General features: G+C 63.7%; 188 protein-coding genes, 2 tRNA genes and 3 pseudogenes (2 of these 193 only partly in view). 108 read left to right on the top strand and 85 right to left on the bottom strand.

Annotated elements, in window-relative coordinates:
• The 9 genes and pseudogenes from DWV00_RS15940 to DWV00_RS34975 all read right to left on the bottom strand — a co-directional run.
• Window positions 1–1,115: the 5' portion of a response regulator gene (locus DWV00_RS15940; RefSeq protein ID WP_115534546.1), read on the bottom strand. Its footprint begins 1,018 nt before the window's first position; 1,115 of the gene's 2,133 nt are visible here — the first part of the coding sequence; the start codon lies at window positions 1,113–1,115; the stop codon falls past the left edge of the window.
• Window positions 1,112–2,203 (bottom strand): chemotaxis-specific protein-glutamate methyltransferase CheB, encoded by a 1,092-nt coding sequence (gene cheB, locus DWV00_RS15935; RefSeq protein WP_115534545.1) that lies wholly within the window; start codon window positions 2,201–2,203, stop codon window positions 1,112–1,114. Before cheB ends, DWV00_RS15940 begins: the two co-directional genes overlap by 4 nt.
• Before the next feature lie 6 nt (window positions 2,204–2,209).
• On the bottom strand, window positions 2,210–4,261 hold the full coding sequence (locus DWV00_RS15930) for a response regulator (protein WP_115534544.1): 2,052 nt from the start codon (window positions 4,259–4,261) through the stop codon (window positions 2,210–2,212).
• On the bottom strand, window positions 4,262–5,731 hold the full coding sequence (locus tag DWV00_RS15925) for a HAMP domain-containing methyl-accepting chemotaxis protein (protein WP_115534543.1): 1,470 nt from the start codon (window positions 5,729–5,731) through the stop codon (window positions 4,262–4,264). It abuts the gene before it with no gap.
• On the bottom strand, window positions 5,728–6,282 hold the full coding sequence (locus DWV00_RS34070; RefSeq protein WP_181885477.1) for a chemotaxis protein CheW: 555 nt from the start codon (window positions 6,280–6,282) through the stop codon (window positions 5,728–5,730). The genes DWV00_RS15925 and DWV00_RS34070 overlap by 4 nt, the downstream gene beginning before the upstream one ends.
• 38 nt (window positions 6,283–6,320) lie before the next feature.
• Window positions 6,321–7,841 carry a CheR family methyltransferase gene (locus tag DWV00_RS15915; RefSeq protein WP_115534542.1) on the bottom strand — a complete coding sequence of 507 codons (1,521 nt, stop codon included), beginning with the start codon at window positions 7,839–7,841 and terminating at the stop codon, window positions 6,321–6,323.
• Window positions 7,825–8,310, bottom strand: a complete 486-nt coding sequence (locus DWV00_RS15910; protein WP_115534541.1) for a chemotaxis protein CheW — start codon at window positions 8,308–8,310, stop codon at window positions 7,825–7,827. The genes DWV00_RS15915 and DWV00_RS15910 overlap by 17 nt, the downstream gene beginning before the upstream one ends.
• Window positions 8,307–9,014: pseudogene (locus DWV00_RS34980) on the bottom strand (sensor histidine kinase); the annotation flags it as partial. The gene DWV00_RS15910 and the pseudogene DWV00_RS34980, both read right to left, overlap by 4 nt.
• Window positions 9,015–9,062: 48 nt before the next feature.
• A pseudogene (locus DWV00_RS34975) lies at window positions 9,063–10,457 on the bottom strand (response regulator); the annotation flags it as partial.
• A 493-nt stretch (window positions 10,458–10,950) separates the two neighbouring features.
• On the opposite strand from DWV00_RS34975, the gene DWV00_RS15900 reads away from it, so the two are divergent.
• Window positions 10,951–12,564: a flavin monoamine oxidase family protein gene (locus DWV00_RS15900; RefSeq protein ID WP_115534539.1), complete on the top strand. Its 1,614-nt coding sequence runs from the start codon at window positions 10,951–10,953 to the stop codon at window positions 12,562–12,564.
• Window positions 12,565–12,719: 155 nt separating this feature from the next.
• Complete coding sequence (locus tag DWV00_RS15895; RefSeq protein ID WP_115534538.1) at window positions 12,720–13,565, top strand: heme-binding protein; 846 nt, start codon at window positions 12,720–12,722, stop codon at window positions 13,563–13,565.
• 88 nt (window positions 13,566–13,653) lie between these two features.
• Here the strand turns inward: DWV00_RS15895 and DWV00_RS15890 are convergent, their stop codons facing one another.
• The 9 genes from DWV00_RS15890 to DWV00_RS15850 form a co-directional block, all read right to left on the bottom strand.
• Window positions 13,654–14,787, bottom strand: a complete 1,134-nt coding sequence (locus tag DWV00_RS15890) for a ferritin-like domain-containing protein (RefSeq protein WP_115534537.1) — start codon at window positions 14,785–14,787, stop codon at window positions 13,654–13,656.
• 49 nt (window positions 14,788–14,836) lie between these two features.
• Complete coding sequence (locus DWV00_RS15885; protein WP_115534536.1) at window positions 14,837–16,810, bottom strand: hypothetical protein; 1,974 nt, start codon at window positions 16,808–16,810, stop codon at window positions 14,837–14,839.
• A gap of 128 nt (window positions 16,811–16,938) precedes the next feature.
• Window positions 16,939–17,715 carry a VOC family protein gene (locus DWV00_RS15880; RefSeq protein ID WP_115534535.1) on the bottom strand — a complete coding sequence of 259 codons (777 nt, stop codon included), beginning with the start codon at window positions 17,713–17,715 and terminating at the stop codon, window positions 16,939–16,941.
• Window positions 17,716–17,761: 46 nt separating this feature from the next.
• Window positions 17,762–18,487 carry a UbiA family prenyltransferase gene (locus tag DWV00_RS15875; RefSeq protein WP_115534534.1) on the bottom strand — a complete coding sequence of 242 codons (726 nt, stop codon included), beginning with the start codon at window positions 18,485–18,487 and terminating at the stop codon, window positions 17,762–17,764.
• Window positions 18,484–19,851, bottom strand: a complete 1,368-nt coding sequence (locus tag DWV00_RS15870; RefSeq protein ID WP_115534533.1) for an alkaline phosphatase family protein — start codon at window positions 19,849–19,851, stop codon at window positions 18,484–18,486. Before DWV00_RS15870 ends, DWV00_RS15875 begins: the two co-directional genes overlap by 4 nt.
• Window positions 19,829–20,965, bottom strand: a complete 1,137-nt coding sequence (gene eboE / locus DWV00_RS15865) for a metabolite traffic protein EboE (RefSeq protein WP_220274706.1) — start codon at window positions 20,963–20,965, stop codon at window positions 19,829–19,831. The genes DWV00_RS15870 and eboE overlap by 23 nt, the downstream gene beginning before the upstream one ends.
• A 2-nt stretch (window positions 20,966–20,967) precedes the next feature.
• The gene (locus DWV00_RS15860; RefSeq protein ID WP_181885476.1) at window positions 20,968–22,149 is read right to left on the bottom strand and encodes a 3-dehydroquinate synthase; all 1,182 of its coding nucleotides are present in this window, start codon (window positions 22,147–22,149) and stop codon (window positions 20,968–20,970) included.
• A gap of 116 nt (window positions 22,150–22,265) precedes the next feature.
• Window positions 22,266–23,162, bottom strand: a complete 897-nt coding sequence (locus DWV00_RS15855) for a TatD family hydrolase (RefSeq protein ID WP_220274705.1) — start codon at window positions 23,160–23,162, stop codon at window positions 22,266–22,268.
• A gap of 20 nt (window positions 23,163–23,182) precedes the next feature.
• Window positions 23,183–24,082, bottom strand: coding sequence for an EboA domain-containing protein (locus DWV00_RS15850; protein ID WP_115534530.1), 900 nt, complete (start codon window positions 24,080–24,082; stop codon window positions 23,183–23,185).
• A gap of 469 nt (window positions 24,083–24,551) precedes the next feature.
• Here DWV00_RS15850 and DWV00_RS15845 point away from each other — a divergent pair, with 469 nt between their 5' ends.
• The 6 genes from DWV00_RS15845 (at window position 24,552) to DWV00_RS15820 (ending at window position 31,848) form a co-directional block, all read left to right on the top strand.
• The gene (locus DWV00_RS15845; protein WP_245964899.1) at window positions 24,552–25,793 is read left to right on the top strand and encodes an MFS transporter; all 1,242 of its coding nucleotides are present in this window, start codon (window positions 24,552–24,554) and stop codon (window positions 25,791–25,793) included.
• Between the two features lie 275 nt (window positions 25,794–26,068).
• A complete protein-coding gene (locus DWV00_RS15840; RefSeq protein ID WP_115534528.1) occupies window positions 26,069–26,581 on the top strand; it encodes a sigma-70 family RNA polymerase sigma factor in 513 nt (170 codons plus the stop codon).
• On the top strand, window positions 26,578–27,549 hold the full coding sequence (locus DWV00_RS15835; protein WP_147297910.1) for a FecR family protein: 972 nt from the start codon (window positions 26,578–26,580) through the stop codon (window positions 27,547–27,549). Before DWV00_RS15840 ends, DWV00_RS15835 begins: the two co-directional genes overlap by 4 nt.
• A gap of 150 nt (window positions 27,550–27,699) precedes the next feature.
• Complete coding sequence (locus tag DWV00_RS15830) at window positions 27,700–28,482, top strand: energy transducer TonB (RefSeq protein ID WP_147297909.1); 783 nt, start codon at window positions 27,700–27,702, stop codon at window positions 28,480–28,482.
• A 42-nt stretch (window positions 28,483–28,524) separates the two neighbouring features.
• Complete coding sequence (locus tag DWV00_RS15825; protein ID WP_181885475.1) at window positions 28,525–29,298, top strand: response regulator transcription factor; 774 nt, start codon at window positions 28,525–28,527, stop codon at window positions 29,296–29,298.
• A gap of 207 nt (window positions 29,299–29,505) precedes the next feature.
• Window positions 29,506–31,848 (top strand): TonB-dependent siderophore receptor, encoded by a 2,343-nt coding sequence (locus DWV00_RS15820; protein ID WP_181885474.1) that lies wholly within the window; start codon window positions 29,506–29,508, stop codon window positions 31,846–31,848.
• 49 nt (window positions 31,849–31,897) lie between these two features.
• Here the strand turns inward: DWV00_RS15820 and DWV00_RS15815 are convergent, their stop codons facing one another.
• Window positions 31,898–32,173, bottom strand: coding sequence for a hypothetical protein (locus tag DWV00_RS15815; RefSeq protein ID WP_115534523.1), 276 nt, complete (start codon window positions 32,171–32,173; stop codon window positions 31,898–31,900).
• Between the two features lie 261 nt (window positions 32,174–32,434).
• On the opposite strand from DWV00_RS15815, the gene DWV00_RS15810 reads away from it, so the two are divergent.
• On the top strand, window positions 32,435–33,562 hold the full coding sequence (locus DWV00_RS15810) for an AAA family ATPase (protein ID WP_115534522.1): 1,128 nt from the start codon (window positions 32,435–32,437) through the stop codon (window positions 33,560–33,562).
• Here the strand turns inward: DWV00_RS15810 and DWV00_RS15805 are convergent.
• Window positions 33,552–34,424, bottom strand: a complete 873-nt coding sequence (locus DWV00_RS15805) for an alpha/beta hydrolase family protein (RefSeq protein ID WP_115534521.1) — start codon at window positions 34,422–34,424, stop codon at window positions 33,552–33,554. The two genes, DWV00_RS15810 and DWV00_RS15805, sit on opposite strands and share 11 nt — an antisense overlap.
• Before the next feature lie 566 nt (window positions 34,425–34,990).
• Here DWV00_RS15805 and DWV00_RS15800 point away from each other — a divergent pair.
• The 6 genes from DWV00_RS15800 to DWV00_RS34600 all read left to right on the top strand — a co-directional run bounded on the left by DWV00_RS15800 (window position 34,991) and on the right by DWV00_RS34600 (window position 54,741).
• Window positions 34,991–46,933, top strand: coding sequence for a DUF4347 domain-containing protein (locus DWV00_RS15800; protein ID WP_115534520.1), 11,943 nt, complete (start codon window positions 34,991–34,993; stop codon window positions 46,931–46,933).
• Between the two features lie 29 nt (window positions 46,934–46,962).
• Complete coding sequence (locus DWV00_RS15795; protein ID WP_115534519.1) at window positions 46,963–48,681, top strand: TolC family protein; 1,719 nt, start codon at window positions 46,963–46,965, stop codon at window positions 48,679–48,681.
• A gap of 50 nt (window positions 48,682–48,731) precedes the next feature.
• Window positions 48,732–49,604: an efflux RND transporter periplasmic adaptor subunit gene (locus DWV00_RS15790; RefSeq protein ID WP_115534518.1), complete on the top strand. Its 873-nt coding sequence runs from the start codon at window positions 48,732–48,734 to the stop codon at window positions 49,602–49,604.
• On the top strand, window positions 49,601–50,968 hold the full coding sequence (locus tag DWV00_RS15785) for an efflux RND transporter periplasmic adaptor subunit (protein ID WP_115534517.1): 1,368 nt from the start codon (window positions 49,601–49,603) through the stop codon (window positions 50,966–50,968). The genes DWV00_RS15790 and DWV00_RS15785 overlap by 4 nt, the downstream gene beginning before the upstream one ends.
• A complete protein-coding gene (locus DWV00_RS15780; RefSeq protein ID WP_115534516.1) occupies window positions 50,953–53,190 on the top strand; it encodes a site-2 protease family protein in 2,238 nt (745 codons plus the stop codon). Before DWV00_RS15785 ends, DWV00_RS15780 begins: the two co-directional genes overlap by 16 nt.
• A gap of 813 nt (window positions 53,191–54,003) precedes the next feature.
• A complete protein-coding gene (locus DWV00_RS34600) occupies window positions 54,004–54,741 on the top strand; it encodes a DUF4145 domain-containing protein (RefSeq protein ID WP_245964898.1) in 738 nt (245 codons plus the stop codon).
• A 69-nt stretch (window positions 54,742–54,810) separates the two neighbouring features.
• Here the strand turns inward: DWV00_RS34600 and DWV00_RS15765 are convergent, their stop codons facing one another.
• The 3 genes from DWV00_RS15765 to DWV00_RS15755 form a co-directional block, all read right to left on the bottom strand.
• Window positions 54,811–55,050, bottom strand: a complete 240-nt coding sequence (locus DWV00_RS15765; protein ID WP_115534514.1) for a hypothetical protein — start codon at window positions 55,048–55,050, stop codon at window positions 54,811–54,813.
• A 1-nt stretch (window position 55,051) separates the two neighbouring features.
• On the bottom strand, window positions 55,052–55,297 hold the full coding sequence (locus DWV00_RS34595) for a L,D-transpeptidase family protein (RefSeq protein WP_245964897.1): 246 nt from the start codon (window positions 55,295–55,297) through the stop codon (window positions 55,052–55,054).
• 320 nt (window positions 55,298–55,617) lie between these two features.
• On the bottom strand, window positions 55,618–56,676 hold the full coding sequence (locus DWV00_RS15755; RefSeq protein ID WP_115534513.1) for a permease: 1,059 nt from the start codon (window positions 56,674–56,676) through the stop codon (window positions 55,618–55,620).
• 389 nt (window positions 56,677–57,065) lie between these two features.
• On the opposite strand from DWV00_RS15755, the gene DWV00_RS15750 reads away from it, so the two are divergent.
• Window positions 57,066–58,757, top strand: a complete 1,692-nt coding sequence (locus DWV00_RS15750; protein WP_181885473.1) for a carboxylesterase/lipase family protein — start codon at window positions 57,066–57,068, stop codon at window positions 58,755–58,757.
• A gap of 103 nt (window positions 58,758–58,860) precedes the next feature.
• Here the strand turns inward: DWV00_RS15750 and DWV00_RS15745 are convergent, their stop codons facing one another.
• Window positions 58,861–59,772, bottom strand: a complete 912-nt coding sequence (locus DWV00_RS15745) for an SDR family NAD(P)-dependent oxidoreductase (protein WP_115534511.1) — start codon at window positions 59,770–59,772, stop codon at window positions 58,861–58,863.
• Window positions 59,773–60,084: 312 nt separating this feature from the next.
• Between DWV00_RS15745 and DWV00_RS15740 the strand changes: the two genes are divergently transcribed.
• A complete protein-coding gene (locus tag DWV00_RS15740) occupies window positions 60,085–61,404 on the top strand; it encodes an MFS transporter (protein ID WP_115534510.1) in 1,320 nt (439 codons plus the stop codon).
• 133 nt (window positions 61,405–61,537) lie between these two features.
• Here DWV00_RS15740 and DWV00_RS15735 read toward each other — a convergent pair whose 3' ends face one another.
• The gene (locus DWV00_RS15735; protein ID WP_115534509.1) at window positions 61,538–62,623 is read right to left on the bottom strand and encodes a porin; all 1,086 of its coding nucleotides are present in this window, start codon (window positions 62,621–62,623) and stop codon (window positions 61,538–61,540) included.
• A 166-nt stretch (window positions 62,624–62,789) separates the two neighbouring features.
• Window positions 62,790–64,445, bottom strand: a complete 1,656-nt coding sequence (locus DWV00_RS15730) for a fatty acid--CoA ligase (RefSeq protein WP_115534667.1) — start codon at window positions 64,443–64,445, stop codon at window positions 62,790–62,792.
• 283 nt (window positions 64,446–64,728) lie between these two features.
• Here DWV00_RS15730 and DWV00_RS15725 point away from each other — a divergent pair, with 283 nt between their 5' ends.
• The gene (locus tag DWV00_RS15725) at window positions 64,729–65,778 is read left to right on the top strand and encodes an AraC family transcriptional regulator ligand-binding domain-containing protein (protein ID WP_147297908.1); all 1,050 of its coding nucleotides are present in this window, start codon (window positions 64,729–64,731) and stop codon (window positions 65,776–65,778) included.
• Window positions 65,779–65,793: 15 nt separating this feature from the next.
• On the opposite strand, the gene DWV00_RS15720 is transcribed toward DWV00_RS15725, so the two are convergent.
• From DWV00_RS15720 to DWV00_RS15670, 11 genes are all read right to left on the bottom strand, one after another.
• Window positions 65,794–66,978, bottom strand: coding sequence for an acyltransferase family protein (locus tag DWV00_RS15720; RefSeq protein WP_115534507.1), 1,185 nt, complete (start codon window positions 66,976–66,978; stop codon window positions 65,794–65,796).
• Between the two features lie 244 nt (window positions 66,979–67,222).
• Window positions 67,223–67,414, bottom strand: a complete 192-nt coding sequence (locus tag DWV00_RS15715; protein ID WP_115534666.1) for a hypothetical protein — start codon at window positions 67,412–67,414, stop codon at window positions 67,223–67,225.
• Window positions 67,415–67,577: 163 nt separating this feature from the next.
• Window positions 67,578–68,408, bottom strand: a complete 831-nt coding sequence (gene fghA, locus DWV00_RS15710) for an S-formylglutathione hydrolase (protein WP_115534506.1) — start codon at window positions 68,406–68,408, stop codon at window positions 67,578–67,580.
• A 5-nt stretch (window positions 68,409–68,413) separates the two neighbouring features.
• Window positions 68,414–68,989: an S-(hydroxymethyl)glutathione synthase gene (gene gfa / locus DWV00_RS15705; RefSeq protein ID WP_115534505.1), complete on the bottom strand. Its 576-nt coding sequence runs from the start codon at window positions 68,987–68,989 to the stop codon at window positions 68,414–68,416.
• 78 nt (window positions 68,990–69,067) lie between these two features.
• Entirely contained in the window at window positions 69,068–70,177 is a 1,110-nt protein-coding gene (locus DWV00_RS15700; protein ID WP_115534504.1) for an S-(hydroxymethyl)glutathione dehydrogenase/class III alcohol dehydrogenase, read from the bottom strand.
• A gap of 62 nt (window positions 70,178–70,239) precedes the next feature.
• Window positions 70,240–70,515 (bottom strand): formaldehyde-responsive transcriptional repressor FrmR, encoded by a 276-nt coding sequence (gene frmR, locus DWV00_RS15695; protein WP_115534503.1) that lies wholly within the window; start codon window positions 70,513–70,515, stop codon window positions 70,240–70,242.
• Between the two features lie 118 nt (window positions 70,516–70,633).
• Window positions 70,634–70,813 carry a hypothetical protein gene (locus tag DWV00_RS15690; protein ID WP_147297907.1) on the bottom strand — a complete coding sequence of 60 codons (180 nt, stop codon included), beginning with the start codon at window positions 70,811–70,813 and terminating at the stop codon, window positions 70,634–70,636.
• Between the two features lie 73 nt (window positions 70,814–70,886).
• Window positions 70,887–71,723 (bottom strand): alpha/beta fold hydrolase, encoded by an 837-nt coding sequence (locus DWV00_RS15685; protein WP_115534501.1) that lies wholly within the window; start codon window positions 71,721–71,723, stop codon window positions 70,887–70,889.
• A gap of 6 nt (window positions 71,724–71,729) precedes the next feature.
• Entirely contained in the window at window positions 71,730–73,352 is a 1,623-nt protein-coding gene (locus DWV00_RS15680) for a benzoate-CoA ligase family protein (protein ID WP_115534500.1), read from the bottom strand.
• A 122-nt stretch (window positions 73,353–73,474) separates the two neighbouring features.
• Complete coding sequence (locus tag DWV00_RS15675) at window positions 73,475–75,061, bottom strand: 3,4-dehydroadipyl-CoA semialdehyde dehydrogenase (RefSeq protein ID WP_115534499.1); 1,587 nt, start codon at window positions 75,059–75,061, stop codon at window positions 73,475–73,477.
• Window positions 75,062–75,115: 54 nt separating this feature from the next.
• The gene (locus DWV00_RS15670) at window positions 75,116–75,592 is read right to left on the bottom strand and encodes a DUF4863 family protein (protein WP_115534665.1); all 477 of its coding nucleotides are present in this window, start codon (window positions 75,590–75,592) and stop codon (window positions 75,116–75,118) included.
• A gap of 184 nt (window positions 75,593–75,776) precedes the next feature.
• Between DWV00_RS15670 and DWV00_RS15665 the strand changes: the two genes are divergently transcribed.
• From DWV00_RS15665 to boxA, 4 genes are all read left to right on the top strand, one after another.
• Window positions 75,777–76,715, top strand: a complete 939-nt coding sequence (locus DWV00_RS15665; protein ID WP_115534664.1) for a helix-turn-helix transcriptional regulator — start codon at window positions 75,777–75,779, stop codon at window positions 76,713–76,715.
• 127 nt (window positions 76,716–76,842) lie between these two features.
• Window positions 76,843–78,522, top strand: coding sequence for a 2,3-epoxybenzoyl-CoA dihydrolase (gene boxC, locus DWV00_RS15660; RefSeq protein WP_115534498.1), 1,680 nt, complete (start codon window positions 76,843–76,845; stop codon window positions 78,520–78,522).
• Window positions 78,523–78,584: 62 nt separating this feature from the next.
• Window positions 78,585–80,012 carry a benzoyl-CoA 2,3-epoxidase subunit BoxB gene (gene boxB, locus DWV00_RS15655; RefSeq protein ID WP_115534497.1) on the top strand — a complete coding sequence of 476 codons (1,428 nt, stop codon included), beginning with the start codon at window positions 78,585–78,587 and terminating at the stop codon, window positions 80,010–80,012.
• A 107-nt stretch (window positions 80,013–80,119) separates the two neighbouring features.
• On the top strand, window positions 80,120–81,373 hold the full coding sequence (gene boxA / locus DWV00_RS15650; protein ID WP_115534496.1) for a benzoyl-CoA 2,3-epoxidase subunit BoxA: 1,254 nt from the start codon (window positions 80,120–80,122) through the stop codon (window positions 81,371–81,373).
• Here boxA and DWV00_RS15645 read toward each other — a convergent pair.
• The gene (locus tag DWV00_RS15645) at window positions 81,367–82,257 is read right to left on the bottom strand and encodes a LysR family transcriptional regulator (RefSeq protein ID WP_115534495.1); all 891 of its coding nucleotides are present in this window, start codon (window positions 82,255–82,257) and stop codon (window positions 81,367–81,369) included. The genes boxA and DWV00_RS15645 overlap by 7 nt on opposite strands.
• 165 nt (window positions 82,258–82,422) lie before the next feature.
• Here DWV00_RS15645 and DWV00_RS15640 point away from each other — a divergent pair, with 165 nt between their 5' ends.
• The 4 genes from DWV00_RS15640 to DWV00_RS15625 all read left to right on the top strand — a co-directional run bounded on the left by DWV00_RS15640 (window position 82,423) and on the right by DWV00_RS15625 (window position 86,625).
• Window positions 82,423–82,983 (top strand): GNAT family N-acetyltransferase, encoded by a 561-nt coding sequence (locus DWV00_RS15640; RefSeq protein WP_115534494.1) that lies wholly within the window; start codon window positions 82,423–82,425, stop codon window positions 82,981–82,983.
• Window positions 82,984–83,722: 739 nt separating this feature from the next.
• On the top strand, window positions 83,723–84,826 hold the full coding sequence (locus DWV00_RS15635; RefSeq protein WP_115534493.1) for a sugar ABC transporter substrate-binding protein: 1,104 nt from the start codon (window positions 83,723–83,725) through the stop codon (window positions 84,824–84,826).
• Window positions 84,827–84,829: 3 nt separating this feature from the next.
• The gene (locus DWV00_RS15630; protein WP_115534492.1) at window positions 84,830–85,837 is read left to right on the top strand and encodes an ABC transporter permease; all 1,008 of its coding nucleotides are present in this window, start codon (window positions 84,830–84,832) and stop codon (window positions 85,835–85,837) included.
• Window positions 85,837–86,625, top strand: coding sequence for an ATP-binding cassette domain-containing protein (locus DWV00_RS15625; RefSeq protein ID WP_115534491.1), 789 nt, complete (start codon window positions 85,837–85,839; stop codon window positions 86,623–86,625). The genes DWV00_RS15630 and DWV00_RS15625 overlap by 1 nt, the downstream gene beginning before the upstream one ends.
• Before the next feature lie 48 nt (window positions 86,626–86,673).
• Here DWV00_RS15625 and DWV00_RS15620 read toward each other — a convergent pair whose 3' ends face one another.
• A complete protein-coding gene (locus DWV00_RS15620) occupies window positions 86,674–87,960 on the bottom strand; it encodes an ABC transporter substrate-binding protein (protein WP_115534663.1) in 1,287 nt (428 codons plus the stop codon).
• Window positions 87,961–88,115: 155 nt separating this feature from the next.
• On the opposite strand from DWV00_RS15620, the gene gntR reads away from it, so the two are divergent.
• Window positions 88,116–89,198 carry an HTH-type transcriptional regulator GntR gene (gene gntR, locus DWV00_RS15615; protein ID WP_342766982.1) on the top strand — a complete coding sequence of 361 codons (1,083 nt, stop codon included), beginning with the start codon at window positions 88,116–88,118 and terminating at the stop codon, window positions 89,196–89,198.
• A 123-nt stretch (window positions 89,199–89,321) separates the two neighbouring features.
• Window positions 89,322–90,071 carry a ProQ/FinO family protein gene (locus DWV00_RS15610; protein WP_115534490.1) on the top strand — a complete coding sequence of 250 codons (750 nt, stop codon included), beginning with the start codon at window positions 89,322–89,324 and terminating at the stop codon, window positions 90,069–90,071.
• 168 nt (window positions 90,072–90,239) lie between these two features.
• On the opposite strand, the gene DWV00_RS15605 is transcribed toward DWV00_RS15610, so the two are convergent.
• Together DWV00_RS15605 and DWV00_RS15600 are read right to left on the bottom strand one after the other, a co-directional pair.
• Window positions 90,240–90,689: a YidB family protein gene (locus tag DWV00_RS15605; RefSeq protein WP_115534489.1), complete on the bottom strand. Its 450-nt coding sequence runs from the start codon at window positions 90,687–90,689 to the stop codon at window positions 90,240–90,242.
• Window positions 90,690–90,780: 91 nt separating this feature from the next.
• The gene (locus tag DWV00_RS15600) at window positions 90,781–91,293 is read right to left on the bottom strand and encodes a ComEA family DNA-binding protein (RefSeq protein WP_115534488.1); all 513 of its coding nucleotides are present in this window, start codon (window positions 91,291–91,293) and stop codon (window positions 90,781–90,783) included.
• 617 nt (window positions 91,294–91,910) lie between these two features.
• On the opposite strand from DWV00_RS15600, the gene DWV00_RS15595 reads away from it, so the two are divergent.
• The 6 genes from DWV00_RS15595 to DWV00_RS15570 all read left to right on the top strand — a co-directional run bounded on the left by DWV00_RS15595 (window position 91,911) and on the right by DWV00_RS15570 (window position 97,074).
• Complete coding sequence (locus DWV00_RS15595) at window positions 91,911–92,906, top strand: sulfonate ABC transporter substrate-binding protein (RefSeq protein ID WP_115534661.1); 996 nt, start codon at window positions 91,911–91,913, stop codon at window positions 92,904–92,906.
• A 19-nt stretch (window positions 92,907–92,925) separates the two neighbouring features.
• Window positions 92,926–94,083, top strand: coding sequence for an FMNH2-dependent alkanesulfonate monooxygenase (gene ssuD / locus DWV00_RS15590; RefSeq protein WP_115534487.1), 1,158 nt, complete (start codon window positions 92,926–92,928; stop codon window positions 94,081–94,083).
• Window positions 94,084–94,188: 105 nt separating this feature from the next.
• Entirely contained in the window at window positions 94,189–95,049 is an 861-nt protein-coding gene (gene ssuC / locus DWV00_RS15585) for an aliphatic sulfonate ABC transporter permease SsuC (protein ID WP_115534486.1), read from the top strand.
• Window positions 95,028–95,813 (top strand): ABC transporter ATP-binding protein, encoded by a 786-nt coding sequence (locus tag DWV00_RS15580; RefSeq protein WP_245964894.1) that lies wholly within the window; start codon window positions 95,028–95,030, stop codon window positions 95,811–95,813. Before ssuC ends, DWV00_RS15580 begins: the two co-directional genes overlap by 22 nt.
• Before the next feature lie 68 nt (window positions 95,814–95,881).
• Complete coding sequence (gene msuE / locus DWV00_RS15575; RefSeq protein WP_115534660.1) at window positions 95,882–96,457, top strand: FMN reductase; 576 nt, start codon at window positions 95,882–95,884, stop codon at window positions 96,455–96,457.
• Between the two features lie 128 nt (window positions 96,458–96,585).
• Window positions 96,586–97,074, top strand: coding sequence for a MarR family winged helix-turn-helix transcriptional regulator (locus DWV00_RS15570; RefSeq protein WP_115534484.1), 489 nt, complete (start codon window positions 96,586–96,588; stop codon window positions 97,072–97,074).
• Window positions 97,075–97,197: 123 nt separating this feature from the next.
• Here the strand turns inward: DWV00_RS15570 and DWV00_RS15565 are convergent, their stop codons facing one another.
• On the bottom strand, window positions 97,198–97,434 hold the full coding sequence (locus tag DWV00_RS15565; RefSeq protein WP_115534659.1) for a DUF3820 family protein: 237 nt from the start codon (window positions 97,432–97,434) through the stop codon (window positions 97,198–97,200).
• Between the two features lie 319 nt (window positions 97,435–97,753).
• Here DWV00_RS15565 and DWV00_RS15560 point away from each other — a divergent pair, with 319 nt between their 5' ends.
• Window positions 97,754–99,049 (top strand): hypothetical protein, encoded by a 1,296-nt coding sequence (locus tag DWV00_RS15560; protein ID WP_115534483.1) that lies wholly within the window; start codon window positions 97,754–97,756, stop codon window positions 99,047–99,049.
• Here DWV00_RS15560 and DWV00_RS15555 read toward each other — a convergent pair.
• The 4 genes and pseudogenes from DWV00_RS15555 to DWV00_RS15540 form a co-directional block, all read right to left on the bottom strand.
• Window positions 99,024–100,964 (bottom strand): putative bifunctional diguanylate cyclase/phosphodiesterase, encoded by a 1,941-nt coding sequence (locus DWV00_RS15555; RefSeq protein ID WP_115534482.1) that lies wholly within the window; start codon window positions 100,962–100,964, stop codon window positions 99,024–99,026. The genes DWV00_RS15560 and DWV00_RS15555 overlap by 26 nt on opposite strands.
• Entirely contained in the window at window positions 100,961–101,464 is a 504-nt protein-coding gene (locus DWV00_RS15550) for a YfiR family protein (protein WP_220274704.1), read from the bottom strand. Before DWV00_RS15550 ends, DWV00_RS15555 begins: the two co-directional genes overlap by 4 nt.
• A gap of 34 nt (window positions 101,465–101,498) precedes the next feature.
• Window positions 101,499–103,529: a TonB-dependent receptor plug domain-containing protein gene (locus DWV00_RS15545; protein ID WP_484419729.1), complete on the bottom strand. Its 2,031-nt coding sequence runs from the start codon at window positions 103,527–103,529 to the stop codon at window positions 101,499–101,501.
• A gap of 240 nt (window positions 103,530–103,769) precedes the next feature.
• Window positions 103,770–105,100, bottom strand: a pseudogene (locus DWV00_RS15540) (APC family permease).
• A 169-nt stretch (window positions 105,101–105,269) separates the two neighbouring features.
• Here DWV00_RS15540 and DWV00_RS15535 point away from each other — a divergent pair.
• The 9 genes from DWV00_RS15535 (at window position 105,270) to DWV00_RS15495 (ending at window position 114,961) form a co-directional block, all read left to right on the top strand.
• On the top strand, window positions 105,270–106,229 hold the full coding sequence (locus tag DWV00_RS15535; protein WP_115534480.1) for a helix-turn-helix transcriptional regulator: 960 nt from the start codon (window positions 105,270–105,272) through the stop codon (window positions 106,227–106,229).
• 223 nt (window positions 106,230–106,452) lie between these two features.
• Window positions 106,453–107,466, top strand: a complete 1,014-nt coding sequence (locus DWV00_RS15530) for an ABC transporter substrate-binding protein (RefSeq protein WP_115534479.1) — start codon at window positions 106,453–106,455, stop codon at window positions 107,464–107,466.
• Window positions 107,467–107,608: 142 nt separating this feature from the next.
• Window positions 107,609–108,406 (top strand): ABC transporter ATP-binding protein, encoded by a 798-nt coding sequence (locus DWV00_RS15525; RefSeq protein ID WP_115534478.1) that lies wholly within the window; start codon window positions 107,609–107,611, stop codon window positions 108,404–108,406.
• Between the two features lie 32 nt (window positions 108,407–108,438).
• The gene (locus DWV00_RS15520) at window positions 108,439–109,299 is read left to right on the top strand and encodes an ABC transporter permease (RefSeq protein ID WP_115534477.1); all 861 of its coding nucleotides are present in this window, start codon (window positions 108,439–108,441) and stop codon (window positions 109,297–109,299) included.
• Window positions 109,300–109,462: 163 nt separating this feature from the next.
• Complete coding sequence (locus DWV00_RS15515; protein WP_115534476.1) at window positions 109,463–110,839, top strand: sensor histidine kinase; 1,377 nt, start codon at window positions 109,463–109,465, stop codon at window positions 110,837–110,839.
• A 4-nt stretch (window positions 110,840–110,843) separates the two neighbouring features.
• The gene (locus DWV00_RS15510) at window positions 110,844–111,518 is read left to right on the top strand and encodes a response regulator (RefSeq protein ID WP_115534475.1); all 675 of its coding nucleotides are present in this window, start codon (window positions 110,844–110,846) and stop codon (window positions 111,516–111,518) included.
• A gap of 236 nt (window positions 111,519–111,754) precedes the next feature.
• On the top strand, window positions 111,755–112,885 hold the full coding sequence (locus DWV00_RS15505) for a porin (protein ID WP_484419728.1): 1,131 nt from the start codon (window positions 111,755–111,757) through the stop codon (window positions 112,883–112,885).
• A 118-nt stretch (window positions 112,886–113,003) separates the two neighbouring features.
• Window positions 113,004–114,629, top strand: a complete 1,626-nt coding sequence (locus DWV00_RS15500) for a methyl-accepting chemotaxis protein (protein ID WP_115534473.1) — start codon at window positions 113,004–113,006, stop codon at window positions 114,627–114,629.
• Window positions 114,626–114,961 (top strand): DUF3579 domain-containing protein, encoded by a 336-nt coding sequence (locus tag DWV00_RS15495; RefSeq protein WP_115534472.1) that lies wholly within the window; start codon window positions 114,626–114,628, stop codon window positions 114,959–114,961. Before DWV00_RS15500 ends, DWV00_RS15495 begins: the two co-directional genes overlap by 4 nt.
• Window positions 114,962–114,999: 38 nt before the next feature.
• Here DWV00_RS15495 and DWV00_RS15490 read toward each other — a convergent pair whose 3' ends face one another.
• Entirely contained in the window at window positions 115,000–115,200 is a 201-nt protein-coding gene (locus tag DWV00_RS15490; protein WP_245964893.1) for a hypothetical protein, read from the bottom strand.
• 354 nt (window positions 115,201–115,554) lie between these two features.
• Here DWV00_RS15490 and DWV00_RS15485 point away from each other — a divergent pair, with 354 nt between their 5' ends.
• From DWV00_RS15485 to DWV00_RS15475, 3 genes are all read left to right on the top strand, one after another.
• A complete protein-coding gene (locus DWV00_RS15485; RefSeq protein ID WP_115534470.1) occupies window positions 115,555–116,175 on the top strand; it encodes a glutathione S-transferase family protein in 621 nt (206 codons plus the stop codon).
• 157 nt (window positions 116,176–116,332) lie between these two features.
• Complete coding sequence (locus DWV00_RS15480; RefSeq protein WP_115534469.1) at window positions 116,333–116,530, top strand: hypothetical protein; 198 nt, start codon at window positions 116,333–116,335, stop codon at window positions 116,528–116,530.
• Window positions 116,531–116,581: 51 nt separating this feature from the next.
• The gene (locus DWV00_RS15475; RefSeq protein WP_115534468.1) at window positions 116,582–117,061 is read left to right on the top strand and encodes a metallophosphoesterase family protein; all 480 of its coding nucleotides are present in this window, start codon (window positions 116,582–116,584) and stop codon (window positions 117,059–117,061) included.
• A gap of 113 nt (window positions 117,062–117,174) precedes the next feature.
• On the opposite strand, the gene DWV00_RS15470 is transcribed toward DWV00_RS15475, so the two are convergent.
• Together DWV00_RS15470 and argA are read right to left on the bottom strand one after the other, a co-directional pair.
• Entirely contained in the window at window positions 117,175–117,450 is a 276-nt protein-coding gene (locus tag DWV00_RS15470; RefSeq protein ID WP_115534467.1) for an oxidative damage protection protein, read from the bottom strand.
• Between the two features lie 48 nt (window positions 117,451–117,498).
• The gene (gene argA, locus DWV00_RS15465; protein ID WP_115534466.1) at window positions 117,499–118,881 is read right to left on the bottom strand and encodes an amino-acid N-acetyltransferase; all 1,383 of its coding nucleotides are present in this window, start codon (window positions 118,879–118,881) and stop codon (window positions 117,499–117,501) included.
• A gap of 22 nt (window positions 118,882–118,903) precedes the next feature.
• On the opposite strand from argA, the gene hrpA reads away from it, so the two are divergent.
• The 7 genes from hrpA to DWV00_RS15430 all read left to right on the top strand — a co-directional run bounded on the left by hrpA (window position 118,904) and on the right by DWV00_RS15430 (window position 128,745).
• Window positions 118,904–122,968: an ATP-dependent RNA helicase HrpA gene (hrpA, locus tag DWV00_RS15460; RefSeq protein ID WP_115534465.1), complete on the top strand. Its 4,065-nt coding sequence runs from the start codon at window positions 118,904–118,906 to the stop codon at window positions 122,966–122,968.
• Window positions 122,969–123,106: 138 nt separating this feature from the next.
• Window positions 123,107–124,138 carry a YVTN family beta-propeller repeat protein gene (locus DWV00_RS15455; protein WP_115534657.1) on the top strand — a complete coding sequence of 344 codons (1,032 nt, stop codon included), beginning with the start codon at window positions 123,107–123,109 and terminating at the stop codon, window positions 124,136–124,138.
• A gap of 13 nt (window positions 124,139–124,151) precedes the next feature.
• Entirely contained in the window at window positions 124,152–125,156 is a 1,005-nt protein-coding gene (locus DWV00_RS15450; RefSeq protein ID WP_115534464.1) for a sterol desaturase family protein, read from the top strand.
• 12 nt (window positions 125,157–125,168) lie between these two features.
• Complete coding sequence (locus tag DWV00_RS15445) at window positions 125,169–125,981, top strand: EI24 domain-containing protein (RefSeq protein WP_115534463.1); 813 nt, start codon at window positions 125,169–125,171, stop codon at window positions 125,979–125,981.
• A 15-nt stretch (window positions 125,982–125,996) separates the two neighbouring features.
• Window positions 125,997–126,821 (top strand): competence/damage-inducible protein A, encoded by an 825-nt coding sequence (locus DWV00_RS15440; RefSeq protein WP_115534462.1) that lies wholly within the window; start codon window positions 125,997–125,999, stop codon window positions 126,819–126,821.
• A gap of 684 nt (window positions 126,822–127,505) precedes the next feature.
• Window positions 127,506–128,009 (top strand): hypothetical protein, encoded by a 504-nt coding sequence (locus DWV00_RS15435; RefSeq protein ID WP_147297906.1) that lies wholly within the window; start codon window positions 127,506–127,508, stop codon window positions 128,007–128,009.
• Window positions 128,010–128,052: 43 nt separating this feature from the next.
• Window positions 128,053–128,745, top strand: a complete 693-nt coding sequence (locus DWV00_RS15430; protein ID WP_115534460.1) for a hypothetical protein — start codon at window positions 128,053–128,055, stop codon at window positions 128,743–128,745.
• 20 nt (window positions 128,746–128,765) lie between these two features.
• On the opposite strand, the gene DWV00_RS15425 is transcribed toward DWV00_RS15430, so the two are convergent.
• Window positions 128,766–129,233, bottom strand: a complete 468-nt coding sequence (locus tag DWV00_RS15425) for a rhodanese-like domain-containing protein (protein ID WP_115534459.1) — start codon at window positions 129,231–129,233, stop codon at window positions 128,766–128,768.
• A 413-nt stretch (window positions 129,234–129,646) separates the two neighbouring features.
• Between DWV00_RS15425 and glnA the strand changes: the two genes are divergently transcribed.
• The 3 genes from glnA to ntrC all read left to right on the top strand — a co-directional run bounded on the left by glnA (window position 129,647) and on the right by ntrC (window position 133,860).
• Window positions 129,647–131,062 carry a type I glutamate--ammonia ligase gene (glnA, locus tag DWV00_RS15420; protein ID WP_115534458.1) on the top strand — a complete coding sequence of 472 codons (1,416 nt, stop codon included), beginning with the start codon at window positions 129,647–129,649 and terminating at the stop codon, window positions 131,060–131,062.
• 118 nt (window positions 131,063–131,180) lie between these two features.
• Complete coding sequence (gene glnL / locus DWV00_RS15415) at window positions 131,181–132,323, top strand: nitrogen regulation protein NR(II) (RefSeq protein ID WP_115534457.1); 1,143 nt, start codon at window positions 131,181–131,183, stop codon at window positions 132,321–132,323.
• 13 nt (window positions 132,324–132,336) lie between these two features.
• Window positions 132,337–133,860: a nitrogen regulation protein NR(I) gene (ntrC, locus tag DWV00_RS15410; protein ID WP_115534456.1), complete on the top strand. Its 1,524-nt coding sequence runs from the start codon at window positions 132,337–132,339 to the stop codon at window positions 133,858–133,860.
• A gap of 157 nt (window positions 133,861–134,017) precedes the next feature.
• On the opposite strand, the gene xth is transcribed toward ntrC, so the two are convergent.
• From xth to DWV00_RS15385, 4 genes are all read right to left on the bottom strand, one after another.
• Complete coding sequence (gene xth, locus DWV00_RS15405) at window positions 134,018–134,794, bottom strand: exodeoxyribonuclease III (RefSeq protein WP_115534455.1); 777 nt, start codon at window positions 134,792–134,794, stop codon at window positions 134,018–134,020.
• A gap of 23 nt (window positions 134,795–134,817) precedes the next feature.
• Window positions 134,818–135,696 carry a hypothetical protein gene (locus DWV00_RS15400; RefSeq protein ID WP_115534454.1) on the bottom strand — a complete coding sequence of 293 codons (879 nt, stop codon included), beginning with the start codon at window positions 135,694–135,696 and terminating at the stop codon, window positions 134,818–134,820.
• A gap of 410 nt (window positions 135,697–136,106) precedes the next feature.
• On the bottom strand, window positions 136,107–136,718 hold the full coding sequence (locus tag DWV00_RS15395) for a hypothetical protein (RefSeq protein ID WP_147297905.1): 612 nt from the start codon (window positions 136,716–136,718) through the stop codon (window positions 136,107–136,109).
• A 411-nt stretch (window positions 136,719–137,129) separates the two neighbouring features.
• On the bottom strand, window positions 137,130–137,588 hold the full coding sequence (locus tag DWV00_RS15385; protein ID WP_115534451.1) for a hypothetical protein: 459 nt from the start codon (window positions 137,586–137,588) through the stop codon (window positions 137,130–137,132).
• 163 nt (window positions 137,589–137,751) lie between these two features.
• On the opposite strand from DWV00_RS15385, the gene DWV00_RS15380 reads away from it, so the two are divergent.
• The 5 genes from DWV00_RS15380 (at window position 137,752) to DWV00_RS15360 (ending at window position 143,440) form a co-directional block, all read left to right on the top strand.
• Window positions 137,752–138,546, top strand: a complete 795-nt coding sequence (locus DWV00_RS15380) for an SDR family NAD(P)-dependent oxidoreductase (protein ID WP_115534450.1) — start codon at window positions 137,752–137,754, stop codon at window positions 138,544–138,546.
• Between the two features lie 37 nt (window positions 138,547–138,583).
• Window positions 138,584–138,660, top strand: a tRNA-Met gene (locus DWV00_RS15375).
• A gap of 470 nt (window positions 138,661–139,130) precedes the next feature.
• The gene (locus DWV00_RS15370; RefSeq protein WP_115534656.1) at window positions 139,131–140,744 is read left to right on the top strand and encodes a methyl-accepting chemotaxis protein; all 1,614 of its coding nucleotides are present in this window, start codon (window positions 139,131–139,133) and stop codon (window positions 140,742–140,744) included.
• Between the two features lie 135 nt (window positions 140,745–140,879).
• A complete protein-coding gene (gene dinB / locus DWV00_RS15365; protein WP_425452779.1) occupies window positions 140,880–142,037 on the top strand; it encodes a DNA polymerase IV in 1,158 nt (385 codons plus the stop codon).
• Between the two features lie 116 nt (window positions 142,038–142,153).
• Complete coding sequence (locus DWV00_RS15360) at window positions 142,154–143,440, top strand: amidohydrolase family protein (RefSeq protein ID WP_115534449.1); 1,287 nt, start codon at window positions 142,154–142,156, stop codon at window positions 143,438–143,440.
• 33 nt (window positions 143,441–143,473) lie between these two features.
• Here the strand turns inward: DWV00_RS15360 and DWV00_RS15355 are convergent, their stop codons facing one another.
• From DWV00_RS15355 to fixL, 4 genes are all read right to left on the bottom strand, one after another.
• Window positions 143,474–145,606, bottom strand: a complete 2,133-nt coding sequence (locus DWV00_RS15355) for a M3 family metallopeptidase (RefSeq protein WP_115534448.1) — start codon at window positions 145,604–145,606, stop codon at window positions 143,474–143,476.
• 176 nt (window positions 145,607–145,782) lie between these two features.
• A complete protein-coding gene (folD, locus tag DWV00_RS15350) occupies window positions 145,783–146,640 on the bottom strand; it encodes a bifunctional methylenetetrahydrofolate dehydrogenase/methenyltetrahydrofolate cyclohydrolase FolD (protein ID WP_115534447.1) in 858 nt (285 codons plus the stop codon).
• Between the two features lie 104 nt (window positions 146,641–146,744).
• The gene (fixJ, locus tag DWV00_RS15345; protein ID WP_115534446.1) at window positions 146,745–147,392 is read right to left on the bottom strand and encodes an oxygen response regulator transcription factor FixJ; all 648 of its coding nucleotides are present in this window, start codon (window positions 147,390–147,392) and stop codon (window positions 146,745–146,747) included.
• On the bottom strand, window positions 147,389–149,908 hold the full coding sequence (gene fixL / locus DWV00_RS15340; RefSeq protein ID WP_115534445.1) for an oxygen sensor histidine kinase FixL: 2,520 nt from the start codon (window positions 149,906–149,908) through the stop codon (window positions 147,389–147,391). Before fixL ends, fixJ begins: the two co-directional genes overlap by 4 nt.
• 276 nt (window positions 149,909–150,184) lie before the next feature.
• Here fixL and aceE point away from each other — a divergent pair, with 276 nt between their 5' ends.
• From aceE to lpdA, 3 genes are all read left to right on the top strand, one after another.
• Window positions 150,185–152,881 carry a pyruvate dehydrogenase (acetyl-transferring), homodimeric type gene (aceE, locus tag DWV00_RS15335; RefSeq protein ID WP_115534444.1) on the top strand — a complete coding sequence of 899 codons (2,697 nt, stop codon included), beginning with the start codon at window positions 150,185–150,187 and terminating at the stop codon, window positions 152,879–152,881.
• A gap of 85 nt (window positions 152,882–152,966) precedes the next feature.
• Window positions 152,967–154,640: a dihydrolipoyllysine-residue acetyltransferase gene (aceF, locus tag DWV00_RS15330; RefSeq protein WP_115534443.1), complete on the top strand. Its 1,674-nt coding sequence runs from the start codon at window positions 152,967–152,969 to the stop codon at window positions 154,638–154,640.
• 289 nt (window positions 154,641–154,929) lie between these two features.
• Window positions 154,930–156,702 (top strand): dihydrolipoyl dehydrogenase, encoded by a 1,773-nt coding sequence (gene lpdA, locus DWV00_RS15320; protein ID WP_115534442.1) that lies wholly within the window; start codon window positions 154,930–154,932, stop codon window positions 156,700–156,702.
• A 233-nt stretch (window positions 156,703–156,935) separates the two neighbouring features.
• On the opposite strand, the gene DWV00_RS15315 is transcribed toward lpdA, so the two are convergent.
• Entirely contained in the window at window positions 156,936–157,517 is a 582-nt protein-coding gene (locus DWV00_RS15315) for a phasin family protein (RefSeq protein WP_115534441.1), read from the bottom strand.
• A 663-nt stretch (window positions 157,518–158,180) separates the two neighbouring features.
• Between DWV00_RS15315 and pbpG the strand changes: the two genes are divergently transcribed.
• Window positions 158,181–159,344 (top strand): D-alanyl-D-alanine endopeptidase, encoded by a 1,164-nt coding sequence (pbpG, locus tag DWV00_RS15310; protein ID WP_115534440.1) that lies wholly within the window; start codon window positions 158,181–158,183, stop codon window positions 159,342–159,344.
• 138 nt (window positions 159,345–159,482) lie between these two features.
• Here the strand turns inward: pbpG and DWV00_RS15305 are convergent, their stop codons facing one another.
• The gene (locus tag DWV00_RS15305; RefSeq protein WP_115534439.1) at window positions 159,483–160,310 is read right to left on the bottom strand and encodes an IclR family transcriptional regulator; all 828 of its coding nucleotides are present in this window, start codon (window positions 160,308–160,310) and stop codon (window positions 159,483–159,485) included.
• 175 nt (window positions 160,311–160,485) lie between these two features.
• On the opposite strand from DWV00_RS15305, the gene DWV00_RS15300 reads away from it, so the two are divergent.
• The 12 genes from DWV00_RS15300 (at window position 160,486) to iscX (ending at window position 169,676) form a co-directional block, all read left to right on the top strand.
• Window positions 160,486–161,214, top strand: a complete 729-nt coding sequence (locus tag DWV00_RS15300) for a (Fe-S)-binding protein (protein WP_115534438.1) — start codon at window positions 160,486–160,488, stop codon at window positions 161,212–161,214.
• A gap of 121 nt (window positions 161,215–161,335) precedes the next feature.
• Window positions 161,336–162,748: a lactate utilization protein B gene (locus tag DWV00_RS15295; protein WP_115534437.1), complete on the top strand. Its 1,413-nt coding sequence runs from the start codon at window positions 161,336–161,338 to the stop codon at window positions 162,746–162,748.
• Window positions 162,749–162,964: 216 nt separating this feature from the next.
• Window positions 162,965–163,219 carry a hypothetical protein gene (locus DWV00_RS15290; protein ID WP_115534436.1) on the top strand — a complete coding sequence of 85 codons (255 nt, stop codon included), beginning with the start codon at window positions 162,965–162,967 and terminating at the stop codon, window positions 163,217–163,219.
• A gap of 88 nt (window positions 163,220–163,307) precedes the next feature.
• Window positions 163,308–163,793 carry a low molecular weight protein-tyrosine-phosphatase gene (locus DWV00_RS15285; RefSeq protein ID WP_115534654.1) on the top strand — a complete coding sequence of 162 codons (486 nt, stop codon included), beginning with the start codon at window positions 163,308–163,310 and terminating at the stop codon, window positions 163,791–163,793.
• Window positions 163,794–163,912: 119 nt separating this feature from the next.
• Entirely contained in the window at window positions 163,913–164,443 is a 531-nt protein-coding gene (iscR, locus tag DWV00_RS15280) for a Fe-S cluster assembly transcriptional regulator IscR (RefSeq protein ID WP_115534435.1), read from the top strand.
• Window positions 164,444–164,521: 78 nt separating this feature from the next.
• Complete coding sequence (locus DWV00_RS15275) at window positions 164,522–165,745, top strand: IscS subfamily cysteine desulfurase (protein WP_115534434.1); 1,224 nt, start codon at window positions 164,522–164,524, stop codon at window positions 165,743–165,745.
• A gap of 43 nt (window positions 165,746–165,788) precedes the next feature.
• Window positions 165,789–166,208 carry a Fe-S cluster assembly scaffold IscU gene (gene iscU / locus DWV00_RS15270; RefSeq protein ID WP_115534433.1) on the top strand — a complete coding sequence of 140 codons (420 nt, stop codon included), beginning with the start codon at window positions 165,789–165,791 and terminating at the stop codon, window positions 166,206–166,208.
• Between the two features lie 14 nt (window positions 166,209–166,222).
• The gene (gene iscA / locus DWV00_RS15265; RefSeq protein WP_115534432.1) at window positions 166,223–166,546 is read left to right on the top strand and encodes an iron-sulfur cluster assembly protein IscA; all 324 of its coding nucleotides are present in this window, start codon (window positions 166,223–166,225) and stop codon (window positions 166,544–166,546) included.
• Window positions 166,547–166,617: 71 nt separating this feature from the next.
• Complete coding sequence (gene hscB, locus DWV00_RS15260; protein WP_115534431.1) at window positions 166,618–167,145, top strand: Fe-S protein assembly co-chaperone HscB; 528 nt, start codon at window positions 166,618–166,620, stop codon at window positions 167,143–167,145.
• Between the two features lie 16 nt (window positions 167,146–167,161).
• On the top strand, window positions 167,162–169,027 hold the full coding sequence (gene hscA / locus DWV00_RS15255; RefSeq protein ID WP_115534430.1) for a Fe-S protein assembly chaperone HscA: 1,866 nt from the start codon (window positions 167,162–167,164) through the stop codon (window positions 169,025–169,027).
• A gap of 90 nt (window positions 169,028–169,117) precedes the next feature.
• Window positions 169,118–169,459 (top strand): ISC system 2Fe-2S type ferredoxin, encoded by a 342-nt coding sequence (gene fdx, locus DWV00_RS15250; RefSeq protein WP_115534429.1) that lies wholly within the window; start codon window positions 169,118–169,120, stop codon window positions 169,457–169,459.
• A 19-nt stretch (window positions 169,460–169,478) separates the two neighbouring features.
• A complete protein-coding gene (gene iscX / locus DWV00_RS15245; RefSeq protein ID WP_115534428.1) occupies window positions 169,479–169,676 on the top strand; it encodes a Fe-S cluster assembly protein IscX in 198 nt (65 codons plus the stop codon).
• Between the two features lie 222 nt (window positions 169,677–169,898).
• Here the strand turns inward: iscX and DWV00_RS15240 are convergent, their stop codons facing one another.
• The 5 genes from DWV00_RS15240 to DWV00_RS15220 form a co-directional block, all read right to left on the bottom strand.
• A complete protein-coding gene (locus tag DWV00_RS15240; protein WP_115534427.1) occupies window positions 169,899–170,666 on the bottom strand; it encodes an outer membrane lipoprotein in 768 nt (255 codons plus the stop codon).
• 313 nt (window positions 170,667–170,979) lie between these two features.
• On the bottom strand, window positions 170,980–172,506 hold the full coding sequence (lysS, locus tag DWV00_RS15235; RefSeq protein WP_115534426.1) for a lysine--tRNA ligase: 1,527 nt from the start codon (window positions 172,504–172,506) through the stop codon (window positions 170,980–170,982).
• Window positions 172,507–172,522: 16 nt separating this feature from the next.
• A protein-coding gene (gene prfB, locus DWV00_RS15230; protein WP_115534653.1) for a peptide chain release factor 2 occupies window positions 172,523–173,627 on the bottom strand; the annotation gives its coding sequence in 2 pieces (ribosomal slippage) (window positions 172,523–173,545 and window positions 173,547–173,627; 1,104 coding nt in all).
• 150 nt (window positions 173,628–173,777) lie between these two features.
• A complete protein-coding gene (recJ, locus tag DWV00_RS15225; RefSeq protein ID WP_115534425.1) occupies window positions 173,778–175,487 on the bottom strand; it encodes a single-stranded-DNA-specific exonuclease RecJ in 1,710 nt (569 codons plus the stop codon).
• A 112-nt stretch (window positions 175,488–175,599) separates the two neighbouring features.
• Entirely contained in the window at window positions 175,600–176,679 is a 1,080-nt protein-coding gene (locus DWV00_RS15220) for a regulator (RefSeq protein WP_181885469.1), read from the bottom strand.
• A gap of 179 nt (window positions 176,680–176,858) precedes the next feature.
• Between DWV00_RS15220 and DWV00_RS15215 the strand changes: the two genes are divergently transcribed.
• The 9 genes from DWV00_RS15215 (at window position 176,859) to ftsB (ending at window position 187,761) form a co-directional block, all read left to right on the top strand.
• Window positions 176,859–178,112 carry a lipoprotein-releasing ABC transporter permease subunit gene (locus tag DWV00_RS15215; protein WP_115534424.1) on the top strand — a complete coding sequence of 418 codons (1,254 nt, stop codon included), beginning with the start codon at window positions 176,859–176,861 and terminating at the stop codon, window positions 178,110–178,112.
• A gap of 16 nt (window positions 178,113–178,128) precedes the next feature.
• A complete protein-coding gene (gene lolD, locus DWV00_RS15210) occupies window positions 178,129–178,872 on the top strand; it encodes a lipoprotein-releasing ABC transporter ATP-binding protein LolD (protein ID WP_115534651.1) in 744 nt (247 codons plus the stop codon).
• A gap of 42 nt (window positions 178,873–178,914) precedes the next feature.
• Window positions 178,915–179,703: a TatD family hydrolase gene (locus DWV00_RS15205; RefSeq protein WP_115534423.1), complete on the top strand. Its 789-nt coding sequence runs from the start codon at window positions 178,915–178,917 to the stop codon at window positions 179,701–179,703.
• 93 nt (window positions 179,704–179,796) lie between these two features.
• Window positions 179,797–182,436, top strand: a complete 2,640-nt coding sequence (locus DWV00_RS15200; RefSeq protein ID WP_115534422.1) for a DNA internalization-related competence protein ComEC/Rec2 — start codon at window positions 179,797–179,799, stop codon at window positions 182,434–182,436.
• A 29-nt stretch (window positions 182,437–182,465) separates the two neighbouring features.
• Window positions 182,466–183,269, top strand: a complete 804-nt coding sequence (locus DWV00_RS15195; protein ID WP_115534421.1) for an alpha/beta fold hydrolase — start codon at window positions 182,466–182,468, stop codon at window positions 183,267–183,269.
• A 101-nt stretch (window positions 183,270–183,370) separates the two neighbouring features.
• Window positions 183,371–185,029 carry a CTP synthase gene (locus DWV00_RS15190; RefSeq protein WP_115534420.1) on the top strand — a complete coding sequence of 553 codons (1,659 nt, stop codon included), beginning with the start codon at window positions 183,371–183,373 and terminating at the stop codon, window positions 185,027–185,029.
• A complete protein-coding gene (gene kdsA, locus DWV00_RS15185; RefSeq protein WP_115534419.1) occupies window positions 185,026–185,880 on the top strand; it encodes a 3-deoxy-8-phosphooctulonate synthase in 855 nt (284 codons plus the stop codon). Before DWV00_RS15190 ends, kdsA begins: the two co-directional genes overlap by 4 nt.
• A 60-nt stretch (window positions 185,881–185,940) precedes the next feature.
• Window positions 185,941–187,224, top strand: coding sequence for a phosphopyruvate hydratase (gene eno, locus DWV00_RS15180; protein ID WP_115534418.1), 1,284 nt, complete (start codon window positions 185,941–185,943; stop codon window positions 187,222–187,224).
• An 84-nt stretch (window positions 187,225–187,308) separates the two neighbouring features.
• Window positions 187,309–187,761: a cell division protein FtsB gene (ftsB, locus tag DWV00_RS15175; RefSeq protein ID WP_115534417.1), complete on the top strand. Its 453-nt coding sequence runs from the start codon at window positions 187,309–187,311 to the stop codon at window positions 187,759–187,761.
• A 138-nt stretch (window positions 187,762–187,899) separates the two neighbouring features.
• Here ftsB and DWV00_RS15170 read toward each other — a convergent pair whose 3' ends face one another.
• From DWV00_RS15170 to DWV00_RS15160, 3 genes are all read right to left on the bottom strand, one after another.
• Window positions 187,900–188,313 carry a hypothetical protein gene (locus DWV00_RS15170; protein ID WP_245964892.1) on the bottom strand — a complete coding sequence of 138 codons (414 nt, stop codon included), beginning with the start codon at window positions 188,311–188,313 and terminating at the stop codon, window positions 187,900–187,902.
• A gap of 100 nt (window positions 188,314–188,413) precedes the next feature.
• A complete protein-coding gene (gene hslO / locus DWV00_RS15165) occupies window positions 188,414–189,364 on the bottom strand; it encodes an Hsp33 family molecular chaperone HslO (protein WP_115534416.1) in 951 nt (316 codons plus the stop codon).
• A 59-nt stretch (window positions 189,365–189,423) separates the two neighbouring features.
• On the bottom strand, window positions 189,424–189,948 hold the full coding sequence (locus tag DWV00_RS15160) for a gamma carbonic anhydrase family protein (protein WP_115534649.1): 525 nt from the start codon (window positions 189,946–189,948) through the stop codon (window positions 189,424–189,426).
• A 188-nt stretch (window positions 189,949–190,136) separates the two neighbouring features.
• Between DWV00_RS15160 and DWV00_RS15155 the strand changes: the two genes are divergently transcribed.
• From DWV00_RS15155 to DWV00_RS15110, 10 genes are all read left to right on the top strand, one after another.
• Window positions 190,137–191,024, top strand: coding sequence for a ferritin-like domain-containing protein (locus tag DWV00_RS15155; protein WP_425452777.1), 888 nt, complete (start codon window positions 190,137–190,139; stop codon window positions 191,022–191,024).
• Window positions 191,025–191,167: 143 nt separating this feature from the next.
• Complete coding sequence (locus tag DWV00_RS15150) at window positions 191,168–192,052, top strand: alpha/beta fold hydrolase (RefSeq protein WP_115534415.1); 885 nt, start codon at window positions 191,168–191,170, stop codon at window positions 192,050–192,052.
• 116 nt (window positions 192,053–192,168) lie between these two features.
• Window positions 192,169–192,999 carry a 3',5'-nucleoside bisphosphate phosphatase gene (locus tag DWV00_RS15145; RefSeq protein ID WP_115534414.1) on the top strand — a complete coding sequence of 277 codons (831 nt, stop codon included), beginning with the start codon at window positions 192,169–192,171 and terminating at the stop codon, window positions 192,997–192,999.
• Window positions 193,000–193,104: 105 nt separating this feature from the next.
• The gene (locus DWV00_RS15140; RefSeq protein WP_115534413.1) at window positions 193,105–193,737 is read left to right on the top strand and encodes an L-threonylcarbamoyladenylate synthase; all 633 of its coding nucleotides are present in this window, start codon (window positions 193,105–193,107) and stop codon (window positions 193,735–193,737) included.
• Window positions 193,738–193,789: 52 nt separating this feature from the next.
• Complete coding sequence (locus DWV00_RS15135) at window positions 193,790–194,455, top strand: site-2 protease family protein (protein WP_115534412.1); 666 nt, start codon at window positions 193,790–193,792, stop codon at window positions 194,453–194,455.
• 9 nt (window positions 194,456–194,464) lie between these two features.
• On the top strand, window positions 194,465–195,667 hold the full coding sequence (locus tag DWV00_RS15130; RefSeq protein ID WP_115534411.1) for a tryptophan--tRNA ligase: 1,203 nt from the start codon (window positions 194,465–194,467) through the stop codon (window positions 195,665–195,667).
• A gap of 49 nt (window positions 195,668–195,716) precedes the next feature.
• Complete coding sequence (locus tag DWV00_RS15125; protein ID WP_115534410.1) at window positions 195,717–196,346, top strand: class I SAM-dependent methyltransferase; 630 nt, start codon at window positions 195,717–195,719, stop codon at window positions 196,344–196,346.
• 42 nt (window positions 196,347–196,388) lie between these two features.
• Window positions 196,389–197,306, top strand: a complete 918-nt coding sequence (gene dapA / locus DWV00_RS15120; RefSeq protein ID WP_115534409.1) for a 4-hydroxy-tetrahydrodipicolinate synthase — start codon at window positions 196,389–196,391, stop codon at window positions 197,304–197,306.
• A gap of 115 nt (window positions 197,307–197,421) precedes the next feature.
• A complete protein-coding gene (gene bamC, locus DWV00_RS15115; RefSeq protein WP_115534647.1) occupies window positions 197,422–198,558 on the top strand; it encodes an outer membrane protein assembly factor BamC in 1,137 nt (378 codons plus the stop codon).
• 10 nt (window positions 198,559–198,568) lie between these two features.
• Window positions 198,569–199,351 carry an MBL fold metallo-hydrolase gene (locus DWV00_RS15110; RefSeq protein ID WP_115534408.1) on the top strand — a complete coding sequence of 261 codons (783 nt, stop codon included), beginning with the start codon at window positions 198,569–198,571 and terminating at the stop codon, window positions 199,349–199,351.
• A gap of 113 nt (window positions 199,352–199,464) precedes the next feature.
• Here the strand turns inward: DWV00_RS15110 and DWV00_RS15105 are convergent, their stop codons facing one another.
• Window positions 199,465–199,764 carry a hypothetical protein gene (locus DWV00_RS15105; protein WP_115534407.1) on the bottom strand — a complete coding sequence of 100 codons (300 nt, stop codon included), beginning with the start codon at window positions 199,762–199,764 and terminating at the stop codon, window positions 199,465–199,467.
• Between the two features lie 230 nt (window positions 199,765–199,994).
• Window positions 199,995–201,242 (bottom strand): cupin domain-containing protein, encoded by a 1,248-nt coding sequence (locus DWV00_RS15095; protein WP_115534406.1) that lies wholly within the window; start codon window positions 201,240–201,242, stop codon window positions 199,995–199,997.
• Between the two features lie 31 nt (window positions 201,243–201,273).
• On the opposite strand from DWV00_RS15095, the gene DWV00_RS15090 reads away from it, so the two are divergent.
• Window positions 201,274–201,813, top strand: a complete 540-nt coding sequence (locus DWV00_RS15090) for an FKBP-type peptidyl-prolyl cis-trans isomerase (RefSeq protein WP_115534405.1) — start codon at window positions 201,274–201,276, stop codon at window positions 201,811–201,813.
• On the opposite strand, the gene DWV00_RS15085 is transcribed toward DWV00_RS15090, so the two are convergent.
• The 6 genes from DWV00_RS15085 to DWV00_RS15060 form a co-directional block, all read right to left on the bottom strand.
• A complete protein-coding gene (locus tag DWV00_RS15085; protein WP_181885468.1) occupies window positions 201,790–203,163 on the bottom strand; it encodes a hypothetical protein in 1,374 nt (457 codons plus the stop codon). The genes DWV00_RS15090 and DWV00_RS15085 overlap by 24 nt on opposite strands.
• Window positions 203,160–205,859 carry a DNA mismatch repair protein MutS gene (gene mutS / locus DWV00_RS15080; RefSeq protein WP_115534404.1) on the bottom strand — a complete coding sequence of 900 codons (2,700 nt, stop codon included), beginning with the start codon at window positions 205,857–205,859 and terminating at the stop codon, window positions 203,160–203,162. Before mutS ends, DWV00_RS15085 begins: the two co-directional genes overlap by 4 nt.
• A 613-nt stretch (window positions 205,860–206,472) precedes the next feature.
• Window positions 206,473–207,045, bottom strand: coding sequence for an inclusion body family protein (locus DWV00_RS15075; protein WP_115534403.1), 573 nt, complete (start codon window positions 207,043–207,045; stop codon window positions 206,473–206,475).
• A gap of 323 nt (window positions 207,046–207,368) precedes the next feature.
• Window positions 207,369–207,917 (bottom strand): AidA/PixA family protein, encoded by a 549-nt coding sequence (locus DWV00_RS15070; protein ID WP_181885467.1) that lies wholly within the window; start codon window positions 207,915–207,917, stop codon window positions 207,369–207,371.
• A 229-nt stretch (window positions 207,918–208,146) separates the two neighbouring features.
• Window positions 208,147–209,445: a lysophospholipid transporter LplT gene (gene lplT, locus DWV00_RS15065; protein ID WP_115534401.1), complete on the bottom strand. Its 1,299-nt coding sequence runs from the start codon at window positions 209,443–209,445 to the stop codon at window positions 208,147–208,149.
• A gap of 114 nt (window positions 209,446–209,559) precedes the next feature.
• Complete coding sequence (locus DWV00_RS15060; RefSeq protein ID WP_115534400.1) at window positions 209,560–210,360, bottom strand: inositol monophosphatase family protein; 801 nt, start codon at window positions 210,358–210,360, stop codon at window positions 209,560–209,562.
• A 351-nt stretch (window positions 210,361–210,711) separates the two neighbouring features.
• Between DWV00_RS15060 and DWV00_RS15055 the strand changes: the two genes are divergently transcribed.
• The gene (locus DWV00_RS15055) at window positions 210,712–211,545 is read left to right on the top strand and encodes an RNA methyltransferase (RefSeq protein WP_115534399.1); all 834 of its coding nucleotides are present in this window, start codon (window positions 210,712–210,714) and stop codon (window positions 211,543–211,545) included.
• Window positions 211,546–211,821: 276 nt separating this feature from the next.
• Window positions 211,822–212,631 (top strand): serine O-acetyltransferase, encoded by an 810-nt coding sequence (gene cysE / locus DWV00_RS15050; RefSeq protein ID WP_115534398.1) that lies wholly within the window; start codon window positions 211,822–211,824, stop codon window positions 212,629–212,631.
• A gap of 86 nt (window positions 212,632–212,717) precedes the next feature.
• Here cysE and DWV00_RS15045 read toward each other — a convergent pair whose 3' ends face one another.
• The 4 genes from DWV00_RS15045 to DWV00_RS15030 form a co-directional block, all read right to left on the bottom strand.
• On the bottom strand, window positions 212,718–213,530 hold the full coding sequence (locus DWV00_RS15045; RefSeq protein ID WP_115534646.1) for a UDP-2,3-diacylglucosamine diphosphatase: 813 nt from the start codon (window positions 213,528–213,530) through the stop codon (window positions 212,718–212,720).
• Window positions 213,531–213,556: 26 nt separating this feature from the next.
• Entirely contained in the window at window positions 213,557–214,051 is a 495-nt protein-coding gene (locus DWV00_RS15040; protein WP_115534397.1) for a peptidylprolyl isomerase, read from the bottom strand.
• A gap of 87 nt (window positions 214,052–214,138) precedes the next feature.
• On the bottom strand, window positions 214,139–214,720 hold the full coding sequence (locus DWV00_RS15035; RefSeq protein ID WP_115534396.1) for a peptidylprolyl isomerase: 582 nt from the start codon (window positions 214,718–214,720) through the stop codon (window positions 214,139–214,141).
• A 58-nt stretch (window positions 214,721–214,778) separates the two neighbouring features.
• Complete coding sequence (locus DWV00_RS15030) at window positions 214,779–215,483, bottom strand: tetratricopeptide repeat protein (RefSeq protein WP_181885466.1); 705 nt, start codon at window positions 215,481–215,483, stop codon at window positions 214,779–214,781.
• A 230-nt stretch (window positions 215,484–215,713) separates the two neighbouring features.
• Here DWV00_RS15030 and cysS point away from each other — a divergent pair, with 230 nt between their 5' ends.
• The 7 genes from cysS (at window position 215,714) to DWV00_RS34370 (ending at window position 224,007) form a co-directional block, all read left to right on the top strand.
• Window positions 215,714–217,111: a cysteine--tRNA ligase gene (cysS, locus tag DWV00_RS15025; protein ID WP_115534395.1), complete on the top strand. Its 1,398-nt coding sequence runs from the start codon at window positions 215,714–215,716 to the stop codon at window positions 217,109–217,111.
• A gap of 50 nt (window positions 217,112–217,161) precedes the next feature.
• On the top strand, window positions 217,162–217,968 hold the full coding sequence (locus DWV00_RS15020) for a DNA-3-methyladenine glycosylase family protein (protein ID WP_115534394.1): 807 nt from the start codon (window positions 217,162–217,164) through the stop codon (window positions 217,966–217,968).
• 95 nt (window positions 217,969–218,063) lie between these two features.
• Window positions 218,064–219,035: an acetyl-CoA carboxylase carboxyltransferase subunit alpha gene (locus DWV00_RS15015; RefSeq protein ID WP_115534393.1), complete on the top strand. Its 972-nt coding sequence runs from the start codon at window positions 218,064–218,066 to the stop codon at window positions 219,033–219,035.
• A gap of 61 nt (window positions 219,036–219,096) precedes the next feature.
• Entirely contained in the window at window positions 219,097–220,662 is a 1,566-nt protein-coding gene (gene tilS / locus DWV00_RS15010) for a tRNA lysidine(34) synthetase TilS (RefSeq protein WP_115534392.1), read from the top strand.
• 411 nt (window positions 220,663–221,073) lie between these two features.
• Window positions 221,074–222,324 carry an aspartate kinase gene (locus DWV00_RS15005; RefSeq protein WP_115534391.1) on the top strand — a complete coding sequence of 417 codons (1,251 nt, stop codon included), beginning with the start codon at window positions 221,074–221,076 and terminating at the stop codon, window positions 222,322–222,324.
• Window positions 222,325–222,526: 202 nt separating this feature from the next.
• Window positions 222,527–222,620: transfer RNA gene (locus DWV00_RS15000), tRNA-Ser, on the top strand.
• Between the two features lie 301 nt (window positions 222,621–222,921).
• Complete coding sequence (locus DWV00_RS34370) at window positions 222,922–224,007, top strand: AlpA family phage regulatory protein (protein WP_220274703.1); 1,086 nt, start codon at window positions 222,922–222,924, stop codon at window positions 224,005–224,007.
• Between the two features lie 79 nt (window positions 224,008–224,086).
• Here DWV00_RS34370 and DWV00_RS33695 read toward each other — a convergent pair whose 3' ends face one another.
• Window positions 224,087–225,814: a hypothetical protein gene (locus DWV00_RS33695; protein WP_147297904.1), complete on the bottom strand. Its 1,728-nt coding sequence runs from the start codon at window positions 225,812–225,814 to the stop codon at window positions 224,087–224,089.
• A gap of 193 nt (window positions 225,815–226,007) precedes the next feature.
• Between DWV00_RS33695 and DWV00_RS14985 the strand changes: the two genes are divergently transcribed.
• Entirely contained in the window at window positions 226,008–226,235 is a 228-nt protein-coding gene (locus tag DWV00_RS14985; protein WP_115534389.1) for a hypothetical protein, read from the top strand.
• A 641-nt stretch (window positions 226,236–226,876) separates the two neighbouring features.
• On the opposite strand, the gene DWV00_RS14975 is transcribed toward DWV00_RS14985, so the two are convergent.
• From DWV00_RS14975 to DWV00_RS14960, 4 genes are all read right to left on the bottom strand, one after another.
• Window positions 226,877–227,485, bottom strand: a complete 609-nt coding sequence (locus DWV00_RS14975; RefSeq protein ID WP_115534387.1) for a hypothetical protein — start codon at window positions 227,483–227,485, stop codon at window positions 226,877–226,879.
• Window positions 227,486–228,862: 1,377 nt separating this feature from the next.
• A complete protein-coding gene (locus tag DWV00_RS14970; protein ID WP_147297903.1) occupies window positions 228,863–229,681 on the bottom strand; it encodes a hypothetical protein in 819 nt (272 codons plus the stop codon).
• Window positions 229,682–230,001: 320 nt separating this feature from the next.
• Window positions 230,002–230,205: a hypothetical protein gene (locus DWV00_RS35085; RefSeq protein WP_181885465.1), complete on the bottom strand. Its 204-nt coding sequence runs from the start codon at window positions 230,203–230,205 to the stop codon at window positions 230,002–230,004.
• A gap of 25 nt (window positions 230,206–230,230) precedes the next feature.
• Window positions 230,231–230,686 carry the 3' portion of a hypothetical protein gene (locus tag DWV00_RS14960; RefSeq protein ID WP_115534385.1) on the bottom strand. 213 nt of this gene lie beyond the right edge of the window, so only the last 456 of its 669 coding nucleotides appear in the window; its start codon lies beyond the right edge, outside the window — the gene reads right to left on this strand; the stop codon is at window positions 230,231–230,233.

Here is a 230,686-nt window from a genome sequence, read left to right as displayed (position 1 = left end):
GATTTGAGCACATAGTCGTCAGCGCCGCTGCTCAAGCCTTCGATCATGGCGGCTTGGTCTTCGGATGCGGTCAGCATGATGACGGGAATGTCGCGCAATTGCGCCGAAGCTTTGATGCGGCGGCACGTTTCGACGCCGCCCAAACCGGGCATGACGCGGTCGAGCAGGATGCAGTCGATCGGCTGCGCAAAAGCCATGTCCAATGCTTCTTCGCCCGAGCGGGTGAGGATCGCGTCGTAGCCTTCGGCCCGCAGCGTTTCACCGAGCGCGTCGAGATAAGTCGCGCTGTCGTCGGCGGCGAGCACCCGCTTCGGGCTCAGCAAGCTCGCTGTACGCCTTTCGATGTCTTCGTCCGAAACATTGCGCAGCACGGCGGTCACGCGGGCGAGCACCATGTCGAACGCTTCCGACTTGAGCATGTAAGCGTCGGCGCCGGCTTCGAGTGCCGTCACTTCGCTGCGCCGATCGCTCGAGCCGGTCAGCAGGATGCAAGGCGTGTTGCGCAAGGCGGCGTCGAGGCGCAGCTTTCGGATCAGCGTCGGCCCGTCGATGTCGGGCAGCACCCCGTCGACGATTGCGACACTAGGGCGATGCAGCGCGACGCTGCGCAAACCTTCTTCGCCGGTGGCGGCATGGAGCACATCGAAGTTCTGGCCGCGTAGCAATTCGCCGAGGTGCTCGCGGAAGGTCACGCTGTCGTCGACGATCAAGACGCGGGGCTTGGGCGACGTGTGCATGTCGTTGCGCTGGGGACGCAGCAGATCGCGCACGCGTGCTGTCAGGTAATCGCGGTTGTAAGGCTTGCCGACGTAATCGTTCGAACCCATGGTCAAGCCGCGAATGCGGTCGCTGACTTCGGTTTCGGTGGAGAGAATGAGCACTGGGATCTCCGCGCCCGCCGGCGTGGCTCGGATCTCGTGCAGCCATTCGATACCGTCGCCGTCAGGCAGCAGGACGTCGAGCACGATCAGATCGACCGGGTGGTGCGAGAGAACGGCGCGGGCGCGTGCTAGGTCGGGGCATGCGTGCAGCGTATAGCCGTCGCCTGTCAGCGCCTCGCACAAGTCGGAGCGCACGGTCAGGCTGTCGTCGACGATCAGAATCGAATCGCTCATGGCGGATTCCCGTGGCCGAGCCGGCTCGCGATGCGGGCCAGCGCCGGGGCGATGTCGGGGAGGGGCAGCACCTGTTGCGCGGCACCGAGCAACGCGGCCTCACGCGGCATGCCGTAGACGGCCGAGGTGGCTTCGTCCTGCGCGATCGTCACGCCGCCGGCTCGACGCATCGCGAGCAAGCCGCTGCCGCCGTCCTGTCCCATTCCGGTGAGCAGGCAACCGACCGCTGCCTGGCCGTACTCCTCGGCGATCGATTCGAAGAGCACATCGACCGACGGCCGGCATGAATGCCGTTCGGGTTGGTCGGATAAGGCCAGCCGGCCTTTGTGCACCAGCAGGTGACGTCCCGACGGCGCAAGGACGACACCCCGCGCCGGGACAGGATCGCCGTCCCGCGCAAGACGTACGCGATGCGCGCTTTGTCCATCCAGCCATTGCGCGAAAGTGTCGCCGAACGGGTCGCCGATATGCACGACCACCAGAAGGGGGAGGGCGAAATCGACGGGCAGGCTGCGCAGAATGTCGACCAGCGCGCGCGGGCCTCCGGTCGAGGCCCCGATGGCGGCGATTCGGATGATGCGAGCATCGTCCGGGACTTCCTGCGCGGCGATGGATGGCGACTGCGGCTGCGGATGTGGGGGTGTTTCCAGCGTGTACTTTCTGCTCAGCCGACCGCGCAAATGGGTGATCGGTTTGATGCGCGCCACCAACTTGACCATCTTGATGAAGCGCGATTCCCACTCGTCCTCCATGCGGTCGGCGGAGGGCTTTTCCATGACCTCGACCACGCCGGCTGCCAATGCGTCGTAGGTCTTATACAGCTCCCCTCGGTTGAACGACGAGGACACGACGAGGATAGGCGTCGGGCAATACGCCATGATGTATTCGGCGGCGGCTAGGCCGCTCATCACCGGCATCATCATGTCGAGCGTGATGACGTCGGGTTTCAAAGCCCGGCACAGTTCGATGGCCTGGCCGCCGTCCTCGGCCTCGCCCACCACTTGGACATCGGGATCGGTGCTCAAGATTTCGGAGAGGCGCTTGCGCACGGTCAGCGAATCCTCGGCAATCAGCACGCGCAGTTTCATTTGTCCTCATCGGTCCGTTAGCCCGTCGACGCATTGCAGAAATTCTGTCTGATCAAATTGGCTCTTGACGATGTACGCGGCCGCGCCGGCGATCTCGGCACGCCGCTTGTCTTCCGCCGAATCACGCGAACTGACGAGGATGCAGGGCACTTCGCGCAGGGTGGCGTCGCCGCGGCTCAATTCGACGAACTCGAAGCCGTTCATGCCGGGCATTTCGATGTCGACCAGAAACAGGGCGTAATCCTTGAATCTCGCCTTCTCCAGCCCTTCCTCGGCGGATGCCGCCGATTCCACGGTGAAACCGGCCGATTCGAGAATGCTGGTCTCCAGCATTCGGGTCGTCAGCGAATCGTCGATGATCAGAATCGGCCGCGGTACGTCCGCGGCGGGATGGTCGTGCGAGGGGCGCGCGGGCGGCGCCGCGATCAGCGCTTCGGGCGCCAGCACGGCGCGCGGCACGCCGTCCCTGTCGAGGAAGGTCCCGGCGACTATGGCGTCGGCTGCGGCCAGCGCGGGCAGCGGCCGCAGCAAGATGCTTTCCGTTCCGTACAAGCGATCTACCTTCACGGCAGCCGTCACGCCGCCACAGGACAAGACGGCGGCGGTCTTGGCGCGCGCTTCGGCACGCTCGCTCGCATAGCGGGCCGTCGCGGTGGTCGCGGCCAGGGCAGCCGTTCTTCCGAGCGTCGGCGAGATCAGGCTAATCAACACGCCGTCATCGAGAATGCCGTCGCCGTCGGGGGCCCGGACGATCTCCGCGGGGCCGATGCGTCGCACGCGACGGACGGCGTCGAGCGGAATCGCGACAGTCTGGTTGGAGATTTCGACGATCAGCACTTCGATCGAGGCCAGCGATACAGGCACGCGCAGCTCGATCGTGGTGCCTTCGCCCCGTGTAGTCCGTCCGCTGATCCTGCCGTTCAGGCGCTGCATGGCTTCGCGCACCACGTCGAGTCCTACGCCGCGGCCGGCGAGTGTCGTAACGGTGCGCGTCGTGGAAATACCGCCTTTGAGCAGCACGGACAGCCATTCGCCGGTGTCGAAGCCGGCGTGCGTGGCGGCCGCCATGTTCTTGCTACGAGCGGCGCGCTCGACCGCGTCCAGGTCGACCCCGGCGCCGTCGTCGACGCAGCGGAACAAGACATAGCAGCCTTGCTGTTCCATCTGTAACGTGATGCGTCCGGCCGCCGGCTTGCCGGCGGTCAGCCGCTCGGCGGCCGTTTCTATTCCGTGCGCGACCGCATTGCGTACGAGTTGAACCAAGGCGTCTTGAACGATGTCGAGGACCTGGCCGTCGAGCCTGACCTCGCCGCCGCCGGCCACGAACTGAACTTGTTTGCCGACGCTATGCGCGGCATCGCGGGCCACCCGCTCCAGCGTGGTGAACACGTTGGAAACCGGCGTCAAGCGCAGCCGATCGGCGGTGTCGCGCAACTGATGCAACTCGCGTCCCATCCGTTCGACGCCGGACGTGAGGTTGCGCTCGATGCCGGCCGGAAGCATCCACTCGCGGCCGACCTTCGCCATGACCCGCCGCATGCTGGCCAACTCGCTGCTCAACTCGTTCAAGCCTTCGAGCAAGGCATCGACCATCGCCACGTCCGCGCGTGGTGCGCGGGTTGGAAGTTCGGGTGTCTCGTTCTTTGCGGGGGTGATCGAAGCGTCCGCATTAGGCGCATTAGCCGCATTTGCCACATCGGCCGCACTGGCTGACTTGACCGGGGCGACTGAGATGGTCGCCTCGGACGAAGGCAGCAGGCTCAGATGCCCCTCGATCGCATCGAGCCGGGTCAGCATGCCGTCGATCTTGTCCCGCTCGGGCGCTTCGCCGTCGCTTCGGTACGGCGTAAGCTCTTCCTCGAGCATGTGCGTGAGTTCGGCGATTTCACCGAGCTTGACGACATGCGCCGCGCCCTTGAGGGTATGGGCGAGCCTTAGCAGGCGCGCGACGAGTTCGGCGTCGTGCCGGCCTTTTTCCAGTTCCAGGACACCGGCGCAAATTTGGTCGAGCAGTTCGCGCGCCTCGACTCTGAAATAGCGGTACGGATCCTTGGCCATCTAGTTCGCCTGCGACAGAATCAGGCGCCTCAATTCGGCCGACAATCCGGCGAGCTGCGAAGCCGTTTGCAGCGTTTGGCTCGTACTCGTCTCGGTTTCCTTCGAGGCTTGCGAGACATCCGTCACGGCGATCCGCACCTGCTCGGCGGCCGTCACCTGCTGCTTGGTCGACAACTCGATCTCGCGCGCGGCATCGGTGGTCGTGCCGACGAGTTCGAAGATCCGCTTCAAGGCGACGGTGACGTCCGTGAACTGGCGTGCGCCGGCGTCCACCGCCTTGGCGCTGCTCTCGGTCGCCATCACGGTCGTGTTGACCGCGCCGCGGATATCGTCGATTTGAGCGCGGATCTCCTTGGTGGAATTGGCGACGCGGTCCGCCAATTTGCGGATCTCGTCCGCCACGACCGCGAAGCGCTTGCCGCTTTCGCCCGCGCCCGTCGCTTCGATGGTGGCGTTGATCGAGAGGATATTGGTTTGTTCAGCGAGTTCGGCCACGATATCGAGCACGGCGCCGATCTCTTGCGATTTGCGCCCGAGATCGAGCATGTGCCCGACGACGACGTCGACCTGCTTGCGCATGACGACCATCGATTCCTGGCCGGTTTCCACTTTGGCGTCGCCGGTTCGCACCGCTGACGCGGTTTGCTCCGCGACTTGGGCGACGCGTTGCGCACTCTCGGCGATTTGCCGCGAGGTCGCGACGAGTTCGCTGATCGTGGTCGTGATCTCGGTCATGGCCGTGGCCTGTTCCTTGGCGCCGGATGCCTGCTGCGTGGCGGCAGCCTGCAGTTCCGCCGACGAGCTTTGGACATGGCCGACGGCCGCCCCGATCTGCCGGCTTAGCGTACGGGTCAACAGATAGGCCACCGCAATCGCGAAGACCAGCGCTGCGCCTGCGAGTGTGAGGACGAGATGGACGGCATTGGATGCGGTGTTCGCCGCCAGGCGATCGGCGTCGGTCAAGTTGCGCTCCTCGAGCGTGACCAAGCCGCGCAATTGCTCGTCCAGCTGTTGCCTTGACGGCAGGATCTTCTCATCGAACTCGCGCAGAATTTCGTCGTTCTTTACGTGATTGCGTACCTGCACGGCCAGCGCGTCCGTGTCCTGATGATACTCGGCGGATGCGCGCTCGATCGCGTCGATCTGGCGGCGCGACTCGTCGGTATCGGCGATCTCCTTCAGGTGCGTGAGAATGCTCGTGAATGCTTCGCGCGAGGCGTTCAGTTTCGTCGCGAAGCGATCGTCTTGCGTCAACATATAACCTCGCAGCGCCGACACGCGTTCCTCCGAGGCGGTATTGAGTTGTTCGACTTCGATCAGAATCCTTGCATTGATGTTGATCACGTGATCCTTGCTCGCGATGGTGCCTAGCAGCGCGTAGATCGCGACGGCGGAAATGGCCGCGGCAAGGACGACTAGAACGGCGTAGCCGGCCGCGAGCTTTTGCGCGAATGTCCAATTCTTCTTCATTGTTCTTCGCTCCTTTCGTTGAAGGATGAACCGCAAAATCCTTGAATGACGGACAGCGTGGACTGCAACTGAATGATCGGGCGTATCGCGGCGCCATCCCGCGCGACGTCGCGTAGATGAGGGCGATCGGGTGGTCCCGCTCGTTCGGCATGTGCCTCCACGTCCACATCCACACCTGCGGAGCCGGCGACGGATGGCGTCTGTTGGGCTGCGAGCGTGAACAGGTGGTCGAATGCATCGAAGGCGAAAGCGATGGGCTCGCGGTGGCGCAGCGACACCATCCAGCGCGGCATCACGGGCCGGGCACGCGTGTAACCCAGCATCGCCGCAAGGTCGTACACGGGAGCGATCTGCCCTCGAAAGCCGACGACGCCCAAGAATTCTCGGCGCGCGGAAGGCAGCGCGACGACATGGCGATCGACATGCAAGCCCTGTATGTCGGCAATGCGGATGGCGTAGGGATCCCCGCCGACGCGGATGGCGAGCAGGCTTTCGGACGGCGGATCTTCTGCGAGCAGCCGGGCGAAGGACTGGTCGAAGTCTTCGCGCATGACTAGCGCCGTGCTGTGCGTGCCCGGTTTCGCGTGGGTCATGCCTGAACCCCCATGGCATCGCAATGCGCGCGGCACATGGCGACCAGCGCCTCGCGCTTGAATCCGCCGCCGAAGAGCAGCACGCGTGACGGGTCCTCCCGTTGCAGCAGATGGGCGGCGTGCGACAGTTCGCGCACTGCTGCAACGCTGTCGCCCTGGCGCCGCGCGAGCAAGCCCAGGTGCAGGCGCGGCATGGCGAAGGTGGGGTCCAGATAACAAGCGGCCTGGTCGTGCTCGAGGGCCCCGCGTACGTCGCCCGCCGCTTCCCGGCACACCGCGAGGACGTACTGCGCGCCGGTATTGAGGCCGTCGCGTGCCAGCAATTCGCGACAGACGGCCTCCGCTTGATCGAGCGCGCCGCTGTGACTCAGCGAGACGGCTTTGAGCAGCAACACGTCGGCGTCGTTTGCATGCTCCGTCGGTAGATCCGCGATGTGCCGCAGCGCGTCTCCGTAGCGCTCGCCGCGCACGCATTCGAGCGCCGAGGTGAGATCGAGCGGCACCGGTTTTTCCGCTTTTGCCGCTTCTGTATGGGTGGGGGCACCCGGCGCGTCGAACGCGCTCGTCAGCGTGGAAATGCGTTCCGAAGAGCGTTGAATGACGTCGACCCAACTCGCGTCGTTGGAAATCGCCGAAGCGCTCAGACGCTGGGCGTCCGGTCGCTCATCCCAGAGCGTCACTGTGTAGCGTTCGGGTTCGGCTTTTCGGCGATAGTAGAAGGTGCCGTGCGTGTGGCACAGGTCGTAGTCATTGGACAGGCCCCGCAACGTCTCGGCATGACCGAGAAAGAGGTAGCCGCCGGGCACGAGCACGCGCGTGATTCTGTCGATGGCCGCGCGCGCTTGCTCGGGGCAAAAATACATGAGGACGTTGCGGCAAAACACCACGTCGAAGCGGCCGGGCTGCCAAAACGTCAGGTTCTCGCGCGCCAGATTGCCGACCGCGAAGCGAACAGCCCGGCGTGCGCCGGCTTCGAGCACGTAATCGCTGCCGTCGGTGGCGAACCATTTGTCCTTGATCGCTTTCGGCGTGTCGCGCAGCGACCAGTTCGAGTACCTGCCTTGCGCCGCCTTGCTGAGCGCGATCGGATTGATGTCGAGCGCCGTGATTTCGACGAGATCCTCTGCATCGGGAAAGCATTCGCTGGCCGCTATCGCCAAGGAATACGGTTCCTCGCCCGAGGCGCAGCCGGCGGATAGGATGCGGCACGCGTGGCTTCCTGCAGCGAGCACGCGCGGCAGGACGAGCTCCGAGAAGGCCGCGAATTGATCGGTGTTGCGAAAAAAATAGGTTTCGGTGACCGTGAGTTCGCGAGCCAATAGAGGCAATTCGGATTGCAGCCAGGCCTCGTCGGCGAAATGGTCGAAGTACCGTGTCACGCTGCCGCATAGGGCGCCGCGGGTGCGTAGCAGCTGCGCGAGCGCATCCTGATACCCATCGTCGATTTGCAATCCAAGATGGATTGAAATCAGTGCACGGAAATGCGCGATGTCCTGTGCATCAGGCGGGATCGTCATGTGCTGCCGTCTCCGCGGAGTGGTTGATAGCGTGCCAGAGTTCGTCTGAAATCAAGTGGGCGCTCTGTAGAACGACCAAGAGCTCCGCATCGAGCGTCCCGATCGCGGCCACGATTTCCGAATTCGATGGGTGCAGCAAGGGTGGGACATCGGCTCGTAGCGTGGGAGAAACCTGTCGTATGCCGATCACCTCGTCCACCGCGAGACATGCCGTGCGCGCTTCGATCTTGATCGTGACGTAGCGTGTAGGCCGGGTGCCGGCCGAGGAATCGACCAATAAGCTCGTATCGAGAACCGGAACGCCTTTCCCCCGGATGATCGAGATGCCGAGCACGAATGCCGGCGTATCGGCGACTCGCTTGATCGGCAAGGGCCGCATGGTCTCGATCACCTGCGCGAGCGGGATGGCGTACAGCTGCGTATCGCTGCGGCAAATCAGAAAATGGTCGCCGGCGTCGTCGCGGCTCATGATCCTTGCTCCGCTTTGGCTTCGACCGTTGTAAGCGGCAAGATGGCGGTCAGCGCGAAACCAGAGCCGGGGGCCGTGCGGATGTCGATTTCGCCGCCAAGGAGCACCGCGCGCTCGCTGATCCCGAGCAGACCGAACGAATGCCGATCCGAGCGTGCGTTCTGCTCGACGCCGCGACCGTTGTCGACGATGCGAACGATGCAATGGGGATCCTCGCGCAGCAGGTCGAGCACCACTTCGGTCGCGCCGGAGTGGCGCGCGACGTTCGTCAGCGCCTCCTGCACCATTCGATAGACTTCGATCCGGCTTTGCCGACTGAAGGCGATGGTGTCCACGTCGATGTGACTGATCACGCGGATCCGATAGCGCGACGAGAATTCGTTCGCCATCCACTCGAGTGCTTCAACGAGGCCCAGATCGTCGAGCATGACGGGCCGCAGATCTCCCGCGATTCGTCGCACCGAGTCCACCAATCGATCGATCGACACGTACATGCCGTCCAGATCGTCCCGAGATATCGAGGGCTTCGCGGCGTCGTCGCTTTTGTCTTCGATGAGCGCGACGGCCATCTTTAGCGCCGTCAGCTGCTGGCCGAGGTCGTCATGCAGTTCGCGCGCGATGTGCGCCTTTTCGTCTTCCCGCAATTTCTGATTGTGAGCGGACAAGCGCCGCAGCTCTTCTCGCGAGATCCGCAGCGCCTCCTCGCTGGAAGCCAAGTTCGCGAACGCATGCGAAAGGCCGAGCGCTTGGCCGATCTGGGCGCCTAGAACGCGGGCGAAGGCGAGGGCGTCTTCGTGGGAAATGTCGTCCGCGGGCCGGGTGCCGAGGATGACGGCGCCGTAAATCGTGTCCGCCCACAAGACCGGTACGACCAGCAATGAACTCGACTGCATGCCCGAGATGAGTGTCTGTGCGCGGTCGGCGGCAACGGCGGCGGACGGGACCACAATCACGCTTCCCCGGCTCGCAATGTCCCGAATGACGCTTTCGCAATCGAATACGCGGTGCGCGTTTTGCATCTCGGTTTCGGAGAATCCCGTTTGATGCTTGAACGCGAGGCGGCCATCGTTTTCCGTGAGATAAAGGACGCCCTTCGATATTCCCGCCATGTCCAGGCACGATGCGAGAACCTCGCCGAGCACACCGTCGAGCGAACGGTTGCTCGCCAGCGCCTCCGAGACGCTGGCGAGCACCGCGAGCCGCGCGGCCTGTAGATTCGAGCGATGTGCGAGGTGTGCGTTCTGCCGGACTTGACGCTCGAGTTGCCAGAGCGTGCGCTTGGCGTGCTCGTCGTTGATAGTCTCGATGGAGTCGGCCGGAGCGGAAGGGGGCGGTGCGCTCAATGCGGCACCGATTGCCTGCACCAGCGCGTCTAGCCCGTCCGTCTTCGTAACAAGCCTGTTCGCACCGACACGTGCAGCAAGCGCGCGGTCCGATTCTTCGATATACGAAGACGACGTGAGTATCACGGGGATGCGTTCGGTTTCATCGGCGCGGCGTAGGGCGAGGCACAACGCGAACCCGTCGGTGCCGGGCATGAGCACGTCGCTGACGATGGCGTCCGGTCGATGCCGGCGCGCCTCTTCCAGCGCCGATGCGCCGTCGGTTGCGGTTAGGACGTCGAATCCCGAATTCGCTAGCCACACATGAGTGAGTTTGAGCTGAAGCGGGTCGTCGTCGACCAGAAGAATGCGTCGGCCGCTGATACTGGCGGCTTTTTCGGCGTATTCCGATGCCGGCGCCAGGTGCTCTCTCACGAGCTGGATGAGGTGGGCTGGATCGACGGGCTTGACGAGGACGACCGTGAACCCTTCGTCTTCGGCGTGTGCCTCGTTGAGCTTGGAGAGGAACCCCGACACGCAGAAGATAGGTATCGATGCCCCGCCAGGCTGCTTGCGAAATGCGTGCAGCAAGTCCAGACCGTTCATGTCTGGAAGCGCGAGGTCCTGAACGATCAGGTCAGGGTGCCGGCGGGACGCAATTTCGAGCGCGGTTTGGGCATCGCCGGCTTCGACGACTTCATATCCCGCGCTTGCCAGCGTCACGCGGAACATCTTTCGTGTCGTTGGATTATCTTCGACGACCAGAATCGTTCCGGCGACTTTCGCGGCCGCGAGGCCGGAAAAGTGCGACCCTCCCCCCTGCACGCTAGTCACACCCACGCCCCCCCGCGGTTTTAGGTAGGTGCTACGCGAATTTAGCGGCTTCCGAGTTGGATATTAGGACATTTCGAGCCAATTCGCAGTCCGGTTCGACGATGAGAAGCGGCAATTGGCGCCTTTGTAGGGTGGGCTCGGTTTCAAGGTTTCGCGCAAGAGGTGGCGATATACGTACAGGCAGGCCTGCGCGATTACCTGTCAAAGTTTCCAGTTACGTAGTTGGGATCGCAAGGCTGTAATGGGCGCAATTCGGCCACAAATCAGAAATAAAAACGCAATAAGATCTATTTGCATCCGTAAACGAGCTTGATTGCGGCGCTGCCCATTGACGCCCGGCGCGCCAATTAAGGGGAGCAATTCCGGGGAATCCATTCCATTCGCCATGCCGCGCCCGGCACGGGCCGTCGCAGCGGGCGCGTGCTTCCGGACCCAGCATCGCAGCATCACCAACCAGCATCCGATAACAAGGAGTTAGGAGACCATGGCTGACGAACATCTCGACATTGCTGTCGTGGGGGCAGGTGTGTCCGGCGTCTACAGCGCTTGGCGTCTGCAGCAGGCCGATTCACGGCGCAAGATCGTCGTCTTCGAAGGCAGCGAGCGCATCGGCGGACGGCTACTCTCGGTCACGCCGCCCGACAATCCGGACATGGTGGCGGAACTCGGCGGCATGCGCATCCTGGAGGCGGTGCAGCCGCTCGTCACGAATCTGATCGCGAAGCTCAACCTCGAACTGCCCAAGGACCAGCAAATCGAGACCTACCCGTTCCCGGTCGACGAGCCGGTGAACCTTGCGTATCTGCGCGGCGTCCACCTGCGGCTGTCCGACTTTACGAAGGAGCCGTTCAAGGTCCCGTATCAGTTGTCGTTCCTCGACCGCGGCCAGAACGCCGGCGCCATCATCGTCAATGCGATCGAGCAGATCGTGCCGGGCATCACGGCCGAAGGGCTGACCGAGGACCAGCGCCGAGAGATGGCCCAGCAGGCGAGCTTCGGCGGCGTGCCGCTCTACAAGCAAGGCTTCTGGAACGTGCTGCTGCGCGTGATCGACGGCGAGGCCTATCAGCTCGGCGTCGATGCCGGCGGCTACAACACGACGCTGACCAACTGGAACGCGGCCGACGCGATTCCCTGGTTCCTGTCCGACTTCGGCGTCGATCCGCAGTACCGCGGGTTCACGAAGGGCTTCCAGGAAGTGCCGAAAACGGTCGCTGCCTTCTTCGAGAAGGCGGGCGGCGAAATCCGGCTCGGCGCGTCGGTATCGGCGCTCGAATGGGTGGACGGTGCGTTCGAGTTCGAGGTGAAGGGCAAGCGGGTGCGGGCGAAGCAAGTGATCTTGGCCATGCCGAGGCGCTCGCTCGACCTGCTGGCGCAAAGCAGCCCGATGCTCGAGGACATTCAGGGGCTCACGTCGAGCGTGACGCCGCGGCCCTTGTTCAAGCTCTTCACGACCTACGCCACGCCGTGGTGGCGCGCCGCGGGCGGCAACCAGACCGATGACCAGGGCAAAGTGACCTACCGTCCGCTGGAGGCGGGCCGGTCGGTGACGGACCTGCCGGTGCGGCAGGTCTACTACTGGCCCAAGTCGGACGGTCTGCCCTCGACCGGCGGCCCGTCGATGCTGCTCGCGAGCTACGACGACGGCAACAACATCGGCTTCTGGGACGGCTTGCGTCCGCAGCGCCGGCAGTCTAAGCCGGAGCACCACGAAGTGGCCGCGCTGGCCGACCCGTTTGTCGGCGCGGACAGCGGCAGCAGCAAGAGCAAGGAGATGCCCTGGTTCGAGTACCAGGCACCTCGGCGGATGGTCGCGGAAGTGACGCGCCAACTGGCGACGATGCACGGCTTGTCGTATACGCCCGAGGTGAAAAACGCTGCGTTCCGTGACTGGGGCGACGATCCCTACGGCGGCGGCTGGAACAGCTGGAACATCGGCGTGAAGAGCTGGGAGGTCAAACAGAAGATCACCCAGCCGATGAGCGGCAAGCCACTCTTCATTTGCGGCGAGGCTTACTCGGATGCGCAAGGCTGGGTTGAAGGGGCGCTGCAGACGGCCGACCTCGTGCTGCGCAAGTTCGGTCTCGACGCCCTCTGATCTGCTCGGGCCCGGACCCGAATCCGGATCTTTGCGCCCCGGCTCGCCGAGCACCTTCGGCGAGCCGGGGCAAATCGCATTCACGTTTCAACGAGTAGTCCAAGCAGTCAACCAGTAGTCAACCCAGCAACATCATCACGCCCTCGGGGATATTAATGGACAACCTGTTATTCGGACGCGCATCCGCGCCGGTCGAGCAGTCTCTGGAAGAACTCGGTCCGCTGGACGATCTTGCCGGCACGTGGGCCGGCAAGGGCTACAACATGATCGCCGTGCCCGACCGTCAGAACAATCGCATCTTCCGCCTGATCGTCAACGCCACGTTCGAGACGTTGACGTTCACGCCGATCGGCGGCCCGGTGCCCAATCGCGGCTCGGAGCAAGGCGACATCGACATCTACGGCCTTACCTATTTGCAGCAGGTCAGCGATGCCGCAACCGGCGAAGGCATTCACATCGAGCCGGGCCTCTGGCTGAACGTACCGGCCACCAGCGATCCGGATGCGCCGTCCACCATCGTGCGCCAGTCCACGATTCCGCACGGCGATACGCTGCTGGCGCAGGGCGTGGCCTCCAGCGAGTTGCGCGCGCCGATCATCGACCCGGTCAACCCGCTGCCCACGCCGCTGCCGGGAACGCCGCCGTTTCCGCTGGGCTATACCGATCCGTACCTTCACGGCAACTTCCCGGCCGGTTTCGACATGACGAATCCCAACAAAGCGCTTGTCGACGCGCTTTCGCGGCAAGCAGAGGAAGGGATCAATGTCGTCAAGACCGTCAACCTGCCGGTCAGCACGAAGGACTCGGGCGGGCTCGTCAACATTCCGTTCATCGTGAAGAACGCGAATGCCACCGAGATGAATTCGATCTTCTGGATCGAGACGCTGCAGCGCGCGGACGGCCGCAAGTTCCTGCAACTGCAATACACGCAGACGGTGCTGCTGGTGTTCGACGGGGTGGTCTGGCCGCACGTCTCCGTGGCCACGTTGATCAAGCGCTGAGCTTCGCGTCTACGTCTATTCCCGTTTATTGCCTTCTCGCAGCGCAGTAGCAGCGGCCGCCCCGGTTTTGCCGGGGCGGCCGCTTTTTTCATGAGACGGCGTGCACGCGGTCGCGCTCCACGGGCGTCGAGATTTCCGGGTGACTCAGCATGAACGGCGGCGCTGCGTAGACGGGCGGCACCGTGTCCGAGATGCGGAACTGCATCACCTGCTGCGCCACGAGCTTTAGCTCGAACATGATGCCGAGCGCCGCGTTCAAACTTTCCGGGCTGCCGTTGAAGGTCTGGTCGAGCGAGATCATGAGGCTGCGGTACGCCTCATAGAATTGCTTGCCGGCGATGTAGGCCCCGCTTCCGGGCCGGTAGTCGGAAAGCGCCGCATTGGGATAGAGCTTGATGATCGTCTTTTCGTCGAGCGGCACCGGCTCGCCCGTATAGGACCAGCCCGACTCGGCTTCCTTGTCCCGCACCAGGCGCTGCCCGTAAAAGATCTCCCCGAATTTGAAGTAGTGCGCGTAATTGCCGCCCGGGTCTTCTTTCGGCTTGATCGGATCGGTCCCGTCGTCCATGCCTTCGCCCTGGCGGATGATGGTTTCGAGCACGACGCGCGCCGAGTCGATGTCGAACACCTTGCCCTCCGGGTAGCGCTGGATCTCGGGCGGGAACCACTTGCTGATATCGATCTGCTGCTCGAGCCGGGGATGCGCGAAGATCGATGGGTCCCTCGCGTTCAACTCCGTCAGCTTCTTGATGATGGCTTTGTAGAACTGGCCGATCGACGCATAGCCCTGCATCGTATCGATTTGCGGCGCGGTTTCGCCGGGTAGCGTCGCGTGCGTGTCGGGACGTTCGATCTCCATGAACACGGTGCCGGTCTGTTCCTTCGTCAGCGAGTTCAGCGTGACGATCAGCCCTTCGTCCACGCACATCGGCAGCGGGCCCGGATACTGGAGCGAGAGCCCATCCGCAACGATGCGCGGGTTGCCGCCGATCGCGATGAGCGTATTGGCGGCGAGCGTCATGTGCAGCATTTCCTCGATGACGATCGAGTGCACCAGTGCGCGCGCTTCTCGGTTGCCCTCCTTGATCGAGAACAGCGCCGTCAGGTAGGGCGGAATGGTGGCGTACTCCAGCAAGACGGCGCCGGCCAACATATCGCGCACGTCGGCGATATTGGCGGTCGCTTCCAGCTTTCTCATGATGTCGGAGCGAATTTTCAGCATGATGAATGCGTCCTCTTCGATGAATGGCGGTCGATGCAGTGTGTTGTGTTCAGCGGGCCTTGCCGACTTTCGTCATGGCGACGGCCGTCAGATCGGCCGCCTCCTCGCGGTTGCCCGCGAGCCCATGCAGCGGGCAGCGCTTGCCGAACAGGACCTGACGGTCCATGGTCTTGCCGGTCCGCTGCATCACATTGGCGAAGTAATTGATCAGCATGCGGCGCTTCGATGAAGACAGATCGCGTGTCACCGGCATCTGGTCCGGGTCTTCAACGGGCTTGGCGAAGACGAAATGCATGATGAAGGCGGCCGAATCGGCAACGGGTTGCTTCGAGAAGTCGAAGAGCCCCTTGCTCATGACCGGATACAGGTTGGCGTATTGCTGAAGGATCGGCTGCACGTCGTCCCAGGTCGGGTTGTCGATATCGATCGACTGCCCCGGCGCCGGGAACGTGCTGTAGACGACGGCCGCGATCTGGTCGAAGGTCTGCTGCATCGCCGTGTTGCTGCCGGCGAAGTTGTACGTGATCGCGTAGAGCTGGCCGTCGATGTAGCCGCGCGGGTTGCCCATGATTTCCGGTCCCGAGATCGTGACCACGGCCCGCCCGCGCGAATCCGTGCGCGGGCGCTCGGGTTTGATGCGCACGGCGAGGCCCGGCACGTTGTTGACGGGGATCGTCGCGCGCGGCGTTGCGCCGGGCTTCTGGCTGGCCGGGCTGTTGCTGTAGTCGGGCGCGGGCGGCTCGGTGCGGAATTCGAGTTCCTGGTCGGCGTAGGGCTCGCCGTAGCGGGCGGCATAGAGGACCGTGTCCGCGCGGTTGTGGCTGGGCTCGTTCGGGTCGAGCTTGAAGGTGAACGTCTCGGGCCGGACTTCCAGCCCCTGTACCACTTCGCGGATGCAGACGTTGGCGCTGCCCTTGTCGTCGATCACCTGAATCAGCGCGAGCGGCTTGCCGCGCGTCGCGGCGAGCATGTCGCTCGTCAGCGTCACGGCTTGGACGCCGCCTTCGATGTTCTGCAACTGCTGTGAGAGATCGACTTCGCCGAGCAAGGTGTAGTCGTCGGCACCGAGTTCGGCGTTTTGCAGAAAGGACTCGTCGTGGAGCGCCGCGTATTTGAGCGGGCCGTTGTTTAGGATCTGGTAGCCGGGGCCGAGCGGTAGCGCATTGCTCAGGTCCACTTGCAGGGTCTTGGTATCGGCGTCGATGTAGGTCGAGAAGCAACTGATGCCGTTGCCGTTGGCCGTGTCGTTCGGGTTGCCGTTGCTGCTCGACTGAGCATTGGTGATCGCGTTCGTGTTGGGGATGAAGCGCCGCCCGAGAATGAAGGAGCGCGGCTGATCCGCCTTCGCCGGCCCGATGTTGCCGAGCACGATGCCATAGCCGAAATCGGGCGTGAGTTGGCCGTCCGCTTGCTTGACGGCCTGCTGATAGCCGTACGTGGTCAGGCGGATCGACAGCAGATCGCGCTCCGACGCGGCGCGCAGCGCATCGAGAAACGGGCTGCGCCAGTCGTCGCGATGCCAGACGATATCGGTCAGGACCGACTGGAACATCGCCGACGCGCCGCTGTCCCCGCCGTCGGTCGAGCGCGTGAACCAGAGATCGCGAAACGGATTGCTTTCGTATTCGGCCGTCATGATCGGCAGCCCGTCCGGCGCCAGCAGCGAGACGGAGAGCCCGTAGATGTTCGAGGCGAGCTGCCAGTCGGTGTCGAGATCGACGAGCTTGCCGGCGGGGCGGTCGAGCGAATTGCCCACTCGGCAGCCGATCAGTGGATCGCTTCCGGCTTCGGTCAGGAGTTGGCCCGACGGATCGCGCAAGCTTTTGATCGTGCAATCGGTAAAGCGCATGATTGCCGTACCGGTTGGGTTCCACCAGCCGTTCATGGCCTTCTCGCCGCTGAACTTCTGGAACGATTCGCTGAAGTATTCGTTGTCGAAGTGCCGGGGGTCGTTGTTGACCGTCGAGACGTCGGCCTGGAACTTGCCCGTGAACGCAAGTCTGGGAAATTGCAGATAGCTCATGGCTCCTCCTCGGTGGGGATTCCTGAATTCGCTATGCCTCGGCTGCGCCCGTGTGTCGGGTGACGAGCGCAGAGGCGTTGCTTCATGCGCTCGGCCCGCCGCGCACGGTCAAAACGATTCAAAACGATTCAAAACGGTTTGATCAGCCCGATCGCATTGCCCTCCGGGTCCTTGACCATTGCAAACGTGTAGCCGTCCACGCTCGTCGGCTCGACGAAGCGGCTGCCGCCGCTGCGCACGGCGCGCTCGATCGCGGCTTCCAGGTCGTCGACGCGCAGGTAGAAGTTCGTGCCCGGCTCGAAGCCCGGCGTCTTCGGCTGCGTTTGCCCGATGCCGCCGAGCAGCGGCGTGAGCTGCGCCGGGAACGGCACGTAGGCGAAGCCGGACGCGCCGGTTTCGTAGTTCCAGCCGAAAACGCTCGCGTAGAACGACTTGAGCGAGCCCTGATCGCGGCCGATCACTTCGAACATCACGCTCGGGTGATGGTTGGCGACGATGTTCGATGCTGCGCTAGCCGTCGAGACATCGGTCGTGCGCACGAAGCCGGCGCGCGTCTCCAGAAATTCCACGAAGGTGAACGGCTGGCCGTTCTTCTGAATGAAGAACTGGCCGCAACGCTTCAGGAACGACGTGAATACGGCGCCGTTCACATGTTTGTCGAATGCGTCGGCGTTGCGGTAGGTTTCGAAGAACAACACCGTCAGCGGGTCGTCGGGCGGCAGCGATTGCAGCCGAGGATCGCCGCGAAACGGCCGGTTCACGAGATAGGTCAGCGTGTCGGGCTCTTCTTGCTCGACTGCAATGGCCAGCTCGCGTAAGGCCGCATCGGCGGCCTCCTCGTAGCCGGGCTTGATGAACCATGTCGACGTGAGACTGACGGTGGGCGTCACAGCGGATGCGTTCATGAGGCTCCTCGTGGGAAGAGGGGGAGGGGATGCGGCGCGGCGAGCGTCAGTCGCCACGCACGTACCGTTGGCCGGCGCGCGTCAACGCCGCGCCGGCCAGGCCCGCGAGCAGCCAGGCGGGATTCGAGGCCAGCACGGTCAGCACTAGGCCGTCGCATAGCGGAATGGCCGCGAGCATCCATGGGATGACCGGCCAAGCGTAGCGGCCCCCTGGGGCCGAACTTTCGCGGCGCGCCACGAACGTCAGCACGAGAACGTACGCGCCTTGCACCGCACCGGCGAGCCAGACCGTGGCCGCTACGGTCCCGGCTAAAGCAAATGCGGTGACCGCGTAGACGAGGACGCGCGCGGCGGCCATCGCCAGCACCATCGACGGATGGCCCTTGTGAAACCGGTCGTACAGCGCGATGACGGCAAGCAGCAGCGCGCCCGCGGCGAGCCCCTCGCGGTGCGGTGCAACGCTCAGGCAGACGAAGGCCAGCGCGAACAGCGCGAGCATGACCGCTCGGGCGCGCGCGGGTGTGATGCGGCCGGCGGGAATCGGCCGGTAGCGCTGGTGCACACTGTCGTGGTCGAGGTCGAATAGGTCATTGAGCGCCATTCCGCCGCAGTAGAAACATGACAAGGCGAGGGCGAGCAGCACGGTCGATCCGCCGAGCGCGCCCGATAGCACAGCTGCCGCGGCGACGTTGCTCCAGACCGTGGGCAGATTGCTCGCGCGGCACAGCGCGAGCACGGGGGCGAGGGTGCCGCGGGAAGTGAGTGTGCTCATGGCCGGAAGAGGTGATCGAGCAGCAGGGAATGGATGTCGGTTGCCGCAAGCCGGCCGTCAGGCACTCGGCCGCGCTCCGAACTCATGAGGATCGGCGCATCGCCGTCGCTGGCCGTGCGGATGCCGTGCGAACCGCGCACGAGCGAGGCGTCGAGCGGAATCACGTCCATCGTGTAGCGCATGCCGAGCGCCTTGCGCAGCAGGCGCGTGCCGACCTTCACGGCCGGAAAGCGGATGCCGGGGTCGATGAACAGTTCGGCCGGGTCGTAGCCGGGCTTGCTGTGGATGTCGACGGTGCGCGCGTAGTCGGGGGCGGCCGCATCGTCAAGCCAGAAGTAGTAGGTGAACCAGCTGTCAGGCTCGGCGAGCAGCACGAGTTCACCGGCGCGCGCATGCGCGAGGCCATGATGGTGCTTGCCGGTCTCGTCGAGCACTTCGCCCACGCCGGGCAGCGTTTCGCAGAGGCGGCGCACATCGGAGAGGTCACGCTTGTCGCGAACGTAGACGTGGGCCACCTGATGGTCCGCCACGGCGAACGCGCGTGACGCGCCGGTGTCGAGCGTGTCGCGCCCGAGGTCGCGCTTGATCGCGACGAAGCCGGCGTCGCGCAGCGCGCGGTTGATGTGCACCGGCCGTTCGACCGGCATGATGCCGTACTCGGAGAGCACGACGATGTGCACGCCTTGCGCGCGCAGTGCGTCGATCAGCGTGCCGCAAACGTCATCGATTTCGCGCAGGTCCGCCGAGATGTCCGCGTGCGGGCCGACGCGTTGCAGGCAGTAGTCGAGATGCGGCAGGTAGATGAGGTTCAAGGTCGGCTTGAATTGCTGCTCGACCGCAAGCGCGGCCTCGGCAATCCAGCGGCTCGACCGGATGCTCGTGCGCGGTCCCCAGAAGTCGAACAGCGGGAACGGGCCGAGCCGTTCGCGAAGCGCCCCGCGCAGCTCCGGCGGTTGCGTGTAGAAATCCGGGAGCTTGAGGCCGTCGGCGCAGTAGAGCGGGCGCGGCGTCAGCGTGATGTCCGCGTCGGTGGCCATCGCGTACCACCAGAACGTGTTGGCGCAGGTGAAGGACGGATCGCGTTCGCGCGCCACGTGCCAGATGCGCGGCGACTGCACGAGCCGGTTGCTCTGGCGCCAGAGCAGAACTTGGTCGAGGTCGCGGAAGTACCACCCGTTGCCGACGATGCCATGCTCGCTCGGCAGCTTGCCGGTCAGGTAGGTCGTCTGCGCGGAACAGGTGAGGGCCGGCATGACGGCGTCCACGACAGCGACCTCATTGCTGAATGCCGACAAGTTCGGCGTGTGCGGGCCGAGCAGGTTCTTGGTCAGTCCGACGACGTTAATGACGGCTGTGCGCTGCATCGAGCGTCTCCCTGACCCAAGCGAGTTCGCGCGCGATCGACGCGGAGAGCGAAGCGAGGCGCAGCGACGCGGGCAGCACGCCGAAGCTGTAGGTTTCGACTTCGAGCGGCGTATCCGCCGGCAAGCGTGGCAGCAGATCTTCGAGGAAGAAGCGCGTGGTGCCGATGGCGCCGATCTCGCGGAGAAACACCGGCACGTGGAAATGCACGCGGCACTCTTCGGGCGTCTCGCCGCGCTGGCTGCTGCTTTCGAGCCAGCGCGCGAGATCGGGGAGATCGGCAAGGCGTTCCAATTCGCCGTTCTTCTTGAGCACGATGGCCTGGTGCAAATACGTGGGCTCGTCGAAAGCGAGCAGGTGCGCCGCGGCGCTGCCGCGCGCGCGCAGGGCCGACGACACCTGCACCTTGGCGATCCGGACGCCGGCCTGCTCGAGCAGGGTGAGACAGCCGGCGGGCGTCTCGAACTCGACGGCCTGATGGCAGCAGTCGAAACACAGGCCAATGTGCTCGGCGAGCGATTCCGGAAAGCGCATCCTTTCGAAGAAGTCGAGGGCGTCGTCCATCGTTTCGATCGCGCAGCACGGCTCGGGCTCGATCGCGAGGCGCACCAGTGGACCGCCTCGGTCGTGTAGGCGTGCGAAGTGCGTCAGGGCCGTTAGCAAATGCTCCTTCACGAGTGGCCAATCCGCATCGGCAAAGCCTTCGCGAAAGGCGACCGGCACCGTCGAGATCGACGTGGGCTGTCCGCTCGGCGTCCATGCGGCGAGGATGTCGGCGAGCCGCGTGGTATAGGCGACGCGCCGCGCATCGCGCCAGTCGGGCTCATAGACGGCCTGTTTGACTGCCCTGCCGTGAAAGGCGCCGTACGGAAATCCGTTGAGCGTCAGCACGTAGCAGTCGTGCTCGCCGCACCATTCCGTGAAGCGGCGCAGCGCGTCGGCGTTCAGTTCCGCTGCCGCTTGGGCCGAGATCCGCAGGCCGAGCGGAAAGCGCTGATCCGGCGAGACGGCCCGCTTGACTTCCAGTGCGTGGCCTTCGAGGTTGCGCAGCACGTCGGCCCAGCTATCGCCAGGATGAATGTTCGTGCAATAGGTCAGCGGATGGGGGCGCGTCACGCTCAGGCCTCCAGCGGGACCATCGCCGTGCGCTGCGGCCGCTGCCCGGCGCGCAGCTCGGCGATGCACTCGCGCATCGCGTCGACGTCGATGGTGTCGACCTCGAAACCTTCGCCGATGCCCTTGAGCAGCGTGATGCAGAGTCGTCCGCCCAGGTGTTCGCGGAAATCGCTTAGGGCGCGGCGTACGTCGAGCGCATCGAGCGCAGCATCGTTCAGCGTGAAGCCGATGTCGCGCAGTGTGACGAGCACCAGTTCAGCGTGCGCCTCGCCGATGAGTCCTGTGCGCCGCGAGTACAGGACGTCGAGCGCCATGCCGATCGCGACCGCTTCGCCGTGCCGCAGGCGATGATGCGAGAGCTCTTCGAGTTTGTGCGCCGACCAGTGCCCGAAATCGAGCGGCCGCGCGCTGCCGCGCTCGAACGGGTCGCCCCCGTTGCGGATCTGCGCGAGATGCAGCTCCGCGCAGCGCACGATCATCGGCTCCAGCGCCTGCGGTGCGAGTGCGGCGAGTTCGAAGCGCTGGCGGTGGAGCTGGGCGAAGAAGGCTTTGTCGCGGATCAGCGCGACCTTGACGGCCTCCGCGATCCCGGCGCGCCGGTCCGCGGCCGGCGCGCTCGCGAGCAGGTCGAAGTCGTTGACGACCGCGAACGGCGGCGCAAAGGTTCCGACGAAGTTCTTGCGGCCATGCCAGTTGACGGCATTCTTCACGCCGATGCCCGCGTCGTTCTGGGCGAGCACCGTCGAGGGCATGCGCAAGAGGCGGACGCCGCGATGCACGGTCGCCGCGGCATAGCCTACGGCATCGAGCATGGCGCCGCCGCCGATCGCCACGACGTAGCTATGGCGGCACACGCCGAAATCGCGCGCGAGCGTATAGAGCGTGCGAGCTTCGAGCAATTCGTCCTTCGCGGCCTCGCCGCCGCGTACGATCCAGGCTGGCCTGAGCAGATCGAGCGATGCCGCGTGCGCCAGCATGTAGCGCTCGATGGCACCTGAGAAATCCGGGCGCTGTTCGACGATCCCCGCGTCGACCGCGAACAGCACGCGCGCCTTGCTGCCGGGCTCGCGCGGTCTCATCAGGTCGGCCAGCACGGTGTTGGCCGGGTCGAGTGCGCGCCGCGTAAAGCACACGGGGTAGTCGTAGAGAACCTCGAAAGTCTGATCGATGCGGTGTTCGAGCATGAGCATCTCCGTGTGAGGGACGGGGAGACAGGTGCGGCGAATGCGCGCGCTCGGGCGCGGCGTGCTTCTCGCCGGGTGCCGGCCGGACGCGTGGCTGGCTACTGAGTTCTTAGTTCTTAGTTCGGAACGGGCGTGTCGACGCGCGGCTTCTGCCCGCGCAGCACCGAGTTGTCCGCGAACAGCTGCCGCTGGTCGAGGGTTGGCGTCCGGTCGAGCGCCGCGAGGTCGATCTGCCGCGACTGAGCGTAGGCTTCTAACGCATTGCCCCAGGTGACGGCCTCGACCACCGCGGGTGCGATGCCGCGCTCGAGCATGAGGCGTGCGGTCTTGGGCACGGACAGCGGATCGCTCACGCCCCAGTCCGCCGAGCTATCGACGATGATGCGTTCCGGCCCATAGCGCCTGACCACTTCGACCATGCGCTCCGAGCCCATCTTGGTGTTCGGATAGATCGTGAAGGCGGCCCAAGCTCCGGAGTCGAGCACGTCCTCCACGGTCTCCTCGTTGTTGTGATCGACGACGAGCTTGCTCACGTCGACACCATGCTCGCGCGCGACGTCGATCGAGCGCTGCGTTCCGCGCTTCTTGTCGCGATGCGGTGTGTGGACCATGACCACCATGTCGTGCCGGTGCGCGAAATCGAGCTGGGCCTGATAGGCGAAGTCTTCCGCGGCGGTGATCTCGTCGTAGCCGATCTCGCCGATCGCGACGACGCCTTCCTTGAGCGCGAAATGCGGGATCAGTTCGAGCACCTCGCGCGCGAGCGGCCCATTGTTGGCCTCTTTCGAATTCAGGCCGATCGCGCAGTAGTGGGCGATGCCGAACTGCTCGCAGCGAAAGCGTTCCCAGCCGACGAGGCTCGAGTAGTAATCGATGAAACTGCCGACGTTCGTGCGCGGCTGGCCGAGCCAGAATGCCGGTTCGATGACGGCGCGGATGCCCGCGGCTACCATCGCCTCCAGATCGTCGGTCGTGCGGGAAGAGATGTGGATGTGCGGATCGAAGAATCTCACGGGTGTCCTCTCTATCGTCGTCATCGAATGAACTGCAGGGCGCGCTGCGTGAATCGGGCCTTCCGTGCCTGACGCACGAAGGGGGCGTGCGCATCGAGCAGACGCTGAAGCCAGGCGCTGTCGTCGTCTAGCGCGCCGGCCCGGCCGAGGGCCAGCAGCACGCCGCGCTGGCCGGGCTCTCCGCCCGTTACCACCTCTTCTTTCAGCGCTTGCAGGCCGCGCTCGCCGGGATAAGCGCCGAGGCAGAGCCACAACTGCGGCGGCACGGGGCGGCCGGCGCTGCGGCGCTCATCGACGAGATCGAGCGCCATGCGGGCGAGTTCGGGCGAGAGCCGCTCGTCGAGTCCATCGACACGCCAGAGCGGCACGTCGAGAAAGACGGCCTTGATGACGAGTTGACGCCAGGACACATCGTCGAAATGCCTCGCCGGATAGGGCGAATCACAGGCCACGGCTTCGAAGACGGGACGCATGTTGGTGCGGCACCCTTCGCATGCCCGCGCGACGAAGCGCACTCCATCGGGCAGCAGCGGGAGCGAGCGGTAGAGCGCGCAGGATTCGCCGAGATCGGCGAAGCGACAACCGCGATCGAAGACGCCGGCGAAGGCGTCGGTATCGATGTCGGGCGAGGCAAGCAGCAGGGCGATGCGCAGCGTTTCGAGCTGGTTCCATTGCGCCGTGTTGCAGGTCGGACCGAGCGTGGCGAGCAGTCGTTGTTCGGCGGCGTCGAGCGCGAGGGCGTCGCTCGCTCGCGCATGGCGGCTTGCGAGAGAGAACAGTTGTGCGCGCCGGTCGATGGGCGCGCCATTGCGGATTTCGCTGGACGCATCCAGCAGGAAGTCATACGCCGCGGGCGTCAAGCGCTTGTTCAAGAACGTGGCAAGACAAGCGGCAACACTGCTGGGTAGTGTGATCGTCATACGCCATTCTTCATTTTGGTGGAATGGGCAGCTTCTTCTTGACTACCGGGCACACCTGGTCCGAGTGTGCTTTTGCGCGAGACATCTCAAAAATCTGACTACAAGAATCTCAATTGCATCGCAAGAGCGTCAAGCTGTGAGATCTCATAGGAGGCACCCAGACTTTGAGATTTGGCGTCCAAAGTGCGATTGACGAGCACGGTTTCTATCTCTCGGATGTGTCGTCACTGCGTCGGACCAGGGTGGTCGGTTGATATACGCGCCCGTCGCGCTGACCCGAAATGCGCCGGAAATGGCCCAAAAGCGGCGTAGCTAGCGCACTCGCGCGATCCCGTAAAACATAGACTTTCCGCATGGGTGTCGCGAATGGAGGAGGGCTCACTTCTCACTTCGCAACGCCTTCGAGATCAATCCCGGATCGCGGCATGTCGCAGTACATACCGGCGCGATCGAACACAAGGAGCGTGCCGTGAGCGCCTCAACACCCCCCACCACAGGTAGTTCAGATAGTTCGGGCACACCCGAGGCCGCGTCGCGCGGCAAGATCCTCATGATGGCCGTCATCGCCGGAGCGGTGATCACCAACATCTATTGCACGCAGCCGATCCTGCCGTTGATTGCCGCCGGGATGCGGGTCGACGTGACGATGGTCGATCTCGTCGCCGCGGCGGCGCTGCTCGGGTTCTCGACCGGGCTTGCATTGCTGTTGCCGCTCGGCGATCGCTTCGACCGCCGCAAGCTCGTGCTCATTCAGATTGCGCTCGCCTGCGTATTCGGCATCGCGGCGGCCGTGGCGCCCGGCATTGGGACGCTCGTCGCGGCCTCGTTCGGTCTCGGCATCGTGAGTTGCGTTCCACAGCAATTGGTGCCGTTCGCGGCGGTCATGTCGTTGCCGAGCGAACGCGGGCGCAACGTCGGAACGGTCGTGAGCGGGATCATGGTCGGCATCCTCGTCGGGCGCACGGTGGCCGGCGTGATCGGCGCGGCGTACGGATGGCGCGCGGTGTACGGCGCCGAAGCGGCGTTCATGGTGCCGGTCTGGATTGCCGCCGCGGCGCTGCTGCCGCGTGGCGTGCCGTCGACGAATCTTTCCTATGGGCGTTTGCTCGCTTCGCTGTGGCCGCTCGCGCGGGACCATCGTCCGATTCGCGAGTCGATGCTCATCCAGGCATTGCTGTGGGCCTGCTTCAACGCCTTCTGGGTCAATCTCGCCGCGCTGCTCGCGAGCGGACCGTGGCATCTCGGCAGCGCGTGGGCGGGCGGATTCGGGATTATCGGCGCGGCGGGGGCTTTCGCGGCTTCGCTCGGCGGCAATGCGACCGATCGCGTCGGGTTTCGCAAGGTGATCGGCGCCAGCATCGGCATCGTCACGCTCGCGTACCTGCTTCTGAGCGGCGCGGCGACCTCGCTGACACTGCTGGTCGCGGGCGTGATCGTGCTCGACATCGGCGTGCAGTCCGGCCTCGTGTCCAACCAGACGCGTGCGTTCGCGGTCGACGCGAAAGCGCAGGGCCGCATCAATAGTCTCTATATGACGGCCACTTTCTTCGGCGGCGCCGTCGGCGCGACGGTCAGCGGCTGGTTGATGGCGCGCTTCGGCTGGACCGGCATCGTCGCCTTCGGTGTCACGCTCGGCATGCTCGCTTATGCGATTCACTGGATCGGTGCACCGCGCCGAGCGTCTGTTCCGGCGCGGGCGTGCCCGGATTGATGAAAACCCCTAATGCCCTAGGCTTGGCTGCCGGCCCGCGATATCCCGCCGATCCGCATGGAAGAGGCGTTCCACCAGGCGAATTGTCACACTATGTACACGGAAATGCCTTAAGTTCGGCTGCCCGATCATCGCGCGCGTTCTCCCTTTCCCCGATTGATAGGACTTTTTTGCCCTCGTAACCTGCGAGGCATCGGGTCTTTCGATTGCCTCGCCTGCAACAGAGGAGGAGCGCAGCGGAAGGCAGTCGGATAAAGCACGCGCGGAGCAGCCGTATGTCAGATGCCATTGCCAGCCTCAGCCTCACGCCGGTCGAATCGATTTTTCGCAACGACTATCGCTGGCTGCTCGGCCGCCTGCGGTTGAAGCTGGGCTGTACGTTTACCGCGGAAGACATCGCCTCCGAAACCTTCGTCCAACTGGTTGCGCTGCCCGATCCGAGGGGGATTCGCGAGCCGCGCGCGATGCTGACGACGATCGCTCATCGGCTCGTCTACGATTTCTGGCGCCGCCGCGATCTCGAGCGCGCGTATCTGGCCGCGCTCGCCGCGCTGCCGGAAGGCGCTGTGCCCTCGGAGGAGGAGCGCGCGATCGTGGTAGAAACGCTCAACACGATCGACCGCATGCTCGCGGGCCTTTCCGCGAAGGCGCGCAACGCATTCGTCTACAGCCAATTCCACGACATGACGCACGCCGACATCGCCGAGCGGCTCGGCGTGTCGAAACGGACCGTCCGCGACTATCTCGCTCAAGCGATGCACGCTTGCTATCTGGCATCGGTGCAGTGAGCGGAGACAGGGCCCCCGCAACGGCCTCCACGAGCGAGCAGGCGGTCAGCGCTGCGATCCGCTGGATGGTGTTGCTGCGCTCGGGTGAAGCCACCGAACGCGACCGGCAACGCTTCGAGGCCTGGCGCAATGCGGATCCCGCCCATGCGAAGGCCGTGGCTCACGTCGAAGCGTCGCTCGGCGCCCTCGTACCGTCCGCCACGGCAGGCATCCCGCGCCGGGCCCTCGGCGATGCGCTGCTTGCCGTGCCTTCGCGCCGCCGGCTGGTGCGCGGCGTGCTTTCGTTCGGCGCGGTCGCGCTCGGCACCGGCGCGATCGTCGATCGGTTCTCGCCGATCGGACAATGGACGGCCGATCTGCACACCCACACCGGCGAGCGAACGAAAGCGGTGCTCGCCGACGGCTCCTCCGTCACGCTCGGCGCGCGCAGCGCCGTCGACGTCGATTACGGCAGCGATGCCCGCGGGCTGGTTTTGCGCGTCGGCGCGGCCTTCGTCCGCGTCGCGGATCGGGACGTCCGGCCGTTCGTCGTTCGCAATGGACACCGCAGCGTGCGCGCGCGTGCCGGTTCGTTCTCGGTCCGCACGGAAGGGCGCTGGCTCCATGTCGCGGCGCTCGATGCGCCGCTTCATATCGCCGTGGGCGGCGGCACGATGACGCTCGCACCGGGCGGCACGGCGCGGGCCGGGACGCACCGGATCGAGGCCGGCCGCGAGAGCGCCGCCGCCGAAGCCTCATGGACATCGGGCCAGCTGCAGGTCGACGAGGAGCCGCTCGGTTCGGTGGTGGAACGCCTGCGCCCGTACTTCATGGGCGTGATCCGGGTGTCGGACGATGCGGCCTCGCTTCCTGTGACCGCCGTGCTTCCGCTGGACGAGCCGCTGCGCGCGCTCGACGCATTGGCCCACACGCTGCCGCTTGCGATCAGCCGCTACGCGGGATATCTGGTCCTCGTCTCGCGGACCTGAGGCCCGGCTTCATGCCCCCGGCCGGAAGATTTTCGGCCTCCTCGAAAAAAATTCGCTCGGACTACGTCACTTTCGCTCGCTCGTCGCACATACCCATTGAAAGCGCAAACGCGAACACGCGAAAGCGCTCAATCCAAGCGATCGAAAGACATGACGCGCACGGCTATCCCTCCCGCAATGCTGCGCCCTCCGGTCGAGCCGAGCTCGAATGTCCGGACGGTCGGCGTTGCCGTGCTCGTCGTCGCGGCGCATCTCGCGCTGTTCGCCGCCTACGTCACATCCCCGCGATCGGGCACGTTGGGTTTGCGCGAAGCGCATGCCGTCGCGCCGTCGGGTCCCCTCGAAGTGGTCTTGCTCGCCGAACCCTCCGCGGTTGATCGGCCGGCGCCGGCCGGCCCCGTATCCCATGCGCCAATTCATCCGCACCTATCGCCGGCCGTGCGCCGGACGCTTCCGCGCAAGCCTGCGCCGACCGAAGCCGTCGCGCCGGTTCCACAAGCGGCCGCACCGCAAAAGATGGTGGTAGCTCGGCCGGCGGCGCTCGCGGTCGGCGCCGCCGGCGCCACCGATGCCGCAACGGCCGCATCTGCCGCGAGCGCGGCGAAGGCGCCGCAAGTTGCCGAAGCAGCACGGTTCAGTGCCCGCCCCGAGCCGAAGCGAGCCGACGAGGTGGCGTGCCGTGTTCCGACGCCGTCCTATCCGGCTCGCGCGCGCAGGCTCGAAGAGGAGGGCACGGTTACGGTGCGCATGACGCTCGATACGAGCGGCCACGCGACGGCCGTGAGCCTCGAACGCGGTACCGGGTTTGCCGATCTCGATTCAGCCGCGCTCGACGCCGTGCGCGATGCCGCCTGCGAACCGTATCTAGAGCGTGGCGAGGCCGTTCCGATCAGCGTCGTTCAGTCGATCGATTTCAAGCTCGCCGGGCCATGACGGCGGGCGAACCGTTCAATCCAAATGCGACAAGGGGTCATCTTGAATTACGTCATCCTGACTAAAGACGCGAGCCTTGCCCGGCGTGTCGAAGACGGTCTCGTGCTTTGCGGCGCCAGCGGCGAAGTGTTCGCCAACGAGATCGAGATGCTGCGCACGCTGCGGCACAAGCCCTACGATCTGATCGTCATGGACGCGCGCACCACCAAGGTCGCGTCCAGTGCGCTGATGTCCTGGCGCGAGTGCCATTCGCTTCAGAACACGCCGCTGCTCGTGGTCGGCTCGTTCGCCGATCCGGCCAGCTTGTTCCAGTGGTACGAAGCGGGCGCGACCGACATCCTGTCGTTGCAGTTCGACGCGAACGAGTTCTATGTCCGCGCGGCGCACGCGCTGCTGCGCAGCGCCGGCGCCGTGAACCGCGAGAGCGAGCGCTTGTGCGTCGGCCCCTATACGTTGACCAAGGCGTGCTGCGTCGTCGAGCTTCGCGGCAAGTCGATCCAACTGACTCCGCGCGAGTTCGCCACGGCCTGGCTCTTCTTCACCAACGCGGGCGTCAGCTTGACTCGGGCGATGGTGGCGAAATCCATTTGGGGCAGCGAGACCGATCGCGCCGACAGGACGATCGAGCAGCACATCTACAAGCTGCGCAGGAAACTCGCGTTCGGGGCCGGAAACGGCGTGATGCTGCGCACCGTCTATTCGCTCGGCTACCGGCTCGAAGTCTCCGGCTCGGAGCAGATGGGCCATGCGCGCTTCGACGGCGGCTCGGCGCGCTTGCCGCTTAGCATGCATGCGGGGGAGGCTGCGCGCGCCTGAGAAAGAAAAAGGGGTAAGGAAATCCCGACGCGAAAATCATCGTACCCTGACGCCCGACGGCCTCAACTAATCGCTATTTTGGCCGTTGCAACGTAGAACGGCGCTCGCCTATCGAGCGCGTTCCGATCCAAACGGCGGGGTGTGCGATTTTGCATCGCTCGTATTGGAAACGGTCGAGTCGACAGTTCTCTGGTCGAGATGAATGCAATGGCGAGAATCGGGCGTGGTCTTCGCGGACATTGGGGCTGGCTGGCCGCGGCGATCTGGTGTTCGGTAGCGGCGCCGCACGCGTGGGCCGCGGATGCGGCGCCGATCGAGTTTCACGTGGCGGGTGGCTCGCTTGCCACTGTGCTGCTGACAATCGCGAAGCAGGGGCACCTCGTGCTCTCGTTCGACGCGACGCTCACGCGCGGCCTCTCGGCTCATCCTGTCGACGGCACGATGACGGCGAAGGAGGCGCTCGCGAATGCGCTTGCCGGCAGCCGCCTCGAACTCATCGACGTGGCTGGCGGTACGCTGACGCTGCGCCGCTCGGAAGCGGCGGACCAGCCGGGCTCCGCGTCATCGTCCGCCCACGTGCTGCCGAGGATCGACGTGCTCGCCCGTCCCGACGACGGCCAGGCGGCCGAGGATGGCTTCGTCGTCGAGCGTTCCTCCACCGCCACGCGCACGGACATGGCGCTCTCCGACGTGCCGCAGTCGGTCGGCGCCGTGAGCCACGCAGTGATGACCAGCCAGCAGGCAACGACCGTTGCCGACGCGCTAGGCAACGTGAGCGGCGTCACCCCCTCGTTCGGCTTCGACAACGCGAACTACGACGTCAGCGTGCGCGGTTTTCAAACGACGACGCTGATGGTTGACGGCATGCTCTACGAATCGGAGGCGTATCCGCCGCTCGCGGGGATCGAGCGCGTCGAGGTGATCAAGGGGCCCGTCACGCTGATCGCGGGAGGCGTCCCCGCCGGCGGCATCGTCGATCTCGTCACGAAGAAGCCCGAGTTCGAGACGCGGCGCACGCTGACGACACAGATCGATTCGATCGGCCAGCGCAGCGGTAACATCGATCTAGACGGCACGTTCGGCGACGGTTCGCATCTCGGCTACCGCTTTGTCGCGAGCGGCGAGCTCGACAGCCGCAACTACGGCGGCTATGACGGGCGGCGCGAGTTTTATCTGGCGCCGTCGCTGCGCTATCGCGACTCGTCGACGGACATCACGCTCGGCTTCGAGCACTATCGCAATCGCTTGCCGATCCTGCCGTACACGGTGGGCGGAACCGACGGCGAGCCGCTGCCCGATACGCCGCTCACGCCGGTCAGTGCGCCGAGCGACCACATTGCCAACGAATCGACGGAAGTGCACCTGCTCGCCGAGCACGCGTTCGGCGATGGTTGGAGCGTGCGTGCGCGAGCACGGCTATTGCGCGACGACACCGAGACGTTTTGGAACGTGCCCCTGGCCGCGTTCGACGATGCCGGCGACGTGGGGCTCGATGCGATCGACTCGCGTACGGTCCGGCACCAGGCCACGGTGGCGGGCGAGCTGGTGCGCAAATTCAAGGCCGGCGGCATTTCGGGCACGCTGCTCGCGGGCGTCGATTTCTGGCGGCTCGGGTACGCCCAGGATCAATCGCCCGACAACCCATCCGAGCAGAACCTCTATGCGCCTCAGCCGCTTGCGACGATACCGGGCGGGCCGCTCGCGCCGATCGCCTCGTACGTCGCGCGGCAATGGAGCGCTTACGCGCAGGCGCAATTCGCGTTCGGTTCCCGGCTGCGCCTGTTGGCGTCGCTGCGGCATACGAACGTGCTGCTCTCGGATCCGATCAATCAGCTCGATCAGCACAACGGCGCCTGGACGCCGAATCTCGGCGTGAGCTACCGGCTGACGTCGTCCGCGACGCTCTACGCGAACTGGCTGCATGGGTTCGACCAGTCGCTCGACGAACAGACCTCGAGCGGCGCACCGCTGCCGCCGATCCGCAGCGAGCAGGTCGAGGCCGGCGTGAAATTCGATCTGCAGGGCGACAAGCTCTTTGCGACAGCAGCGGTCTACCGCGTGAGCAACGATCTCGCGATCGGGAGCGATCCGACGAATCCGCTCTATGCCGTGGCGTTGCCCGGCCAGCGCAGCCGCGGGTTCGAGTTCGATCTCCAGGGCCAGGCGCTGCCGGGCTGGAACATCATCGGCACGCTGACGGCGGCAAGCTCGAGTGTGGACGGCGGCAACGGGGCGGCCCCGGCAGTCGCGCCGCGCAGCGCGAGCCTCTGGTCCACCTACGCGTTCAGTCACGATGCCTCGCGCGGCTGGGGCGTGGGCGGCGGCATCTTCGCCCATTCGCACGAGCCGACGGATATGGCCGGCTTTTCGGTTCCCGGAGACGCACGTGTCGACGCAACGGTCTTCTACCGGGCCAAGCATTGGTCGACGCAACTCGGCGTGAAGAACGTGTTCGACCGGCGCCTGTATGGCCCGTCGGAGCATGCGATCTATATCCCGGTGCTGCCGGGCCGCAGCGTGGTGCTGACGACGACGTTCGATTTGGGCTGAGGAAATGCGCACGTGCCCTACGGTGTGACGGCGTTCCATCGTTCCATCGCTAGTGCAGCGTAGCCGTGGCGGGGCGCTCGTCTCCGAACAGGACGTGCCCGCTTTGCGCCATCCCGCCGATTGCATCGCGCAACTGGGCGGCGGCCTGTGCGCTGAAGCGGATTCTTCGCTCCGCCAGGCAGTCGTGTTCCTGTTCCGGCATCAGGTCGATGACGACGATGTGGATCTCGCCGGACGGATGCCGGATCATCGAAATCGGCACGGATACATTGACCGTCTCGTCCGGCACATCCCACGCGTCGGACAGTTCGTTCTCGAAGATCACGCGGACGTTCTCCCGTTTTCAGGTTTCAGTTTTCAGTTTTGTTTGTCCAAGGCGCCGATTATCCGCAAGCGGCCGCGCATCGCGAGGCGGATCGACGAAACAGAGGACACGCGAGCGAATGCCCGCCTGCTCGGGAAGGGCGAGGGGGCGTTCCACTGCCGGCGTATGCGTTGTAACGAAATTCGGCCCGCCGCCGGAGGTTATCCAAAATTATCCGACGTTGGTATAATTATCCAATCTCAGATAATTTTGGATAACTCGATGGAGCTGACCGAGCTGTGGCACTTCCCGCGGCCGGAGCTGGCTCGCGCCTATCTTGCGACGCTGAACGCTGGGCTCGTCACGTCCACGACGATTTTCGCGCCGCGGCGCACCGGCAAGACAGTGTTCCTGTTGCGGGATCTCAAACCGCTCGCCGAGGGCGAGGGGTACACGGTCGTCTACGGCGATTTATGGCAAACGCGGCAAACGCCGGGGGCGGCGCTCGTGCGCGCGCTGGAAGAGGCGCTCGAGCCTCATTCGCTGCTCGAGAAGGTCATCGCGCGGCTCCGGACGCCGGTCAAGTCCATCAAGGGGAAGGCAGAGTTCGCCGGTGCGAAGCTCGAAGGGCATATCGACTTGGAGAGCGACCGGAAGCGGGAGATGTCGGATACGGCACTTCTGCTCGATGCGCTCGTTACCGAGCTGACGAAGCGCCGGCCCGTACTCTTTCTGGTCGACGAAGCGCAGGCGCTTGGCCGCAGCAAGGAAAGCGAGGAAATGGCGCGTGCGCTTCGGACGACGCTCACCAAGCATCAGCGCAGGCTTCGCATGCTGTTCACCGGTTCTTCGCGCACGAAGCTCGGGCATGTGTTCACGAATGCGAATGCACCGCTTTATTCGGCCGCCGGCACGGTGCAGGATTTCCCGTTGCTTGGGGACGATTTCGTCGGCTATGTCGCGCGCCGGTTCAAGGAATCGACCAAGCGCAAGCTCGACATCCGTGCCGCGCGGGAGGCGTTCGAGCTTTTCGGAAGACGCCCCGAGCCGCTCATGGAAGCGGTGCTCGCACTCATGATGAGTCCGACGCTTGCGTTTTCCGAGGCGATTGCGATGCAGCAACGGAAGCTCGCCCGCACCGAGAATCATGAAGGCACTTGGAATTCACTCGATGCGACCGAGCGGGCGCTCGTGCGGATCTGCGCCGACGACCCATCGATGAAGCCGTTCGCGAAGGCGACGCTCATCGCGATTCGCCGGCGCGTCGGTATCGAGGATCTCCAGGCTACTCATATTCAAAAAGCGCTGGGCCGGCTCGCGGAAAAGACGGTCGTGGCGAAGAGCCCGCGGGATGTCTATGAGTTCGAGAACGAGCGCTTCGCCGATTGGGTTCGCAATATCATCGACTGAACCCTTCCCGATCGAGAAACGCCGATACGGTCGGCTCCCAAATATCGGTTCCGTTTCCAAACAGGAAGTGCCCGTTTGTCCCGAACGGCGGAAACAGTTTGTATTCCGCGTTGCCGCCCGCATGGACGAACGCGGCGTGCCAAGCGCTGCTGTATTGCGGCGCGAAGAATTGATCGTTCTGCGTGTAGATCCAGAGCATCGGAACACGGGCCGTCTTGCCGAAGCGTTGATACATGGCTTCGAGCCGATCGCTCTCGCACGGTACGCCGGGGTGCGTGGCCGGATCGCCCCCCGAGCCCCCGGCGAAGTTGATCGCCGCAACCACGCCATCCGGATTCTCCGCGGCCACGGACGTCGTGACGAAACCACCGACCGATTGCCCAACGATCACGATGCGATGAGGATCGACATGCGGTTGCCGCTTCGCGTAGTCCAATACGGCCGATTCTTCGATGCGGGCCGCCTGAATCATGGGTACGTAATCTTTTCGGCGGCATTTCCCGCTGTATTCCGGATCGAATGCGGTGCCGTATTGGCCATAGCCGATGCGCGTCGGCACGAATACGATAAATCCCCGTTTCAAGAAATAGGCGACCTGCCGCGTGTAGCGAAAGCGCGGCGGTGTGCCCCGATCCGATGTGGCGCGCCCATGATTGAGAATCAGGATGGGGAAGGGCCCCTCACCGTTCGGCGAGAATTGCGTGATGGCGACCTTGCCAGTCTCTTGCTTGCCGTAGAAGTCCTTGACCGTCACGTCGATCGTCGAAACGGATTCGTGAAGATCCGCCCTCAGCTGTGCGGCACGAGCATCGGAGATCAGAAGCAGCAGGCATAGCCCGAGCAGGCGCAAGGCAGTGGTCATGGCGAAGGATCGAAGGTGTGTCGAAAATACCGATGTGCGTCGATGTTCCGCGCGTCGGCCGGCCCACCGGCACACACGCCGGATGGGGGGAGGCGCTAGAGTAAATGGGCTGCCCGGATCATGCAATCGTTCGTCGTCGACGGTATCGGCGCCAGTTCGATCGAATCGAAATCCGCCTGACTTTTCCGCTGCATGCTTTATCGGATACGCAAACGTTTGCGTGTCGATGACGCAAACGTTTTCCTTTAATTTATTGAATAGATTTTCGATCTGTTTGAATGCCGGCTTGAAAGCGGCGGCCGTCAGGCTTACATAGAATCGAAATACTTTTTATATTACTATTCCCCGTCGCAGGGCACCTCGCGGCCGCGGCACGGCACGCTTGCAGGTTGCCTCGGTGTCTCAATCGATGCCCGTCCGGCGGTTCATCTGAGATCCCAGAGCGGCGCCCGGCGCTGGAGATCCCGCTATGCGGGCAATTGTTAAATTTCTACAAAAGCCGGGTTGCCATATTGAAACGCACTGGCAAACCAAATAAATTGCGGTCGCGAAAACGGGGGAATGCGATGAGACTAATACTTGAGCCTCGCCATCTATTCGACGGCAGCGTGGCGGCAGTTGCAGCAAAGGCGGCGCATTCGGCGCTCGACCAACAGCACCACCACAACGGGGCCGATGCGCACGAGTCGCATCGTCACGATCACGACGCGCAAGATTCCGCGGGGCGGCACGGCCCGGCCGACGAGCAGCACGCGAACGGCTCCCACGCCAACGCCGACATCCCCGCGCTGGCTCCCAACCCCAAAGCGACCGAAATCCTCTTCGTCGATCCGCGCGTGTCGAATTGGCAGTCGCTTGCGTCCAGCGTCGACAGCAGCGTGCAGGTCATCGTCATCGATCCGAATCGCGACGGCATCAGCCAGGTGACCGAGGCGTTGCAAGGCCGCTCGGATCTGAAGTCGATTCAATTTTTGACCTACGGCTCATCGGGACAGATCGAACTCGGCAATGCGCCGATCACGGCCGATGCGCTCGCCGCGGCGAAGCAGCAGGTCGCTTCGTGGAGCGACCACCTCGCGTCGAACGCGGACATCGAATTCTGGGGCTGCGACGTTGGCCAGGGCGCCAGCGGGCTGCAGTTCGTCGATACGGTTCACGCGCTGACGGGCGCGCAAGTCGGGGCGTCGACGGACGCGACCGGCGCCGCCACGCTCGGCGGCAATTGGACGCTCGAGCGCACCACGGGCGCACTCGACGTGGGCGCGCCGTTCAGCGCATCGGCTATGGCCGCCTATCAGGGCGTGCTCGACACGCCGGTGCCCAGCGTTTCCTTCGTTTCGGGAACGGTTCCGGGCGACGTCTTGCTCGGCGGTACGTTCACCGAGACCGTGCAATTTCAAAACACCGCGACGAACGCCGCTGGCTACGGGCCGTTCATCGACCTGTACGTGCCGACCGACTCCGCCGAAAACGCGACGTTGACGAGCGCCACTTATCTCGGCACCGCAGTCACCGTCGATCAGGTGACGCTGTCGACGAGCATTGCCGGCCACGTCGGCACGCTCGGCGCGCTGCACCCGCTCGCCGTCGACAGCAACGGCAATCCGCTGTTCGTCGCGGCACCTAGCGGGTATCAAGCCGGCGACACGATGTACGTGCTGCAGCTGCCGTTCGGCAGCTACACGCCCGGCGAGCCGGCCGCACAAGTTCAGCTGACGTTCTCGCTCGCGGGCACGAGCGAGCTTTCAAGCATGCATGCCGGGCAAGCGCTGAACATTGCGGCGATCGGCGGCTTCCAATACGGCGCCGATCCGCTCAACGATCCGGCCACGGATCCGTCGATCCGCGGCACGGCGGGCACCGCGAGCGTCACGAGTTCGAGCGACGGTCTCGTGACGGCATCGACGCAAATCTCCCTCATCGACGTTTCCGCCACGACGAATCTGCACGAAGGCGAAACCGCGACGGGCCCGGACTTTCCGTTCGACTACGTGATCACGCTGCAGCCGGCGTCGGTCACGCAAACGGATCCGATGCAAGGCGTGTCCTTCACGTTCACGCTGCCGGATCAGGTTCAATACACGCAAGGCACGATTTCGTTCACGGAGCCGAGCGGCGTGCACGGCACGGCCACGTTCACCCCGAAGCCGGGCAGCGTGAGCGGTGCGGGCGGCACGGTGACACTGACGTTCACTTCGCTTGGCACGGATGCGTCCAATACGCCTACCGTCGTCAACATCCCCGTCTTCGTGCCGCAATTCGACGCGACGGGCGCGTCGGTGCTGGGCGCGGCGGGGCAGCCGCGCACCATCGATACGACACCGGTCTACACCTACACCGGTTCGTGGACGGCGGAAGCGGGTTCGCTCGATCACTCGGCGGGCGCTCAGACGATTTCGGGCGACGGCTCGACCAATCCGGAATCGACGTCGTTCGTCGCGAAGTCGCTGGCGATCCAGGTGACGGACGACGCGCCGGGCGGCAGCATCGTGCCGGGGCAGATCGTCGGCTACTCGATCAACTTCCAGGTATCGGACTACTACTCGCTGAATCAGCTCAACATCGCCGACTTGGTCGGCGACGGCATCTCGGTGCTCGGGCCGACCGACGCCGGTTACGCGACGCCGACGCTATCGCTGACGACGGACGGCTCGACGCGCTCGTTCTCGTTCGGCGACGTATCGAACAACGTCCAGAGGACGATCAACGGCCAGTCCGTGGCGGAGAGCGGTTCGAACGCGAACTGGAACTACACGCGCGACGATACGGGCTCGACCTCGAATCCGGGCGCGACCGCGCTGACGTTCAGCGTGGGCGAACTCGTCGAGGCGAATCTCGGCGGCGCGGCGTTCGCGGGCGTGCTGCAAGGCGGTGCCGTGAACGGCAGCGACGGGCCGACGCAAGGGACGATCACGTTCAAGGCGAAGGTGCTCGACAAGTACACGCTCGCGAACAGCGGCAACAGCCTGCGCGAGAAGGACTCGATCACGGACACCGTGACGACGGGGGCCACGAGCGCGGCGGTCGTGACGGTCAACGACACCACGGACACGATCACGGGAACGAACGGGACGGTCAGCGACGGCTCGTCGGTGACGAACGCGGTGGCGCCGGGCCAGCTCGTGCTGCAGGTGGTGGCGGTCAACGGCCAGACCGCGGATCTGACGGATATCAAGCCGGGCGATACGGTCACCTATGCGATGACCTACACGCTTACGACGGGCGATTACGGCAACCTCGGTCTGACCGCGTATCTGCCGCTGCCCGTGTTCTCGACGACGGACCCGCTCTCCAACGGCGGCAATGTCTCGTCGTTTTCGCAGGACAGCGTCGACGCGTTCCCGACGGCCGGCACCTATAAGCTCGTCAATCCGCTGTCGGGCGAGGCGACGCCGACCGTATCGACGAACGGCACGGCCAACAGCATCTCCTTCAACTTCGGCAATCGCGACGATCCGACGAACGCGCCGGGGCAGCAGGTCATCGTCTATTTCAGCGCAGTGGCGTCGAACAAGCCCTTTGCTAACGGCTTGGAGTTGACGACGCAAGGCGCCAGCTCGTACACGAACGCAGAAGGGCAAACGCTCGCGGCCGCGGCGATCAAGCAAGTGCCGCTCGAGGAGCCGGAGCTCGCGACGAAGACGGGCATCGTCTCGATCGTCGGCGACGGCGGTTCGTCGAAGGGCTCGTATTCCGCCGACTCGTCGAATTCGTCCACGGTGACCTGGACGTCGCAGACGAACACGACGCCGAGCGGCGGCGCGGGCAGCCCGTTCGCTCCGGCCGGCACGGCCGCGGGCACCAATCCGCTCACCGGCAACGGCAATCCGCTTGCCGCGGACAACCTGAACGTGGCAGGCGGCGACGGCGGCGACCTCGCGCGCGTCGTCTCGACCGTGCAGAACCAAGGCGGATCGGCGGCGTACGACGTCACGGTTCAGGGCACGCTGCCGTCGGGATTCTCGACGAGCGACGTGCAGAACTTCGCGATCTACAACTCGTCCGGCGTGCAGATCGACTCGGGCGTGACGGCCGCGCAGTACTTCGCCGCGGGCGGGGTGCAGCTGAATTCGTCGATCGCCGCGCACGACAACGTCTACGTCGTCTACGACTTGAAACTGCCGACGGCGCAGGAGACGGGCGACACGCTCACGGTCGCGGGGAACGTCGTCAACTGGGCGAGCGTGGCCGGCGGCGTCTCGAGCGGCAACGGCTTCGTGTCGGGTTCGGGCGCGGCGGCGCAGCCGGTCGGCGAGAATGCGGCCGCGCTTGCGGATACGGGCATCATCAACCTGTCGGCCCCGACCGTGACGAAGACGGTTTCGGGCGCGAGCGATACGGGCGATGTTCCGCTTACGGGCAGCAACAACATCGCGCTCGGCGAGACCGTCACTTATACGATTACGGTCGCCTTGCCGCAGGGCACGACGGACAACGGCGCGCACGACGTCACGCTGACCGACTCGATCCCTGCCGGGATGACGTTCGGCAGCCTCAATTCGGTGACGTTCAGCAGCGGCGTCAGCTCGCCGGGCGGCCCTGCCGGGGTGACGGCAACCGTATCGGGCAGCACGCTCACGTTCGATCTCGGCAGTTCGCTGACGAACAACCAGGTCGATACGAACGGCACGATCACGCTTGTCTATACGGCGACCTTGACGTCGACCGACACACCGGCCGACCACACCGCGCGCACGAACAGCGTCGTCATCAACTACGATTCCGTGCAGACTTCGCCCCCCGCGACGGCGACGATTCACGAGGTCGATCCCAGCGTCGCCGAGACCATCACGGTCAAGGATACGGGCAGCGGCACGACGATCGCCAACAACGGCACCGTCTACAGTAACGAGAACCTGACCTACACGGTCACGCTGAAGAACAATGGCGACGCACCGGCGCAGGACTTGGCGGATCTCGTCAACTTGCCGTCGGGCTTGACCTATGTGCCCGGCTCGTTGACCTACCTGAGCGGAGGCTCGGGCGGATCGACTTCGGATACGTCGGGACTTTCGATCGGACTCACGTCGCTCGGGACGGGCCAAACGGCCAGCTTCACGTTCCAAGCGACGGTGAACCCGAATCAGGCAGCCGGCACGTCGATGGCGGTCGCCACGCCGAACGACGGCACGTCGGGCACGTATTTCTCGCAGCCGGGCGTTGCACAAGGACACAAGTACACCGACACCGCGAGCACCACGGTCAAGATCGCTCAGATCACGCCCGTGCTGTCGATCACGGGCGAGTCGAACAACACCGACACGGTTCACACGCCGTCGCAGACGAACACGCAAACTTCCGTTGCCGCTACCGTCGGCGAGATCGTGACGCTGCACGCCTACGTTCAGGTTCCCGAAGGCGCCAACCCCACGACGCTGAACTTCACGCTGCCGCCGGGGCTCCAGTACCTCAACGACGGTAGCGCTAGGATCGCGTTCGTCAGCCCGAACGGCGATCTGGTCTCGAGCGATGGCTCGCTGTCGGGGGTCGCGCAGTACCAGGACGGCAATTCGGGCGGTGCCAACTACGTCAGTCCGGCCACGGGGACGACGACGGCCGGCAACGTCGCCACGTTCAAGCCGACGAGCCTGCTGCCGTCGAACGACGTGTCGACGTCGGGCAGCAACGTCACCGTCAATCTCTCGACCCTGAGCAACAACGACGGCTCGGCGCTCGGCAACTACGTCCTCGTCCAATTCAACGTGGTGGTGGCGAACGTTACCTCGAACGTGCAAGGCGCGGCCGCGCTGGCGGCATCGGTCACGGCGGGCGGCACGACGTCCAACACCGTGAACGTGTCGGTCGAAGAACCCAGCGTGACGATCTCGAAGACGGCCACCGCCGTGGACAATGCGACGGGCACGGTCACCTATCAGCTCACCGTCCAGAACACGGGCGGATCGACCGCATACAACGTCGTGGTCGACGATCCCGCCGCGACGAACGAGAGCAACGTCACCTTCGTCAGTTCGACCGGCAACGGCATCGGCGGCGCGGATCAAGCCGCTACGACGGCGAGCGATCTGAACTACGCGATGGGGCAGTTGGCGGCGGGCGGCAGCGAGGTCATCACCTACACGGTTCAGGTTGCGCCTGGGCATACGGTGCAGAACGACACGGCCTCCGTGGTCTGGCAGAGCCTGTCCGGACAGCAGACGTTCAACGGCTCGACGGCGGGCGCGGTCGGCGCGGCCACGGGCCCGCGCGACTTCGATTCGTCCGTCGGTGCGCCCGACTCGTACCGCGCGACGGCGACGACGCAAATCGGGACCGCCTCGGGCCGCGTCTGGCAGGACCTCGGCAATGACCCGACGACCTACGCGACCTCGGGCGGCTCGGCCGACACGGCGCTGGGCGGAATCACGGTTACGGCCACCGTCACCGAAGCAGGCGGCACCATCATCACCGAAACGACGACGACGGCAGCCGACGGCACCTACACGTTCGGCGCGCTGCCGCAAGGCACCGTCGTCATCTCGCTGCCCGGCGCGGGCAGCGGCGGCCTGCCGGCCAACGAGACGCTCGTCTATAACGACGGCAACGCCGTGACGGGCAGCCCGGCTTCGGCGTCGTTCACGGCGAACGGCGACGCGCATGCGAACGTCAACTTCTCCTATCAGACGCCCGATACGGCACCCGCGATCGCGGGGTGGGGCGGCAATGCCGATTCGTACGTCGAAGGCGGGGCGGCGGTACGCCTATCGGGGCCGGGCGCCTCGATCAGCGACACGCAGCTCGACGCGCTGGGCGGCGATTACAGCGGCACGACGCTCACGCTGCAGCGATACAGCGGCGGCACGGCCGCGCCGAGCGCGACCGACGTGTTCGCGGCAGTCGGCCAGCTCGCGCTCGCGGGCGGCACCGTGACCTATAACGGCACGACCGTCGGCACGTACACGCAGAGCGCCGGCAAGCTGTCGATCACCTTCAGCGCGGGCGCAACCGCCACGACGGTGGGCGAGGTGCTCGACAATCTGGCGTACTCGAGCACCGATACGGGCACCGTCAGCACGGGCATCCAGATCGGCGCGACGCTCGACGATCACAACGTCACGGGCGCGCAAGGCACGGGCGGCGATATGACCAGCGCGCCGGTGTTCGTCACCGTGAACGAGGTGCCCGGCGCGAGTTCGTCGTCGGCCACGTTCACCGAGCCGAACGATTCGTCGCCGGCGGCCGTGGCTGTCGCCGTCGATCCGTCCGTCACGGTGACGAGCTCCGATACGTTCTCCGGCGCGACGTTGCAGATCAGCGGCAACTACCGGCCGGGCGAGGACGTGCTCGTGGTGACGGGCACGCTGCCGTCCGGGGTGACGGCAAGCTTCAACTCGGCGACCGGCACGATGACGCTGACGGGCACGAACCTCAGCGCGGCGACGGTGCAGAGCGCGCTGCGCGCGATCAGCTACTACGACACGAGCGATACGCCGATCACGACGGCGCGCGCCGTCACGATCTCGGTCACGGACAACGTCACGCATGCGACGACGACGGCAGCCGTGTCGACGGTCGACGTCGTGGCCACGAACGATTCGCCGATCCTCAACGATCTGCCCGTGACGGCGACTTCCGTCGAAGACAACGGTGTGCCGTCCGGACAGGTCGGCATGCTTGTCTCGCAGTTGACGGGCAACGGTAACGTCACCGACACCGACGGCGCGAATGCGCACGACGGCCAGGTGCCGGGGCCGACGGGCGTCGCCATCACGGGTGCCGATACGACCGAAGGCACCTGGTGGTACTCGACCGACAACGGCGCGCATTGGACAGCGTTCGCCGGCCAAGGCATGACGGCGATCTCGCAGGGCAACGCACTGCATCTCGTTGCAGACGGCAACACGCGGATTTACTTCGAGCCCGGTACGCCGGATTGGAACGGGGCTGTGAACAACGCGCTGACGTTCCGCGCGTGGGACCAGTTCGACGGCGTGGCGAACGGCGCGATCTCGGCATTGCCGACCACCGGCACGTTCGGGCAGGGGATCAATACGGCGGCGTCGGCCTATTCGTCGGCGCAGGAGACGATTCCGCTTCAAGTCGCGGCCGTCAACGACGCGCCGATCGGCTCGGGCAGCGCGACGATGCCGACCATCCCCGAGGATACGACCGCGCCGGCGCCGCAGACGGTGGGCTCGCTGTTCGCATCGCACTTCGACGACAGCGCCGATCAGCAGCAAAGTGTCTCGAATCCGACAGGGTCAGTGGCGAACACGCTGGCAGGCATTGCCATTACGGGCAATGCCGCGGATCCGAGCACGGGCAGCTGGCAATATTCGACCGACAACGGCACGACGTGGCACACGATCGCGACGACGGGGTTGTCGGATTCGAATGCGCTCGTGTTGTCGTCGACGGCCGAGGTGCGTTTCATTCCCACAGCCGACTTCAACGGCGCACCGGGCCAATTGACGACGCGCGTGATCGATTCGTCGAACACGGCGGTAACGGCGACGGTGACGGGGGCGCAGCTCGCCGCGACGGACGTGGCGATCGCAGGCGTGGACGTATCGGGCGCGCACAACGGCGGCTCGACGGCCGTGAGTGCGCAGACGGTCGCACTCGGCATCGTTGTCACGCCGGTCAACGATGCACCGATCGGCTCCGGCAGCGCTCAGATGCCGGCGATCCCCGAGGACACGACGGCACCGGCACTGCAAACGGTGGGCACGCTGTTCGGCTCGCACTTCAACGATAGCGCCGATCAGCAGCAAACCGCGTCGAACCCGACGGGCTCGGTGGCGAACACGCTGGCGGGCGTGGCGATCACGGGTAACGCGGCCGATCCGAGCACGGGCAGCTGGCAATATTCGACCGACAACGGCACGACGTGGCACACGATCGCGACGACAGGGCTGTCGGATTCGAATGCCCTCGTGTTGTCGTCGACGGCCGAGGTGCGTTTCATCCCCACGGCCGACTTCAACGGCGTGCCGGGGCAACTGACGACGCGCGTGATCGATTCGTCGAATACGGCAGTGACGGCGACGGTCTCGGGCGCGCAGCTCGCGGCGACGGACGTGGCCATTGCAGGCGTGGACGTATCGGGCGCCAACAACGGCGGCTCGACCGCGGTCAGCGCGCAGACGGTTGCGCTCGGCATCGACGTCACGCCGGTCAACGATGCGCCGATCGCATCGGGCAGCGTGTCGATAACGATGCCGGAGGATACGATCGCGCCGCCGCTGCAATCGGTGGGCACGCTGTTCGGCTCGCATTTCAACGACAGCGCAGACCAGCAGCAGAGTGGCTCGAATCCGACGGGCTCGGTGGCGAACACGCTGGCGGGCGTGGCGATCACGGGCAACGCCGCTGATCCCACCACGGGCAGCTGGCAGTATTCGACGGACAACGGCGCAACGTGGCACACCATTGCCACGACGGGGCTGTCCGATTCGAATGCGCTCGTGCTGTCGTCGTCGGCCGATCTGCGTTTCATCCCGGCGCCGGACTTCAACGGCGTGCCGGGGCAGTTGACGACGCGCGTCATCGATTCGTCGAACACCGCGGTGACGGCGACGGTGACGGGCGCGCAGCTCGCCGCGACGGACGTGGCCATTTCCAGCGTGGACGTATCGGGCGTGAATAACGGCGGATCGACGGCGGTCAGTGCGCAGACCGTCACCGTAGGCGTTGCCGTCACGGCGGTCAACGACGCGCCGATCGGCTCGGGTGGTGCGACGATGCCGGCCATCCCCGAAGATACGACCGCACCGGCGCCGCAGACCGTGGGCACGCTGTTCGGCTCGCACTTCGACGACAGCGCGGATCAGCAGCAAACCGCATCGAATCCGACGGGCTCGGTGGCGAACACGCTGGCGGGTGTGGCGATCACGGGCAACGCGGCGGATCCGAGCACGGGCAGCTGGCAGTACTCGACCGATAACGGCACGACGTGGCATACGATCGCGACGGCGGGGCTGTCCGATTCGAATGCGCTCGTGCTGTCTTCGACGGCGGAACTGCGCTTCGTGCCGACACCGGACTTCAACGGCGAGCCGGGGCAACTGACGACGCGCGTCATCGATTCGTCGAATACGGCGGTGACGGCAACAGTGACGGGTGCGCAGCTCGCCGCGACGGACGTGGCGATCGCTGGCGTGGACGTATCGGGCGCCAACAACGGCGGCTCGACCGCCGTGAGTGCGCAGACGGTCGCGCTCGGCATCGACGTTACGCCGGTCAACGATGCGCCGATCGGCTCGGGCAGTGCGACGATGCCGACCATCCCCGAGGATACGACCGCGCCGGCGGCGCAAACGGTGGGCTCGCTGTTCGGCTCGCACTTCAACGACAGCGACGATCAGCAGCAAACTGCTTCGAACCCGACGGGCTCGGTGGCGAACACCCTGGCGGGCGTCGCGATTACCGGCAATGCCGCGGATCCGGCCACCGGCAGCTGGCAGTATTCGACCGATAACGGCGCAACGTGGCACACGATCGCGACGGCGGGGCTGTCCGACTCGAACGCACTGGTGCTGTCTTCGACGGCCGAGCTGCGTTTCATCCCGGCGCCGGACTTCAACGGCGTGCCGGGGCAACTGACGACGCGCGTCATCGATTCGTCGAACACGGCGGTAACGGCGACGGTCACGGGCGCGCAGCTCGCGGCGACGGACGTGGCTATCGAGGGTGTAGACGTATCGGGCGCGCACAACGGCGGCTCGACCGCGGTCAGCGCGCAGACGGTCGCACTGGGCATCGACGTCACGCCGGTCAACGATGCGCCGATCGCATCGGGCAGCGCGACGATGCCGACGATCCCCGAGGACACGACGGCACCGCCGCTGCAATCGGTGGGCACGCTGTTCGGCTCGCATTTCGACGACAGCGCAGACCAGCAGCAGAGTGGCTCGAATCCGACGGGCTCGGTGGCGAACACGCTGGCGGGCGTGGCGATCACGGGCAACGCCGCTGATCCCACCACGGGCAGCTGGCAGTATTCGACGGACAACGGCGCAACGTGGCACACCATTGCCACGACGGGGCTGTCCGATTCGAATGCGCTGGTGCTGTCGTCGTCGGCCGATCTGCGTTTCATCCCGGCGCCGGACTTCAACGGCGTGCCGGGGCAGTTGACGACGCGTCTCATCGATTCGTCGAATACGTCGGTGACGGCCACCGTAACGGGTGCGCAGCTGGCGGTAACGGATGGGGTCATTGCCGGCGTGGACGTATCGGGCGCCAACAACGGCGGATCGACGGCCGTGAGCGCGCAGACGGTCGCGCTCGGCATCCACATCACGCCGGTCAACGACGCGCCTATCGCCAGCGGCACGGCGACGGTCGGCACGGTCAACCAAAACGACCAAAATCCGGCGGGTACGTCGGTCACGACGCTCTTCGGCAGCGACTTCAACGATAGTGCCGATCAGCAGCAGAGTGCCTCGAATCCGACCGGCTCCGTGGCGAACACGTTGGCGGGCATCGCGATCGTCGGCAACGGCGCGAGTGCGAATCAAGGCGCCTGGCAATATTCGAGCGACGGCGGCAAGACGTGGACGAGCATCCCCGCGAACGGTTTGAGCGACAGCAACGCAGTCGTGATCTCGGCAACCGACAGCGTGCGGTTCCTGCCGTCCGGAACGTACAGCCAGACGCCGGGCGCGCTGTCGGTGCGGCTCATCGACAGCTCGGGCCCGGCGCCCATCACCGATATGCCGGGCTTCAATCTCGGCGCGGTCGGCGGCTCGTCGCCCTACAGCGCGGCAACCCTTGCGTTGACGGCGCAAATCAAGCCGACGGACCGTGTCGTCCTGACGGATCAGACCGAGCCGATCCCGGACTTCAACGCGCCGAACGACTACAACAAGTTCGGTGGCCAGCTCGATCCGAGCAACCCGTTCGCCTCGTCGCCGGTTCAGCAGTTCCCCGACGACGGCGCGGTGCCGCCGGCCGAAGAGCGCGGCTATCAGGCCAATCTCTACGGCGAACCGATCATTCCGCAAGTGTGGCTGACGGGGTCGATGGGCAATCGCTTCGTCGTCGAGCAGCAGCAGGCGGTCATCGCGGTGCCGTCGGACCTGTTCAGCGATACCTATCCGAACGCCGAGCTTCAATACGAGGCGCGCATGCCGGGCGGCGTGCCGCTCCCGCCGTGGCTCACGTTCGATTCACGCAACCTGACGTTCGAGGGGACGCCGCCGGCCGGCTCGCACGGCACGGTGGAGGTCGAGATCGTCGCGCACGATCAGTTCGGCAACCAGGCTCAAGCCACGTTCCAGATCACCGTGGGGCGTGAATCGAAGGATCTCGAACAGCTGCTTTCTCACGCGGATGCTGCGGCGAAGGCGTCGCATCCGGTGGTCCGTGGACACGACGGCGGCACGCGGCACGGAGCGCACGGGCCGCGGCATGCCACGCCTGAACCGCACGGCATGAACACCGGACGCCCCGCGTTTTCCGCGCAGTTGCGCGAGGCCGGTCCGGTCGGAAAGCTGTTGCAGGCGCGCCGCATGGTGCATTCCGTCGTCGGCGCGGCTGCCGCGCAGGGCGGGAAGTCAACGAATTGATCGAATAACATCAACAAGCGAAGACCAGAATGAAAACCAAATTCTTTAGCCGCCGCAAAGCGGGGCTGCCGGGGTTGGCGTGCTCGGAACGCACCGTGGCTTCCGCCCGGCTTGCCGGTTTGACGCTGCTGTCGGCCGCGGTGTTGTCGGCTTGCGCGATCAAGCCCGAGCCGATTACGCAAGCCGAGCACTTTCAGCGTGCGCAGAACGACTACAAGACGCTCTACTCGACCTACGTTCCGCTCACGCGCCCGCTGACGCTGGCGGATGCCATCTCGCGCGCGCTCAAGTACAACTACAACGCGCGGCTGGCCAAGACCGAGCAGACGCTGCAGGAGCGGCAGCTCGATCTCGCGATGGCGCAGATGCTGCCGCGCATCGCGGCCAATGCAGGCTACACGTGGCGCAACAACGACAACGCAGCCGAAAGCGTCTCGGAGCTCACGCGCGAGCAGTCGCTCGAGTATTCGTATTCCGAGCAGCCGTCGCATGCGACCGCTTCGCTCGAATTGTCGTGGAACCTGCTCGATCTCGGCGTCAGCTACTTTCAGGCGAAGCAGCAGGGCTATCGCACCTATGCCGCGGTCGAGCGCCGCCGCAAGGTCATCGACGACATCGTGAAGAGCACGCAAGAGGCGTATTGGAAAGCCGTCGCCGCCGACCGCCTGCTGCCGCAGCTGAAGCCGCTGCTGGCCGAGGCCGACAAGATGCTCGCGAACTCGCGCGAGGCGAGCGCCCAAAAGCTCGTCCCTCAGCTGCAGGGGCTCGATTATCAGCAGAACATGCTGTCGGTGGTGGGGCAGCTGCGCCACATGCAGACCGATCTCAACACGGCCCGCGTGCAGCTCGCATCGCTGATCGACGTGCCCACCGACGCACCGATCCAGTTCGCGCCGATGGACCTCGACTACGCTGCAACGGCGGCCAAGATCGATCCGCGCAAGCTCGAGGCGCTCGGGCTCGCCATGCGCCCCGAACTGCGTGAAGAGGCGTACCAGGAAAAGATCGATCAGCAGGACGTCTACAAGGAAATCGTCAAGATGATGCCGGGCGTGGGCGTGCTCGGCAGCCTCAACTACGACAGCAACAAGTACTTGTACAACCCGAATTGGGCGCAGCTCGGCGTCAATGCGACGTTCAATCTCGTCAATCTGATCGAAGGGCCGAAGGCGATCTCGGCGGCGAAGGCATCGGTCGAGGTGTCGCGCCAGCGCCGGCTTGCGCTGAGCGTCGCGGTCCTGACCCAGGTGAACCTCAGCTACCAGGAATATCTGGCCGCGGTCGAGGACCTCGACATCGCCAAGCAGATCAACGACGTCGAACAGAAGATCCGCGTCGCCTCGGCGAACGAGGCCAAGGCGCAGGAAGAATCGGAAGCCGACCGCATCCGGCGCGACCTCGCGTCGATGGTGGCCGAGTTCGGCTACGACCGCACGATCGCGCAGGTGCATACGGCGCTCACGAACCTGTACACGTCCGTCGGCGTCGATCTCGTCCCGCCGAACGCGGACACCGACGATCTCTCGAAGCTGAGCGAGCGCGTGCAGGGGGCGATCGCCGGTTGGGAAGCGGGGCAACTGCCCAGCGTCTCGATGGTGTTGCCGGCGGCTTCCACGTTCGCCGCATCGAACGGGAACGGAAACGGGACGGCCGCGCCCGCAGCGGCCCAGGCCAAGCCGAGTGCGGCTGCGCCGGCGTCGGCGGTACCCGTGGCCGCGGCAACGGGAAGTACCATCGCCGCGAAATGAGCGCTTGGCGCCCGAAGTTCGAAGCTAGAAGCTAGAAGGTTAGGACCACTATGAAAGTGCATCACCAACGCGCCTTGAGGGCGGGGAAACTCATCGCGCTCGTCGCCGTCATGACGGGTGCCGGCGTGGCGGCGCTTGCCGCGCAGGCTCCGGCTCCGGCACCCGCACCCAAGGCGTTGCCGTTGCCGGTTGCGGCTCAGCCGCATGCACCGGCGCCGCAGTCATCGTCATCGGCGACCCCCGACGTCCGCGTGCAACTGGTCGCCGACACGATCGCCACGATCGGCGCGCCGATGTCGGGACGGCTCACGCAGTTTCCGCTGCACGACGGCGATCGATTCAAGCAGGGGCAGACGCTCGCACGCTTCGATTGCGGCGAGAAGGAAGCCGCGCTGGCGCACACGCGCGCCGTGCTCGAGAGCCGCAAGTCCGTGAACGAGAGCAAGCAGCGGCTGCGCGCGCTCGGTACGTCGAGCCAAGTCGAGTACGAAGTGGCCGCGGCGGACGAGAAGCAGGCCGCGGCCGATGTGCAGGCGGCGCAGACGCTCGTGGAGAACTGCTCAGTTACTGCACCGTTCAGCGGACGCGTTTCCGCTATCTATTCGCATAACTATCAGTACCTGCAAACCGGTGCGCCGCTGCTCGAAATCCTCAGCGACAAGAGCCTCGAACTCGAGATGATCGTGCCGTCGATGTGGCTCTCGTGGCTCAAGCCGGGCAGCCCGCTCAAGGTGTCGATCGACGAGACCGGCAAGACCTATCCGGCGACGCTCTCGCGGCTGTCGGGGAAGGTCGATCCCGTGAGCCGCTCGGTCAAGGTCTATGCGCATATCGACAATCCTTCCGATACGCTGCTGCCGGGCATGAGCGGCCACGCGGCTTTCAGCCCGCCCGCGGGCGTGGCCTTGACGTCGCGGCAATGAACTCGCCGGCAAGCGCGCTCAACTATCAGCTGCTGCGGCTCGGTGCGGTACTCGAGCTGGAGCGGCGCGCCCGCGCGGCGGCGCGGGAGGAACTCGGCTTCCTGATCGTCAACGAGACGGCAGGCGTCGTGCCTTATCAGCAGGCCGTGTTGTGGCAGGACGACGCGAGCGGCGACGAGCCGCTCGTGCTGTCCGGCGTTGCGTCCGCCGAGCGCGGCGGGCCCTACTACATCTGGCTCGAGCGCGTGTTCGAGGCGCTGACGCGCGAAGGCGCCGGTGCGCCGGGCGCTGAAGCCGGCGCGCCGCGCGTGGTGAGTCCGGCCGATTTGCCGCAGCCGCTCGCGAACGAATGGCCGGAATGGTTTCCGGCCGAGGCGATCCTCTGTCCGCTCGGTTGGCGCGACAGCGGACCGATCGGCTATCTGCTGCTCGGCCGTGCCGATGCCTGGACCGACAGCGATCAGCAACTGCTCGAGGCGTTGTCCGGTGCGTATGCGCAGAGCTTGCTGCTGCACCGGCGTGCGCGCAAGCCGGGCATCGCGCAGCAGTTGGCCGTCCGCAAACGGCCGCTCGCCATTGCCGCGGTCGTCTTGCTGCTGATCGCCATCATTCCCGTGCGCGAATCGGTCCTCGCACCCGCCGAAGTCGTACCGATCGACCCCGCGCCCGTGCGGGCGCCGTTCGACGGCGTCGTCGGCTCGTTGCGCGTCGAACCCAATCAGGCGGTGCGGGCGGGGCAGCCGCTCGTTTCGTTCGATCAGACGCAATTGCAGACGCGCTATGAGGTCGCCAAGAAGGCGCTCGACATGGCGCGCGAAGAATATGCGGACACGTCGCAGCAGGCGATGAGCGACGACCGCGCGAAAGCGCGGCTCGCCATGCTCGAGAGCAAGGTCGATCAGGATCAGGCCGAGGTGGCCTACGACGAGGACATGCTGCGGCGCGCGCAAATCACGGCGCCCGTGGACGGCGTTGCGATCTTCGACGACAGCAGCGAATGGATCGGCAAGCCCGTCGTGCTCGGCGAGCGAATCATGGTCGTGGCCTCGCCCGCGCGCACGCAGTTGCAGATCGAGGTGCCCGCGAGTTCGGTCGTGTCGTTCAAGCCCGGGGCCGAAGTCGTCTTCTTCAGCAATTTGCAGCCCGATCGGCCTGCCTACGGCGCGCTGACGTTCGCGAGCTATTCGACGACGGTCGCCGCCGACGGCGTGATGTCGTACGCGTTCCGCGCCTCGCTTGATCACGCGCCCACGCTGCGGCTCGGCTTGAAGGGAACGGCGAAGATTTACGGGCCGCGCCGCGTGCTCGTGCTGTGGCTGCTCCGGCGGCCCTTGACGGTGATGCGCGAATGGCTGTCGATCTGAGCGGGATGCCGCGCGAAGACGCGGTCGAAGCGGTGCGCCCGGGCTCCGATGCCGCGGTGGCCGAGGCCGATCGAGCCGCTGCAGGCAACGTAGCCGTTGAGGCCGATGCCGCGGGTGGCGTGCCGCCCGTCGCCTTGCCTCCGTTGCGGGAAGATCTGAAGTTGATGCCGGGGCCGGCGGGCAGCGACGGCAGTCCGACCTGGACCCTGCACGACCCCGCGCGGCATCGCTATGTGCGCATCGGCTGGCTCGAATTCGAAGTGCTGGCGCGCTGGGCGCTCGGCCATTCCGACGCCGTGGCGCGTTCGATCTCGGCGGAAACGACGATACGCGCGACCTCGCAGGATGTCGTGGACGTGCTGAGCTTTCTTCATCGCGCCGGTTTGACCACGCCGGTCGACGCGGGGGCGGCCAAGCGTTTCGCGGCCGAGCGGGCCGCCGAGCGCTTGTCGCCCGCGCGCTGGCTCTTGAAGAACTATCTGTCGATCAAGGTGCGCCTGGTCAACCCCGATCGCGTGTTGTCGGCGGTCGTGCCGCGTATCGAGTGGCTCTTCACGCGCGGCTTCGCGGTGACGCTCGCGCTGCTCGCCGTGCTCGCGTTCTATCTGATCACCCGTCAATGGGATGCCTACACGCATAGCCTGCTGCATCTGTTTTCGCTGCAGGGGGCGGCGCTTGTGGGGCTGGCGCTCGCGTCGGCCAAGGTCGTCCATGAAATCGGCCATGGCGTCATGGCCAAGCGCATGGGCTGCCGCGTCCCTTCGATGGGCGTCGCGCTCATCGTGCTTTGGCCCGTCTTGTGGACCGACACGACCGATGCTTGGCGCTTGACCGATCGCCGTCAGCGGCTCGCCATCGATGGGGCCGGCATGATGGCGGAAACGACGCTCGCCGTTTTCGCGTCGCTTGCGTGGGCGGTTCTGCCCGACGGTGCGTTGCGCACGGGGGCGTTTCTGCTTTCGAGCTCCACCTGGCTGCTCACGATTGCGATCAACGTCAATCCGCTGATGCGTTTCGACGGCTATTTCCTGCTGTCGGACTGGCTAGAGGTGCCGAACTTGCAGGAGCGGGGCTTCGCGATCGGGCGCTGGTGGATGCGCGAGACGTTGTTTGGGCTCGGCGATCCGCCGCCCGAACACTTTCCGCGCGATAAGCAACGGATCCTGATCGCGTATGCGCTTGCATGCATGGTTTATCGGTTCACGCTGTTTCTCGGCATTGCGCTCGTCGTCTATCACAAGGCGTTCAAGGCGCTCGGCATATTTCTGATGTGCGTCGAGATCGGCTGGTTTCTCGTACGGCCCATCGTCGGCGAGATTCGTATCTGGCACGCGCGTCTCGGCAGCAAGCGGCCCGACCGGCGCGCGGTCGCCACGATTGCCTGCTGCGCCGTGGCGCTGCTGTTGTTCGTCGTGCCTTGGCGGCGCGAAGTGTCCGCGCCGGCGCTGATGCGCGCCGCGAAGCAGGCCACGCTGTATGTGGCCGAGCCCGGCCGGCTCGTGAAGCAATCCGCGAACGGCGCGGTCGTGACGGCGGGGCAGCCGATCTTCGAACTTGCATCGCCGACCGTCGAATATCACAAGGCCGTCGCGCTCGCGACCCTGGCGGGCGTGCAAAGCAGGATGAAAGGGCAGGCGTTCGATCCCGAGCAGGCGGACATGATCGGTGTCGGCGAGCAGGAGTTGCAGGGCGCGATCGCGACCGTCGATCAAGTTGCCGCGCAGGAGGCGCTGCTGACGGTTCGCGCGCCGTTCGCCGGTGTCGTCACCGACGTGCCGCCGATGCGCGAAGGCGAGTGGCTGCCGCGTCGAGAAGCGCTGGCGATGCTGATCGATCCGTCTTCGGCGGCCGTCGAAGCGTTCGTCGGCGAGGCCGATCTGCCGCGCGTGCATCCGGGCGCGCATGCACGGTTCTTTCCAGAGAATGGGGATCCGCCTGTCGATCTCGTCGTGTCGAGCGTCGAAACGACTTCCGCTCGGGTGCTGGACGTGAACGAGTTGGCGTCCGTGTACGGCGGCGGGGTCGCGGTGCGCAAGGGAGCCGATAACAAGCTCATCCCCGAAACGGCCGTCTATCGTGCTGTGCTCGTGCCGCGCGATTCCGGCGTGAAGGCCTGGCGGCGCTTGCGCGGACAGGTCGACATCGAAGGCGATCGGGCGAGCCTGTTGGGGCAGATTTATCGCCGGGCGATTGCGGTGTTGATTAGCGAGAGCCAGTTGTAGGGCTGGACAACTTCGTCGCCATCGTGCAAAAGCCTGCTTCATTGCGTTGATTTATGGCGTATGGGGGACGCGGGGATGGCAATAATCCCCGCCGACACCCTATAGTGTGAATCAACAAGCAACACGACGACGGGGGTAGTGTGAGAAAGCTACTTGTAGGCTTTGTGGCTGTGCTTGCCTTACAGGGGTGTGCGACCTATGACCTGTCGTTGATGCCACGTGGACCCGGGCCCATGGCTCATGGGACGGCGAAGCAAATCGACAAGTCTGTAGTCATCACACTAAGAGATGTAACCTACACCGGACGCTACGTGTACGTTCAAGGTGGTTCGTTCTCGCTCGGGACAGCTTTTGTCGGCGGACAAGTAGCCACCGGCAATGCCATCGGCGTCAGCGCGGTGGGAAATGGCAACGTACTGGCGCAATCAGCCGATGGGCTCCACAACTTACGATGCGTGTTCAACTTCAGCGGGTGGACGCAACAAGGGACTGGTGTGTGCGCGACTGATGATGGCGTTGCATACGACCTTCAGATAACCCGATAGGCGAACAGTGAGGCGATTATGCGCTTCATGGAAATCGTGTCTCGGATTACCAGCTTCAACGTGCCGGTCTTCAGCATCCAATGGAACCCGAGCGAGGCCGACCGAGCGCTAGCGCGACGCGTTCTTACTTTTATGTTGGCGAATGGGCTAGGTTGGATCGTGTGCCAAATGTTACGTTGAGCTGACACTAGCGCTTAATTGCCTGGTTGGTAGGCAATCTGCCGCGAATTCTGAGTGCGTAGGCGAGTTCGAAGGGACTCGAATTTAAATGGCGCAACGCAATTTCAATGATGAGCCAATATGCGTCGAGTGCATCGGCGATGCATTCCTGCGCGAAGAGATTCAAGAGACTGGCGGAGCTGCGGCTTGCTCGATCTGTGGAACTGTGGCGCCGTCCTGGGCAGCACGCCAGTATGCCGCTCGAATCCAGCCATTGCTTGCGAGCCGGTTCGTGCGTGAGTCGCAACGCGACGAGATGCTTGCATCGGATCTGCCGGAACTCGAGGCGGTCTTTGGGGAAGACTCGCCGCACTATAAGAATTTCTCGGAAGCTTACACGCGCTGTAACGGCTACGAAATTTCCGTCCTCCCATTGAAAGCGGTGTTTGCCGCCGCGAAGGAAGATTTTGAGGGAGGATACGTTTTTAACGTTGACCTCCGGGTTTCCGGCGAGGTGTTCGGGGACTTTGTCATACTGGCTCGTCAAGCACTTTCGGAGGGGCACAAAGATGTTGCGGCAGTGCTGGCCAGCGCTGCGCTCGAAGACGCATTGAAGCGCTTCGCGCGAGCGAACAATCTCGACGTTCACGAAAAGACGATGCACGATATCGTCAATTTGTTGAAGTCGTCGGGACTAGTCGGAGGTGCTCAAAAGTCGCTGCTGGATACGATGCCAAAACTTCGAAACGCCGCGCTGCACGCCGAATGGAACAAACTCACCGAGCCTGACGTCAGCAGCATCATCGGGTTTGTTGAGCAATTCCTGCTTACCAAATTCAGCGCGTAATCCGGTACTCTGCGCCTCTTACCGAGGGGGTATGTCGAAGGCTCCGTGGATCGGAAGCCTTCGAGTGCATCACGGCTTCCGCCTCATGAAGTAAGCGTACGCCGCGATGAGCAACAGCGCCAAGGCATCAATCGCCGCGAGCACGGGCAGCGGATTGGACCACTTGTCCATATTGGTCGTGCGCCCATAATACGGCGGCCCGCCTCCAAAAGCTTCGTTGAGATTGATCACGTTGAACGCGACGATCAGCGCGATGAGAGCAAGCAACGCGACGCCTACGATGATGCCGACTGACCGATTCTTAGCCATTTCAGTAAGCAACCGTGAGTGGAATGTAGCAACTTGCCGAGCCGGCCGCCGCTGTGGCTAGGTCGCGGACGAACTTTTCCATGTCGGCATGCAGATTGATGCATCCAGCGCTGCCGGGATGCGTGCCACCGTGGATGAAGAAGCCGCCGCGGTCGAACGTCTGAGTACCAGGGTAGACGTGAATCGTAAGGCGGTGGTCACCCCATGCGGCCCGAGGTGCCAAGCTAAAGAAGTGATTGGTCCACATTGCGAAGGCTCGACCCAGTACTGCCCGGCGGGAATTGGACCTGTTCTACTCTCGCGCTGTCGAGACGCGGAATAATCGAAGGCGCCGGAGTCGACCGGGCGGCCTGAAACCGCTGCATACGACCGTACAGGCGCGCCCGTCATAGTCAAATAGCGACCATCAAATCGAAGCGAGATTTTTGATTTTCCACACATGGGAGCAGTCGGAATGCCGCGCTCCGCCGCATATCTATTTGGCATTATATTGGCCCTCTTATTTGTATGATGAGAGCGCATTATAGAGTCAGCTCGAGCGGACTACCCCCGAAGTCCGCGGCATGCTCACAACCCGACCGTCATCGCAATCACACCCGCGACGACCCCACCCAACACGACGCATACGCCGGTCAACGCGAGAATCCTTGGCGGGAACGAACGGCCGAGCATCGCCAGCGACGGCACGCTGATGGGCGGCAGCGTCAGTAACAGCGCGGCGGCGGGGGCTGTCGCCATGCCGAGCGACAACATCGCTTGAATGATCGGCACCTCGCCCGCGGTGGGAATGACGAACAGCGCGCCCGCGACGGCGAAAGCCAGGATCCACGGGAGGCTGGCATCGACGCCGGGGCCGATGTGGGGGAAGAGCCAAGCACGCGCGGCGCCCATCAGCAACACGAGCACGATGTATTCGGGAATCAGACGCGCGGTCATGCGCGCGAGAATCTTCAACCAGCGTACGAACATGACGCCGGTATCCTCGTCGACCTTGATCTGGTCGAGCGCATTTTGCGCCGCGTCGGCTTCCTGAACGGTTGCCGTACGCTCGACGAGATAGCCGATGCCCAGCACCAATACGAGGCCCAGCGCGAGCCGCAGCCCCATCCATTGCCAGCCGAGCACGAAGCCGATGAAGACGAGGGTGGCCGGATTGAGCAGCGAATTGCCGAGCCAGAACGCAATCGCCGCGCCGGGGGCGGCGCGACACGCGCGCAACCCGGCGACGACGGGCGCCGCGCAGCACGTGCACATCATCCCGGGCAACGACATGACCGCGCCCGTCATCACGCTGCCGAAGCCGCCTTTACCCAGCGCACGCAAGATCCAGCGCGCCGGAATCAACGCCTGCACGGCCGAGCCCAGCAAGAGCCCCAATACCATCGCCTGCCAAATCGCCTTGCCGTAGGCGATCGCGTAGCTCAGCGCTGCGTTCCATGACGCCGCGGGCGGAGCGTCCGCCGTCCCCATCAGAATCGAATTGCCGATCGCGTGATGGCTTGCCGCCACGAACGCACGGTTGTAGTAGGGGAGCCACTTGACGTAGAACAAGCCGCACACGGCGATCGTGAGCAGGACGGCTGGGCCGATTAGGTAGTGACGGTTTCTGGCGGCGATCGAGTTCATTGGCGTGGGGTGGTTTTCAAAAAGCGTGTTTTCGAGTCTGCACGACTGCGTGCGAATGTGCGAATTCTATCGCGAGCGGGGGACGGCGCCGGCGGGCGCGCTCGCGCTTCGCTCCCGGGTGTCGGGATTCAGGCCGTGCTTGGCGCGCAACGGACGAGCGTGAGTACTTTTTCTCAGCCGAACAAGGACTTGGCGCGCTTGCGCAGACGTTATCCCCAGGGCCCTCCACAGAAACTGTGGATAAAGGTCGGCATGGACGGCGGGACGTCGATCGAGGCGCCCGCGCAGGATGGCGGATTTCGAAAAAGGATTGGCGAAACTCGCCAATGACGCATGCCAATGAGGGTGTCATTGTTGGGCCGAATAAATTCCAACCCCGGAGACACTCCATGATTCGAGCCCTTCGCGCTGGCGTGGCGCTGTTCACGCTCGCCTTCGCATTATCGGCGGCTGCCTATGCCGGCGACGTCAATGACCCCGCATCCACTGAGCGAATCACCCAGTTCGGCGCCGTCCAGGGCGTGAATCACAGCGCCGCGACCGGGACCTACGCATGGCTTGGTGTTCCTTACGCGAAGCCACCCGTCGGCTCGCTGCGATGGATGCCGCCCGTCGATCCGGCGCCGTGGCCGGGCGTGCGCGCCGCGCAGCGGTTCGGCCACTCGTGCGCTCAAGCAGGGGCTTACTTCAGCCCGGCCCCGAACGACGCACCGTACGGTCTTTCCGTGCGCGACAGTTTCGGCAAGCCCGTGGGTAGCGAAGACTGCCTGACGATGAATATCTGGAGCCCGGCGAATGCCCAAGGCCCGCTCCCGGTCATCTTCTTCATCCATGGCGGCAGCAACATCATGGGTTATTCCGGCGACCCGATCTACAACGGACAGGTGCTCGCGAAGAAGGCCAATGCGATCGTGGTCACGATCAATTACCGCTTGGGTGTTCTCGGCTGGCTCGACCTGCCGCAACTGAAGACGGGTAATGCGCAAGCCGATTCCGGCGACTTCGCGCTGCTCGATCAACAGCAGGCGCTGAAGTTCGTCAAAAACAATATCGCGGCTTTCGGCGGCGATCCGAACAACGTGACGGTAATGGGGCAGTCTGCCGGCGCGGTCAATGTGTGGGCACTGCTGGTTTCGCCGCTGTCCGCAGGGCTCTTTCAGAAGGCCGTACCGCTGAGCGGTGGTCTCATCACCTCATCGCGGCTAACGGCGCAGACGTACTCGCAGGCGCTGCTCACCGCGATCGTCATCGCCGACGGCAAGGCGACCGACACCCCGTCGGCACTGGCTTGGCTCGCGACCCAGACGGATGCGCAGATTGCCGCGTACCTGCGCGGCATCTCGCCCGATGAACTGCTGAACGTGGTGATTGCGAACCCGCAGTTGGGCAACCCGCCCGCACCGATCGAGGACGGCGCTGTTATGCCGACGAACTCGCTTCTGGCGCTCGCGTTCGGGAGATATCAGAAGGTGCCTGTGCTCGCCGGCAATACGAAGAACGAAGGCACGCTGTTCGGCGGTTTGTTCGGCACGCTCACCGCCAGCGGTGTCTCGGGCTTCAAGCCGGACGACTACGACCGTTTCACCATCCAATACAATTTCGATCCGAACGCTCCGGCCACGCTGACCGACGCAGACTTGATCAACGCCCGCTATCTGCCGGTGACGGCACTGCCGTTCGGGTGGAATGCGCTGAGCGCGTTGACGACGGACACCGTTTTTCTTACGCCTGTGGCGGTGGAACTGACGTCGCTGGCTTTGCAGCAACCCAATAAGGTCTGGTACTACCGCTTCGACTGGGCGCAAGAGCCGGCGCCGTTCAACACCGTCTACGGCGCGACGCATGCCTTGGATCTGCCGTTCATCTTCGGCAACTTCGATAAAAACGTGTTTTCCTTCGCGTATGGCAACGCGAACAAACTCGGACGCGAGGCGCTGTCGGATGCCATGATCGCGAGCCTCGCGGCCTTCGCGAAGACGGGCAATCCGAATACGCTGGCCGTGGGTGTCCCGTGGGCGAACTTTCCGTCGAAGGTTGTGTGGAACGCGTCGCCGACGCAACTGCAAGTCACGGCACAGTAATCCGAGAGAAGGGAAGGGGCGATTCGGGTTAGCGGTTGACCCGGACGCCCCGAACACTGAACGGCATGCGCTGCTTGGCAGCACGTGCCGTTTTCTTCGTCGATCAATTGATTCCGGAAGCGGCGGCCTTTTCGATTTCATTCAATCCCTGGACGCTTCCGCTCTCGGGAACGAACGAACCGTCGCGGCACATTACGCGGCCCAACGATTGCGCGAGCCGGTTGGCGACGTCGGCGTCGACTCCCAGATGGACGCCATCCGTCAGCGTGATGTGCGCGGCCTCGAAGGTGCCGGCGCCGGCACAAAGAATCGCGCGGCTGGGCGCGCGCTCGTGAGCGAGCACGAGCATGGCCGGGACGACGGCTTCGGGCGTCAGCAGTTCCGCCGCACGATGATCCAACATGCCTTCCGTCATCCGCGTGTACGCAGTCGGCGCAAGGCAGTTGACGCGGATGTCGTGCTTCGCGCCTTCGATGGACAACGTCTGCATCAGCCCCACCAACGCCATTTTGGCCGCCGCGTAATTCGACTGCCCGAAGTTGCCGAACAAGCCGGAAGACGATGTCGTAAACAGAATCCGGCCATATCCCTGTGCTTGCATGCCCGCCCAGACCGCCTTGGTGCAGTTGACCGAGCCCATCAGATGAACGTCGAGCACCGAGCGGAAGTCGTCCAGGTCGATCTTGGCGAAGCTTTTGTCGCGCAGGATGCCGGCGTTGTTGACGAGAATATCGACGCGTCCCCAGACCTGCATCGCGACGGCGACCATGTCCTCGACTTCGGCGAAGTCGGTCACCGACGCGCAGTTGGCGATCGCGTCGCCGCCGGCGCTCCGTATCTCATTCGCGACGAGCATCGCCGCGCCGTTCGATTCCTCGGCACCGTTCACGCCGCCGCCGACGTCGTTCACGACCACCTTGGCGCCGCGCGCCGCGAGAGCGAGCGCGTATTGCCGGCCGAGCCCGCCTCCCGCGCCGGTGACGACGGCAACTCGCCCGCCGAACTCCAGATCCATCTTTCATTCTCCTGTGCCTGATTGAGGTGATGCCGCATAAAGCAGATCGCTTTGCGCTTTGCGCTCTGCGCGATCGCTCGAACCGCCACTGACAATGCGCGGACTTTATCGTATGAAGCGCCACACCATAACACGCGAATTCGGCGGATTTTAGGGGATCAATTAAATTGGCGTGAAGCGAAAATGAATGGCGTGTCCGGCCAATTCCACTCGCTGTTTATTTAGGAGATGCTTGCCTTGGATGCGAGCCGGCCAAGCACCGGCCACATCGAGCACAGCAAGACAACCCCTAAAAAATGGAGCAAGGAGACGATGAGCAATCCCCCAACAGCCACACACCCGAGTGCGCTCCATGAGGATGCATCGCAGCGGACATCGCTGGGCAAGAAACTGACATGGAGAATTCTTCCTATCCTTTTTATTTGCTATGTATTTTCGTATATCGATCGCGCGAACATAGGGATGGCGCAATTGCAGATGAAGCAGACGCTGCCGTTTAGCGATCTGTCTTACAGCATCGGCGCGAGCTTGTTCTTCGTCGGCTATCTGTTGTTCGAAGTCCCGAGCAATCTGATGCTGCAAAAGAGCGGCGCGCGCAAGACGTTGATCCGCATTCTCATCTGCTGGGGCGCGGCGAGTGCCGGCATGATGTTCGTACGCAGCGAGGCGACGTTCTACGGTCTGCGTTTTCTCGTCGGCGCTTTCGAAGCGGGCTTCTTTCCCGGCGTGGTTCTCTACCTCACGTACTGGTTTCCATCGCAACGGCGGGGATCGATCATTTCCGCGTTCTTGATGGCGCCGTCGGTGGCCCTCATTGCCATGCCGCCCGCCGCGGGCGCGATCATGCGAGGGATGAACGGCGTGGCGGGTCTGCACGGCTGGCAATGGCTGTTCGTTCTCAGCGGCGTGCCGGCTTCGCTGCTCAGTATCGTCGTCTACTTCTTTCTCGTCGATCGCCCCGAGCAAGCCAAATGGCTCACCGCCGCGGAAAAAGCCGCGCTTGCCCACGAACTCGACACCGAGCGCAAATTCGTCTCGAACGCGAATCACGGCTCGTACGGCGCGATGCTGCGCGATCCGAAGATCTACGCGCTGTCCTTGGTCTATTTTCTGTTCATCGGATCCGTCTACGCGATGCTGTTCTGGATGCCGAGCCTCGTGAGGAGCTGGGGTATCGCCGATCTTTTTTGGGTTGGCATCTACTCCGCGTTACCGAGCGTGTGCGGCATCGTCGGCATGGGGCTGATCGGACGAAGCTCGGATCGTCTTGGCGAGCGCCGCTGGCACTTCGCCCTTGCCACCGTGCTGGCCGGGCTCGGGCTCGCCGTCACGGCCGTCGTCAAAGGCACGTTTGTGCCTTCGCTGATCGGACTGTGCGTGATGATGGTCGGCGTCATGGCGCTTACCCCGTTGTTCTTCACGATCGTGAGCGAGTATTTGCCGAAGAAGACGGCGGCGGCGGGGATTGCGCTCGTCAGCTCGCTGGGCAATCTGGGCGCCGCTTCGATGCCGCCGGCGGTGATCTGGGTCAACGGCAAGACCGGCGGCCCCTACACGAGCCTGATGCTGCTCACGGCTACGTTCGTGCTCTCGGGTATCGTATTGCTCGTTGCCGTTAGAAGAAATCGATAGAGCGAGGAAGTAAACGAATTAGGGGGCCGCACTGTTCGAAGTGCGGCCCCCTTTTTTGTGCCTTACGTTTTACTCCTTACAGCACGCCGGCGGCGGGGCGTCGATGTTGCCGGCCGCCGACGCGGCCTAGACATCAAAACGAGTGGCGAATGCCGATATCGGCGCCGAACGTGGACCCTTTGACACCATAGAGCGCGTCGTTGGTGGACAGGCCCGTGTCCATCAGACCGTGGTTGTCGACGAAGCCGAGCTGGCCGTAGAGCGAGGTGGCTTTCGACAAGCTGTATCGCACGCCCGTCGCGGCCATGATCGAATGATTGTTCGAATCGTTGCCGTCTCGCGTCAGCCAGACGCCGGCGTCGACATTCACGGCAGGCGTCACGTCGTAGCTGAGGCCGCCGCCGAAGACACGGCTATCGAACGAACCGGCGATCTTGTAGTTGGCGAATACGGCTTTGACCGTCAACGCATCGAAGCGATAGGCGGCGCCGATCGTGCGGCCCGAGAAGGCCACCGTGCTGGGCGTGGGCGTCGACGCGGCGGAGCCGCCGGGATTGCCGCTATACATGGCCGCGTCGATCGTGAATTGACCGAACTGGTAATTCAAACGTCCCGAATATTGCCGTCCGGCCTGAAAGTTGCCGGCGGTGCCGCCCATTGCCAGCATCGCACTGCCTTGCAGACCTGCGATCCGCGGGCTCGTATAGGAGATCGCATTCGCGTTGTAGACGCCTGTCACCAGGACGCGGCCGATCGCGATCGGTACGCCGCTGCCGAAGTAGGACACGCTGCGCGGATCGGTTGTGATGATCGATAGCGCGAACGGCGAATATTGGAGACCGGCCTTGACGGTACCGAAGCCGCCCGTCATGCCGACCCACGCCTGACGCCCGAAGAAATTCCCGTTCGAATCCGCGAATCCGCCATTCGAAACATCGATCCCGCTTTCCAACTGGAAAATCGCCTTGAGGCCGTCGCCTAAATCCTCCGTACCCTTCAGGCCAAAAAACGAAGCGCTCGAGCCGCCGGTGATCAGGCCGATTTGACGGCCGTCGTTCGCGCCGGTGGCCCCATCGCGCGTTTTGCTGGTGTAGAGAATTCCCGCATCGACGATGCCGTAAAGCGTGACGTTGCTTTGCGCATGCGCGGTGATGCCGATGCTGCCCAACAAGGCGCCGAGCAGGAACGATCCGGAAATACAACGATGTTGCGACCGCATGAGTTGTCTCCTCTAGTGAGTTTTAAGGTGGTCCGGCTGATTGCGTTGAAGCCGGGTTAAAGCTGGGTTAAGGCTGGGTTGAAGCGAGGGCGAAAGGAGTCCCTCCGGGGACATCGGAGCCGATGTCCTCGGGAGCGTTGGAACAGCGTATGAACGACCGGTGGGCCTATGGACCGGCGCGGTACCTGGCGCGAAGCAGTTTCTTGTCGATCTTGCCGACGCTCGTCCGCTCGATGGCCTCGACGAACATCACCCGCTCGGGGATCGCGTACCGGGAAATGACGCCGTTGGCCGCGTACTTGCCGAGGTGCGCGCGTATCGACTGCAGGTCGGCCGATTCGCCGGGCTTGAGCACGACGAGGGGCAACGGGCGCTCGCCCCAGCGGGCGTCGCTCACGCCGATCACGGCGACTTCGCCGACGGCCGGATGCCGCGAGATCAGATCTTCGAGTTCGAGCGACGACACCCACTCGCCGCCCGTTTTGATCACGTCCTTGAGGCGGTCCGTGATGTGCAGGTAGCCGTTGCCGTCGATCGTGCCGATGTCGTTCGTGTGCAGATAGCCGCCCGCCCACAGCGCATCCGACGCGGCCGGGTTGCCGAGATAGCCTTGCGTCAGCCATGGCGCTCTCACGACGACTTCGCCGCTGCTATTCCCGTCGCGCGCGACGTCGCGCATCTGCTCGTCGACGATGCGCACTTCGACGAGCGGGATCGGCAGGCCCGCGCGCGTACGAAGGTCGAGATCGGTGGCCGGATCGCCGTCCGAGATCGTGCCGACCTGCGAGATGGTGAGGACGGGACAGGTTTCCGACATGCCGTACCCGGCGAATACGTCGATGCCTCGTGCCAGGGCGGCTTGCGCCAAGGAATGAGGAAGCGCCGACCCGCCGACGATGATCTTCCAGCCGCGCAAATCGGCCGCTTCGCTCGCGGGGCACGACAAGACCATGCTCAGCAGCGTGGGAACCCCGTGCGAAAACGTCACCTTCTCGCGCACGGCGAGTTCGATCAGCGACTCCGGCGAATAACGTCCCGGATAAACCTGCTTCACCCCGAGCAGCGTGGCGATGTACGGGATGCCCCATGCATGCACATGAAACATCGGGGTCATCGGCATATAGACGTCTTCGCGATGAATGCGGCCCTGCTCCGACGCGCTGGTGAGCGCGCCCATCGTCGCGAGGGTATGCAGCACGATCTGCCGATGCGTGAAGTAGACGCCCTTCGGCAATCCGGTCGTCCCGGTGGTGTAGAACGTGGTGGCGACCGTGTTCTCGTCGAAGTCGCCGAAGACGAACTCGGGCGACGCGCACGCCAGCAGTTGCTCATACTCGCCGGCGAAGCCCTCCGGCATGGCCATCGCGCCGCTGTCGTCGATCAGCACCGCGGCCGTGAGTTTCGGAAGCCGCTCGCGCAGCGGCTCGAACGACGGCAGGAAATCCGCATTGACCAGAACGACGCTCGCGCCCGAATGATCGAGCGTATACGCGATCTGATCGGGACTGAGACGCACGTTCGCCGTCATCAGCGTCGCGCCCATCATCGGAACGGCGAAGTAGCTTTCGAGGTAGCGGTGGCTGTCCCAGTCCATGACCGCCACGACGTCTCCGGCTTTCACGCCGAGCGATGCCAGCGCGCCGGCCAACCTCCCGATGCGTTCGCGCAGCGTCGAATAGGTCATTCTGACCTGGTCGCGATAGACGATTTCCTGCTGCGGCCGAACCGCGAGCGGAGTGTGCAGGAGCTGCTTGATCAACAGCGGATAGGCGTGTGCGCAAGAGGCGGGGTGAGCCCCGTCTCCCGGGTTGGCGTTCGGCATAGGTTCAAGAAAATGAAACGATTGGGTCGGATGATCGTCCACGCCGGATAGCCAGTCATTAGCATCGTCGGCCATTTTCTTTTCGAAACTCGCCAATCCGATCGGGCCGGGCACCGAAATTGCCGATTGCACCGTACTCCGTATTTTCCCTGTCTGACGAGGCGGTTTTCTGTGCGAAGATTCGGCCAACCTCGGAAGGGGAACATGCGCCGCGGTCGCCGCCCCTTTGGGTACGTTCGAGACGTTCGAGACGTTCAAATCAAACCGTGAATGCAAGGGCCTCATGCGCATCCCGTCTCCTTCTCTGTGCCTCACGTTCTCATCGCGGTTTCTGCAGGCGTTTTTCGCCGAGACCGGAACGGAGCCCGAGAGGCAACGGCGTTTGATGGAGCAGGCCGATATGGCGCCCGACACGCTGAATGCCGCCAACGGCCGCGTCACCGAGGATCAGTTCTCGTCGCTCTATCGATCGATCGCGAGCGAAACGGACGATGAGATGCTGAACCTGCTGTCCCGGCCCATACCCGGCGGCACGATGAAATACGCCGGCTACATCATGATCTCGGCGCCGACGGCCGGCGTGGCGCTCTATCGCTTTTCGCGCTTTCTCCGGATGCTCAATCGCGACTTCGATGTGAAGATTCTGCGCGACGGCAAGACAGCTTCGATCGTCGTCGAGGGCCTCGGCGAGCGTCCGCAATCGCGGGCAATCGCGCGCCAGTTGACGCTGAAGGTTTTTCACGGGATGGGGTCATGGCTGACCGGGCAACCCATTGAGTTGATCGACGTCGATTTCGACTTTCCTGCGCCGCCCTATACCGAAGATATCTACGCGCTGCTTCCCGGCCGAATCAATTTCGAACGCCCGGCGACGGCAATGCATTTCGACGCGTCGGTGCTGGACCTGAAGATTCACCGCAGCGAGCGTGAACTGCGCACGTTTCTGGCGCGGCAGCCGCGCGACTGGCTGCTGCCGCCGTCGGTCAGACAACCGGTGGCGCATCAGGTGCGGGCGTGCCTGCTGGAGGGCGACGTCGGTGCGATGAAGGCGCCGGATATCGCGAAGGCGCTCAATATGTCGTTGCGCACGCTGTGCCGGCGTCTCGCGCTCGAAGGGGCATCCGTCAAGGACGTCAAGGACGCCCTGCGGCGCGATTTGGCGATCCATCGGCTGACACAGACGCAAGAGTCGATTTCGAAGATCGCGGAAAGCCTGGGCTTCGGTGACAACCCCTCGTTCTATCGCGCGTTCCGCAGTTGGACCGGCGTGGCACCGGGCGCGTATCGCCGAGGCGTCGACGATCAAACGCTCGGCGTCACGCCGAATGCGTGACGTCTTTTCCCGGCGCTATTCCACGCGCGCCGATGCCGTCTGTCTAAACGCGAACGTCGTATCGACACGCTCGAGCAGGCCGCGCGCGAATCGCGAAGCGAACCGTTGTATCAAGATGTCCGTCAGCCGCGACAACATGTAGGACGCGGCCAAGGTAACCGCGAGTACCACAACGAACACGGCTAGCGACAGAAGCGGCCCATGAGTGGCCAGCATGTGAGAATGCTTGAACAGATAAAGCGCTTCGAACGCAAAAATGAAATGCCATAGATAGATGGCGTAGCTCTCGCGCCCGATGGCGACGGCGATACGCCCCATCAATCGCTGGTTCGCCTCCGAGCAGCACACTAGCACCAGCGCCGCGGACCCGCACGCGGCGACGAGCGGCGCGTATTCATTGGCACGCCCCATCCACACGCCGAACACCGCGGTAGCCACGCCGCAAAGCGCGATCGTGCCCAAGGTGATGCCGATGCCGGCGCGGCCGAGTCTAGCCTGCCCCGTCAAATACGGCCGAAACAGCGCCCAGCACCAAATGCCGACGAGAAAGCAAGGCACCTGCACCGGCGGCCAAAAGTAGAAGAACGAATTGTTCCTCACATTGCATTCGAGGGCTGCGCCGCCGCAGGCTCCGGTTGCCAGGAACGCCGCGCACGCGAGCAGCAGCACGATGGTCAGAACGACGAGCCGGGCTCGGGAGGTGGCGAAGAAGAAGATGACGGGCGCGATCGAATAGAACAGCATCTCGACGCCGATCGACCATCCGCCAGGCACGACGTTGTTGATTGCCGACGCGGACACGGCATGCACGAACAGCAAGTTCAACACGACGTCGCTGATATCGTGCGGGCCGAGAATCGAAGCATGGTCGGCGTCAAAGTTATACGTGTACCAGCTCATTGCACCGTATGCGACGATCGCGACGTAGTAGAGCGGGGCGATGCGAAAAAAACGTTTGATATAGAACCGTGCCGTTACGTGGCTCGCCGCCCGATAGCGTTCGCGATCGGCATCGAGCGTCATGAAGATCGTGACCGCGCTGATGACGAAAAAGAGCTGGACGCCGTACTGACCCATGCGCGCCAGTACGGTGGCCCATTGCGGCAGATGAGGGAACTGAAACGACAGATGAACTGCGACGACGGCGATGATGGCAATTGATCGAGCTTGATCGAGACCGGATATTCTTCCTCGCTGCATCCTCTCTCCTCGGCAATGATTAGAAGAAACACGGCTGTGCTTGAGAAGTGGACCTCGAATGCAGGAATTGGGCCTGTGCGGTTCGCTGCTCGTGCGCGAGAGCGTGAGAGGCCCGTGCCTTCGGACGCTTGGCGGATTGCTGCGCAACTCGGGCGGATGCGATCGCCGCATCGCGAGCGCCGCGACCCGGCGATTTCAATGAAAAATATGCAAGCGGTATTGCAACGCGTTCGCGATGCTCGGCCTACAAAATCCGCATTTCGCGAATCTTGCCGATCTGCGGAGAGCGGCTGAGGATCAAGTTGGTGACGAATTCGGCGACCAGCGCGAACGGTATATTGTCCGGCACGTTCTCGATGAGTTGACTCGGCACGTGCACGATGAAGTCGTTCGGTGCGCTCTTCAGGCTGTGCTCATAGCTGACTTGGTAGTTCATTTTTCGACAATCCGCGTTGGCCACGACGTTCACGATGTTCGCAACGTTCATGAGGAGAAAGATACTCGCATCGCGAACGTCGTGCCTGGCTAACTCGCTGCCAGTTGCCAATTGGTCGTCGCCAGCCGCCAGCTTTTGGCCGCTAGCGACCGGTCATTCCCGCTCAGCGCAAGGCTTTCGCATGGTACGCAAGATGTTCGCCGATGAAACTGGCGATGAAGTAGTAGCTGTGGTCGTAGCCCGCGCGGACATTCAACTGCAACCGATGCCCGGCCGCCTCGCAGGCCGCCCGCAACAGTTCCGGCTTCAGCTCTCTGTCCAAGAACTCGTCGCTGTCGCCCTGATCGACCAGTAGCGGCAGGCGTTCGGTAGCGTCCTTCAGCAACTCGACGGTGTCATAGTGCTTCCACGCCGCGCGATCGTCGCCGAGATAGGCGGTGAGCGCCTTTTCGCCCCAAGGCACCTGGCTCGGCGCGACGATCGGAGCGAACGCCGACACGCTGCGATAGCGGCCCGGATTGCGCAGCGCGATCGTCAACGCCCCGTGCCCGCCCATCGAATGCCCGAAGATCGAGCGTGCTTCCGTCACCGGAAACCGGGCTTCGATCAGCGCCGGCAACTCGTCGGCCACATAGTCGTACATCCGAAAATGCTTGGCCCACGGTTGCTGCGTGGCATTCAGGTAGAAGCCGGCGCCTTGGCCGAGATCGTAAGCCGGGTCGTCCGCCACGCCTTCGCCGCGCGGGCTCGTGTCCGGCGAGACGACGATCAGGCCGTGTTCGTTGGCATAGCGCTGCGCGCCGCTCTTCCCGATGAAATTCTGCTCGGTGCAGGTCAAGCCGGAAAGCCAATACACCACAGGGCACTTCTCGCCCCGCGCCGCTGCCTCGGGCAGGTAGATGCCGAATCGCATTTCGCACTGAAGCGCGGAGGAGGCGTGCTTCCACACCTCCTGGACTCCGCCGTGACTTGCGTGTCGCTCGATCCGTTCCATATCGATCAGGCCTCGCGATAGGTGCCTTTGGCTTTGGCCGCGTGAGCGGAAAGAATGTCCATCAACGCCGGGCTGAGGCAGTCGTAGGGCTCGAGCCCCTTGTCGCGCAGCGTCTGGCGCACGTCGCCCATCGCGGACGGCGGCGTGCCGCTCTCGATGATCGACGAGACGAACGCAGCAAAGCCAGGGCCATCCCAGCCCGTGTCCTTCGACAGTTCGGTATGGATGAAGTCCAATCCGTAGAACGCGTGCGCCTTGTTCTCGATGCGCCCGAACAGGTGCGTGCCGCAGCCCGTGCAGGCATGGCGTTGAATGAGCGCCGTGTCGTCCACGATCTTGAGTTTTTCGCCGTGGGCGGTGACCGTGACCTTGTCGCGCGGTACGACGCCCACGACGGAAAACAGCGCGCCCGCGGGCTTCCAGCACTTCGTGCAGCCGCATGCGTGATTGAACAGCACTTGCGAATCGATGCGTACCTCGACCGGATCGGTCGCGCACGAACAGCGCAACGTCCCGCCCTTGAAATCGGTCGCGCCTTTTTGAAACCCGTGGTCGACGCTGGGGTGAATGGCCGTGCTCATGGTCTGTCTCCTAGAGGGTGTTTGCGATGATCCGGCGATCGCGGGATCGCCGGATCAGTCAACTTCGTCATCACACGATCAATAGTGAACGACGGTACGGATCGACTTGCCTTCGTGCATGAGGTCGAATGCCTCGTTGATCTCGGCGAGCGGTTTCGTGTGAGTCACGAACGGCGCCAGTTGGATCTTTCCGGCCATGGCGTCTTCCACCATGCCCGGCAGCTGCGAGCGGCCCTTCACGCCGCCGAACGCCGTACCGAGCCAGCGGCGGCCGGTGACCAGTTGGAAGGGACGGGTCGAAATCTCTTGGCCGGCACCCGCTACGCCGATGATGACCGATTGGCCCCAGCCGCGATGTGCGCATTCGAGCGCGGCGCGCATGACGTTGACGCTGCCGATGCATTCGAAGCTGTGGTCCACGCCCCAGCCCGTCATTTCGACGATCACTTGCTGGATCGGCTTCTCATGGTCTTTCGGATTCACGCAGTCGGTCGCGCCGAACACGCGTGCCAAGTCGAATTTGCCCGGGTTCGTATCGACCGCGATGATGCGGCCGGCCTTGGCCAGCTTGGCGCCTTGAATGACCGCGAGACCGATGCCGCCCAGGCCGAACACGGCTACCGTGTCGCCTTCCTGAACCTTGGCGGTGTTCTTGACGGCGCCCAATCCGGTGGTGACGCCGCAGCCGAGCAGGCAGACCTGTTCGGGGTTCGCATCGGGATTGATCTTGGCCAGCGAGACTTCGGCCACGACCGTGTATTCGCTGAACGTCGAGCAGCCCATGTAGTGATAGATCGGCTGGCCGTTGTAGCTGAAGCGGGTGGTGCCGTCGGGCATGACGCCTTTGCCTTGGGTGGCGCGCACGGACACGCACAGGTTCGTCTTGCCGCTCTTGCAGAACAGACACTCGCCGCATTCCGCAGTGTAGAGGGGGATCACGTGATCGCCGGGCTTCACGCTCGTCACGCCTTCGCCGACTTCCATGACGATGCCCGCGCCTTCGTGGCCGAGCACGGCGGGGAAGAGCCCCTCGGGATCGTCGCCCGAGAGCGTGAACGCATCGGTGTGGCAGACGCCCGTGTGCGTGATTTTGACGAGCACTTCGCCCTTGCGGGGCGGTTCGACGTCGATCTCGACGATTTCGAGGGGTTTGCCGGGCCCGAACGCAACGGCAGCACGTGATTTCATGTCAGTCCTTTGGGCGAAAAAGGGGGAGGTCAGCCGGCCGCGTCAAAGGCCGCTGAATGGGATTAGCGCAGATAGGTGCGTACGAGGGAGACGACGTCGTCGATCGACCCTTGCTGCGCGCCGTTGGCTTGCGCGACATGCGAGAACTCTTCCCGTAAGTGACTTTCGAGAACGCCGGCCATCAACCCGTTGACGGCGCCGCGCACGGCGGCAATCTGCTGAAGAATCGGGCCGCAGTCGGCACCTTCCTCGAGCGCGCGCTCGAGCGCGTCGATCTGTCCTTTCACGCGGCGCACGCGGGCCAGAACGCGTTTTTTCTCTTCTGCAGTGTGCGGCATCTTTCTACCTCTGTGTACTCTGGGGTAGTATCAAGGTAGCATACTGCCGGGCAGTATGCAAAAATTCCTTTTTCGCCGTGGACGTGGGATCGCGGATGGGGAGGGTGCCTATCAGCGCCTATATCGTGCCGACGTACTCCCCGCGAGCCGGATAGTCATTCTTAATGATGAAATCGAGCGCTTGAGCCATCTCCGTATACGACGGGCGCGCGAACGGCTTCGATTGAATGGACAGGTAATAGATCGCCCGATCCGGGCGGATCAAGAATGCGACGGGCACCGAGAAGAGGGGCGGCACTTCGACCCCCTTGCGGACATCGTTGCGATTCGTCCGAGGCCCCAAGCGGCGTAAATGATATGAGAATGGGTGGCTACGCCAGCCGCCCTACGAATGCTTCCACCGCATCGTTCAACGCTTCGGACGCGTCCCGGTGGGGCGAGTGCCCGCCTATGCTGAGCTTGCACAGTTGCGCGCCTTTCGCCGACTGAGCGATCGCTTCGATCTGCGCCATCGTCCCGTAGTGATCATCCTCGGCTTGCACGGCAAGCAAAGGGCAATCGATCGAGCGCAATTCGCCGACGATATTCCACGCCTTGAATTCAGGATTCAGCCAAATATCGTTCCAACCGTAAAACGCCGAATCGACATCCGCGTGATAGCGGCCCAGCTTGTTCCGCAAATCCGTCCGCTCGTAAGCGACCTTCGCCTCCGCGATGCTTTGGACGCTGATCTCTTCGACGAAAACATGCGGCGCAATCACGACGGCGCCACGCAGCAACCGCGGAAATGCACTGGCATACAAAAGCGAGATCGAGCCGCCGTCGCTATGCCCGATCAGCCACATCCGCCGCCGTTCCGGTTCGTCGATCCCAACCGCATCGAGCAGGGCGGGCAACACATCGCGAGCTTGGTGCGACATGAAATCGACCGGCCACTTCACATCGTGCGGACGCGGCGTCGACCGCCCATACCCGGGGCGCGAATAGACGAACCCTCGCATGCCGAGCCGATCGCAGAGCTGCCGCGGCCAGTCCCGCCACATCGCGATCGAGCCGAGCCCCTCATGCAGGAACAACGCGATGGGCGCCTCGCTGCGATCGGCATGGATCCATTGGTATTCGATCGTCAGCGCGCCGCGGCCCGCACGCGGGGCAAGCGTGGCGAATCGAATGTCGTCGGACGTCGATGCAGCGGGGCTCGTATTCATAGTTTGCTAGGGTTGTGCAGGTTGTTGCGTACGCTCGCGAAGCTTGAAGCGCTGAATCTTTCCCGTCGCGGTTTTCGGCAGATCGTCGACGAACAGAATCTCGCGCGGGTACTTGTGCGGCGCGAGACGCTGTTTCACGAATGCTTTCATGTCCTGCCCCAACTCATCGCTCGGAAGGCGGCCGGGTTTGAGCACGACGAACGCGCAGGTCTTCACGAGTCCATCCTGCTCTACGCCGATCACCGCCGCTTCGAGCACCGCATCGTGCTCCATCAAGACCATCTCGACTTCGATCGGCGAGACGTATTGTCCGCTAACTTTGAGCATGTCGTCGCTGCGGCCGGCATAGGTGTAGCAGCCGTTCGGCAGCTTTTGATACTTGTCTCCGCTTTTGACCCACTCGCCGAGAAACGTCGCACGCGATTTCTCGCGGTTGCTCCAGTACATGAGCGCCGCGCTCGGCCCCTTGATATAGAGATCGCCCACTTCGCCGTCGGCAACGGGATGTCCATGCTCGTCGCGCAACTCCACCTCATAGCCCGGCACCGGTGTGCCCGTCGTGCCGTAATGCACGTCACCGCGGCGGTTGGACAAAAAGATATGAAGCATCTCGGTCGAGCCGAGCCCATCCAGGATCTCGCACCCGAAATGCTTCGTGAATCGTTCGCCGACTTCACGCGGCAGGGCCTCGCCGGCCGACGTGCAAACACGCAATGCGACATCCGCTGCCGCGGGCAGATCGGGGGCGCTCATCATGCTCGCGTAGAGCGTCGGCACGCCGTAGAAAATCGTGGGCCGATGCTTGACGAGCCGATCGAACACGGCCTGCGTGGTGGGACGTTCCGCCATCAGCACGGCCGTCGCGCCGACCGAGAGCGGAAACGTCAACGCATTGCCGAGACCGTAGGCAAAGAAGAGCTTCGCCGCGGAAAACACGACGTCGCTTTCGCGGATGCCGAGAATCGGCTTGGCATACATCTCGGCGGTCCAATAGAGGTTCGCATGCGTATGCACGGTGCCCTTGGGTTTGCCGGTCGAGCCCGACGAGTAGAGCCAGAACGCGATGTCGTCTCCGGTCGTGTGGGCACCGTCCGCGCGCGGCTGCGCCTCGTCGATCAGCTTTTCCAGGTCCAACGACGACGCCGCCCGTGCGGACGAGGCACGGCCATGCTCGTTCGGGCCGGACACGATGCGAAGGCAGGGTTCGACCTGCGCGTGGAGCAGTGCCTCCTCGAACACCGGCACCATCGGCGCCGACACGACGACGGCGCGCGCGCGGCTGTGCGCGAGCATATAGGCATAGTCGGGCGCCGTGAGCAGCGTGTTGACGACGACCGGAACGACGCCGGCATAAAGTGCGCCCAGGAACGAGACCGGCAGATCGGACGAGTCGTGCATCGCGAGCAAGATGCGCTCTTCGGCATGGATACCGTTTGCGTGCAGGGCCGAGGCGAATCGGCGCGCGCGGTCCTCGAGTTCGGCATAGGTCGTGACGCCTCGATCGTCGATGTAGGCCGGCTTGGCCGCTCTCGGCCGATTCAGCGCGAACACGTGCGATGCGAAATTCAATTGCGTCGGCGGAGCCGGGATCTGTTGCTCCGGCTCGGCGGACAGTGTCGTGGTATCCATGGGTGCTTCGTCTCCGTCCTGGTCTTCGGGGTATCCCGTTGTCGCGTTCGCCGAGCGCCGGGGTGCTCGGCGAACGCAAGCACGCCCGGCCTGCTTGGTCGTGCAGGTGCTTCGCCCGCCCTTTACGCAGGGAGGCTCGCGATGCCCGTCATGCGCTCGATCGCAATCGACGACGCCTGAACCGCCGCTCTTCGATGGTAGAACTCGAGCGCGCGCAGTCCGCCCAACTCGCCGCCGCCGCCCGCGCGGCCGGGGCCGCCGTGCAGCGACATCGGCATGACGTTGCCGTGGCCTGTTTGGCTTTCGCGCACCGCCGGCGTGATGCAGTGAACGCGGCCGTGCGTCTGCGCAAGCGCCAGGGCAGGAGGGCCAACACGCCCATCGTCGTTCGAGTAGACGGACGCCACGAGAGAACCGCCTCCGCGTCGCGCCAACTCGACCGCGTGGGCTTCCGGCAATCCGTCGGCCGACACGCGATAGGGCGCGACGGTCGCTACGGGGCCGAACACCTCGATCTCGTGCATGCGGTGTGCGTGGTCGGGATCGTCGACGACGAACAAATGCGGAGCGATGCAGGCCGAAATCGCGGGATCTGCATCGACGTGCGGTACCTTGGAACCGTCGAAGACGAGGCGCGCCTCTTGCGAAAGCGCGGCAATGCCCGCTTTGACGCTGTCGAGTTGCGCTCGGCTCACGAGCGCGCCCATGCGGACCGATTCGTTGCGCGGATTGCCGACGGTGATCTTGGCGAGCCGTGCGGAAAGCGCCTCGACGACATCCGCGAGCCACACGTCGGGCACGAACGCACGTCGGATCGCCGTACATTTTTGCCCTGACTTGACGGTCATTTCGCGGACGACTTCCTTGACGAAGAGCTCGAATGCGTCGGTGCCGGGTGCGGCGTCGCCGCAGAGAATCGCGCTGTTGAGGCTATCCGCTTCGACATTGAGCCTTGCACCTCGCAAAACGAAGGCGTCATGAGCGCGCAGTTTGGCCGCCGTTTCCGCCGAGCCCGTAAACGACACGACGTCGAACGCGCCGACTCGGTCGAGCAGTCCGGTCGCGCTGCCGCAGACGATCGAAAGCGCACCCGCAGGCAGAATGCCGGACTCGATGACATCGGCGACCATCCGATGCGTGAGCCACGCCGTGGCGGTAGCCGGCTTGACGATGACTGGCACGCCCGAGAGCAGGGCCGGCGCGGCTTTCTCCCAGAGTCCCCATGAAGGAAAATTGAATGCGTTGATAAAGAGCGCCAAACCCTGCGTCGGCGTCCAAACGTGACGAACGCGGAACGACTGATCCTTCGAGAGCGAAGCGTCGGCTCCGTCGCGCAGTGCAAATGTGTCGCCTAACGATGCGCCGCTTTTGGCGTACCACGACAGCGTATAGATGCCGCCGTCGATATCGACGGCCGAGTCGTTGCGCGTCGTTCCGGAGTTGGCCAATGCGATCGCGTAGTAGTGCTCGCGATTCGCTTGGAGCAGTTTGGCGATCTCGCCAAGCATCGATGCACGCGATGCATAGGAGTGCGAACGAAGCCCAGCGCCGCCCGTTTCGCGTGCGAAGCGGAATGCCGCGTCCAAATCGAGCCCGTCGCTCGATACGCCGACGAGCGCTTCGCCCGTGACCGGATCGCTCAGCATGGTTCCGGGGCCATCGCCGGCAACCCATCGGCCGGCAACGTAGTTCTCCAATCGTTCGGTCATGATGCTTCCTTGTTCCTGATGCGGGCGTGATGCAAGCGCACCGCAAGCGCGTCGCTATTCGGCGCTCTGACGCGTGAATTCGATCGCGCCCTGCGGCAGTAGGTACAGAATCAGCGCTCGTCCATTCGCAACCGTCGGGCGATGCGCGCTGCCGGGGCCATAAACGCACCATCCCGCGGTGCGGCCGTCGAACGTTGCATGCTCGGAGAGCGGCACGATCAGATCGATTTCGCCGTTGGGGTGGGTGTGATGAGGGCCGGCCAGGTCTTCCATCCGGACGACGTCGACGGAGAAATCGTGCGTGCGCGGCGTGGCTTTGAAGATGCGGCCGTAACGAATGCCGCCGGCTTCTCTGTTGCAGAGCCAGCCTTCGGCGACGCCGGCGCGGCATGCTTCCGCCAGCGCTTCATATGTCGTGCTGCCGGCCGGCCAGGTCTCGTTGAGCCAGCGATCGAGCGTTTCGTCAAGCGCCCGCCCGCTAAGCTGTGCGGTGGCCTCTGCTATGAGGCGTTCGAAATCGTCGGGTGACATCGATGTCTCCGGTTCCATGCTTCGCGAATCGAATCGAGGTGCACGTTAGTGCACCCGAGGCGCTACCGTTTGCCGCGCCTCTCCGTTTCCGCGAAAATTAGCCGTATCGAATCGATGTGTCAAGCACTATAGTGCGTGTATGACGAAAGATGGTGGCTAAAACATGAAGCAAAATTACACTGTGATGGCGGGCGGCAAGGACGCCGAGCGCGGCGCGAACGAGGCGGAAGGCGGCGCGGAGGCCGAACGCGCCGAGCGCGACCTGTTCATTGCCGCGATGGGCGAGCGCGTCCGTCTGCTGCGTGCGCGCCGCGGCATGACCCGTAAAGCGCTTGCCGGAGAGACGGGGCTATCCGAGCGGCATCTGGCCAATCTCGAATCGGGGATGGGCAATCCCTCGGTGCAGGTGCTGCGTCAGATCGCGTCGACGTTGAACTGCCCGCTCGCGGAAATCATTGGCGACGTCACGACGTCCTCGGCCGAATGGATGCTGATCCGCGAACTGCTGCAAGGACGCGACCCATCGGCGCTGCAGCACGCGCGAGCGGCATTGGAGCAGTTGTTCGAGCAAGCGCCGGCCGACCCGCATCGCCGCGAGCGCATAGCCCTCGTCGGGCTGCGCGGCGCCGGCAAGTCGACGTTCGGGCGCATGCTCGCGCAGGAACTGAAGGTGCCGTTCGTCGAATTGAACCGCGTGATCGAACAATTGGCCGGCTGCTCGCCGTCGGAAATCCATTCGCTCTACGGGGCGAGCGCGTACCGGCGCTACGAGCACCGGGCGCTCGAGGCGGTGATCGCCGAGCATCCGCGTGCCGTGATCGCATCGCCGGGCGGCCTCGTATCGGAGCCTTCCACCTTCAGCATGCTGCTCGCGCATTGCTTCACCGTTTGGCTGCAGGCGACGCCGGAGGAGCACATGAACCGCGTCGTGGCGCAAGGCGACCTGCGGCCGATGTCGGGCAACCGCGAGGCCATGGACGATCTGAAGCGAATCCTTGCCGGGCGCGGTGAACTCTACGGCCGCGCCGACATGACCTTCGACACCAGCGACAAGACGCTGGCCGATGCCTACCTGCAACTGCGCGACCGCATCGCCGCGCGGCTGGGGGCCGAGATGGAATGAAAGCGGGCGGCCTAGGCGCCGCCCCGCGTTTACCCGCGTATCGTCGAAACATGCATTAAAATGCTTTACACGATCCTGGTGATGCACTATCGTGCATTGCAACGATGCAGCTCATTAGGAGAAAGGCATGTCTACACCGGAGATGGACGTCAAAGCGGCGCAGCGCGTCGACTATCGCACCGATCCTTCGCAGTACAAGCACTGGAAACTCGCGTTCAACGGCCCGATCGCCACGCTCGGCATCGATATTGCCGAAGACGGCGGCATCCGCGACGGCTACAAGCTCAAGCTCAATTCGTACGACTTGGGCGTCGACATCGAGTTGTACGATGCATTGCAGCGCATCCGCTTCGAGCATCCCGAAGTGAAGACGGTCGTGGTCACGAGCATGAAGGACCGCGTGTTTTGCTCCGGCGCGAACATCTTCATGCTCGGCTTGTCGACCCACGCTTGGAAGGTCAACTTCTGCAAGTTCACGAACGAGACGCGCAACGGCATCGAAGATACGTCGCGCAATTCGGGAATCAAGTTCATTGCGGCGGTCAACGGCGCATGCGCGGGCGGCGGCTACGAGTTGGCGCTCGCCTGCGACGAGATCATGCTCGTCGACGACCGTTCGTCGTCGGTCGCGCTGCCCGAAGTCCCGCTGCTCGGCGTGCTGCCCGGAACGGGCGGGCTTACGCGTCTGACCGATAAGCGCAAGGTCCGACACGATCGCGCCGATATTTTCTGCACGATCGTGGAGGGCGTTCGCGGCGAGCGAGCGAAGCAATGGCGGCTCGTCGACGAAGTGATCAAGCCGAATCAATTCGACCAAGCCGTGCAGGCGCGCGCATTGGAACTCGCGGCGCAAAGCGATCGCCCCTCCGATGCGAAAGGCGTCGCCCTCGCGCGGATCGAACGCAGCGATCGAGAAGACGGTATCGAGTATGCGACGGTAAGCGTCTCGATCGACCGAGCCAAGCGCACGGCCACGTTCACGGCGAAAGCCCCGAACGGCCCGCAGCCATCGACGATCGACGCCATCGTCGAAGCGGGGGTGACGTGGTGGCCGCTGCGGTTCGCACGCGAACTCGACGACGCGATCCTATCGATGCGCACGAACGAACTCGACATCGGCACGTGGATCTTCAAGACGTCGGGAGAGGCGTCGGCCGTGCTCGCGGCGGATGCCGCCCTGCTGCGGCATCGCGACCACTGGCTCGTCCGCGAGACGATCGGGATGCTGCGCCGAACGCTCGCACGCATCGACGTTTCGTCGCGCTCCCTGTTCGCCTTGATCGAGCCGGGTTCCTGCTTCGCGGGCACATTCGCCGAACTCGCGTTCGCCGCGGACCGCACCTACATGGCTGCATTGCCGGCCAACGAAGAAGAAGAGCCGGCCATCACGCTCTCCGAAGTCAACTTCGGCCTCTACCCGATGGTGACGCATCAGTCACGGATTGCCCGGCGCTTTTATGAGGAGTCCGAAGCGATCGAATCCGTGCGCGCAAAGATCGGCGTCCCCGTTCGTGCCGTCGAAGCCGAGCGGCTCGGCCTGGTCACCGCTTCGCCCGACGACATCGATTGGGCCGACGAGATTCGGATCGCGCTCGAAGAGCGGGCCGCGATGTCGCCCGATGCCTTGACCGGCCTCGAAGCGAACCTGCGCTTCAACGGGCCGGAGACGATGGAAACGCGGATCTTCGGGCGGCTGTCCGCCTGGCAGAACTGGATTTTCAACCGGCCGAACGCCGTCGGCGAGAAGGGCGCGCTCAAAGTCTACGGAAAGGGCAGCAAAGCCCAATTCGACATCGCCCGCGTCTGACCGTCGCGCTCCGTCACGCTCCGTCTCGCTCCGTCAAGACTTCGCACGAGGAATCAGCCACCATGTCCACGATCAACTACAGCGAAAAGATCCCCAACAACGTCAACCTCGCCGACGACCGCACGCTGCAGCGCGCGCTCGAGCAATGGCAGCCCAACTTCCTGTCGTGGTGGGGCGACATGGGCCCGGACGGCTCGCACGGCTTCGACGTTTATCTGCGCACCGCGGTGAGCGTCGATCCGGGCGGCTGGGCGCACTTCGATCACGTCAAGATGCCCGACTATCGCTGGGGGATCTTTCTCTCCCCGGGCGATGCCGATCGCAAGATCCATTTCGGCGAACACAAGGGCGAGGCTGCTTGGCAGGACGTGCCCGGCGAACACCGCGCGAATCTGCGCCGTATCATCGTGACGCAGGGCGACACGGAGCCGGCTTCGGTCGAGCAGCAGCGTCACTTGGGCCTCACGGCCCCGTCGATGTACGACTTGCGCAACCTGTTTCAAGTCAACGTCGAGGAAGGCCGGCACCTGTGGGCGATGGTCTATCTGCTGCACCGGTATTTCGGCCGCGACGGGCGAGAGGAAGCGGAGGCGCTGCTCGAACGCCGTTCGGGCGACGACGACAACCCGCGCATTCTCGGCGCGTTCAACGAAAGAACGCCTGACTGGCTGGCGTTCTTCATGTTCACGTATTTCACCGATCGCGACGGCAAATTCCAATTGTCGGCGCTCGCGGAATCGGGCTTCGATCCGCTCGCGCGGACGACGAAGTTCATGCTGACGGAAGAGGCTCATCACATGTTCGTCGGCGAATCGGGGGTCTCGCGTGTCGTGCAGCGCACGGCCCAAGCGATGAACGAACTGAAGACCGACGACGTGGCCAAGCTTCGTGCCGCGGGCGTGATCGATCTGCCGACGATCCAGCGCTATCTGAACTTCCATTACTCGGTGACGATCGACTTGTTCGGCGCCGATCACTCGTCGAATGCAGCGACCTTCTATAGCTCGGGGCTCAAGGGCCGCTACGAGGAATCGAAGCGCGACGACGATCATCGGCTGGAAGGGCACCTGTACAAGCTGCTCGACGTCGAGGGCGGCAAGCTCGTCGAACGTGAGGTGCCGATGCTCAACGCCATGAACGAAGTGCTGCGCGACGATTACATCAAGGACTCGGTGGCCGGCGTCAATCGTTGGAACAAGGTGCTGGAGAAGGCGGGCATCGATTTCCGGCTCACGGTGCCGCACAAGGCGTTCAACCGGCAGATCGGCACGTTCGCCGGCGTGCGCGTCGCGCCCGACGGCCGGATCGTGAGCGACGCCGAATGGGCGGCGAACGAGGCGAAATGGCTGGCAACGCCTGAAGACCGCGCGTATGTCGCATCGCTGATGGGACGCGTGGTGGAGCCGGGCAAGTTCGCCAATTGGATCGCGCCTCCGGCCATGGGGATCAACCGCCAGCCGATCGATTTCGAATACGTGCGTTTCAATTGATCGCCGGCCGATCGGCCCTGGTTTAGAACTAACGAGTCAACGCTGCATATCCGCTTCGGCGTGATCGCTTCAACCGGCGATCCCGCCGATGCGCGGAGCCCGCCATCATGAACTTGCCCGTCCCTCCCATCGGTATCGAGGTGCTGAAGCAGCATCTGATCGACCCCGAGATCTGCATTCGCTGCAATACCTGCGAAGAAACCTGTCCGATCGATGCGATCACGCACGACGAAAACAACTACGTCGTGAAGGCGGAGGTCTGCAACGGGTGCATGGCATGCATTTCGCCGTGCCCGACCGGCGCGATCGACAATTGGCGTACGGTGTTCAAAGCAGAGGCTTACGGCATCGAAGAGCAGTTCACGTGGGATGAACTGCCGGCCGAGAAGCCGATCGGCGACGTTGGAGCGAATACGGAGCAAGGGACGATCGCCGAGGAGGATGATACCGATCGTCTGGCGTTCGTCCGCGGGGCCGTCGTGCCGCCTTGGTCGGCGGCAAAGCCCTATGTCAATCTCTACACGCATAAAGCGCCCTTGACCGCGACGATCGTCGGCAATTATCGGCTGACGGACGAATCGGCGGAGCGGACTTCGCCGGCCGCGGACATTCACCATATCGTGCTCGATTTCGGATCGACGCCGTTTCCCGTGCTCGAGGGCCAATCGATCGGAATTCTTCCTCCGGGCACGACCAGGGATGGAAAGCCGCATCATGCGCGCCAATATTCGATCGCGAGCCCGCGCAATGGGGAACGCCCGGGCTACAACAATCTGTCGTTGACGGTAAAGCGCGTGACGCAAGATCACGAAGGCAACGCCGCCGAGGGCGTTTGCTCGAATTATCTGTGCGACTTGAAGAAGGGCGACACGGTGACCGTGATCGGGCCGTTCGGCAGTACGTTCCTGATGCCCAATCACCCGAACTCGCACCTGCTGATGATCTGCACCGGTACGGGTTCGGCGCCGATGCGCGCGATGACCGAATATCGCAGGCGGCGTCGCTTGAAGGGCGCGACGGGCAAGCTCATGCTGTTCTTCGGGGCGCGCACCAAGGAAGAACTGCCTTATTTCGGGCCTTTGACCAAGTTGCCCAAAGACTTCATCGATACGAACTTGGCCTTCTCCCGTACGCCCGGGCAAGCGAAGCGATATGTGCAAGACGCGATGCGCGAGCGTTCCGCGGACGTGGCGCAGCTATTGAAGGACGAGCACACGTACGTCTACGTTTGCGGATTGCGCGGCATGGAAGACGGCGTATTGCAGGCGCTCCAGGAGATAGCCGAAGGCAGCGGGATCGGATGGCCCGGGCTATGGGAGCGGCTCAAGCGTGAGGGGCGGCTGCATCTCGAGACTTATTGAGCCTGCGATAGATTCCGAAATGATTGAAGGATTTGAGCCAGGCCGCCATATAAGCGCTTGTCTCGCCTCACCACGGTCGCGAGCGTGCGGTGAAGACGCGGGGAGAGCGATCGAACGACGGTTCGGCTGGCCGGCGGCATGCGGCGCACCGCGAGTTCGGGCAGTATCGCGCAGCCTAGCCCCACGCCGACCATCGCCTTGATCGCTTCGACGCTTCCCAGCGACATGACGGGCTTCGGCAGCACGCCGCTCTTTGCGAACCACTCGTCGGCTACCCTGCGGGTATTACCGCCCGGATCGAACAGGATGACCGGCCGCGTGGAAAGCACTGCGGCCGTGATCCGCGCCGGCAGCGGCATGTCCGCTGGGGCAAGCAGCACGAGTTCATCGTCCATGACCGGCGTGATGTCCAAGCTGCGGCCCGACACGGGCAGGGTGACGAGGCCGACGTCGAGCATGTTGTCCTCCACGGCCTTGACGATTTCCGCGCTATTGCCCGTCGTCACTGTCATGTCGATATTGGGGAACTTGCGGCGGAAGTTGGCGAGGATGGGCGGGAGCAAGAAGATGCAAGCCGTCGCGCCGGTGCCGATACGAATGCGCCCCATGCCCTCCATCTTGTGACGGGAGACGGCGGCGATCGCGGACGAAACGGCGGCGTCGATCCCCGCCGTGTGCGTCAGCAGCTCTTCACCGGCCGTGGTCGGTCTAGCGACGCGGCCCACGCGCTCGATCAAGACAGTGCCTAGGCTTTTCTCGAGTTGCCGGATCTGGAGACTGACGGCCGGCTGCGTGAGGAGAAGACGATCGGCGGCTGCGGAAAAACTGCCGAATTCGACGACGGCAACGAACGTCTTCAAGTAGTCCAGATTCAGGCTTTTCATCCCAAAGTTCGCCTTATCGATTGCATAAGTATCCAAAGCTGGATTTATACATCGATTCGACGCAACATAGATACGTTGTGTCGCAGCGCAGCGGTGTCCCAAGATAGGCGCGCGGAACTTGCGGTGCTATTTGGGGCGCTCGATCCAAGGCAAACGGAGAAATGGATGGTGGTGAGCGAGATTCGAGTCCGCGACGCGGTGGTGGCCGATATGTCGGTCGTACAGGCGATCTACGCGCATCATGTGCTGAACGGGCGCGCCTCGTTCGAGGAAACCCCTCCCTCGGTCGATGAGATGATTGCCCGCCGCGACACCGTGCTGAACGCGGGCCTGCCTTATCTCGTCGCCGAGATGCAGGGCAGGGTAGTAGGCTATGCCTATGCCACGACCTATCGGCCGCGCTCGGCTTACCGTTACACGATCGAAGATTCGGTGTATGTCGAAGCGGGCATGGACCGCCGCGGGATCGGGCAAGCCCTCCTGGCGGCGTTGATCGCGCGTTGCGAACAGGGGCCGTGGCGGCAGATGCTCGCCAATGTCGGCGACAGCGAAAACCGCGGATCGCTCGCGCTGCACGAGCGCTTCGGGTTCCGCAAGGCCGGAACGCTGGCCTGCGTCGGATTCAAGTTCGGACAATGGGTCGACACGGTGCTGATGCAGCGGGAACTGGGTAGCGGCGCGCGGAGCATGCCGGGAGTCGAAAGCGACGTCGAGCACGCGAGATGACCTGGCTGCCGATCCGCGGCGTCTTCACCACGAAGGTCCTAGGCGCACCCGTGCTCGAAGACTTGCTTCACCGCTAGCCTTAGTCCTGCGCCTTTCAAAGTCACTCGACTGCGCCTACTGATCGCGACAAAGGACGCTTACGGCGTCCGCACTATCCTCCCCCCCCCCCCGCAAAAGGGACGTGACGGGTCGCACACCCGGTCAAATACGTCTATGATTTTTACGCGCCGAGCGTGATCTTCATCGCGATCTCCCCGGCTATTCTGGCCATGGCAATCGAAGAACGCGGCCCACGCCTTTCGCCTTCAATGACGCAGCGAGGAACATGGCGTGCGCGGTGCTGTGCGGTCTATTCATCAAGAAGATAGTCTTACTGTTATAGGCATTGTTTCGACAGACAAATTAGGATTGAGCGCCTCGCGCGCCGATCCTTACGTTGGCCTTGCTCTGCTTTACATGCCGTCGTTTCGAAGCCGGCAGCGCTCCTGTGATCCGATTCGTTCGAGCGGCGGCAAATGCGATCAAATAGTCCGACTAGTTAAGGGTATCTATGGATTAAGGTCGTTTGACCGGTGAGCTAGCATGGCAGGCGGTTATGCATAGGCCTACGCGCGGTCGTGGTTTTTTCCGCGTGGGGCGCACCGGAGCGACGACCGGTGCAAGCCGAAGACGGCTTGCACCGTTTCGCAAGAAGAAGCATCCAGGAAACATTCAGCCAACGAAAACGACGGAGGATGTGATGACGAGCGAGCGAGACGAAGCGCAGGATCAGTTGAAAGGGGACGCCGTCGACGGCATGACGAACCGCATGCGGCGCGGCTTGCTGCAAGGTGCCGGCCTAGGCGCGGCGCTGGCGATGATGGGGGGCATGGTTTCGCCCGCGCAGGCAGCCGAGGCGGCGTTCCCCTCGCACAAGCGCTGGAAGATCGTCTTCGTCAATCACGTGACGACGAACCCGTTCTTCGTGCCGACGCAGTACGGGATCCAGGACGCCTGCAGCATCCTGAACATGGATTATCAATGGACCGGCTCGGCCAATGCCGACGTCGGTGAAATGGTCAACGCGATGAATGCGGCGATTGCCGCGAAGGCCGATGCGATCGCGGTGCCCATCGTCGATCCGAAGGCATTCAACGGCCCGATTCAAAAAGCGCTCGACGCGGGCATTCCCGTGTTTTCGTACAACGCGGACGCGCCGCGCGGCACCTCGAATCCGCGCCTGGCCTACATCGGCCAGGATTTGTATCAGTCGGGCTACCAGATGGGCGAGCGGATCGTGAGCCTCGTCGATGAAGGCCTCGTTGCGCTGTTCATCGCCACGCCGGGGCAGCTCAACATTCAGCCTCGTCTGGACGGCGCGTCCGATGCAATCAAGAAGTCCGGCAAGAAGATCGAGATTCAGACGATCGCAACGGGCGCGACGGTCAACGAGGAACTCTCGAAGATCAAGTCGTTCTATCTCGGCCACCAGAATGTGAAGGGCATGTTCGCGGTCGATGCGGGCAGCACGCAAGGCGTCGCGCAAGTGATCAAGGAGTCGAATCTGGTTGGGAAGGTGCACGGCGGCGGTTTCGATCTGTTGCCGACGACGGTCCAACTGATCCATGACGGCTTCCTCGACTTCACGATCGATCAGCAGCCGTACGTGCAAGGCTTCTATACTGTCGTCGAGGCGTTCACGTACCTGGCTTCGGGCGGCCTCGTCGGTCCGGCGGACGTCAACTCGGGCTTGAAGTTCGTGACGAAGTCGACGGTCGATCCGTATCTGAACACGTCCACCCGCTACGAAGGGAAGAGCACCAAGGCACAGATCGTGCCGCGCTCGGGTCCGATCAAGTCATAAGTCATGAGCGATAGTGTGAACGAAGCATCTAGAAGTCCCGCAGCCTCGCGCTCCCGCGCGAGGTTCGGCGGTTTAGCGTGGTCGGCCGAGATGCGGATTTTGCTCGTGGCCGTGGCGGTCGCCGTGTATTTCGAGACCGCCAACCACGATTTCCTGTTGACGAGCGCAAGCCTGCAAAACTTGTCGCAGTTCGTCGCGCCGGCTGCGATCATCGGGTTCGGCGAGATCATGCTGATGATCGGCGGCGAGATCGATTTGTCGTCGGGCATGGTGTTCGCGTTCGCACCGTTCATCATGGTGTTTGCGCAAAATGCCGGAGCGCCGATGTGGCTGGCCGTGCTGGCCGGTCTAGCGGCGGCCGGCCTCGTCGGCTTCGTGAACGGCGCGGTGACGGTGTTTCTGCGGTTGCCGTCGTTCGTCACCACGCTCGGCACGCTGTTTCTCATCAACGGGATCACGCTGACGATCTCGCGCGGCACGCCCGTATCGACGCCGGGCGGCCCGGTGTTCACGGCGGTGATGGGCGGATGGGGCTACAGCGAGATTTGCTGGGCCGTCATCATTGCGCTCATGATGCACACGATGCTCAAGCACACGCGCTGGGGGCTGCATACGGTCGCGAGCGGGGCGAATCCGCTCGGTGCATCGGAGGCCGGCATTCACGTGAACCGGCTCAAGCTCGGCAATTTCATTTTGGCCGCGGTGCTGGCCGGCCTCACGGGGATTCTCGAAGGCGTGCGGATCACGTCGATCGACCCGCAGGCGGGCGGCAACCAGATCATGTTCCTGGCGGTCGCGGCGGCGGTCATCGGCGGTACGCCGCTCACCGGCGGGTCGGGCACGATCATCGGCGGGCTGATCGGCGCCGCGGTGCTTGGCATGTTGAACGACGGCTTCACGCTGATCGGCATCAATGCCTTCACGTTCAACATCATCCTCGGCGCTGCGATTCTGGCCGCGATGATCTTCAACATTCACGTGTCGCGGCTCGGCCGTCGCGGGAGGTCGTGATGGCCACGAACGAAAGGCCCCTCGCGCTGCAGGCGCAGAACATCGTCAAGCGCTTCGGTGCGGTCACGGCGCTCGACGGCGTCTCGCTGCACCTCGCCGACGGCGAAATCCTCGGCATCCTCGGCGACAACGGCGCGGGCAAATCGACGCTGATCAAGATCCTCACGGGCTTTCATCAGCAGACGAGCGGCGAGCTGTCGATCCACGGCGAGCAGACGCTGCTGCGCTCGGTCGATCACGCGCGCGCGCTCGGCATCGAATGCGTCTACCAGGACCTCGCGCTCGCGAATTCGCTGAGCATCTATCACAACATGTTCTTGAATCGCGAGATCGTCTATCCGGGGCCGATCCGCTTCCTGAACCATCGCGCGATGCGCGAGCGCGCGTCGCAGTGCCTCGAGGATATCGGCGTGCACGTGCCGTCGGTGACCATGCCGGTCGAGCGCCTCTCGGGCGGCCAGCGGCAGGCCATCGCCGTGGCGCGCGCGGTCAACTCGAACGCGCGGATCCTGCTGCTCGACGAGCCGCTTGCCGCGATGGGCGCGCGCGAGGCCGGGCTCATCATCGATTTGATTCTGCGGCTCAAGGAGAAGGGCGGGCTGTCGATCATCATGATCATGCACAACTACGCGCAGACGCTCGACATCGCCGACCGCATCATGTTGATGCAGCGCGGGCGCGTGACCTACGAGCAGCAGAGTTCGAAAACATCGGTGCCCGAGCTGATGGATATCGTGCGGCGCGAGTATCGCGCTTTGCGCGAAGCATCGAACGGCGAGCGCGCCTAAGAACGCGTATCGGTGGCGCGCCGTTCGGCGCGCCACTCACCGTCATCTTCAGTTCGCCTTCGCGGCCTCTGCCAGCTTGTCGGCGGCTTGCTGGGCCGTTTCGTCCTTGCTGATCCAATAGTTGCCGAGCACGTCGTAGAATGCGCCTTCCACGGCGGGGCTGACCAGCATGTCGTGCGCCCATGACGGCACGAGCCCGCCGGTTTTTCCCGCAGCTTTGAAGTCGGCCGACGACTTCTTCGCGCAGTCGTCGAACTTCGACAAGCTCAAATCCTGGCGCACGGGAATCGAGCCCTTGTTGAGATTGAACGCTTCCTGGAAGGCTGGGCTCATGAGCAGGCCGGCCATGTCCTTTTGTCCCTTCTCGACACCGGGTGTCTTCACCTTGAAGAAGACGAAGCTGTCGACGTTGAACGTGAAGTCGTTCTGCGACCCTGGCGCCGCGACGCACAGATAGTCCTTGCCGGGCACCTTGCCGGCGACCGAGAACTCGCCTTTGGCCCAGTCCCCCATGAATTGCATGGCGGCCTTGCCGTTGATCACCATGGCGGTGGCCAGATTCCAGTCGCGGCCGACCTGGCCGTCGTCGGTATAGGCCTTGATGCGCTTGAACGTTTCGAGCGCCTTCACCATCGTGGGGCCTTTCAGCGTGGCTTGATCGAGTTGGACGAAGGCCTTCTTATAGAACGCGGCGCCGCCGACACCTAGCGCGACGGTCTCGAAGGTTTCCGCTTCCTGCCACGGCTGACCGCCGATCGCGACGGGCGTGATCCCTGCCTTCTTCAACGCGTCGGCTACCTTGAAGAAATCGTCCCATGTCTTGGGCGGTTGCGCGCCCACTTTCTTCAATGCATCGGCGTTGATCCAAAGCCAGTTCACGCGGTGGATGTTGACCGGCGCGCCCACATAATGACCTTTGTATTTCATGATGCTTGCGATTTCGGGCGGCAGCAGGCTATTCCAGTTTCCCGCTTTGGCGACGTCGTCGATCGGCATCAAGACGTCTTGATCGGCCCACTCCTGAATGGCAGGCCCTTTGATTTGAGCGGCCGCGGGCGGGTTGCCCGCCACCACCCGCGTTTTCAGCACGGTCATCGCATTGCCGCCGCCGCCGCCCGCCACTGCGAAATCGACCCACGTATCGCCTTTTTGCTCGAGCATCTTCTTGAGCAGTTGAGCCGATTTCGCTTCGCCGCCCGAGGTCCAGTAGTGCAGGACCTCGACCGATGCCGCGTGCGCCTGATTGGCCGCAAACGCGAATACGGCCGCCGCGCAGGCGGTCAAGGCAACGAAGGAACGACGAGCGGGTGCGCGCGCGGGTTGAGTCGATCGCATCGATTGTTCTCCCATCGCCGGCTGGCGGCGGATGTGGTTGAGGGGTTTTTCGGCGAACGATGGTAGCGCTAACATAAGAAGCCCCAAACTAGGAGGAACCCTGCGTGCCGGGGCGTAATCTTCTTGTGGGCCTGCAAACCGGCGATACTCTCGCCATGAAGAAGAACGATCGTGACATGCCGATGCATTCGAACGGTGCCGAGAAGCATGCCGAGAAGCCGAATTCCGGCGGCGGCAGGCGGAGACCAAGCGGGCGTGTGACGCTCGAGGACGTGGCGCGTCATGCGCAGGTCAGCACGATGACCGTATCGCGCGCGCTGCGAGACCCGTCGCTGGTCTCGCCGAGCGTGCGCGAACGCGTGCAGGCTGCCGTTGCGCAGCTCGGCTACATTCCAAACCGCGCTGCGAGCACGCTCGCTTCGGCACGCTCGAAATTGATCGTCGTACTAGTGCCCTCGCTATCGAATGCGGTTTTCGTCGAGACGCTCGCCGGCGTGCAGGACTGCGTCGGCCCCTCCGGCTATCAGTTGCTGATCGGCAATACCGGGTACTCGCCCGAGCGCCAAGCGGAGCTGCTTCAGGCTTATCTTTCCCACGCGCCGGACGGTTTTCTCGTTGCCGGCATCGACGATTCGAACGCCGTTCGGCGGCACTTGGCCGCATCGGGCGTCCCGCTCGTGCATATGTTCGATCTCACGTCGACGGACGAGTGGTCGGTCGGATTCTCGCAGCGCCGGGCCGGCTATGCGATCGGCAAGCATTTGATTGCCCGCGGCGCGCGGCGTCCCGGATTCATCGCCGCGCAACTGGATCCGCGCACGATGCAGCGGCGTGCGGGGTATCGGCGCGCCCTGCGCGAGGCTGGGCGCGATCCCGGCGTGGAAGTGCTGACGAAGGAGCCGTCGAGTCCGGCATTGGGCGGTGCGCTCCTCAAAGACTTGCTGAGCCGGACACCCAAGTGCGATGCCGTGTTTTGCTGCAACGACGACTTAGCATTGGGCGCGCTGTTCGAGTGTCAGCGGTTGGGGATTGCCGTGCCGCGCGAATTGGCGATCGTCGGGTTCAACGACTTGCCGTTCGCGGCGGTGGCGTCTCCTACCATCACGACCGTGGCGACGCCGCGCTACGCGGTCGGATTCGAGGCGGCGCGCATGCTGCTGCGGATCGTCGACGGGGAGGTGCCCGAGCAGCGCCGCATCGATCTGGGCTTCGAACTCGTGGTGCGGGAAAGCACCTGAACTGGCGTGCCGGAACGCTCTGCGCTCGTGCCCTTTGTCCGCAAATGTCCACAGAGGCGGCAATACGGCGTCGACGCTGATACTATTGTCGTCCGATTCAGGTTTGCGGTGACAGGACAGAGCATGGGTTTCGAGCAACTGGCGGCGCTCAAGGCGCAGCTGACGAAGGAAGCGAAGTTGAAAAAGCAGCAGGAGCGCCCGGCGGATAAGCCGGCGCCAGCTGCGAAGCAAGGGCCGAAGCAGGGGCCGAAGCAAGGACCGAGACCGGCGGCGAAGCCTGCCGCGAAGGCGGATCGGCCGGCCCGGCCCGGCGGACAAGCGCGCGCGGCCGAGAAATCGCCGCCCGTCGATCCCGTCGTGCGCGTGATCGGAAAGCTGCAGAAACGCTTTCCGGCTGCGTTTCCAAAGAATCCGGCCCCGAAAGTGCCGCTCAAGGTGGGCGTCCTTGCCGACCTGATTGCGCAGGCATCCGATCTGCAGTTGACCGAGGCGGAAATCAGGGAAGCCGTTAGCACGTGGTGCCGCGGCAGCCGCTATTGGGCCTGCTTGACCGACGGCGCCGCGCGCGTCGATTTGTCCGGCGCGCCCGCCGGCACGGTGACGGGGCGCGATGCCGCGTTCGCGCGCAATCAAGCGAAGGGCGGCCCGGGCGGACGCCGCAAGGGGCAGCAAGGCAAACCCAATGCGGGTCAGGCCAACGCCGGGCAGGCCGGGCAGACGGATGTGGCCCAAGCCAATGCCGAAGCGGTGGAGGGCGTTGAAGAGAAGGGCGCGGAAGCCGTCGGCGCCGAAGCGGAACCGCAAATGCAGCCGCAAAACGGGGAACCGCAATCGCAAAATGGCGATGTCCCCAGCGATGCTTCCCCGGAATGAGCGGCGCTGACGCTACGGATTAACGTAGAAGCGTTGTCTGTCGTAACCGCGTCATCATCGAGGCGGTAGGAGCCGTCGTGCAGCGTGCATGACAGCTTCTACCCTGCCGAACGACAGGAGCCGAGGCGCTGGCCCTGATCGCCGTCGTTCGGCGCCGATTCCGCCTACTCAGCTTTCCTTCTTCCCAAGCAACCCCTCGACCAGCGAGCCCAAGCCACCGGATTGCTGAATCGATCCTATGACGCTGGCGGCATCGATCTGGCCGCTATCGGGCACCTGGCCGTCCGGCGTCGCGTGATTGACGACATGCGGCAGCACTTGCGCGAGCACGCCCGAGGCTTGCTCCGGCGAAATCCCGAGTTTTCCCGCCAAGTCGCCGAGGGCACCCGAGCCGAGGATGTTTTGAAGTGCGTCGGACGAGACCGACTGGTTCTCGCCGTTGCCGACCCACGATTGGATCACGCCGCCGGCGCCTTGCTGTTCGAACGTTTGAACGAGTCCCTGCAATCCGCCCGGCTGGTTGTTGACGAACTCCGTCACGGCCGATAGCGCGTTCTGCTGCTGTCCGCCGGCCTCGGCGTTGCCGAGGAGAGAGCCGACCATATCGAGTAGACCCATGATGATGCTCCTGCTGAAGCGGCGCGCCCAGCAATGTGGGGCGCCGAGGGTAATGCGCCGTATGGCGCGGGAACGGCCGGCCGGAGCCTGATCAAGCGCCCGATGCTGCCGAGGCGGCGGCCTTTGTCTTGTCCTTCTTGTTCTTTTTATGCGATTTGGCGGGCTTCGCGTTCGATGCCGGTGCGGCCGTGGCTGCCGCGGTTGCTGTGGTCGCCGACGGCGTGGCTGCGGCCGTCTTAGCGGGTGCGGTTGCCTTCGCGGGCGGTTGCGCGGCGTTAGCCGAAGTCGCGGGCGCTGCCTTTTCGTGCTTGCCGGCGGCGGCAGTAGGCGGGGTGGACGAACCGCCCACCGTCAGTCCTTCGGTCTCGAGCTTCGTGACGGACTTCGCGCCTAGACCTTTCACACGCTGAGCCAGGTCGTTTGCGTCTTTAAACGGTCCGTTCTTCGTGCGCTCGTCGATGATGGCTTTCGATTTGACCGGGCCAATGCCCTTGAGCGACTGTAGCGTCGCTTGATCGGCGGTGTTGACGTCGACGGTCCCGGCAAACGCGGTGGACAGGGTGGCGACGAGCAAGGCGAGCAGCAAAACGAACTTTTTGAGCATGGATGGAACCCCCAGATCGACGAACGAAGTGGCAAATGGAAAGCGCGGCGCACCTCAATTGCGTGCATCGCGTCTGTCCCCCAATTCAATCAAGAACTTACGCTAGTAATCTGCAGCTTGTCCACAGCATTGCCAACAGAAAGTGGGGATAACTCGCACGAGGTTTGCGGCGCCAGTGATGCGCGCAGTGGGCGCCGCTCACTATGTGGCCCTGCTCGATCTTGCATGCGGCATCGATTGTATCGGCCTGCGGCTGCCGGATGGCAATCCATTATTGCGCCATCACTCCATGTCCGGCTGATGACCGTTCAACGCAGCGAACATCGCTTCATCGACGAGACGAACACGCCTCATCACGCCGCGGCGGGCAGCCAGCCTTGCTCGGTATCTTCGAAGATCATCTTTTCGTCTGTCTTGCGGTGGAGATCGACCCGCGACGTTGCACCCTCCCCATATCTCGATCCGTCCTGAGCAAAGCTCAAATAGATCGTTCCCACGTTTCCGCGTCTTTTCTAGACTGACGCTTCCGGTTGCTGCTGCGCGGCAACGTCCATCCGAATCCGTTTCGCATACCTAATCAACTCGCCAAGAAGGCGCCGGCGCGCCAGGGAGAAGTCATGCCTTCAAAAAATACAACCCATCGCGAAAGCTCGCGACGTCGGTTGCTGAAGTGCGCCGCATGGGGCGTCGCATCGCTTACCGCGGGCGCATGGAGTATCGCCCCGGCGAAGCGCGCGTTCGCGCAAGAGCGCGTCAAGACACTGCGCATCGGTTATCAAAAGTACGGCACGCTCGTCTTGCTGAAAGCGCGCGGCACGCTTGAAAAGCGTCTCGCCGATCAAGGCATCGGCGTGTCATGGCTCGAGTTTCCTGCTGGGCCGCAATTGCTCGAAGGCCTCAATGCCGGTGCCGTGGATTTCGGCACGGTAGGCGAAACACCGCCGATCTTCGCTCAGGCGGCCGGCGTCGATTTCGTCTACGTCGGCAACGAGCCGTCCGCTCCGAAATCGGAAGCGACCGTCGTGCCGCAACATTCGCCGCTGACCTCGGTCTCGCAACTGCGCGGCAAAAAGGTCGCGCTCAATCGCGGCTCCAACGTTCACTACTTGCTCGTCCGTGCGCTCAAACAAGCCGGTCTCGATTACACCGACATCCACCCCGTCTATCTCGCCCCGGCCGACGCCCGCGCCGCCTTCACGCAAGGCAGCATCGATGCATGGGTGATCTGGGATCCGTATTTCGCGGCGATCGAGCGGCAAACCGGTGCCCGTGTGCTGGCGGACGGCACGGGCTTGGTCGACAACCTCCAGTTCTACTTGGCGTCGCGCCGCTTCGCGGCGGCGTCCCCGCAACTCGTCCACGCGGTGATCGACTCGCTTGCCGAAGTCGATGCATGGGCGAAAACCCATCCGGCCGAGATCGCGCGTGAACTCGCGCCGATTACCGGCCTCGATGCCGCCACGATCGAAATCGCGGCACGCCGCGCTTCGTATGGCGTCGTGCCGGTGTCGAAGCAAGTGCTGGCAGGGCAGCAGACGATCGCCGATACGTTCACCGAATTGAAGCTGATCCCGAAGCAACTCGCGGTCAAAGACGCGCAATGGCTCGCATAACAGGAGCGGAGAGCACCGTATGAAAGTATTTTGGTTCATCCCTACCCACGGCGATACGCGCTATCTGGGCACGTCGGAAGGAGCGCGCAATGCCGATTTCGATTACTTCAAACAAATCGCCGTAGCGGCCGACACACTCGGCTACGAAGGCGTTCTGCTGCCGACCGGCCGTTCGTGCGAAGACGCCTGGGTCGTGGCGTCCAGCTTGATTGCGGTCACGCAGCGCCTGAAATTCTTGGTGGCCGTGCGCCCCGGGCTCAGTTCACCGGCGCTGTCGGCTCGCATGGCTGCAACGTTCGATCGCCTTTCGAAAGGGCGGCTGCTCATCAACGTCGTCACGGGCGGCGACCAAGCCGAGCTGGAGGGCGACGGCATTTTCGCCGATCACGACACGCGGTATCGCATCACCGACGAATTCCTATCGATCTGGCGAGAGCATCTGAGCGCTTCTCATCATGGGGACACCGTCGATTTCGAGGGCGACCACCTGAGGTCGAAAGGCGGCAGGCTGCTTTATCCGCCCGTGCAAACGCCGCATCCTCCGTTGTGGTTCGGCGGATCTTCGGAGGCGGCGCAGGACATCGCGGCTTCGCATGTCGACACGTATCTCACCTGGGGCGAGCCGCCCGATGCCGTGGAGAAGAAGATCGCCGAAGTGCGGGCGCGGGCCCATGCCAAAGGCAGAGAGTTGAAGTTCGGCATTCGCTTGCACGTCATCGTCCGAGAGACCGAGGACGAGGCGTGGGCGGCAGCCGATCGGCTGCTCAGCCGTGTGGACGAAGCCACGATCTCGCGCGCGCAAGCGGCGTTCTCGAGAATGGACTCGGAAGGGCAGCGGCGGATGGCCGCATTGCACGGCGGCAAGGGGCGCACGCGGGCCGAACTCGAAATCTATCCCAACTTATGGGCCGGCGTAGGGCTCGTGCGAGGTGGTGCCGGTACGGCACTTGTCGGGAGCCCCGAGCAAGTCGCCGCTCGCATGGAGCAGTACGCGAACCTCGGAATCGGGACGTTCATTCTTTCTGGCTATCCCCATCTCGAAGAGGCCTACCGTTTCGGCGAACTGGTGTTTCCTCGGTTGCCGGGGTATGTCCGGCAGCGTATCGAAGCTCCGCTCTCGGGGCCGTTCGGCGAGGTGGTCGGCAATTCGTATCTGCCGAGGGTGTCGCAGAGCTGAATGGGGCTTTGCGTCGAATCGAGCCGATTCGATCCGATTCGAGCCGATTCGATTCACGCCGATGCAAACGAGAAGGATGACTAACCGATCGAAAGGAGAAGTGCTATGAGGACACGAGCCGTTTGGAGCGGACGCATCCTGCCTTGGATCGTGCCCACGCTCGCGTTCATCGTATGGGAGGCAGGGGCACGCTCGGGATGGCTGTCCGCGCGCATCTTGCCGGAACCATGGGCCGTCGCGCGCGCCGCGTGGGGACTCTTCGAAAGCGGCGAATTGTGGGCCGACGTGAAAATCAGTGCCGCGCGCGCGTTGGGCGGATTTGTGATCGGCGGTGGGATCGGTTTCTTGCTCGCGCTTGCGACCGGTTGTTCGAAGCTGCTCGAAGCGTTGCTCGATTCGACCGTGCAGATGATCCGAAACATCCCCGTGCTGGCGATGATTCCGCTCGTCATTCTCTGGTTCGGCATCGAAGAGCAGGCGAAGCTGTTCCTCGTCGCACTCGGCGTGTTCTTCCCGGTCTACGTCAATACGTTTCACGGTATTCGGTCGGTCGACGCAGGTCTTGTCGAAATGGCCAAAAGCTATGGCCTACGAGGCTTTGCGTTGTACCGCGACGCGGTGCTGCCGGGGGCGCTGCCGTCTATCCTCGTCGGCGTGCGCTTCGCGCTCGGCCTCATGTGGGTCATGCTGATCGTTGCGGAGACCATCTCGGCGCAGTCGGGCATCGGCTATATGACGATGAATGCGCGCGAGTTCATGCAGACCGATGTCGTCGTCGTCGGCATCTTGCTCTACGCGTTGCTCGGCAAGCTTGCCGATCAGGGGGCGCGAGCATTGGAGACATGGCTCGTGCCATGGCGCTCGCCGCATGCTGTGGCTCGGTCTGCGAGCAAGGGTACGGCGCGTTCCGGCCGATGGCCTAAAGCCCTCAAGCGCCCGATCGCTTGGCGAGGAGCGAAGGCATGAACGCATCCGTGCGACAACCCGCCGTGCAGTTGCGATCGGTTTCGAAGCGATTCGGCGACCGCCTCGTGCTCGATCGCCTCGACCTGTCGATCTCGGACGGCGACTTCGTATCGATCATCGGCCGCAGTGGATGCGGCAAGTCGACCTTGCTGCGCCTCGTCGCGGGCCTCGACGCGCCGGACGAGGGGGCGGTCGACGTACGAAATGCGAGCGAAGCGCTAGGCTCGTCGCAGGGATCGGCACGTAGACGCATGATGTTTCAAGAAGCCCGCCTACTGCCGTGGAAGTCGGTCCTGGCCAACGTGATGCTCGGCTGTCCGCCGAGCGCGCGCGACGAGGCGCGCGCCGCATTGCGCGAAGTCGGTTTGGGCGGGCGCGAACGCGATTGGCCGGCGCAACTGTCGGGCGGCCAAAGACAACGTGTGGCGCTGGCGCGGGCACTTGTGCATCGTCCGTCGCTGCTGCTGCTCGACGAGCCGTTCGGCGCGCTCGATGCGCTTACCCGCTTGGAGATGCACACGCTTCTGACGCGCCTATGGCGCGAGCATCGTTTCACCGCCGTGCTCGTCACGCACGACGTGCACGAAGCCGTGACGCTGTCGGATCGTATCGTACTGATCGAAGACGGACGAGTCGCGCTGGACGAGCCCGTCGCTATTCCCCGGCCGAGAGCACGGGCGTCCGGCTCGATCGCCGAGCTCGAGGAAGCCGTGCTGCAGCGGATGCTGGTGCCGAACGGGCACGCCGCGGCGCTCGTCGATTGAGTCGATGCGAATCGACGATCAATGCTCCGCAAACCGAGAATCGAACCCAATAAATAGGAATGCAAAGCATGTCGAAAAAATTGAAGCTCGTGGCGGTATCGGGCGGGTTACAGCGCCCATCGCGCACGTTGGCGCTTGTCGACACCATCGTCGCCCAGATTGCCGACCTGGTGCCGCTTGACGTGCATGTCGTCGAGTTGAGCGAAATCGCGGCGGACGTAGGCGTTACGCTCGATCGCCGAAAAGCGTCCGCGGTTGTCGAATCGCATCTGCGCGCCATCGAAGGGGCCGATGCGCTCATCGTCGCCAGCCCGGTGTTTCGCGCATCGTTCACGGGGCTGTTCAAGCATCTGTTCGATCTCGTCCATCAGGACGCGCTCGTCGACGTACCGGTACTGCTGGCCGCGACGGGCGGCAGTGAGCGTCATGCGCTCGTCCTCGAGCATCAATTGCGGCCGCTCTTCAGCTTCTTTCAGGCGCGGACGTTGCCGATCGGGGTGTACGCCTCCACGCACGATTTCACGGGCTACGAGGTGACCAGCGCGCCGCTGCGCGAACGTATCGCGCTAGCGGCCGAGAGAGCCGCGCCATGGTTGTGTGCGCGGGACGAATCGATTGCTGCGACGGCGGCATTGACGATTTGAAGGGGATGCATCGCCGCGGATCGGGGGAGGGGGCCGGTTGAGCGCAATGCAACTCAGTCACCGATGCCCGTGACCGTCAAGGCGCTAAACTTGCGATCGTCGATCGATCGGAACCCCACCGCACCTCAATGAAAACGAAAGCTCCGGCGAAGAAAGGGCAGGCGAGCGGCTTGTCGCTCTGCAACGGGGCGGCGCTGCGCAAGGCTGCTCGCCGTTTATCGCAACTTTATGACGACGTGCTTGCACCCTGCGGGTTGCGTTTGTCGCAGCACTCCGCGCTCGTGCACATCGAACGCGCCGGGGCGCCGACGATGAGCGAACTCGCCAAGGACATGGTGCTCGACCGTTCGGCGTTGTCGCACAATCTCGGGCCGCTCGAACGCGACGGGTTCGTCGAGGTGACGGTCGACGAGGCGGACCGGCGCAGCCGCCGCATCGTTCTCACAGCCGCGGGGCGCAAGAAATTGGTCGAATCCAAGGCGCTTTGGGCACAGGCGCAGCAGCGCTTCGAGGGCGCCTATGGCGCGCGGAAGGCGGAGCGCTTGCGCGAGCTGCTCGCCGACATCTGCTCGGACGAACTGCACGATGCGTTTTTCGGAGAGCGCGCAGCCGGCTAGCGGCGCGGCAGCACCCGGCCACGGGTTCAATCGATCCGCTTCAAACGCGTTCGATCTATTAGGCGAATCAACCGTCCCACGACGATTCGCCTCAGGTCTTCGGGCCGTCACGCCTTCAAATCTTCACGCCTTCGGACCGCTCGCATTGCCGCGCTTACGCAGCGGGTCGAGAAGCGGCTTCAATCCATTGTGATCGAGCTCTTGCATGAGTGCCAAAAGCCGGCCGATCTCTCCGGGCGGAAACCCCTCTCGCGCGAACCAATTGAGGTAATGGCCGGGCAAATCGGCAATGAGCCGGCCTTTGTATTTGCCGAACGGCATGGCGAGCGTCACGAGGCGTTCGAGGTCTTGCGTGTTCATAACCGTGAGAGAGAGGGGATATCGGCGCTGAAACATCTCGCTGAAAGTCACGCCGAAAATCGATCCGCGATCGATGAACGAAGGATGATACGCCTCCGCAATCTTCCCAATGCCACGATACGAAAACACGTGACAGATCTAAATTTCACGATGCGGGCGTGAAGCGAAATATTGTGACTTAATGTAACGTATGATGAAAAATTAATTCGACAAAAAGCGGAAAAAGCACCGAACTCTTTGGGGCGCCTCGTGGTCAGAGTGGCCGACTCGCAAGGGTCATACCTAACTCACTACGACTTAGCCACGGAGGCATTAAGTGATGATGAAGAGACGTCGATTCCTGGGCCAAATGGCGGCCATTGCCGGCGGCCAAGCTTTAGTTGCATTTGGCGCCTTGGGAACAGACGAAGCTATCGCGGCGAGCAATGTCGCGAGCACATCGATTGACGGTGCGGTCATTCCTTCCGCAACCTCGATCGTCGACAAGCTCCTGAACGTATGGACGCTCAGTAACGGCTTTATTTACAAAAACGGTGTAAAGGACAAAGACTCCTACAATGTGAGTCTCTTGCTCTGGTACGGCGGCATGATCTATCAGAGTGGAACGGGCGGTCAGTTCTACGTGATGACGTGGGCGGGCCGTTGGCTGCCGTGCTCCGATCCGCGCAATCCGTTGACGGTGCCGGCCGGCATGTTCTACGGAATGAACGGCCACTTCGACTATCCGTACACCCCGCAGCAGATCATCACGACGTTGCAGGCGCTCGGCTGCACGAGCTATCGCGTCGGCTGCGACGCCTCATCCACGCAATTGAATGCGCTGATCGGGCTGGCCGATGCTTTCCGCTCTGTCAACTTCACGCTGCTGCCGATGCTGAACCTCGGTTTGCGCGACGGCAACGGCAACCTGTACGCGAGCGAGTCCGCGGCGTATTTCGCCACGCGCGGCAACGCGGCGGCGATTGCGAAGGCACTCGGGCCGCACGGCGTCACGATGTACGAATGCGGCAACGAGCTGACGCGCGACAGCGCGATCATCGTCAACTCGACGTACGCGGGCACGGGGCCTCACGACTTCAACAACGCGAACTGGCCGATTCTGCGGGGCGCCATTCAAGGGATGATCGATGGCGTCAAGTCCGTTCAGCCGAGCGCGAAGTGCGCCGTGAACTTCACGGTGGCGGACATCGGCGCTTCGGATATGTTGTGGGACGGCGAGCAGCCTGACGGCTCGGGCGGCTACCGCAAGATGCGCTGGGACATCACGACCTGGCACAACTACCAGCCCTACGGCGATATCCTCGACATCGGCATCGACGGTGCAGGGCCGGGGTTCAACTTGCCCGCGTACTGCAAGGCTCGCTACGGTGTGCCGTTCATGATCACCGAGTGGAACGCGGCACCGCAGGAAAACGAGCAGTTCCGTGCAACATACGTACAAACAAACTTGCAGCGCTTTTACGCGGCTCGCAAGAACGAAGGTATCCAGGCGGTGATGTACTACGACTTGATCAGCGGCGACGAGACGTTCGGCATCGTGATGAACGACCTCGCACCGATCGAGCCGACCCATACGGCGTTCAGCGGGTTTACAGCGCAGAACGCCGATCTGTAGGATCTGTCGCACTCCCAGAGGTCAACGGTTCCGAGTCTTCGCACTCGCTGCGTAACAGATCGGTGATGCGCTCGAACGGCATCGGTCTGCCCGTCAGGTAGCCCTGAACGATGTCGCAGCCTGCGTCGGCGAGCCAAGAAAGCTGCGCCTGATCTTCGACGCCCTCGGCGACGACGGCGATGCCGAAGCTGTGCGCCATCGAAATGATGGCGGTGACGATCGGCTGTCCGTCTCGCGGCAACGGCTTCACGAAGGCGCGATCGATTTTCAGGGTGTTGACCGGGAACGACTGCAGGTACGACAGCGAGGAATAACCGGTGCCGAAGTCGTCGAGCGACAAGCGGATGCCGGCCGCGCGCAACTGGCGCATTGCTTCGACCCCGGCGGTCATGTTCGCCATCAGTTGGCTCTCCGTCAGCTCGAGCTCGAGCAGATGCGGAGAAAGGCCACTTTCGGCGAGTACCGCTTTCACATCTTCACTGTATCGAGCCTGCCGCAACTGGCGTGCCGATACGTTCACCGCCACGTGCAGGGCCAGGCCCGGTTCCGCGTTCCAGCGTGCGCCGTCGCGGCACGCGCGCCGCAGCACCCACTGTCCCAATGCGACGATCAGTTCGCTGTCTTCGGCCACCGGCACGAATTCGATCGGCGAGATCTCTCCGTCGACGGGATGGATCCAGCGAGCCAGTGCCTCCACTCCGATCATGCGCCCCGTGCGGCAGTCGAATTGCGGCTGATAGACAAGGCTCAGTTCGTTCGTCTCGATCGCCTTGCGCAATTCGGTTTCGAGCCGTGCACGCCGCCGCGCTTCGACGGTCATGCTCGGACGAAACTCGACGGCGGCATTCTTGCCGGTGCTCTTCGCGGCGTAGAGCGCGATATCGGCGCTGCTCACGAGCGACGCGACGTCGGCCGCATCGTCGGGGTAGACGCTGACGCCGACGCTCGCGCTGGCTACGACGCTCGCGCGCGGCAGATCGAACGGGCGGGCGAGGGCGCGCGCGATGCGCTCGGCCGTGCGAATGCCTTCGGCCTTTTCTTTCGCGATCGCGACGAGCACGGCGAATTCGTCGCCGCCGATGCGGCTCACGAGGTCGGCCGTGCGCACGCTTTGCCGCAGCGCGACCGCGACATGCTTGAGCAATTCGTCTCCCGCACCGTGACCGAGCGTGTCGTTCACGTTCTTGAAATCGTCGAGGTCGACCAAGATCAGTGCGGCTCGAATGCCGCCCTGTGCGCCGCGCTGCAACCGGTCGCTCAACGCGTCGTAGAATGCGCGCCGGTTCGGCAATCCCGTCAGCGGATCCGTCGACGCCAAGTACTCGAGCTTCTTCTCGGCGTGGGCAATGTGCGCGCTCATCCTCGACGTGATGACGAACGCGATCCAGAGCGCGCATAGCGATGCGGCGAGGATGAACAAGGCGAAGTGCACGAGCTGCGCCGTCATTTGCGCGGTCGTCGCGACGACCACCACCGCGCCGAGCGTCTTACCGTTCTGCGTGATGTTCGAGGCGACGAAGACGTCGTCGAACAGGAAGCGGCGGCCGCCGGTCTCGACGTTGGCCGCTTGCGCCCCGCCGCGCTGGGGGGCGGAGACGCCGGGCCTCGCGTAGGTCGCGAAGCGCTTGCCGTCGACGGTATAGATTCCGGCACTTTCGACGTAGGGCACCTTGCGCAGCGAATGCAGCGTTTCCTGCGCCGAGCGCACGTCGTCGAACATGACCGAGGCCGACACGTTGTCGGCGATCATGTCGGCCTGCACGTTCGCGTCCGCCGTCAAGGCCGAGCGCAGCGAAATCGCTTGATACACGAGCAGGACGAATCCTGAGATCAGGAGCGCGACGCCGAAACCGGCAAGCTTGACGCGCGACGTCTCCTTCATCGGGCTCGGCGCGTAGTCGTCGCTTTGCTTCATGTCACGTTCCTTGCCAAGCGAAGCAGCTTCGAGCTGAGCCCGAGATGGCGGCGCACCGCTTCGGTGTTGTCGATGTCGAACCGGAGCCGGTCGCCCTCGCGAAACAGCGTGACGACGTAATGCCCGTCGCTGGCGTCGGCATCGGCCGTGCGCACGACCAGGATCGGCAGATCGGAGGTAGGCGAGGCTTTCGTCGCGGCATTGGAGGTGGCGTCGTCGACGATCAGTACGTCGCATGCCGTGACGGCGGTGCCTTCGGACATCGGCTTCACGCTCCAGGTTTTGCCGGCCACCGCGCGCCCATCGAGCTTCGCGAGCATTGCGCCGAGCGGAGTGCGCGGATTGACGCAGACCGTGAGGACGGTGCCGGCGGCAGGCGCGGCCGGCCACTCGGTGAACTGCGTGAAGTTGAAGATGTAAGCGGCTTCGAGCGAATAAAGATCGACCTGCGCGTGAGCCGACATCCGTGCGCATGCCGACGCGGCCAGGACGACTAGCACGATGCGGCTTAGAAGAGATCTCGCGGCTCGCATGTCAAAAACCGTAGACGAGCTTGAGCAGGAAGGTCCGGCTCTGCTGCGGGATCACGTTCTGCGTGAAGTTCGGCCCCGCCGGATCGGCGTATCGCTTGTCGGTCACGTTGTAGACCGAGAACGAAACGTCCGCGTGCGGTACGAGGCGGTTGCTGCCGATCGTCACGTTGCCGAGGCAGTACCCGGCGGCGTACCCCACCTCGGCCATGCGCGCCGAGGCGCACTGCATTTCCGCGCCGACGCGTGCGGCATGATGGAACAGCGGCACGATGACGTTCAGCTTGCCGAGGTGGCGCGGCGAGTTTTGCAGTACCGCGCCCGTGTCGCTGTCGCGGGCGAACTGCCACGAGTAGCTGGCTCTCACTTGCGCGATCGACGCGATGTCTTGCTCGTAGGCGAACTCGACGCCTCGCGCTTGCGCGCGGCTGACGTTCTCGAAGATATAGGCGCCCGACGGATCGAGCGTCTCGCTGATCAGGTCGCGCATTTCATAGCGGAACAGCGACACCGTCGCGTGCGCGTTTTCGCCGAACGCGCGGTCGTAGACGAATTCGGCCGTCGTGATGTGCTCGGGGCGCAAGGATGGATTGCCGAGCTGGCCGCCGGGGCCGGGATCCGAGTAGTAGAGCTCGTAGGCGTTGGGCGCGCGATAGGCTTGCCCATAGATCAGCTTGAACGTGTCCGCACTCGTCGGCTTGTAGTTCAGCGCGAACCGCGGGCTCACGTTCGTGCCCACGGTCGTGTCCCGATCGACGCGCGCGCCCGCATTCAACGTGAAGTGCCACGGCAGCCGGATCTCGTCTTCGGCATAGACGCCGACGGAATTGCTGCTGCGCTGATCGTCGAGGATCAACTGATAGGGATCGACGTTGTAGTTGAATTGATTGCGGGCCGCGTCACGCATCGCGCTCAGACCCACGACGAGCTTGTTGCGCGGGATCGACGACAGCGTTGCATGCACGTCGGCGCCGTACCAGATCGCTTTGTCGCCGTCGATGTTTTCGATCGCCGGCGAGCCGTACAGGCCGTCCTCGGAATAGTCGTAACGCTGCCAATAGACTTCGGAAGCGATTTCGATCCCGTTCGTCACGGCATGGTTGTACGTGACGTCGATGAAGCTGTGCGTGTCGGTCGTGCTTCCGGGCGTATCGAATACGGCCTGATAGGCGGCGGTCGGCACGCCCTTGGTGCGGTTGCCGTAGCCGGCGCTGATCCTGAAGTCCTGGTCGGCGAACTTGGCGAACAGGTACTGCGCTCGGTCGTAGTCGAGGTTTTGCGCGACGCCGTTGTTCTGATCGGGCGTATCGAATTCGGGGTAATACAGGCTTTGCCCGCTGCGGTCGTACGTCGTCGCCGACAGCACGAGATCGGCGCCGCTGCTACCGTGCCAGCCGTAGGTGGCGCGCGCGCGCTTTTCTCCGAAGCTGCCGGCCGCCGCCGCGACTTGGGCACCGTCGATATCGCTGCCTTGCTTCGTGACGACGTTGATCACGCCGAACAGCGCGTTCGAGCCGTAAATGGCCGAGCCGGGGCCCGGTACGTATTCGATGCGCTCGACGAGGTCCATGTCGAGCGGAAAGTCGTCGCCGATCGGCGCTTGATCGTAGACGGAGTCGTTCACGCGCATGCCGTCGATCAGCAGCAGGAAGCGGCTGTTGTAGTCGCCGGGCCGTTGAAAGCCGCGCGCACCCAGGTACGTGTAGGTCCGGTCGTACGATGTGTAGAGCCCGGGCAGCGAAGCGAGGGCATCGCCCAGTGTGCGCCAGCCGAAGGCTTGGATGTCTTTGGCCGTCAGCACGACGACGGCTGCGGGTGCATCGGCGACGGACTGGCTGAATAAGGTAGCAGTCCTAACTTTTACCTGCATCAGCGCTTCGAGCGGCATCGAGGCCAGATCGGCCGACGCGCCGGCGCCGCCCGCATCTGTCTGAGCGGCTTCGACCGGGCCTGCCGCGAGCAGCATCGAGAGCGTGAGCGCGAGACGGCATAGCGGGCGCGGGTTTCGCCCGCGATGGAAGTGTTCCGAAAACATGGAGCAAAAGAGGGACAGCCGTCGCTTATCTAATATTCGCCTGCCTCTTTATCGGCTCTGAGATATAAAGCTTGAGGGTGGCTTTCTCCTAGCTTGACGGGGGACGGATCGGGAACTAGGGACCGGCGGGCGTTGATCCGGCAAGGGCACGCGCGATCAGCGGGCCGGCACCGGCGCGCCGGTGCCTGTGGGGTAATGCTTACTTAAAATGCACGGTGCCCGTGAATGCTGAACGAAAGGTCAGGATACGTCGCACCGCAAGGCTGCCGCTCGTGCGCGACGGCGGCTGTTCACATGCAGGTAGAGCAGGGCGCAGCCGCTCATCGCTAGCGGCCAGAGCAGAAACCATCCGGTCGCCACGCATAGCGCGACGACGCACACGAGCGCGCACTGCGCGCAGCGATGGGCGGCCGTCCCCCGTGGCAGCAGACGCAACGCCGCCGCGCAGCCGAGGGCGTAGACAGTGACGAACGAGCCCGTCGTCATCAGCACGAGCGGCTTCGGGCCGACGCCGGCCACGGCAACGACGACCATGCTGAGCGCCGCAAGTAGTCCGATGACGGAGAGACTGCGGCGCGGCACGTCCCCGGCCAGGCTTCCCGCCGCGAGCCAGGCCGGCAGTGCGCCGTCGCGTCCCAACGCCGCCCCGAGTTTGGCCGCCCCGGCGAAATAGGCGTTCATCGTCCCGAGCGTGAGCAGGATGGCCGCGGCCGCGGCGAGTACGCGGACATTGCCGCCGATGCCGACCACGAGCAGTTCGGCGAGCGGCGCGGCCGAGTTGCCTGCCGAGGGCCCGAGCACGAGCGTGCTGGCGAGCGCAACCGCTAGGTACAGCGCACCCACGACGACCACGGCGATGCTAGACGCGAGCGGCAGGTCGCGCGACGGATGCTTGAATTCGCCGGCCAAGTGCGTGATCGCCTCCCAACCGGCGAAGCTCCAGACGAGCAGCGCGGCCGCGGGTATGACGGCGAACCACCCGTGCGGAGCGAACGGATGCAGATTGCCCGCGTGCGCATGGGGCGCCGATGCGGCGACGGCCGTGAGCAGCAGCGCGACGAGCAGTGTGGAGAGCACGAGTTGCATGCGGCCCGAGATCGTGACGCCGAATGCATTCGCGGCCGTGACGACGATGAGCAGTGCGGCGCTCGTGAGCAGCACCGTCTGCTCGCCCCCGCCGACGGCGGCGGCGACATAGGCGCCCGCGAACATCGCGGCGGCCGGTGCGCCGGCGGGAACGGCGAAATAAAAGCACCAGCCGACGATCGCCGAGGCGCGTGCGCCGAACGCTTGGCGCGCGTAGGTTGCGACCCCGCCCGAATCGGGTAGCGCGCGCCGAGCGCGGCGAACGTCGCGGCCAGCGGCGCGGAGAGCACCACGAGCGCGAGCCAGGCCAGCAGCGAGGCCGGACCGGCGACTTTCGCCGCCAGTGCCGGCAGCGCGATGACGCCGGTGCCGAGGACGGCCCCGACGTAGAGTGCCGCGCCTTGAAGCACGGTCAGATTGCCGTGCGACGGGCCGTGATGACGGCCGGTAGTGGTCGTGCCGGTTGTACGCGTCGTTGTACTCATCTCGAGTGCAGATCCTTATTGGTTCTCGCGCGGGCGCGCCCGCGGCTTTCTTGGTGTCGTTTCCGGACGCCGTGCCGCCGTGTAAGCGCGCTCTCGCGATGAGGCTCCGTTGCGATCGTTATAATCCTGGATAGCTGACAAGGGATGTCATGAATTCGGGAGGTGCGCGATGCGGACCGGCAGACTCGTTTCGATGCTGTTGATGCTGCAGGCGCGCGGCCGAATCACGGCGCGGGCGTTGGCCGACGAGTTCGAGGTTTCGGTCCGTACCGTCTATCGGGACGTGGACCAATTGAGCGCGGCGGGTGTCCCCGTTTATGCCGATCGTGGCCCAGGCGGCGGCTTCGCCTTGCTCGACGGGTATCGCACCGATTTGACCGGCATGACGCGCGCGGAAGCCGAGACGCTGCCGATCGCCGGGCTGCCCGGCGCGGCCGACGCGCTCGGGCTCGCCGAGCCGTTGCGTTCGGCGCAACTGAAGCTCGTGGCGGCGCTGCCCAAGGGGGCGGCCGGCGCGTCGCGCATCGGGTCGCGGCTGCATATCGACCCCGTCGATTGGTACCGGCGGCCCGAGCCGGCTCCCTTGCTGCCGCTGCTCGCCACTGCCGTGTGGGAGCAAAAGCGCATCGCGATGCACTACCGGAGCTGGAGCGACACGCAGTTGCGCCGATGCGCGCCGCTCGGCCTCGTGTTGAAAGCGGGCAATTGGTATCTCGTCGCCAAGGCGCGCACTCGGATCGGCATCTACAAGGCGTCGAGCATCGAGGATCTGGAGATGCTCGACGAGACGTTCGAGCGCCCCGACGGCTTCGACTTGCAGGCGCACTGGTCGCAGATGGTCGTTCGCTTCGAACAGAATTTGCTCAAGGACACGGCGACGCTGCTCGTGAAACGCGAGGCGATCTCCGACTTGCATGCGCTCGGCGCCGCGGCAGCCGATCGAGCGGTTTGCGGTTTGCCGGACGATGAGGGGTGGTGCCGCGTGACGCTGCCCGTCGAAGAAGAGCGCCAGGCGGCGCGCCAATTGCTGCGGCTTGGGCCGCGCGTGCGCGTGCTCGAACCGCCGGCCTTGCGCGATGCGCTATGCCGGCTTGCTCGGGAGGTCGCGGAAATGAATGCGCCGGCATGACCGCGGCGCATGGGCCGCTTGGCCGCGAATCCCGGCCGGAAGCGGGCGCGCAGCCGGTCGGAGCAGCCGGAGCCGGCCGGCGGCAGCCCCGATTATCGGTCATGGTAATCCCGTATACCTCGCCCTATGCTGTGAAAGGCTCGGGAAGGATTGTTACACCTAGAATCGCTCCATCGATGCAACCCGGCGCAAAAACGCGCCGACATAATGAGGAGACACTCGAATGCAACCGACGTCGCGGAAAATCCGCACTTTCGCTCTCGCTTCCGCTTTGCTGTTCGGTATGGCTTCGCATGGCGCGATGGCCGCCGACAGCGGCAAGATCACCATCATGGTCGGGGGCATCACCAAGCTCATCTACTTGCCCGCGGAGCTGACGCAGCAGCTCGGCTACTTCAAGGATGAAGGGCTCGACGTCGAGTTGCTGTCGCAGCCTGCTGGCGTCGACGCCGAGAACGAATTGCTCGCGGGTGCCGTGCAAGCCGTCGTCGGCTTCTACGATCACACGATCGACTTGCAGACGAAGGGCAAGGACGTGAAGGCGATCGTCGTGTTCGGGCAGGTCCCGGGCGAGGTCGAAATGGTGTCGACGAAGGCGTCGGAGACGCTCAAGTCGATGGCCGACGTCAAAGGCAAGACGCTCGGCGTGACGGGCCTCGGCTCGTCGACGAGCTTCCTCACGCAGTATCTGGCAGGGCAGCACGGTATCCCGTCGTCGCAATACACGATGCTGCCCGTCGGCGCCGACGCAAGCTTCATCGCAGCGATCAAGCAAGCGCGCATCGACGCGGGCATGACGACGGAGCCGACCGTCTCGAAGCTGCTTGCGACGGGCGACGCCAAGGTGCTGGTCGACATGCGCTCGGTGGAAGGGACCAAGGCGGCGCTGGGCGGCACCTATCCGGCCTCGAGCCTGTACGTGCAGTCGGCCTGGGCCGATGCGCACAAGGCCGACGCCGCGAAGCTCGCGCATGCGTTCGTGCGCACGATGCAGTTCATCCACACGCACAGCGCCGAGGAAATCGCCGCGAAGATGCCGGCCGACTACCAGAAGGACAAGGCGCTTTACGTGAGCGCATTGAAGGCGTCGCTGCCGATGTACACGTCGGACGGCAAGATGCCGGCCGACGGCCCGGCGACGGTGCTCAAGGTGCTGTCGGGCTTCAACCCGGCGATCAAGGGCAAGCACGTCGATTTGTCGAAGACGTACACGAACGAGTTCGTTGCCGCGAAGTAAGCGTCGAACGAGAATCAAGAATCAAAAGGGGCGGCCTGGCCCGGCACCGGCGTGCGGCTAGGTCGGCCCGATGCAGTCTCCCCCTGTCGTACCCCGGGCGCCGCGGTTTGGGCGCCCACCCCCAAATGCTTGGATTGCTCTGATGAACCACGCTGCTTCTCCTGACGTTCCCGTCATCGAGTTCGACTCGGTGTCATGCCGCTTCATTTCCCCCGACGGCAAAGCGACGATCGCGCTGCGCGATTTCAGCATGTCCGTCGCCAAGGGCGAATTCATCGCCGTCGTCGGCCCCACCGGCTGCGGCAAGTCGACGACGCTCAGCATGATCACGGGTCTGCTCAAACCGACGACCGGCAGCGTGCGCGTCATGGGCAACCCGGTCACGGGCATCGATCCGCGCATCGGTTTCGTGTTCCAGGCCGACGCCGTGTTTCCGTGGCGCTCGGTGCTCGATAACGTCGCCGCCGGTCCGATGTTCCGTGGCCGCTCGAAGGCCTCGGCGCACGAGGAAGCCAAGGACTGGCTGCGCCGCGTCGGCCTCGAAAAATTCGGCAGCCACTATCCGCATCAGTTGTCGGGCGGCATGCGCAAACGCGTCGCGCTCGCGCAGACGTTCATCAACAAGCCCGAGATCTTGCTGATGGACGAGCCGTTCTCGGCGCTCGACATGCAGACGCGCACGCTGATGCAGGACGAATTGCTGCAACTGTGGTCGGCCAACAAGGGCTCGGTCGTCTTCGTGACGCACGATCTCGAGGAAGCCATCGCGCTCGCCGACCGCGTGTTCGTGCTGACCGCGCGTCCCGCCACGCTGAAGAAGGTCTACGAAATCGACCTGCCGCGCCCGCGCATTACGTCGGAGATCCGCTACGAACAGCGTTTCATCGAACTGTCGCGGGACATCTGGCGCGACCTGCGCGAAGAAGTGCAGATTGCTTGACTCTGAATACCGGAAAGACTGAGATGTCCACTATGGCTACTACCTTCGAACAACCCAAAGCGAGCCCGGCCGATACGTCGCTCGCCGAGGTGGAAAAAGCGGCGCAGCAACGGCTGCGCCAGCGTCGCGCGCTGATCATCGGCCTGCGCCTGCTCGTGCTCGTGGTCTGGCTCGGCGGCTGGGAAGTCGCGGGACGGATGAAGTGGATCGATCCGTTCTTCTTCTCGATGCCGTCGATGATCTTCGCGCAGATCGTCGACTGGTTCGTCAACGGCACCTCGCAAGGGCCGCTGCTCATGCAGGTCTGGGTCACGCTGGAAGAGACGATGATCGGCTTTGCGATAGGCTCGGTTGCCGGCGTGATTTGCGGCGTCGTGCTCGGACGCAACAAGCTGCTGTCCGACGTGTTCAGCCTCTACATCCAAATTGCAAACTCGATTCCGCGCGTCGTGCTCGGCTCCGTGTTCGTGATCGCGCTCGGCTTGGGCATGGCGTCGAAGGTGGCGCTCGCCGTCGTCATGGTGTTCTTCGTCGTCTTCGGCAACGCCTTCCAAGGCGTGCGTGAAGCCGACCGCTATATGATCGCCAATGCGCAGATTCTCGGCGCGTCGAAGCGGCAGCTGACCACGGCGGTCGTGATTCCGTCGGCGCTGTCGTGGATCTTGGCGAGCTTGCACGTGAGCTTCGGCTTCGCGCTCGTCGGTGCGGTCGTCGGCGAATTCCTCGGTTCGAAGCAAGGTATCGGCTTGCTGATCTCGACGGCGCAGGGCGCGTTCAACTCGAGCGGCGTGTTCGCGGCGATGATCGTCTTGGCCGTCGTGGCGCTGGCTTGCGACTACTTGCTGACCCGCTTGGAGAAGCGTTTGCTGAAATGGAGACCTGCCGCGTTCTAAGCGTATCGCGCCGTGAAGGCGCGCTTGATGCGGCCGGCTCGTGCCGCGCCGACGCCGAGCGCGTCGGCGCGGCACGAGCCGCAGTGCATTTAGCAGCAGTGTCAGTATTAGTATCGGTGTTAGTGCAAGGCACTCGCCACTCAGAACACAGGGGCGTCGATCGATGATGCACAGTTTGCGCGCCCGCTTGCTTTGGTGGGTGCTGTTGCCGTTAGGGGCATTCATGCTCGTGGCCGGGGTGATGGCCTACGACGCGGCCCGCCAAACGGCCGATTTGCTGCAGGACAACGAGTTGCTCGCCTCGGCGCGCACCATCGGAGAAGACGTCGATTGGAGCAACGGCGAGTTGACGGCGGACATTCCGCCCGCGGCGCTGGAGATCTTCGAGTCGCCTTATCGCGATCACGTCTTCTACAAGGTCGTGGCCGGCGACCGGCTTCTCGGCGGCACGCCCGATCTGGATTTACCGGTTTCTCATAAGCCGGCCGACTATCCCATGTTCTACGACACGACGCTCGACGGTCAATCGATTCGCGCCGTGGCGTATCAGCGGCAACTGTACAACTTCGGGATGGCGCTGACCGTCACCGTGATCGTCGGGAAGACGCAGGCTTCGCGCGAAGGGATGGTCGCGCAGTTGTGGCATCCGCAGTTGGTCCGGCAAGGCTTGATGCTCGTGCTCGCCTTGCTGCTCGTGCTGATCGGTCTCACGACTGAGCTGCGTCCGCTCATGAAGTTGAAGGACGACGTGGCCGACCGCGATCCGATGGAGCTCGAGCCGGTACGCGTCGATCGCTTGCCCACCGAGTTGCGGCCGATCGTCGATGCGATCAATCAGTGCATCGCGCGGCTCAAGCTGCACACGAGCACGCAGCGCCAGTTCATTGCCGACGCCGCGCATCAGCTGCGTACGCCGCTGACGCTGCTCGACACGCAGGTGGAGTGCGCGCGCCAAAGCGTCGCCGAAGGGCCCGCCCTGTCCGATGCGCTTGCGGGCATTCATCGCACGAGCCGCAAGATGACCGAGATCACGAACCAATTGCTGCTGCTCGCGCGGGCGGAATCGGCGCCGTCGCCGGCGCCGAACGTGCCTGTCGATATGACGCAGGTCGTGTCGTCGGTGCTCGAGGAACTGATCTTGTCCGCGCAGCGCCGCGAGATCGATCTCGGCGCCGAAATCGACGAGGGCGACCTGCGCGTCGCGGGCAGCGAACAGCTTTTGACCGCGCTTGTCGATAACCTGGTCGACAACGCGATCCGCTATAACCAAGAGGGCGGCTTTGTCACCGCGCGATGCCGCCGCGTGAGCGACGAGGTCGTGCTCGAGGTCGTCGATAACGGGCCCGGCATTCCCGCCGAGATGCGCGCCCACGTTTTCGAACGTTTTTATCGCGGTATGACCGACGTGGAAGGAACGGGCCTCGGTCTTTCCATCGTGCAGCGCATTGCGCAGTCGCACGGCGGAACCGTCGCGGTCGCGCCGGGCGAGGGGCGGGTGGGGCTGGTCGCCACCGTGCGCCTGCCGGCATGGAAGGAATGACACGATGAAGCTGCTGCTGGTGGAAGACAACGCCGATCTATCGCACTGGATCGTCAACTTGCTGCAGGGCGAGAACTTCGCCGTCGATTGCGTGTCGGACGGCGAGTCGGCCGATGCCGTGCTGCTGACGGAGCGTTACGACGTCATCTTGCTCGACATGCGGCTGCCGCGGATGAGCGGCAAGGACGTGCTCGCGCGGTTGCGGCGGCGTGGCGACAATGCGCCGGTGCTGATGCTGACGGCACACGGATCGATCGACGACAAGGTCGACTGCTTCAGCGCGGGCGCGGACGACTACGTCGTCAAGCCGTTCGATGCGAGAGAGCTCATCGCGCGCATCAAGGCGCTGATCCGGCGGCAAGCGGGCGGCAAGTCGGTTTCGATGGTGTGCGGCGATTTGCAGTACAACACGAACACGCGTGAGTTCAGCCACAACGACGTCCCGCTCGCGCTGCGCCGTCGCGAGCACGCGATCCTCGAGGCGCTGATGCTCAAGCAGGGCAAGACCGTGTCGAAGACGGCGCTCATGGACAGCGTCTATAGCCTCGAAGACGAGCCGAGTGCCGATGCGATCGATATTTACATTCATCGATTACGTAAGCATTTGATGCATTCGACCGCGCAAATCATGACGCTGCGCGGGCTCGGCTATGTGTTGCGAGCGAAGGACAGCTCCTAATGAGCCGAAGAATTCGCTCGCTCGATTGAATTAGCTGACTACGTCAAGCGGTTTACGTGAAACTACTTAGTTGTACTAAACATACACGAAAGGAGCGTGAAGGATAGGGGCGAATAGGATTGTCTCCATTGCGACGCAAGCAAGGCAAAGCGAAACGAAGTGAAATGAAATTCGCGGCGAATTGCATGCGTGCTCACAAGAACACAATTTCAACGCAGTAAAGTGAGGAGATGATCTTGAAGAAGACCTATCGGACGTTGGCGCTGACGGCTGGCGCATTGGTGGCAACCGGTGCGCACGCGCAATCGAGCGTGCAGCTGTATGGCCTCATCGATATGAGCGCCGTCACCTATACGACGAACGCCAACGCGGCCGGCAATCACGTGATCGGCATGGGCCATGCCGGCGAGCCCTGGTTCAGCGGCAGCCGCTGGGGCTTGCGCGGTGCCGAGGACATCGGCGGCGGCAATAAGATTATCTTCACGTTGGAGAGCGAGTACGTCGTCGCCAACGGTCAAGGCGAAGACGGCACGCAATTCTTCGATCGCGATTCTTGGGTCGGCCTCGAAAACCCGACGCTGGGCAAGATCACGGTCGGCTTCCAGGATACGATCGCGAAGGACTTCTCGGGCTTGTATGCCGACCCGTACGTCAGCACGACGTTTTCGACGAAGGAAGGCGCCTACACGAACTCGAACAACTTCAAGCAATTGGTGTTCTACGCGGCGGGCCCGACCGGCACGCGTTCGGAAAACAGCATCGCGTGGCGCAAGCTTTTCAATAACGGCATTTATGCAGCCGCCGATTATCAGTTCAGCAACTCGACGCAATTCGCCACGGGCTCGGGCTACCAGGCCGCGCTCGGCTACAACGGTCCCGGCTTTTCGTTCGGCGGCTTCTACGACCACACGAACAACGGTGGTTTCACCGATCAGACTTGGTCCTTGGGCGGCGACTATCGCTTCGGCATCGGCCGGGTGAACGCGGGCTACTTCCATTACCTCGGCAACCAGGGCTCGCTCGGCGATCGGCAGGACAATGCGTGGACGGTATCGTTCAAGCTCGCGCCGCACGGTCCCCTCGACTATGAGCTCGGCTATCAGCAGATGCACGTGAAGAACGCGGCCTATGATACGAACGGCAACATCCCGAACGCGAACTCGGGCCTGTTCGATCCGGCGGCCACGACGGTTCACAACGGCTTCAAGGAGACGATCTACGCCTCCACGTTCTATCACCTCTCGAAGCGCACCGAGCTGTATCTGGCGGCGGACTACATGAAGCTGCACGGCGGCTACACGGTCAGCACGACGTTCGGCCACACCAACCAGCTCGAGGTCGCCACGGGTATCCGCACGCGCTTCTGATTTTCCCTCCTCCTCCAAGACGTTGCCGCCTCCGGTCGGCAATTCAAGGGCGGCGGCGAGCTACTTCGCCTGCCGCCTTTTTTTTACTCCGGTCTCACGCAAAGGACGGGAATACAGCATGCTAAGGACGACTAACATTCGTGCTGCGTTGACCGCGACGGTCCTCGGCTACACCGGGGCGCTCCTCCTCGTCATCGCCGCGTCGATAGCGGTGCTCCAATCGGCCAACGCCGCGTTCCAGACGATGTATCACGGCGAGACTGCCGCCCTGACGTCGCTGGCCGACAGCACCGATAACCTGTTGCAGGCGCGGGTCGATCTCGGCGGTTACGAAACGCTCGTCGCGCAAGGCAAGCCGACGGCGGCGACGCTCGAGCGCGTGCATGCCGCGCTGGCGGCAAGCGATCGCGCGCTTGCCGTGTTCAACGCGCTGCCGGTGTCGAACGATGCGCAGGCCGCGCTCTCCGATGCGTTGCGTACCGCGCGCGGCAAGCTCATCAAGCAAGTGATCGCGCCCGAGGTATCGGCGCTCGATCAGGACGATTTCGCGTCGTTTCGAATGGTCGAGCGGCAGGCGCCGGAGACGATCTTCGCCGACTACAAGCAAGCGGCCCGGCAACTCATGAATTTTCAGGTGCAGGCTCAGAGCCGGCACTTCACGGCCGTGCACGGGCGCTTTCGCGGCTTGCTGTGGCTCTTTACCGTCGTCGGTTTGGCGTCGGTGGCGTTCGCCGTTCTCGCGCGCGGATTCTTACGCGCGGCCGTGATCAAGCCGATCGGCGCGGCCATCGACCATTTCGAGCGCATCGCGGCCGGCGATCTGACGTCGACGATCGATACGTCGCACGGCGGCGAGATGGGACGGCTGATGGCGGCACTGGCGCGCATGCAGCAAAGCCTCGGTGCCGCCGTGATGCGCGTGCGCGAAGGAACGGCCGAAATCCGGCATGGCGTGCACGACATGGCCAGCGGCAATGCCGATCTATCCGAGCGAACGGAACACCAGGCCGCCGCGCTTCAGCAAGCCGCCGCGAGTCTCGAGACGCTGACGGGCACCGTTGCGCAAAACGCCCGCCACGCGCGCGACGCAAGCGTATTGGCCGAGACGGCGTCGACCACCGCGCGGCGCGGCGGCGAGGTCGTGAGCGAGATCGTCGGCGCGATCGCGGATATGTCGGCCGACTCCGAACACATCGTCGACATCATCGGCGCGATCGAGAGCATTGCATTCCAGACGAACATCCTTGCGCTCAATGCCGCGGTCGAAGCGGCGCGGGCGGGAGAGGAGGGGCGTGGATTCGCCGTCGTCGCGGGCGAGGTCCGGGCGCTCGCGCAGCGCTCGGCGGTCGCCGCCAAGGAGATCCGCGAGCTGATGACGGCCTCCGTTTCCAAGGTTCAAAGCGGCACGCAGCTTGCCGAGCGCGCCCGCGCGACCATGGCGAACGTGGTCGACGCCGCGCGCGAGGTGACGCAGATCGTGTCCGAGATCAGCACCGCATCGGAGCGCCAGTCGGCGGGTATCGAAGAGATCAACGTCACCGTATCGCACATGGACCGCGCGACGCAGCAAAACGCCGCGCTTGTCGAAGAGGCGGCGGGCGCCGCCGCGTCGCTCGAGGAGCAGGCTCGCATGCTCGACGAAACGGTGGCTGCATTCCGGTTGAGCCCGCAGGGTAGCCCCGCTTCGATGCATCCACAGCCGGCGCACGGCACGCCGTTGACACAATCGTTCGACTCCGCATGACGACCATCGATCATCCACCTAATCGAATCCCCGGCTTCGGCCGTGCCGGCCATCGAATCGTCGGCGTCACGCACGGCGGCAAGCAGTTCCGCCCGGGCGACTGGGCGGAGCGTCTCGCCGGCGTCATCACGCTCTTCGTCAAGGAACGGCGGCCGGGCCGCGGCGTCGCGTCCACCTGGCTGGCCATCCCGTTCGTCGACGCCGGTGTCCGGTGTTTGAGCGTGTCCGGCGAACTCGCCGAGATCTGCCCGGAAGCATTTGAGTTCGTCATGCGATTCGCCGAGGACAACGAACTGCCGGTTCACGCCGACGAGTTGGCAATCAGTCGATAGGGGCGGCTAGCCCCGAGGACGCCTCGGGACCGGCTCGTTCACGCAGCGGGCCGGCAATGCACGATCGGCGCGGTATAAGGGGTCGGGTAGGGCGAGTAAGGACCGCTCAGCACACGCAGCCTCTGGGTGGCCAACACTTCAGCCTGGCGCTCCTGCGTCAGCGTGAGGCCATTTTGTTCCGGCGCCGTGCTGGCCGGCGACTCGTTGACGTCGCAGTTCACGATCGTTCCGTCGTGCAAACGGACCGTCGTCGAATAGGCGTAGTCGGACGATAGGGGCGTACAGGCCGTGCTCGTTGCCAGTGCGACGGCACATGCCGCCAGTCATCCCGTGGTCCTCGTCATGATCGTTGCCTCCCATCGAGACCCTTCCTTCGTTTGACTCTTCCCGGGCGGCTGCGTTGCCTGCAAGGCGTTCCGCCCCGCAAGCATCGCTTGATGCTGTCGGCCCAGCGGACCTTCGACGTTCGCCGGCATTCCTCATTCTTTTTCTGCCAATCGACGGCTGCGCGCTTGCGGGCGGCGCGCGCGGGACGGCAAACTAGCGTCTGCGGTGCGCGTCACCCCAATCACTTCAAAAGAAGAGAGGTATCGATGCAACTGATCGGCATGATGGATTCCCCGTTCGTCCGGCGCGTCGCCGTTTCGATGGCCGTGCTCGAGATCCCGTTCGAGCATCGTCCGGTCTCGGTATTTCGCCAGTTCGATCAATTCCGGGAGATCAATCCGACGGTCAAGGCGCCGACGTTCATCGACGACGACGGTACGCAATTGATCGAATCGACGCTCATTCTCGATTACCTCGATCAGCGCGTCGCGCCGCAAGCGCGGCTGCTGCCCCAAGAGGCCGCGGCGCGCCGGCGCGCGCTGCATCTGATCGGTTTCGGGCTCGCGGCCTGTGAGAAGACGGTGCAGATCGCCTACGAGCAAAAGCTGCGGCCGCAGGAAAAGCAGCATGCGCCGTGGCTCGAGCGTTTGCAGGTGCAATTGGCCGCTGCTTACGAGACGCTGGAGCATGGCGTCGCGGGCGCGCGTGCCGGCGATTGGCTCTGCGGCGACCGAATCACGCAGGCCGACATCACCGTGGCGGTTGCCTGGCGCTTCACGCAGCACATCCTCCCGGGTGTCGTCGAAGCGAGCCGCCATCCGGCGCTGGCTGCGCTGTCCGAACGCGCGGAGGCGCTCCCGGCGTTCGCGGGCGCGCCGCTCGAATAACCGGGACACGGATAGGGCGCGCCGCGATTGTTCGTGTCTCACGACTTCTGACTTTCGATTTAGCGTATTTATCGGCATCGCGCGCGTCCCTACAATGGCGATCAAGGTTGCATGACGGGGCATAGGCTGCTCCGCTTGGCAAGCCAGGAGAGTCGCCATGAAAAAGCTCATCGAACAACGGCTGTACAGCCCGACCGTCGTCTTGCCGATGGTCGAACTCATGGAATTGATGGTGTCGCTCGATTTCAATCTCGGGCAGGTGGGCGCCGTCATGGCGACGCGCGGCGCGCGCGCGGCATTGCACCGCTCGCGCGGCCTGCTCGGTCATCGTCAAGGCGCCGCGGCCGCTGCTTGAAATCGAACGAGCCTCGGCTCGCCCGTCTTTGCACCGTTTATCGACTCGTTTATGCCCAGCGCGCGCAACGTCGTCCGCATCGGCCTGATCTCCGACACGCACAATCTCGTGCGGCCGGAGGCATTGGCTTGGCTGGCCGGCGTCGATGCCATCGTTCACGCGGGCGACATTTGCCAACCCGATGTACTCGAAGCACTCGCGCGGATCGCGCCGGTGACGGCCGTGCGCGGCAACAACGATCACGGAGCGTGGGCCGACGAGTTGCCGGTCGCGACCACGCTGACGATCGGCGGTGCGGCGATTCACGTCGTCCACGACATCGCCGATTTGGACATCGATGCGTCGGCGCAGCGTATCGATGCGGTTGTCACGGGACATTCACACAAGCCGTCGATCGTCACGCGCGATGGCGTGTTGTTCGTCAATCCGGGCAGTGCGGGGCCGCGCCGTTTCAAGCTGCCGGTATCGGCGGGCCGGCTGATCGTCGAGCAAGGGCGAGTGCGCGCCGAGCTTCATACGCTTGTCGCGTAGCGACGGAGCGAAGTAGCTGCTCGGAAGGTGAGTCGCGCGCCGGCTCGCGTGATGCGGCGAGCCGGCGGCTGAAGGAAGGCGGGGCGGTAGAGCGGTGAAGCGGCGCCGGCCGCTTAGCCTTGCGACGGCGGCACGTATCCGCTCGCTTGATCGGCGCCTTCGCCGAAGAAGAATTTTTCCGTCTGCTTCATCAAGTACTGACGCGCGCGCGGATCGGCCATGTTCAGACGGTTCTCGTTGATGAGCATCGTCTGATGCTTGAGCCAGGCTTGCCAGGCTTCCTTAGAGACGCTCTCGTAGATCCGCTTGCCGAGCTCGCCCGGCAGCGGCGGAAAATCGAGTCCTTCGGCTTCCTTGCCGAGCTTTGCGCATTGAACCATGCGGGCCATTGTGAATTTCTCCTGTAGTCGGTGGGGCGGGCAGCGTTGCTCGTTCGCTCAAAGGTGCTTCATCAGCACGAGCGACTTGCGCTGCCAGTTATAGAGTCGGCGGCGGTCTTCGGGTAGATCGTCCACAGTGGCCTTGACGAAGCCGCGCTTCAAGAACCAGTGCTCCGTGCGCGTCGTCAGCACGAAGATGCGGGTGAGCCCGCGCGCACGCGCGCGCTGCTCGATCCGCTTGAGCAGCCGCTCGCCGTCGCCGGCGCCTTGCGCGTCGGGGGCGACGGTCAGGCACGCCATCTCGCCGATGCGCTCCTGCGGGTAGGGGTACAGTGCCGCGCAGCCGAACAGCACGCTATCGTGCTCGATGACCGAGAAGTGATCGATGTCGCGCTCGATCTGGTGGCGGCCGCGCTTGACCAGCGTGCCGTCGGACTCGAGCGGCTCGATCAGCGTGAGAATGCCGCCGACGTCGTCGGGCGTGGCTTCGCGCAGGCTTTCGAGGTTCTCGTACGAGATCATCGTGCCGACGCCGTCGTGCAGGAACAATTCGAGCAGCAGGCTGCCGTCGAGCCCGTACGGAATGATGTGCGCGCGCGGCACGCCGCCGCGGCAGGCGCGCACGGCATGCTTCAGATAAAACGCCGAGTCGCCCTTGACTTCGCCGCTGTCGAGCAGCTTGTAGGCGTCATCCAGAGAAAGTTCTTGCGTCAGGTCGCCCGCATCGTCGACGAGGCCCTGTGTTTCGGTCAGGAAGATGATCTTGTCCGCGCGCAGCGCGATTGCCGCCGCCGAGGCGACGTCTTCCATCGACAAGTTGAATGCTTCGCCCGTCGGCGAGAAGCCCAGCGGCGATAGCAGCACGAGCTTGCGGCTCGCGAGCGAATGCTTGATCGACTCGGCATCGACCTTGCGCACGATGCCCGTGTGCTGGAAATCGACGCCGTCGAGAATCCCGACCGGCCGCGCCGTCACGAAGTTGCCCGAGACGACGCTGATGTGCGCGTGGGCCATCGGCGTGTTCGGCAAACCTTGGCTGATGGCCGCCTCGATGTCGAGCCGCACTTCGCCGGCCGCTTCCTTGGCCGATTCGAGCGCGCGCGCGTCGGTAATGCGCATGCCGTGCGAGAACTCCGACTGCACGCCGTGCAAACTCATCTGCTCTTCGACCTGCGGGCGCGATCCGTGCACGAGCACGATCTGGATCCCCATGGCCTGCAGCAGCGCGATGTCGGAGACGAGCGCGCTGAGCAGCCCTTCATGGACCACTTCGCCCCCGAATCCGACGACGAATGTCTTGTTGCGGAACGCGTGGATGTAAGGGGCGACCGATCGCATCCAGTCGACGAACTGGGCGTGCGAGACGGCTTCGGATTCGGGCGCCGCGGGCCGGGCCGGGGCGCTCTCTGGCATGGGGGCGAGGTCGGTTTGAGAATTCATCCCGGGATTATAATGCGCCCCCATGTCGAACGTATCCAAAAGTCCGGCCGCGAGTGAGGTCCGAGCACCACGCGCGCCGCGCCCCGAAAATCCGCGCCGCCCCGCCGTCCCGCCGAATCCCGTTCCACCGATCGATTTTCCGGCCGCGCTGCCCGTGTCGGGGCGGCGCGAGGAAATCGCGCGTGCGATCCGCGACCATCAGGTCGTGATCGTGTCGGGCGAAACCGGCTCGGGCAAGACGACTCAGCTGCCGAAAATCTGCTTGTCGCTCGGCCGCGGGCTCGGCGCCGGCGGCACGGGCCTCATCGGCCACACGCAGCCGCGCCGTATCGCGGCCTCCGCGACGGGGCGCCGCATCGCCGAGGAACTCGGCACGCCGTTCGGCGAAGTCGTCGGCTACAAGGTGCGGTTCACCGATAACTTGGCACCGGGCGCGTCGGTCAAGCTGATGACGGACGGCATCCTGCTGGCCGAGACGCAGACCGATCCGCTTTTGCGCGCCTACGACACGCTCATCATCGACGAGGCGCACGAGCGCAGTCTGAACATCGACTTTCTGCTCGGCTATCTGAAGCAGATCCTGCCTAAGCGGCCGGACCTGAAGCTGATCGTGACATCGGCGACGATCGATGCCGAGCGCTTCTCACGCCACTTCGGCACCGAAACGCGGCCGGCGCCGGTGATCGAGGTCAGCGGACGGCTTTATCCGGTCGAGATGCGGTATCGGCCCGTCGCCGAGCAGAGCGCGGCGATCAAGTCGGCACAGGGGACGACGGGGCGCGAGCGTCCCGACCGCTCCGGCCAGGAAAGGTCCGGGCAGGAGCGCGCTAAAAGCACGCGCGACGCCGACCGCGACCTCATGGAAGCGATCGTCGATGCCGTCGACGAACTGTGCCGGGAGGGCCCGGGCGACGTGCTCGTGTTCCTGCCGGGCGAGCGCGAGATCCGCGAAGCCGCGGAGGCGCTGCGCAAGCACCATCCGCCGCACACCGAGATCTTGCCGCTGTTCGCGCGGCTGTCGGCCGAGGAGCAGTCGCGCGTGTTCAAGCCGTCGAACGCGCGGCGGCTCGTGCTCGCCACCAACGTCGCGGAAACCTCGCTGACGGTGCCGGGGATTCGCTACGTCGTCGACACAGGCCTCGCGCGCGTGAAGCGGTATTCGTACCGGAACAAGGTCGAGCAGCTGCAGGTCGAGTCGATTTCGCAGGCGGCCGCGAATCAGCGGGCCGGCCGTTGCGGCCGGGTGGCCGACGGCATCTGCGTCCGCCTGTTCGAGGAAGCCGATTTCCAGGGGCGGCTGCGCTTTACCGATCCCGAGATTCTGCGCTCGTCGCTCGCGGCCGTCATTTTGCGGATGAAGTCGCTGCACCTGACGGAGATCGAGTCGTTCCCGTTCATCGAGCCGCCGCCCGGCCGCGCCGTCGCGGACGGCTACCAGCTGCTGGCCGAGCTGGGCGCGGTGGACGACGACAACGCGCTGACGCCGCTCGGCCGCGAACTCGCGCGCTTGCCGCTCGATCCGCGCGTGGGGCGCATGATTCTCGCCGCGCGCGATCAGCAGGCGCTGGCGGAGGTGCTGATCATCGCGAGCGCGCTATCGGTGCAGGATCCGCGAGAGCGGCCCGCCGACGCGCAGGAGCAAGCCGACCAAGCCCACCGGCGCTTTGCCGACGAGCGCTCGGAGTTCATGCAGTGGCTCGGAATCTGGAAATGGTTCGGCGAGGCCGTCGCGCACAAGAAGTCGAACCGGCAGCTCGTCGATGCCTGCCGCGCCCAATTCCTGTCGCATCTGCGGCTGCGCGAATGGCGCGACGTGCATTCGCAGTTGTTGACGGTCGTGCGCGAGCATGGCTGGCGTCTGAACGAAAGTGAAGCGACGTTCGAGCAGATCCATTTGGCGCTGCTGACGGGTTTGCTCGGCAATGTCGGCCTGAAGGCCGACGACGAACCGCACTATCTCGGCGCGCGCAGCATCAAGTTCTTCCTCTGGCCGGGTTCGACGCTCGTGAAGAAGGCCGGGCGCTGGGTCATGGCCGGCGAACTCGTCGAGACGAGCCGGCTCTACGCGCGCTGCCTGGCCAAAATCGAACCTGAGTGGATCGAGAAGGTGGCAGGCCATCTGCTGAAGAAGCAGCTGTCCGAGCCGCACTGGGAAAAGCGCGCGGCGCAGGTGACGGCGTTCGAGCGGGCGGCGCTCTACGGCCTGCCCGTCTATCACCGCCGCCGCGTTGCCTTCGGGCGCCAGGACCCGGCGCGGGCGAGGGAGCTGTTCATCCGCGGCGCACTGGTCGACGGGGAGTTCGATACGAAACTCGCGTTCTTCGCGCACAACCGCAAGCTGCTGCTCGACATCGAGCAGCTCGAGCACAAGTCGCGCAGGCAGGACGTGCTGGTCGACGACGAACTGATCTTCGCTTTCTACGATCAAGCGTTGCCCGCGGGTATCCACACGGGAGCGGCGTTCGAACGCTGGTATCGCGACGAAGTCAAGAAGAGCGGGCAGCCCGAGGACAAGGCGCGCTTGCTCTATCTGTCGCGCGACGATCTCATGCGGCACGAGGCGGCGGGCGTCACGACGGATCTCTTTCCGAAGCGCATGACGATGGCCGGCGTCGAGATGGGGCTCGGGTACCATTTCGAGCCCGGCTCGCCACGCGACGGCGTCACGCTGACGGTGCCGCTTTACGCACTGAATCAGGTCGATCCGCGCCGCACGGAATGGCTCGTGCCGGGCATGCTCAAGGAGAAGGTGCAACTGCTGCTCAAGTCGTTGCCGCAGAAGCTGCGCCGGCACTGCGTGCCGTTGCCCGAGTATGCGGCCGCGTTCTCCGCGCGCCATGAAGCGCGATTCGGCGCCGGCGGCCTCGTCGAGACGCTGATCGCCGACGTGCGCGAGCAGACGCAAATCGCGCTCAAGTCAACCGATTTCAAGCTCGAGACGCTGCCCGCGCACTTGTTCATGAACTTCAAGGTCGTCGACGAGCACGGCCGGCAGCTTGCGATGGGCCGCAACCTCGCGCAACTGCGCTCGGAACTCGGCGCCGACGCCCAGCGGCATTTCCAAAAGCTTGCCGCGGGCGTCACACTGGACGAAGGCGGGGCGGCGCGCGCGGCGCAAGCCGGCGCCCGGCAACCGGGCGGGGCGCGGGCGGGCGATGCGCGCCGCGCGGACGCGCTCGGAGCGGCAAGTACCCCGGGCGCTCAGATCGGGTCCGCGGCGCCCGCCGCGACGGCGCTCTATGACAATCTGACCACGTGGAATTTCGGCAAGCTGCCCGAGCTGCTCGAGATCCGGCGCGGCGGCCAGACCTTGTTCGGCTACCCCGCGCTCGTCGACCGGGCGACGCACTGCGACGTCGAGGTTTTCGACTCGCCCGAGGAAGCCGCGCGCATCCACCGGGCCGGGCTGCGGCGCTTGTTTGCGATGCAGTTGCGCGAGCCGATCAAGTATTTGGAGAAAAACCTGCCGGGTTTGCGCGAGATGGCGATGCAGTATATGCCGCTCGGCACGCAGGAAGAACTGCGCGATCAACTGATCGATATGACGCTCGAGCGCGCTTGCCTGCAAGAGCCGCTGCCCGCCGACGACGCGAGCTTCCACGCGCGCCGCGACGAGGGCAAGGGACGGCTGTCGCTGCTGGCGCAGGAGATCGCGCGTCTGGTCGGACAAATCCTCGCCGAATACGCGGCTGTAACGAAGAAGCTGGCGCAGGCCAAGCCGTTTGCGCAAGCCTACGCGGACATGCAGCAGCAACTGCAGGCGCTGATCGGCAAGCGCTTCGTCTTGGATACGCCGTACGCGCAGCTCGCGCATTTCCCGCGATACCTGAAAGCGATCGGCCAGCGGATCGACAAGCTCAAGGCCGATTCGGCCCGGGACGCGCGCTCGTTCGGCGAGATGCAGCCGCTGCTGCAGCCGTACCAGCGGGCACAGTCCGCGCGCGGCGGGGTGTCCGATCCGCGGCTCGCGGAATTCCGCTGGCTGCTCGAGGAATTGCGCGTTTCGCTATTCGCGCAGGAACTGCGCACGCCGATGCCGGTCTCCGTCAAGCGCCTGCACAAAGTGTGGGAGTCGATGCAGCGATGATCCGGGCAGGGGCGGAGCGATGCCGCCCCACATCGGCCGCGCATTATCGCGCTATCGCCCCTTGTTTTTTGGATCCTGGTCAACCGCGCCATGGCGCAAACGTTTTATGATGGCGGCGGTTTTTTAGAACGAGTTCTCATGCTTATCTCTTTCATTTCTTGCGCGACGCGTGCCAAACGGCTCGCCGGCGCGCTCGCTGCGGCATTCGTCGCGGCAGCGGTGGCGTCCCCCATGGCGCACGCGAACAACGTCATCATTCTCAATTCGGGCGAGGCGACGCTCTCGCTGATCGACCAGGCGACGGAGCAGGTCGTCGGCGCCAAGATTCCGACGGGCAAGGAGCCGCATCACTTGATGCTGACGCCGGACGGCCGCTCGCTGATCGTGGCCAACTCGGTATCGAACGATTTGATGTTCATCGATCCGAAAACGGGCGCGCGGCAAAAACGCATCGAAAACATCGAAGATCCTTATCAGCTTGGTTTCTCGCCGAACGGCAAGTGGTTCGTGACGACGGGGCTGCGCCTCGATCACCTCGACATCTACTCGTACGACTCGAAGACGGAGACGCCGACGCTCGTCAAGCGCGTGCCGCTCGCGGTCATGCCGAGCCACATGGCGTTCTCGAGCGACAACAAGACCGTGTTCGTCACGCTGCAGGTGTCGGGCGAAGTCGCGGCCGTCGATCTGGCGACGCAGACGGTCAAGTGGAAGATGAAGGTCGGCGATACGCCGGCGGGCCTGTGGTTTACGCCGGGCGACAAGTATCTGCTCGTCGGCATGACCGGGGAAGACGACGTTGCCGTCGTCGATTGGCGCAATCAGAAGGTCATCAAGCGGATCCAGACGGGCAAGGGCGCGCACAACTTCCGCTCGCTCGACGACGGCGTGCATGTCGCCGTGACCAACCGCGTGGCCAGCACGATCAGCATCATCGACGAAAACACGCTTACGAACGTCGGCGACATCACGGGCCTGCTGCCGGGCCCCGACGACATGGAACTCTCCGCCGACAAGCGCTATCTGTGGGTCACGTTCCGCTTCGCCAAGCACGTCGGCATCATCGACATGAGCACGCACAAGCTCATCAAGACGATTGCGGTCGGACGCTCGCCGCACGGGATTTTCTTCTACGACCGCGCGCCGTGGACGGCGCCGAACGGCGCCTGACCGGAAACGCCCCATGCCCCCCCTATTGCACTGGCTCGTCTCATCGCTCGATTCGCTCGTTTCGTGGGTGCAAACCTGGCTTTACGTCGACGTCATCCAGCCGCTGCTGTTCAAGTTCGGCTGGATGGACTACGACGAAGACACCTACGACGCGCTGTATCCCGTCATCGTCGGCTTTCTGACGATCGTTTCGATGTACTTGCTGCTGCGCCCGCTCGAGGCGCTGCGGCCCATCGAACGCTGGGAGAATCGCAGGGCGCTGCGCGTCGACGTGCTCTACACGTGGATCTCGAAGCTCGGGCTGTTCAACCTGTTCTTTTTCGTTGCCTTCCAGCCGATTTTCGACAACAGCCAGGTTTGGCTCCGCTATCACGGCATCGTGAACATCAATCTCGATTCGCTGTGGCCGGGTGTGACCTCGAAGCCGCTCGCCGCGTTCGCGTTTTACGTCGTCGTGCTCGACTTCGCAGGCTATTGGTATCACCGTTGGCAGCATCGGATCGGCGTGTGGTGGGAGCTGCACGCGGTGCATCACAGCCAGCGGCAGATGTCGCTGTGGTGCGACGATCGCAATCACATGCTCGACGACGTCCTCCAAGCGGGCTTCTTCGCGGCCATCGCAATCGCGATCGGGATTGCGCCGACGCAGTTCGTCGTGCTGACCGCGCTCACCAATTTCGCACAAAGCGTGCAGCATACGAACGCGCGGCTGCCGTTCGGGCCGCTGCTCGAACGGCTGATCGTGAGCCCGACGTTCCACCGCCGGCACCACGCCGTGGGCTACGGTCATGAGGGGACGGCCTACGGGTGCAATTTCGGCGTGCTGTTTCCCTGGTGGGATATGCTGTTCAGAACCGCGTCGTGGAATCGCGGGCTCGAACCGACCGGCATCCGTCAGCAACTCGAGGGCGAGTCGTATGGAGAGGGATTCATCGCACAGCATTGGCTCGCGTTCGTGCGCATTGCACGGCGGCTCGGCCTGCGGCGCTCGGGCGACGGCGGAGCCGCGGCTGCCTGAAGGGGCGGGCGCATGAACGACTTCCTGCGCGCGCTGGCCAAAGCCGCGGCGGGCATCCTGCACCCGCGCATGCTGTGGCTCACGTTTATGCCGTTCGTGGTGGCCGCGGCGGGGTGGGGCGTGTTCTTCTGGTTCATGTGGCAGCCGCTCGTGGGCCTCTCGCGTGCCTGGCTGACGGCCTCGTGGTTCGGCGGGGCGCTCGACCGTGCCTTCGATTGGGTGGGCCTGACCTCCCTTCATGCGGCCCTAGCACCGTTTCTCGTCATCGCGCTGTCGATTCCGCTGATCGTCACGACGGTGCTGCTGCTGATCGCTACGATTTCGATGCCGCTCGTGGTGCGCCATCTGTCCCTCCGGCGTTTCGCCGGTCTCGAGCAGCGGCGGGGCGGATCGTGGTACGGCTCGCTCGCGCATTCGCTCGCGACCACCGTCGTTTGCATCGTGCTGTTTCTAGTGACGCTACCGCTGTGGCTGTTTCCGCCGCTGTTCGCGGTGATTCCGCCGCTGCTCTGGGGTTGGCTCACCTACCGCGTCATGACTTACGACGCGCTCGCGCTGCATGCCAGCAGCGCCGAGCGCCGCGCGCTGATCCGGCGGCATCGCGGGCCGCTGTTCGCGATCGGGGTGACGACTGGCTTGATGGGGACGGTACCGACTTTGATTTGGGCCGGATCCGTTTGGCTCGTCGTGCTCTTTCCGGTGATCACCGCCGCCACGATTTGGATCTATGCGTTTATTCTCGTGTTTTCGGCGCTATGGTTCGGCCACTATTGCCTGGACGCGTTGCAGCGCCTGCGCGCCGACGAGGCGCTTCCATCCACTTGAGGTCGAGGGCGGTCTATGGCATTTGGCGTGATCATCATCGGAGATGAAATCCTTTCGGGCCGGCGCGTCGACAAGCACTTGCCGAAGGTCATCGAACTGCTGAGCGCGCGCGGCCTCGCGCTGGGCTGGGCCGAGTATGTCGGCGACGATCCCGAGCGCATCCAGGCCACGCTCAAGCGGACGTTCGCGTCCGGAGACATCGTTTTCTCCACGGGCGGAATCGGCGCCACGCCCGACGACCACACGCGCCAGTGCGCGGCCGAGGCACTAGGCGTACCGCTCGAGCTGCATCCGGAAGCGGCCGAGCTGATTCGGGCCCGGATTCGCGAGATGCAGGCGGCGGCGGGCGCGGCTAGCGCGTCCCATCCACTGGATTTCGACTCGCCGGAGAATCGCCATCGCATGAACATGGGCGTGTTTCCGCGCGGCGCGGCGATCATCCCGAACGGCTACAACAAGATTCCGGGCTTTTCGGTCGGCGATCATCACTTCGTGCCGGGCTTTCCCGTCATGGCTTGGCCAATGATCGAATGGGTGCTCGATACCCGGTACGCGCATCTGCACCATGCTGTCGCGCATGCGGAGCGCTCACTCTACGTGTTCGAACTGATGGAGTCGACGCTGACGCCGCTCATGGAAAAGATCGAAGCCGATTTCCCCGGCGTGCGCGTGTTCAGCCTGCCGAGCGTCGGCGACGCCGCCCGCGGCGGCGTGTTCGCGCGGCGGCATATCGACTTGGGCGTCAAAGGCGAGCCCGAGGCCGTCGCCGCCGCGTTCGTCAAGCTCAGAGAGGGCGTGCACCTGCTCGGCGGAGATATCGTCGAGCCGGAAGCGGGTTAGGTTCGTTACTGGCCGTCCGTTCGCACCTCCCTCGTACTTCAATTCCCTCCGTCCAACCTCGCGCGGTTGTTGCGGCCGCGCGATGTGGGGCTGCCTATCGGCTTTACGGTAGCCCGCCTGAACGCTCCATCTCGCTATCCCGCGCGGGAATCAGTCCTAGATATCGTGGCAACGGCTCAATTGGCGCGGCCTTGGCGTTAGGCTGCATACGTCCGTCCATGCAGCTTGTCTGCCCGGCCGCGCTGCTGGTTCGCGATTTCATTGCAACCGGCGCCGCGGCCGAATGAGGGGACGTAGCCATTCTCGCTCGGGAAAAATGGTCTAAATGGGAATAATGGGAAAAGTAACGTACAATAGCTGCACCGCCGCGCGGTCGGTGCATTGCACTGAGCCGATCAGGGCAAGGTTGGGGCGTTCCGTCATGCGTGTCCGCACGCGCAGCCTTGCTTCTCGATCTCGCTCGATTGCTCCCGTAGGCGCGCCGCCTTCAGTTCACTAAGGGAAGGAATTGAAATGGAACTTGCAACGAAGGGAAGCGGGGTAGTCACGAGGACGAACCTACGTGCCCTAGTCAACGGGCAATATCCAGGAGATCCGCGGGTCTTGATCAATCGGCTCGCGGAAGACTTGCTCAGGGATGTATCGGACGAGGTCCGGAAGCACTCGGCCGGTACGGATCGACGTGTGTTGGTCAGCAAGCCGGTTCGGCAGATGCTGGAAGCGAGGCTGACCGAACTCCTGATGCGGCAGGGTGCCAAGGACGGCGCCGCTGATCGTCCATCGTTGCCGGTGACGAAGTTGAGCCCTGAAGAGGTCATCGCACTGACGGGCATGTCCAAAACCACCCTGTATCGGGGAGATCACACGAAGTTCTATAGCGTGATTCCGATGGGGATGAAGAACGGGCGTGCTTATCCGGCTTGGCAGTTCGTTGGGAATGTCCCTTCGCTCCTGCCGCGCGTGCTCGAAATACTCGGCAGGAAATCGAGGATACAGGTCAATACCTTCTTCGTGACGGAAAACGACGCGCTGAACGAATTGTCGCCGGCCGAGGTGCTCGCAGGCCTTGCATTCGAGGATCGCGGCACGGTCGCGCCGGAGCAGTCCCGTATGCTGTCGCGATCCGAAAGTGCGCGCTTGAACAAAGTGACTGCGCTGGCGGCGATGGAGGTTGCCGACCTGGACTAAATACGTTCACATGTCCATCAGCGATCAAGCTAAAAGAAGGACTTTGCCGAAGCAGCTCGAGGAGTCGGTTCCTTCGGCCGAAAAGATTTTATTGGCACTCGGCTGCCGTACCTATACGTACGAACTCGACACCGAATTCATACGCGCATCGTACGACGCCAAGTATGTAAAGACGGCTTCGCCGTTCAAGGCGCATCGGTTCGGGCCACCGCTCGAGTTCGTCAAAAATGACGGCACGCTGGAATTCAATTGGCTCTATATGGCCACCAACGCATTGGTCGCTGTATGGGAGAGCCAGCTCGTCGTGAACAATCGAGGCGCGGGGAACGGCTATCACATTACTCGCAAGGCGATCGAATCTGGAGTGATTGCTCGGATACGCGTCAATCGTTCGCTGTCGCTTTGGAATCTAGGTGAGGACCATTGCAGCCGCCTAGGGATCCACGACATCGTCTCATCCCGCGACCACGAATCGTGCCAGTGGCTTGGGTACCGCATTCGCCAGGCCATGCTATCGATCGACGCGCGGAGCCGACCCGACGGATTCGTTTATCCGTCGCGCCGGGTCAAGGGGCTTCCTGCACTCGCAATCGCCGACTGGGCCGTGGTCGATTTGTTTGCGAACGCCGAGGTCGTTATCGAGCCGTTAGTCCACTCGGACATCCATGCGTATCTATCGGCGGATCCGTTGCTGACGAATCCGCCGGAGGTCGATGCTCCGCGGCTAGTCGTTTGACCGCGGATACGCAGCCGCCATCACGCTCCCATCCACGGCAGCCCGCGGAAGCACCAGCCGGTGACGGTCTTGCGGTGGCCGTTGCCGTCCTTGTCGCCTTCGAACCCCTCGAGCAGATCGTAGGCTTTGTCGAAGCCCGCTTGCGCGGCCGCCACGGCCGCCAGTTTCGAACGCGCCGCGCTGCGGCAGAGGAACAGGACGGGCGTATCGGCCGACGGCAGCGCCTGTTTCAATTGATCGACGAACTCGGAATTGGGCACGCCCCCCGGATAGCGCGTCCATTCGATATGCAGATACTGCCCATCGCCCACTAGAGGGCGGCCGACCCAATCGAGTTCGGCGCGGGTGCGCACGTCGACGAGGCGCGCGTTCGGATCGAGTTGCAGAAGCTCGAAGGCTTCGTTCGGCGACACCGCGCCCGCGTAGGGCAGTTGATGTTCGGCGCGGCGCGCGCCGGCCTGCGCGAGGATTTGATCGAGCGAACTCATGGCGCTGGTCTCCTTAATTCATAAACGGACATTCTAGTCCCGTTACACTGACGGGCCGCGCCCGAAACCGGACGTCTTGCCGCTGCTCCCGCTGCGCTAAAAAAGTGCAATTCCCGCTGTCATGCACCGCAATGGGATGTGCGCCCGAAATTGGAGCGATAGTGCACTGTTAGTGTGCTTTCGCCCGTTTCTCAGGCGGCGGCGCGGTCGGTCCCGGTGCGCGGTGCGTTCCTGCTTAGCGAGGCTGCGCACGCCGATCCGCCCCGCGCAGCCGCGGTATGCACTATCTGGCACAGAAGCTGCTTTTACCCCCGGCGATCGCTTGCAAGACCGGCTTTCGCGTCGAAAGGCGCGATGACCCGAAGCTTGATAGAAGCGAAGAACCGCCGAACCTATTAAATGGAGAAGAGGATATGAGTAAATCCGTGGCCGACGTCATGCAGATCGTCAAGGACGAGGACGTCAAGTTTGTCGACTTTCGCTTCACCGATACGCGCGGCAAGGAGCAGCACGTCTCGGTGCCCCTGTCGGCGTTCGACGAAGACAAGTTCGAAAGCGGCCATGCGTTCGACGGTTCCTCCATCGCCGGCTGGAAAGGCATCGAAGCCTCGGACATGTTGCTCGTGCCGGATCCCAACACGGCTTTCATCGACCCGTTCTATGAAGAACCGACGCTGGTGCTGAGCTGCGACGTGGTCGAGCCGGCCGACGGCAAGGGCTACGAACGCGATCCGCGCTCGCTTGCCAAGCGCGCTGAAGCGTACCTGAAGAGCACGGGCTTGGGCGATACGGCCTTCTTCGGTCCGGAACCTGAGTTCTTCATTTTCGACTCGGTCCAGTGGAATACGGACATGTCGGGCTGCTTCGTCAAGATCGGCTCGGAAGAAGCACCGTGGTCGTCGGGCAAGGAATTCGAAGGCGGCAACACGGGTCACCGCCCGGGCACGAAGGGCGGCTACTTCCCGGTCGCCCCGGTCGACACGTTCCAAGACATGCGCTCGGAAATGTGTCTGCTGCTCGAGCAGATCGGCATCCCTGTCGAAGTGCACCATCACGAAGTGGCGGGCCAAGGCCAGAACGAAATCGGCACGAAGTTCTCGACGCTCGTGCAGCGCGCCGACTGGACGCAGCAACTGAAGTACATCATCCATAACGTCGCGCACACGTACGGCAAGACGGCGACGTTCATGCCGAAGCCCGTCGTCGGCGACAACGGCTCGGGCATGCACGTGCACCAGTCGATCTGGAAGGACGGCCAGAACCTGTTCGCGGGCAACGGCTACGCCGGCCTGTCGGAATTCGCGCTGTTCTACATCGGCGGCATCATCAAGCACGCTCGCGCGCTGAACGCGATCACGAACCCGACGACGAACTCGTACAAGCGTCTCGTGCCGCACTTCGAAGCACCGGTGAAGCTGGCCTACTCGGCACGCAACCGTTCGGCTTCGATCCGCATTCCGCACGTGAGCAATCCGAAGGGCCGCCGTATCGAAACGCGCTTCCCGGATCCGATGGCGAACCCGTACCTGTGCTTCTCGGCGCTGATGATGGCCGGTCTCGACGGCGTGCAGAACAAGATTCATCCGGGCGAAGCCGCGGACAAGAATTTGTACGATCTGCCGCCCGAAGAAGACGCGAAGATCCCGACCGTCTGTGCCGGTCTGGAGCACGCGCTCGAGGCACTCGACAAGGATCGCGAGTTCCTGACGCGCGGCGGCGTGTTCACGGATTCGATGCTCGACGCGTACCTTGAACTCAAGGAAGGCGAACTGCAACGCTTCCGCATGACGACGCATCCGATCGAGTTCGAGATGTACTACTCGCTGTAAGCGATGCGATGCGCTTCGTCGCCTTTCGTCGGCGAAGCGCACGTATGAGCTCAGTCTCGAAGGGACGGCCGAGCCGTCCCTTTTTCGTTCGTTGCGCGCTTGCGCTCCCGAGTCGACGATGGTGCTCAAGAACTTGATGAAAGCGAAAGAAGGTGGGGCCGAGCCGCTTTCCGACGATGCGGCACTGGCGCAATCGGGATTGCTGCCTGGGCTCGAAGCGCTGCCTACCGTCACGCTCGTGCTCGAGAAGCGCACGCTGCGGGTTGCATTCGCGAATCCGTCGGCCGAGTCGATGCTCGATTTGTCGCGCCGGCAGCTCGTGCAGATGTCCTGGCCGGAGCTGTTCGCGAACGGAGACGAACTCGTGGCGACGATCGCCGCGATCGCCGAGCATCGCTTTCATGCGACGCACCTCGATGCCGTGCTCGAACGCCCCGGGCGCGAGCCGCTGCATGTGCACGTGGTCGTCGGCTTTCTTGAAAGCGCGCCCGACTACGTGCTGCTCGAATTGTTCGAGAACGAACGCCACCTGCGCACCGATCGGGAAGAGCGCATTCACGATCTGTCGATCGCGAACAAGCAGCTCATCCGCAATCTTGCTCACGAGATCAAGAATCCGCTCGGTGGAATCCGCGGCGCGGCGCAATTGCTCGAATTCGAGCTGGGCGTACGCGAGCGGCAGGAGTTGCGCGAATACACGCAGGTGATCGTCAAGGAATCGGACCGCCTGCAAACGCTCGTCGATCGCTTGCTCGAGCCGCATCGGCACCCGCACGTCGTCGGCGACGTCAACATTCACGAAGTATGCGAACGCGTGCGCGCCGTGATTCTCGCGGAGTTTCCGCGCGGCCTCACGATCGAGCGCGACTACGACGTGAGCGTCCCCGATTTGCGCGGTGACAAGGAGCAGCTCATTCAAGCGCTGCTGAACATCGTGCGCAACGCGGCGCAGGCGCTGCGCGAGCGGATCGGGCAGGGCGACGCGCGCATTGCGCTGCGCACGCGCGTCGCGCGCAAGGTGACGATCGCGAAGCGCCTGTGCAAATTGGCATTGGACTTGCGTGTGATCGACAACGGGCCAGGGATTCCCGAAGAAATCCGCGATCGTATTTTTTATCCGCTCGTGTCGGGCCGCGAAGACGGCAGCGGCCTCGGATTGACGCTCGCGCAGACGTTCGTGCAGCAGCACGATGGTTTGATCGAGGTCGAGAGCCGCCCCGGACACACCGAATTTCAGATTTTGTTGCCGCTCGTCAATTGATAAGACCCACTCCATGAAGCCGATCTGGATAGTAGACGACGACCAATCGATCCGCTGGGTGCTCGAGAAAGCGCTGGCCCGCGAGAATTTTCCGACGCGCAGCTTTGCCAACGTCCGCGAGGCGCTGGCCGCGCTCGAGCGCGAGAGCCCGCAAGTGCTCGTCTCGGACATCAGAATGCCGGGGTCTTCCGGCCTCGAACTGTTGCAGGCGGTGCGCGAACGCCTGCCCGAATTGCCCGTCATCATCATGACGGCCTACTCCGATCTCGACAGCGCGGTGGCCGCGTTTCAAGGCGGTGCGTTCGAATATCTCGCGAAGCCGTTCGACGTCGACAAGGCGGTCGAGTTGATACGCCGCGCCGTCGACGAAAGCATGCGCGGCTCGCAGACAGGCGAGGTGGCGCTGGCCGATGCCCCTGAAATGCTCGGGCAAGCGCCGGCCATGCAGGACATGTTCCGCGCGATCGGCAGGCTGTCGCATTCGGCCGCGACTGTCCTGATCACGGGCGAGTCCGGCACCGGCAAGGAACTCGTCGCGCGCGCGTTGCATCGGCACAGCCCGCGGGCGAACGGGCCGTTCATCGCGCTCAATACGGCGGCGATTCCGAAGGATCTTTTGGAGTCCGAACTATTCGGGCATGAGCGCGGCGCGTTCACGGGCGCGCAGGCGATGCGGCAGGGCCGCTTCGAGCAGGCCGAGAACGGCACGCTGTTTCTCGATGAAATCGGCGACATGCCGTTCGATCTGCAGACGCGCTTGCTGCGCGTGCTGTCCGACGGTCAGTTCTATCGCGTCGGCGGGCACAGCCCGCTGCGCTCGAACGTGCGCGTGATCGCCGCGACGCACCAGAATCTGGAATCGCGTGTGCGTCAGGGGCTGTTCCGCGAAGATTTGTATCACCGCCTCAACGTCATTCGCTTGCGCTTGCCGGCACTGCGCGAACGGCGCGAGGACATTCCGTTGCTCACGCGTCACTTCCTGCAAAAGAGCGCGCGCGACCTCGGCGTCGAGCCCAAGCGCGTGTCGGAGGCGGCGCTCGCTTATCTGGCGACACTGCCGTTTCCGGGCAACGTGCGCCAACTCGAGAATCTGGCAAATTGGTTGACCGTGATGGCCCCTGCACAAACAATTGAAATCAAGGACCTGCCGCCCGATTTGGTGCCTGGCGGGACGCCCGAGACTAGTGGCGACATCGTTGCCGGCCTCGCTGCCGCTGCCGTTCCGGCAGCGCTGAATGCGGCCGCCACGCTGGATGGCGAACGCAATGGAGCGGCGATTGCGCCGGCCTCGCTTGCGGGCGTGGCGACGGGCTTGCCCGTCAGCGTATGGGAGAGCGGGCTGCGTTCGGAGGTAGCGCGCATGCTGCGCGAGAACACCGTCGACGTCATGGACGAACTCGCGCGGCGCTTCGAGGCGGCGGTCATTCGCGAGGCGCTCGACTTCACGCGCGGCCGCAAGGTCGAAGCGGCGGAGCGGCTCGGCATCGGCCGCAACACGATCACGCGCAAGATCCAGGAGCTGCATTTGGAGCCGTGATGCGAGGGTAGAAAGACGCGTGAAAAAAGAAAGCCGGCGCTCGTTCGAATGCCGGCTTTCTTATTGGGAGCAGACGCTTAGGACTGCCGATCGTCTTCTCTTCCGATACCGTACGGGGCCGATCCGTGTGCCGATCCGCTTGCCGAGACGTATCACGTCAAGCCAATTGCGCGATCACCGGTGCGTGGTCGGAGGGCTGATCCCATTTCCGAGGTGTCTTGTCGACTTCGCACAGCGTGCATCCTTCGGCGAGCGCGGGTGAGAGCAGGATGTGGTCGATGCGCAAACCGGCATTGCGGCGGAATGCGAGCATGCGGTAATCCCACCAGGAGAACGCTTTTTCGGGCTGGTCGAACTTGCGGAACACGTCGATGAGGCCGAGTTCGACGAGGTTCGCGAACGCCGCGCGCTCCTCCGGCGAAACGAGGTTCTGGCCTTCCCATGCTTTCGGATCGTGGACGTCGCGGTCTTCGGGGGCGATGTTGTAATCGCCGAGCAGGGCGAGCTTCGGATGCGCCTGCAGCTCGTCCTTCAGCCATTGCTGGAGTGCTTCGAGCCAGCGCAGCTTGTAGGCGAACTTGTCGGTGCCGGGCGCCTGGCCGTTCGGAAAGTAGGCGGACACGATGCGGGCTCCGCCGGCGGTGAGGGCGATGACGCGCTGCTGTTCGTCTTCGAAGCCGGGGATGTTGCGCACGACCTGCGTTTCGTCGACCTCGATGCCGTCGCGTACTAGGATGGCGACGCCGTTGTACGTCTTTTGGCCCGCGAACCAGCTTCGATAGCCTTTATCGGCCAACTCGGCGCGAGGGAATTTCTCGTCGGGCATCTTCAATTCTTGAAGACAGAGCACGTCGGCGTGGCTCAGCTCGAGCCAGTCGATGACGTGCTGCTGGCGAACTTTCAGCGAATTGACGTTCCAGGTGGCGATTTTCATAAGTTTATGGCGTTCTTGACACCTTACTGTGCAGCCGACTTCGGCTGCTTTAATTGGAGCAGTCGTCCGACCGCCTGGCTTAAGCTAGCGTCATCTTTGATTGCTTGCGAGAGGCGGTCCACAAAATCAATCAGCACGATACGTATACTAGTGGCCAGTTCTAAACAATCGCCGTCTGTTCCGGCGTGCAGGCCCTCAGAAAGCGCATTGTGCAAGAGCGTCAGCGGATTATGTCCGTTGGTTAGCAATACCTGTGGTAGCCCATGTTTGACTTTCTCAACGGCTTGTGTGAAACGGCGCTCCTGTTTCGCTGCTTCCAATTCTTTAATCAGTTCCGCAGGAGCGGATAGCGTGCGTGAGACCCGGATGATCTCGTCGAAAATGCGATTTTTCTGCGACTCTACTACGCGGCGGTAATATGCGGACGCGGCGATACCCAGCCCTTGATTTTCGCAACGTCGCCCCTTCTGCAAGATGTCACGCTGATCTCCCGCGAGTTTGAGTAATTTCTGCGGTAGCGGTGGCCCAAACGGAGGTTCCTCGCCATATTTGAACAATGCGGTTATGTGATTGTCGCTATTTATGTGGCGAAATTCCACGGCGAGCGTCTTATGAGACATGCCGCAGTTTCGGCATTTATATACCAGGAATTTGTCCTGAGAATATTCTCGACCTAAGCCGAGCGATACTCTAGACCCGCTGACAAACACGCGATCGCTACCGCAAAGATTTGAGTCGCAATGCAGGATCACCTCCGGCAGGTGCAGGTCCCCAATGTAGTGATCATTCCAACGTACGTTTTCGATAACAAGCTGTACCAACATCTCTCTGCCGGGAGGACACGAGGTGAGGAACTCGTCCAGGATGACGGGGTCAACTGGGTCTGTGGGTTGCGTGTTCACTTGATTCCCTCGAAAGCATTCGAACGAATTCTAGCCAGATTGCCAGCCCGGCGAAATGGGGCGCTCAAATTTTTGGAGCGCTTGGCCGAGGCGATTCATGTGCACGATACGGTTGTCGGGCGCGTCGAGCGAGGGCGACATCGCCGATCCACGTTTTGACGCCGTGCCAACACTCCACTATGACGGGTCCTTCATCCGAGGTAGGACACGTGCGTGCGGTGTCGGGTGTGCCATTCTTCATGCCGAGATTGATCGGTCCATTCTCATGTGACGCGGCCGCGCGTTGCCGGCCACACACAGCGACGTTCGCTATTGCCGCGCAATTGACCATGCTCCTGTCATGAGCCAGGGGGAGGACCGCGCATAGTCGCAGACCTGTCGCGCTGAGTGCTCGACGTTGGTCGGGCGGGTCATCGGCTTGCCGCTAGCCATTGATCGATCCGTATCTGAAGGGACTCGGCAGCTTGAGATATCCAAGTGTCCCGTTCTTTTAACTTGGTCGCGTAGATACGCAAGGAATCGATGTGTGCCGTAAGAACGGCTTCCCGATCGGCCTGGTGGTACATGAGTAACAATTGCCTGTACTCGTTTAGCATTATGTTGTTCATATGGAAAGAATAGACCAAGCTCTTGGCGAGGGCGTAGGTATGAATGATGCTACGGCGTAGCTCGGGGTCGCTCACCTTACCCACCATCAATGCGCTATTGTTGTATATCGTGAACCCTTCCGTGGACACCGGATAGATCAGTTTAAAATGCTGGCCGTCTGGTAACGCTCGTAGCGCGGGGTGTATTTCAACGCAGTAACTGGTCCATGCTGCTTGTACTTCCTCGCGGATCGCTTCCACGAATGCGCGAATCTCCGCGTTGTCGTCCGATTTTTTGTTCTGGCATTGCTTTGCATAGATCCAGATTGCCGCGGTGATGGCCAGTAGTGAACCTATGCCCTGGACCCATGCTGCAGCGTCCGCGGCGGACTGGATTGGCTTGTAGTTGAACGCTGCGAACAAAGCAATTGCCACTAGCGTCGCCAACGGCACTTGCCAACCGTCTTTCCATACGCTTTTCGTATCCGGCCCCCGTATTGTTGTGGAGTCGGATTATCGGCGGTGGCAGTGTGGCCGGCAAGATAGCGGATATGGATTCGGTAAATGCGCAAGCTTCACGCGCAGTAGCCTGTCCGTTGGCTGATCGAGGCGACCGGAGCGAATGAGCGCTGCCCGATGCCCAGCACTGAAGTCATTTGCTTCGAGGGTCTATTCCGTGCTTGAGGAGGAGAGCCCTCAACCTCCGAATTTCAAGGAACATGGACACAAGCGCGAACAACGTGATGGCTGGGAAGAACCACTGCCCCGAATAGTGCAGGACGGCCCACGCACCCGTCGAGCATACGATCCCTACGAGCAGTAGCGCGACTTTGTCGCTGACCCAACTCATGACCTGTCTCCGTGTTGCCATGCGCGCATCGCGTAGGACCTCCGCTTCATGTTGTCCTCAATGGCCTCGGGGTTGTGCTGCATAAATATCTGTAAGTCCATCGGAACTAGCACGCCGCGACTGGCAAGCCAGAGGACGACCAAGCGGATACGGGCAGATGATGTGCGTCCTTTGCATGCCTTAGCCCCTTCGCTCGCAACAACCACGCTGCCGATCACTGCTCCGACATAGTACGACGCGGCCATGGCGCCAACCACGTCCAATCGCTCGCGCAAAATTGTTGCTCCAATCATCTCAGCAACCGTGGCTGTCGGCCCAACGGATTTAAATGCATTCAGCATCGCGCCAAGGTTTCCCAGAGCCGTCGTCAGCGACGAAAACAGGCTGAAGGGGGCAGGTAACCGTAGCGCATTCATGTTGTCTTGGAATGCTTTGGAGAATGTAACGCAGTCCATGTTCTAGCTCTCCCAGAATGATTGTTATAGGTTCGTTATGCTGCAGGGCGGCGATCGTATCAGCCAACTCGGCGCGTCAAGCTGCGTTGCGTCAAAATTCGGACTGAGCGCAACCCTTTTGCCCTGCGCTTTTCCCACGCCTCGAACCATGGAGAACCCACCCATGCATATCGACCTTTCCGGCAAGACCGCCCTGGTGAGCGCCTCGACGGCCGGCATCGGCTTCGCGATCGCGACGGGCCTGGCGCGCGCCGGCGCGCACACGATCATCAACGGCCGCAGCGAAGCATCGGTCGTGGCATCGCTCGATGCCATGCGCGATGCGGTGCCGAACGCCGACGTGCGCGGTATCGCAGGCGATCTGTCGAGCGCCGACGGCATCGCCAAGCTCGTTCACGCGGTGCCGACGGCCGATATTCTCGTGAACAATGCGGGCATCTACGGCCCCGAACCGTTCTTCGAGATATCGGACGAAACGTGGGAGCGCTTCTTCCAGACGAACGTCATGTCGGGCGTGCGCTTGGCACGGCACTACATGCGCGGCATGCTCGAGCGAGATTGGGGGCGCATCGTCTTCATCTCCTCGGAGTCCGCGCTCAACATTCCCGCAGACATGATTCACTACGGGATGACGAAGACGGCGCAGCTCTCGATCGCGCGCGGATTGGCGAAGCTCGCGGCGGGCACGCAAGTGACCGTGAACTCGGTGCTGCCTGGGCCGACCATGTCGGATGGGGTGAAGTCGATGCTCAAGGAGACGGCCGAGCAGCAGGGCAAGAGCGTCGACCAAGTCGCGGTCGAATTCGTCCGCACACATCGCGCGAGTTCGATCCTGCAGCGTCCGGCCACGGTCGAGGAGGTCGCGAATCTCGTCGTCTACGTCTGCTCGGCCCAAGCTTCGGCGACAACCGGCGCTGCGCTGCGTGTCGATGGCGGCGTCGTCGACAGTATTGTTTGACACAAACGTGAAAGCCCCATATAATTTATTTCTCTGACGCGGGGTGGAGCAGTCTGGCAGCTCGTCGGGCTCATAACCCGAAGGTCGTAGGTTCAAATCCTACCCCCGCAACCAATACACGAAAGCCCGCTCCTAGCGGGCTTTTGCGTCTCAGGTGTCTGATCTTCGTTGCTTGGCGGTGTAGATCAGGATATCGCTGCCTAGTCGTTGCAGTTGCCTCTCGGTCGACTCCCGCTTTCCTCTCCGCCCCTGTTTGTTCTTGGGCGACTCCCCTCAAGCATTCGCCGCATAGGCCGATATTGCATGCGGCAACCCAGAAGACCGATGCGTGCATCGCGTCTCGCCAACCTGGTTGCGCCGTTTCATCTATCTGGGAGCGTCCGTCCCCCATTCGATGTCGCGCGCAAACGTTGTCGCGGTCCTTCTTGAGTTAGTTAGGATACCTGAGTAAATCGCTGGACGGCCGCTCGCCCGCATCCACGCCTGTCCGTCGATAGGCGCCGCGCGACACGGTCCGTTCAAAATATGTTTGCGCGTTGCGCGGCATCGACGCCGCACGATTCGTTCAGAGGGAAGAAAGCAGCATGAAATGGTTTTACGACTTGAAGATCGCCCGGCGCTTGATGCTGTTGAATCTCGTGGCGGCAGTGGCGTTGTTCGCGGTCACGGGCTTCGGCATTTTCCAAACGCGCCGGGTGTACGACGCGGCGAGCTACGCGAACGACAACACGGTCCCCAGCTTCGTGGTGCTCGATGGTGCGTTGAAAGCGTACGACGCGATGACGCTGCTCACGAGCAAGCACGTTGCGGCAACGGATCCGCAGAAGATGCAAAGCATCGAACAGCAGATCGCGAATCAGCGCAGCATGCTGGAGGCGCAATTAGGGAAGTACGAGTCGCTCGTATCCGACGAGAAGGATCGCGACATGTATGCGGCCGATCGCGCCGCCGTCGCGCAGTCGTCGCAAATCCGCGATCAGGTGCTGTCTCTGTCGCGCGCGAGCCAGAAGCAGCAGGCCGCCGAGTTGCTCGACGGCGCCATGGCCGATGCCGCTCAACGCTTCGACGCCGCCATCGAAGCGCATCGCGCCTACAACCGCGTCCTGGGGCAGCAAGGGGCCGACCGGGCCCACGCGCTGATCGATAACGCAAACACGCTCGAAATCGTCTGTTCGCTCGCAATTCTGTGCGGCGTACTCGGCTTGGGGATCGTATCGGCGCGTTCTATCACGCTTCCCTTGGAAGGTGCCGTCAAATTTGCGCACCGCGTGGCCGAGGGCGATTTGACAGGCCAGATCGATGCGGCGACGCGCGACGAAGTCGGTCAATTGCTGGGCGCGCTCGACGAGATGAACGGCAACCTCAAACGTGTCGTCGTCAAGGTCAGGGCCGGCACCGAGACGATCGCCAGCGCGACCGCCCAAATCGCGGCGGGCAATCTCGATCTGTCCAGCCGTACCGAACAGCAAGCCTCTGCGCTGCAGCAGACGGCCGCGAGCATGGAGCAGCTCACGTCCACCGTGCGGTTGAACGCGGAAAACGCGCAGCAGGCCAGTATGCTGGCGTCCACTGCGTCGGATGTGGCGCATCAAGGCAGCGGTGTCGTCGGCCGCGTTGTCGATACGATGACGCAGATCAGCGACTGCTCGACCAAGATCGCCGACATCACCGGGATGATCGAAGGCATCGCGTTCCAAACGAACATCCTTGCGTTGAACGCGGCCGTCGAGGCGGCGCGTGCGGGCGAGCAGGGCCGTGGCTTCGCAGTCGTGGCGAGCGAAGTGCGCAGCCTCGCGCAGCGTTCGTCGAGCGCTGCGAAGGAGATCAAGGAACTCATCGCCGCGTCCGTGCAGACGATCGAGGAGGGCTCCGCGCTGGCAGGTGAAGCGGGGTCGACGATGGAGGAAATCACGCGAGCGGTTGCCCGCGTCACCGACATCATGGGCGAGATCGCCGCGGCATCCGACGAACAGCGCCGCGGGATCGAGCAGGTTGGTCAGGCGATTTCGCAGATGGACGACGTCACGCAGCAGAACGCCGCGCTCGTCGAAGAGGCCGCCGCCGCATCGCAGTCGCTCGACGAGCAAGGGCATCAGCTCGGCGATGCCGTCGCGTTCTTCCGCGCATCGAACGAACCGTTGGCCCTGGGCGGAAGTGCATCCGCCGGTGCTGATGAGGGTTGGCCGATCGCTGCCTGAGGCCGAGCGCCGATCGCCGATCGCAGGTGCAGGTGCAGGTGCAGGTGCAAATAGCGCGTGGCGCCCACGCCGCGCGCTATCTCCCGTGCGTGCCACTTGAAATGAATACTGTGATTTTGTACAGTATCATTCACTTTGAGCACGCACGATCAATCGGTTCCCACTTCCATCCCCGCGCCGGACGGCGCGCCGGCTGCGCTCGTCCGCAAAATCATCCACTGCGATTGCGATTGCTTCTACGCGTCGGTCGAGATGCGCGACGATCCGAGCCTGCGCGGCCGGCCGCTCGCTGTCGGCGGCCGCCCCGATCATCGTGGCGTGATTGCCACCTGCAACTATGAAGCACGCCGCTTTGGCGTGCATTCGGCGATGTCGTCGGCCACGGCGATGCGCAAGTGCCCCGAGCTGTTGATCATCCCGCCCTCGATGGAGAAGTACCGCATCGCGTCGCGGCAGATCATGGCGATTTACCGCGACTTCACCCCGATCGTCGAGCCGCTTTCGCTCGATGAAGCGTATCTCGACGTCACCGCGGCAACGCGATGCAAGGGCAGCGCCACGTTGATGGCCGCCGATATCCGCGAGCGCGTGCGCGATACGGTCGGCGTTACGGTATCGGCCGGTGTCGCGCCGAACAAATTCGTCGCCAAAATCGCATCCGATTGGAACAAGCCCGACGGCCTGTTCGTCGTCCGCCCTCATGAGGTCGATGCCTTTGTCGCTGCCTTGCCCGTGCGCAAGATCTTCGGCGTCGGCAAAGTCACGGCGGCGAAACTCGAACAGCTTGGCATCAATACTTGCCGCGATCTGCGCGAGTGGTCGCTCCTCGATCTTCACCAGCGCTTCGGCGCGTTCGGCCGCCGGCTCTACAACCTATCGCGCGGGATCGATCATCGGACCGTGGAGCCGGATCAGGAGCGCAAGTCGATCAGCGTCGAAACGACCTACGTGACGGACTTGCGGACGCTCGAAGCGTGCACGGCCGAGATTCGGCAACTCGCCGAACAACTCGACGCGCGCATCGAGCGCGTCGGGGCCGTCGCCGCGATCCGCAAGCTTTACGTCAAGATCCGTTTCGCGGACTTCCAAAGGACGACCGTCGAGTGCGTGGCCGGCGCGACCGATTTGCCCACCTTCATCGCATTGCTCGAAAAAGGCTTTGCACGTCGCAACCGTCCCGTGCGTTTGCTGGGCGTCGGTGTGCGCCTTGAAGAGGACGATGCCGCCGGCCAAGGCCAACAATTCCCGTTGTTTGAGGACGAACGTAACGAGCCGAGCGGCCCGGCTAGTTAGACTCTAGAATCAGCGATCGGCACACCACACGCATATCGCTGCGTGAGCCGTCTCTCACGTTGCAGTCGATCAGTCGAACCCGTGCCGATGGCCGTTCTTCATCCGAGGAGCCCTAGATGGATCTCATCATCCGCCGTGCCGCATTGACGAGTCACGTCGTTGGCCAGGACGCTCTAGTCGATATTGCGATCGACGCGGGGCGTATCGTTGCCGTCGAGCCGCAGCTCGCGGCCACGGCCCGGCAGGAGATCGACGCGGCCGGTGCGCTCGTCTCGCCTCCGTTCGTCGACGCGCATTTCCATCTCGATGCCACGCTCTCTTATGGCTTGCCGCGCGTCAATGCGTCAGGCACGTTGCTCGAAGGGATCGCTCTGTGGGGCGAGCTCAAGCCTCAACTGACACAGGAGGCGCTGATTCAGCGTGCGCTTCAGTACTGCGACTGGGCCGTCGCGCGCGGGCTCCTCGCGATTCGCTCGCATGTCGACGTTTGCGATCCGCGCTTGCTTGCCGTCGAAGCGCTGCTCGAAGTGAAGCGCCGCGTCGCACCGTATCTCGACTTGCAGCTCGTGGCCTTTCCGCAGGACGGCTTGCTGCGCTCGGCTGGTGCCTTCGACAATCTGAAGCGGGCAGTGGCGATGGGCGTCGATGTGGTCGGCGGCATCCCGCACTTCGAGCGGACGATGGCCGACGGCGCCGAGTCGATCCGGGTGCTCTGCGAATTCGCGGCCGCCAAGGGGCTACCCGTCGACATGCATTGTGACGAATCGGACGATCCTCTGTCCCGTCATATCGAAACGCTATGTTCGGAGGCGCATCGCCTGGGGCTGGAAGGGCGCGTGGCCGGCTCGCATCTGACGTCGATGCACTCGATGGACAACTACTACGTGAGCAAGCTGTTGCCGCTGATGCGCGAGTCGGGCGTGGCTGCGATCGCCAATCCTTTGATCAACATCACGCTGCAAGGTCGCGCCGATACCTACCCGAAGCGGCGCGGGATGACGCGCGTGCCGGAGATGCTGGCGGCCGGTATCGACGTGGCGTTCGGCCACGACTGCGTGATGGATCCGTGGTACAGCCTCGGTTCGGCGGACATGCTGGAAGTGGCGCACATGGGGCTGCACGTCGCGCAGATGACGGGTGTCGACGCAATGCGTGCTGCATTCGACGCGGTGACGGCGAACGCGGCGCGGATTCTCGGTTTGGAAGGCTATGGCATCGCGCCGGGTTGCCGTGCCGATTGCATCGTGCTGGATGCGAGCGACCCGATCGAGGCGATTCGATTGCGGGCCACACGTCTGGCCGTCGTGCGCGGCGGCAAGATCGTCGCGCGCACACCGGCGGCGCGCGCGACGCTATCGCTGGAAGGGCGGCCGCCCGAGATCGATTTCAAGCTGAACCGGTAACTCACCGCTCAGCCACGCCCTCCATGCTCGACATCATTTCGCCGGTGCCGGCGCCATGCCGTTGTGTCGCAAGAGCGCGTCGATCGTCGGCGTGCGGCCGCGGAATGCCTTGAACGATTCCATCGCCGGACGGCTGCCGCCGACTTCGAGAATCTCCGTGCGGTACCGCGTGCCCGTCTCGGCATCGAGTACGCTGCCTTGCGTTGCCTTGGCGGCGTCTTCGAACGCGGAGTAAGCGTCGGCCGACAGCACCTCGGCCCACTTGTAGCTGTAGTACCCCGCCGCGTAACCGCCCGCGAAGATATGGCTGAACGTATTCGGCCAGCGCGAGAAGCTCGCTTGCGGAATCACGTGATAGCGCTCGTTCAGTTCTCGTGCGAGATCGTTCGCGTTTTGCGCCCCTTGCGGATCGAAGCTCGTATGCAGCTGCATGTCGTACATCGAGAAGACGATCTGGCGTAGCGTGCCGAGCCCGCTTTGGAAGTTCTTCGCCGCGATCATCTTGTCGAACAGTTCGCGGGGCAGCTTTTCACCGGTATCGACATGCGACGACATATCGGCGAGCACATCCCACTCCCAGCAGAAGTTCTCGAGGAATTGCGACGGCAGCTCGACGGCATCCCACTCGACGCCGTTGATGCCTGAGATGCCGAGTTCGTTCACGCGCGTCAGCATGTGATGCAGGCCGTGGCCGAACTCATGGAACAGCGTGATGGCTTCGTCATGCGTGAAGCAGGCGCTCTTGCCGCCGACCGGCGCCGAGAAGTTGCAGGTCAGATAGGCGACCGGCGTCTGTACGCTGCCGTCGCTGCGCAGGTGCCGCGAACGCGCATCGTCCATCCAGGCGCCGCCGCGCTTGCCTTCGCGGGCATACAGATCGAGGTAGAACTGCGCGCGCAGCGCACCCGTAGCGTCCTCGATGCGGAAGAAGCGCACGTCAGGGTGCCACACCGCCGTTTCGTCGCGGCGGATCGTGACGCCGAACAGCGTCTGCGCGACCTTGAACAGCCCTTTGACAACCGCTTCCTCGGGGAAGTATTGCTTGACCTCGTTTTCCGAGAACGCATAGCGCTTTTCACGCAGGCGCTCTCCCGCGAACGCGACGTCCCACGGTTCGAGCGCGGCGAGGCCGAGTTCGTCGGCCGCGAACGTGCGCAGTTCCTGCCAGTCCGTCTCGGCATAAGGGCGCGCGCGCTTGGCCAGATCCTCGAGGAACTCGGCGACCTGGTCGGGCGTATCGGCCATCTTCGGCACGAGGGAGACCTCGGCGAAGTTGCGGTAGCCGAGCATCTGCGCCTCTTCCTTGCGCAGCTTCAAGAGCTCGGCGACGTTCGCCGTGTTGTCCCATTCGGCCTTGCCGCCGCCGTAGGCGCCGCCGAGTTCGGACGCGCGCGTCACGTAGGCGCGATACATCGTCTCGCGCATCGGACGGTGCGCGGCATATTGCATGACCGGGAAATACGACGGGAAGTGCAGCGTGAACTTCCAGCCTTCGATCTGCGCTTCCTGCGCGGCTTCGCGTGCGGCTTGCACGACGTCGGCGGGCAAGCCGGCGAGTTCGGCTTCGGTCTTCGCCACGTAGGCATAGGCGTTCGTCGCGTCGAGCACGTGGTCGGAGAACGCTTTGGCCAGCGCGGCTTGCTGCTCTTGCAATTCGGAGAAGCGCGGCTTTTGGTCCTCGGGCAGCTCGGCCCCCGACAGACGGAAATCGCGCAGCGAGTTTTGCAGGATTTTCTTGCGTTCGCCGGAGAGCCCGGCGTACTCGGGGCTTGCTACGATCGCCTTGTATTTTTCGAACAATTCGAGGTTCTGCCCCACGCTCGACCAGAATTCGGTCACGCGCGGCAGGTTCTGGCCGTAGGCGGCGCGCAGCTCGGGCGTATCGGCGACGGCATTCAAATGGCCGATGATGCCCCAGGCACGCGAGAGCGGCTCGGTTGCCGCTTCCGTGGTTTCGACGACGTCGGCCCAAGTAGCGGGGGTAGCCGCGTCGGTCGCATGGTCGATTGCGCCTTGCGCCTGTTCGAGCAAGAGGTCGAGCGCCGGCGTGATGTGCTCGGGGCGGATCTGTCCGAAGCGCGGCAGGCCGGAAAAGTCGAGCAGGGGGTTCTCGTTCTGGATGCGCTTGTCGGGAGAGAGGGACGAATCGGACGTATTCGAAGCCATAGCGCTGTTCCTATCTGTCTGGAGTCGAGAGGGCGGGCGCCGATTCGACTCGGCGCCCGATATCGCCATTATTGGGGCGCCGCGCGCCGATTCCAATCGGCGGCTCGCATTTTCGTTCGTTCTTCTTCTAATTCGCCCCGGAGCCGCGTAGCCGTGCCGCAGCTGTCGTACCGCGATCAGCCTTGCGCCGCGCTGCGTTCCGCCGCTTCGATCGTGTTGACGAGCAGCATCGTGATCGTCATCGGACCGACGCCGCCCGGCACCGGCGTGATATGGCCGGCTACGGCCGAGACGCCCGCGAAATCGACGTCGCCGCACAGCTTGCCCGCGTCGTCGCGGTTCATGCCGACGTCGATGACGGTCGCGCCGGGTTTGACCATGTCGGCCGTCAAGATGTTGCGCCGGCCGGTGGCCGCGACGACGATGTCGGCCGTGCGCGTGTGCGCGGCCAGATCGCGCGTCTTGCTGTTGCAGATCGTGACGGTGGCGCCGGCTTCGAGCAGCAGCATCGCCATCGGCTTGCCGACGATGTTCGAGCGGCCGATGACGACGGCGTTCGCGCCTTGCAGCTCGATGCCGTAGGCCTCGAACATCTTCATGACGCCGTAGGGCGTGCAGGGCCGAAACAGCGGCTTGCCCGTCATCAGGGCACCTGCATTGGCGATGTGAAAGCCGTCGACGTCCTTCTCGGGGGCGATCGCTTCGATCACCTTGTGAGCGTCGATGTGCTGCGGCAGCGGCAATTGAACGAGGATGCCGTGAATTCTCGGGTCGCGATTGAGCGCGTCGATCCGCGAGAGCAGATCGGCTTCCGAGAGCGTGGCCGGGTAGCGGTCGTACGACGAGTAAAGGCCGTTGTCCTCGCAGGCCTTCACCTTGTTGCGCACGTAGACTTCGCTGGCCGGGTTGTCGCCCACGAGCACCACGGCGAGCCCCGGCTGATGGCCGCGCGCGGCGAGCGCGCCGGCGCGGGCCGCGACGTCGGCGCGGAGAGTCTTGGAAAGGGCGAGGCCGTCGATCAATTTGGCTGTCATGGTGGTCGGTCGAGAATAAAACAGGCAGCCCGGATGCTACCGCGGTCCGGGCGAGGTGAGGTTGTTGCTAAGCAGGCGCCGCGATGCGGCGCCTGCCGTCGATATCACGCCTGATTGGCGGGCTTGTTCGACAACGCGAGGCGCAGCAGGTCGGCCACCGTGTTGACGTTGAGCTTTTCCATGATGTTGGCGCGGTGCGCTTCGACCGTCTTGATGCTGATGCCGAGATCGTCGGCGATCTGCTTGTTCAGACGGCCGGCGATGATGCGCTCGAGCACCTGATGCTCGCGCGCCGTGAGCTTGCCGAGGCGCTCGGCCGCCGCGCGCTGCTGCTGCACCGTGGTGCTTTCGCTGCGGGCTTTGTCGAGCATGCGCTCGACGAGCTTGCGCAGTTCGGCTTCGTCGAACGGCTTCTCGATGAAATCCATCGCGCCTTTCTTCATCGTCGAGACCGCCATCGGCACATCGCCGTGGCCCGTGACGAAGATGATCGGCAGCGAGGCGTTTTCTGCGATAAGGCGCTCTTGCAGCTCGAGCCCGCTCATACCCGACATCCGCACGTCGAGGATGAGGCAAGCGATCTGTCCGGCGTGCTGCGCCGGCTGATACGCTTCGAGGAATTGCTCGGCGCTCGAGAAGCACTGCACGCGATAGCCGTTCGCTTCCAAAAGCCAGCGCAGCGAATCTCGCACGGCTTCGTCATCGTCGACCACGAAGACGGTTTCTTGATTACTGGTGACTGGGCTGCTCATAGCTCTCCCGTTGTAACGGTTTGTGGTCTCGGCGCGTCGACCGTGCCGCCGTGGCCCGGATCGCTTGGTTCGCCGATCGGCAGACTACAGTGAAACGTGGCGCCTGTGATTTTGCCGTCCCCATCGACGTTGTTCACAACCCACAGACGACCGCGATGCGATTCGATGATGGAGCGGCAGATGTTCAGGCCCATGCCCATGCCGTCCGATTTCGTGCTGTAGAACGGTTCGAACAGCCGTTCGATGGCCGCTTCGTCCACGCCGGGGCCCTGGTCGATCACGCTGATGCAGACGAAGCCCGAATCGAGCCGCACGATCACGCGGATGACCGGATCCACGGCGTTCGGCTTTGCGTCGTGCATGGCTTCCGCGGCGTTCTTGAGCAGATTGACCAGTACCTGTTCGATCAAGACCGGATCGACGTAGATGACGGGCAGGCGCGAGCGGATCTCCGTCAGGATCCGAATACGGCGCTTCCGGACTTCGATTTCGGCCAGGCCGACCGCATCGGCCACGATATCGGACACGCGCGCCGCTTGGCGCTTGGGCTCGCTGCGCTTCACGAACTCGCGGATGCGCTTGATGATCATGCCCGCGCGCACCGCTTGCTGGGCCGTCTTTTCGAGCACGGGCAGCAAGGTGTCCTGCGTCGTGCGGCCCGCCTTGACGAGCGCGACGGTGCCGGAGCAATAGTTGTTGATCGCGGCGAGCGGCTGGTTCAACTCGTGCGCGAGCGACGAGGCCATTTCGCCCATCGTCATCAAGCGGCTCGTGAAATGCAGCTTTTCTTCTTGCTGGCGCGCGAGTTCCTGCGCCTGCTTGCGCGTGGTGATGTCGGTGGCGATCTGCATCTGCGCGAGATGGCCGTCCACCCACTGAATGTATTGGCGGCGCACCTCGAACCACTTCTGGATGCTTTGAACGTAGATTTCCTGGGCGTCGGCGGCGCTTTCCGTCAGCGCGGCGGCCGGTAGCCCGGCGTAAGCATCGACCATGTCGATCGAATCCGACGAGGCTTGCGCGCTGTCGAAGCCGCCGCCGGCCAATTCGAGGTGGCCGTCGGGGCGGATGCCGAACAGGTGCCGGTAATAGCGGTTCGCGAACAGCAGCTCCGCTTCGTCGGCCGCGAGCACGGAGACGGCCGCATCGAGGCTTTCGAGCACGGTTGTGAAGCGTTCGTGCGCGGCGGCGAGTTCCTCGCGCGCTCGCTTCGGCTCGGTGATGTCGGTCATCGAAGACATCCAGCCCGTTTGGCGCCCCGAGCTGTCGATGAGCGGCGACACGTACAGGCGCGCATGAAACAGCGAGCCGTCCTTGCGCCGCACGCGCAGCTCGAAGCCGGAAGAGGGCGCCTTGCCGCGCAGCGTCATGTCGAGCTGGCGCTGCATCTCGGGGTAGGAATCGCGCGGCCAGTAGGGGAAGGGCGCCGTCTTGCCGACGAGGTCGCTCTCGTCCCAGCCCGTCATGCGGCAAAACGCCGGGTTCACGTGCGTGATGCGCCCATGCATGTCGAGCACGCGCATGCCGATCAGCACCGAGTTCTCCATCGCGCGGCGGAAGAACGCTTCGGCGTACAGCGCCTGCTGCGCCTCGAAGCGCTGGCGCGTGTGCTTCCAAAGGCTCCACAAGCTCCACAGCACGAAGCACGAGAGACCGGCGACGAGCCAGACGAGCGTGTTGTTCGTGAAGTTCGTGACCTGCGGGAAGGCATAGACGCGCACGGTCACGCCTTGGCCGGGCGGATCGAGCGGCAAGTCGTAGAAGATGTCGCGCGGCAGGCGCGGGCGCGTCGAGGTGGTGGCCAGTTCGCGGTTGTTCGCGTCGGTGATCGAAATCTTGTACTTCGCCGAGAGTTCGGGCGGGATGTCGTGCTTGAGGATGCCTTCGATCGAGAATACGGCCGCAATCGAACCGAGGAACTCGCGATCGCGGTAGATCGGCGTCTGCATCGTCAGATAGCCGTTGCCGAGATCATCGTAGATCAGCGGCGAGTACACCTGGCGCCGCGAGCCGCGCGCATCGCCGAACGCGGCCTTGACGGCCTCGTCCAGCTGCGCGTCGGTCAGCCGCGCGAAGCGCTGGCCCGCGAGCGGCAAGGGCGTGTCCGACCAGCGCGGCACCTTCTGCGCCGTGTACCAGTTCAAATAAAGGATCTCGGGGTGGGCCTGCATGATGTCGGCCGTCGACATCTCGAACGCATGCTGATCGGAATGGCCCGCCGCGATGTCGCGCGCGAGCGCCTGCAGCTGTTCCTGCGCGCCCGTCATCGACAGGCGGATCTGTTGCTGCGCCCAGGCAACGTTGCGGTAGAGCGTGTCTTCCTGCTGCTGCTGCTCGCGCCTGTTCAAGCTCCAGAGGATGAGGCTCATCACCACCAGGAACACCAGGATGGAAAGTAAAGGCGTGAGCAAATACGAATTGGACCACCACGGTCCGTGGTGCCAGCGAGACGGCGCCGAGTCCGCCCGGTTTCCGGACGGCCGCGCCGAACGTGCGAAAAGCCGATCGGTCAACATGGCTCGAATTGTAGCGCAGCGCGCCACCGCCAATTGGCGTAAAACGGGGGTATTCCCGTGGCATTCGATGCAACTCGCGACACATTGATGCACGATCACCGTCTGTTTTGGGTGCGTTGCAGCAATATTTCATATCATGAGAAATGATCTCGTAATTTGAAAAATTGGTTGCTAAGGCGCGGGGAGCCTCTTTACAATCCCGTCAGCTGCCGCGGTCCGACCCGGTCTGCGCTATTCGTTCACTCGTAGAGCATTCCCCAAATCCAGGAGACGAGAATGTCCGCTGTGCCCGACGAAGTCATGAAATATGTCGCCGCCGATAAAGACGACGATCCCCAAGAAACCGGCGAATGGCTCGACGCGCTAGAAGGGGTCATTTCTGCCGTCGGTCCCGACCGTGCGCATTACCTGATCGAGAAGCAGATCGAATTCGCTCGCGTGCACGGCGAGCATTTGCCGTTTTCGGCGAAAACGCCTTACATCAATACGATTCCGGTGTCGCGCCAGGCCAAGATTCCGGGCGACCAGGACCTCGAGCACCGCATCCGCTCGTACACGCGCTGGAACGCGATCGCGATGGTGCTGCGCGCCGGCAAGCATACGAACGTCGGCGGCCACATAGCCTCGTTCGCGTCGGCCGCCACGCTGTACGACGTCGGCTTCAACCATTTCTGGCACGCGCCGTCGCCCGAGCATGGCGGCGATCTCGTGTTCGTGCAGGGTCACTCGTCGCCGGGCGTCTACTCGCGCGCATTCCTGCTCGGCCGGCTTTCCGAGAGCCAGCTCGACAACTTCCGCCAGGAAGTCGGCGGCGAGGGCATCTCGTCGTACCCGCACCCGTGGCTGATGCCCGATTTCTGGCAATTCCCGACCGTCTCGATGGGGCTCGGCCCAATCATGGCGATCTATCAAGCGCGCTTCATGAAGTACATGCAGGCGCGCGGCATCGCCAAGACGGAAGGCCGCAAGGTCTGGGCGTTCCTCGGCGACGGCGAAACGGACGAGCCGGAATCGCTCGGCGCGATCGGCATGGCCGGGCGCGAGCGTCTGAACAACCTCGTGTTCGTCATCAACTGCAATCTGCAGCGTCTCGACGGTCCGGTGCGCGGCAACGGCAAGATCATCCAGGAGCTCGAATCGGAGTTCCGCGGCGCCGGCTGGAACGTCATCAAGGTCATCTGGGGCAGCCGCTGGGATGCGCTGTTCGCGCGCGACAAGACGGGCGCGCTGATGCGCCGCATGATGGAAGTCGTCGACGGCGAGTACCAGACTTACAAGTCCGAATCGGGCGCGTTCGTGCGCGAGCATTTCTTCAATACGGCTGAACTGAAGGCGCTTGTCTCCGACTGGTCCGACGAAGACATTTGGAACCTGAACCGCGGCGGCCACGATCCGCACAAGATCTACGCGGCGTTCCACGAAGCGCAGCACGCCAAGGATCAGCCCACCGTCATCCTCGCGAAGACGATCAAGGGCTACGGCATGGGCGAAGCCGGCCAGGCCATGAACATCACCCACCAGCAGAAGAAGATGCAGGTGGATCAGCTCAAGGTGTTCCGCGACCAATTCCGCTTGCCGATCTCCGACGAAGATCTCGTCAACGTGCCTTACCTGAAGTTCGAGGAAGGTTCGAAGGAGCTCGAGTACATGCGTGCGCGCCGCCAGGACATGGGCGGGTATCTGCCGGCACGCCGGGAGAAGGCCGAGTCGCTGCCGGTGCCCGAGCTGGCAGCGTTCGAACCGCTGCTCAAGGGCACGGGCGAGGGCCGCGAGATTTCGACGACGATGGCGTTCGTACGGATTCTGAACATCCTGCTCAAGGACAAGCAGCTCGGCAAGCGCGTCGTGCCGATCGTGCCCGACGAGTCGCGCACGTTCGGCATGGAGGGCTTGTTCCGCCAGATCGGCATCTGGAATCAGGACGGCCAGAAGTACGTGCCGGAAGATTCCGATCAGCTCATGTTCTATAAGGAATCGGAGACGGGCCAGATCCTGCAGGAAGGCATCAACGAAGCCGGTGGGATGTGCGACTGGATCGCGGCCGCGACGTCGTACTCGACGCACGGCGAGATCATGGTGCCGTTCTACATCTTCTATTCGATGTTCGGCCTGCAGCGTATCGGCGATCTGGTTTGGGCGGCCGGCGACATGCGTTCGCGCGGCTTCCTGCTCGGCGGGACGGCGGGACGCACGACGCTGAACGGCGAAGGCCTGCAGCACGAAGACGGCCACTCGCTGCTGTGGGCGCAATCGGTGCCGAACTGCCTGAGCTACGACCCGACGTTCGGCTACGAACTCGCCGTGATCATGCAAGACGGCCTGCGCCGCATGGTGCAGAACCAGGAAGACGTCTTCTATTACATCACCGTGATGAACGAGAACTACGAGCACCCGGCGATGCCGCAGGGCGAGCACGTGGCGCGGGACATCATCAAGGGGATGTATTCGTTCAAGAAGGCCGACGGCGCATCGAAGAAGCCGCGCGTGCAGCTGATGGGCGCCGGCACGATCATGAACGAAGTGATCGCCGCCGCCGATCTCCTGAAGGACGAATGGGGCGTCGACGCCGACATCTGGGGCGTGCCGAGCTTCACCGAACTCGCCCGTGAAGGCCAGGACATCGCGCGCTGGAACCTGCTGCATCCGGCTGAGCCGCGCAAGCTCACGCATGTCGAGACGCTGCTCAAGGATGCGAAGGGTCCGGTCATCGCATCGACCGACTACGTCCGCGCGCTGGCCGATCAGATCCGCGCCTACGTGCCGAACCGCTTCGTCGTGCTCGGTACCGATGGCTTCGGCCGCTCGGATACGCGTGAGAAGCTGCGTCACTTCTTCGAAGTCGATCGTTTCTGGGTAACCGTCGCGGCACTGAATGCGCTGGCGGATGAGGGTACGATCGAGCGCAAGGTCGTCGCGGATGCGCTAGCCAAGTACAACCTCGATCCCAACAAACCCAACCCGATGACCGTTTAAGGCAACGCCTTTCGCGTGAGGCTATGCGCGCCCGCCGCTTGAAAATGCGGCGGGCGCGTCTCTGTGAGCCCTGGAGACACGAACAATGAGTGAAGCGATCGAAGTCAAGGTGCCGGACATCGGCGACTATAAAGACGTGCCCGTCATCGAAATTCTCGTGAAGGCCGGCGACACCGTCGAAAAAGAGCAGTCCCTGGTCACGCTGGAGTCGGACAAGGCGACGATGGACGTGCCGAGCCCCCATGCCGGCACGGTCAAGGAAGTGAAGATCAAGCAGGGCGATTCGGTGTCGGAAGGCACGCTGATCGTGCTGCTGGAGCCGGCCGGCGGCGCTGCGCAAGCGGCCAAGCCGGCGCAGGCGAACGGTGCCGCGGCACCGGCCCAAGCCGCGCCCGCTGCCGCACCGGCCGCTGCTCCCGCTCCCGCGGCAAGCGGCGGCGTGCAGGAAGTGAAGGTCCCCGATATCGGCGACTATAAAGACGTGCCTGTAATCGAAGTGGCCGTCAAGGTCGGCGACACCGTCGAAAAGGAGCAGTCTCTCGTCACGCTGGAGTCGGACAAGGCGACGATGGACGTGCCGAGCCCGGTGGCCGGCGTCGTCAAGGAAGTGAAGGTCAAGGTGGGCGATTTGGTGTCCGAAGGCACGCTGATCGTCCTCGTCGAGGCGCAAGGCGCGGCGGCTGTCGCGCCCGCAGCTGCTCCGGCAGCTCCCGCCAAGAACGTCGAGGCACCCGCCGATTCGCCGCGCGAAGACAAGCCGCACCCCGCGCCGGCACATCCGTCCGCGCTGGCGCAAGCGCCTGTCATTCCCGCCGGCGAAGGCGGCGCGGTTCGTCCGAGCCACGCCTCGCCGTCCGTGCGCAAGTTCGCGCGCGAACTCGGTGTCGATGTCTCGCGTGTGCAAGGCACCGGGCCGAAGGGGCGCATCACCCAAGAAGACGTCACTGCGTTCGTCAAGGGCGTGATGACTGGGCAGCGTGCGGCTGGTGCAGCCGCTCCGGCTGCAGGCGCGGGTACGGGCGGCGAGCTTAACCTGCTGCCTTGGCCGAAGATCGACTTTACGAAGTTCGGCCCCATCGATCCCAAGCCGCTGTCGCGTATCAAGAAGATCTCCGGCGCGAATCTGCACCGCAACTGGGTGATGATCCCGCACGTCACGAACAACGACGAAGCCGACATCACCGAGCTCGAAGCACTGCGCGTGCAGCTGAACAAGGAAAACGAAAAGGCCGGCGTCAAGGTCACGATGCTTGCGTTCGTGATCAAGGCCGTTGTTTCCGCGCTCAAGAAATTCCCGACGTTCAACGCCAGCCTCGACGGCGATAACCTCGTCTTCAAGAAGTACTTCCACGTCGGGTTTGCTGCCGATACGCCTAACGGGCTCGTCGTGCCCGTCATCCGTGACGCGGATAAGAAAGGCCTCATCGAGATCGCCAAGGAAATGGCCGAGCTCTCCAAGCTTGCCCGTGACGGCAAGCTCAAGCCCGATCAGATGCAAGGCGGTTGCTTCTCGATTTCGTCCCTCGGCGGGATCGGGGGGACGAACTTCACGCCTATTATCAATGCGCCTGAAGTGGCTATTCTCGGCCTGTCGCGCGGCGCAATGAAGCCGGTGTGGGACGGCAAACAGTTCGTGCCCCGTCTCACGCTGCCGCTCTCGCTCTCGTACGATCACCGCGTGATCGATGGAGCCGAAGCCGCTCGCTTCAATGCGTATCTCGGTGCGTTGCTCGCCGATTTCCGGCGCGTGATTCTTTGAGCGATGGGCCTCGCGGGGCGGGGTTCTTATGACGTTTATGTCGATGATCCACGCCCCTCGTTGAACTTGTTTTCGTAGCGGTCTATTAGGGTCGCCCCTCCGCGGGGCAGCGGTCACTTTTCTTTGTCTTCCAAAGAAAAGTAACCAAAAGAAAGGCGCGTCCTTGGGCGGACTGCAAAGGTGGTTCTGCCCAAGCCCCCGTTCTCCAGTTAGGCCCTAGTTCGCTCGTTTCTCGTTCAACACGTGCGCTTTTCCGCCCTCTGTACAGCTAAACAAGAAGGGGACGTATATGAGTCTCATCGAAGTCAAAGTACCCGATATCGGCGATTTCAAAGACGTCGATGTCATCGAAGTCAACATCAAACCCGGCGACGTCATCGAGAAAGAACAATCTCTCCTGACCCTCGAATCCGATAAAGCCTCCATGGAAGTGCCCAGCGATGTAGCCGGCACCGTCAAGGAAGTGAAGATCAAGGCCGGAGACAAAGTCTCCCAGGGCACCGTCGTCGCCCTAGTCGAAGCCTCCGCAAGCGCCGAAGCACCCGCCAAGAGCGCCCCGGCCCCGCAGCCGCCCGCAGCCGCCCCTGCCGCTCCCGCTCCGAAGGCCGCGCCCGCCGCTGCCCCCCAAGCCGGCAGCTTCTCAGGCTCCGCCGACGTCGAATGCGACATGCTCGTCCTCGGTGCCGGCCCCGGTGGCTATTCCGCCGCGTTCCGCTCCGCCGACCTCGGCATGAAGACGGTCCTCGTCGAGCGCTATTCGACGCTCGGCGGCGTCTGTCTGAACGTCGGCTGCATTCCGTCCAAGGCCCTGCTGCACACGGCCCTCATCACCGACGAAGTCGCTGCCCTGGCCGACCACGGCATCACGTTCGGCAAACCCCAGATCAATCTCGACAAGCTCCGCGAGTTCAAGTCGGGCGTCGTCAAGAAGCTCACGACCGGTCTCGCCGGCATGGCCAAGGCGCGTAAGGTCGAAGTGGTCACCGGTGTCGGCTCGTTCGTCGATCCGCATCACATGGAAGTCCAAGGCGATAGCGGCAAGAAGATCGTGAAGTTCAAACAAGCGATCATCGCCGCCGGCTCCCAAGCGGTGAAGCTGCCGTTCATGCCGGAAGACCCGCGCGTCGTCGATTCGACCGGTGCGCTCGAGTTGCGCCAAGTGCCGCAACGCATGCTCGTCATCGGCGGCGGCATCATCGGCCTCGAAATGGCCACGGTGTATGCCACGCTCGGCGCCAAGATCGACGTGGTCGAAATGCTCGACGGCCTCATGATGGGCGCCGACCGCGATCTCGTGAAGGTCTGGCAGAAATACAGCGCCAAGCACTTCGCCAACGTCATGCTCAAGACGAGGACGGCCGCCGCCGAAGCGAAGCCGGACGGTATCTACGTCAAGTTCGAAGGCGAACAGGCACCGGCCGAACCCCAGCGCTATGACCTCGTGCTCGTGGCCGTCGGCCGCAGCCCGAACGGCAAGAAGATCGGCGCCGACAAAGCAGGCGTGACGGTCACGGATCGCGGCTTCATCGACGTCGACAAGCAGATGCGCACGAACGTGCCGCATATCTTCGCGATCGGCGACGTCGTCGGCCAGCCGATGCTCGCGCACAAGGCTGTCCATGAAGGCCACGTCGCCGCCGAAGCCGCGCACGGCGAAAAGGCGTATTTCGACGCGATCCAAATCCCCTCGGTCGCCTACACGGACCCGGAAGTGGCTTGGGCCGGCAAGACGGAAGACCAGTGCAAGGCCGAAGGCATCAAGTACGGCAAGGCTGTGTTCCCGTGGGCCGCTTCGGGCCGCGCGATCGCAAACGGCCGCGACGAAGGCTTCACGAAGCTGATCTTCGACGAAGAGACGCATCGCGTCATCGGCGGCGGCATCGTCGGCCTGAACGCAGGCGATCTGATCAGCGAAGTCTGCCTCGCCATCGAAATGGGCGCGGACGCGACCGACATCGGTAAGACGATCCATCCGCACCCAACGCTCGGCGAATCGATCGGTATGGCAGCCGAACTCTACGAGGGCGTCTGCACCGATTTGCCCCCGCAGCGCAAGAAGTAATCCGGCAGTAACAAGGAGCGCGCCGCCGCTAGGATCGTTCTAGTCGGCGGCGCTTCTGCTTCTCCTCGGCGATGAGGCGCTTCGTCAGGGGCGGCCCCGAACGATCATCCCTCGCAAGATTGCCCGTGAAGGGCCGGCTTTCGGCTTTCCTTTCGACAAGCAAATAAAAACGGGGCGCTCCCCGAAGGGAGCGCCCCGTTTTTTATACGTCGGCGCGAAGCGAGTGCCTAGTATTAGGCAACCGACTTCTTCGTCGCGGCAGCGCGCGAAGCTTGCGAGGCAGCTTGCTGCGCAGCCTTCTGGGCAGCCGTGGCAGCCGCGTTGAAATTGCTTTCGGCGATTTCGACGGCTTGCTTCGTGGCCTTGTGAACCGTTTCGTACGTCGTGTTCGCAGCCGTGATCGCCGACTTCATGACGGCAACAGCCGTTTCCGAACCGGCCGGCGCGTTCTTCGCGACGTTCTCGACGAGCGCTTGAACCTTACGGTTCTGCTCTTCGTACTGAGCTTCAGCAACACGCGCGAATTCAGCTTGCGTGGCCGAGGCGATTTCGTACAGGTGGCGGCCGTAGGACAGAACCTTCTCGGCAACCGGCTGCGTCAGGCTGGCTTGCAGCGCGACGAACTCTTGCGCGTCCTTGACCGACAGGGCGCGTTGTGCGTTTTCCTGGCTTTCCGCGATCGTCGACTTCACCACTTGCAGGTTCAGTTCGACCAGCTTTTCGATCCCTTCGAACGCCTTGTTCGTCAGACCGAACAGGGCTTCCAAGTTCGCTTTTTGAGCCGCGGCAAATTGCTCAGGGGTCAGCAGGGTCATGTTTTTCGCTCCTGAATATCGGCCTGTTCCGGCAGACCGAAGGGGTGGAATGGCTAAACTTTGCGAGGCGCTTGCTTCTACGTCAAAAAATGTTTTGTGCGTCGCAGCAACGGTTCCCATTTTAGGATGGCCAAAACAAATGTCAAGCACATTTTTGTGCGACGCACCATGTTGAGAAATTATCGACAAAACAAAGCGTTGGAAGTTTTTGGGGACAAAAGGGCGGGATCGTTTTCGGTCGTTTTTGCCGGGCCGCGGACGCCCATGAATCGGTCATTTTGACGCGCTGGACGGTCACGCTACTGTCACTTTATAGTCACTGTGCGCCAGCGAGCGGAGGGGTGGCGGAAAACGCTGTAAACCGATCCTAGGGCTCACGCGTTATGCTGACTTGCTCGCGCGGTATGCAGGCGGTCCCGGCTGCAACTCCACGCCGGGCCTAGCTTTCGTGCGAACCATTTCGCTCAAGATTGGACAAACATCGCCGTTATGCGGTTATGTCCCCCTAGGTCCGGCGGCGCATACGCAAGATTCGTGCGCGTTCGACGCTTCCCCAATTTACAAAGTGGTTCAAGGACGGTTCATAAGTGCTTAATATTGCTAAATTTTCGTAGCTTTACTACACTTGCCGTCAACCGTCCGCCACTCCTGCTTCAGAACTTCATGAAAATCGCTCTGTTTTCGTCGCTCAACGTGATTAGAGGCGTGGCGCTCGGCACTATTGTGTCCGGGCTAGCCGGCGCGCTCGCCGTGGCGACGGTTGCGACCCCGGTCAGCGCATACGCCGCCACCGAGGCCGTGCCGGCTCATCATCCCCTCCATAAAAAGCACCTCAAGAAAGAGCAGCACGCCGCTGTTTCGAAAGCCGCCGAGAAGAAAGCCGCGGCCGAGAAGGTGGCGCAAGCCGACGTGCGCAAGGAGGGCCGGCACGAACGGGTGCGCTACACGCTGCGCGCGCACGGCCGCCACGGCGTCGTGCACCGGGTCGCGTTCGAACCGCGATCGCCCTCGACCGCCAAGGCGTTCGGCCTGGAGGAAACGCCCGAAGGCGTCGCGCTACGCTCGAACATCGCCTTCGTCGTCGATCAGAATACGTCCGAGGTCCTGCTCGACAAGAACTCGACGTCCGTCGTGCCGATCGCTTCGGTCACGAAGCTGATGACGGCGATGGTCGTGCTCGATTCGAAGATGCCGCTGACGGATCAAATCGAAGTCACCGATGAAGATCGCGATTTCGTCAAGCACACGGGTTCGCGCCTGCACGTGGGCTCGGTGCTCTCGCGCGAGGACATGCTGCATATCGCGCTGATGGCGTCGGAAAACCGCGCCGCGGCGGCGCTGTCGCGCTACTACCCGGGCGGCCGGCCCGCATTCATCGCCGCGATGAACGCGAAAGCCAAGGCGCTGGGCATGGTCAACACGCACTTCGAAAGTCCGTCGGGGTTGACGAGCCAAAACGTGTCGACGGCGCGCGATCTCGTCAAGATGGTCGACGCGGCGTACCAGTACCCGCTGATCCGCAAGTTCTCGACCGACCGCAGCTACGATGTCTACCCGGGCAAGGGCATGCTGGCCTACAACAGCACGAACGCGCTCGTGCGCAACCCGACCTGGGACATCGGTCTGCAAAAGACGGGCTTCATCAACGAAGCCGGCGAATGCCTCGTGATGCAGGCGACGATTCACGGCCGGCCGATGGTCATGGTGCTGCTCGATTCGACGGGCAAGTACTCGCGCTTCGCCGATGCGACGCGTCTGCGCAAGTGGCTCGACGATTTCGGCGGCCAGCGCATTACGAGCGCGGATGCCGGTGGGCGCGGTACCTGAGATCGACGTCCCCGAACACGAAAAACCCCGCCTTGACGGGGTTTTTTTCTGTCCGGAGGGGATGAAGAATGACGGGGATGGAAGACGGACGAAACGCGCCGCCTTCGTATCGCGCGCCCGCCGCTCAATGTCAACCGCTCAATGCGAGTGGGTGTGCGAGCCCGATTTGCGATGCGCGTCCGCGCTAGCGGCCGCCTCCGGGTGATAGCCGAGCGATTCGGAGATGACGAGCGCCGTTTGGCTCAGCTGGCCCAGCCACGCGTCTTGCAGCCGATCGGCCGGTGCCGACAGCGACAAGCCGGCGACGAGTTTGCCCGTGTCGTCGTATATGCCGGCGGCAATGCATCGCACGCCAAGCTCGAGTTCCTCGTTGTCGCGCGCGCAGGCTTGCTGGCGCACCTGCGTCAACTCGCGCTCGAGGTGCGAGATGTCGGTGATGCTGTTGCGCGTGTGGCCCGAGAGCCCCGTGCGCATCGCGTAGGCACGCACGCGCGAGGCTTCGTCGGCCGCGAGGAACAGTTTGCCGACCGACGTGAGGTGCAGCGGCGCGCGCCCCCCGATCGCCCGCACGACCTGCATGCCCGAGCGCTCGGAATAGGCGCGCTCGATATAGACGATCTCGTCGCCTTGGCGCACCGACAGATTGACCGTCTGCCCCGTCATCCGGTGCAGTTCGCGCATCGGTGCGAGCGCGGCGTCACGGACGGACAGGCGCGCCTTGACGAGGTTGCCCAGCTCGAGCAGCCGCATGCCGAGCCGGTAGGTGCCCGGATCGGAGCGGTCGACGAGGCGGCACGTAACCATGTCGTTGAGAATGCGGTGTGCCGTCGACGGGTGCAGCTCGGTGCGCAGCGCGAGCTCCTTGAGGCTGACCGGATCGGTGTGGGCAGCGAGGGCGTCGAGCAGGCGCATCATGCGTTCGATCACCTGGATCGACGTCTTGGAATCCTGGTTCGTCTCGGTCATTGGAAATCAATTGACACGGCAATTAACGGTGGGCCCATTGTATCTCGTATTGTGAAAAAAGCGAACGCTGTTCGAATGCCCCCTCGGGCGGGCCGCGCGCACTTTTTTCTACTTTTCCGTCGCTCGGCGGCGCAAACGACGGATAATCGACCCGTTTCGTTCACTTGTGGCTGCCATGCGAGTCGGACTGTTCGTCACTTGTCTCATTGACCTGATGCGCCCGGAGATCGGATTCTCCGTGATCAAGCTGCTCGAGCAGGCCGGCTTCGAGGTGATCGTGCCGCCGGCGCAAACCTGCTGTGGGCAACCTGCCTACAACTCGGGCGAGCGGCGCATCGCCCGCGATCTCGCCGAAAAGATGTTGCGCGAGTTCGAGCAGTTCGACTACGTCGTGGTTCCCTCGGGTTCGTGCGGAGGGATGATCGCCGCCCATTACGGCGATCTGCTGCGCGACGATCCGGAGCTGATGGGCCGCTACGAGAAGCTCCGCGCGAAAGTCTATGAATTGACCGATTTTTTAGTCAATGTCGGAAAAGTACAGCTCGCGCCCGGTTCGTTCAATGGGCCGGTCACTTATCACGATTCGTGCTCGGGGCTGCGCGAACTCGGCGTGAAAGCGCAGCCGCGCGCGTTGCTCGCCCAGCGCGGGGTGGCCGTCACGGAAATGAAGGACTGCGAGCACTGCTGCGGTTTCGGCGGGACCTTCGCCGTCAAATACGGCAACATCTCGACGGCCATCGTCGACGAAAAATGCGCGAATGTCCAGGCGAGCGGGACGGGCTGCGTCGTGCTGGGCGATCTCGGCTGCATGCTGAACATCGAAGGGCGGCTGCGCCGCACAGGCGATACCGCCACGCGCGTGCTGCACATCGCGCAAGTGCTGGCGGGCGACACCGAGCGTTGAGTGGTACTGAGGTGCCCCTTGATGTGCCGTTGATTGCTCCCTGAGTTGCTCCTGAGTCGCTCCTGAGTTGCTCTAATTATTCGCGCAGCTTTTTTCGTCTACCGAACCGACCGAGCCTTCCATGCAAGTTCAATCGATGCAGTTCAAGGCGCGCGCCAAGGACAGCCTGGCCAACCCGCGCTTGCAGCAGAATCTGAAGAAGCTGTCGACGAAGTTCGTGTCGGCGCGGGCAACCGCCATGCAAGCCATCGATTTTCCGGCCACGCGCGCCGAGTTGAAAGCGCGCCGCAACCGGGCGCTCGAGCATCTCGACGTCTGGCTCGAAACCTTCGAGCGGGAAGCGGCGCGGCGCGGCACGACCGTGCTCTACGCCGAAACGACGCGCGACGCCGCGCGGCTCGTGGCCGAGATCGCGCGCGAGCACGAGGTCAAGAAGGTCATCAAGACGAAGTCGATGGTGTCCGAGGAGATGCGGCTCAATGCCGTGCTCGGCGAAATGGGCGTGCAGTCGATCGAGACCGACCTCGGCGAATACATTCTTCAGATCAACGACAACGAGCCGCCGAGCCACATCATCGCGCCCGTCGTCCACAAGGACAAAGAGGAAATCGCGGATCTGTTCGCGGCCACGCACGGCCGCCCGCGGCTCACCGAAATTCCCGATATGACGCGTGAAGCGCGCGAGGTGCTGCGCCCGCACTTTATGTCCGCCGATATGGGCGTGACCGGCGGCAACTTCCTCATCGCCGAAACAGGTTCGGTCGCGCTCGTGACGAACGAGGGCAACGAGGGGATGTGCACGGTGATGCCGCGCGTGCACGTGGCGGTGACCGGTATCGAGAAGGTGCTGCCGACGCTCGAGGATCTCGCGGTGGCCATGCGGCTCTTGCCGCGCAGCGCGACGGGGCAGGTCATGGCGAATTATTTTTCTTTATTGACGGGCCCGCGCGGCGAGGGCGATCTCGACGGGCCGGAACATATGTATGTCGTGCTCGTGGACGGCGGCCGCACCGGCCTCATCGGCGGCGCCTTCCAGGAGATGCTGCGCTGTATCCGCTGCGGCGCATGCATGAATCACTGTCCGGTCTATCAGAAAGTCGGCGGCCATGCTTACGGCTGGGTGTATCCGGGGCCGATGGGATCGGTGCTGACGCCGAGCTACACCGGGCTCGAGAAGACGCTCGATCTGCCGCAGGCCGCGACGCTGTGCGGCGAGTGCAATGCCGTTTGTCCCGTCGGCATTCCGATTTCCGACTTGTTGCGCAAACTGCGCGAGAAGCAGGTCGAGCGCGGTCTGCGGCCATTTTCGGAGCGTGCTGGGCTTGCCGTCTGGGGTTTCTTCGCGATGCGGCCGACCCTCTACGCGCTCTTCACGAAGCTGGCCGTGCGTGTGCTCGAACGCGCGGGCGGGAGCAAGCGCTCGATCTCGCATCTGCCGCTCGGCAAAGGCTGGACCGCGACGCGCGAGATGCCGGCGCCCGTCGGACGCACGTTCCGCGAGCTGTACGCGGCGCAGCGCAGTCATCAGGGATAGGCCAGAGATAGGCCATATAGAAGAATAGAAGAGGTGGAGCGGGTGCAGGCCGACCGCCGGCGTTGGCGCCGTCGTTCATCGCTATTGTTTATCCCAGCGCAACGCTGAATTCACTATTCCCGTCTTTGTCTCGATAGCGATCGTTTATAGAATACGTGCCATGGATGAGTGCGGACGCGCGATCGGCGCGGTGTCCGCCGCGTTAGGGGCACGAATATGAGAACGACAAGATCGGGCTATTTCTCCAGCGCTTTGCCGGTGGCGGCAGCGGTTGTGCTGCTCGTCATGGCGGCACTGCACGCATACGGCAACGGCGCGGCGCCGCGCGAGCCGCTGGCCGCGGAACAGGTCACGGCGGAATTGGCGCGCACGGTGTCCTACGGGTTGATCGATGCCGGCGCCGCGCGTACCGCGTCGGCCGTGCGCCATGCCGTCGCGCCGGCGGCCGCCCCTTTGGCGTCGTCAACGTGATCGGGCACGGCTCGATATAATGTCGGATTCGGTCAACGGCCTGCCGCGTTTTGGATCGCGAGTGTCCGGCGGCCCGCGTATGTTATCGATGAAAACCGTCTCTATTTGCTTCGTCTGCCTTGGAAACATCTGCCGCTCGCCCACGGCCGAGGCGGTCATGCGGGCGCAGGTCGAAGCGGCGGGGCTGGCCGATCGCATCGTGATCGACTCGGCCGGCACGGGCGACTGGCATGTCGGGCAAGCACCCGACGAGCGTGCGCAATTGGCGGGGCGCTCGCGCGGCTACGACTTGTCGCCGCTGCGTGCGCGGCAAGTCGCTGCCGCGGATTTCGAGCACTTCGATTTGCTGTTGGCGATGGACGAAGCGAACGTGCGCAACTTGCAGCGCATCTGCCCGCCCACGTTCCGCGAGCGCGTGCGTCTCTTGATGGAGTTCGCTCCGCATGCCGCGGGGCGTGAAGTGATCGATCCGTATTTCGGCGGCAGCGAGGGCTTCGAAGCCGTCCTCGATCAAGTCGAAGCGGCCTGCCAAGGGCTGCTGGCGCACCTGCAGACCCGGCTCGCGCAAGGGTAGACGGTGGAGTGCTTGCAGTCCGGCACCAATACCCTGCCCGATAAAGGGGGATACTTGACTAAAATCGTCATGTATTTATACTTGACCAAAATCGTCGAGAATTCTGGTTTTCCGTCCCTATGAGACTCACCACGAAAGGCCGTTTCGCCGTTACGGCGATGATCGACCTGGCCCTGCGCCAGGAGCAAGGTCCGGTGACGCTTGCCGGTATCAGCCAGCGCCAGCGGATCTCGTTGTCCTATCTCGAACAGCTGTTCGGGAAGCTGCGTCGCCACGAGATCGTCGAATCGGTGCGCGGGCCGGGTGGAGGCTACAACCTCGCCCGTCGCGCACAGGAAGTGACCGTGGCGGACATCATCATCGCCGTCGACGAACCGCTCGATGCCACGCAATGCGGCGGCAAGGGCTCGTGCGAGGGCACCAAGGCGCACGACGGCCATTGCATGACGCATGAGCTGTGGTCGACGCTGAACCAGAAAATGGTCGAGTACCTCGATTCGGTCTCGCTGCAGGATTTGGTCGATCAGCAGCGCGCGCGGGAAGGGTCTCCCGCCGTGCTGCGCGACAGGCGCAGCGAGAGTCCGGCCGTCGAGGCGGCGCGGGTCGTGCCGAAAGGGCCGAATTCCGTATTCAACATCGCGAGTTCGTGACGTCGGCGAAAGATACGCAGATACGCCTAGACCGAACCGCAGAGCGAAGCGCTACAACGATATCCCCCGGAGCCATTGATGAGTAACGAGATGCCCCACCTGCCCATTTACATGGACTACAGCGCGACCACGCCTGTCGATCCGCGCGTGGTGGACAAAATGATCCCGTATTTGCGCGAGCAGTTCGGCAACCCGGCCTCGCGCAGCCACTCGTACGGGTGGGACGCGGAGCGGGCGGTCGAGGAAGCGCGCGAGCATGTCGCCGCGCTCGTGAACGCCGATCCGCGCGAAATCATTTGGACTTCCGGCGCCACGGAATCCGACAACCTTGCGATCAAGGGTGCAGCGCACTTCTACAAGAGCCGTGGCAAGCACGTCATCACCGTGAAGACGGAGCACAAGGCCGTGCTCGATACGTGCCGCGAGCTCGAGCGCGACGGTTTCGAGGTCACCTATCTCAACGTCAAGGACGACGGGCTGATCGACCTGGAAGTTTTCAAGGCCGCGCTGCGCCCCGACACGATCCTCGTCTCCGTCATGTCCGTGAACAACGAGATCGGCGTGATTCAGGACATCGAAGCGATCGGCGAGATCTGCCGCGCCAAGGGCATCGTGTTTCACGTCGACGCCGCGCAGGCGACGGGCAAGATCGAAATCGACCTGAGCCGTCTCAAGGTCGATCTGATGTCGTTCTCGGCGCACAAGACTTACGGCCCGAAGGGGATCGGCGCGCTTTACGTGCGCCGCAAGCCGCGCGTGCGCATCGAGGCGCAGATGCACGGCGGCGGGCATGAGCGCGGAATGCGTTCGGGCACGCTGGCCACGCACCAGATCGTCGGCATGGGCGAGGCGTTCCGTATCGCCCGTGAAGAAATGGCGACGGAAAACGAACGCATCCGCATGCTGCGCGACCGCCTGCTGCGCGGCTTGACCGAGATGGAAGAGGTCTACGTCAACGGCGACATGGAGCGCCGCGTGCCGCACAACCTGAACATCAGTTTCAACTTCGTCGAAGGCGAATCGCTGATCATGGCGATCAAGGACGTGGCCGTCTCGTCGGGCTCGGCTTGCACGTCGGCTTCGCTCGAGCCGTCGTACGTGCTGCGCGCGCTCGGCCGCAACGATGAACTCGCGCACAGTTCGATCCGCTTCACGGTCGGCCGCTTCACGACGGAACAAGACGTCGATTACGTCATCAATCTGCTGAAGAGCAAGATCGCGAAGCTGCGCGATCTGTCTCCTCTGTGGGAAATGCACCAAGACGGTATCGACCTGTCGACGATCAAGTGGGCCGCGCACTGAGCGCCGATCGACGTACACGCCAAACGAATTCAGGAGTTTGATCATGTCTTACAGCAACAAAGTTCTCGATCATTACGAAAATCCGCGTAACGTCGGCTCGTTCTCCAAGGACGACGAGACGGTCGGCACCGGCATGGTCGGCGCGCCCGCGTGCGGCGACGTCATGAAGCTGCAGATTCGCGTGGGTGCCGACGGCGTTATCGAAGACGCGAAGTTCAAGACGTACGGCTGCGGTTCGGCCATCGCGTCGAGCTCGCTCGTCACCGAATGGGTGAAGGGCAAGACGCTCGACGAAGCCCTGACGATCAAGAACACGCAGATCGCCGAAGAGTTGGCGTTGCCGCCGGTCAAGATTCACTGCTCGATCCTCGCGGAAGACGCGATCAAGGCGGCGGTGGCCGATTACAAGCAGCGCCACGGTGGCGCCGACGCGGCCGATCCGGCCAAACAGCAAGTCGCGTAAGCGCACGAAGCATCATGGCGATCACTTTGACCGAAAAGGCCGCGCAGCACGTGCAGAAGTACCTTGTCCGCCGCGGCAAGGGGCTCGGGCTGCGCCTCGGCGTGCGCACGACGGGATGCTCCGGCCTCGCTTACAAGCTCGAGTATGTCGACGATCTCGAACCTGAGGATCAGGTTTTCGAGTGCAACGGCGTGAAGGTTGTCGTCGATCCGAAAAGCCTCGCCTATATCGACGGGACTGAACTCGACTTCGCGCGCGAGGGGCTGAACGAAGGCTTCAAGTTCAACAACCCGAATGTGAAGGACGAATGCGGCTGCGGCGAGTCGTTCCGCGTCTGACGTAACCGTGCCGCCTCGAGCGGGCGAGAAGGCGGCACGGGCCGCCTTTTTGTTTATCGACGATTGACTTTATGTCCTCGATCCAAGACAGCCACTTCGATCTGTTTCATCTGCCGGCGCGCTTCGCGATCGATCTCGACGCGCTCGATTCAGCCTACCGGACCGTGCAGGCGCAGGTTCATCCCGACCGGTTCGCCGCGGCCGGCGAGGCGCAAAAGCGTGTCGCCATGCAGTGGGCTGCGCGAGCGAACGAGGCCTACCAGACGCTGCGCGATCCGCTCAAACGCGCGAGTTATCTGCTCTCGCTTCGCGGGGTCGATGTCGGCGCTTCGGAGAATACGGCGATGGAGCCGGCATTCCTGATGCAGCAGATGGAGTGGCGCGAGCGGGTCGAGGATGCCGCCGACGCAAAAAACGTCAGCGAGCTGATGGCGCTCTTGGACGAACTGCGCGGCGACGAGCGCACGCGCTTCGAGCGGCTTGCCGTGCTGCTCGATACCGGCGCCGATCAGCCGGCGGCCGAGGCCGTGCGGCAGTTGATGTTCCTCGAGCGCGTGGCCGGGGAAATCGCTCGTCAGATCGAGCGGCTCGAACACTGAACCCACATACACCAGAATGGCCTTACTGCAAATCTCGGAACCCGGCATGGCCCCCGCGCCGCATCAGCGGCGCCTCGCGGTCGGCATCGATCTCGGCACGACGAATTCGCTCGTCGCCTCCGTTCGCAACAGTATTGCCGAAGCACTGCCGGACGAAGAGGGCCGCGTCTTGCTGCCCTCGGTCGTGCGCTATCTCGAGCGCGGCGGACGCCGGATCGGCCATACGGCGAAAGCGGAAGCCGTGCTCGACCCGCGCAACACGATCGTGTCGGTCAAGCGCTTCATGGGGCGCGGCAAGCAGGAAGTGGAGGGCGCCGAAAACGCGCCGTACGAATTCATCGACGCGCCGGGCATGGTGCAGATTCGTACGATCGACGGGGTGAAGAGCCCGGTCGAAGTGTCGGCGGAAATTCTCGCCACGCTGCGCCAGCGCGCCGAAGATTCGCTCGGCGACGAACTCGTCGGTGCCGTCATCACGGTGCCGGCCTACTTCGACGAAGCGCAGCGGCAGGCCACGAAGGATGCGGCTCGGCTTGCAGGCTTGAATGTCCTGCGCTTGCTGAACGAGCCGACGGCGGCGGCTATCGCCTACGGGCTCGACCATGGCGCGGAAGGGCTCTACGCCATCTATGATCTCGGCGGCGGCACGTTCGATTTGTCCGTCCTGAAGCTGACCAAGGGTGTGTTCGAAGTGCTCGCGGCCGGCGGCGATTCGGCGCTCGGCGGCGACGATTTCGACCACGTCTTGTTCCGTCATGTGCTGGCCGAGGTGGAGTTGGCTCCGCAAGGGCTCGCGCCCGAGGACGTACGGCTGCTGCTCGATCGCGTGCGCGGCGCGAAGGAAGCGCTGTCGGCGGCACAGCAGGCGACGGTCGAGGCGACGCTGTCCGACGGGACGCCGATTTCGGTGTCGATCTCGGAGGCTCAGTTCGCCGATCTCGTGCGTTCGCTCGTGGAGCGCACGCTGGTGCCGACGAAAAAAGCGCTGCGCGATGCGAAGATCGCGCCGGCGGAGGTGAAGGGCGTCGTGCTCGTCGGCGGTGCCACGCGCATGCCGGTGATACGCCGCGCCGTCGAGGCGTTTTTCGGGCAGCCGCCGCTGACGAATCTCGACCCCGATCAAGTCGTCGCGCTCGGCGCCGCGGTGCAGGCCGATTTGCTGGCCGGCAATCGCACCGGCGACGACTGGCTGCTGCTCGACGTGATTCCGCTTTCGCTCGGTGTCGAGACGATGGGCGGGCTGGTCGAAAAGATCATTCCGCGCAATTCGACGATTCCCGTTGCGCGAGCGCAAGAGTTCACGACGTTCAAGGACGGCCAGACGGCCATGGCGATTCACGTCGTGCAGGGCGAGCGCGAACTCGTCTCCGATTGCCGTTCGCTCGCGCGCTTCGAGCTGCGCGGCATCCCGCCGATGACGGCCGGAGCGGCGCGGATTCGTGTGACCTATCAAGTGGATGCCGACGGCCTGCTGTCGGTGTTCGCGCGCGAGCAGCACTCGGGCGTCGAGGCGTCGGTCGTCGTCAAGCCGTCGTATGGCCTGGCCGACGACGACATCGCGCGCATGCTCGAAGACAGCTTCCGCACGGCCGAGGTCGACATGCGCGCGCGGGCGCTGCGCGAAGCGCAGGTCGAGGCGCAGCGCATGATCGAAGCGACGCAGGCGGCGCTTGCCGTCGACGGCGAATTGCTGGCCGACGACGAGCGCGCGCAGGTGGACGAAGCGCTTGCGCAATTGCGCGAGACCGCGCAGGGCGCGGATGCGGACGCGATTGAAAGCGCAACGAAATCGCTTGCGGCTCAGACCGACGAGTTCGCCGCGCGGCGGATGGACAAAAGCATCCGCAATGCGTTGAAAGGCCGCAAGCTCGACGAAATCTGAGAGGGCGGCGCACCGCTCTACAATGACACGGCGAGCGACGCTCGCCGCCCCGCACAATACAGCCAGCATACAGTCAGAACGGAATTCCCTATGCCTCAAATCGTTGTCCTGCCCCATGTCGAACTGTGCCCGGAGGGGGCAGTGCTCGAGGCCGAGCCGGGCAAGAGCGTGTGCGATGCGCTGCTCGAGCATGGCATCGAAGTCGAGCATGCGTGCGAAAAGTCTTGCGCTTGCACCACATGTCATGTGATCGTGCGTGAAGGATTCGAAGCGCTCGAGCCGTCGGAGGAGGATGAGGACGACCTGCTCGACAAGGCTTGGGGGCTCGAGCCTACCTCGCGGCTATCGTGCCAGGCGCGCGTGCCGGAGGATAAGGATCTCGTCGTCGAGATTCCGCGCTACTCGATCAACCACGCGAAAGAGAATCATTGAGTTCTAAGGAGGCGCAGCCATGAAGTGGACGGACGTACAAGAAATCGCGATGGCCCTCACCGACAAGCATCCGGAGATCGATCCGCAGCTGATTCGCTTTACCGATTTGCACAAGTGGGTCATGGAGCTCGACGGCTTCAGCGACGATCCCAACCGGTCGAGCGAGAAGATTTTGGAGGCGATCCAACTGGCTTGGATCGAAGACGCGGCCGAATGAGGCGTGCTTCGTAGATGACGGCGGTTCGCGGGCGATTTGCGCATCGCGTGCCGACGTAAAAAAGCGACCCAATTCGATAGGGTCGCTTTTTTTTTGCCTTGTGCTCCGGCTTCTTTCCGACGTTTCACTTTCCGGGTCCCGCGCTGCGCGTTGGGACTCCGCCGTCCAGGCTCGTACGTTTCAGGTCGCTGAGCCGCTGCCGAGATTCCTCAGCAAGCTCGCTTAGCCCGCGGCGAGTGTTCCGTGCTCGATATGAACACGCTCGCCTTGCTGGAACGGCGGCGCCGAACGATACGTGAAGTAGCGCAGGCGGCCGTTTTCCATCCGCACGCGCACTTGATAGCCGGTCGTGCTGCGCAGATGCTTTTCGACCGCGTTGCCGGCAAACCCGCCGCCGACTGCGCCGAGCGCCGTCATCCCAAGACGGCCCGTACCTCGGCCGAACTGATTGCCGAGCAGGCCGCCGACCACCGCGCCACCCACGGCCCCGACACCGGTGCCGCGGCCCTCATGCTTCACTGCCACGATCGATTGGACGGTACCGCAGCTCGCGCAGTATGCCGATTGCCCGCTCGGTTGCTGCGCTTGCGCGTACGGCTGCTGAGCCAGCTGCTGTTGCGCCGGCGGCTGCTGGCCGTAGGGCTGCTGCGCATAGGACGGTTGGCCCGGCTGGCCCGTGTACTGGACTTGCCCCGGCGCCCGCTGCGCGACTTCGCCCTGCTGCGTCGCTTGTGCCGAAGCGGACGGTTGCTGTTGAGCTTGTTGCTGGCCGGTCATAGCCGCGGCGGTTGCTGGGGCCGCTGAATCGACGACAGCCTGCGATGCGACTTGCGACGTTTGAGCCTGATCGGTCTGGACGCTCGAACTCGATGCTTTCGGGAAAACACCGGTAATGGCCGCCGTGGCGGCGAGACTCGCAACGATGACAGTGCCCGCGGCGACCGCGATCAGAGGATGCAGGCGGCGTGACGATGTGGTCGGATTATTCATTGGCGTACCTCCGTCTGAATTGAAAGAGGCCTGTGCTTGTGACGACGTTAGTTTCCGCCATCGCCGGGAAGCCGTCGTTTCAATTTGTAACGCTAGCCCGTGCGTCTAACGAAACCCGCACTCGTTCGCGCGCGCTGAACCCGCCGATTCGCCCGTTTGGCAGGGTCGGAACGTATGAAAAAAAACCGCCCGAAGCTTAGCTGCGGACGGTTTTTACCGATCGTTACAAACTGGTGTGGCTTGCGCGCGTCAGTGCGCGGTGCTCACCGTGCTTTATGCGCATCAACCTCGATGCGCATGTGCGGGCGTTAAGTTAATCCTCGCGGCGCAGGTGCGGGAACAGAATGACGTCGCGAATGCTCGGGCTGTCGGTCAGCAGCATGACGAGGCGGTCGATGCCGATGCCGCAGCCGCCCGTCGGCGGCATGCCGTATTCGAGCGCGCGAATGTAGTCGGCGTCGTAGTACATCGCTTCCTCATCGCCGGCATCCTTTTGCTCGACTTGCTTCTTGAAGCGCGCCGCTTGGTCTTCGGGATCGTTCAACTCGGAGAAGCCGTTTGCGATTTCGCGGCCCGTGATGAACAGTTCGAAGCGCTCGGTAATGCCTTCGACCGAATCCGATGCGCGCGCGAGCGGTGACACTTCGACGGGGTAGTCGATGATGTAGGTCGGCTCCCACAGTTGCGACTCGGCCGTTTCCTCGAACAACGCCAATTGCAGCGAGCCGACGCCTGCGTTGAGGAACGCGGGCTGCGTCGTATCGACGCCGAAGCGCTTGAGTTCGGTCCGCAGGAACGCTGCGTCGCCGAGTTGCGCGTCGGTGTAGTCGGGGGCGTACTTGCGGATGGCCTGCGTGATCGTCAGACGATGGAACGGCTTGCTCAGATCGAGTTCGCGGCCTTGATACATGATCGTTGCCGTGCCGAGCGCATCGATCGCCGCTTGACGGATCAACTGCTCGGTGAAGTCCATGAGCCACGTGTAATTCGTGTACGCGGCGTAGAACTCCATCATCGTGAACTCGGGGTTGTGCCGCGGCGACACCCCTTCGTTACGGAAGTTGCGGTTGATTTCGAAGACGCGTTCGAAGCCGCCGACGACCAGCCGCTTCAAGTAAAGCTCAGGCGCGATCCGCAGGAACATCTGCATATCGAGCGCGTTGTGATGCGTCGTGAACGGCTTGGCCGCCGCGCCGCCCGGAATCGGGTGGAGCATCGGCGTTTCGACTTCCATGAATTCGGAGTCGGACATGAACTTGCGGATCGACGAAATCGCTTTTGTACGCGCGACGAACGTCTTGCGCGCTTCGGGCGTGACGATCAGATCGACGTAGCGCTGACGGTAGCGCGTTTCTTGGTCGGCCAGCCCGTGGAACTTGTCGGGCAGGGGGCGCAGCGCCTTCGAGAGCAGGCGCAGTTCCGTGCAGCGCACAGACAGCTCGCCCTTGTTCGTGCGGAACAGCACGCCGCGGGCCGCGACGATATCGCCGAGGTCCCACTTCTTGAAGGCTTCGTAGGTCTCACCGCCGACGTCGGCCGGCGTCACGAAGAATTGGATCTGGCCCGACGTGTCCTGCACGGTTGCGAAGCTTGCCTTGCCCATCACGCGCTTGAGCATCATGCGGCCCGCCACGGCGACGTTCAGCGGCGTGGCTTCGAGCGCGTCCTTGTCGGTGTCGGCGTATTGCGTCTGCAGATCGCCCGCATGGTGCGTCGGACTGAAATCGTTCGGGTAGGCGATGCCCGCCTCACGCATGGCGCGCAGCTTTTCGCGCCGCTCGGCGATGATCTTGTTCTCGTCGACGGCTGCGTCGACGGTGGGGAGAGTCGATTCGGTCATGGTGTATCCGCTGCGCTTAGACGCCTTGCTTCAGGCTCGCGCTGATGAAATCGTCGAGGTCGCCGTCGAGCACGGCCTTCGTGTTGCTCATTTCGACGTTGGTGCGCAAATCCTTGATGCGGCTCTGGTCGAGCACGTACGAACGGATTTGATGGCCCCAGCCCACGTCGGTCTTGCTCGATTCGAGCTTGTCCTGTTCGGCCTGGCGCTTGCGCATCTCGGCTTCGTACAAGCGCGATTTGAGCATCGCCATCGCTTCGGCGCGGTTGCGGTGCTGCGAGCGGTCGTTCTGGCACTGCACGACGATGCCCGACGGCATGTGCGTGATCCGCACCGCCGAATCGGTCTTGTTGATGTGCTGGCCGCCGGCGCCCGACGCGCGATAGGTATCGATGCGCAGATCGGCCGGGTTGATGTCGACCTCGATCGAATCGTCGATTTCGGGGTAGACGAACACCGACGAGAACGACGTATGCCGGCCGCCCGACGAATCGAACGGCGACTTGCGCACGAGGCGGTGAATGCCCGTTTCCGAGCGCAGGAAGCCGTAGGCGTATTCGCCCTCGACCTTGATCGTCGCGTTCTTGATGCCCGCGACGTCGCCTTCGGATTCCTCGAGCACTTCCGTTTTGAAGCCCTTGCGCTCGCAGTAGCGCAGGTATTGGCGCAGCAGCATGGCCGCCCAATCGCAGGCTTCGGTGCCGCCGGCGCCGGCTTGGATGTCGATGAACGCGTTGTTCGGATCGGCCGGGTTGGAGAACATCCGGCGGAATTCGAGATCGGCGACGCGCGCTTCGATCTTATTCGCATCGTCCTCGCTGGCGACGAGCGTGTCGTCGTCGTTCTCTTCGCGGGCCATGTCGAACAGGTCCTGCGCGTCGCGCAGATCCGTGTCGAGGGCGGAGAGGGTCAGAACCACGCCTTCGAGCGACTTCTTTTCCCGGCCGAGGGCCTGGGCGTGTTTCGAGTCGTTCCAGACGTTGGGATCTTCGAGTTCCTTGTTGACTTCGGCTAGACGCGCGAATTTGGCGTCGTAGTCAAAGATACCCCCGGAGTTCACCTGCGCGTCGGCGCAGGTCCGCGAGCGAGTTCTCGATCGCGTTGAGACGTTCGGCTTCCATGGTGATCTGCTTTTGATTCGTCAAAAGCGGGAATTATAGCCGATCGGGGCCGCTGGCCGAGGGCTCGGACAGGCTGGAAGTTAGCGTTCTCGGGTCATCCATTCGGGGGCGTTCGGCCTGTTCGGTAACGCGACGGCAAAGTCTCGGTCGTCATCCAACGGCGGCATGCTCGACGATGAGTTGCACCCGCACGACACCGTTCCAGCTATCCGCCGCAAGCCGATAGGCAAGCTGCGCCCGTGCCGGCAGCGTTTCCGTGTGATTGAACCAGATCGCCTGGAAGCGCTGCCGGCCGCGGGCGAGTTGTAGCTTCAAATGCTTGTCCTTCACGAGCGCTTGCGACACGACGTCGAATTCGCCCGAAAACGTCGGGGCAGGGAAGCCTTGGCCCCAGACGGCGGCATCGATCAACTCGACCACCTGCGCCGTGAAATAAGCGTCTTCCAACTCGCCGTCGGTCATCACGACGCGCGCGAGCGCATCGTCATCTAGCCATTCTCTCGCCACCGTCTCGAACGCGGCGGCAAAGCGCGGCACGTCCCTCGTCGCAAGCGTGACACCGGCCGCCATCGCGTGGCCGCCGAACTTGACGATGAGATCGGGCTCGCGCTTAGCCATCAAATCGAGCGCATCGCGCAAATGAAAGCCCGAGATCGAGCGGCCCGAGCCTTTGACGAGTTCGCCGCTATCGTCGGCGAGCGCGAACGTGAACGACGGCCGGTGATACTTTTCTTTCAGTCGCCCGGCAACGATCCCGATCACACCCTGGTGCCAGCTTTCGTTGAACAGCGTGATCGTGGCGCGCCCGTCGACGTCGAGCGCGGCGATTTCCTCGAGCGCTTGCTGCTGCATGCCCGCTTCGATTTCGCGCCGCTCGCGGTTCATCGCGTCGAGTTGCTGCGCGAGTTCCCAGGCGCGGCCCACATCGTCCGTCGTCAAGCATTCGATCCCGAGCGACATGTCGGACAGCCGTCCCGCTGCATTCAAGCGCGGCCCCAGGGCGAAGCCCAGGTCGAATCCGGACGCACTGTGCGCATCGCGTCCCGCGGCGCGGAAGAGGGCGGCGATACCGGGCTGCATGCGGCCGCGGCGGATGCGCGAAAGCCCCTGCGCGACCAGGACGCGGTTGTTGCCGTCGAGCTTGACGACGTCGGCGATCGTGCCCAGCGCGACGAGATCGAGCAGGCCGTCGAGGCGCGGCTCGGCCATGCCGGAGCCGCCTTCGCCGAACGCACCGCGCTCACGCAGCCGTGCCCGTAGCGCGAGCAGCACATAGAACATGACCCCGACGCCCGCGATGCACTTGCTCGGAAACGCACAGCCCGGTTGATTTGGGTTGACGATCGCGCGAGCGGCCGGCAGCGTATCGCCGGGCAAGTGGTGATCGGTGACGAGCACGTCGATGCCGCGCGCATTGGCCGCGGCCACGCCGTCGACGCTGGCGATGCCGTTGTCGACCGTGATCAGCAGATCGGGCTTGCGCGCCGCGGCCAGTTCCACGATTTCGGGCGTGAGCCCGTAGCCGTATTCGAAGCGGTTCGGTACGAGGTAGTCGACCTGCGCGCCGAACATGCGCAGCCCGCGCACGGCCACCGCGCACGCCGTGGCGCCGTCGCAGTCGTAATCGGCGACGACGAGCAAGCGCTTGCGCTGCGTGATGGCATCGGCCAGCAGCGCCGCCGCGTCGTTCGTGCCCTTCAGTTCGACCGGCGGCACGAGCCGCGTGAGCGCGGTTTCGATCTCGTCGGGCAAGCGCACGCCGCGTGCGGCATAAAGTCGAGCTAGGATCGGATGAAGACCATGGCGGATCAGCGCCGTTTCATCGGCGGGCGAGCACGCGCGGGTGACGATTCGAGTCATACGATAAAGCCGGAAAAGGAGGACGGGCGGCCCGGCGCACCGGGGGCGCTCGCATGCCGCGCGGCGCCGTGAGCCGGGCCGCGCGCGGCGAATGCGCGATGTCGCCGATGTCTCATTCGAGCAGCGACGCCAGCACGCGCCGGCGCCAGAACTTGCGCAAGTCTCCACGGGTGGCGGCGAGCGTGACCGAGCCCGTATCACCGGCCAGCGTCAACGTCAGCGCACCGATACTGCCCTTATCGAGGGCTTCCAGTGCCGGAGCGAACCAGTCGCGCTCGAGCGTATCGAGCGCCGTCTGCCAGGCGGCCCAATCTTGTGCAATGAACGGTGCGGCGAACGGATTCAATTCGACGAGCGTCGTGCCCGCGCCGAGCGGCGGCAGCGCCTTGAATGAACCGGGCGCGGCAGCCGTTTCCGTGGCGGCGGCCAGCGCAAGCCCACGCGTAGCGGCCGCATCCGACAGCACGCGCGCGAACGGGCTGCGCACCGGCTGCGCCGCGCCTTGCGCATGCAGCCAGATCGAGTTGACGGCAGGCAGGCCTCGAGCCTCGCGCGCCTCGTTGATCGGGTGTTCGAACCAGCCCATCTGCACTTCGTTTTGCAACTTCATCCAGATGCGCGAACGCTGGCCCGAAAGCGCGTCGTGCGGCAGCCAGATCTCGATGCTGCGCCCGCTTGCGCGGAGCGGCGACGCACCGGCGAGCTTGCCCAGGACGTTGCCCGAAAGGTACCAGCGGCGCGGGTTGGGCGCCTCGACGCGCACGCCGAGCGTTTCGATCAGCGGTTTTGCCACGGCGAGGAGCTTTGCGGCGTCCTCGTCGGTCAAATCGAGCGCGGACGGATCGATCAGGATCAGGTGATCGTGCGCGATCCGGACATGCACGGGTTCGACGCAGGCCCACTCGTCCTGGCTAGGGGTGCCGCCGTCGGCGAGTAGCATATAGGGCGCGAGCGGGGCGTCGTCGACCGCGTTCGGGGCGACGGCGCCGAACTGGCGCGCCACCCACCGCTCGTGCGGCAGCGTGCGCTGGAAGTCTTCGCCGGCCACGCGCTCGACGAGTGTCGCCCGTGCCAACAGCTTGTCGAGCGCCGGGCTGTGCAGGTCGTGCAGCGCGGTGGAGGCGTCGGCGGCCGTCGGCAGCGCGAACGGCAACAGGAGATGAAGACGGTTGGAATGCATGATGGTGCGCATTGTATGGCAAACTGCGCGCTTGATCGGCTGTCCGATGTGCACGGTAGGGGCCGCACGTGCACGGCGGCGCTTGGCGCCAGTGATCGCGAGGTATGCGTGTTGCTGGCATGGCGGGCCGGTCGGCGCGCCGCTCGTCTCGGCGGTGCGCGCGGTGGCGGCAAAGAATTTGAAGGATTCGCTTGAAACTCCCTTACGAATGGCAAATCGGCTGGCGCTACACGCGCGCCGGCAAGCGCACGACAGGCAACGGCTTCATTTCGTTCATCGCGCTGGTGTCGATGTCGGGCATCGCGCTCGGCGTCGCGGCGCTGATCGTCGTGCTTTCCGTCATGAACGGTTTTCAGGAGCAGGTGCGCGACCGCATGCTGTCGGTGCTCGCGCACATCGAGATTTTCTCGCCGACGGGCTCGATGCCCGACTGGCAGCGTACCGCCTTCGAGGCGCGCCGCAATCCGGCGGTGATCGGCGCGGCGCCCTACGTCGACGCCCAAGCGCTGCTCACGCGCCAGGACGCCGTAAGCGGCGTGGCGCTGCGCGGCGTCGAGCCGTCGCTCGAGCCGCAGGTGTCGGACATCGACAAGGACATGAAGGCCGGCCGCTTGACCGATCTCCAGCCGGGGACGTTCAACATCGTGCTCGGCGCCGATCTGGCGGCCAACCTCGGCGTGTCGGCCGGCGACAAAATCACGCTGGTCGCGCCCGAGGGCTCGCTGACGCCGGCCGGCATGCTGCCGCGCCTGAAGCAGTTCACGGTCTCGGGCGTGTTCGAATCGGGCCACTACGAGTACGACAGCACGCTCGCGCTGATCAACATCCACGATGCCGAAGTGCTGTTCCGCGTCACCGCGCCGACGGGCGTGCGGCTCAGGCTCAAGGACATGCAGCAGGCGCCGCGCGTCGCACGCGAACTGTCGCATACGCTGTCGGGCGATCTGTACATTCGCGACTGGACGCAGCAGAACAAGACCTGGTTCTCGGCCGTGAAGATCGAGAAGCGCATGATGTTCGTGATCCTCACGCTGATCATTGCGGTGGCCGCGTTCAATCTCGTGTCCTCGCTCGTCATGACGGTGACGAACAAGCAGGCCGACATCGCGATTCTGCGCACGCTCGGTGCGCAGCCCGGCTCGATCATGAAGATATTCTTCATCCAAGGGATCACGATCGGCTTCATCGGGACGGCATCGGGCGTTGCGCTCGGCTGTCTGATCGCCTGGAGCATTCCGTGGCTCGTGCCGATGATCGAGCATTTGTTCGGCGTGCAATTTCTTCCGCCGTCCGTCTATTTCATCAACGAGTTGCCCTCCGAGCTGGTGGCGAGCGACGTGATCCGGATCGGCATCATCGCGTTCATCATGTCGGCGGTCGCGACGCTCTATCCGAGCTGGCGCGGCGCGAAGGTGCGCCCGGCGGAGGCGCTGCGCTATGAATAACGAGTTGAACGAAATCATGATCGCGAAGCCGATATCCGACCTTGCCGCCGCCCATGCGGCCGGTTCGACCGAGTACGTGCTCCGGGCGAGCGGGATTTCGAAGGCGTTCGTCCAAGGCGGATTGAACGTGCCCGTGCTGAATCAGGCCGAGTTGTCCGTGGGGCGCGGCGAGAAGCTCGCGATCGTCGGGGCGTCGGGCTCGGGCAAGAGCACGTTGCTGCACGTGCTCGGCGGGCTCGACGAGCCGAGCGCCGGCACGGTTTCGCTGCTAGGCCGGCCCTTCACGGAACTCGCCGAGCGCGAGCGCAACGATCTGCGCAATCGCGCGCTCGGTTTCGTCTACCAATTCCATCATTTGCTCGCGGAATTCAGCGCCCTCGACAACGTCGCGATGCCGCTGCGGATCCGGCGCCTGACGACGGAGCAGGCACGCGAGGAAGCACTTGCGATGCTCGAGCGCGTCGGCCTGGCGCATCGGGCGAAGCATCGTCCCGGCGAGCTGTCGGGCGGCGAGCGGCAGCGCGTCGCGATCGCGCGCGCGCTCGTCACGAAGCCCGCCTGCGTGCTGGCCGACGAACCCACCGGCAATCTCGACGGGGCGACGGCCGACAACGTGTTCAACCTCATGCTCGAGTTGTCCGCCACGCTCGATACGAGCTTCGTCATCGTCACGCACGACGTCGAATTGGCGGGACGCTGCGATCGCATTCTGCGTCTGCGCGACGGCTTGCTGTACGAAGAGCCGTCCGTACCTGTCTAAACCGCCAAGCGGGCGCCGCACGCGGGCGCCGAGACTGCCGCCATGTGGATCGATACGCACTGTCATCTGGACGCCGGCGAATTCGACAGCGATCGGGAGGCGGTCGCGCAAGCCGCGCGGGACAGCGGAGTCGGGCGGATCGTCATTCCGGCCGTGGCAAGCTGGAATTTCTCGACGGTGCGCGCGCTTGCGCATCGGATTGCCGGTGGGACCTACGCGCTCGGCATCCACCCGTTGTTCACGCGCGATGCGCGCGACGCCGATCTTGACGCGCTGCGCCGCGAGATCGAAGCGAGCCTGGACGATCCGCGCTTCGTCGGCATCGGCGAGATCGGCCTCGATTACTTCGTGCCCGACCTGGACGACGCGCGCCAACGCCATCTCTACGATGCCCAGCTCGCGCTGGCACGGGAGTTCGATCTGCCCGTCATCTGCCATGTGCGCAAGTCGCAAGATCTCGTGCTCAAAGGCTTGCGCCGCTACGGCATCAAATGCGGCATCGCCCACGCGTTCAACGGCAGCTTTCAGCAGGCGGGCGCCTTCATCGATCATGGCATGCGCCTTGGCTTCGGCGGCAACGTCACGTTCGAGCGATCGCGCCAGATCCGGCGGCTCGCCACCGAGCTGCCGCTCGAGGCGATCGTCGTCGAAACCGACGCACCCGACATTCCCCCTTCTTGGCGCTACAAGCAGCGCAACGCACCGGATCAGGTACCGCGCATCGGCGCCGTCATCGCCGAGTTGCGCGGCATCGGCATCGATGCGCTCGCGGTAGGCACAACGGCCAACGCTCACGCCGCGTTGCCCCGGCTCGCGCTTGCTTGCGCATAATCGTCGATCGTTAGCGCCGCTCAATCGATTGAAGAACAGGCCGAAGTTCTAGGCCGGATTCGTGCGTCGGCGTGAGAGATCGAAGGAGGGCGAATGCGCGCGATGCTGATCGGCTTTGCGCTCGGCGTCGCGGGGCTGCAGCAGCGCGCGGCGTTGCCGGGCCGCTGGGAATGGGCGGTGGCTGGCGCGTTGCTGGCGGGCGTGTGCGGCTTTGCCTGCCGGGCATGGGCGAGGGGGACGGCGGAGTCGCCGGAGGCGTCGAGATCGTCGGCCACGCCTCGTCGCTCGCCTTCGCCTTCGCCGGCGTCCGGCGCCGCGGCGCGGTGGCTGGTGCGATGGAGATCGGTTGCGGCGCCGGCTGCGGCGTTCGTTGCCGCCGTCATCGTGGGCCACTACTATGCGGCCGTGCGCGCCGAAATGCGCATGGCCGCGGCATTGCCTCCCTCATGGGAATTGCGCGATCTCGCGCTGACGGGGTATGTCCGCGGCTTGCCTACCCAAGACGCTTCAACTGCGCGATTTCTGTTCGCGGTCGACGTCGACGAAGCGCAGCGCATAACGGGCATCGAGCATTTCCCGCCGATCGTGCAGCTCAATTGGACGGCCCGCGGCGGCCACGATGTGCCGCGGCTCACGCCCGGCGAGCGCTGGCGCCTCACCGTACGCATGAAGCGCCCCCATGGTCACGCGAACTTCGCCGGCCACGATGCCGAAGCCGGATTGCTCGCGCGCGGCGTGCGCGCGACGGGCTATGTTCGAGCCACCGCGGATGTCGAACGGCTGCCCGGCATGGCAGGCGGAATCGGCACGTCGATCGATCGCGCGCGCCTCATGCTGCGCGACCGGGTGGCGCGGGCGCTGACCGGCGCGGCGCATCGCGGGATCGTGGCCGCGCTCGCGATCGGCGCGCAAGACGCCATGACCGAGGCCGATCGGCTCGCGCTGCGCCGGACGGGAACCAGTCACCTCGTCGCCGTCTCGGGGCTGCATATCGGGTTCGTCGCGGGCCTCGTCGCGGCGCTCGCGGCCTGGCTGTGGCGCCGTTCGTGCGGGTTCGGCGCGCTGCTCGCCCGGCGCGGCGCGCGCGAATGGCCGCTCGTGCTGCCCACGCCGATCGTCGCGGCGGCGGCCGGCGTGGCGAGCGCGGCCGGCTATGCCGCGCTCTCGGGCTTCAATGTGCCGGCCCAGCGCGCCCTGTGGATGCTGGCCGTCGCGAGCGCGGCCTTCGTGCTCGGCCGCGGCGTCGCATTCTCGCTCGTGCTGGCGTGGGCCGCGGCGCTCGTCCTGATCGTCGATCCGTGGGCCGTGACGGCAGCGGGCTTCTGGCTTTCGTTCGGGGCTGTCAGCGTCATCGCATTCGCGATGCGCGGCCGGTTGCGCATGAGAGAAGACGAGGATGGTGCGCATGACTTGATCGACGCGATGCGCGCGAGCGATCCCGCTTGGGAGACGCCGTCCGAGCATGATCCCGCGCGCGGATCGGCCCGCTCGCTCTGGCCGCGACGGCTTGCGGCCCTGCGTCGCCGATGCGCCGATGCGATTCGCGCGCAATGGGCCGTGACGATCGGCCTCGCGCCGCTCACGGCGTTCTGGTTCTCGCAAGTTTCGCTCGCCGGGCCGCTCGCGAATGCGGTGGCCGTGCCTTGGGTCAGCCTGCTCGTGGTGCCGGTGGTACTCGTCGCGATCGTCTTGCCGGCACCGGTCGATGCGCTTGCCTATCGGCTCGCGCACGCGTTGCTGGAACCGCTGATGCACATACTGGGCAGCCTTGCGGGCTCGCCATGGGCCGAACGCCATTTGCCGCGGCCGTCGTTTTGGGCGTTGGCGTCGGCGCTCGCGGGCGTCGCGTGGTGTCTGATGCCGCGCGGCTGGCCGTTGCGTTTCGCGGCGCCGCTCGCCTGGCTGCCGCTCGTCGTGCCGCCCGCGCCCGGCGTCGAAGAGGGCGCGTTTCGGCTGACGGCGCTCGACATCGGGCAGGGCGCATCGATTCTCGTCGAAACGCGCCGCCGCACGCTGCTGTTCGATGCCGGCCCGGGCCCCGAATCGACCCATGCCGGCGAGCGGATCGTCGTGCCGGTTCTGCGCGCGGGCGGCGTGGCGCGGCTCGACGCGCTGGTCGTGAGCCACGGGGACGCCGATCATGCGGGCGGCGTGCCGGCCGTGCTCGAATCGCTCGACGTGAGGCAACTGCTGGGCGGCTTGCCGCCCGCGCACCGTTTGTGGGCGATGGCGCCCGAGCGGCGTGCCGACGCGTTGCGTTGCGCGGCGGGGCAGCGCTGGCGCTGGGACGGCGTCGAGTTCGAGGTGCTGTGGCCCGATCCGGGCCCGCTGCCGCGGCGCGCGAACGAGCAGTCGTGCGTGCTCAAGATCAGCGCGGCCGGCATGAGCGCCTTGCTGACGGGCGACATCGGCGCGCCGTCCGAACGCGTGCTCGTTCAACGCGCGCCCGACGCATTGCGCGCCGACGTGCTGCTGGCCGCCCATCACGGCAGCAAGACGTCGTCGACCGAGTCTTTCCTCGATTCGGCCGATCCTCGCTTCGCGCTATTTCAGGTAGGCTATCGCAATCGCTTTCGCCATCCCCATCCGCACGTTTGGTCGCGTTTCGAAGCGCGCGATATCACACTTGCGCGAACCGATCGTGACGGCGCGGTGCGCGTCACGACGAACGACGGTCTGCCCGTGCTCGAGCGCTATCGCGAATCGCACGCTCGCTATTGGATGGATCGATAAAAGACCCACGAACCTGGAGGCCGCGGCGCTTGAAAGACGTCATCCACTTTTCGCATGCGAACGGTTTTCCGGCATCGATCTACCGGACGCTGTTCGCCGAACTCTCCGACGATTACGACCTTCGCTACATCGAGCGCATCGGCCACGATTCCCGCTATCCGGTCACGAGCGATTGGCCGCATCTCGTCGACGAACTGCTCGCCGACATCGGCCGCCGCTACGAGCGTCCGGTCTGGCTCGTAGGCCATTCGCTGGGCGGGTATCTGTCGTTGATGGCCGCGCTCAAGCATCCGCAGTGGGTGCGTGGCGTCGTGATGCTCGACTCCCCCGTGATCGCGGGCTGGCGCGCGAACGTCTTGCGCTTCACGCAGTGGACGGGGCTCGACGAACGGCTCTCGCCGGCCGCGGCCACGCGCAATCGCCGCACGCATTGGGCGAGCCGCGACGAGGCTTGGCGCCACTTCCACGCGAAGAGCGCGTTCGCGCGCTGGGACGAGCGCGTTTTGTCCGACTACATCGACTTCGGCATGCCGCAAAGCACGGCGGATGGCAAGCGCACGCTCGCGTTCGATCGCGACATCGAATATCGGATCTACCGCACCTTGCCCCGCACGCTGGGCCCGCGCCTCGCCCATGGCGCGCCGGTGCCGCTCGGGTTCATCGCCGGCACGCACTCGAAGGAAATCCGCCAAGTCGGGCTCGACGCGACGCTGCGCGCGGCGCACGGCCGGATCGAATGGATGGAAGGCAGCCATCTGTTTCCGATGGAGCGGCCGATCGAAACGGCGCGGGCGCTGCAGGGCATGTTGAACGTACTGCGCGACGCGGGATAGCGGCTCGCTTGCGGGCGTTTGCACGGGTCTCGAGGCGTCTCGGATGCTAGGGTTCATCCGGAGCTTAAGGTATAATCCGTTTTTCCCGCGAGCATCCAGCGATGACTAAATATGTTTTCGTCACCGGCGGCGTAGTGTCGTCCCTCGGCAAGGGTATTGCCGCCGCTTCTCTCGCCGCGATCCTCGAATCGCGCGGTCTCAAAGTCACCCTCCTCAAGCTCGATCCCTACATCAACGTCGATCCCGGCACGATGAGCCCGTTTCAGCACGGTGAAGTGTTCGTGACGGAAGACGGCGCCGAGACCGATCTCGACCTCGGCCACTACGAGCGGTTCATCAGCACGAAGATGCGCCGCGCGAACAACTTCACGACGGGGCAGATCTACGAATCGGTGATCCGCAAGGAGCGCCGGGGCGACTACCTCGGCAAGACCGTGCAGGTGATCCCGCACATCACGAACGAAATTCAAGCGTTCGTCGAGCGCGGCGCGGCGTCGGCCACCTGCGGCGAGCCCGATGTGGCGATCGTCGAAATCGGCGGCACGGTCGGCGACATCGAATCGCTCCCGTTCCTCGAGGCGGCGCGGCAAATGAGCCTGCGCCTCGGCCGCAACAGCGTCTGCTTCGTGCACCTGACGCTCGTGCCGTTCATCGCGACGGCCGGCGAGCTCAAGACGAAGCCGACCCAGCACAGCGTGCAGAAGCTGCGCGAGATCGGGATCTTGCCGCACGTGCTGCTGTGCCGTGCCGATCGCCGCATTCCGGACGATGAATCCAAGAAGATCTCGATGTTCTCGAACGTGCCCGAAGACGCCGTCATCTCGGTGTGGGACGTCGACAGCATCTACAAGATTCCGCAGATGCTGCACGACCAAGGGCTCGACGGCATCATCTGCGACGAACTGAAGCTGCAGGTGAAGGCCGCCGATCTGTCGATGTGGTCGGACATCGTCGACAAGCTCGAGCACCCGAAGCATGAAGTGACGATCGGCATGGTCGGCAAGTACGTCGATCTGACCGAATCGTACAAGTCGCTGATCGAAGCGCTGCGCCACGCGTCGGCGCATACGTCGACGAAGGTCAACATCGAATACATCGACTCGGAGCAGATCGAAGCCGAAGGCGTCGAAAGCCTCAAGCACCTCGACGCCGTGCTCGTGCCGGGCGGCTTCGGCCGCCGCGGCACCGAAGGCAAGGTCGCCGCGATCCGCTATGCGCGCGAAGCGAAGGTGCCGTATCTCGGCATCTGCCTCGGCATGCAGCTGGCCGTGATCGAGTTCGCGCGCGACGTCGTCGGCCTGCGCGGGGCGAACAGCACCGAGTTCGACACCGCGACGGAGCACCGCGTGGTGGCGCTGATCACGGAGTGGTACGACCGCGAAGGCCGCGTCGAAACGCGCACGGAAGATTCGGATCTGGGCGGCACGATGCGTCTGGGCTCGCAGCGCTGCCCGATCAAACCCGGCACGCTCGCCGAGCAGATTTACGGCAAGGATGTGAACGAGCGCCATCGCCACCGTTATGAAGTCAATAACCGCTACGTGCCGCAGCTCGAAGCCGGTGGCCTTATCATCAGCGCGCGTACGCCGAGCGAGGATCTGCCCGAGATGATGGAGCTGCCGCGCAGCATGCATCCGTGGTTCGTCGGCGTCCAGTTCCACCCTGAGTTCACGTCGACGCCGCGCGACGGGCATCCGCTGTTCAAGTCGTTCGTCGAAGCGGCGCGGGCCTGTCACGAAGCGCGCAAGGAGAAGGCATGAAGCTGTGCGACTTCGAGGTCGGTCTCGATAAGCCGTTTTTTCTGATCGCGGGCACCTGCGTCGTCGAATCCGAGCAGATGACGATCGATACGGCCGGCCAGCTCAAGGAGATCTGCGCGAAACTCGGCATTCCGTTCATCTACAAATCCTCGTACGACAAGGCCAATCGCAGTTCGGGCAAGTCGTTCCGCGGGCCCGGCATGGACGAAGGCCTGCGCATCCTGTCCGAAGTGAAGCGGCAGCTCGGCTTGCCCGTGTTGACCGACGTCCACGATGTCGAGCAGATCGAGCAGGCCTCGGCGGTAGTCGACGTGTTGCAGACACCGGCATTTCTCTGCCGTCAAACCGATTTTATTCACGCCTGCGCGCGTTCCGGCAAGCCCGTGAACATCAAGAAGGGCCAGTTCCTCGCGCCGCACGACATGAAGAACGTGATCGACAAGGCACGTGAAGCGGCACGCGAAGCCGGTTTGTCGGAAGACCGTTTCCTCGCTTGCGAGCGCGGCGCGTCGTTCGGCTACAACAATCTCGTCTCGGATATGCGTTCGCTCGCGATCATGCGCGAGACGGGCGCGCCCGTCGTGTTCGACGCCACGCATTCGGTGCAGCTGCCGGGCGGGCAGGGCACGAGTTCGGGCGGCCAGCGCGAGTTCGTGCCTGTCCTGTCGCGCGCGGCGGTCGGCGTGGGCGTCGCGGGCCTGTTCATGGAGACGCACCCCAATCCCGCGTGCGCGCTGTCGGACGGCCCCAACGCCGTGCCGCTCGCGCGCATGAGCGACCTGCTGGAGACGTTGGTCGCGTTGGATTCCGTCGTGAAACGCACTCCGTTCATCGAGCGCGATTTCAACTGACTGCACCCAGTCTCACGAAAGCAAGACAAGAGAGAAGTCATCGTCATCTAAGAGGAAATCATGAGTGCAATCGTAGATATCATCGGCCGTGAGATTTTGGATTCGCGAGGCAACCCGACCGTCGAATGCGATGTGCTGCTCGAGTCGGGCACGATGGGCCGTGCGGCCGTGCCTTCGGGCGCGTCGACGGGCTCGCGTGAAGCGATCGAGCTGCGCGACGGCGAAGCCGGCCGCTACAGCGGCAAGGGCGTGCTCAAGGCGGTCGAGCATATCAACACCGAGATTTCCGAGGCGATCATGGGCCTCGACGCCTCGGAACAAGCATTCCTCGACAAGACGCTGCTCGAGCTCGACGGCACCGACAACAAGTCGCGTCTCGGCGCGAACGCGATGCTGGCCGTTTCGATGGCCGTCGCGAAGGCCGCCGCTGAAGAAGCGGGCCTGCCGCTGTACCGCTACTTCGGCGGTTCGGGTGCCATGCAGCTGCCCGTGCCGATGATGAACATCGTCAACGGCGGCGCGCACGCGAACAACAGCCTCGACATCCAAGAGTTCATGATCGTTCCGGTCAGCCAGCCGACGTTCCGCGAAGCGCTGCGCTGCGGCGCCGAAGTGTTTCACGCGCTGAAGAAGATTCTCTCGGACCGCGGCATGAGCACGGCGGTGGGCGACGAAGGCGGCTTCGCACCGAACTTCGGCAGCAACGCCGAATGTCTGTCGGCAATTCTGCAGGCAATCGAAAAGGCCGGCTATCGCGCGGGCGAAGACGTCCTGCTCGCGCTCGACTGCGCGGCCAGCGAGTTCTACCACGACGGCAAGTACCAGTTGGCGGGCGAAGGCCTCCAGCTGTCTTCGGCCGAGTTCACCGACTACCTGGCCACGCTCGCCGATAAATTCCCGATCGTTTCGATCGAGGACGGCATGCACGAAAGCGACTGGGACGGCTGGAAGCTGCTGACGGACAAGCTCGGCAAGAAGATCCAGCTCGTGGGCGACGACCTCTTCGTGACGAACACGCGCATCTTGAAGGAAGGCATCGAGAAGGGCGTCGCGAACTCGATCCTGATCAAGATCAACCAGATCGGCACGCTGACCGAAACGTTCGCCGCGATCGAAATGGCCAAGCGCGCCGGTTACACGGCCGTCATTTCGCACCGCTCGGGCGAGACGGAAGATTCGACGATCGCCGATATCGCCGTGGGCTTGAACGCTGGCCAGATCAAGACGGGCTCGCTCTCGCGCAGCGATCGCATCTCGAAGTACAACCAGTTGCTGCGTATCGAAGAAGATCTCGGTGATATCGCCAGCTACCCGGGCAAGTCGACGTTCTATAACCTGCGTTGACGCCCGCTTCGTTTTACTCGTTCGTTTAGCATGCCGCCCCGTGCTTTGTCAGCCCGGGGCGGTTTTGAATCTGCGGCCTTTTGAATGCGCCTTGTCACCGTCGTCCTTCTCGTCCTGCTCGCGCTGATTCAGTATCCGCTCTGGTGGGGCCATGGCGGGTGGCTGAGCGTGCATGAGTTGCGTGACCAATTAGCCGCGCAGCAGCAGAAGAACGCCGACGAGAAGCTGCGCAACGAGCGAATCGAAGGGGAAGTGCAAGACTTGCAAAACGGCACGGCCGCCGTCGAAGAGCGTGCGCGCTACGAGATGGGGATGGTCAAGGACGGCGAAGTGTTCGTGCAGTTCGTTTCGCCGAATGCGACGTCGAGCGTGCCGGCCAATCTCGTGCCGAGCAATACGTCCACCCGCGGACAGGTATCGGCCGCGCCCGTCAGCATGGTGCCGAACCCCGTTTCACGCGAGAAACCGAAGCGTTCGGAAAAGAAGCACACGGCCGAGAAGAACAAGCACGCCGCCGCGGCGAAGCACCATCCCTGAGCGCGCGTATGCGCCCATCCATCACGGCGGAGGACGCCGCGATACAGCGCGTCCCCGTGCGCCAACGCTAAGCTGGGTAGCGCCGACGCTTATCGCCGCTAATTGACGGCGTGACCACCGGCGTCGTCATCTACGGTGCTACCACCACCAGCCGGGGTAATAGCCCGGATAGTAGCCGGGGCTGTAATAGCTCACGCCCCAACCGCTGTTCCATCCACCGTAATAACCACCGACCGTCACGGGCGCCGAATAGTACGGCGCGTAATAGCGCGCCCAGGCATCGGCGGCTATCGCTTCGTTTTGCTCGCGCGTCACCTGCTTGTCGATGTCGGCGTAGCGCTTTTGTTCCGCGTGGGTCAGCGGATGCGCGGATTCGGCAGCGCCCGGCTGGCCGGGCGCGAGGCGGCTCAGAACGATCCCGGGGGGCGGGGCGACCACGCAGCCTGAAAGCGCGGCAACGAGCGCCGCACATGCGGCCGCGGCCGCGATGCGGCTTGGCGGGATGACGGCCGCGTGTGCGAACGACTGAAGCGGGCGGAGCAATGCGTTCATTGTTGGGCGAACTCCGAGTGTTTCGGTGAACGAAGCGAGCAAACGAAGCAGGCGACGCAGGCAAAGCGTCGGCGCGAAGCCTGCGCGAACCTGCCGGCGATCAATGTCGCTGCGCCTGCACCGGCGCGACGCCGGACGCCACCTCGCTCGCCGCGAACAACTGGGCGACGTCGACGGGATCGAACTCGTAGCGTTGATTGCAGTACTCGCAGTGGATCTCCACCCGACCTTGCTCGTCGAGCACGCTATCGACTTCGTCGCGCCCGAGCATCTTCAGCATCGAACCGACGCGCTCGCGCGTACAGCTGCATTCGAAGCGCGTGACGGTGGGGGCGAAGTGCTGCACGTTCTCTTGCCAGAACAGACGCTTGAAGAGGGTCTGCGGTTCTTCCTTGAGCAGCTCGGCCTGAGAGAGCGTGCCGCCGAGGACGCAAACGCGCTCCCACGTATCGGCGTCGTGCTCGCCCGGATGCGGGACGATGCCGCCGTCGCCGGGCAGCTTTTGCAGCAGCATGCCGACGGCGCGATCGGTGTCCGCGGCGAGCCACAGGCGCGTATCGAGCTGTTCGGAATGGTGCATGTAGTGCTCGAGCACTTGCGCGATCGACTGCAAGGGGCCCTCATGTCCGTTCAGAGGCACGATCCCTTGGTAGGGCTGCTGACCGGGGACCTTGTTGGCCGGATCGAGCGTGATGACGCAGCGCCCGTGGCCGCTCGCGTTGAGCAGCTCGACGAACGACAGGCTTTCGCCCAGCGTTTCGTCGAACTCGCTCGAAATTTTTGCCGTCGCGCGCATCGTCAGCGACGAGCTGCATTGCACGACGAGCATCTTGATCGGCCCGTCGCCGAAAATCTGCATGATCATCGTGCCGTCGAACTTCAGGTTCGCCGACAACAACGCGCAGGCGGCCATCATCTCGCCGAGAATGTCGCGCACGGCCGTGGGGTACTGCCGGCGCACGAGCACTTCCTGCCACGTGTTGCGCAGAGAAACGATCTCTCCGCGCACCGGCGCGGCCGCGAACATGAATTTTTGCAACTGGTCGTCCACAACTTTTCCTTCAATCATCGATGCCGCCGGCGGGGCCGGCGGCGAAGCTGCGACGCGCGTCAGCCGATCCGTACGAGCTGTGCCTTGAACAGGTCACGGCGCTCCACGTAGCTGGCGGCGCTCGTTTCGAGGCCCGCGACTTCCGCGTCCGTCAGTTCCCGGGCGACGCGGGCCGGCGCGCCCAAAATCAGCGACCGGTCGGGGAACGTCTTGTTTTCGGTGACGACACTGCCGGCACCGACCAGACAGTTGCGGCCGATGACCGCACCATTCAAGACCACCGCTTGAATGCCGACGAGCGAACCGTCCCCGATCGTGCAGCCGTGCAGCATGGCCTGGTGCCCGACCGTCACGTTCTTGCCGATCGTCAGCGGGCGGCCCGGATCGGTATGGAGCACCGCGGCTTCTTGGACATTGCTGCCGACACCGACCGTGATCGGCTCGTTGTCGCCGCGGATGGCGGCGCCGAACCAGACGCTGGCGTTTTCCTCGAGCGTGACCTTGCCGACGATCGTGGCGGTATCCGCCACGAAAACGCTTTCGTGAATCGTCGGGGCGTGTTCTCCCAGCTTGTAGATCGGCACAATGTCTCCTTGGGCGAGCGGGGCACGGCCGGTACAATGCCGCGGCATTGGAAGCGCGGCCACGCGCGGATGTCGAATCGCATATTGTAAACGGTCCGCCCGCGCGCCGTGGCGCGGTGCTTGCGCACCGCCGTCCAACCGTCGCTCCTTGTCCCGCTACGTGCTACGTATTGCTCGCATTCCTATCGATGAATCGGCCTGCCTCCAACCTCGATCCTTCCGACCATTCGGCTTCCGGCATGCGCTGGTCGGCGCTTGCCGCGCTCGGCGAAAGCGAGCCGGGCGCCAAGACGGCCGCGGTCGGTGAACTGCATCGCCGCTACCGAGCGGGCGAGGCGATATGCCGGGCCGACGAGATCATCGCGGCGCCCGACAGTCTGCCGGGGCGCCCCGCCAAGCCCGAACTTGTCGAACCCCGGCGGTTGAAGCATCGCGGCATGCAGACCGAAGAGGGGCGCGCCGTCTTGCTGCATGCGATCGCGCATATCGAGTTCAATGCGATCAATCTGGCGCTGGACGCCGTCTGGCGGTTTCCGGGCATGCCCGAGGCGTTTTACGCCGACTGGCTGCAAGTGGCCTTCGAAGAGGCGCATCACTTCGGGTTGCTGCAAGCGCGCTTGCACGAGTTCGGCCATGCCTACGGCGACTATCCCGCCCACGACGGCCTGTGGGACATGTGCGCCCGCACGTGCGACGACGTGCTCGCGCGGATGGCGCTCGTGCCGCGCACGCTCGAGGCACGCGGGCTCGACGCGTCGCCGCCGATCCGCGCCCGCCTGATGCAAGCCGGTGACGCGCAGTCCGCCGCGATTCTCGATGTGATTCTGCGAGACGAGATCGGGCACGTGCGCATCGGCAATCGATGGTTCCGGTATCTATGCGATGCTCGGGCGCTGGAGCCGCACGAGACGTACGCTCGGCTGGCCGAGCAGTATCGGGCGCCGCGGCTGCGCGGGCCGTTCAATTTCGACGCGCGGCGCGAGGCGGGATTCGATGAGGACGAACTGGCGGCCTTGGCGGCGCACGCGCCAGACACGGACACGCAGCCCGACACCGGAAAATCGCACGAAAGCTGACCCTACGGGCGCGTCCCACGGGCACCGAAGCCGAATCGAGGATCGCATCTAATCGTCGTTGCCCGTGTGCCGGCCAAAAATTCGATACGCCGATATAATCGAACGGTCATTCTTTTTTCGGCTCCCCGATACCGACACCGACCATGAACACCTCCCGATCCGATTTCGTCACCGTGCGCGGCACCAAGCTTCACGTGCGGCGCTGGGGCAGCCCCGACGCGCCGGCGCTCTTCATGCTGCACGGCTGGATGGACGTCTCGGCGTCGTTCCAGTTCGTCGTCGACGCGCTCGGCGGCGATTGGCAGGTCATTGCGCCCGATGCACGCGGGTTCGGCCTGTCCGATTGGCCGGTTGCCGAGCACGGCGGCGGGCACTACTGGTTTCACGAGTATCTGAGCGACCTCGAAGCGCTGCTCGACCACTATGCACCGACAGGACAGGTCAATCTCGTCGGACACAGCATGGGCGCGAACGTCATTTGCCTGTATGCGGGCGCGCGCCCCGAACGCGTGCGGCGCGTGGTCGATTTGGAAGGTTTCGGGCTTGCTCCCGCGCAGCCGAGCGAGTGGCCGCGGCGTTTGGCGGCCTGGCTCGACGACATCCGCGAGCCGGCCCGGCTCAAGACGTATGCGACGCTGGGCGACGTCGCCGCTCGCCTCGTGAAGACCAATCCGCGGCTCGCGCCCGAGCGCGCGCGGTTTTTGGCCGGGCACTGGGCCAAGCGGGGCGACGACGGCCGCTACCTGCTGCTGGCCGATCCGGCCCATAAACATCACGGGCCGCTGCTGTACCGCCTGGACGAAGTGATGGCCGTGTGGTCGAAGGTCACGGCCAAGGTCCTGCACGTCGAGGCCGTGGCGTCGCCGACCTTGGCGATGCTGGCCGGCGCGATTCCGCTCGACGAGTACAAAGCGCGTTTCGAGGCATTCCCCGATTGGCGCGAGAAACTCATCGAAGAGGCGGGCCACATGGTTCACCACGACCAGCCGGAACAAGTCGCGGCGCTGATCGAGGCGTTTTGCGCGTAGCGCGGACGCGCATCGGGCATGCCGTGGATGTCCGGCGCCGCGTCTTTGTCTGAACGTTTCGGCCGCTGAGTTCGAGCGATGCGGGTAAAATAAGAGGATCACTCGATCCCCATAGCATGAACGCCGATCTCCACTGCCATTCAACCGTTTCCGACGGTCAGCTTACGCCCGCCGAGGTCGCGCGCCGCGCGCACGCGGGGGGCGTCACGCTCTGGGCGCTGACCGATCACGACGTCTTGGCGGGGCAGGCGCCGGCGCGCGCCGAAGCCGAGGCGCTCGGCATGCGCTACGTGAACGGCGTCGAAGTGTCGGTCACCTGGGCGTCGCGTACGGTTCACATCGTCGGGCTCGGCATCGACCCGTCCTGTGCGGCGCTCACCGAAGGGCTCCACGCGACGCGCAGCGGGCGGACCGCACGCGCGCAGGCGATGAGCGATGCGCTTACCGCCCTCGGCATCGAAGGCGCTTATGAGGGCGCATTGAAGTTCGTGTCGAACCCCGATCTGATCTCCCGCACGCACTTCGCGCGGTTTTTGGTGGAAAAGGGCTACGCGGCATCGACGCCCGACGTCTTCGAGCGCTACCTGGGCGAAGGCAAGCCGGGATACGTCTCGCACCGGTGGGCCTCGCTCGAGCAGGCCGTTCAATGGATTCGGGCCGCGGGCGGGGTGGCGGTCGTCGCGCACCCGGGCCGCTACAAGTACACGCCGCTCGAATTCGACACGCTGTTCGGGCAATTTATCGATCTGGGCGGCAAGGCCATCGAGGTCGTGACGGGCAGCCATTCGCCCGACCAGTACCGCGAGTACGCGGACGTCGCTCGCCGCTTCGGCTTCGAGGCATCACGCGGGTCCGATTTCCATGCGCCGTCGGAAGGGCGCACCGAACTCGGCAAGCTGCCGCAGTTGCCGTCCGATCTCACACCGGTTTGGGAGCGCTGGCTTTAACGTCCTCGTCCTCGCTCGCACCGTGCTCGGCCCGCTTCGTTAGCGGCATGCCGCGGCGACCACGGCAAGGATTGCCGTTTCCGCCGGCCCATCGACTCCTCACTCATGTCCCAATTCTTCAGGATTCATCCCGACAATCCGCAGCCTCGCCTCATCGCGCAGGCCATCCAGATCGTGAAGGAGGGCGGCGTGATCGCGCTGCCCACCGATTCGAGCTATGCACTCGCGTGCCGCCTCGACGACAAGGACGCCGTGGCGCGCGTGCGCCGCATCCGCGGGCTCGACGAGCGGCAGCATCTGTCGCTGCTCGTGCGCGACTTGTCCGAATTGGCGACGTTCGCGATGGTCGACAACCGGCAGTTTCGCCTCATCAAATCCGTGACGCCCGGGCCTTACGTGTTCATTCTGCTGGCGACCAAAGAGGTGCCGCGGCGCCTCTCGCATCCGTCGCGCAAGACGATCGGCCTGCGCGTGCCGGACCACGCGATCACGCTCGCGCTGCTCGAAGCGCTCGGTGAACCTCTGATGGCCACCACGCTGATTCTGCCGTCCGAAGACGAGCCGCTCAACGATCCCGAGGAGATTCGTACGCGTCTTGAAAAGCAACTCGATCTCGTCATCGACAGCGGCGCTTGCCCGCGCGAGCCGTCCACGGTCATCGACCTGACGGGCGAGGAGCCGGTGCTGGTGCGCGCGGGGCGCGGCTCGCTCGAGCCGTTCGGCCTCGAGGCGGCATGAGCGAACCCGCGCCGGCGGCGGGATCGGGCCGGGCGCTTGTTACAATACTTCCATGAATCCCTCTTTAATCCAGACGATCGTCGTCTACGCGCTGCCGGTGATTTTCGCGATCACGCTGCATGAGGCCGCGCACGGCTACGTCGCCCGTTTGCTCGGCGACAACACGGCCTACATGATGGGGCGCGTCTCGTTCAATCCGATGCGCCACATCGATCCGGTCGGCACGATCGCGATTCCGCTGCTGCTTTATTTCGTGACGGGCGGCGCGTTCATGTTCGGCTATGCGAAGCCCGTGCCCGTCGCGTTCCACAATCTGCGCAATCCGCGCTGGGGTACGTTCTGGGTCGCGCTGGCCGGTCCGCTGTCCAACTTCATCCAAGCGCTGCTGTGGGGCGTGGTCGCCGTGGTGCTGCCGGGGCTCGGCATCCAAGAACCGTTTTTCACGCGGATGGCCGCGGCCGGTATCGGCGTCAACCTCGTGCTCGGGGTGATCAACCTCTTTCCGCTGCCACCGCTCGACGGCGGGCGCGTGCTGATGGCGCTGTTGCCGCCGCGTCAGGCGCTTTCGCTCGCCCGGTTGGAGCGGTACGGCTTTTTCATCGTCATGGCGCTGCTCGTGACGGGCCTGCTCACCAAGGTTTGGCTGCGCCCGCTCGTTTCGTTCGGCTACGATGCCGTGACGACCATCCTGACTCCTCTTGCTTCGCTTCTCAACTGACCTGAACCCATGTTTCCAGACCGCATTTTCTCCGGCATGCGCCCGACAGGGTCGCTCCACCTCGGCCACTACCATGGTGTGCTCAAGAACTGGGTCCGGCTTCAGTCGGAGTATCCGTGCTTCTTTTGCGTCGTCGATTGGCACGCGTTGACGACGCACTACGAAACGCCCGAGGTCATCGAAAAGAGTGTCTGGGAAGTGCTGATCGACTGGCTCGCGTCGGGCATCGACCCGGCGCAGGCGACGCTGTTCATTCAAAGCCGCGTGCCCGAGCATGCCGAACTCGCGCTGCTGCTCGGCATGAGCGCGCCGCTCGGCTGGCTCGAGCGGGTGCCGACCTACAAGGAGCAGATCGAAAAGCTGAAGGACAAGGATCTGTCGACCTACGGCTTCCTCGGCTATCCGGTGCTGATGGCCGCCGACATCCTGCTTTACCGTGCTTCGCTCGTTCCGGTGGGCGAAGACCAAGTCCCGCACGTCGAAATGACGCGCGAGATCGCGCGCCGGTTCAACTATCTGTACGGGCGCGAGCCGGGCTTCGAGGAGAAGGCGCTCGATGCCGCCAAAAAGCTCGGCGGCAAGCGGTCCAAGCTTTATCACGAGCTCCGCAACGCCTATCAGCAGGAAGGCGACGACGAGGCGCTCGAGCAAGCGCGCGCGATGTTGCAGGAGTCGCAAAGCCTGTCGATGAACGACCGCGAGCGGCTGTTCGGCTATCTCGAAGGGGCGCGCAAGATCATCCTCGTCGAGCCCCAGGTGCTGTTGACGAAGGCTTCGCGGATGCCGGGTCTCGACGGGCAAAAGATGTCGAAGTCGTACGGCAATACGATCGGCCTGCGCGAGGATGCCGAGACCATCTCGAAGAAGGTTCGCACGATGCCGACGGATCCCGCGCGCGTGCGCCGCACCGATCCGGGCGATCCGGACAAATGCCCGGTCTGGCAGCTGCATCAGGTCTATACCGACGAGACGACGCACGAGTGGGTGCAAAAGGGCTGCCGTTCCGCCGGGATCGGCTGCCTCGAGTGCAAGCAGCCCGTGATCGAAGGCATCTTGCGCGAGCAGCAGCCGATGCTCGAGCGCGCGCAAAAATACATGGACGATCCCTCGCTGCTGCGCGCGATCGTGGCCGACGGCTGCGACAAGGCGCGCAAGTTCGCGACGGAAACGATGCGCGACGTGCGCGATGCGATGGGGTTGTCGTACTCGTGAGCATGAGCACGTTGCCCCGCGGTCGGCTTGGAGACCGGGGCGGGCGGCAATGAGTGCTCCGCACGAGTGCCTGCCTGCCGCGCCGCTCGAAGGCGCGGGGGAGCCCTCGCCATGGATCGAGCGCTGGTCGCATCTGATCGCGCCGGGCGGCGCGGTGCTCGATATCGCGGCCGGCAGTGGCCGCCACGCGCGCTGGTTCGCGCGGCGCGGGCATCCCGTGGTGGCGATCGATCGCGCCGAGGCGGCGCTCGGCGCGCTCTCCGGCATCGCCGGCGTCGAGCCCATCCCAGCGGATCTCGAAAACGGCAGTCCGTGGCCGCTTCCCGATACGCGGCGGTTCGCTGCCGTCATCGTTACGAATTATTTATATCGGCCGCTGCTGCCGCGTCTCGCGCAACTGCTCGCACCGGGCGGCGTTTTGTTGTATGAAACCTTCGCGCGCGGCAACGAAACGGTCGGCAAACCGTCGAATCCGGCGTTCTTGCTGGCGCCGGGCGAATTGCTCGACGCCGTGCGGGGCCGCCTGGCGGTGGTCGCCTACGAAGACGGCTACCTGGCCGCGCCGAGGCCGGCTTTCGTCCAAAGGATTTGCGCCGTTTTGCCGGCGCGGCCGCAGGCGGGGGGCGCGACCGACGGTGCGGCGCCCGCACATTACACGCGTTACGATTTGATCGGTTAATCCGCTACAATCGCGTTTTCACGTTTGAATTCATGGCGTTTCATGGCTAACGGCACATCCAGCGGTACCCAAGGCGGCCTGCGCATTCGCGGCAGCATTCCGGCGATCGTCACGCCGATGCTCGACGACGGCGGGCTCGATCTGCCGGCGTTTCGCAAGCTGATCGACTGGCACATCGATGAAGGGACGAATGCGCTCTGTGTCGTCGGAACGAGCGGCGAATCGGCCACGCTGTCGGTCGAAGAGCATGTCCTGATGATCAAGACGGCCGTGGAACACACGGCCGGGCGCATTCCGGTCATCGCCGGGGCGGGCGGCAACTCGACCGTCGAAGCGATCGAGCTGACCCGACAAGCGAAGTCGCTCGGCGCCGACGCCACGCTGCAGGTCGTGCCGTACTACAACAAGCCGACGCAAGAGGGCATCTACCGTCACTTCTCGAAGATCGCGGAATCGGTCGATCTGCCCGTCATCCTCTACAACGTGCCGGGCCGCACCGTGGCGGATATGTCGGCCGAGACGGTCCTGCGCCTCGCGCAGGTGCCGGGCATCATCGGCGTCAAGGAAGCGACCGGCAACATCGATCGCGCGGCGCACATCATCAAAGCGGCGCCCGCCGATTTCGCGATTCTGAGCGGCGACGATCCGACGGCCATCGCGCTGATGCTGCTGGGCGGCCACGGCAATATCTCGGTCACGGCCAACGTCGCGCCGCGCGCGATGAGCGAGCTGTGCAAGGCAGCGATCGCGGGCGACGCGAAAACGGCGCGCGAGATCCATTTCAAGCTGCTTTCGCTGCACAAGAATCTGTTCATCGAATCGAATCCGATTCCGGTGAAATGGGCGCTCGAGCAGATGGGGCGGATCAAGAGCGGCATTCGGTTGCCGCTGACGCCGCTCGACCCGCAGTACCACCATGCGGTGCGCGCGGCGCTCGTCGACGCGGGCTTGCTCGCATAACGCGGCCGGCGCGCTGCGCCGTCGCCGTATCGGATTCATTGCATTCATCGACGTCGATACCGAGTCACACGCTCAGCGTCGTCGCAGCCCTGTGTCGCGCATCACGAAGGACCTCATGAAACGTTCCGCTTTCTCCATCAATGCCATCCGCGCAGCGGCGCTCGTGCTCGCGATTTCCTCGCTCGCGGGGTGCGAGTCGCTCAACGATTGGTTCTCCGCCGATCGTGTCGATTACAAGGCGACGGGTTCGGCGCCCCCGCTGAAGGTGCCGAGCGACCTCAACGAGGCCAAGGTGCAGCCGCAATACACGGCGCCGCCCGTCAGCGCGGCCCTGGGCGGCGCGCCTGCGCGCAACGTGACGGCGGCCGGCAATTCGAGCGAAGGCGTACCGAACGCGCAAGATGCGCTCGGCATGCATATCGAACGTGACGGCGATCGCCGCTGGCTCGTCGTCGACGGCCGTACGCCCGATCAATTGTGGCCGCAGCTCGAGGATTTCTGGAAGGCGAACGGCTTCGTCCTGAAGAGCGATGTCCCCGCGACGGGCATCATGACGACGGATTGGGCCGAGAACCGCGCGAACATTCCCGACGACTGGTTCCGCCGCACGATCGGCCACGTCATCGACTTCGCTTATTCCTCGGGAACGCGCGACAGTTTCCGCACGCTCGTGGAGCGCGGGCCGAACGGCACGACCGATATTTCGATCACGCATAGCGCGCTCGAGGAAGTGCTGACGGGGCAGGAAAAGGATTCGTCGCGCTGGGTCGAGCGTCCGCGCAACCCGGTGCTCGAGGCCGTGTTCTTGTCGAAGCTGATGGAGCAATTCGGTCTGACCGAGGCTCAGTCGAAGGAGTTGCTTGCCAATGCGAAGCCCGCGTCGGCGCCGGCCACGATCGACATGAGCGGCGGCGCGACGACGCTCGCGCTCGCCGATCAATTCGACGTGGCCTGGCTGCGTGTCGGGCTCGCACTCGATCGCACCAATTTCACGGTCGACAACCGCGATCGCGAAAAGGGCATCTATTACGTCCGCTATGCCGATTCGGCGCAAGAGTTGAAGGGCGACGGCCTGTTCGGCAAGCTGTTCTATAGCAGCTCGCCGAAGCAGAAGTCCGGCAAGGAGTTTCTCGTCAACGTTCACGCGAACGGCACCGGCACCGATGTATCGGTCGTCGATGCGAGCGGTCAAGTCGATACGTCGTCCGAGGCGAAAAACATTATTTCGCTCTTGCACGCGCAGTTGAACTGATCCTCGTTCCATGCGTTTTGCTAGCCTCGGCAGCGGTAGCGAGGGCAATGCCCTCGTCGTCGAGGCCGCCAGCGGTCACACCACCACGCGCGTGCTGCTCGATTGCGGGTTCTCCGCCAAGGAACTCGAGCGCCGCCTCGCGCGCCTCCAATACGGCATCGATGCGCTCGATGCCGTTCTCATCACGCACGAACACAGCGATCACATCGGCAGCGCGCTGACGCTCGCCCGCAAGTGGTCGCTGCCGCTCTATATGAGCTGGGGGACCGCCAAGGCTGTCGGTGCCGATTGCGCGGATGTCGATTTGCACGTGCTATGGGGCGACGAGACGGCCTCGATCGGCGATCTCCAGGTGTTGCCCTACACGGTGCCTCACGACGCCCGCGAGCCGCTTCAATTCGTGTTTTCAGACGGAGCGCGTCGCTTAGGCATCCTAACGGATGTCGGCACGTCCACGCCCCATATCACGAGCATGCTGAGCGGCTGCGATGCGCTCGTGCTCGAGTGCAACCACGACACGCGGATGCTCGCGGCGAGCCGCTATCCGCAGTCGCTGAAGGCGCGTATCGGCGGCAATCACGGACATTTGAGCAACGACGCGGCGGCCGGAATTTTGGCGGAGTTGGACAGGTCACGGCTCGCCCATATCGTGGCGGCCCATCTGAGTCAGCAAAACAATCTGCCCGAGCTTGCGCAGCAAGCGCTGGCCGGTGTGCTCGGCACGGTGGCCGAAGAGATCATGGTCGCGTCGCAGGAGCTGGGATTCGATTGGCTCGACTGCGGCGGAAGTTAGGCGGGCGCGACTTGGGTTGCTTCAGTTACTTCAGTTTCATGTAGGCAACAAAAACGTAGGCAACAAAAAACCGGCTCGAGGCCGGTTTTTTGTTGCCTCTTTCAGGCAGCAGCTTACTGGCTTGCGCCCGAAGCCGGAGCGGCAGCAGCCGGAGCAGCAGCCGAAGCGCCTGCGTCCGAAGCGGCAGCCGCGCCCGAAGCAGCAGCACCCGCGTCGCTCGCAGCAGCGCCTGCGTCGCTAGCAGCAGCCGCAGCGCCCGAAGCAGCAGCGCCCGCGTCGCTCGCAGCAGCAGCCGGAGCCGAAGCAGCCGTTGCGTCGCTAGCCGGAGCGGCAGCGTTTTGGTCGCTGCTCTTGTTGCACGCAGCCAGTGCAACAGCCGCCAACAGGGATGCTACGAGGAGGGATTTCTTCATGATCACGTCCTTTTATGGTTAAAGGTAAGCAACAGCGCGAAATAATACCGGTAATGTGCTCCAACACCAACCTAGGCCGCTGGTGGGATGCACATTCAGAGCGTGAATCTTCCCCACGGCTTGGGCGGAAATTATATGCACTTTCGTACCGACCGTCGACAAAGCAGGGTCAATACGTTGCCTTTCTCATACAGAATTTAACCGTAATCGATAGGTTCGGGCGGCCAGCTTCAAGGGGATGCGCCGACTCGTACCCAGCCGGCACGATACCACTCGTACAGTAAGGCTGTCATCGGTCCATCGGCCGAGAGTGTTACAAAGCGTTTCCCCTCAATTCGTCGAGCATCGGCCAATTCGCAGAGCCATTTACGGCTGCGAGGAAGGGCCGATTCTTCACCGTTGATGAAGTAGGTCCGTGCGCCATAGAGGAGCGCCGCCTTGTTGTCGAGCCGGATGCCCGACACCTGCGCGCGCCGGATGAACGCCGCTTCGCCGAGCGGCCGATCGGGCGCGTCGAATACCACTTGCGGCTTCGGCTCGCTCAGATAGCTGCCGAGGAACGAGATCAAGTCGCGTTCCGTCCATTTCACGCGCGCAAGGATCGAGCCAAGCTCGGCGACAAGGGCTTCGGGCAGCTGGGCCGGATGCGCCACCGCGTTTTGGTGCGGGTCGCGATAGAGCCGCTCGCCCGCTTGCGAGTGCGCGGCTTCGCCTCGCTCGGCCAAATAGTACAAAAACTGGCCGACGAGTTCGTTCGCCGAGGGCGCCCTAAAGCCGATCGAGCAGGTCATGCATTCGCCCTCGGCGACGCCGTCGTGAGCGATGTGAGGCGGCAGATACAGCATGTCGCCGGGCTCGAGCAGCCACTCCTCATCGGGCTCGAAATGCTGCAAAACCTTCAAGGGCAGTCCGGGTTTCAAGGTCAGGTCGCGCTGGGCCGAAATGCGCCAGCGGCGTTTGCCGTGCACCTGCAGCAGAAAGACGTCATAAGAATCGAAATGCGGACCGACGCCGCCGCCGTCGGTCGCGTAGGAGATCATCAAATCGTCGAGACGGGCGTCGGGTATGAAGCGGAATCGGTCGAGCAGGGCGCGCGCGCGATCGTCGTGCAAATCCACGCCTTGCACGAGCAGCGTCCATTCACGGCGTTTGACGCTCGGCAGCGCGCCCGTGTCGAACGGGCCGTGCTCGAGGCGCCAGCGCCCGCGCGAGCACGAGACGAGGCGCGATTCGGCATCGTCGCCGGCGGCCATCTCGAACAGCGCATCGCGAGAGAGCGGGGCCGCGACGTCGGGAATGGCGCCGCGTATCAGCAGCGGTTTCTTTTGCCAATAACGCCGCATGAACTGCGACGGCGAGAGGCCGCCGAGCAGCGCCGTGGGCACGTCGGGCGAAGGCGGGGAAAGCGGTGCGGCGAGCGTCGCGCGCGGGGCGGACGCGGCGGAATTGGCCTGATGGTCGAGGGGCCGCTTGGGCATCGTATAATGGGAAAGTATTTTGGAGACTCGAATGAAAATTGCAAAAAACACCGTTGTGTCGGTCGCTTACAAGCTCTCGGATGCCGAGGGCAATCTCATCGAGGAAAGCGACGAGCCGATGGTCTATCTGCACGGCGGCTATGATGGCACGTTCCCCAAAATCGAGGAAGAACTCGACGGGCACGAGACCGGCTTCCAGACGCAGATCCAACTCGAGCCTCAAGACGCATTCGGCGACTACGATCCCGAACTCGTGAAGATCGAGCCGCGCAACCGTTTCCCCGAGCCGCTCGAAGTCGGCATGCAGTTCGAAGGCACGCCCGAGGACGCCGACGACGAGATCGATTCGCTGATCTATACCGTTACCGATCTGGCGGAAGACAAGGTCGTGCTCGATGGCAACCACCCGCTGGCCGGCATGGCGTTGCGTTTTGCGTTGACGGTCAAGGAAGTGCGCGAAGCGACGGCTGACGAGATCGAACATGCGCACGCGCACGGCGCGGACGGCATTGAAGTTATCGACGAAGATGACGACGAGGAAGACGCCTCAGGAGCCCCCACCTTGCATTGAGTTCGGCGCGGCGGGCGGCATCGCGCCGTTCGGCGCCGATGCCGCGCTCGCGGGCGATGCCGGCGTTGCCGGCGCGCCCTGCATCGGGCTTTGGTCGAACGTGTCGGGCAGCAGCGGCGGTTCCGACGCCGGCAGGGGCGGCGCGGAGGCCGGAGGTGGCGCGGAGGCCGGCGGGGGCATGGCCGCCGGCGCCGCCGGCATCACGTACTGAATGCCCGGCAGCGGCTCGAGTTCAAGTGTTTGTCCGGGCGCGCTCGCACCCGGCGGCGGTGTTTCCATCGGCTCCGCCGGCGCGGCCGGCAGGGCCGGCAGCACCTTCGGTGTGTTGCGCACGGTGACGTGAAACGGCACCGGCCGGCCATAATTCACGTCGAACAGCACCCATTGCGTTTGCGGGTCGCGCGGCGCGATCGCGATGCGCGTCAAGTTGGCGACGCGTACCCCTTTGTCGTTGTAAAGCGGCTGATCGATGACGAACCCGCCCGCGGGTGCGTGCGTGCTGTGATGGATCAAGATCACGGGCCCGCGAAACGATCGCGCCGTCTTCACGAGGCTGCGTTTGAATTCGAGGTAGCCGTCCGGCTTGCGATGCCGCGTAAAGCGCAGCCAAGGAAAGCGGTCGGCGTGTTCTTCGTAGCGCGAAAAGTTCGGATCGGCTTCGACGAAGATCACGAGCGCTTTCGCGCGATGCCGCTTGGCATATTCGGCCGCATGTTCGAGCCAAAATGCAGAGGCGATGGCGCGATCGTCGAACTCGCCGTTGCGCCCCCCCGCATCCGAGTAGTGGTTGTTGCCGCCGACGACGTCGAGGCCGACGAAGACCGTATCGTCATCTTCCCAGCGAACGTTTTCTCGAAACGCGCGAAACCGTGCGACTTCGCTTTCGCGCGCCAATGTGAGTGTCGGCCGACCGAGCGAAGTCGTGTCCGAAAACAACGTCTGCCGCAGGAAATCGAGCCGCTCGGCGGCGTCGTAGCGACCGGCCGCCGCGCTCGCGCAATCGGCCCAGTCGTGCTGGCCGGGGATCGCGACGAGCGGTAGCGCCGATGCTTCGAGCAGTTGCTGGCGGCGGTCGTAAAGCGAATCGGCGCACCGCTCGGCGGCGCCTTTCACGTTGCCGTCGTAGACGACGAACGACAGATGCGGGTCCAGGCCAATGGCTTCGATTAGACGCTGCGCGGCCGGCTCGTCCGCCTCGCTGCTCATGACGCCGGACACGACGGCGAACGCAAAGCGCGGCTCGGCTGCCCGCGCGGGCGCGGCAAGGCAGGCTAGGCAGGACACGCAGGCAAGTACCAGCGCGAGGGCTGCCAAGCTGCCGTGCGAAGCCGCCCGCCGGCCTACGGTCACCGCTCGTACTCCTGGTTGCCGCGCGCTTCGGCCGCGCTCGCCAGATCATGCAATTCGTAGATCAAATCGAGCGCATCGCGCGGACGAAGCTCGTTCGGGTCGATGCCCTTGAGCCGTTCCAGCGCGGGATGGGGGAGGCGTTCGGCGGCTTGGGCGCCGGCATCGTCCGACTCGTCGGGCGCGTCCTCCGCGAACACCGGAGCGGCGAACAGATCGAGCTGCGGCGTGGCCTGCGCGACCGACTGCTGCTCGAGATGCGCGAGGTGCTTGCGGGCGGCTCGAATCACGGCCGCGGGCACGCCTGCCAATTGGGCCACCTGCAAGCCGTAGCTTTGGCTCGCGGGCCCTTCGCTGACGGCATGCAGGAAGACGATTCCGTGTCCGTGCTCGACCGCGGACAAGTGCACGTTGGCGGCCTGGGCGAATTCGGCGGGCAACTGCGTGAGTTCGAAGTAGTGCGTGGCGAACAGCGTGTAGCAGCCGTTGGCCGAGAGTAGGTGGCGCGCGATGGCCCAGGCGAGCGCGAGGCCGTCGAACGTCGACGTGCCGCGGCCGATTTCATCCATCAGGACGAGGCTGTGTTCGGTGGCGTCGTTGAGGATCGCGGCGGCCTCGGTCATTTCGACCATGAACGTCGAACGGCCGCCCGCTAGATCGTCGGCCGCTCCGATGCGCGTGAAGATGCGGTCGATCGGACCGAAGCAGGCGCGCTGCGCGGGCACGTAGCTGCCGACGTACGCCATCAGCGCGATCAAGGCCGTCTGCCGCATGAAGGTCGACTTACCGCCCATATTCGGGCCGGTGATCAACAGCAGCTTGCGCTCCGTGCTCAAGCGGCAATCGTTCGCCACGAACTGTTCGACTTGCGCTTCGACCACGGGGTGGCGCCCTTGCTCGATGTCGATGCCGCCGTCCTCCGAGAATTCCGGCGCGACCCAGCGCAGGGCCTGCGCGCGTTCGGCGAAGGCGGCGAGCAGATCGAGTTCGGCGAGTGCGGCGGCCACGCGCTGGCAATCTTCGATGAACGGCAGCAGGGTCTGCAGGAGCGCATCGTAAAGCGCGCGTTCTCGCGCGAGCGCGCGCTCTTGCGCTGACAGCGCTTTGTCTTCGAACGCTTTGAGCTCGGGCGTGATGTAGCGCTCGGCGTTCTTCAAAGTTTGCCGGCGCCGATAGTCGTCGGGCACCTTGTCGGTTTGGCCGCGCGTGACCTCGATGTAAAACCCGTGCACCTTGTTGTACTCGACGCGCAGATTGTTGATGCCCGTGCGTGTCCGTTCGCGCGTTTCGAGATCGATCAGAAATTGGCCGCAGTTTTCCGAAATGTCGCGCAGCTCGTCGAGTTCGCTGTCGTAGCCGCGCGCGATGACGCCGCCATCGCGCACCATCGCGGCGGGCTCTTCGGCGACGGCGCGAATCAGCAATTCGACGCAGCCGGCCGGCGGTTCGAGGCCGGCACCGATGCGTTCGAGAGCAGGTGTACCGGCTGCCATCGCCGTGACGAGTTCGCGCAAAGCCGGCAGCGTCGCGAACGTATCGCGCAGGCTCGACAGATCGCGCGGCCGGGCGGAGAGCAGTGCGAGGCGGCCCGTGATGCGCTCGACGTCGGCGATTTTGCGCAGGGCGCCGCGCAGCATGTCGAGGCTCGTTCCGTGCGGGGCGTCGAGCAGCGCGCCGATCGCTTGCTGGCGCGATTGCGCGACGATGGCCGCGCGCGGCGGGTGATGGAGCCAATGGCGCAGCAGACGGCTGCCCATCGTCGAGCAGCAGGTATCGAGGAGCGAGCACAGCGTCGGCGATTCGCCGCCGCGCAGCGTCTCGGTCAGCTCCAAGTTGCGGCGCGTGGCCGGATCGAGGCCGATGTATTCCGACTCGGTTTCCACTTTCAGACTACGCACGTGGCGCAACTGCTGGCCTTGCGTCGCAGCGGCATAGAGCAGCACGGCGCCGGCGGCACCGCACGCGCTCGTGAGCCCCTCGGCGCCGAAGCCGTCCAGGCTCGCGACGTTCAATTGATCGCACAGGCGCTGCACACCCGAGGCGACGTCGAAGTGCCAGGCGGGTACGCGTGTGAGCGTGCCTGCAGCCGTGCCGGGCACGAGGTCGGCCGCGCCGTCGGCCACGAGCACTTCGGCCGGGCGGATGCGTTCGAGCGCCTCGCCCACTTCGCCCGGCGCGACCTCGGCAAGCCGCAACGCGCCGCTCGCGAGGTTGAGCCATGCGAGGCCGATTGCCGTCGTCACGCCGCGCTTGTTGTGCGCGGGGCAGGCGGCGAGCAGATAGAGGTCGTTCTTGTCGGAAAGCAGGGCGGCGTCGGTCAGCGTGCCCGGCGTGACGATGCGCACGACCTTGCGCTCGACCGGCCCCTTGGACGTGGCCGGATCGCCGATTTGTTCGCAAATGGCGGCCGACTCGCCGAACTTCACGAGCTTGGCGAGATATTGCTCGACGGCGTGGTAGGGCACGCCGGCCATCTTGATCGGATTGCCGCCGGAGGCGCCGCGTTGCGTCAGAGTCAGGTCGAGCAGGCGCGCCGCTTTTTCGGCGTCGTCGAAGAAGAGCTCGTAGAAATCGCCCATGCGGAAGAACAGCAGCGTGCCGGGATGGTCGGCTTTGATGCGCAGGTATTGCTGCATGTAGGGCGTGTGCTTCGCAAGCGATTGTTCCGCCGGAGCGTCGACGCTGGTTTCGGTTTTCATTCGTGACTATGGGAAGAACGTGTTCGGGTGCGGATTTTCGCGTTCGATCTTCGGACCTTCGCGCCGCGCGTAAAAGCGGGGCGGGCGAGGGGCGGTGGTGTTCGATTCACTCTACTGCCCGGCGGCGCTCAGGCGTATTCGTCCGATCGGCCGACCCTTGAGCGAAGGAAAGAGAGGGTACGAACCGCAAGCGCGCCGATATTCGAGGCGAAATCCAAAACAAGCCCCGTATTCTAGGGGATTCGATAGCCGCTCGGCGGAATATGGGCGAGCGAAGTCGACGAGCGATACTCGCTCGCTCCGCGGGGTTGTCGACGACAACACCTGCAGTGGAGCAGACGGGACCTGGGATTGCGGTGGGGGTTGGTGTTCGCTGGGTTGTCAACAGGCTCGATGGCGGGCAACTTTCTTTTCTTGGTCTTTTCTCAAAGCCTTGCGGGAGGCCCGCAAGTGGTCGGTCTCCCCAAGCTTTCCGCACGAATTTGCGGGCCCGAAAGGAGAGAGGGGATGAACTATGACGCTGCGCGACAAAGCTCAGCCCGGCGGAGCCGAATCGCTACCCCGCCGGGCCTCTTACCTTACAAAACCGGCCTGCCTCGATTGAAGCGGCAAGTTACGCCACGGTAATCGTCGGATCCCACCAGAAATACCCATACAGATCTTGCCGTTGGCCGTTATCCGCCAGCGTGTACAGCGCGAAGCACACGCCGAAGCCTTCCGTACCGCTTTGCCGGACCGACGCCTCGAAACTCGAAAAATTCGTCGGCACATGCAGTGCCGGCAAGCCGTCGCGAGTTTCGGAGTTCGGATCCGGCTGCACTGCTTCCTTCCTGACGTAAACATTCGCATTGAATTGATTGAATACGTCGGTGCCTGAAAACTTTTTGATCTTGTAGATAATCACGGCATCGATTTCATTGTTATATGCCGAGGTTCCCACGAATCCCACCGTATCTCCGACGTTCGCTCTAAAGCTGAGGTCGCCGGTGCCTTGTCCGCTGATTATGCCGCGCGATCCCGTGCAGATCATGAATTTATTGTTGTGATCGAGGCCGGTCGGACTTTGCGGATCTTGGCTCGGTGTCCGACTCGGGCTGGATTTGTTCCAGTAAGCCTTAACGGTCTCCGTGTCGACAACCGTAAGGATGTCGATTTTTTGCTGCGCTGCTGCAAGGGTGACGTCCATTTCAAAGTCTCCCATAACGTGAGTGCAATCGGAACTACTCCATGACGCAATTTATGCGTCATCGGCAATTTGCTCCGGTTTCTCAGTAATTGCACCTGATAAGGTATACAGGGGGTAGGTAAATATAAATTGAGGGACATCTTGCAATTAGAAGAACGTTAACTTAGCTGAAAGAGTGTAATGAGATTGCAATAATTGACCGGGCAGCCGATTCGCTGTCAAGTATTTACACGCCTATTTCATAGATGCCCGGAAATCTCGCCTCATGACATGTGCCAAGGTGGTCTAGCCTTGCTGTGGTGCTCGTTGGCGATGATCGACGACTAAGCGATGGAAATATTCAGGTCACAGCAGTAATAACCGACTAGGCTCTGAGTTTGGCGGCCTTGCGTCAGCGCATAAAGTGCGAATTCGATGCGAATCTCTTCGGTGCCGTGAGCCCGGATTTGCGACGAGAAGCTCGAAAAATTGACGGCCGTCTCGAGTGCGGGCAAACCGTCCCGGCTGGCCGAATCGGGATCCGCCGCTACCGCATTGCGCCTTGTTACGATGCGTTGCTCGAAGGAATCCAACACGATTTCCGTGGCGGCGGGCTGCGTTTGTATTTTATACAAAATCACCGCGTCGTTTGAGTTGTGAGCGGCCGAGGTGCAGCGGATGGAAACGATATCACCGACTCTAGCGTGAAATTCCAATGTGCCGGCACCGCTTCGTAAGTGAGCACCGGCTATGAACATATGCTCGGGATTCACAATAGCCGGCGTCGAAGGAGTGAGGCCGGGCGCGTAGTGATGCTTAATGTATTGCGTGTCGACAATCGCGAGCATGCCGATTCTTCGAGAAAGTGTAGGGATGACGGCTTCGGATTCCATGCTGGACCTTTTCCTGTTTCCTGTTCTCGCGAGATTGTCGGGCGCGGCTCGGTGAGCGGGTGGATGCATACGCCTGGATGGCACGCGAGCACCTTAGCGGGCTCGCTACCGAAGCCGATGGCTTTTAGAATAGGGGATTCCTCGTTCCATTTCAGCGACGATTAACAACCCAAGCGGGTGGCCAAAGCTTCATGTGCCGCTCGCTTTGTTCGCAGCCCCGCGCCTGCCTTCACTCCCCGATCATCGCCCTCAAGTCGACTCGGCGCGCATTGGCCTCGCTGCGCCGCTTCGCCAGCCAAATCATCGCGCAGACAAAACCGCCGAACGTCACGATGATCCACTGCACGGGCATGTTCGCGCGCAGCAGCAGCGCATAGACGCCGAGCATCAACAGCACGGCCAGGTTCTGATTGAAGTTCTGCACGGCGATCGAATGCCCGGCCGTGATGAGTGTCGCGCCGCGATGCTGCAGCAGCGCGTTCATCGGCACGATGAAGTACCCGGCCAAGCCGCCGAGCGCGATCATGAGCGGGTAGGCCAGCAGGATATACGCGGCGAAGAAGTGATCGCCGAGCCGAATGCCGGCCGCGGGAGGGAACAGCCATTTTCCGTAGAACGCCATCGCCGCCGCCACGATGCCGGCCGCGATCCCGACGGGCAAGACTTTCAGCGAGCGCGCAAGCGGCACGAGCGCCGCGGCCGCCCCCGCGCCGAGCGCGATGCCGATGCCCGAGGCGCCCTGCATCAAGGCGGCCGTCGACAGCGTTAGCCCCAAGTTGACGGCGGCCCATTTGAGCACGAGCAACTGCAGCGTGACGGCGGCGCCCCACATGAGCGTCGTCACCCACAGCGCGATTTGCGCGAGTTCGTCGCGCCACAGCATATTGAAGCAATCGACGAATTCGCCGACGAGCCGTTTCGGCTCGCGCAGACGGTTCGCGTAGCGCGCGCCGGTATCGGGGATGCCGAGGTTGATCACCGCGGCCGCCGCATACACGAGCATGACGGCGAACATCGCGACATCGGCCGCCTCGCGCATGAACGCCCACTGCCGCGCGTGGAGGAGATGCTGTACGTAGGGGCTGATGAGCGCGCCGCCGAACGCGGTGCCGAGAATGGTCGACAGGACCGTCGCCGATTCGAGCCAAGCGTTCGCGGCGACGAGCCGCTGCGGCGGCAGCAGCTCTGTCAGAATGCCGTACTTGGCCGGCGAGTAGGCCGCCGCGCCGATACCCACCACGCCGTAGGCGATCATCGGGTGCACGCCGGCGAGCATCATGGCGCAGCCGACCGCCTTCAACGCGTTGGCCGCGAGCATGACGTGGCGCTTTTGCATGGCATCGGCGAAGGCGCCGGCAAACGGTGCGAGCACGACATACGACGTCGTGAACAAGATCTGCAGCAGTGGCGTGAACCAATTGGCCGCATGCATCGCGCCGAGCAGGGCGATGGCCGCGATCAGCAAGGCATTGTCGGCCAGCGACGAAACGAATTGCGCAGCAATGATCGTGTAGAAGCCTTTTTTCATCCGCCGAGACGAGCCGCCGTGCGCGCTCGAAAAAGTAAGACCTACATGTCATACGCGAGCACTAAAAAGGCGGCCGAAGCCGCCTTTTTAGTGCAATCCGTCGCTCGGCTTTCGTCAGTCGTTCTTGGCCACGCGGCTGTACGGGCTCAGGATCGGCACCATCTGGGCATAGATCTTGGGGTTGCCCGCGACAATCTCGCCAAGCTGCAGGAACTCCGAATCGCCTGTGTAGTTGCCGACGAGACCGCCCGCTTCGGTGATCAAGAGGCTCCCCGCCGCCATGTCCCACGGGCTCAGGCCCTGTTCGAAAAAGCCGTCGAGCCGGCCCGCCGCCACATTGGCCAAGTCGAGCGCTGCGGCGCCCGGGCGGCGCAAGCCCGTGCATGAACGCGTCATTTCGGCGAACAGGCGGCAGTAGGCCTCGAGGCGGTCGTCTTCGCGGAACGGAAAGCCCGTGCCGATCAGGCCGTCGGCCAGGCGGTCGCGACGGCCGACGCGGATGCGGCGATCGTTCAGATAAGCGCCGCGGCCGCGCGAGGCCGTGAACAGATCGTTGCTGTTGGGATCGTAGACCACCGCTTGCGTGACGACGCCACGGTGCGCCAAGGCGATCGATACACCGTAATAGGGCAGGCCGTGGATGAAATTGGTGGTGCCGTCGAGCGGATCGACGATCCAGACGTAATCGGATTCGTTTTCGGAGCGGCCAGACTCTTCGGCCAGGATCGCATGGTCGGGATACGCCGTTTTGAGCGTGTCGATGATGGCCGCTTCGGCCGCTTTGTCGACTTCGGTCACAAAATCGTTGTGCTGCTTCTTGCTGACTTGAACCAGGTCCAGATCGAGCGAGGCGCGGTTGATGATTTGTCCGGCGCGACGGGCAGCCTTGACGGCAATGTTGAGCATCGGGTGCATAAAACGGGTTCCTTGTGCCGCGGCGGTGCGAATGCCGTGGCTGTTGGGCCAAACCGCCCGGAATGCGCTGGCATTCCGTCGACGAAAGCGAATTGAAGAAGAGCGATGTGCATGCGCGCGGGAACGAAAATCGACCTGCGTGCAAGGCGCGAGTCGTGCAATTTTACCTGAGTCCTGGGCTGCCCGGCTCAAACATCGGGGCGGGCGCCCAATGTATCCTGCTTTTCGTCCGGGACGGTCTCGGCCGTTCGCCGGCATCCCGGGCGCACCCGGTGCATCCCCGCGGCGAGCGCGATACCATATCGCCAGGTAAGCATCGCTCCCTATTCGCCGGACTTCGCTCATTTCGCCATCTTGAATCGTTCCACATCGCTTTCGCCGTCTGCCACCGTTCACACCTGCGCGGCCGGTCCGCACGGTGGTTTCACCTCGACGCGGTTCGTTCTCGTCGAGCCCAGCCATCCCGGTAACGTAGGCGCCGCCGCCCGCGCGCTCAAGACGATGGGATTCTCGCGGCTCGTGCTCGTCGCCCCGCGTCTTGCCCATGTGCAGACCGATCCCGAGGCGATCGCCATGGCCAGCGGTGCCGAAGACGTGCTGGCATCGGCGCGGATCGTGCCGACCATCGCCGACGCGCTAGCGGGCGTCACCTGGTCCGTCGCGCTGACGGCGCGGATGCGCGAGTACGGTCCGCCGCAGCTCGCTCCGCGCGAGGCGGCGGGCGAGGCTCGCTCGCACGCGTTGGGCGGCGACATCGCCTTCGTCTTCGGCAACGAGCGCACGGGGCTCTCCAACGAGCACGTCGAGCGCTGCAGCGCGCTCGCGCATATTCCGGCCAATCCCGCCTATAGCTCGCTCAACCTCGCGCAGGCGGTGCAAGTGCTCGCCTACGAACTGCGGATCGCGTATCTCGCGGAAGACGGCGCCGCGCCGGTCGGGCAGACCGACGAAACCGCCGCCGGCGCGCGCGCGCCGAACGACGATATCGAACGGATGTATGTCCACCTCGAGAATGCGCTGATCGCCCTCGAGTTTCTCGATCCGGCCAACCCGAAGAAACTGATGTCGCGCTTGCGCAGGCTGTTCGCTCGCGCCGGTCTCGAGCGCGAGGAAGTGAACATCGTGCGTGGCATCGCGAAGCACATCTTGCTCAAAGCGCACGGCGGCGACGGCTCGTCGTCGTAGCACGGCGGCGTGCCTGTGGGTAAGGGAGCGCGTCCGTCGTACTCGTCCCGATCCGGCGGCGCTGCGGCGCCCGCACGTCGCAAATGGATGCCGACCTGGCGGCTAACGCCGCCAATGCCCCTGTTCCCCACAGGGGCGATTTTCATGCGTTCTGCAGGTTCGGCATGATCCTCATACAATCGAAGCGTTCCTCATAAGCAAATCGCCGGATGTCATATCGACGCGCCCGCCGCCGCGTCCGGCAACGATGTTCCTAACAATCGAGCGAGCCCCATCATGTTCACGAGACTTCGCGAAGACATTGCAACGATTCGTCAGCGGGACCCCGCCGCTCGCAGTGCTTGGGAAGTGCTCACCTGTTACCCGGGGTTCCACGCGATCGTTCTGCATCGGTTCGCGCATGCCTGCTGGCTCGCACGGCGCCGCTGGCTCGCGCGCTTCATTTCGCAGGTCGCCCGCTTCATGACGGGGATCGAGATCCACCCCGGCGCGACGATCGGCCGGCGCGTGTTCATCGATCACGGCATGGGCGTGGTCGTGGGCGAAACAGCCGAGGTTGGCGACGACTGCACGATCTATCAAGGCGTCACGCTCGGCGGCACGTTGCTCACGCGCGGCGCCAAACGCCACCCGACCCTCGAACGCGGCGTGATCGTCGGCGCCGGCGCGAAAGTGCTCGGCGGCTTCACGATCGGCGAAAACGCGAAAATCGGTTCGAACGCGGTCGTCGTCAAACCGGTGCCGGCAGGCGGTACGGCCGTCGGCAATCCGGCGCGCGTGATATCGCCGGCCGATCCGAAGCGCTCGCCCGAGCATGCGGCATTTTGCGCCTACGGCATCACGCCGAACGCCGAGGATCCGGTATCGCTTGCGCTGCACGGGCTCATCGATCATGCGGCGGGCGAAAAGCAGCGCGTCGACGAGATCGTGGCCGCGCTCGAGCGGCTGGGCGCCCGGCTCGAAGCGCTGCACGGCTTGGACGCGGCGGCCGTGGATCTGCAGCGTCTGTCGGCCGCCATCCAGGGCGTGGCGACGACGCATGCCGAGGCAGTCGAGCGCGAGCACCGAGCGTTGACCGGCGAGTAAGCGTAAAGCGTTGAGGAATAAAGGCGATTGAGTCGAGGCAAGCGCCTGCGGCCGAGGCGACACCTCGGCCCGGCGCGATGCGTCCGTCAATCGAGCGGGAGGGCGTGGATGCCTTCGGCGTCGATGCGCAGATAGCCGCCTCGGCGCGTGCCGTGATCGAGATCCCAATCGGGCAGCACCCAGCGCGTGCCGCCCGCTTCCTGATGGCGTGCAGGCTTGTGCGTGTGCCCGTGGATCATCGTCGTCGTATGGCTCGTGCGAAACAGGGCCTCGACGCTTTCGTGCGTGACGTCGTAAAGCGGGGACGGCGGCCGCGTACGACCCTCATCGCTCGAAGCGCGCATGCGCTCGGCCAGCGCGTGCCGCCATCTGAACGGCCATGCGAGAAACAGCAATTGCGCCGCGCGCCACCGCGCGAAGCGCCGAAACGTTTGATACTTGCGATCGGCCGTGCACAGCGCATCGCCGTGCGCGAGCACGATGCGCGCGCCGAACGCCGTCATCACGAACGGGTCGGGCAGCCAGATCGCCCCGGCCGCCTTCATGAACCGCTTGCCGAGCAGAAAATCGCGATTTCCGTGCATCACGTACAAGGCAATGCCGCGCTCCGACAGCGAGTGCAGAAGCGCCGCGACACGCGCCGCGAACGGATCGGCGCCGAGCATATCGTCGCCGATCCAGTACTCGAATAGATCGCCGAGGACGAAGACCGAATCGGCGCTGTCGGCCGTGACGCGGATGAAATGCTCGAACGCGTCGACCGTGTGCGGAATCGACGCGCTCAGATGCAGATCGGAGATGAGCAGGAGCGGCCGCGGCGCGTGAGGGCGCGCGTGGCCGTGCTCGTGCGGCACGCTGGCCTCGACGTTGCGAGGCCCCGCATCTTGCCGCCCCGAGATGCCCGCATCTCGGATGATGCTCGTGTTCAATCGACCACGACCGCTTTCTCGATCACGACATCGTCGAGCGGCACGTCGTGGTGAAAGCCTTTCGAGCCCGTGCGCACCTTCTTGATCTTCTCGACCACGTCGAGCCCTTCGACGACATTGCCGAACACCGTGTAGCCCCAGCCTTGCGGCGTCGGCGACGTGTGGTTGAGGAAGTCGTTGTCGTTGACGTTGATGAAGAATTGGGCGGTTGCCGAGTGCGGATCGTTCGTGCGCGCCATGGCGACCGAGCCCTTGACGTTCTTTAGGCCGTTGTTCGCTTCGTTGTCGACCGGGGCATCGGTCGGCTTTTGCTTCATGCCGGGTTCGAAGCCGCCGCCTTGGATCATGAAGCCGTCGATCACGCGGTGAAAAACGGTGTTGTCGTAATGGCCTTTCTTCACGTAATTGAGGAAATTCTCGACCGTCTTCGGGGCTTTGTCGGCGTCGAGTTCGAGCTTGATCACGCCGTGGTTCGTATGCAGTTCGACCATGATGGGTTCCTTTCTAGAGAGGCAGGCCGGCGCGGGGCGCGCCGGCGGGGAAGAGCGTTATGCCGCGTTGTTTCTCGTTGGTTCTCGTTATTTCGAAACGACCGTTGCCGATTCGATCACGATCGGCTGTTGCGGCACATTCTCCATCGCGCCGCGCGTCGTGGTGGGCGTCGCTTCGATCTTCTTCACGACGTCCATGCCGGATACGACCTTGCCGAATACCGCATATCCGTTGCCGTCCGGATTCGGATAGTCGAGCCCCGCGTTGTCGACGGTGTTGATGAAGAACTGATCCGTTGCCGAGTTCGGATCGCCCGTGCGTGCCATGGCGATCGTCCCCGCCGCGTTCTTCAGACCGTTGCGGCTTTCGAGCGGAATCGGCGCGCGCGTGGGCTTCTCCGCGTAGCTCGTCGTGAAGCCGCCCCCTTGAATCATGAAGCCGGGGATCACGCGATGGAAGATGGTGCCGCTATATTGGCCGGATTTCACATAGTCGAGGAAGTTCGCGACCGTCTTGGGCGCTTGCTCGGGATAAAGCTCGACTTTGATGTTGCCGTCCGACGTTTTCAGCAGCACTTGCGGGTGCGCGGCAGCGGCATTCGTTTGCGCGAAGGCGGGCGCGTTCGCGATGAGAGCGGCGCCGCCGAGCGCCAACCAAAAGCTTTTCATGAGTAGTGTCCTCGGCTTGGAAGAGATCGGTGCGAAAAGGATCGGTGCGAAAGCCGCGCTAGTGCGACGGCGCGACGTAAGGCTGAACCGGGAACGGGCCGCTCGAGCCGCCGAATTCGACACCCGGCAAATGCGACTCGGGGACGGGGACCGTGGCATGCTCGGGATGCGCGGCAGGAGCGGGAGCGGGTGCGGGCGCCTCGCCGCCGGAGACGATCTTGTCGATCGCCGCCACGCGCTGTGCCGCCGAGGCGCTTGCTTGGCCGAGACCTTGCGCGCGCTTGTACGACTGCTCCGCCAGGTGCAGGTACAGGTCGCCGAGGTTTTCGTAGGCGAGGCCGTAGCTCGGATTCGCCTGCACGGCCGTTTCCAGCGCCGTGCGCGCGCCTTGGTAGCGCCCGTGCTTCGCGTAGAGCGCCGCGAGATTGTTGTACGGCTCGGGCAGCTCGGGATACAGCTGCGTCAGTTCGACGAACTGGCGGATGGCGTCGTCGTCGCGATTCAAGCGGGCGAGGACGGCGCCGCGCTTGAATTTCGCTTGGGCATCGTGCGGATTCGAGGCGATGCGGGCGTCGAGTTCGGCGAGCGCCGCGCTCCAGTTTTGCGAGGCGATCGATGCATCGATTTGCGGGGTGTCGTCGCGCACCGCCGGAGGCGTTTGCGCATGGGCTGCCACGCTCGTGAAAGCCGCGAGCGCAAGGCTCAGAACGGAAGCGGCAAAGAGGGCCGCGCTACGGTGCGTGCGGCCGCTGGAAGGTTTCATAGGCTCGGGTCTGGGTGTTATACTCCGGCCCATTCTAACAAAACGTTTGCCGGTTTCCTCGAACGGCAAACGGTCCTTCCGCCCGTCGTGGTCGCCTGTCGCGCCGCTCGCCTCGAAGCACTCGTCGCGCAAGGACGTTCGCACCGCGCAAGCCGTTTGCGCTTCGTCGCGAAATGCTGCGAAGCGCGCGTCGCCGAGTGCGGATTGCCCAAAGGTCACGCATCGTCTCTATGGAATCACTGCGCATCTACAACACGCTCGCGCGTGAGAAGCAAACGTTCGTGCCGCGCCGTGCCGGCGAAGTGCGGATGTACGTCTGCGGGATCACCGTTTACGACTATTGCCATATCGGGCATGCGCGGCTCCTGGTCGTATTCGATCTCGTCCAGCGTTGGCTGCGCACGCTCGGCTACCAAGTGACATACGTGCGCAACATTACCGACGTCGACGACAAGATCATTCGGCGCGCGGTTGAAAACGGCGAAACGATCAAGGCCGTTACCGATCGCTACATCGCGGCGATGTACGAAGACGCCGATGCGCTCGGTGTCGGGCGTCCCGATATCGAGCCGCGCGCCACCGATTACATTCCTCAGATGCTCGGGATGATCGATACGCTCGTCGCGAACGGCTATGCGTATCAGGCGAAGGACGGCGACGTGAACTATGCCGTGCGCAAGTTCGCGCGCTACGGCGCGCTTTCGGGCAAATCGCTCGAGGATCTTCGCGCGGGCGAGCGGGTCGTGGCCAACGACGCCAAGCAAGATCCGCTCGATTTCGTGCTGTGGAAGCAGGCGAAGCAGGGCGAGCCGCCCGAGTGCACGTGGAATTCGAATTACGGTCCCGGCCGTCCGGGTTGGCACATCGAGTGTTCGGCGATGGGCTGCGCGCTGCTCGGCGAGCACTTCGATCTGCACGGTGGCGGACAGGATCTGCAGTTTCCGCATCATGAGAACGAGATTGCCCAGAGCGAAGGCGCGACAGGACAGACGTTCGTCAATTATTGGATGCATAACGGCTTCGTGCAGATCGACAACGAGAAGATGTCGAAGTCGCTCGGCAACTTCTTCACGATTCGCGAGGTGCTCGCGAAGTACGATCCGGAAGTCGTGCGCTTTTTCCTTGCGCGCGCGCATTACCGTTCGCCGATCAACTACAGCGACGTGCATCTCGACGATGCGCGCGCGGCGCTGACGCGGTTGTACACCGCGCTCACGGATGTCGTGCCCGACGGCGCGCCGCTCGATTGGAGCGAGGCGCATGCGGTGCGCTTCCGCGAGGCGATGAACGACGACATCAATACGCCGGTCGCCGTGGCCGTGCTGTTCGAACTCGCGACGGAAGTGAATCGCACGCGCGACGCGCAATTGGCACGGCAACTGCGCGCGCTGGCGGGCACGTTGGGATTGCTCGGCCGTGAGCCGCGCGCCTTCCTGCAGCAAGCGGCGGGCGCGCGCGACGCCGAGGGGCTCGATGCGGCTGCGATCGAAGCGAAGATCGCCGAGCGCACGGCCGCCAAGCATGCAAAAAACTACGCCGAGGCAGATCGGATTCGGGGCGAATTGCTCGATGCCGGTGTTGCACTTGAAGACAAACCGGGCGGGCTGACCGAATGGCGCCGCGTATGACGACCGTGCATCGCACGTCGCGCTAATCGACTCGCCAGGCAGGAGGCAAGATGGCAACGGCCAGGAAGGCGCCCGCACGCGCCAGTCGCAAGGGCGACGCGCGCGCGGCCGCAGCGGCGGCACCCGCTGCAACGAACGAGAGGGCGGCGGCCAAGCGTGCCGCCGCGGCGAAGAAAGCGCCCGCGGTCAAGCCGAACGGCGCCGCCGCGCCCGTGCAGATGGCCGTGCCGGACGAGCCGGCCGTCAGGCCCCCCGCGTATTGGGATCGCGCGTGCGCCGATCTCGTCAAGCGCGATCGCATTCTCAAACGGCTCATTCCGAAGTTCGGCCCCGTGCACCTCGTGAACGGCAACGATCCGTTCGTGACGCTCGCACGTTCCGTCGTCGGTCAGCAGGTGTCGGTGCAAGTCGCGCAGGCGGTATGGGAGCGCATCGAATCCGCATGTCCGAAGCTTGCGCCGGCGCAATTCAAAAAGCTCGGCCAGGAGAAGCTCGTCGCTTGCGGGTTGTCGAAGCGCAAGTCGGAGTATCTGCTCGATCTCGCGCAGCATTTCGTGTCGGGTGCGCTGCACGTCGACAAATGGACGTCGATGGACGACGAAGCCGTCGTCGCGGAGCTCACGCAGATTCGCGGCATCGGCCGGTGGACCGCCGAGATGTTCCTGATCTTCAATCTGTCGCGGCCCGATGTCCTGCCGCTGGATGACCCGAGCCTGACCCGGGCCATCAGCGTCAATTACTTCAGCGGCGAGCCGGTGACGCGCAGCGAGGTGCGCGAGGTGGCCGCGAACTGGGAGCCGTGGCGTACGGTGGCGACCTGGTACATGTGGCGCAGCCTGGAAGGGCTGGTTGAATAAACTATTGAGTTGCGCGAATCGATAGTTTTGCTCGATTTCGAACGGGGCGCAGACGGTTAGAATACGCGCTGCCGCAGGATTCTAGGAACGAACATATGAAAACGACCTTTCTGGATTTCGAACAACCCATCGCGGAACTCGAAGCGAAAATCGAAGAATTGCGCTTCGTGCAGGACGATTCGGCTGTCGATATTTCGGAAGAGATCGAGCGGTTGTCGAAGAAGAGCCAGCAGCTCACGAAGGACCTTTACGCGAGTCTGTCTCCGTGGCAGGTTTCGCAGATCGCACGTCATCCGCAGCGTCCGTACACGCTCGACTACGTGAACGAGTTGTTCACCGATTTTCACGAATTGCACGGCGATCGGTCGTATGCGGATGATCTGTCGATCGTCGGCGGCTTGGCCCGTTTCAACGGTCATGCATGCATGGTGATCGGCCAGCAGAAGGGCCGCGACACGAAGGAGCGCGCCGCGCGCAATTTCGGCATGCCGCGCCCCGAGGGCTACCGCAAGGCCGAACGGCTGATGCGCCTGGCCGAGAAGTTCAGCCTGCCGATCTTCACGTTCATCGATACGCCGGGTGCGTATCCCGGCGTCGGCGCCGAGGAGCGTGGGCAATCGGAAGCGATCGGCCGCAATCTGTACGTCATGGCCGAGCTGAAAACGCCCATCATCGCGACGGTGATCGGCGAGGGCGGCTCCGGCGGCGCACTGGCGATCGCGGTGGCCGACAGCCTGCTGATGCTGCAGTTTTCGACGTACTCGGTGATTTCGCCCGAAGGCTGCGCATCGATTCTTTGGAAGAGCGCGGCGAAGGCGCCCGAAGCGGCCGAAGCCCTCGGCTTGACGGCGCATCGTCTGAAGGCGCTGGGCCTCATCGACAAAATCGTCAACGAGCCGCTGGGCGGCGCGCATCGCGACGTGAAGGGCATGGCCGCGCTGCTGCGCCGTGCGCTGGCCGACACGCTGCGGCAGTTTCAAGGCATGAGCGTGCCCGATTTGCGCGAACGCCGTTTCGAACGGCTGATGGCCTACGGCAAGTTCAAGGAATCGTTCCCGGGTGCTTGAATGACCGGGTATCGGGGCGGGTGCGAGTGGCCGGCCGTGTATTCCCTCACAGAGCTTTGAAGTGAAAGCTTCCGTCGATTCCGCCGCCGAGCGCATCGTTCTCGATGCCCTCGGCGGCGTGCTTTCCGGAATTCCCGCCGGCGCGATCGTCGCGATCGCCTATAGCGGCGGGCTCGACTCCACGGTGCTGCTGGACGCGGCCGTGCGCGTTGCGGGCGCGGCGCGCTGCGTGGCGCTTCACGTTCATCACGGGCTCAGCCCGAACGCCGATCGATGGCTCTCGCATTGCGAGGCTTCGGCGCACGCCATGGGGGTGCGTTTCGACGCCGAACACGTGAGGGTGCGGCGAGAGAACGGCGAGAGCCTCGAAGCGGCCGCGCGCGACGCGCGCTATAAAGCGCTCGACGCCATGTGCGCGAGACAAGGCGCCGCGGCGCTGTGGCTCGCGCATCATGCCGACGATCAAGCGGAGACCGTGCTGCTTCAGTTGCTGCGCGGTGCTGGCGTGGCCGGGCTCGCGGCGATGGCGCCGCAGCGGACCGACGAATCGTCCGCCGTGCCGCGCGTGCGCCCATTCCTGCCCTTGCTGCGCGCGCAACTCGAACGCTACGCGCATTTGCGCGGCTTGCGCTGGATCGAGGACGAATCGAACGCGGACACGCGCTACGCGCGCAATGCGTTGCGGCATGACGTCCTGCCGGTTTTGGCCACGCGCTTTCCCGGTTTTCGCGATGCGCTTTCGCGCACGGCACGCCATGCGGCCACGGCGCAGCGGCTGCTCGACGATTTGGCGCGCATCGATTTGCGCACGGTCGGGCGAGACGACGGCGCCGCATTGTCGCGCAAGGGGCTGACCGCGCTCGACGACGCCCGCGCAATGAACTTGATGCGCGTTTGGATTCGCGCGGCGGGGCTGCCGATACCGTCGGCGGCGCGTCTGGCCGATATGCTGCGCCAACTGCGCGAAGCGCGTAATGGGCACGGGCTCGGTGTCATGCATGGCGGTGCGCGCTTACGCATGTACCGGGACAAGATCTATTGGGAGCAGCGGCCGTCCGAGCACCGATCGGCTCTCGAATCGCTTGAACCGCTCGCACCGCACGCATCCCGTGAGGCGCGAGACGAGATGGCGTCGCCTCCGAGCGCTCTGTATCCACAAGAGCCGGACGGCATCGAAGCCCACGACTTCGACGCCGACTCCGATGCCGCGAGCGGCGCCGGTGCGCCGAAGCGGATGGAGCACCTCGATTGGAGCGGTCAGCAGGTGTGGCACTTGCCGCAATGGCGTGGATCGATCGTATTCGTGCCGGCAGCCGACGACGATACGGGCCCCGATACGGTGTCCGCCGCGGTGCTTGCCAGCGCAACGCTGTGCGCGCGTTCGCGCACCGGCGGCGAGCGGATGCAGCGGATGCCGGGCGGCGCGGCACGCACGCTGAAGAACCTTTTTCAGGAGCTTGGGGTGCCTGCGTGGGAGCGCGACGTCCCGCTCATCTACGTCGGGGATGCGTTGCTGTTCGTCCCGCGTCTGGGCTTGAACGGCGCCGTCGAGCAGGCGTTGCCCTCGTCGAAGCGGCGAGGCGAGCGCCGGCGGCTCGAATGGCGCTTGGACTTGCTGATCGCGTGACATAACCGCGACAGAGGGGAAAGCGGCGATGGCGGCGGGAGCGCCGTCTCGCGAGGCCGTGCCTGGATGGGCCGATGCATGGGGCTTATGGCGTCGTGCCCGATTGACACGGAGGGCCGTCATACGCTTGTCTTTTCGTCCTCGATCAAGTACGCTCGAAGGCTCGCCCGATCCGCTTTCGCATCCGTTTGCGCGCATTTCGCGCATTCGCGGCCTATTTTTCGCGCTACCCGCGCCGTCGATAGGCTTTTAGCAAGGCGCTTCGCATCCGGGCAATCCGCACTGCTGCACCCACGTTTTCGCAGCCATCCTTCGTCGTCGTAGCGCTCACGAGGCCGCGAGACCGAACGGCAGTCATGCGGTTCTGCTCTTGGCGCATCGGCGCGGTTTCTCCTCCAGTTCAGAACGACAATGGCACTCATCGTACATAAATACGGCGGCACTTCGATGGGCTCGGTCGAGCGCATCAAGAACGTCGCCAAGCGCATCGCGAAATGGCATCAAGCCGGCCACAAGATGGTCGTCGTGCCTTCGGCGATGTCGGGCGAAACCAATCGCTTGCTCGGTCTCGCGAAAGAGATTTCGAGCCAACCGAGCCCGCGCGAGCTCGACGTGATTGCGTCGACGGGCGAACAAGTCAGCGTGGGGCTTTTGTCGATCGCGCTGCAAGACATTGGCGTCGAGGCCGTGAGCTATGCCGGTTGGCAAGTGCCGATCAAGACCGACAGCGCGCACACCAAAGCGCGTATCAGCGAGATCGACGGCGAGCGCGTGCAGCGCGATCTCGAAGCCGGGAAAGTGGTGGTGATCACGGGCTTTCAGGGTGTCGATCCCGAAGGCCACATCACGACGCTCGGCCGCGGCGGCTCTGATACGTCGGCCGTGGCGGTTGCGGCGGCGCTCGAGGCCGATGAATGCCTGATCTTCACCGATGTCGACGGCGTGTACACGACGGATCCGCGCGTGGTGGAAGAGGCGCGCCGGCTCGATCGCGTGACCTTCGAGGAAATGCTGGAAATGGCCAGCCTCGGTTCGAAGGTGCTGCAGATCCGCTCGGTGGAGTTCGCGGGCAAGTATCGCGTGAAGACGCGTGTGCTTTCGAGTCTGACCGACCCGATGATTTCGCTCGAAGAAGAAATGAAATCGGGCACGCTGATCACTTTTGAAGAAGACGAGACCATGGAAAAAGCAGTTATCTCCGGTATCGCGTTCCAACGCGACGAAGCCCGCATCGCGGTGCGCGGCGTGCCCGACAAGCCGGGCATCGCTTATCAGATTCTCGGCCCGGTTGCCGACGCGAACATCGACGTCGACATGATCATTCAAAACCAGAGCGTGCACGGCAAGACCGACTTCACGTTCACGGTGGGCCGCGGCGACTATCAACGCGCGATGGACATCCTCGTCAACCACGTGAAGGGTCATGTGAGCGCCGAGGAAGTGGTCGGCGATCCGCGCGTGTCGAAGGTGTCGGTCGTCGGCGTGGGCATGCGTTCGCACGTGGGTATCGCGAGCAAGATGTTCCGCACGCTGTCGGAAGAGGGCATCAACATCCAGATGATCTCGACCTCCGAAATCAAGATCTCGGTGCTGATCGACGAGAAGTACATGGAGCTCGCCGTGCGCGCGCTGCATAAGGTGTTCGAACTCGATCAGGCGTAAGCGGCGAGGGGCCGGCTTTGTCGGCCCGTTGTTCTTGCTGTTGTGGTTGTCATGTTGTGAGCGGGTTTGGCCATGCGGTTGCGGCCGCGCCGGGCGGGTCGGTGATGCGGAAAAAAATTGCATCACATGATTTGACCTCCGTAACCATTCCCGTTATTATCTTGGTCTCGTTGCGCTGCCTCCCGGCGCAACGTAAAGTTTGGGAGACGTGGCCGAGAGGTCGAAGGCACTCCCCTGCTAAGGGAGCATCTGGGCCAAAACCTGGATCGAGGGTTCGAATCCCTCCGTCTCCGCCAATAGGCGGTGACAAAGCCCCGTAAGTTCAAGGACTTACGGGGCTTTTTCTATTCCAGCCCATCAGTCGGCCCATCAGGGAGCGTTGGCCTATCAACTCCCAACGGCCGACGTCGCCTGATCGTGACGAGCGGTGGGGCGTTGCCGCCGGTAATGTGACTGCGGCAAACCGAATTCCGGAGGTCGTTGGAGCGTTCGGGCTCACTTATACTCGCAGAAGTACGAGAACAGTCCAACGGGGTCCAAGTGCAAGGTCGCGTCAAACTTCCATCCGGTCCTCTCGTCGCGTATTGGAGCTTTTGCATGGCCATCGCCGAGGCCGTGCGTCCGACGGGCAAGGAGCACTACCGAGGTATCGAGTGCATCGTCGGAAAGCTCGTGAGGCATCACGGTTGGATGGCGCCGCCCGGGGATAACGAGAAGTGGTCGACTCCGGCCGAATTTCAATCGGTGCTGGTCTCTGACGGCGCAAGCCCAGCGGATCAACCGCTCTCACCTGGCACCGACCAAGTGCGCGCACTTGATCTACCTCTTGATCCAGTACCTCCGAGTCGACCTGTTGAGCTGCCTGCGCCGTATCCGCTTGATGAGGACGATCGGCGTGCACTGCAAGAGATTCTGCACAGCCTGCCACCCCTGAGGTATCCGATCTCGGACGACGAAAGGGCTGTGTTTCTCGATGCCTGGTTCGAGGTTAAGGAGCGGCCGTTATGGGAACCCATTCTGGTGACGGCCGCCGATATCGAGCGATACGGGAAGGAGCAGAAGGAGATTCAGAAGCGTCATCAACAGGCATTACGCGACGAGCTTGCGCGCGGTCAGCTCAGGGCTGTCGATGCTGGACATGCTCCCGTAGCGTTCCTGGTGGCGGGCAGTTTCATTCCGAGGGAATCTGCGATTGCCTATTTGAACCGTTGCGGCCTTGTGCCTGACGACGGCGATGTAAGCGTCGATACTGAGCGCAATGAACAATTGCCGGAGCCCGAGCGTACGTCGGCTCCGGCGACTATGCCGGTTGCAGTGCTGGCGCCGATTGCGGTGGAATCCGTGTCGCCGATGAGCGGTGAGTCTGAAGGCCACGTTGTCGGCGTCAAAGAGAATGGCCTGAACTCGAAGGGCGGTCGAGTTGATGTGGCCGGATTACCGCAGCCCACCTCCGGCATTGAGCAATGGAAAGTCGGCAAGATTGCCCGCTTGCCGCGCGTGATCGAGCTAACTGGACTCGGGCGCAGCTCGATTTACAACCGCATGGACTCTCGGTCGAGGTATTACGACCCGACTTTCCCGCGATGCTTTTCTCTAAGCACGAGCGAGAACGGTGCGGTGGGGTGGGACGAAGAGCAGGTGCGTGCATGGGTTATTGCACAGGCCTCGAGTGGTCAAGCGTGAAACGTTGTCAACAGGCTTTCTAGGGCTGGTAACTTTCCGCTTAGTCGCAGAGGAAGCCGATGGTCTTATCGGCTGCGCTTCAGTCTTCTGGCTTGCGCACGAAATTTCTCTTTTTGCGAACTTCTACCTCTATCCGTTCGCGATTCTCGTCGCTTTCCTTGATATCCCTCTTGCGACGTTCCAGGCGGATCTCATGCCGATGAGCGGCCGAAATCGTTGGAGTACTGTCAGTCGATGACGCGGTTCCGTTGTTTTCGATTGATGGACAGGGTGGCAGGTTTGTAGCGGAAGCGTTCTCCTGCGAAGTTACCGGAGCGCCTGCGTCGTGGTCGCGTAGATCATGGAGGGCGTCATTGGCAGCGACGACCGATACGTAGCTGATTGCCGTCATGTACGTTGGTGCATGCCCAGGTGCCGAGGCATCGGAACTGCCTTTTTGCGGCGAACGCTTTTGCGCTGCTTTCCGGTTCCTCGTTGATATTTTGTTGGCGTGCTGCGCTCGCTTTTGCGTCCAGCGGACGCCCTGCAAAAGCTCATCGTCGTCGGCTATCGCAATTTCATGGAGACGGCTTATGGGCGATCTCTCGGCATTGGCAGCTCTTTTCTTTTGCGCTTCCCGACGTTTGCTTTGTCGCGTCCTCTGGGTAAGCTTTCCGATTGGCGACTGAGTGCACCAGAAGCGGTGGAGGCCGTCCGCGGACACTCGGGAATAAAAATCGGGTTCACATACAAGAACGATTCGCTCCAAAGTCGAGCGATAGCGCGTGTCTGCACCGAAGTGAGTGCGAAACAACATTTCACCAACGCATCCCGCACGGCTCGGACCGATTTCCCCATTCCAGCGGCCGACGAGTTTTGTCATTAGGTCGGAATCTCCTATTAGTGCATTGCTGGTGAAAAATACGAACGCTTCCAGCCAGCATCCTAATATCGCGTCATGCTTGAGTAAAATAGCATGTCCGAGATAATCGCTCCTAGGGATTTCGCGTTTAATGTGCTTGGTTAGCTTTGCTCGTAACTCCTCTGATCGACTCCGAGGGATGGGTGGATCGCTACCAATCACCTTTGTATCTCTACGGATCGTGAGGTGGGCAACCATAGTCTGAGGTTCGCCATCCAGCAAGTGACAAGCATACTGCATCAAGCGGCGCCTGTTTTCGGTAGGTGTTCGGCGGAACGATTTCGCTTTTTCCCGTGTGTTTCGCGTAATTTGGTACAGAGCAGCAAAAAAATTATTGAGATGATCGCAAATGTAGTAGACGTGGGGATGGTTCAGAAATTTAAAACGCGATTGGTCGAGAGAATAGCGGTCGGCGATGTCTTCTACCTTGTATTGCCAACCCTCAATTTCAAATTTCGTCCCCTGCTGGAACACTTCGCATAAGAGCGAAAAATAAGGATGTATGTCGCAACTCGCGAAATTAATTCCGATAGATAAGACTCTATCGCGGGTAGATGTTGTAAAAAATTCCAATATTGAGGTGCCTGGAAATTTTACGTCTAGATATCGATCGCCATTTTCAGTAATGGATACGAGAAAAAAACCGGGTTGCCAGCGTTGTATGCGCGCAAGCTTCTCGAAGCACTGCACGATTACGCGCACAGAGATTAGTAGATCGAATCGATCCGCACCGTAGCGGCGAGCGATCTCGGTGGGCAGATGTATCAAGTCGCCCCACACCTTTTCTTCGACACTAGATGCCGGCCGGCCCGCCAAAAGTTGGTGGGCGGGGTCAAGCGGCATCTGCCGTTTGCGTTTGGTCGGGTGTAGGACATCCCGTTTCGAATTGATGTCGGCAACAGTCATGAGCTTGAAAGTGATGGGTCGAGAGCATCTTAGCGCTTCGATGGGCCACCGACAAGAATGTTCCCCAATGGTGATAAGTTGCTTCCCTTTGGCTTTAATACGGCCATTACAGCGCTCCAGCGGAGACGCGGGCCGGCGGAGCGAGGCGCCTGCTCGGTGAGGGCTTCGATGTGTGATGAATAGTGGTGCTTGAATGATGATCGAGGGTGCGCCGCGCTACTTCGCCAAGGACAAGCTAACCACCGCGACTCAAGCCGGCGTTATCACGTTTGCAAACATTGACGAGAAGGACGCGCAGGAAGCGGGTGCGTACCGCTGGCCGGCGTCGCAGGGCGGCCAGCCGTGGCCTGAGTGGCGGGCTTGCAGTCAGTTGCAGATAGTTTCGTTACACTTCAAAATGCTGCACTGGATTGCTAACTGATTCGCCACTATGCCGAAAGCATCACTGTTGGAAGCGCTGCGGGATCTTGAGCTCGGAGAGGAGCCAGGAAGCGCGGCTGCACAGCTCCGAGGGCTTGAGGTTGAAATAAACGCCTTGCTAGTGCAAGGCTATACCCAACGCCAGATATGGGCCGCGTTGGCTGGACGCGGGCTGAAGCTGTCGTTTAGTGGTTTCAAGACATCCCTACATCGGATGCAGAAGGAAGCCATAGGGTTGCAAAAAGCTTCAAACCGCCCCGAAACATGCCCGCACTGTGGCGGCTTACTGGTGGATGCTGAGGCGGGTTGTAAGGAAGGAAAAGCCGGCGTGGGGACGACGGTGGATTCACAACTGGCAGTCGCGACAAAAAATGACGCTCCCGACATAAGTGCGCCCGACGGGAGAATGGGGGAAAGCTTTGCCCGTCGGCTGCAGACGGGCGAGCTCCAAGGAGGTCTGTCGCGACAGCCGACGGTGCAAGCTGAGACGGTACCAGTGCCGGGAGTAGCCGATAAGCCGCGATGAAGAGCGGTAGCGGGGTTGTAGAAGGCTACCGAAAGGAATTCCTCGCGCATAGCGCGAAAGGCTCCCTGATGATCTTCGATCCCCGAAAGGCCCGTCTTTACGGGCCCTTTCGTCACTCAGAGCCCAAAATCATCGCGGGGGGGCGCTCTCATCGCCTGCGTGTTGGCGACGGCGAAGAATGCGTGCGATACCAATTCCGGAATGGTTTCGAATGTGCGCCTGAGCATCGGCGTTACGTCTAGGCCGTCGAGTTTGTAGTCGTCCGTAACGTGCGCGAGTCTCTGCCCTGCAAAATCGCACGTCACAATCCACGCGCGCTCTACATTCGAGCTGTCAGCGAAGTAGTCCACGCATGACGGATCTAGCTTGCTCAGCGCGGAGTCATCGTCCCGAACATAATGCTCGATTCCGATGTCACCATTTTTTCGGCCCTGAATTGTCACCAGGGCCGAAGGTTTGCCTGTGCTTTTGAGCCCGAGGAACTCGAGTAGCAGGCGCGAATAGAGTGCGGCAATCGATGACGCGGTTTGCGTGTGAGCCGTCAAGATTGTGCTATAGACAGGAGCCTCGACACCATCGAGATGGAGCTCCAAGGGCGTGAGCGGGTCGTGCTTTGCGCTCAGATCTAACGCAGAGATTCCCGCCCGGACCCCCTGGACGTAGTAAGGGATGACGGCATATCGCAAATGGTTCAAACGGTCGGCATCAGGGGCTCGCGCGGTCATACCAATTTCCTTCTGTAGCTTACGCGGTGTACCGATTGTATAGATCGAATACCACCGACTGCACGACACTGCTTAGCCTAAAGCGCAATCTCGTGTCGATCCGCGCATTTCTCGGATGCACGCAATCAGAGGTGGGCCGGCTGAACCGCTTGTACATCGTGCGGTTCGGCGAGGGCACGTAACTTTACAGACGTGCCAATTTTGGGACAAATCGTCGAAGAAAATATCGGCTATATTGATTTTGTCCGAATATGACCCTTCTAAGCGGTTCGTGACTATCGGGTAAAGCCAACTGCGTCGGATGCACGGAACGGCGCTCCGGGCCGTTAGGTGCGTTGCGTGCCGACTGCCGGCGCGCCCCACGCGTTCTTTTTGAGGGATGTGCGCGCTTCTGAATGGCGCATCGCTCGCAGTGTCGTTGTGCGAGCAACATTCGAACAACGTGTGTGATTTTCCTCTCAGGAGAAAAACATAACACACAACGAATTCTTTCTGTCCAGACGATAGGGCGCTCACGCCTGATAGTCTGTACAGAAGGAATTCGTGTTTCTAAATAAATTTTATCGCTTTCGATACTTATCATATAGGCCCGGGTGATGCAGTCGCATCACCTTTTCTCTCACGCAAATTGCGTGAGGGGAACCTACGGAGGGGTTTGTGTGATAGTGAGCGAGCGAAGCGAAGCGATCTATTAAAGAGATTATAGTAGCCGTGAGGCGAATATAATCTCTTCCTCTTTAACTGGTGAGGGGCATTTACAACCCCTCACCAGCACTATTAAGAGTTTATAGCAACCGCAGGCTTCTGCCGGAGGTGAATATAAACTCGATCTACCGGGACTTGGCTGGAGGCCAATCCCGGGATACTTTCCTTAGAGAAGTACAATACAAACTGTTCCTGATAGGCATCAAAGCCTGGCAGGGACGGTCCGCCTGGACAGTCATTCATGCCGGTAGTCATGATAATAAAATACGGTGAATGTCTATCTTGGGTGCGCAGTATAGTACGCTTGCCACAGGCTAATCGGGCTCAGAACGGTCTGGTCGCCGGGTATTGAATGGCGGTACTCGGTACTAAATGGCAGGAAAGCCGACACACTTCGCGAAACTCCATACTGGGGAGGGACGCGGTGTCCATCAATGTACGCTGTACAGAAGGCTATGCGGAGCGAGCACATTTCCTCATCGAGCGATGGCAAAACGTGGCCTGTCGCGGGACATCCTGATTACGCGGCGTTCGGCTTTTGTGCGGCGATTGGCATAGGAACACGAAGCCGTTGGTATAACACTCTCGGCCACTATCAAACGCAATTGAATGGGTCAGCCGCTGGGGGGCTTTTTTCAGACGTCGTCAACAGCCGGCAAGGTGAGGAAAGTCCTACGGGTTTCGCCGCAGTGCGGCTGAACAGTTCTCGATTTGCTGCAACTCGGGCCATTGCGCCAGGATTTCGCTGCGAACGGCTTCGACGAGGTCTTCCTTCCCCGAAAAGGGTTCAATCGTCATCGCGAGCATTTCCATAAACTTGTCGAAGTTGAGCTTGTCCTTCGGTGGTGAGGTAACGCCGTACAGCTTAAGAAGGAGCAAAGGAGTGATGGCGATAGTCGGGACGTCCTTTGCCACCCGAGATGCCCACTTCTCAACCCTGCTGCCGAATCCACGATTCGAGCCCTTGGGGACAGGCAGCAGCATCACCCAGCCGTTGATGCGGTGATTGCCGAGACGATGTCGAGCGATGACGTGGTCGGCATCGAAATGTTTGGCGGCGGCTTCCAAAACCGCTTCGTTTGAAACCTGACGATCCTTCGAAAGCTGCTTACCGCGATGATCTTTTTTCGAGAGATAGAATCGCCGAAGGTACTTCTTCATCACGTTGCGGTATTCACGAAAGTCCACGCGGACCCAGAGAGCTTCGTATTCCGGTTGGCTGCCTAGCTTGCGCAATAGGACTGTCTTGTCAGAAGACGCGTTAGGGAACGGCTGAACATTGATGCCGTTCCCCTGGGCCCAACTTTCGAGGGCGGCCCGCGAGTGAAACATTGCAGGCGGTAGTTCCTGTTTCATTTCAAACCAGTCGGACACGTTGCGCCTGGCAGTCACGAGAAACATCCCTGATCCGGACGGCACGCGATCGTGTAGCAAGCGACTCGTAGTAGTCGTGTTTCCCGTGTCGAGCGGAGCGCGGGTGGTGGTCTTCATTCGTCTTGAAAATATCCGAATAGATGGGTGATCTTACAGAACTGTACGCTGCAGCGGCGTGAAATAGTCGCATACGGCATGCTACAGATGGCGCTGATCCCCGACATCGATCAGGTTGTTGTCAACGACCTTGATCGTCTTCATCGTGGCACTTGCTGGTATGCGCTGCCGATGGGCAGCAGAAGACCCCGCAGCCGGTGCAAGTCGAGATCGCGGAACAGACCTGTGAGAGCCTCGGAGCCTGGATCGAAACCCGCGGAGTGAAGGCGACGGATTTTCTGTTCCCGTGCCGGGGCCATACGCACCGAACCTGTCGACGCTCAATATGCCCGGCTGCTACACCGCTGGGTCGCAGCGATTGGCCTCGATGATATGACCCGGAAACAGACCGCCAGCGCGTCGGCGAGCTCTGTGAGCTCGCCGTCCAGATGCGCGGCGCACTCGGCCCCGACATCGGCATCCTCGTCGAGCAGTGCGCGTTTGACCATTTCAGGGTCGGACAGATCAATTATCGGTGGCGCCATGGGCGCCTCCTTTGCGACTTGACATCTATTCAGTGACACCACCAAAAGCCGAGGCGCTTGGAGTCTTTGTCCGCAGCGTTTCCCCTACCTCGTAGGCGATCTGCCTGATGCTTGCCAACACAGGATTGCCCATCGCGTACGCAGTTCCAGGGCCGGTACTGAAGAATACCAGCAGCGAGTTTTCGCGCGTCAGGCGCCTATACGCTTCGTCGATCGTAGGGTCGATGTGTGCGCCACCATCTTGGTTCGACACGGCAAGGACCAAGTCCCGGCGGCAGAACGTGTTTCCGCGTTGATCCTTGATAACAGGGGTATTCCACCAATCAGAAAACACTCTCTTGGATGGCCGTACACTCCCAACTCGCGAGGTCAGAAGCGGGACGTATTTTGCACCGGACATTGAATCGAGGAGAACGGAGGTCAGCGCGAAATCAGAGCCACGATTCTCCGGTCTCAAGCGATGGGCCGTATTGACGAAATA

Source organism: Trinickia dinghuensis, from assembly GCF_003367175.1.
In the GTDB taxonomy this organism is placed as follows: Bacteria; Pseudomonadota; Gammaproteobacteria; order Burkholderiales; family Burkholderiaceae; genus Trinickia; species Trinickia dinghuensis.
Note: the sequence above shows the minus strand (reverse complement) of the source record. Positions and strands in the feature narration are given on the sequence as shown.

Coding starts and splice junctions, on each gene's coding strand:
- cheB (WP_115534545.1), bottom strand. CDS start 2,203: ATGAAACTGCGCGTGCTGATTGCCGAGGATTCGCTGACCGTGCGCAAG.
- DWV00_RS15930 (WP_115534544.1), bottom strand. CDS start 4,261: ATGGCCAAGGATCCGTACCGCTATTTCAGAGTCGAGGCGCGCGAACTG.
- DWV00_RS15925 (WP_115534543.1), bottom strand. CDS start 5,731: ATGAAGAAGAATTGGACATTCGCGCAAAAGCTCGCGGCCGGCTACGCC.
- DWV00_RS34070 (WP_181885477.1), bottom strand. CDS start 6,282: ATGCGCGAAGACTTCGACCAGTCCTTCGCCCGGCTGCTCGCAGAAGAT.
- DWV00_RS15915 (WP_115534542.1), bottom strand. CDS start 7,841: ATGACGATCCCGCCTGATGCACAGGACATCGCGCATTTCCGTGCACTG.
- DWV00_RS15910 (WP_115534541.1), bottom strand. CDS start 8,310: ATGAGCCGCGACGACGCCGGCGACCATTTTCTGATTTGCCGCAGCGAT.
- DWV00_RS15900 (WP_115534539.1), top strand. CDS start 10,951: ATGGCTGACGAACATCTCGACATTGCTGTCGTGGGGGCAGGTGTGTCC.
- DWV00_RS15895 (WP_115534538.1), top strand. CDS start 12,720: ATGGACAACCTGTTATTCGGACGCGCATCCGCGCCGGTCGAGCAGTCT.
- DWV00_RS15890 (WP_115534537.1), bottom strand. CDS start 14,787: ATGCTGAAAATTCGCTCCGACATCATGAGAAAGCTGGAAGCGACCGCC.
- DWV00_RS15885 (WP_115534536.1), bottom strand. CDS start 16,810: ATGAGCTATCTGCAATTTCCCAGACTTGCGTTCACGGGCAAGTTCCAG.
- DWV00_RS15880 (WP_115534535.1), bottom strand. CDS start 17,715: ATGAACGCATCCGCTGTGACGCCCACCGTCAGTCTCACGTCGACATGG.
- DWV00_RS15875 (WP_115534534.1), bottom strand. CDS start 18,487: ATGAGCACACTCACTTCCCGCGGCACCCTCGCCCCCGTGCTCGCGCTG.
- DWV00_RS15870 (WP_115534533.1), bottom strand. CDS start 19,851: ATGCAGCGCACAGCCGTCATTAACGTCGTCGGACTGACCAAGAACCTG.
- DWV00_RS15860 (WP_181885476.1), bottom strand. CDS start 22,149: ATGCTCGAACACCGCATCGATCAGACTTTCGAGGTTCTCTACGACTAC.
- DWV00_RS15850 (WP_115534530.1), bottom strand. CDS start 24,082: ATGACGATCACACTACCCAGCAGTGTTGCCGCTTGTCTTGCCACGTTC.
- DWV00_RS15840 (WP_115534528.1), top strand. CDS start 26,069: ATGTCAGATGCCATTGCCAGCCTCAGCCTCACGCCGGTCGAATCGATT.
- DWV00_RS15830 (WP_147297909.1), top strand. CDS start 27,700: ATGACGCGCACGGCTATCCCTCCCGCAATGCTGCGCCCTCCGGTCGAG.
- DWV00_RS15820 (WP_181885474.1), top strand. CDS start 29,506: ATGGCGAGAATCGGGCGTGGTCTTCGCGGACATTGGGGCTGGCTGGCC.
- DWV00_RS15810 (WP_115534522.1), top strand. CDS start 32,435: ATGGAGCTGACCGAGCTGTGGCACTTCCCGCGGCCGGAGCTGGCTCGC.
- DWV00_RS15805 (WP_115534521.1), bottom strand. CDS start 34,424: ATGACCACTGCCTTGCGCCTGCTCGGGCTATGCCTGCTGCTTCTGATC.
- DWV00_RS15800 (WP_115534520.1), top strand. CDS start 34,991: ATGAGACTAATACTTGAGCCTCGCCATCTATTCGACGGCAGCGTGGCG.
- DWV00_RS15795 (WP_115534519.1), top strand. CDS start 46,963: ATGAAAACCAAATTCTTTAGCCGCCGCAAAGCGGGGCTGCCGGGGTTG.
- DWV00_RS15790 (WP_115534518.1), top strand. CDS start 48,732: ATGAAAGTGCATCACCAACGCGCCTTGAGGGCGGGGAAACTCATCGCG.
- DWV00_RS15785 (WP_115534517.1), top strand. CDS start 49,601: ATGAACTCGCCGGCAAGCGCGCTCAACTATCAGCTGCTGCGGCTCGGT.
- DWV00_RS15780 (WP_115534516.1), top strand. CDS start 50,953: ATGGCTGTCGATCTGAGCGGGATGCCGCGCGAAGACGCGGTCGAAGCG.
- DWV00_RS34600 (WP_245964898.1), top strand. CDS start 54,004: ATGGCGCAACGCAATTTCAATGATGAGCCAATATGCGTCGAGTGCATC.
- DWV00_RS15765 (WP_115534514.1), bottom strand. CDS start 55,050: ATGGCTAAGAATCGGTCAGTCGGCATCATCGTAGGCGTCGCGTTGCTT.
- DWV00_RS34595 (WP_245964897.1), bottom strand. CDS start 55,297: ATGTGGACCAATCACTTCTTTAGCTTGGCACCTCGGGCCGCATGGGGT.
- DWV00_RS15755 (WP_115534513.1), bottom strand. CDS start 56,676: ATGAACTCGATCGCCGCCAGAAACCGTCACTACCTAATCGGCCCAGCC.
- DWV00_RS15750 (WP_181885473.1), top strand. CDS start 57,066: ATGATTCGAGCCCTTCGCGCTGGCGTGGCGCTGTTCACGCTCGCCTTC.
- DWV00_RS15745 (WP_115534511.1), bottom strand. CDS start 59,772: ATGGATCTGGAGTTCGGCGGGCGAGTTGCCGTCGTCACCGGCGCGGGA.
- DWV00_RS15740 (WP_115534510.1), top strand. CDS start 60,085: ATGAGCAATCCCCCAACAGCCACACACCCGAGTGCGCTCCATGAGGAT.
- DWV00_RS15735 (WP_115534509.1), bottom strand. CDS start 62,623: ATGCGGTCGCAACATCGTTGTATTTCCGGATCGTTCCTGCTCGGCGCC.
- DWV00_RS15730 (WP_115534667.1), bottom strand. CDS start 64,445: ATGCCGAACGCCAACCCGGGAGACGGGGCTCACCCCGCCTCTTGCGCA.
- DWV00_RS15725 (WP_147297908.1), top strand. CDS start 64,729: ATGCGCATCCCGTCTCCTTCTCTGTGCCTCACGTTCTCATCGCGGTTT.
- DWV00_RS15720 (WP_115534507.1), bottom strand. CDS start 66,978: ATGCAGCGAGGAAGAATATCCGGTCTCGATCAAGCTCGATCAATTGCC.
- DWV00_RS15715 (WP_115534666.1), bottom strand. CDS start 67,414: ATGAACTACCAAGTCAGCTATGAGCACAGCCTGAAGAGCGCACCGAAC.
- fghA (WP_115534506.1), bottom strand. CDS start 68,408: ATGGAACGGATCGAGCGACACGCAAGTCACGGCGGAGTCCAGGAGGTG.
- gfa (WP_115534505.1), bottom strand. CDS start 68,989: ATGAGCACGGCCATTCACCCCAGCGTCGACCACGGGTTTCAAAAAGGC.
- DWV00_RS15700 (WP_115534504.1), bottom strand. CDS start 70,177: ATGAAATCACGTGCTGCCGTTGCGTTCGGGCCCGGCAAACCCCTCGAA.
- frmR (WP_115534503.1), bottom strand. CDS start 70,515: ATGCCGCACACTGCAGAAGAGAAAAAACGCGTTCTGGCCCGCGTGCGC.
- DWV00_RS15685 (WP_115534501.1), bottom strand. CDS start 71,723: ATGAATACGAGCCCCGCTGCATCGACGTCCGACGACATTCGATTCGCC.
- DWV00_RS15680 (WP_115534500.1), bottom strand. CDS start 73,352: ATGGATACCACGACACTGTCCGCCGAGCCGGAGCAACAGATCCCGGCT.
- DWV00_RS15675 (WP_115534499.1), bottom strand. CDS start 75,061: ATGACCGAACGATTGGAGAACTACGTTGCCGGCCGATGGGTTGCCGGC.
- DWV00_RS15670 (WP_115534665.1), bottom strand. CDS start 75,592: ATGTCACCCGACGATTTCGAACGCCTCATAGCAGAGGCCACCGCACAG.
- DWV00_RS15665 (WP_115534664.1), top strand. CDS start 75,777: ATGGCGGGCGGCAAGGACGCCGAGCGCGGCGCGAACGAGGCGGAAGGC.
- boxC (WP_115534498.1), top strand. CDS start 76,843: ATGTCTACACCGGAGATGGACGTCAAAGCGGCGCAGCGCGTCGACTAT.
- boxB (WP_115534497.1), top strand. CDS start 78,585: ATGTCCACGATCAACTACAGCGAAAAGATCCCCAACAACGTCAACCTC.
- boxA (WP_115534496.1), top strand. CDS start 80,120: ATGAACTTGCCCGTCCCTCCCATCGGTATCGAGGTGCTGAAGCAGCAT.
- DWV00_RS15645 (WP_115534495.1), bottom strand. CDS start 82,257: ATGAAAAGCCTGAATCTGGACTACTTGAAGACGTTCGTTGCCGTCGTC.
- DWV00_RS15640 (WP_115534494.1), top strand. CDS start 82,423: ATGGTGGTGAGCGAGATTCGAGTCCGCGACGCGGTGGTGGCCGATATG.
- DWV00_RS15635 (WP_115534493.1), top strand. CDS start 83,723: ATGACGAGCGAGCGAGACGAAGCGCAGGATCAGTTGAAAGGGGACGCC.
- DWV00_RS15630 (WP_115534492.1), top strand. CDS start 84,830: ATGAGCGATAGTGTGAACGAAGCATCTAGAAGTCCCGCAGCCTCGCGC.
- DWV00_RS15625 (WP_115534491.1), top strand. CDS start 85,837: ATGGCCACGAACGAAAGGCCCCTCGCGCTGCAGGCGCAGAACATCGTC.
- DWV00_RS15620 (WP_115534663.1), bottom strand. CDS start 87,960: ATGCGATCGACTCAACCCGCGCGCGCACCCGCTCGTCGTTCCTTCGTT.
- gntR (WP_342766982.1), top strand. CDS start 88,116: ATGAAGAAGAACGATCGTGACATGCCGATGCATTCGAACGGTGCCGAG.
- DWV00_RS15610 (WP_115534490.1), top strand. CDS start 89,322: ATGGGTTTCGAGCAACTGGCGGCGCTCAAGGCGCAGCTGACGAAGGAA.
- DWV00_RS15605 (WP_115534489.1), bottom strand. CDS start 90,689: ATGGGTCTACTCGATATGGTCGGCTCTCTCCTCGGCAACGCCGAGGCC.
- DWV00_RS15600 (WP_115534488.1), bottom strand. CDS start 91,293: ATGCTCAAAAAGTTCGTTTTGCTGCTCGCCTTGCTCGTCGCCACCCTG.
- DWV00_RS15595 (WP_115534661.1), top strand. CDS start 91,911: ATGCCTTCAAAAAATACAACCCATCGCGAAAGCTCGCGACGTCGGTTG.
- ssuD (WP_115534487.1), top strand. CDS start 92,926: ATGAAAGTATTTTGGTTCATCCCTACCCACGGCGATACGCGCTATCTG.
- ssuC (WP_115534486.1), top strand. CDS start 94,189: ATGAGGACACGAGCCGTTTGGAGCGGACGCATCCTGCCTTGGATCGTG.
- msuE (WP_115534660.1), top strand. CDS start 95,882: ATGTCGAAAAAATTGAAGCTCGTGGCGGTATCGGGCGGGTTACAGCGC.
- DWV00_RS15570 (WP_115534484.1), top strand. CDS start 96,586: ATGAAAACGAAAGCTCCGGCGAAGAAAGGGCAGGCGAGCGGCTTGTCG.
- DWV00_RS15565 (WP_115534659.1), bottom strand. CDS start 97,434: ATGAACACGCAAGACCTCGAACGCCTCGTGACGCTCGCCATGCCGTTC.
- DWV00_RS15560 (WP_115534483.1), top strand. CDS start 97,754: ATGATGAAGAGACGTCGATTCCTGGGCCAAATGGCGGCCATTGCCGGC.
- DWV00_RS15555 (WP_115534482.1), bottom strand. CDS start 100,964: ATGAAGCAAAGCGACGACTACGCGCCGAGCCCGATGAAGGAGACGTCG.
- DWV00_RS15545 (WP_484419729.1), bottom strand. CDS start 103,529: ATGTTTTCGGAACACTTCCATCGCGGGCGAAACCCGCGCCCGCTATGC.
- DWV00_RS15535 (WP_115534480.1), top strand. CDS start 105,270: ATGCGGACCGGCAGACTCGTTTCGATGCTGTTGATGCTGCAGGCGCGC.
- DWV00_RS15530 (WP_115534479.1), top strand. CDS start 106,453: ATGCAACCGACGTCGCGGAAAATCCGCACTTTCGCTCTCGCTTCCGCT.
- DWV00_RS15525 (WP_115534478.1), top strand. CDS start 107,609: ATGAACCACGCTGCTTCTCCTGACGTTCCCGTCATCGAGTTCGACTCG.
- DWV00_RS15520 (WP_115534477.1), top strand. CDS start 108,439: ATGGCTACTACCTTCGAACAACCCAAAGCGAGCCCGGCCGATACGTCG.
- DWV00_RS15515 (WP_115534476.1), top strand. CDS start 109,463: ATGATGCACAGTTTGCGCGCCCGCTTGCTTTGGTGGGTGCTGTTGCCG.
- DWV00_RS15510 (WP_115534475.1), top strand. CDS start 110,844: ATGAAGCTGCTGCTGGTGGAAGACAACGCCGATCTATCGCACTGGATC.
- DWV00_RS15500 (WP_115534473.1), top strand. CDS start 113,004: ATGCTAAGGACGACTAACATTCGTGCTGCGTTGACCGCGACGGTCCTC.
- DWV00_RS15495 (WP_115534472.1), top strand. CDS start 114,626: ATGACGACCATCGATCATCCACCTAATCGAATCCCCGGCTTCGGCCGT.
- DWV00_RS15485 (WP_115534470.1), top strand. CDS start 115,555: ATGCAACTGATCGGCATGATGGATTCCCCGTTCGTCCGGCGCGTCGCC.
- DWV00_RS15480 (WP_115534469.1), top strand. CDS start 116,333: ATGAAAAAGCTCATCGAACAACGGCTGTACAGCCCGACCGTCGTCTTG.
- DWV00_RS15475 (WP_115534468.1), top strand. CDS start 116,582: ATGCCCAGCGCGCGCAACGTCGTCCGCATCGGCCTGATCTCCGACACG.
- DWV00_RS15470 (WP_115534467.1), bottom strand. CDS start 117,450: ATGGCCCGCATGGTTCAATGCGCAAAGCTCGGCAAGGAAGCCGAAGGA.
- argA (WP_115534466.1), bottom strand. CDS start 118,881: ATGAATTCTCAAACCGACCTCGCCCCCATGCCAGAGAGCGCCCCGGCC.
- hrpA (WP_115534465.1), top strand. CDS start 118,904: ATGTCGAACGTATCCAAAAGTCCGGCCGCGAGTGAGGTCCGAGCACCA.
- DWV00_RS15455 (WP_115534657.1), top strand. CDS start 123,107: ATGCTTATCTCTTTCATTTCTTGCGCGACGCGTGCCAAACGGCTCGCC.
- DWV00_RS15450 (WP_115534464.1), top strand. CDS start 124,152: ATGCCCCCCCTATTGCACTGGCTCGTCTCATCGCTCGATTCGCTCGTT.
- DWV00_RS15445 (WP_115534463.1), top strand. CDS start 125,169: ATGAACGACTTCCTGCGCGCGCTGGCCAAAGCCGCGGCGGGCATCCTG.
- DWV00_RS15440 (WP_115534462.1), top strand. CDS start 125,997: ATGGCATTTGGCGTGATCATCATCGGAGATGAAATCCTTTCGGGCCGG.
- DWV00_RS15425 (WP_115534459.1), bottom strand. CDS start 129,233: ATGAGTTCGCTCGATCAAATCCTCGCGCAGGCCGGCGCGCGCCGCGCC.
- glnA (WP_115534458.1), top strand. CDS start 129,647: ATGAGTAAATCCGTGGCCGACGTCATGCAGATCGTCAAGGACGAGGAC.
- glnL (WP_115534457.1), top strand. CDS start 131,181: ATGGTGCTCAAGAACTTGATGAAAGCGAAAGAAGGTGGGGCCGAGCCG.
- ntrC (WP_115534456.1), top strand. CDS start 132,337: ATGAAGCCGATCTGGATAGTAGACGACGACCAATCGATCCGCTGGGTG.
- xth (WP_115534455.1), bottom strand. CDS start 134,794: ATGAAAATCGCCACCTGGAACGTCAATTCGCTGAAAGTTCGCCAGCAG.
- DWV00_RS15385 (WP_115534451.1), bottom strand. CDS start 137,588: ATGGACTGCGTTACATTCTCCAAAGCATTCCAAGACAACATGAATGCG.
- DWV00_RS15380 (WP_115534450.1), top strand. CDS start 137,752: ATGCATATCGACCTTTCCGGCAAGACCGCCCTGGTGAGCGCCTCGACG.
- DWV00_RS15370 (WP_115534656.1), top strand. CDS start 139,131: ATGAAATGGTTTTACGACTTGAAGATCGCCCGGCGCTTGATGCTGTTG.
- DWV00_RS15360 (WP_115534449.1), top strand. CDS start 142,154: ATGGATCTCATCATCCGCCGTGCCGCATTGACGAGTCACGTCGTTGGC.
- DWV00_RS15355 (WP_115534448.1), bottom strand. CDS start 145,606: ATGGCTTCGAATACGTCCGATTCGTCCCTCTCTCCCGACAAGCGCATC.
- folD (WP_115534447.1), bottom strand. CDS start 146,640: ATGACAGCCAAATTGATCGACGGCCTCGCCCTTTCCAAGACTCTCCGC.
- fixJ (WP_115534446.1), bottom strand. CDS start 147,392: ATGAGCAGCCCAGTCACCAGTAATCAAGAAACCGTCTTCGTGGTCGAC.
- fixL (WP_115534445.1), bottom strand. CDS start 149,908: ATGTTGACCGATCGGCTTTTCGCACGTTCGGCGCGGCCGTCCGGAAAC.
- aceE (WP_115534444.1), top strand. CDS start 150,185: ATGTCCGCTGTGCCCGACGAAGTCATGAAATATGTCGCCGCCGATAAA.
- aceF (WP_115534443.1), top strand. CDS start 152,967: ATGAGTGAAGCGATCGAAGTCAAGGTGCCGGACATCGGCGACTATAAA.
- lpdA (WP_115534442.1), top strand. CDS start 154,930: ATGAGTCTCATCGAAGTCAAAGTACCCGATATCGGCGATTTCAAAGAC.
- DWV00_RS15315 (WP_115534441.1), bottom strand. CDS start 157,517: ATGACCCTGCTGACCCCTGAGCAATTTGCCGCGGCTCAAAAAGCGAAC.
- pbpG (WP_115534440.1), top strand. CDS start 158,181: ATGAAAATCGCTCTGTTTTCGTCGCTCAACGTGATTAGAGGCGTGGCG.
- DWV00_RS15305 (WP_115534439.1), bottom strand. CDS start 160,310: ATGACCGAGACGAACCAGGATTCCAAGACGTCGATCCAGGTGATCGAA.
- DWV00_RS15300 (WP_115534438.1), top strand. CDS start 160,486: ATGCGAGTCGGACTGTTCGTCACTTGTCTCATTGACCTGATGCGCCCG.
- DWV00_RS15295 (WP_115534437.1), top strand. CDS start 161,336: ATGCAAGTTCAATCGATGCAGTTCAAGGCGCGCGCCAAGGACAGCCTG.
- DWV00_RS15290 (WP_115534436.1), top strand. CDS start 162,965: ATGAGAACGACAAGATCGGGCTATTTCTCCAGCGCTTTGCCGGTGGCG.
- DWV00_RS15285 (WP_115534654.1), top strand. CDS start 163,308: ATGAAAACCGTCTCTATTTGCTTCGTCTGCCTTGGAAACATCTGCCGC.
- iscR (WP_115534435.1), top strand. CDS start 163,913: ATGAGACTCACCACGAAAGGCCGTTTCGCCGTTACGGCGATGATCGAC.
- DWV00_RS15275 (WP_115534434.1), top strand. CDS start 164,522: ATGAGTAACGAGATGCCCCACCTGCCCATTTACATGGACTACAGCGCG.
- iscU (WP_115534433.1), top strand. CDS start 165,789: ATGTCTTACAGCAACAAAGTTCTCGATCATTACGAAAATCCGCGTAAC.
- iscA (WP_115534432.1), top strand. CDS start 166,223: ATGGCGATCACTTTGACCGAAAAGGCCGCGCAGCACGTGCAGAAGTAC.
- hscB (WP_115534431.1), top strand. CDS start 166,618: ATGTCCTCGATCCAAGACAGCCACTTCGATCTGTTTCATCTGCCGGCG.
- hscA (WP_115534430.1), top strand. CDS start 167,162: ATGGCCTTACTGCAAATCTCGGAACCCGGCATGGCCCCCGCGCCGCAT.
- fdx (WP_115534429.1), top strand. CDS start 169,118: ATGCCTCAAATCGTTGTCCTGCCCCATGTCGAACTGTGCCCGGAGGGG.
- iscX (WP_115534428.1), top strand. CDS start 169,479: ATGAAGTGGACGGACGTACAAGAAATCGCGATGGCCCTCACCGACAAG.
- DWV00_RS15240 (WP_115534427.1), bottom strand. CDS start 170,666: ATGAATAATCCGACCACATCGTCACGCCGCCTGCATCCTCTGATCGCG.
- lysS (WP_115534426.1), bottom strand. CDS start 172,506: ATGACCGAATCGACTCTCCCCACCGTCGACGCAGCCGTCGACGAGAAC.
- recJ (WP_115534425.1), bottom strand. CDS start 175,487: ATGACTCGAATCGTCACCCGCGCGTGCTCGCCCGCCGATGAAACGGCG.
- DWV00_RS15220 (WP_181885469.1), bottom strand. CDS start 176,679: ATGCGCACCATCATGCATTCCAACCGTCTTCATCTCCTGTTGCCGTTC.
- lolD (WP_115534651.1), top strand. CDS start 178,129: ATGATCGCGAAGCCGATATCCGACCTTGCCGCCGCCCATGCGGCCGGT.
- DWV00_RS15205 (WP_115534423.1), top strand. CDS start 178,915: ATGTGGATCGATACGCACTGTCATCTGGACGCCGGCGAATTCGACAGC.
- DWV00_RS15200 (WP_115534422.1), top strand. CDS start 179,797: ATGCGCGCGATGCTGATCGGCTTTGCGCTCGGCGTCGCGGGGCTGCAG.
- DWV00_RS15190 (WP_115534420.1), top strand. CDS start 183,371: ATGACTAAATATGTTTTCGTCACCGGCGGCGTAGTGTCGTCCCTCGGC.
- kdsA (WP_115534419.1), top strand. CDS start 185,026: ATGAAGCTGTGCGACTTCGAGGTCGGTCTCGATAAGCCGTTTTTTCTG.
- eno (WP_115534418.1), top strand. CDS start 185,941: ATGAGTGCAATCGTAGATATCATCGGCCGTGAGATTTTGGATTCGCGA.
- ftsB (WP_115534417.1), top strand. CDS start 187,309: ATGCGCCTTGTCACCGTCGTCCTTCTCGTCCTGCTCGCGCTGATTCAG.
- DWV00_RS15170 (WP_245964892.1), bottom strand. CDS start 188,313: ATGAACGCATTGCTCCGCCCGCTTCAGTCGTTCGCACACGCGGCCGTC.
- DWV00_RS15155 (WP_425452777.1), top strand. CDS start 190,137: ATGAATCGGCCTGCCTCCAACCTCGATCCTTCCGACCATTCGGCTTCC.
- DWV00_RS15150 (WP_115534415.1), top strand. CDS start 191,168: ATGAACACCTCCCGATCCGATTTCGTCACCGTGCGCGGCACCAAGCTT.
- DWV00_RS15145 (WP_115534414.1), top strand. CDS start 192,169: ATGAACGCCGATCTCCACTGCCATTCAACCGTTTCCGACGGTCAGCTT.
- DWV00_RS15140 (WP_115534413.1), top strand. CDS start 193,105: ATGTCCCAATTCTTCAGGATTCATCCCGACAATCCGCAGCCTCGCCTC.
- DWV00_RS15135 (WP_115534412.1), top strand. CDS start 193,790: ATGAATCCCTCTTTAATCCAGACGATCGTCGTCTACGCGCTGCCGGTG.
- DWV00_RS15130 (WP_115534411.1), top strand. CDS start 194,465: ATGTTTCCAGACCGCATTTTCTCCGGCATGCGCCCGACAGGGTCGCTC.
- DWV00_RS15125 (WP_115534410.1), top strand. CDS start 195,717: ATGAGTGCTCCGCACGAGTGCCTGCCTGCCGCGCCGCTCGAAGGCGCG.
- dapA (WP_115534409.1), top strand. CDS start 196,389: ATGGCTAACGGCACATCCAGCGGTACCCAAGGCGGCCTGCGCATTCGC.
- bamC (WP_115534647.1), top strand. CDS start 197,422: ATGAAACGTTCCGCTTTCTCCATCAATGCCATCCGCGCAGCGGCGCTC.
- DWV00_RS15110 (WP_115534408.1), top strand. CDS start 198,569: ATGCGTTTTGCTAGCCTCGGCAGCGGTAGCGAGGGCAATGCCCTCGTC.
- DWV00_RS15105 (WP_115534407.1), bottom strand. CDS start 199,764: ATGAAGAAATCCCTCCTCGTAGCATCCCTGTTGGCGGCTGTTGCACTG.
- DWV00_RS15095 (WP_115534406.1), bottom strand. CDS start 201,242: ATGCCCAAGCGGCCCCTCGACCATCAGGCCAATTCCGCCGCGTCCGCC.
- DWV00_RS15090 (WP_115534405.1), top strand. CDS start 201,274: ATGAAAATTGCAAAAAACACCGTTGTGTCGGTCGCTTACAAGCTCTCG.
- mutS (WP_115534404.1), bottom strand. CDS start 205,859: ATGAAAACCGAAACCAGCGTCGACGCTCCGGCGGAACAATCGCTTGCG.
- DWV00_RS15075 (WP_115534403.1), bottom strand. CDS start 207,045: ATGGACGTCACCCTTGCAGCAGCGCAGCAAAAAATCGACATCCTTACG.
- DWV00_RS15070 (WP_181885467.1), bottom strand. CDS start 207,917: ATGGAATCCGAAGCCGTCATCCCTACACTTTCTCGAAGAATCGGCATG.
- lplT (WP_115534401.1), bottom strand. CDS start 209,445: ATGAAAAAAGGCTTCTACACGATCATTGCTGCGCAATTCGTTTCGTCG.
- DWV00_RS15060 (WP_115534400.1), bottom strand. CDS start 210,360: ATGCACCCGATGCTCAACATTGCCGTCAAGGCTGCCCGTCGCGCCGGA.
- cysE (WP_115534398.1), top strand. CDS start 211,822: ATGTTCACGAGACTTCGCGAAGACATTGCAACGATTCGTCAGCGGGAC.
- DWV00_RS15040 (WP_115534397.1), bottom strand. CDS start 214,051: ATGGTCGAACTGCATACGAACCACGGCGTGATCAAGCTCGAACTCGAC.
- DWV00_RS15035 (WP_115534396.1), bottom strand. CDS start 214,720: ATGAAAAGCTTTTGGTTGGCGCTCGGCGGCGCCGCTCTCATCGCGAAC.
- DWV00_RS15030 (WP_181885466.1), bottom strand. CDS start 215,483: ATGAAACCTTCCAGCGGCCGCACGCACCGTAGCGCGGCCCTCTTTGCC.
- cysS (WP_115534395.1), top strand. CDS start 215,714: ATGGAATCACTGCGCATCTACAACACGCTCGCGCGTGAGAAGCAAACG.
- DWV00_RS15020 (WP_115534394.1), top strand. CDS start 217,162: ATGGCAACGGCCAGGAAGGCGCCCGCACGCGCCAGTCGCAAGGGCGAC.
- DWV00_RS15015 (WP_115534393.1), top strand. CDS start 218,064: ATGAAAACGACCTTTCTGGATTTCGAACAACCCATCGCGGAACTCGAA.
- DWV00_RS15005 (WP_115534391.1), top strand. CDS start 221,074: ATGGCACTCATCGTACATAAATACGGCGGCACTTCGATGGGCTCGGTC.
- DWV00_RS34370 (WP_220274703.1), top strand. CDS start 222,922: ATGGCCATCGCCGAGGCCGTGCGTCCGACGGGCAAGGAGCACTACCGA.
- DWV00_RS33695 (WP_147297904.1), bottom strand. CDS start 225,814: ATGACTGTTGCCGACATCAATTCGAAACGGGATGTCCTACACCCGACC.
- DWV00_RS14985 (WP_115534389.1), top strand. CDS start 226,008: ATGATGATCGAGGGTGCGCCGCGCTACTTCGCCAAGGACAAGCTAACC.
- DWV00_RS14975 (WP_115534387.1), bottom strand. CDS start 227,485: ATGACCGCGCGAGCCCCTGATGCCGACCGTTTGAACCATTTGCGATAT.
- DWV00_RS14970 (WP_147297903.1), bottom strand. CDS start 229,681: ATGAAGACCACCACCCGCGCTCCGCTCGACACGGGAAACACGACTACT.
- DWV00_RS35085 (WP_181885465.1), bottom strand. CDS start 230,205: ATGGCGCCACCGATAATTGATCTGTCCGACCCTGAAATGGTCAAACGC.